At 66.9% G+C, this 228,083-nt stretch carries 199 protein-coding genes, 4 pseudogenes and 1 riboswitch; of the genes and pseudogenes, 107 read left to right on the top strand and 96 right to left on the bottom strand.

Going from position 1 to position 228,083, the window contains the following annotated elements:
* The first annotated feature begins 225 nt into the window (after positions 1–225).
* The 8 genes from CFB81_RS34460 to CFB81_RS34425 all read left to right on the top strand — a co-directional run bounded on the left by CFB81_RS34460 (position 226) and on the right by CFB81_RS34425 (position 9,471).
* Positions 226–1,638, top strand: coding sequence for a PLP-dependent aminotransferase family protein (locus CFB81_RS34460; RefSeq protein ID WP_089438107.1), 1,413 nt, complete (start codon positions 226–228; stop codon positions 1,636–1,638).
* Positions 1,639–1,745: 107 nt separating this feature from the next.
* The gene (gene eutB / locus CFB81_RS34455; protein ID WP_089438106.1) at positions 1,746–2,717 is read left to right on the top strand and encodes a hydroxyectoine utilization dehydratase EutB; all 972 of its coding nucleotides are present in this window, start codon (positions 1,746–1,748) and stop codon (positions 2,715–2,717) included.
* Between the two features lies 1 nt (position 2,718).
* Positions 2,719–3,723 (top strand): cyclodeaminase, encoded by a 1,005-nt coding sequence (locus CFB81_RS34450; RefSeq protein ID WP_089438105.1) that lies wholly within the window; start codon positions 2,719–2,721, stop codon positions 3,721–3,723.
* 10 nt (positions 3,724–3,733) lie between these two features.
* Positions 3,734–4,942 (top strand): ectoine hydrolase DoeA, encoded by a 1,209-nt coding sequence (doeA, locus tag CFB81_RS34445; RefSeq protein ID WP_089438104.1) that lies wholly within the window; start codon positions 3,734–3,736, stop codon positions 4,940–4,942.
* 4 nt (positions 4,943–4,946) lie between these two features.
* Positions 4,947–5,972: a N(2)-acetyl-L-2,4-diaminobutanoate deacetylase DoeB gene (gene doeB, locus CFB81_RS34440; RefSeq protein WP_089438103.1), complete on the top strand. Its 1,026-nt coding sequence runs from the start codon at positions 4,947–4,949 to the stop codon at positions 5,970–5,972.
* Between the two features lie 13 nt (positions 5,973–5,985).
* The gene (locus CFB81_RS34435) at positions 5,986–6,456 is read left to right on the top strand and encodes an Lrp/AsnC family transcriptional regulator (protein ID WP_006489640.1); all 471 of its coding nucleotides are present in this window, start codon (positions 5,986–5,988) and stop codon (positions 6,454–6,456) included.
* Between the two features lie 121 nt (positions 6,457–6,577).
* Complete coding sequence (locus CFB81_RS34430; RefSeq protein WP_089438102.1) at positions 6,578–8,056, top strand: NAD-dependent succinate-semialdehyde dehydrogenase; 1,479 nt, start codon at positions 6,578–6,580, stop codon at positions 8,054–8,056.
* A gap of 20 nt (positions 8,057–8,076) precedes the next feature.
* On the top strand, positions 8,077–9,471 hold the full coding sequence (locus CFB81_RS34425) for an aspartate aminotransferase family protein (protein WP_089438101.1): 1,395 nt from the start codon (positions 8,077–8,079) through the stop codon (positions 9,469–9,471).
* Positions 9,472–9,610: 139 nt separating this feature from the next.
* Here CFB81_RS34425 and CFB81_RS34420 read toward each other — a convergent pair whose 3' ends face one another.
* Both CFB81_RS34420 and CFB81_RS34415 read right to left on the bottom strand, forming a co-directional pair.
* Positions 9,611–10,543, bottom strand: coding sequence for an MBL fold metallo-hydrolase (locus tag CFB81_RS34420; protein WP_089438100.1), 933 nt, complete (start codon positions 10,541–10,543; stop codon positions 9,611–9,613).
* Positions 10,544–10,847: 304 nt separating this feature from the next.
* Complete coding sequence (locus tag CFB81_RS34415; protein WP_089438099.1) at positions 10,848–12,230, bottom strand: MFS transporter; 1,383 nt, start codon at positions 12,228–12,230, stop codon at positions 10,848–10,850.
* A 263-nt stretch (positions 12,231–12,493) separates the two neighbouring features.
* Between CFB81_RS34415 and CFB81_RS34410 the strand changes: the two genes are divergently transcribed.
* Entirely contained in the window at positions 12,494–12,781 is a 288-nt protein-coding gene (locus CFB81_RS34410) for a DUF1330 domain-containing protein (protein ID WP_089438098.1), read from the top strand.
* A gap of 19 nt (positions 12,782–12,800) precedes the next feature.
* On the opposite strand, the gene dhaL is transcribed toward CFB81_RS34410, so the two are convergent.
* Both dhaL and CFB81_RS34400 read right to left on the bottom strand, forming a co-directional pair.
* Positions 12,801–14,501: a dihydroxyacetone kinase subunit DhaL gene (dhaL, locus tag CFB81_RS34405; RefSeq protein WP_089438097.1), complete on the bottom strand. Its 1,701-nt coding sequence runs from the start codon at positions 14,499–14,501 to the stop codon at positions 12,801–12,803.
* A 249-nt stretch (positions 14,502–14,750) separates the two neighbouring features.
* Positions 14,751–15,878, bottom strand: coding sequence for a sigma-54-dependent Fis family transcriptional regulator (locus CFB81_RS34400; protein ID WP_089438096.1), 1,128 nt, complete (start codon positions 15,876–15,878; stop codon positions 14,751–14,753).
* A 453-nt stretch (positions 15,879–16,331) separates the two neighbouring features.
* Between CFB81_RS34400 and msuE the strand changes: the two genes are divergently transcribed.
* Both msuE and sfnG read left to right on the top strand, forming a co-directional pair.
* On the top strand, positions 16,332–16,892 hold the full coding sequence (gene msuE / locus CFB81_RS34390) for an FMN reductase (RefSeq protein ID WP_089438095.1): 561 nt from the start codon (positions 16,332–16,334) through the stop codon (positions 16,890–16,892).
* Between the two features lie 37 nt (positions 16,893–16,929).
* Complete coding sequence (gene sfnG / locus CFB81_RS34385; RefSeq protein WP_069619720.1) at positions 16,930–18,033, top strand: dimethylsulfone monooxygenase SfnG; 1,104 nt, start codon at positions 16,930–16,932, stop codon at positions 18,031–18,033.
* 60 nt (positions 18,034–18,093) lie between these two features.
* Here sfnG and CFB81_RS34380 read toward each other — a convergent pair whose 3' ends face one another.
* Positions 18,094–18,741, bottom strand: a complete 648-nt coding sequence (locus CFB81_RS34380; protein WP_069620095.1) for a LysE family translocator — start codon at positions 18,739–18,741, stop codon at positions 18,094–18,096.
* 111 nt (positions 18,742–18,852) lie between these two features.
* On the opposite strand from CFB81_RS34380, the gene CFB81_RS34375 reads away from it, so the two are divergent.
* Positions 18,853–19,701: a LysR substrate-binding domain-containing protein gene (locus CFB81_RS34375; protein ID WP_089438094.1), complete on the top strand. Its 849-nt coding sequence runs from the start codon at positions 18,853–18,855 to the stop codon at positions 19,699–19,701.
* Between the two features lie 21 nt (positions 19,702–19,722).
* On the opposite strand, the gene CFB81_RS34370 is transcribed toward CFB81_RS34375, so the two are convergent.
* The gene (locus tag CFB81_RS34370; protein ID WP_089438093.1) at positions 19,723–20,613 is read right to left on the bottom strand and encodes a LysR substrate-binding domain-containing protein; all 891 of its coding nucleotides are present in this window, start codon (positions 20,611–20,613) and stop codon (positions 19,723–19,725) included.
* Positions 20,614–20,766: 153 nt separating this feature from the next.
* Between CFB81_RS34370 and CFB81_RS34365 the strand changes: the two genes are divergently transcribed.
* On the top strand, positions 20,767–23,814 hold the full coding sequence (locus CFB81_RS34365) for an FAD-binding and (Fe-S)-binding domain-containing protein (RefSeq protein WP_089438092.1): 3,048 nt from the start codon (positions 20,767–20,769) through the stop codon (positions 23,812–23,814).
* A 94-nt stretch (positions 23,815–23,908) separates the two neighbouring features.
* On the opposite strand, the gene CFB81_RS34360 is transcribed toward CFB81_RS34365, so the two are convergent.
* The 3 genes from CFB81_RS34360 to CFB81_RS34350 form a co-directional block, all read right to left on the bottom strand.
* Positions 23,909–24,211 carry a DNA-binding protein gene (locus CFB81_RS34360; protein WP_069619724.1) on the bottom strand — a complete coding sequence of 101 codons (303 nt, stop codon included), beginning with the start codon at positions 24,209–24,211 and terminating at the stop codon, positions 23,909–23,911.
* Positions 24,212–24,298: 87 nt separating this feature from the next.
* The gene (locus tag CFB81_RS34355) at positions 24,299–25,453 is read right to left on the bottom strand and encodes a branched-chain amino acid ABC transporter substrate-binding protein (protein ID WP_089438091.1); all 1,155 of its coding nucleotides are present in this window, start codon (positions 25,451–25,453) and stop codon (positions 24,299–24,301) included.
* Between the two features lie 566 nt (positions 25,454–26,019).
* Complete coding sequence (locus CFB81_RS34350) at positions 26,020–26,919, bottom strand: DMT family transporter (RefSeq protein ID WP_069619726.1); 900 nt, start codon at positions 26,917–26,919, stop codon at positions 26,020–26,022.
* 57 nt (positions 26,920–26,976) lie between these two features.
* On the opposite strand from CFB81_RS34350, the gene CFB81_RS34345 reads away from it, so the two are divergent.
* From CFB81_RS34345 to CFB81_RS34335, 3 genes are all read left to right on the top strand, one after another.
* Complete coding sequence (locus CFB81_RS34345; protein WP_089438090.1) at positions 26,977–27,939, top strand: LysR substrate-binding domain-containing protein; 963 nt, start codon at positions 26,977–26,979, stop codon at positions 27,937–27,939.
* Positions 27,940–28,158: 219 nt separating this feature from the next.
* Positions 28,159–28,824, top strand: coding sequence for a nitroreductase (locus tag CFB81_RS34340; protein ID WP_069619728.1), 666 nt, complete (start codon positions 28,159–28,161; stop codon positions 28,822–28,824).
* 61 nt (positions 28,825–28,885) lie between these two features.
* Positions 28,886–29,350 (top strand): sodium:proline symporter, encoded by a 465-nt coding sequence (locus CFB81_RS34335; RefSeq protein WP_089438089.1) that lies wholly within the window; start codon positions 28,886–28,888, stop codon positions 29,348–29,350.
* 96 nt (positions 29,351–29,446) lie between these two features.
* Here CFB81_RS34335 and CFB81_RS34330 read toward each other — a convergent pair whose 3' ends face one another.
* The 3 genes from CFB81_RS34330 to CFB81_RS34320 all read right to left on the bottom strand — a co-directional run bounded on the left by CFB81_RS34330 (position 29,447) and on the right by CFB81_RS34320 (position 32,936).
* Positions 29,447–29,656: a glutathione binding-like protein gene (locus CFB81_RS34330; protein WP_256976426.1), complete on the bottom strand. Its 210-nt coding sequence runs from the start codon at positions 29,654–29,656 to the stop codon at positions 29,447–29,449.
* A gap of 79 nt (positions 29,657–29,735) precedes the next feature.
* The gene (locus CFB81_RS34325) at positions 29,736–30,908 is read right to left on the bottom strand and encodes a porin (RefSeq protein ID WP_089438088.1); all 1,173 of its coding nucleotides are present in this window, start codon (positions 30,906–30,908) and stop codon (positions 29,736–29,738) included.
* 174 nt (positions 30,909–31,082) lie between these two features.
* On the bottom strand, positions 31,083–32,936 hold the full coding sequence (locus tag CFB81_RS34320) for an ABC transporter ATP-binding protein (protein ID WP_089438196.1): 1,854 nt from the start codon (positions 32,934–32,936) through the stop codon (positions 31,083–31,085).
* A 287-nt stretch (positions 32,937–33,223) separates the two neighbouring features.
* On the opposite strand from CFB81_RS34320, the gene CFB81_RS34315 reads away from it, so the two are divergent.
* The 6 genes from CFB81_RS34315 to CFB81_RS34290 all read left to right on the top strand — a co-directional run bounded on the left by CFB81_RS34315 (position 33,224) and on the right by CFB81_RS34290 (position 37,428).
* Positions 33,224–33,790 (top strand): TetR/AcrR family transcriptional regulator, encoded by a 567-nt coding sequence (locus CFB81_RS34315; RefSeq protein WP_069619733.1) that lies wholly within the window; start codon positions 33,224–33,226, stop codon positions 33,788–33,790.
* A gap of 225 nt (positions 33,791–34,015) precedes the next feature.
* Positions 34,016–34,444, top strand: coding sequence for an organic hydroperoxide resistance protein (locus tag CFB81_RS34310; protein ID WP_050015594.1), 429 nt, complete (start codon positions 34,016–34,018; stop codon positions 34,442–34,444).
* Positions 34,445–34,497: 53 nt separating this feature from the next.
* Positions 34,498–35,532 carry an alpha/beta hydrolase gene (locus CFB81_RS34305; RefSeq protein ID WP_089438087.1) on the top strand — a complete coding sequence of 345 codons (1,035 nt, stop codon included), beginning with the start codon at positions 34,498–34,500 and terminating at the stop codon, positions 35,530–35,532.
* Positions 35,533–35,785: 253 nt separating this feature from the next.
* The gene (locus tag CFB81_RS34300; protein WP_089438086.1) at positions 35,786–36,157 is read left to right on the top strand and encodes a CidA/LrgA family protein; all 372 of its coding nucleotides are present in this window, start codon (positions 35,786–35,788) and stop codon (positions 36,155–36,157) included.
* On the top strand, positions 36,154–36,888 hold the full coding sequence (locus CFB81_RS34295; protein WP_069619737.1) for an LrgB family protein: 735 nt from the start codon (positions 36,154–36,156) through the stop codon (positions 36,886–36,888). Before CFB81_RS34300 ends, CFB81_RS34295 begins: the two co-directional genes overlap by 4 nt.
* Before the next feature lie 231 nt (positions 36,889–37,119).
* Positions 37,120–37,428: a hypothetical protein gene (locus tag CFB81_RS34290; protein ID WP_069619738.1), complete on the top strand. Its 309-nt coding sequence runs from the start codon at positions 37,120–37,122 to the stop codon at positions 37,426–37,428.
* A 114-nt stretch (positions 37,429–37,542) separates the two neighbouring features.
* Here CFB81_RS34290 and wrbA read toward each other — a convergent pair whose 3' ends face one another.
* Together wrbA and CFB81_RS34280 are read right to left on the bottom strand one after the other, a co-directional pair.
* Complete coding sequence (gene wrbA, locus CFB81_RS34285) at positions 37,543–38,145, bottom strand: NAD(P)H:quinone oxidoreductase (RefSeq protein ID WP_089438085.1); 603 nt, start codon at positions 38,143–38,145, stop codon at positions 37,543–37,545.
* A 61-nt stretch (positions 38,146–38,206) separates the two neighbouring features.
* On the bottom strand, positions 38,207–38,932 hold the full coding sequence (locus CFB81_RS34280; protein ID WP_069619739.1) for a pirin family protein: 726 nt from the start codon (positions 38,930–38,932) through the stop codon (positions 38,207–38,209).
* Positions 38,933–39,061: 129 nt separating this feature from the next.
* Here CFB81_RS34280 and CFB81_RS34275 point away from each other — a divergent pair, with 129 nt between their 5' ends.
* Entirely contained in the window at positions 39,062–39,979 is a 918-nt protein-coding gene (locus CFB81_RS34275; RefSeq protein WP_069619740.1) for a LysR family transcriptional regulator, read from the top strand.
* Positions 39,980–40,070: 91 nt separating this feature from the next.
* The gene (locus CFB81_RS34270; protein WP_218829352.1) at positions 40,071–41,192 is read left to right on the top strand and encodes a Fic family protein; all 1,122 of its coding nucleotides are present in this window, start codon (positions 40,071–40,073) and stop codon (positions 41,190–41,192) included.
* Positions 41,193–41,194: 2 nt separating this feature from the next.
* On the opposite strand, the gene CFB81_RS34265 is transcribed toward CFB81_RS34270, so the two are convergent.
* A complete protein-coding gene (locus CFB81_RS34265) occupies positions 41,195–41,476 on the bottom strand; it encodes a hypothetical protein (protein ID WP_089438084.1) in 282 nt (93 codons plus the stop codon).
* 115 nt (positions 41,477–41,591) lie between these two features.
* On the opposite strand from CFB81_RS34265, the gene CFB81_RS34260 reads away from it, so the two are divergent.
* Positions 41,592–42,662, top strand: coding sequence for a lysozyme inhibitor LprI family protein (locus CFB81_RS34260; protein WP_089438194.1), 1,071 nt, complete (start codon positions 41,592–41,594; stop codon positions 42,660–42,662).
* A gap of 15 nt (positions 42,663–42,677) precedes the next feature.
* On the opposite strand, the gene CFB81_RS34255 is transcribed toward CFB81_RS34260, so the two are convergent.
* Positions 42,678–43,754: a LacI family DNA-binding transcriptional regulator gene (locus CFB81_RS34255; RefSeq protein ID WP_089438083.1), complete on the bottom strand. Its 1,077-nt coding sequence runs from the start codon at positions 43,752–43,754 to the stop codon at positions 42,678–42,680.
* Between the two features lie 242 nt (positions 43,755–43,996).
* Here CFB81_RS34255 and rbsK point away from each other — a divergent pair, with 242 nt between their 5' ends.
* The 5 genes from rbsK (at position 43,997) to CFB81_RS34230 (ending at position 49,479) form a co-directional block, all read left to right on the top strand.
* Positions 43,997–44,923: a ribokinase gene (rbsK, locus tag CFB81_RS34250; RefSeq protein WP_089438082.1), complete on the top strand. Its 927-nt coding sequence runs from the start codon at positions 43,997–43,999 to the stop codon at positions 44,921–44,923.
* A 61-nt stretch (positions 44,924–44,984) separates the two neighbouring features.
* A complete protein-coding gene (locus tag CFB81_RS34245) occupies positions 44,985–46,304 on the top strand; it encodes an MFS transporter (protein ID WP_089438081.1) in 1,320 nt (439 codons plus the stop codon).
* Positions 46,305–46,347: 43 nt separating this feature from the next.
* Positions 46,348–47,295: a dihydrodipicolinate synthase family protein gene (locus CFB81_RS34240; RefSeq protein ID WP_089438080.1), complete on the top strand. Its 948-nt coding sequence runs from the start codon at positions 46,348–46,350 to the stop codon at positions 47,293–47,295.
* Between the two features lie 610 nt (positions 47,296–47,905).
* The gene (locus CFB81_RS34235) at positions 47,906–48,319 is read left to right on the top strand and encodes a DoxX family protein (RefSeq protein ID WP_069619746.1); all 414 of its coding nucleotides are present in this window, start codon (positions 47,906–47,908) and stop codon (positions 48,317–48,319) included.
* 194 nt (positions 48,320–48,513) lie between these two features.
* Complete coding sequence (locus CFB81_RS34230; RefSeq protein ID WP_089438193.1) at positions 48,514–49,479, top strand: SDR family oxidoreductase; 966 nt, start codon at positions 48,514–48,516, stop codon at positions 49,477–49,479.
* 38 nt (positions 49,480–49,517) lie between these two features.
* Here the strand turns inward: CFB81_RS34230 and CFB81_RS35935 are convergent, their stop codons facing one another.
* Positions 49,518–49,775: a hypothetical protein gene (locus CFB81_RS35935; protein ID WP_143328663.1), complete on the bottom strand. Its 258-nt coding sequence runs from the start codon at positions 49,773–49,775 to the stop codon at positions 49,518–49,520.
* Positions 49,776–49,995: 220 nt separating this feature from the next.
* Here CFB81_RS35935 and CFB81_RS34225 point away from each other — a divergent pair, with 220 nt between their 5' ends.
* The 9 genes and pseudogenes from CFB81_RS34225 to CFB81_RS36930 all read left to right on the top strand — a co-directional run.
* Positions 49,996–50,856: a transporter substrate-binding domain-containing protein gene (locus tag CFB81_RS34225; RefSeq protein WP_089438192.1), complete on the top strand. Its 861-nt coding sequence runs from the start codon at positions 49,996–49,998 to the stop codon at positions 50,854–50,856.
* A gap of 92 nt (positions 50,857–50,948) precedes the next feature.
* A complete protein-coding gene (locus CFB81_RS34220; RefSeq protein WP_089438079.1) occupies positions 50,949–51,671 on the top strand; it encodes an ABC transporter permease in 723 nt (240 codons plus the stop codon).
* Between the two features lie 12 nt (positions 51,672–51,683).
* Positions 51,684–52,430, top strand: a complete 747-nt coding sequence (locus CFB81_RS34215) for an ABC transporter permease (RefSeq protein WP_069619749.1) — start codon at positions 51,684–51,686, stop codon at positions 52,428–52,430.
* Between the two features lie 28 nt (positions 52,431–52,458).
* Positions 52,459–53,250: an ABC transporter ATP-binding protein gene (locus CFB81_RS34210; RefSeq protein WP_069619750.1), complete on the top strand. Its 792-nt coding sequence runs from the start codon at positions 52,459–52,461 to the stop codon at positions 53,248–53,250.
* 7 nt (positions 53,251–53,257) lie between these two features.
* On the top strand, positions 53,258–54,751 hold the full coding sequence (gene hutH / locus CFB81_RS34205; protein ID WP_069619751.1) for a histidine ammonia-lyase: 1,494 nt from the start codon (positions 53,258–53,260) through the stop codon (positions 54,749–54,751).
* Positions 54,752–54,801: 50 nt separating this feature from the next.
* The gene (gene hutC / locus CFB81_RS34200) at positions 54,802–55,557 is read left to right on the top strand and encodes a histidine utilization repressor (protein ID WP_089438078.1); all 756 of its coding nucleotides are present in this window, start codon (positions 54,802–54,804) and stop codon (positions 55,555–55,557) included.
* 328 nt (positions 55,558–55,885) lie between these two features.
* Positions 55,886–57,235 (top strand): reverse transcriptase family protein, encoded by a 1,350-nt coding sequence (locus CFB81_RS34195; protein ID WP_089438077.1) that lies wholly within the window; start codon positions 55,886–55,888, stop codon positions 57,233–57,235.
* 325 nt (positions 57,236–57,560) lie between these two features.
* Positions 57,561–57,890 carry an H-NS family nucleoid-associated regulatory protein gene (locus CFB81_RS34185; RefSeq protein WP_069619754.1) on the top strand — a complete coding sequence of 110 codons (330 nt, stop codon included), beginning with the start codon at positions 57,561–57,563 and terminating at the stop codon, positions 57,888–57,890.
* A gap of 279 nt (positions 57,891–58,169) precedes the next feature.
* Positions 58,170–58,293 (top strand): annotated as a pseudogene (locus CFB81_RS36930) (MFS transporter); the annotation flags it as partial.
* On the opposite strand, the gene CFB81_RS34180 reads toward CFB81_RS36930, so the two are convergent.
* Positions 58,269–59,258: a helix-turn-helix domain-containing GNAT family N-acetyltransferase gene (locus CFB81_RS34180; protein WP_089438076.1), complete on the bottom strand. Its 990-nt coding sequence runs from the start codon at positions 59,256–59,258 to the stop codon at positions 58,269–58,271. The pseudogene CFB81_RS36930 and the gene CFB81_RS34180 sit on opposite strands and share 25 nt — an antisense overlap.
* A 284-nt stretch (positions 59,259–59,542) precedes the next feature.
* Between CFB81_RS34180 and CFB81_RS34175 the strand changes: the two genes are divergently transcribed.
* Complete coding sequence (locus tag CFB81_RS34175) at positions 59,543–59,917, top strand: sugar ABC transporter ATPase (RefSeq protein ID WP_069619777.1); 375 nt, start codon at positions 59,543–59,545, stop codon at positions 59,915–59,917.
* Between the two features lie 160 nt (positions 59,918–60,077).
* Here the strand turns inward: CFB81_RS34175 and CFB81_RS36760 are convergent.
* Positions 60,078–60,254: pseudogene (locus CFB81_RS36760) on the bottom strand (AraC family transcriptional regulator); the annotation flags it as partial.
* A 25-nt stretch (positions 60,255–60,279) separates the two neighbouring features.
* The gene (locus CFB81_RS34165) at positions 60,280–61,137 is read right to left on the bottom strand and encodes a FadR/GntR family transcriptional regulator (RefSeq protein WP_089438074.1); all 858 of its coding nucleotides are present in this window, start codon (positions 61,135–61,137) and stop codon (positions 60,280–60,282) included.
* 229 nt (positions 61,138–61,366) lie between these two features.
* Here CFB81_RS34165 and CFB81_RS34160 point away from each other — a divergent pair, with 229 nt between their 5' ends.
* The 8 genes from CFB81_RS34160 (at position 61,367) to CFB81_RS34125 (ending at position 70,143) form a co-directional block, all read left to right on the top strand.
* Positions 61,367–62,575, top strand: a complete 1,209-nt coding sequence (locus tag CFB81_RS34160) for an ABC transporter substrate-binding protein (RefSeq protein WP_089438073.1) — start codon at positions 61,367–61,369, stop codon at positions 62,573–62,575.
* A 70-nt stretch (positions 62,576–62,645) separates the two neighbouring features.
* Positions 62,646–63,506: a branched-chain amino acid ABC transporter permease gene (locus CFB81_RS34155; RefSeq protein WP_050013636.1), complete on the top strand. Its 861-nt coding sequence runs from the start codon at positions 62,646–62,648 to the stop codon at positions 63,504–63,506.
* Positions 63,503–64,546 carry a branched-chain amino acid ABC transporter permease gene (locus tag CFB81_RS34150; RefSeq protein ID WP_089438072.1) on the top strand — a complete coding sequence of 348 codons (1,044 nt, stop codon included), beginning with the start codon at positions 63,503–63,505 and terminating at the stop codon, positions 64,544–64,546. Before CFB81_RS34155 ends, CFB81_RS34150 begins: the two co-directional genes overlap by 4 nt.
* On the top strand, positions 64,543–65,310 hold the full coding sequence (locus tag CFB81_RS34145; protein ID WP_069619782.1) for an ABC transporter ATP-binding protein: 768 nt from the start codon (positions 64,543–64,545) through the stop codon (positions 65,308–65,310). Before CFB81_RS34150 ends, CFB81_RS34145 begins: the two co-directional genes overlap by 4 nt.
* Positions 65,307–66,008 carry an ABC transporter ATP-binding protein gene (locus CFB81_RS34140; protein WP_089438071.1) on the top strand — a complete coding sequence of 234 codons (702 nt, stop codon included), beginning with the start codon at positions 65,307–65,309 and terminating at the stop codon, positions 66,006–66,008. Before CFB81_RS34145 ends, CFB81_RS34140 begins: the two co-directional genes overlap by 4 nt.
* A gap of 32 nt (positions 66,009–66,040) precedes the next feature.
* Positions 66,041–67,330, top strand: coding sequence for a Zn-dependent hydrolase (locus tag CFB81_RS34135; protein WP_089438191.1), 1,290 nt, complete (start codon positions 66,041–66,043; stop codon positions 67,328–67,330).
* The gene (locus tag CFB81_RS34130) at positions 67,327–68,829 is read left to right on the top strand and encodes a M81 family metallopeptidase (RefSeq protein ID WP_089438070.1); all 1,503 of its coding nucleotides are present in this window, start codon (positions 67,327–67,329) and stop codon (positions 68,827–68,829) included. The genes CFB81_RS34135 and CFB81_RS34130 overlap by 4 nt, the downstream gene beginning before the upstream one ends.
* A 126-nt stretch (positions 68,830–68,955) precedes the next feature.
* Complete coding sequence (locus tag CFB81_RS34125; protein WP_089438069.1) at positions 68,956–70,143, top strand: YncE family protein; 1,188 nt, start codon at positions 68,956–68,958, stop codon at positions 70,141–70,143.
* 167 nt (positions 70,144–70,310) lie between these two features.
* Here CFB81_RS34125 and CFB81_RS36755 read toward each other — a convergent pair whose 3' ends face one another.
* Together CFB81_RS36755 and CFB81_RS36365 are read right to left on the bottom strand one after the other, a co-directional pair.
* Positions 70,311–70,445 carry a hypothetical protein gene (locus tag CFB81_RS36755; protein WP_006405345.1) on the bottom strand — a complete coding sequence of 45 codons (135 nt, stop codon included), beginning with the start codon at positions 70,443–70,445 and terminating at the stop codon, positions 70,311–70,313.
* A 237-nt stretch (positions 70,446–70,682) separates the two neighbouring features.
* Complete coding sequence (locus CFB81_RS36365) at positions 70,683–70,964, bottom strand: hypothetical protein (protein WP_179236119.1); 282 nt, start codon at positions 70,962–70,964, stop codon at positions 70,683–70,685.
* Between CFB81_RS36365 and CFB81_RS34115 the strand changes: the two genes are divergently transcribed.
* A complete protein-coding gene (locus CFB81_RS34115) occupies positions 70,852–71,289 on the top strand; it encodes a hypothetical protein (RefSeq protein WP_089438190.1) in 438 nt (145 codons plus the stop codon). The two genes, CFB81_RS36365 and CFB81_RS34115, sit on opposite strands and share 113 nt — an antisense overlap.
* Positions 71,290–71,359: 70 nt before the next feature.
* Positions 71,360–72,172: an alpha/beta fold hydrolase gene (locus tag CFB81_RS34110; RefSeq protein ID WP_089438068.1), complete on the top strand. Its 813-nt coding sequence runs from the start codon at positions 71,360–71,362 to the stop codon at positions 72,170–72,172.
* Positions 72,173–72,227: 55 nt separating this feature from the next.
* On the opposite strand, the gene CFB81_RS34105 is transcribed toward CFB81_RS34110, so the two are convergent.
* From CFB81_RS34105 to CFB81_RS34095, 3 genes are read right to left on the bottom strand one after another with little or no spacing between them, the layout of a single operon-like run.
* Entirely contained in the window at positions 72,228–74,216 is a 1,989-nt protein-coding gene (locus CFB81_RS34105) for a DUF4034 domain-containing protein (protein ID WP_249190430.1), read from the bottom strand.
* A 14-nt stretch (positions 74,217–74,230) separates the two neighbouring features.
* A complete protein-coding gene (locus tag CFB81_RS34100; protein WP_069619788.1) occupies positions 74,231–75,013 on the bottom strand; it encodes a DUF1266 domain-containing protein in 783 nt (260 codons plus the stop codon).
* Positions 75,007–76,302, bottom strand: a complete 1,296-nt coding sequence (locus CFB81_RS34095; protein WP_089438066.1) for a hypothetical protein — start codon at positions 76,300–76,302, stop codon at positions 75,007–75,009. The genes CFB81_RS34100 and CFB81_RS34095 overlap by 7 nt, the downstream gene beginning before the upstream one ends.
* A 137-nt stretch (positions 76,303–76,439) precedes the next feature.
* Here CFB81_RS34095 and CFB81_RS36360 point away from each other — a divergent pair, with 137 nt between their 5' ends.
* From CFB81_RS36360 to CFB81_RS34085, 3 genes are all read left to right on the top strand, one after another.
* Positions 76,440–76,802, top strand: a complete 363-nt coding sequence (locus tag CFB81_RS36360) for a hypothetical protein (protein ID WP_179235004.1) — start codon at positions 76,440–76,442, stop codon at positions 76,800–76,802.
* Between the two features lie 93 nt (positions 76,803–76,895).
* Positions 76,896–78,065, top strand: coding sequence for a class C beta-lactamase (gene ampC, locus CFB81_RS34090; RefSeq protein WP_069619790.1), 1,170 nt, complete (start codon positions 76,896–76,898; stop codon positions 78,063–78,065).
* A gap of 488 nt (positions 78,066–78,553) precedes the next feature.
* The gene (locus tag CFB81_RS34085; protein ID WP_069619791.1) at positions 78,554–79,456 is read left to right on the top strand and encodes a LysR substrate-binding domain-containing protein; all 903 of its coding nucleotides are present in this window, start codon (positions 78,554–78,556) and stop codon (positions 79,454–79,456) included.
* A gap of 104 nt (positions 79,457–79,560) precedes the next feature.
* Here CFB81_RS34085 and CFB81_RS34080 read toward each other — a convergent pair whose 3' ends face one another.
* Positions 79,561–80,955 (bottom strand): efflux transporter outer membrane subunit, encoded by a 1,395-nt coding sequence (locus CFB81_RS34080; protein ID WP_089438065.1) that lies wholly within the window; start codon positions 80,953–80,955, stop codon positions 79,561–79,563.
* Positions 80,956–81,044: 89 nt separating this feature from the next.
* Here CFB81_RS34080 and CFB81_RS34075 point away from each other — a divergent pair.
* Positions 81,045–82,097 (top strand): annotated as a pseudogene (locus tag CFB81_RS34075) (RNA-guided endonuclease InsQ/TnpB family protein).
* 12 nt (positions 82,098–82,109) lie between these two features.
* Here CFB81_RS34075 and CFB81_RS34070 read toward each other — a convergent pair.
* The 3 genes from CFB81_RS34070 to CFB81_RS34060 all read right to left on the bottom strand — a co-directional run bounded on the left by CFB81_RS34070 (position 82,110) and on the right by CFB81_RS34060 (position 87,135).
* On the bottom strand, positions 82,110–85,301 hold the full coding sequence (locus CFB81_RS34070) for an efflux RND transporter permease subunit (protein ID WP_089438064.1): 3,192 nt from the start codon (positions 85,299–85,301) through the stop codon (positions 82,110–82,112).
* A complete protein-coding gene (locus tag CFB81_RS34065) occupies positions 85,298–86,479 on the bottom strand; it encodes an efflux RND transporter periplasmic adaptor subunit (RefSeq protein WP_256976424.1) in 1,182 nt (393 codons plus the stop codon). Before CFB81_RS34065 ends, CFB81_RS34070 begins: the two co-directional genes overlap by 4 nt.
* A gap of 311 nt (positions 86,480–86,790) precedes the next feature.
* Positions 86,791–87,135, bottom strand: coding sequence for a DUF4148 domain-containing protein (locus CFB81_RS34060; protein WP_179236143.1), 345 nt, complete (start codon positions 87,133–87,135; stop codon positions 86,791–86,793).
* Between the two features lie 330 nt (positions 87,136–87,465).
* Between CFB81_RS34060 and CFB81_RS34055 the strand changes: the two genes are divergently transcribed.
* Positions 87,466–88,485 carry an aldo/keto reductase gene (locus tag CFB81_RS34055; protein WP_089438062.1) on the top strand — a complete coding sequence of 340 codons (1,020 nt, stop codon included), beginning with the start codon at positions 87,466–87,468 and terminating at the stop codon, positions 88,483–88,485.
* 17 nt (positions 88,486–88,502) lie between these two features.
* Entirely contained in the window at positions 88,503–88,919 is a 417-nt protein-coding gene (locus CFB81_RS34050; protein ID WP_089438061.1) for an SRPBCC family protein, read from the top strand.
* A gap of 170 nt (positions 88,920–89,089) precedes the next feature.
* Here CFB81_RS34050 and CFB81_RS34045 read toward each other — a convergent pair whose 3' ends face one another.
* The 5 genes from CFB81_RS34045 to CFB81_RS34025 all read right to left on the bottom strand — a co-directional run bounded on the left by CFB81_RS34045 (position 89,090) and on the right by CFB81_RS34025 (position 93,834).
* On the bottom strand, positions 89,090–90,001 hold the full coding sequence (locus CFB81_RS34045) for a LysR family transcriptional regulator (RefSeq protein WP_089438060.1): 912 nt from the start codon (positions 89,999–90,001) through the stop codon (positions 89,090–89,092).
* A gap of 160 nt (positions 90,002–90,161) precedes the next feature.
* Positions 90,162–90,944 carry an ABC transporter substrate-binding protein gene (locus tag CFB81_RS34040; RefSeq protein WP_089438059.1) on the bottom strand — a complete coding sequence of 261 codons (783 nt, stop codon included), beginning with the start codon at positions 90,942–90,944 and terminating at the stop codon, positions 90,162–90,164.
* A 40-nt stretch (positions 90,945–90,984) separates the two neighbouring features.
* Complete coding sequence (locus CFB81_RS34035; protein ID WP_089438058.1) at positions 90,985–92,421, bottom strand: NAD(P)/FAD-dependent oxidoreductase; 1,437 nt, start codon at positions 92,419–92,421, stop codon at positions 90,985–90,987.
* The gene (locus CFB81_RS34030) at positions 92,418–92,717 is read right to left on the bottom strand and encodes a (2Fe-2S)-binding protein (RefSeq protein ID WP_089438057.1); all 300 of its coding nucleotides are present in this window, start codon (positions 92,715–92,717) and stop codon (positions 92,418–92,420) included. Before CFB81_RS34030 ends, CFB81_RS34035 begins: the two co-directional genes overlap by 4 nt.
* Positions 92,710–93,834 (bottom strand): FAD-binding oxidoreductase, encoded by a 1,125-nt coding sequence (locus CFB81_RS34025; protein ID WP_089438056.1) that lies wholly within the window; start codon positions 93,832–93,834, stop codon positions 92,710–92,712. Before CFB81_RS34025 ends, CFB81_RS34030 begins: the two co-directional genes overlap by 8 nt.
* Positions 93,835–93,983: 149 nt before the next feature.
* Between CFB81_RS34025 and CFB81_RS34020 the strand changes: the two genes are divergently transcribed.
* Entirely contained in the window at positions 93,984–94,934 is a 951-nt protein-coding gene (locus tag CFB81_RS34020) for a LysR substrate-binding domain-containing protein (protein WP_089438055.1), read from the top strand.
* Positions 94,935–94,952: 18 nt separating this feature from the next.
* On the opposite strand, the gene CFB81_RS34015 is transcribed toward CFB81_RS34020, so the two are convergent.
* Both CFB81_RS34015 and CFB81_RS34010 read right to left on the bottom strand, forming a co-directional pair.
* Positions 94,953–96,005: an aldo/keto reductase gene (locus CFB81_RS34015; protein WP_089438188.1), complete on the bottom strand. Its 1,053-nt coding sequence runs from the start codon at positions 96,003–96,005 to the stop codon at positions 94,953–94,955.
* 124 nt (positions 96,006–96,129) lie between these two features.
* Positions 96,130–96,720 (bottom strand): flavodoxin family protein, encoded by a 591-nt coding sequence (locus tag CFB81_RS34010; protein WP_089438054.1) that lies wholly within the window; start codon positions 96,718–96,720, stop codon positions 96,130–96,132.
* A gap of 116 nt (positions 96,721–96,836) precedes the next feature.
* Here CFB81_RS34010 and CFB81_RS34005 point away from each other — a divergent pair, with 116 nt between their 5' ends.
* Positions 96,837–97,742, top strand: a complete 906-nt coding sequence (locus CFB81_RS34005; protein WP_089438053.1) for a LysR family transcriptional regulator — start codon at positions 96,837–96,839, stop codon at positions 97,740–97,742.
* A gap of 57 nt (positions 97,743–97,799) precedes the next feature.
* Here CFB81_RS34005 and CFB81_RS34000 read toward each other — a convergent pair whose 3' ends face one another.
* Positions 97,800–98,693 carry a LysR substrate-binding domain-containing protein gene (locus CFB81_RS34000; protein WP_089438052.1) on the bottom strand — a complete coding sequence of 298 codons (894 nt, stop codon included), beginning with the start codon at positions 98,691–98,693 and terminating at the stop codon, positions 97,800–97,802.
* A gap of 150 nt (positions 98,694–98,843) precedes the next feature.
* Between CFB81_RS34000 and CFB81_RS33995 the strand changes: the two genes are divergently transcribed.
* The 4 genes from CFB81_RS33995 (at position 98,844) to CFB81_RS33980 (ending at position 102,472) form a co-directional block, all read left to right on the top strand.
* Positions 98,844–99,374: a sugar ABC transporter gene (locus CFB81_RS33995; protein ID WP_089438051.1), complete on the top strand. Its 531-nt coding sequence runs from the start codon at positions 98,844–98,846 to the stop codon at positions 99,372–99,374.
* A complete protein-coding gene (locus CFB81_RS33990) occupies positions 99,367–99,693 on the top strand; it encodes a hypothetical protein (RefSeq protein WP_069619806.1) in 327 nt (108 codons plus the stop codon). The genes CFB81_RS33995 and CFB81_RS33990 overlap by 8 nt, the downstream gene beginning before the upstream one ends.
* Positions 99,694–99,711: 18 nt before the next feature.
* The gene (locus tag CFB81_RS33985) at positions 99,712–100,557 is read left to right on the top strand and encodes an MBL fold metallo-hydrolase (protein WP_089438187.1); all 846 of its coding nucleotides are present in this window, start codon (positions 99,712–99,714) and stop codon (positions 100,555–100,557) included.
* Positions 100,558–100,906: 349 nt separating this feature from the next.
* Entirely contained in the window at positions 100,907–102,472 is a 1,566-nt protein-coding gene (locus CFB81_RS33980) for a methyl-accepting chemotaxis protein (RefSeq protein ID WP_089438050.1), read from the top strand.
* A gap of 9 nt (positions 102,473–102,481) precedes the next feature.
* Here CFB81_RS33980 and CFB81_RS33975 read toward each other — a convergent pair whose 3' ends face one another.
* Positions 102,482–102,889, bottom strand: a complete 408-nt coding sequence (locus tag CFB81_RS33975; protein ID WP_089438049.1) for a DUF3224 domain-containing protein — start codon at positions 102,887–102,889, stop codon at positions 102,482–102,484.
* Positions 102,890–103,071: 182 nt separating this feature from the next.
* Complete coding sequence (locus CFB81_RS33970; protein WP_089438048.1) at positions 103,072–103,950, bottom strand: LysR substrate-binding domain-containing protein; 879 nt, start codon at positions 103,948–103,950, stop codon at positions 103,072–103,074.
* A 132-nt stretch (positions 103,951–104,082) separates the two neighbouring features.
* Between CFB81_RS33970 and CFB81_RS33965 the strand changes: the two genes are divergently transcribed.
* The gene (locus CFB81_RS33965; RefSeq protein WP_089438047.1) at positions 104,083–104,715 is read left to right on the top strand and encodes an FMN-dependent NADH-azoreductase; all 633 of its coding nucleotides are present in this window, start codon (positions 104,083–104,085) and stop codon (positions 104,713–104,715) included.
* Positions 104,716–104,737: 22 nt separating this feature from the next.
* Here CFB81_RS33965 and CFB81_RS33960 read toward each other — a convergent pair whose 3' ends face one another.
* Positions 104,738–105,355 carry a LysE family translocator gene (locus CFB81_RS33960; protein WP_089438046.1) on the bottom strand — a complete coding sequence of 206 codons (618 nt, stop codon included), beginning with the start codon at positions 105,353–105,355 and terminating at the stop codon, positions 104,738–104,740.
* A 67-nt stretch (positions 105,356–105,422) separates the two neighbouring features.
* Here CFB81_RS33960 and CFB81_RS33955 point away from each other — a divergent pair, with 67 nt between their 5' ends.
* The gene (locus CFB81_RS33955) at positions 105,423–106,346 is read left to right on the top strand and encodes a LysR family transcriptional regulator (protein WP_089438045.1); all 924 of its coding nucleotides are present in this window, start codon (positions 105,423–105,425) and stop codon (positions 106,344–106,346) included.
* A 459-nt stretch (positions 106,347–106,805) separates the two neighbouring features.
* Positions 106,806–107,138, top strand: coding sequence for a cupin domain-containing protein (locus CFB81_RS33950; protein WP_069619818.1), 333 nt, complete (start codon positions 106,806–106,808; stop codon positions 107,136–107,138).
* A 174-nt stretch (positions 107,139–107,312) separates the two neighbouring features.
* On the opposite strand, the gene CFB81_RS33945 is transcribed toward CFB81_RS33950, so the two are convergent.
* Positions 107,313–107,612: an H-NS family nucleoid-associated regulatory protein gene (locus tag CFB81_RS33945; RefSeq protein WP_006481154.1), complete on the bottom strand. Its 300-nt coding sequence runs from the start codon at positions 107,610–107,612 to the stop codon at positions 107,313–107,315.
* Between the two features lie 227 nt (positions 107,613–107,839).
* On the opposite strand from CFB81_RS33945, the gene CFB81_RS33940 reads away from it, so the two are divergent.
* Positions 107,840–108,328: a RidA family protein gene (locus tag CFB81_RS33940; protein WP_089438044.1), complete on the top strand. Its 489-nt coding sequence runs from the start codon at positions 107,840–107,842 to the stop codon at positions 108,326–108,328.
* A gap of 45 nt (positions 108,329–108,373) precedes the next feature.
* Here the strand turns inward: CFB81_RS33940 and CFB81_RS33935 are convergent, their stop codons facing one another.
* On the bottom strand, positions 108,374–109,363 hold the full coding sequence (locus tag CFB81_RS33935) for an AraC family transcriptional regulator (protein ID WP_089438043.1): 990 nt from the start codon (positions 109,361–109,363) through the stop codon (positions 108,374–108,376).
* Entirely contained in the window at positions 109,360–110,418 is a 1,059-nt protein-coding gene (locus CFB81_RS33930; RefSeq protein WP_176730236.1) for an NAD-dependent epimerase/dehydratase family protein, read from the bottom strand. The genes CFB81_RS33935 and CFB81_RS33930 overlap by 4 nt, the downstream gene beginning before the upstream one ends.
* A 607-nt stretch (positions 110,419–111,025) precedes the next feature.
* On the opposite strand from CFB81_RS33930, the gene CFB81_RS33925 reads away from it, so the two are divergent.
* Both CFB81_RS33925 and CFB81_RS33920 read left to right on the top strand, forming a co-directional pair.
* Positions 111,026–111,277 (top strand): hypothetical protein, encoded by a 252-nt coding sequence (locus tag CFB81_RS33925; protein ID WP_069619822.1) that lies wholly within the window; start codon positions 111,026–111,028, stop codon positions 111,275–111,277.
* A 278-nt stretch (positions 111,278–111,555) separates the two neighbouring features.
* Positions 111,556–112,641, top strand: a complete 1,086-nt coding sequence (locus CFB81_RS33920; RefSeq protein ID WP_249190429.1) for a helix-turn-helix transcriptional regulator — start codon at positions 111,556–111,558, stop codon at positions 112,639–112,641.
* Positions 112,642–112,676: 35 nt separating this feature from the next.
* Here CFB81_RS33920 and CFB81_RS33915 read toward each other — a convergent pair whose 3' ends face one another.
* On the bottom strand, positions 112,677–112,871 hold the full coding sequence (locus CFB81_RS33915) for a hypothetical protein (protein ID WP_069619824.1): 195 nt from the start codon (positions 112,869–112,871) through the stop codon (positions 112,677–112,679).
* Between the two features lie 454 nt (positions 112,872–113,325).
* Between CFB81_RS33915 and CFB81_RS33910 the strand changes: the two genes are divergently transcribed.
* Genes CFB81_RS33910 through CFB81_RS33900 form a run of 3 tightly spaced genes read left to right on the top strand, consistent with a single transcriptional unit; the run spans position 113,326 to position 116,244 of the window.
* The gene (locus CFB81_RS33910) at positions 113,326–114,312 is read left to right on the top strand and encodes a TRAP transporter substrate-binding protein (protein ID WP_089438042.1); all 987 of its coding nucleotides are present in this window, start codon (positions 113,326–113,328) and stop codon (positions 114,310–114,312) included.
* Complete coding sequence (locus tag CFB81_RS33905; protein WP_089438041.1) at positions 114,309–114,887, top strand: TRAP transporter small permease; 579 nt, start codon at positions 114,309–114,311, stop codon at positions 114,885–114,887. The genes CFB81_RS33910 and CFB81_RS33905 overlap by 4 nt, the downstream gene beginning before the upstream one ends.
* Before the next feature lie 4 nt (positions 114,888–114,891).
* Positions 114,892–116,244: a TRAP transporter large permease gene (locus CFB81_RS33900; protein WP_089438040.1), complete on the top strand. Its 1,353-nt coding sequence runs from the start codon at positions 114,892–114,894 to the stop codon at positions 116,242–116,244.
* Between the two features lie 94 nt (positions 116,245–116,338).
* Here CFB81_RS33900 and CFB81_RS33895 read toward each other — a convergent pair whose 3' ends face one another.
* Genes CFB81_RS33895 through CFB81_RS33785 form a run of 23 tightly spaced genes read right to left on the bottom strand, consistent with a single transcriptional unit; the run spans position 116,339 to position 140,050 of the window.
* A complete protein-coding gene (locus CFB81_RS33895; RefSeq protein ID WP_089438039.1) occupies positions 116,339–116,581 on the bottom strand; it encodes a hypothetical protein in 243 nt (80 codons plus the stop codon).
* 32 nt (positions 116,582–116,613) lie between these two features.
* Complete coding sequence (locus CFB81_RS33890; protein ID WP_089438038.1) at positions 116,614–118,032, bottom strand: FAD-binding oxidoreductase; 1,419 nt, start codon at positions 118,030–118,032, stop codon at positions 116,614–116,616.
* 2 nt (positions 118,033–118,034) lie between these two features.
* Positions 118,035–118,577 (bottom strand): permease, encoded by a 543-nt coding sequence (locus tag CFB81_RS33885; RefSeq protein ID WP_089438037.1) that lies wholly within the window; start codon positions 118,575–118,577, stop codon positions 118,035–118,037.
* Positions 118,578–118,613: 36 nt separating this feature from the next.
* The gene (locus CFB81_RS33880; protein ID WP_089438036.1) at positions 118,614–119,693 is read right to left on the bottom strand and encodes an ABC transporter permease; all 1,080 of its coding nucleotides are present in this window, start codon (positions 119,691–119,693) and stop codon (positions 118,614–118,616) included.
* Entirely contained in the window at positions 119,686–120,699 is a 1,014-nt protein-coding gene (locus CFB81_RS33875; RefSeq protein ID WP_089438186.1) for an ATP-binding cassette domain-containing protein, read from the bottom strand. The genes CFB81_RS33880 and CFB81_RS33875 overlap by 8 nt, the downstream gene beginning before the upstream one ends.
* An 11-nt stretch (positions 120,700–120,710) precedes the next feature.
* Positions 120,711–121,784: a TauD/TfdA family dioxygenase gene (locus CFB81_RS33870; RefSeq protein WP_069619831.1), complete on the bottom strand. Its 1,074-nt coding sequence runs from the start codon at positions 121,782–121,784 to the stop codon at positions 120,711–120,713.
* 3 nt (positions 121,785–121,787) lie between these two features.
* A complete protein-coding gene (locus CFB81_RS33865; RefSeq protein WP_089438035.1) occupies positions 121,788–122,450 on the bottom strand; it encodes a class I SAM-dependent methyltransferase in 663 nt (220 codons plus the stop codon).
* A 28-nt stretch (positions 122,451–122,478) separates the two neighbouring features.
* Positions 122,479–123,732 (bottom strand): citrate/2-methylcitrate synthase, encoded by a 1,254-nt coding sequence (locus CFB81_RS33860; protein ID WP_089438034.1) that lies wholly within the window; start codon positions 123,730–123,732, stop codon positions 122,479–122,481.
* 1 nt (position 123,733) lies between these two features.
* A complete protein-coding gene (locus CFB81_RS33855; RefSeq protein ID WP_179235001.1) occupies positions 123,734–125,584 on the bottom strand; it encodes an acyl-CoA dehydrogenase in 1,851 nt (616 codons plus the stop codon).
* Positions 125,584–126,678, bottom strand: a complete 1,095-nt coding sequence (locus tag CFB81_RS33850; protein ID WP_089438032.1) for a hypothetical protein — start codon at positions 126,676–126,678, stop codon at positions 125,584–125,586. Before CFB81_RS33850 ends, CFB81_RS33855 begins: the two co-directional genes overlap by 1 nt.
* Positions 126,675–128,252, bottom strand: coding sequence for an acyl-CoA ligase (AMP-forming), exosortase A system-associated (locus CFB81_RS33845; RefSeq protein WP_089438031.1), 1,578 nt, complete (start codon positions 128,250–128,252; stop codon positions 126,675–126,677). Before CFB81_RS33845 ends, CFB81_RS33850 begins: the two co-directional genes overlap by 4 nt.
* Positions 128,253–128,268: 16 nt before the next feature.
* Positions 128,269–129,444 carry a PLP-dependent decarboxylase gene (locus CFB81_RS33840; protein ID WP_089438030.1) on the bottom strand — a complete coding sequence of 392 codons (1,176 nt, stop codon included), beginning with the start codon at positions 129,442–129,444 and terminating at the stop codon, positions 128,269–128,271.
* Positions 129,434–130,423, bottom strand: coding sequence for a 3-oxoacyl-ACP synthase (locus CFB81_RS33835; RefSeq protein WP_089438029.1), 990 nt, complete (start codon positions 130,421–130,423; stop codon positions 129,434–129,436). The genes CFB81_RS33840 and CFB81_RS33835 overlap by 11 nt, the downstream gene beginning before the upstream one ends.
* Before the next feature lies 1 nt (position 130,424).
* Positions 130,425–131,408, bottom strand: coding sequence for a ferritin-like domain-containing protein (locus tag CFB81_RS33830; RefSeq protein ID WP_059579151.1), 984 nt, complete (start codon positions 131,406–131,408; stop codon positions 130,425–130,427).
* Between the two features lies 1 nt (position 131,409).
* On the bottom strand, positions 131,410–132,036 hold the full coding sequence (locus tag CFB81_RS33825; protein ID WP_089438028.1) for a hypothetical protein: 627 nt from the start codon (positions 132,034–132,036) through the stop codon (positions 131,410–131,412).
* A gap of 1 nt (position 132,037) precedes the next feature.
* The gene (locus CFB81_RS33820) at positions 132,038–132,913 is read right to left on the bottom strand and encodes a hypothetical protein (protein ID WP_089438027.1); all 876 of its coding nucleotides are present in this window, start codon (positions 132,911–132,913) and stop codon (positions 132,038–132,040) included.
* Positions 132,914–132,920: 7 nt separating this feature from the next.
* Positions 132,921–133,175 (bottom strand): acyl carrier protein, encoded by a 255-nt coding sequence (locus CFB81_RS33815; RefSeq protein WP_006481176.1) that lies wholly within the window; start codon positions 133,173–133,175, stop codon positions 132,921–132,923.
* A gap of 58 nt (positions 133,176–133,233) precedes the next feature.
* Positions 133,234–134,319, bottom strand: coding sequence for a hypothetical protein (locus CFB81_RS33810; protein ID WP_089438026.1), 1,086 nt, complete (start codon positions 134,317–134,319; stop codon positions 133,234–133,236).
* Between the two features lie 13 nt (positions 134,320–134,332).
* The gene (locus tag CFB81_RS33805; RefSeq protein ID WP_089438025.1) at positions 134,333–135,661 is read right to left on the bottom strand and encodes a hypothetical protein; all 1,329 of its coding nucleotides are present in this window, start codon (positions 135,659–135,661) and stop codon (positions 134,333–134,335) included.
* Positions 135,651–136,394, bottom strand: coding sequence for an outer membrane lipoprotein-sorting protein (locus CFB81_RS33800; protein ID WP_089438024.1), 744 nt, complete (start codon positions 136,392–136,394; stop codon positions 135,651–135,653). Before CFB81_RS33800 ends, CFB81_RS33805 begins: the two co-directional genes overlap by 11 nt.
* On the bottom strand, positions 136,391–137,608 hold the full coding sequence (locus CFB81_RS33795) for an ABC transporter permease (RefSeq protein WP_069619844.1): 1,218 nt from the start codon (positions 137,606–137,608) through the stop codon (positions 136,391–136,393). The genes CFB81_RS33800 and CFB81_RS33795 overlap by 4 nt, the downstream gene beginning before the upstream one ends.
* On the bottom strand, positions 137,580–138,290 hold the full coding sequence (locus CFB81_RS33790) for an ABC transporter ATP-binding protein (RefSeq protein WP_089438023.1): 711 nt from the start codon (positions 138,288–138,290) through the stop codon (positions 137,580–137,582). The genes CFB81_RS33795 and CFB81_RS33790 overlap by 29 nt, the downstream gene beginning before the upstream one ends.
* Positions 138,287–140,050 carry a fatty acyl-AMP ligase gene (locus CFB81_RS33785; RefSeq protein WP_256976422.1) on the bottom strand — a complete coding sequence of 588 codons (1,764 nt, stop codon included), beginning with the start codon at positions 140,048–140,050 and terminating at the stop codon, positions 138,287–138,289. The genes CFB81_RS33790 and CFB81_RS33785 overlap by 4 nt, the downstream gene beginning before the upstream one ends.
* A gap of 427 nt (positions 140,051–140,477) precedes the next feature.
* Here CFB81_RS33785 and CFB81_RS33775 point away from each other — a divergent pair, with 427 nt between their 5' ends.
* The 4 genes from CFB81_RS33775 (at position 140,478) to CFB81_RS33760 (ending at position 144,885) form a co-directional block, all read left to right on the top strand.
* A complete protein-coding gene (locus tag CFB81_RS33775; RefSeq protein WP_089438021.1) occupies positions 140,478–141,425 on the top strand; it encodes a fatty acid desaturase in 948 nt (315 codons plus the stop codon).
* Positions 141,426–141,454: 29 nt separating this feature from the next.
* A complete protein-coding gene (locus CFB81_RS33770) occupies positions 141,455–142,315 on the top strand; it encodes a ferritin (protein ID WP_069620104.1) in 861 nt (286 codons plus the stop codon).
* Between the two features lie 608 nt (positions 142,316–142,923).
* On the top strand, positions 142,924–143,913 hold the full coding sequence (locus tag CFB81_RS33765; protein ID WP_069619848.1) for a LysR substrate-binding domain-containing protein: 990 nt from the start codon (positions 142,924–142,926) through the stop codon (positions 143,911–143,913).
* 147 nt (positions 143,914–144,060) lie between these two features.
* Complete coding sequence (locus CFB81_RS33760; RefSeq protein ID WP_069619849.1) at positions 144,061–144,885, top strand: alpha/beta fold hydrolase; 825 nt, start codon at positions 144,061–144,063, stop codon at positions 144,883–144,885.
* A gap of 55 nt (positions 144,886–144,940) precedes the next feature.
* On the opposite strand, the gene proP is transcribed toward CFB81_RS33760, so the two are convergent.
* Both proP and CFB81_RS33750 read right to left on the bottom strand, forming a co-directional pair.
* Positions 144,941–146,410, bottom strand: a complete 1,470-nt coding sequence (gene proP, locus CFB81_RS33755; protein WP_069619850.1) for a glycine betaine/L-proline transporter ProP — start codon at positions 146,408–146,410, stop codon at positions 144,941–144,943.
* Between the two features lie 274 nt (positions 146,411–146,684).
* Positions 146,685–147,713 (bottom strand): DNA topoisomerase IB, encoded by a 1,029-nt coding sequence (locus CFB81_RS33750; protein WP_089438020.1) that lies wholly within the window; start codon positions 147,711–147,713, stop codon positions 146,685–146,687.
* Between the two features lie 373 nt (positions 147,714–148,086).
* Between CFB81_RS33750 and CFB81_RS33745 the strand changes: the two genes are divergently transcribed.
* Genes CFB81_RS33745 through CFB81_RS33725 form a run of 5 tightly spaced genes read left to right on the top strand, consistent with a single transcriptional unit; the run spans position 148,087 to position 153,070 of the window.
* A complete protein-coding gene (locus tag CFB81_RS33745) occupies positions 148,087–149,049 on the top strand; it encodes an ABC transporter substrate-binding protein (protein WP_006482235.1) in 963 nt (320 codons plus the stop codon).
* A 60-nt stretch (positions 149,050–149,109) separates the two neighbouring features.
* Positions 149,110–150,624 carry a sugar ABC transporter ATP-binding protein gene (locus tag CFB81_RS33740; protein ID WP_089438019.1) on the top strand — a complete coding sequence of 505 codons (1,515 nt, stop codon included), beginning with the start codon at positions 149,110–149,112 and terminating at the stop codon, positions 150,622–150,624.
* The gene (locus CFB81_RS33735; RefSeq protein WP_069619853.1) at positions 150,621–151,664 is read left to right on the top strand and encodes an ABC transporter permease; all 1,044 of its coding nucleotides are present in this window, start codon (positions 150,621–150,623) and stop codon (positions 151,662–151,664) included. The genes CFB81_RS33740 and CFB81_RS33735 overlap by 4 nt, the downstream gene beginning before the upstream one ends.
* Positions 151,661–152,749, top strand: coding sequence for a galactofuranose ABC transporter, permease protein YjfF (yjfF, locus tag CFB81_RS33730; protein WP_089438018.1), 1,089 nt, complete (start codon positions 151,661–151,663; stop codon positions 152,747–152,749). The genes CFB81_RS33735 and yjfF overlap by 4 nt, the downstream gene beginning before the upstream one ends.
* A 33-nt stretch (positions 152,750–152,782) precedes the next feature.
* The gene (locus CFB81_RS33725; RefSeq protein WP_069620105.1) at positions 152,783–153,070 is read left to right on the top strand and encodes a hypothetical protein; all 288 of its coding nucleotides are present in this window, start codon (positions 152,783–152,785) and stop codon (positions 153,068–153,070) included.
* A gap of 49 nt (positions 153,071–153,119) precedes the next feature.
* On the opposite strand, the gene CFB81_RS33720 is transcribed toward CFB81_RS33725, so the two are convergent.
* Both CFB81_RS33720 and CFB81_RS33715 read right to left on the bottom strand, forming a co-directional pair.
* Positions 153,120–155,471: a sensor histidine kinase gene (locus tag CFB81_RS33720; protein ID WP_089438017.1), complete on the bottom strand. Its 2,352-nt coding sequence runs from the start codon at positions 155,469–155,471 to the stop codon at positions 153,120–153,122.
* A complete protein-coding gene (locus CFB81_RS33715) occupies positions 155,464–156,297 on the bottom strand; it encodes a response regulator (RefSeq protein WP_069619856.1) in 834 nt (277 codons plus the stop codon). Before CFB81_RS33715 ends, CFB81_RS33720 begins: the two co-directional genes overlap by 8 nt.
* Positions 156,298–157,769: 1,472 nt before the next feature.
* Here CFB81_RS33715 and CFB81_RS33705 point away from each other — a divergent pair.
* Both CFB81_RS33705 and CFB81_RS33700 read left to right on the top strand, forming a co-directional pair.
* Entirely contained in the window at positions 157,770–161,714 is a 3,945-nt protein-coding gene (locus tag CFB81_RS33705; RefSeq protein ID WP_089438016.1) for a YadA-like family protein, read from the top strand.
* 125 nt (positions 161,715–161,839) lie between these two features.
* Positions 161,840–162,502 carry an OmpA family protein gene (locus CFB81_RS33700; protein WP_089438184.1) on the top strand — a complete coding sequence of 221 codons (663 nt, stop codon included), beginning with the start codon at positions 161,840–161,842 and terminating at the stop codon, positions 162,500–162,502.
* A gap of 203 nt (positions 162,503–162,705) precedes the next feature.
* Here CFB81_RS33700 and CFB81_RS33695 read toward each other — a convergent pair whose 3' ends face one another.
* Positions 162,706–162,894, bottom strand: a complete 189-nt coding sequence (locus CFB81_RS33695) for a hypothetical protein (protein ID WP_059583815.1) — start codon at positions 162,892–162,894, stop codon at positions 162,706–162,708.
* A gap of 202 nt (positions 162,895–163,096) precedes the next feature.
* On the opposite strand from CFB81_RS33695, the gene CFB81_RS33690 reads away from it, so the two are divergent.
* The 4 genes from CFB81_RS33690 to CFB81_RS33675 all read left to right on the top strand — a co-directional run bounded on the left by CFB81_RS33690 (position 163,097) and on the right by CFB81_RS33675 (position 167,312).
* The gene (locus tag CFB81_RS33690) at positions 163,097–163,312 is read left to right on the top strand and encodes a DUF3820 family protein (protein ID WP_069619858.1); all 216 of its coding nucleotides are present in this window, start codon (positions 163,097–163,099) and stop codon (positions 163,310–163,312) included.
* A 171-nt stretch (positions 163,313–163,483) separates the two neighbouring features.
* The gene (locus CFB81_RS33685; RefSeq protein WP_069619859.1) at positions 163,484–164,398 is read left to right on the top strand and encodes a LysR substrate-binding domain-containing protein; all 915 of its coding nucleotides are present in this window, start codon (positions 163,484–163,486) and stop codon (positions 164,396–164,398) included.
* Positions 164,399–164,583: 185 nt separating this feature from the next.
* Positions 164,584–165,858 (top strand): dicarboxylate/amino acid:cation symporter, encoded by a 1,275-nt coding sequence (locus CFB81_RS33680; protein WP_089438015.1) that lies wholly within the window; start codon positions 164,584–164,586, stop codon positions 165,856–165,858.
* Entirely contained in the window at positions 165,855–167,312 is a 1,458-nt protein-coding gene (locus CFB81_RS33675; protein ID WP_371090907.1) for an amino acid racemase, read from the top strand. Before CFB81_RS33680 ends, CFB81_RS33675 begins: the two co-directional genes overlap by 4 nt.
* A gap of 52 nt (positions 167,313–167,364) precedes the next feature.
* Here CFB81_RS33675 and CFB81_RS33670 read toward each other — a convergent pair whose 3' ends face one another.
* Positions 167,365–167,835, bottom strand: a complete 471-nt coding sequence (locus tag CFB81_RS33670) for a MaoC family dehydratase (protein WP_069619861.1) — start codon at positions 167,833–167,835, stop codon at positions 167,365–167,367.
* Positions 167,836–167,893: 58 nt separating this feature from the next.
* Positions 167,894–168,967 (bottom strand): carboxymuconolactone decarboxylase family protein, encoded by a 1,074-nt coding sequence (locus tag CFB81_RS33665; RefSeq protein ID WP_069619862.1) that lies wholly within the window; start codon positions 168,965–168,967, stop codon positions 167,894–167,896.
* A gap of 197 nt (positions 168,968–169,164) precedes the next feature.
* On the opposite strand from CFB81_RS33665, the gene CFB81_RS33660 reads away from it, so the two are divergent.
* The 5 genes from CFB81_RS33660 to CFB81_RS33640 all read left to right on the top strand — a co-directional run bounded on the left by CFB81_RS33660 (position 169,165) and on the right by CFB81_RS33640 (position 176,694).
* On the top strand, positions 169,165–169,980 hold the full coding sequence (locus tag CFB81_RS33660) for an SDR family NAD(P)-dependent oxidoreductase (RefSeq protein WP_256976420.1): 816 nt from the start codon (positions 169,165–169,167) through the stop codon (positions 169,978–169,980).
* A gap of 47 nt (positions 169,981–170,027) precedes the next feature.
* Positions 170,028–171,305 carry a crotonyl-CoA carboxylase/reductase gene (gene ccrA, locus CFB81_RS33655; RefSeq protein WP_179236141.1) on the top strand — a complete coding sequence of 426 codons (1,278 nt, stop codon included), beginning with the start codon at positions 170,028–170,030 and terminating at the stop codon, positions 171,303–171,305.
* A gap of 32 nt (positions 171,306–171,337) precedes the next feature.
* Positions 171,338–175,213: a type I polyketide synthase gene (locus tag CFB81_RS33650; RefSeq protein ID WP_089438012.1), complete on the top strand. Its 3,876-nt coding sequence runs from the start codon at positions 171,338–171,340 to the stop codon at positions 175,211–175,213.
* Positions 175,214–175,305: 92 nt separating this feature from the next.
* Positions 175,306–175,635, top strand: a complete 330-nt coding sequence (locus tag CFB81_RS33645; RefSeq protein WP_089438011.1) for an acyl carrier protein — start codon at positions 175,306–175,308, stop codon at positions 175,633–175,635.
* Between the two features lie 66 nt (positions 175,636–175,701).
* Positions 175,702–176,694, top strand: a complete 993-nt coding sequence (locus tag CFB81_RS33640) for a beta-ketoacyl-ACP synthase III (protein WP_089438010.1) — start codon at positions 175,702–175,704, stop codon at positions 176,692–176,694.
* Positions 176,695–176,787: 93 nt separating this feature from the next.
* On the opposite strand, the gene CFB81_RS33635 is transcribed toward CFB81_RS33640, so the two are convergent.
* On the bottom strand, positions 176,788–177,558 hold the full coding sequence (locus CFB81_RS33635) for an EAL domain-containing protein (protein ID WP_249190425.1): 771 nt from the start codon (positions 177,556–177,558) through the stop codon (positions 176,788–176,790).
* Between the two features lie 512 nt (positions 177,559–178,070).
* Here CFB81_RS33635 and CFB81_RS33630 point away from each other — a divergent pair.
* Positions 178,071–179,849 (top strand): HAMP domain-containing sensor histidine kinase, encoded by a 1,779-nt coding sequence (locus CFB81_RS33630; protein WP_256976419.1) that lies wholly within the window; start codon positions 178,071–178,073, stop codon positions 179,847–179,849.
* Positions 179,850–179,974: 125 nt separating this feature from the next.
* Here CFB81_RS33630 and CFB81_RS33625 read toward each other — a convergent pair whose 3' ends face one another.
* The 4 genes from CFB81_RS33625 to CFB81_RS33610 all read right to left on the bottom strand — a co-directional run bounded on the left by CFB81_RS33625 (position 179,975) and on the right by CFB81_RS33610 (position 187,669).
* Entirely contained in the window at positions 179,975–181,045 is a 1,071-nt protein-coding gene (locus CFB81_RS33625; RefSeq protein WP_084044379.1) for an NYN domain-containing protein, read from the bottom strand.
* Between the two features lie 69 nt (positions 181,046–181,114).
* A complete protein-coding gene (locus CFB81_RS33620) occupies positions 181,115–181,909 on the bottom strand; it encodes an OmpA family protein (protein ID WP_089438007.1) in 795 nt (264 codons plus the stop codon).
* Positions 181,910–182,021: 112 nt separating this feature from the next.
* Positions 182,022–185,870, bottom strand: a complete 3,849-nt coding sequence (locus tag CFB81_RS33615; protein WP_089438006.1) for a YadA-like family protein — start codon at positions 185,868–185,870, stop codon at positions 182,022–182,024.
* Between the two features lie 1,061 nt (positions 185,871–186,931).
* Complete coding sequence (locus CFB81_RS33610) at positions 186,932–187,669, bottom strand: response regulator transcription factor (protein WP_089438005.1); 738 nt, start codon at positions 187,667–187,669, stop codon at positions 186,932–186,934.
* Positions 187,670–188,140: 471 nt separating this feature from the next.
* Between CFB81_RS33610 and uvrA the strand changes: the two genes are divergently transcribed.
* A complete protein-coding gene (gene uvrA / locus CFB81_RS33605) occupies positions 188,141–194,035 on the top strand; it encodes an excinuclease ABC subunit UvrA (protein ID WP_089438004.1) in 5,895 nt (1,964 codons plus the stop codon).
* 90 nt (positions 194,036–194,125) lie between these two features.
* Here the strand turns inward: uvrA and CFB81_RS33600 are convergent, their stop codons facing one another.
* The 3 genes from CFB81_RS33600 to CFB81_RS33585 form a co-directional block, all read right to left on the bottom strand.
* A complete protein-coding gene (locus CFB81_RS33600; protein ID WP_089438003.1) occupies positions 194,126–195,067 on the bottom strand; it encodes an amino acid ABC transporter substrate-binding protein in 942 nt (313 codons plus the stop codon).
* Positions 195,068–195,080: 13 nt separating this feature from the next.
* The gene (locus tag CFB81_RS33595) at positions 195,081–196,388 is read right to left on the bottom strand and encodes a dicarboxylate/amino acid:cation symporter (protein WP_089438002.1); all 1,308 of its coding nucleotides are present in this window, start codon (positions 196,386–196,388) and stop codon (positions 195,081–195,083) included.
* A gap of 421 nt (positions 196,389–196,809) precedes the next feature.
* Complete coding sequence (locus CFB81_RS33585) at positions 196,810–197,544, bottom strand: ABC transporter substrate-binding protein (protein ID WP_069619875.1); 735 nt, start codon at positions 197,542–197,544, stop codon at positions 196,810–196,812.
* A 41-nt stretch (positions 197,545–197,585) separates the two neighbouring features.
* Between CFB81_RS33585 and CFB81_RS36355 the strand changes: the two genes are divergently transcribed.
* Positions 197,586–197,933 carry a hypothetical protein gene (locus CFB81_RS36355; protein WP_179236117.1) on the top strand — a complete coding sequence of 116 codons (348 nt, stop codon included), beginning with the start codon at positions 197,586–197,588 and terminating at the stop codon, positions 197,931–197,933.
* Here CFB81_RS36355 and CFB81_RS33580 read toward each other — a convergent pair.
* The 5 genes from CFB81_RS33580 to CFB81_RS33560 form a co-directional block, all read right to left on the bottom strand.
* On the bottom strand, positions 197,924–198,130 hold the full coding sequence (locus tag CFB81_RS33580) for a hypothetical protein (protein WP_069619877.1): 207 nt from the start codon (positions 198,128–198,130) through the stop codon (positions 197,924–197,926). The two genes, CFB81_RS36355 and CFB81_RS33580, sit on opposite strands and share 10 nt — an antisense overlap.
* A 9-nt stretch (positions 198,131–198,139) precedes the next feature.
* Positions 198,140–198,352, bottom strand: coding sequence for a 30S ribosomal protein S21 (rpsU, locus tag CFB81_RS33575; RefSeq protein WP_069619878.1), 213 nt, complete (start codon positions 198,350–198,352; stop codon positions 198,140–198,142).
* A 35-nt stretch (positions 198,353–198,387) separates the two neighbouring features.
* Positions 198,388–198,597, bottom strand: coding sequence for a hypothetical protein (locus CFB81_RS33570; RefSeq protein WP_069620108.1), 210 nt, complete (start codon positions 198,595–198,597; stop codon positions 198,388–198,390).
* A 46-nt stretch (positions 198,598–198,643) separates the two neighbouring features.
* Entirely contained in the window at positions 198,644–198,928 is a 285-nt protein-coding gene (locus CFB81_RS33565) for a hypothetical protein (RefSeq protein WP_069620109.1), read from the bottom strand.
* Positions 198,929–199,185: 257 nt separating this feature from the next.
* Positions 199,186–199,470 carry a hypothetical protein gene (locus tag CFB81_RS33560; RefSeq protein ID WP_050013512.1) on the bottom strand — a complete coding sequence of 95 codons (285 nt, stop codon included), beginning with the start codon at positions 199,468–199,470 and terminating at the stop codon, positions 199,186–199,188.
* Positions 199,471–199,767: 297 nt separating this feature from the next.
* Here CFB81_RS33560 and CFB81_RS33555 point away from each other — a divergent pair, with 297 nt between their 5' ends.
* Genes CFB81_RS33555 through CFB81_RS33545 form a run of 3 tightly spaced genes read left to right on the top strand, consistent with a single transcriptional unit; the run spans position 199,768 to position 202,398 of the window.
* The gene (locus CFB81_RS33555; protein ID WP_089438183.1) at positions 199,768–200,730 is read left to right on the top strand and encodes a chromate resistance protein ChrB domain-containing protein; all 963 of its coding nucleotides are present in this window, start codon (positions 199,768–199,770) and stop codon (positions 200,728–200,730) included.
* 19 nt (positions 200,731–200,749) lie between these two features.
* Positions 200,750–201,922 carry a chromate transporter gene (locus CFB81_RS33550; RefSeq protein ID WP_069619879.1) on the top strand — a complete coding sequence of 391 codons (1,173 nt, stop codon included), beginning with the start codon at positions 200,750–200,752 and terminating at the stop codon, positions 201,920–201,922.
* Between the two features lie 14 nt (positions 201,923–201,936).
* Positions 201,937–202,398 carry a chromate resistance protein ChrB domain-containing protein gene (locus CFB81_RS33545; RefSeq protein ID WP_069619880.1) on the top strand — a complete coding sequence of 154 codons (462 nt, stop codon included), beginning with the start codon at positions 201,937–201,939 and terminating at the stop codon, positions 202,396–202,398.
* Positions 202,399–202,700: 302 nt separating this feature from the next.
* Here the strand turns inward: CFB81_RS33545 and CFB81_RS33535 are convergent, their stop codons facing one another.
* Positions 202,701–203,858, bottom strand: a complete 1,158-nt coding sequence (locus CFB81_RS33535) for a DUF4382 domain-containing protein (RefSeq protein ID WP_089438000.1) — start codon at positions 203,856–203,858, stop codon at positions 202,701–202,703.
* 303 nt (positions 203,859–204,161) lie between these two features.
* Here CFB81_RS33535 and CFB81_RS33530 point away from each other — a divergent pair, with 303 nt between their 5' ends.
* Positions 204,162–204,761 carry a DJ-1/PfpI family protein gene (locus tag CFB81_RS33530; protein WP_089437999.1) on the top strand — a complete coding sequence of 200 codons (600 nt, stop codon included), beginning with the start codon at positions 204,162–204,164 and terminating at the stop codon, positions 204,759–204,761.
* A gap of 125 nt (positions 204,762–204,886) precedes the next feature.
* Here the strand turns inward: CFB81_RS33530 and CFB81_RS33525 are convergent, their stop codons facing one another.
* Together CFB81_RS33525 and CFB81_RS33520 are read right to left on the bottom strand one after the other, a co-directional pair.
* On the bottom strand, positions 204,887–205,783 hold the full coding sequence (locus tag CFB81_RS33525; RefSeq protein WP_069619883.1) for an oxidoreductase: 897 nt from the start codon (positions 205,781–205,783) through the stop codon (positions 204,887–204,889).
* Positions 205,770–206,999, bottom strand: a complete 1,230-nt coding sequence (locus CFB81_RS33520) for an MFS transporter (protein WP_069619884.1) — start codon at positions 206,997–206,999, stop codon at positions 205,770–205,772. The genes CFB81_RS33525 and CFB81_RS33520 overlap by 14 nt, the downstream gene beginning before the upstream one ends.
* 138 nt (positions 207,000–207,137) lie before the next feature.
* Here CFB81_RS33520 and CFB81_RS33515 point away from each other — a divergent pair, with 138 nt between their 5' ends.
* Entirely contained in the window at positions 207,138–208,070 is a 933-nt protein-coding gene (locus tag CFB81_RS33515) for a LysR substrate-binding domain-containing protein (protein ID WP_089437998.1), read from the top strand.
* A gap of 73 nt (positions 208,071–208,143) precedes the next feature.
* Here the strand turns inward: CFB81_RS33515 and CFB81_RS33510 are convergent, their stop codons facing one another.
* The gene (locus CFB81_RS33510) at positions 208,144–209,310 is read right to left on the bottom strand and encodes a porin (protein ID WP_069620111.1); all 1,167 of its coding nucleotides are present in this window, start codon (positions 209,308–209,310) and stop codon (positions 208,144–208,146) included.
* Between the two features lie 747 nt (positions 209,311–210,057).
* Positions 210,058–210,522, bottom strand: coding sequence for a GNAT family N-acetyltransferase (locus CFB81_RS33505; protein ID WP_069619886.1), 465 nt, complete (start codon positions 210,520–210,522; stop codon positions 210,058–210,060).
* 149 nt (positions 210,523–210,671) lie between these two features.
* Between CFB81_RS33505 and CFB81_RS33500 the strand changes: the two genes are divergently transcribed.
* From CFB81_RS33500 to CFB81_RS33475, 6 genes and pseudogenes are all read left to right on the top strand, one after another.
* On the top strand, positions 210,672–211,334 hold the full coding sequence (locus tag CFB81_RS33500) for a GntR family transcriptional regulator (RefSeq protein ID WP_069619887.1): 663 nt from the start codon (positions 210,672–210,674) through the stop codon (positions 211,332–211,334).
* On the top strand, positions 211,318–212,556 hold the full coding sequence (locus tag CFB81_RS33495; protein WP_069619888.1) for a dicarboxylate/amino acid:cation symporter: 1,239 nt from the start codon (positions 211,318–211,320) through the stop codon (positions 212,554–212,556). The genes CFB81_RS33500 and CFB81_RS33495 overlap by 17 nt, the downstream gene beginning before the upstream one ends.
* 169 nt (positions 212,557–212,725) lie before the next feature.
* Positions 212,726–213,130 (top strand): hypothetical protein, encoded by a 405-nt coding sequence (locus CFB81_RS33490; protein ID WP_089437996.1) that lies wholly within the window; start codon positions 212,726–212,728, stop codon positions 213,128–213,130.
* Between the two features lie 386 nt (positions 213,131–213,516).
* Positions 213,517–214,016, top strand: a pseudogene (locus tag CFB81_RS33485) (GNAT family N-acetyltransferase).
* 76 nt (positions 214,017–214,092) lie between these two features.
* Positions 214,093–215,505 carry an HD domain-containing phosphohydrolase gene (locus CFB81_RS33480; protein WP_089437995.1) on the top strand — a complete coding sequence of 471 codons (1,413 nt, stop codon included), beginning with the start codon at positions 214,093–214,095 and terminating at the stop codon, positions 215,503–215,505.
* Positions 215,506–215,588: 83 nt separating this feature from the next.
* Positions 215,589–217,358: a histidine kinase gene (locus CFB81_RS33475; RefSeq protein ID WP_069620112.1), complete on the top strand. Its 1,770-nt coding sequence runs from the start codon at positions 215,589–215,591 to the stop codon at positions 217,356–217,358.
* 33 nt (positions 217,359–217,391) lie between these two features.
* On the opposite strand, the gene CFB81_RS33470 is transcribed toward CFB81_RS33475, so the two are convergent.
* Complete coding sequence (locus tag CFB81_RS33470; protein WP_089437994.1) at positions 217,392–218,498, bottom strand: alpha/beta fold hydrolase; 1,107 nt, start codon at positions 218,496–218,498, stop codon at positions 217,392–217,394.
* 283 nt (positions 218,499–218,781) lie between these two features.
* Between CFB81_RS33470 and CFB81_RS33465 the strand changes: the two genes are divergently transcribed.
* Together CFB81_RS33465 and CFB81_RS33455 are read left to right on the top strand one after the other, a co-directional pair.
* Positions 218,782–219,906: a sensor histidine kinase gene (locus CFB81_RS33465; protein ID WP_069619892.1), complete on the top strand. Its 1,125-nt coding sequence runs from the start codon at positions 218,782–218,784 to the stop codon at positions 219,904–219,906.
* 578 nt (positions 219,907–220,484) lie between these two features.
* On the top strand, positions 220,485–220,877 hold the full coding sequence (locus CFB81_RS33455; protein ID WP_256976415.1) for a hypothetical protein: 393 nt from the start codon (positions 220,485–220,487) through the stop codon (positions 220,875–220,877).
* 451 nt (positions 220,878–221,328) lie between these two features.
* Here CFB81_RS33455 and CFB81_RS35915 read toward each other — a convergent pair whose 3' ends face one another.
* From CFB81_RS35915 to CFB81_RS33440, 3 genes are all read right to left on the bottom strand, one after another.
* Entirely contained in the window at positions 221,329–223,560 is a 2,232-nt protein-coding gene (locus tag CFB81_RS35915) for a hypothetical protein (RefSeq protein ID WP_143328662.1), read from the bottom strand.
* Between the two features lie 151 nt (positions 223,561–223,711).
* Positions 223,712–225,640 (bottom strand): ATP-dependent endonuclease, encoded by a 1,929-nt coding sequence (locus CFB81_RS33445; protein WP_089437992.1) that lies wholly within the window; start codon positions 225,638–225,640, stop codon positions 223,712–223,714.
* Positions 225,641–226,369: 729 nt separating this feature from the next.
* Positions 226,370–227,392, bottom strand: a complete 1,023-nt coding sequence (locus CFB81_RS33440) for an ABC transporter substrate-binding protein (RefSeq protein WP_069619896.1) — start codon at positions 227,390–227,392, stop codon at positions 226,370–226,372.
* Between the two features lie 140 nt (positions 227,393–227,532).
* A riboswitch (guanidine-I (ykkC/yxkD leader) is annotated at positions 227,533–227,654 on the bottom strand.
* Between the last annotated feature and the right edge of the window lie 429 nt (positions 227,655–228,083).

Here is a 228,083-nt window from a genome sequence, read left to right as displayed (position 1 = left end):
CGCATGTAAAGTAAATTCCAACCCCGCGCGCCGCACGCAGCGCGGGTAGGCAGCCCGCGACTTTCGACCGACCGAAAAAGGTGTGGGCCGCAGTCGTCCGGGCACGCCGATTGCCTCGTCCGATTCGACCCGCAGCGTCCTGCTTCTGCACGCGATTGCACTAGGACAATATTTTCGGGGTGTCTTTCTGAGCGACCATGCGGAAGCCACGACGGAGACATCGAGATGGGACGGACCGAGGTATCGGCAGGCTGGCGCGACGCGATCGGCGCCGTGCACGGCATCGAGTCGAAATACAAGCGGCTCGTGAAGGCGATCGCCAGCGACATCGAGAACGGCGCGCTCACGCCGGGCGCGCGGCTCGCACCGCAGCGCGACGTCGCGTCGAGCCTCGGCGTCAGCGTGCAGACCGTCACCAACGCGTACAAGGAGCTCGAGCGTCAGGGACTGATCCGCTGCGAGGTCGGCCGCGGCAGCTTCGTGGCCGCGCGCGTGACCGAATCGATGTCGAACTACATCCTCGATACGACCGAGCGCGAGCTCGTCGACTTCTCGATCGCCCGCATCGTGCACACGCCGGAGCACGATGCGGCGTGGCGCAGCGTGTGCACGGCGCTGGCCGGCGCCGACGATCAGCCGTGGATCCGCTCGTTCCGGCCGATCGCCGGCCTCGATGCGCATCGCGACGCGGGCGCCGCGTGGCTCGCGTCGCTGAACATGCCGGTGCACCGCGAAGCGCTGCTGGTCACGAACGGCGCGGCGCACGGGATCTTCCTCGCGCTCGCGTCGATCGTCGGGCCGGGCGACACCGTGTTGTGCGAGAGCCTGACCGATCACGGCGTGATCGGCTCCGCGAACGTGCTCGGGTTTACGCTGAAAGGGCTCGAGATGGACGAGCACGGCATCCGTCCCGAACATTTCGAGGAGATGTGCGACGGCGAGCGGATCAGCGCGCTCGTCTGCACGCCGACCCTCAATAACCCGACCGTGTCGATGATGACCGAATCGCGGCGGCGCTCGATCGCGCGCATCGCGACGCGCTACGGCGTATACGTGATCGAGGACGACGTGTACGGCCCGCTGCCCGAGAAGACGGGCACGCCGATTGCCAGCCTGATTCCGGAGCTCGGCTTCTACTGCACGAGCATGACGAAATCGGTGTTGACGGGGTTGCGCACCGGCTATCTTGCGATGCCGCGGCGGCTCGCGTTGCGCGTCGAGAGCGTGTTGCGCGTGAGCAGCTGGATGGCGACGTCGCCGATCGCCGAGATCGCGACGCGTTGGATCGCCGACGGCACCGCGCGGCGGCTCGTCGAACTGCAGCGCCAGCGGCTCGCCGTGCGTCAGGAGATGGTGCGGGCCGCACTGGGGCCGTATGTGCTCGGTGCGCACCCGAACGCACTTTCCGCATGGCTGCGCGTGCCCGATTACTGGCAGGCCGAGCGGATCGTGCGCGAATTGCGCACCCGCAAGATTGCGGTGACGTCGCCCGATCCGTTTCTCGTCGGCGGCACGGAGCGGCCGAACGCGGTGCGCGTGTGCATCGGCGCCGAAACCTCCGATGCGGCGTGCAATGCAGCGCTCGAGACGATCGCGGGCGTGTTCGAACAGTATCCGCATCTGAACGATTTCCACTGAACCGGCGGTATCGCCGCGACATCGCGCGCAATGTATCAGGACATTCGAAAGCGCGATTTGGAACATTAGACTGGATCGCATCACATTCGTCGCGAGGCGTGCGTTCCATGTCTTTCCTGTCGCTGTCCGACGTCTACCGCGCGCGCCGCTGCCTCGCCGGGCGCGCCGACGGTACGCCGCTCGTCGCGTCCGCCGCGCTGTCCGCGCGCGTCGGCGCACCCGTCTACCTGAAGCTCGAAACGCTGCAGCCGACCGGCAGCTTCAAGCTGCGCGGCGCGACCAACGCGCTCGCGGAACTCGCCGCGCAACGCGTGACGCGCGTGGTCACCGCATCGACCGGGAATCATGGCCGCGCGGTCGCGCATGCGGCACGCGCGCTCGGCATCGACGCGGCCGTCTGCATGTCGTCGCTCGTGCCGGCCAACAAGGTCGAGGCGGTCGCGGCGCTCGGCGCGCGCGTGGTGATCGTCGGCGACAGCCAGGACGACGCGCAGGTGGAAGCGCGGCGGCTGGTGCGCGACGAAGGCTATGCGTACGTGCCGCCGTTCGACGATCCGCGCATCATCGCGGGCCAGGCGACGATCGGCGTCGAGATACTCGAAGCGCTGCCGGATACGGCGACGCTCGTCGTGCCGCTGTCGGGCGGCGGCCTGTTCAGCGGCGTCGCGTTTGCCGCGAAGGCGATCCGGCCGGCGATCGACGTGATCGGCGTATCGATGGCGCGCGGCGCCGCGATGCACGCGAGCCTCGCGGCCGGCCGCCCGGTCGACGTCGACGAGCAGCCGACGCTGGCCGATTCGCTCGGCGGCGGCATCGGCCTCGACAACCGCTACACGTTCGACATGACGCGCGCACTGGCCGACGACGTCGTGCTGCTCGACGAGCCGTCGATCGCGCGCGGCATCGCGCATGCGTATCGGGAAGAGAGGCTCGTCGTCGAAGGCGCCGGCGCGGTCGGCCTCGCCGCCCTGCTGGATGAACGGATCGCACGCCGCGATCGCCGCGGCCCGGTCGTCGTCGTCGTGAGCGGCGCGAACATCGACATGGCCGTGCATCGCCGGCTCGTTTCGGAGAACTGACATGGCCCATCCCGTCACGTTGCTCGGCCACGCGCAACTGCGTGCGCTGGTGCCGCTCGATCTCGTCGCGATCGACCAGGTCGAAGCCGCGTTCGCGTCGCTCGCGACCGACGCCGTCGTGATGCCGCCGATCCTGAATCTGGCGCTGCCGGAGCGCCACGCCGAAGTGGACGTGAAGACGGCGTATCTGCCGCGCTTCGACAGCTTCGCGATCAAGGTCAGCCCCGGCTTCTTCGACAACCCGTCGTTCGGGCTGCCGAGCCTGAACGGGCTGATGCTCGTGCTGTCGGCGCGTACCGGCCTGACCGAAGCCGTGCTGCTCGACAACGGTTACCTGACGGCCGTACGCACCGCGGCGGCCGGCGCCGTGGCCGCGCGCCGGCTCGCGCGCGCCGATGCGCATCGCGCGGCGATCGTCGGCGCGGGCGAGCAGGCCCGGCTGCAGCTGGCCGCGCTGATGCTGGTGCGCGACATCACCCATGTGACGGTGTGGGCGCGTGATGCCGAACGCGCCGCGCGATTCGCGGCCGACGTGCGTGCCGCGCACGGGATCGACGCGCTCGTCGCGCGCTCGGTGCACGCGGCGCTGGCCGACGCGGACATCGCGGTGACGACCACGCCGAGCCGTGCGCCGCTCGTGCACGCGGAAGACCTGCATCCTGGGTTGCACGTGACGGCGATGGGTTCGGACGCCGACTACAAGACCGAACTCGCGCCGTCGGTGTTCGGCGCCGCGCGCTATTTCTGTGACCGACTGCAGCAGACCCGCGTGGCCGGCGAGCTCGCGCATGCGATCGCGGCCGGTGCCGTTGCAGCCGACGCGGTGTTTCCCGAACTCGGCGAAGTGATCGCCGGCCGCCGCGACGGCCGTACGCATCGCGACGACATCACGATCTGCGACCTGACCGGCACCGGCGCGCAGGACACCGCGATTGCCGTGCTCGCGCTGCAACGCGCCCGCGCGGCGGAAGTGGGCACGATTTTTCACAACGACCTCACGACTTGAGAGGAGACAGATGTCCGCAGTCATCGAAACCCAGACAGCCGCGCCGCGTCTCGCATTCGCGCGCAGCGAATATGCCGCGCGGATCGCGAAGACGCGCGCGGCGATGGAGCGGGCCGGCATCGACCTGCTGATCGTCACCGACCCGACCAACATGGGCTGGCTCACCGGCTATGACGGCTGGTCGTTCTACGTGCACCAGTGCGTGCTGCTCGCGCTGGACGGCGAACCCGTGTGGTTCGGGCGCGGCCAGGACGCGAACGGCGCGAAGCGCACCGCGTTCATGGCGCACGAGAACATCGTCGGCTATCCCGATCATTACGTGCAGTCGCCCGCGCGCCACCCGATGGATTACCTGTCCACCGAAGTCATCGCCGCGCGCGGCTGGAACACGCTGCGTATCGGCGTCGAGCTCGACAACTACTACTTCAGCGCGGCGGCATACGCGTCGTTGCAGAGGCACCTGCCGGCCGCGCGCTGGGTCGACGCGACCGCGCTCGTCAACTGGCAGCGCGCGGTGAAGTCGCCGCGCGAGATCGAGTACATGCGCGTGGCGGCGCGCATCGTCGAGCGGATGCATGCGCACATCGTCGAGACGATCGAGCCGGGCATGAAGAAAAGCGACCTGGTCGCGCAGATCTATGCGACCGGGATCGGCGGCGCGGATGGTTTCGGCGGCGACTACCCGGCGATCGTGCCGCTGCTGCCGACCGGCGCCGACGCGGCCGCGCCGCACCTGACCTGGGACGACTCGACGTTCGCGCGCGGCGCCGGCACGTTCTTCGAGATTGCCGGCTGCTACCGCCGCTATCACTGCCCGCTGTCGCGCACCGTCTATCTCGGCAAACCGCCCGCGCACTTCATCGAAGGCGAGCGCGCGGTGGTCGAAGGGATTGAGGCCGGGCTCGCGGCCGCGAAGCCGGGCAACGTGTGCGAGGACATCGCGAACGCGTTCTTCGCGGTCCTGCGCCGCGCGGGCATCGACAAGGACAGCCGCTGCGGCTACCCGATCGGCGCGAGCTATCCGCCCGACTGGGGCGAGCGCACGATGAGCCTGCGTCCGGGCGACCGGACGGTGCTCGAACCCGGCATGACGTTCCACTTCATGCCCGGGCTGTGGCTCGACGACTGGGGGCTGGAGATCACGGAGAGCATCCTGATCACCGAGACCGGCGTCGAGACGTTCTGCAACGTGCCGCGCAAGCTGTTCGTGAAGGAGTAGGGCGATGCGTGCTTCCCCGATTACGCCGACCGTCGATTTCGACGCGGACGGCGAACAGCACGGCTTCCTGAAGCTGCCTTACTCGCGCGACGATTCCGCGTGGGGCGCGATCATGATTCCGGTGACCGTCGTGAAGCGCGGCGACGGGCCGACGGTGTTGCTGACCGGCGGCAATCACGGCGACGAGTACGAAGGGCCGGTCGCGCTGTCGAAGCTCGCCGGTTCGCTGAAGGCGGCCGACGTGACCGGCCGCGTGATCGTCGTGCCGTTCATGAACTACCCGGCGTTTCGTGCCGGTTGCCGCACGTCGCCGATCGATGCGGGCAACCTCAATCGCAGCTTCCCGGGCCGGCCGGACGGCACGGTGACCGAGAAGATCGCCGATTACTTCCAGCGGCATTTGCTGCCGCTTGCGACGTACGTGCTCGACATTCACGCGGGTGGCCGCACGCTCGACTTCGTGCCGTTCGCGGCGATTCACGTGCTGGAAGATCGCGACCAGGAGGCACGCTGCGAGCGCGCGATGCGCGCGTTCGGCGCGCCGTATTCGATGCGCATGCTGGAACTCGACAGCGTCGGCCTGTACGACAGCGCAGCCGAGGAAGCCGGCAAGGTGTTCGTGTCGACCGAACTGGGCGGCGGCGGCACGTCGACGGCGGCGAGCGTCGCGATCGCCGAGCGCGGCGTGTATGGATTTCTCGCGCATGCGGGCGTGATAGCGAAGGACGTCATCGATGGCAACGCACCGCGCACGACGACGCTGCTCGACATGCCGGACGGCTCGTGCTTCACGACGAGCGAGCATCGCGGGCTGCTCGAGATGTGCCGCGATCTCGGCAGCGAGGTCGAGGCCGGCGACGTGCTCGCGCGCGTGCACGACATCGACCGCACGGGCGTCACGCCGGTCGAGTACGTCGCGCGGCGGCGCGGGCTGCTCGCGGCGCGGCATTTTCCGGGCATCGTGCAGACCGGCGACACGATCGCGGTGGTGGCCGACATCGTCGAGCGCAACATTCCGGTGGCCGTATGAGGACGCGCACGACGTGATCAAGCTCGACCGATACGACCTCGCGATCCTGCGCCTGCTCGAGCGCGACGGGCGCATCACGAAGTCGAAGCTCGCGGAGGCCGTGAACCTGTCGATTTCGCCGGCATGGGAGCGCGTGCGCAAGCTCGAGGAAAGCGGCGTGATCCGCGGTTATCGCGCGGACGTCGACTGGATCGGCGCGTTCTCCGGCAGCCGCATCGTCGTCGAGGTGACGCTGTCGCGGCACACTGCGCCCGACATGCGGCGCTTCGAGGACCGCGTGGCCGCCGCGCCCGAGGTCGCGCAGTGCTATGCGACGGGAGGCGGCGTCGACTACGTGCTGCACGTGGTCGCGCGCGACATCGACCATTACCAGCGCTTCATCGATGCGTTGCTGATGGAAGACCTCGGCATCGAGCGCTACTTCACGTACATCGTGACGAAGGTCGTGAAGTGCGCATCCGGCGGCGCGCCCGACTGGCTGTAAAAGTTCGCGCCGGCGCGCGGCAATACGGAAAAAACTCGCATTTCCCGCCGTGCAAACCGAAATTTCCGCATGCGCGGGCGCGACACAATGAAGCTCGTGCCCACCAACGAGGAGACGCAGCATGCTGCCCGGACACCCCGTTCTGTTCAAGTCGACCTGCTATGTCGACGGTCGCTGGATTCACAGCGACAGTGCCGCGACGGTCGCCGTCGTGAACCCCGCCGATCAGGCCGTGATCGGCCACGTGCCGATGCTCGAGCGCGCGCAGATCGTCGCGGCCGTCGACGCCGCGCAGCGCGCGTACGACACCTGGCGCTGGACGTCGCAAGCGGTGCGCAGCGCGGCGTTGCTGCGCTGGCATGCGCTGATCTTGCGTCACGTCGACGATCTGGCCGCGCTGCTGTCGCTGGAACAGGGCAAGCCGCTGGCCGAAGCGCGCGGCGAGATCCGCTATGCGGCGAGCTTCGTCGAATGGTTCGCGAACGAGGCGAAGCGCTTCGCGGGACGCACGATTCCGACCCACATCGACGGCGCGCATCTGGGCACCGTGATGGAGCCGGTCGGCGTCGCGGCGCTGATCACGCCGTGGAATTTCCCGGCCGCGATGATCACGCGCAAGGCGGCGGCCGCGATCGCGGTCGGTTGTACCGTGGTCGTGAAGCCCGCGCATGAAACGCCGTTCTCGGCGCTCGCGCTCGCGCAGCTCGCCGACGAGGCCGGCTTCCCGGCCGGCGTGTTCAACGTCGTGCTCGGCGAGCCGCAGATGGCCATGGAAACGCTGGTCGGCGATGCGCGCGTGCGCGCGGTGAGCTTCACCGGCTCGACGCGCGTCGGGCGGCTCGTGACCGAGACCGCCGCGAAGGCCGGCATCCGCAAGATCGCGCTCGAACTGGGCGGCAATGCGCCGTTCATCGTGACCGAGGATGCGGATCTCGAGCAGGCGGTGCGGATTGCCGTCGGCGCGAAGTTCCAGACGTCCGGCCAGGACTGCTGCGCGGCGAACCGGATTCTCGTCGCGCGCCCGCTGTACGACGCATTCGTCGAACGGTATGCGAACGCGGTGCGCGCGCTCAAGACGGGGCCCGCATTCGAGCCAGGCGTCGACGTTGGCCCGCTGATGCACCAGGCCGCGTTCGACGCGACCGTGGCGCGTGTCGAGGACGCACGGACACGCGGCGCGCGCATCGTCGCGGGCGGCCGGCCGCATGCGCTCGGCGGATGGTTCTACGAGCCGACCGTGATTGCGGATGCCGCGCCGGGCATGCGGGTGGTCGACGAGGAAAACTTCGCGCCGATCTCGGCCGTTTGCGCGTTCGACACGCTCGACGAAGCGGTCGAAACGGCAAACGACACCGAATACGGACTCGCCGCGTACGTGTGCGCGACGCGCATCGACACGATCTTCCAGCTGGTGCGGCGGCTCGACTTCGCGATGGTGTCGGTCAACGGCGTGAAATTCACCGGCGCGCCGATCCCGTTCGGCGGGATGAAGGCGTCGGGACTCGGGCGCGAAGGCGGCGCCGAAGGCTTCGAGCCGTTCACCGAAACCAAGTACTTCTGCCTCGGCAATCTCGGCCTGCCTGTCGCGGCGACGGCCTGACCCATTCAAAGGAGCACATCATGCAAAAATCCATCGACGCACTGCTGCGCGAGGACCGCGCCCACTTCATGCACCCGTCGACGCACGCGTACGACCACGAGACCGGCGCGCTGCCGGGCAAGATCGTGCGCGGCGGCGAAGGCATCCGCATCGAGGATCACCAGGGCAAGCGCTATATCGACGCGTTCGCCGGACTCTACTGCGTGAACATCGGCTACGGCCGCACCGAGGTGGCCGACGCGATGTACGAGCAGGCGAAGCAGCTCGCGTACTACCACACGTACGTCGGCCACGCGTCGGACGCGATCATCGAGCTGTCGTCGCGCATCATCGACTGGTCGCCGGCGGGGATGAAGAAGGTCTATTACGGGATGTCGGGTTCCGATGCGAACGAGACGCAGGTCAAGATCGTCTGGTACTACAACAACGTGCTCGGCCGCCCGAACAAGAAGAAGATCATCTCGCGCGAGCGCGGCTATCACGGCTCCGGCATCGTGACCGGCAGCCTCACGGGCCTGCCGAGCTTCCACCAGCATTTCGACCTGCCGATCGACCGCGTGAAGCATACGGTGTGTCCGCACTGGTATCGCAAGGCGCCGGCCGGCATGAACGAAGCGCAGTTCGTCGCGTACTGCGTCGACGCACTCGAGCAGCTGATCGCGCGCGAGGGCGCCGACACGGTCGCCGCGTTCATCGCGGAGCCGGTGATGGGCACGGGCGGCATCATCGAACCGCCGGCCGGCTACTGGCCCGCGATCCAGGCCGTGCTGCGCAAGCACGACATCCTGCTGATCTCCGACGAAGTCGTGTGCGGGTTCGGGCGTCTCGGCTCGAAGATGGGCGCGCAGCACTTCGGGATCGAGCCCGACCTGATCACGGTCGCGAAGGGACTGACGAGCGCGTATGCGCCGCTGTCGGGCGTGATCGTCGGCGAGAAGGTGTGGGACGTGATCGCGCGCGGCTCGCAGGAACACGGGCCGATGGGGCACGGGTGGACGTACTCCGGGCATCCGGTATGCGCGGCCGCCGCGCTCGCGAACCTCGCGATCCTGGAGCGCGAGAACCTGGTCGGCAACGCTGCGGACGTGGGCGCGTATTTCGGCGCGAAGCTGCGCGATGCATTCGGCGCGCATCCGCTCGTCGGCGAGGTGCGCAGCGTCGGCATGCTGGCCGCGCTCGAGTTCATGGCGGACAAGGATGCGCGCACGCCGTTTGATCCCGCGCTGAAGATCGGCGCGCAGGTGTCGGCCGCCGCGTTGCAGCGTGGCGTGATCGCGCGGGCGATGCCGCACGGCGACATTCTCGGGTTTGCGCCGCCGCTCGTGATGACGCGCGACGAAGCCGACGAGATCGTCGGCATCGTGAAGGATGCGGTGGATGAGGTCGCGGAGCGGAATCTTTCGGCTGTCGCGTGATTTTCAAGCGGTCCTGATGCGCGCTTCGGCGCGTGAGGTGACGCCGCCGCATGCAAGTGCGGCGGCGTTTTTTTGCCGGTACGGTTCGGGGAAACCGTCAGGGCATCGCCGACGGCGCGCGTCGGTGATCGGCCGTCACTCAGTAATCCCACACGACCGGAACGAAGCGGAACCCGTCGCCGTGCCGCGCAACATGCCCGATGGACGGGAACGCGACATGGGCCGCGGCCAGCAGCGCGCCGGTGTCGGCGGCTTCGTTGAACAGTGCGATACGCACGTCGACCGCCGCGTCCGGATCGTGCTCGAAGCCGTTTTGCCAGTCGGGATTGTCGAAGTTGACTTCGAAAATCGCGTCGCCCGCGAACGTCAGCTTTTCCCCGTTCGATGCGATGTCGACCACGCAGTGGCCCGGCGTATGGCCGCCCGTGACCCGCGCCGACACGCCCGCGGCGACTTCCACGGTCCGGTCGAACGGCACGATGTTTTCGCCATAGAGTTCCACGAATTTCGCGGCCGCCTTGCGTAGCGCGGGCGGAACGGTTTCCGGCATCACCGTCTTGCTGAAGTCCGGATTTTTCCAGAACGCCACTTCGGCGGCCGATGCGTGAATGCGTACGTCCGGGCGCAGCTTCGCCTTGACGCCGTCGACGTTCAGCCCGCCCACGTGATCCATGTGCATGTGCGTGATCACGATATCGGTGATCGCAGCCAGGTCGATGCCGGCCGATTCCAGGCGCATCACCGAGCGCCCGGCACGCGTGAAGTATTCGAAGCCGTCGCCCACGCCCGAGTCGATCAGGATCAGGCGATCGGCGCTGCGCACGAGCGCGATGTTGAGCGCCCAGTCGAACATGTCGCGTTGCAGGAAACGGCCGTCGAACCATGCGTTGCGATCCGCTTCGCTTACATTGGTGGACATGGTGGAAGTCGGCAGCGGCAGCACGCCGTCGCTGATCAGCACGACATCGACATCGCCGATGCGTACGGCGTAGCGGGACGGAACGAGCTCGCCCGAAGCTTCGTTGCCCAGGGGTTCGATGACCGGCTGGACGTTGCGGATGGGTGCGTTCATGTTCAGTAATCCTGTTCGTCGAGTGAGGTAATCCGCACTGCGCGGCGCAGAGCGGTTCGCGAGCGCGAGCGTGAATGGCGCGCGCTTCGGTTCGTCCGGATTCCGGTCGAGCGTGTCAGCGATTGTAGTGACGGCCGACACATGCCGACAGCGCCGCACGTGCGCACATCGTGTTGCCCGGACGACAACAATCCGGCGGCGGCTTCTGCCGTCCGAAACGCACATCGCCCGCCGTCCGTTGCCGGACGGCGGGCGATGCAAGGGATGCCGTTTATGGGAAGCCGGCGAGCGGCCGGCGCGCAGGTCAGCCCGGCTGGCCGGGAAGGGTGTCGCCGCGCAGCGAACACCCGCGCGTCTCGATCACCGCCAGCAGCGCGACCAACCCGACCGCGCACGCGGCCATCATGTAGTAGGCGGGAATCAGCGCGTTGCCGGTCTTGCCGATCAGCCAGTCGTTGACGATCGGCGCGGTGCCGCCGAACAGCGACGTCGACACGTTGTACGCGATCGCCATGCCCGCATACCGGACGTGGGTCGGGAACATCGCCGGGAACATCGCGGAAATGGTGGCAAGCTGCGGCACGTACAGCACGCCGAGCACCGCGAAGCCGATGAGCGCGCCGAGCGGACCATGCGTCATCAGCGTGAACATCGGCACGGCCGCGACGAACAGCCCGATGAGCGAGAACCACCACATCGTCTTGCGACCGACGCGGTCCGACAGCCAGCCGGCGAACGGCAGCAGCACCATCATCGCGAGCATGCCGATCAGCGGAATCAGCAGCGACATGTTCTCGCTGACGCCGAGTTCCTTGTGCATGTAAGTCGGCATGTACGCGAGCAGCACGTAGTTGACGACGTTCAATGCGACGACGAGCCCGCCGAGGAGCAGCAGCGGCTTCGCATAGCGCACCAGCAGCAGCCGGATCGGCAGCGCGGCGACGACACTTTTCTCGCGGCGGTGCGCCTGTTCCTCGAGCTCGCGGAACACCGGCGTTTCCTCGAGGCGCGAGCGCAGGTAGAAGCCGATCAGGCCGAGCGGCGCGGCGACCAGGAACGGCAGACGCCAGCCCCACGCATGCATCGCCGAATCGCCGAGCAGCAGCGCGAAGCCGAGCATCAGGAACGCGCCGAGCGAGAAGCCGGCGAGCGTCGCGAATTCGAGGAAGCTGCCGCACAGGCCGCGCCGCGAATCGGGCGCGTATTCGGCAATGAAGGTGGCCGCACCGCCGTATTCGCCGCCGGTCGAGAAACCCTGCACCATGCGCAGCACGATCAGTGCGGCCGGGGCGAGCCAGCCGGCCGTCGCATAGCTCGGCAGCACGCCGACGAGCAGCGTGGCGCCCGACATTGTCAGGACGGTCAGCGCGAGCACGCGCTTGCGGCCGAGCCGGTCGCCGAGCGGCCCCCAGAACAGGCCGCCGAGCGGGCGGATCAGGAACGAAATCGCGAACGTGCCGAGCGCGAACAGCGTCGCGCTGGCCGTGTTGCCCGGAAACAGCGCGGCGGAAATGTACGCGAGGCCGTACGCGTAAATGCCGTAATCGAACCATTCGGTCGCATTGCCGAGGGCGGCGGCCGCGATCGCGACCCGCGGCAGGCTGTGCGGCTCGTCGCCGCGGGAAGCCGTCTCGTCCGGAACGGACGCGGCGGCGGAAACGGAAGTCCACGATGGCACGTATCGCATGAGGGGTCCTCGCTATCAGCGTGCGCCCGGGCGGGCGCCGACGAGGATCAAAGTAATCCCGCCAATTAGCGACACCCGATGTCATAGGACGATGTGGAGATCGGGGTTTTCCCGCGCCGTGGCGGGCGGCCCGCGGAGGCCGTGGCCGGCTCGGCGCGGCGCCGGCCGGCGATCGGCGGTAAGCTGCGCGCTGCCACGCGGGATTTCTCGGACTGTGCCGCGCGTGGCGTCCCTTTTTTCAACCTTGATCAGGAGCGCATATCGTGGCGACCTACATCGTCTTTACACGGGAAAGCACGCAGGACCAGCATGAGCTCGACCTCTACTCGAGCCAGGTCGGCGCGACCCTTGCCGGCCATCCGGTGAAGGTGCTTGCCGCATATGGGCCGCAGGAAATCCTCGAGGGTGAAGGCCCGGAAGGCGTCGTGATCGTCGAGTTCCCGTCGAAGGAGGCCGCGCACGCGTGGTATCACGGCCCCGAATACCAGGCGGTCGTTCAGCACCGGTTCAAGGGCGCGCGCTATCGCGCGGTGCTGGTCGAAGGCGTCTGAACGCGGCCGCGCGCGCCCGTTACCGCACGTGCGGCAGCAGCGCGCGCAGCCAGTACGACACGGCCACCGCACCGCCATCCGGCGTGCCGATCGCGCGCTCGCCGAGATAGCTGGCCCGTCCCGCGCGCGGCGTCATGCGCGCCGTGTCCTCCGCGCCTCGCTCTGCCGCGTCGACGGCCGCCGCCCATGCGTTCGCGGGATCGCGATCGCCGTCGAGCGCGCGGCCGAATGCGTCGACGGCCGGCACCAGCGCATCGAGCATCGTCCGGTCGCCCGCCTGCGCGCCGCCGAGTTCGCCGATCGAATCCACCGCGGCGCGGAACGCCGCCGCCCAGTCGCGCGGCGACGGCTCGGCGATATCGGCCAGCCGGCGCGACGCGCGCAGCAGCGCGGTCGCATAGAACGGCCCGGAGCTGCCGGCGATCGCGCGGCGCAATGCGGCGCCGAGCGCCGCGAGCGCGCCGGACGGCGTGCCGTACGCGGTGTCGGGTAGTTCGAGGATCGCCTGCGCGGCGCGGCGCATACTCGCGCCGAGATCGCCGTCGCCCGCTGCCGCATCGAGATCCGTCAACGTCTGCTCGTGATCGATCAGCGTCTGCGCCACTGCGTGCAGCGCCGGTTGCAGGCGCGCGGCCCATGCGCGGCCGGCCGCATCGAGCGGCGGCGGCGGCGCGTCCTGCGACGCGGCCGCGGCCACGCGAATCTGCGTGTTGACGATGCCGCCGCCGGGCCATGCGCGCGCCTGCGTTGGCGCGTCGAGCAGCGCCGCGCGCTCGTCGTTCAGCCGCAGCACCGAGATCGAGCAGCCCGGCATGTTCAGCGCGGACAGGAACGTGCCGGCCCACGCGCGCGCGACGACGATGCCGCGCCGGCTCAGGTTGTCGAACGCGGCGCGCAGCACGATCGCGAGTTCCATCTCCGGCGTCGCGCCGAGGCCGTTGACGAACAGCGCGACGCGTTCGTCGCGGTCGAGCACGAGATCGGCGACGATGCTCGACAGCAGCGTGTCCGCCAGCGCGTCGGCCGGCAACGGCGCGCGGCGCTCGACGCCTTTCTCGCCGTGGATGCCGAGGCCGAGCTCGATTTCGTGATCGGCGAGGCTGAATCCCGACTTGTCGGCGCCCGGGATCGTGCAGCCGTCGAGCGCGACGCCCATCGTGCCGAGCTCGGCCGCCGCGTCGCGCGCGATGCTCGCGACGCGGGCAAGCGGCAGCCCGCGCGCGGCGGCAGCGCCCGCGAGCTTGTGGATCAGCACGGTGCCGGCGATCCCCCGCCGCTGGCCGCGCTCGACGCGGCCGCGCAGCGATACGTCGTCGGCGACGATGACGGTTTCGACCGGAATGCCTTCCGCGCGCGCGAGCTCCGCGGCGAGCCCGAAATTGAGCCGGTCGCCGGTGTAGTTCTTCACGATCAGCAGCGCGCCGTTCGGGCCGGCGCTCGCGCGGATCGCGGCGAGTATGGCGTCGGTCGACGGCGACGTGAATACTTCACCGCACACGGCCGCGCTCAGCATCCCTTCGCCGACATAGCCGCCGTGCGCGGGCTCGTGGCCGCTGCCGCCGCCGGACAGGATCGCGACCGGCCGCTGCGACGGCTCGGGTAGCGGCTGGCGGACGAGCACGTGCTCGTCGCCGAGGATCGCAAGATGCGGCGATTGCCGCGCGATGCCTTCCAGCATTTCTCGCACGACGTCGGACGGGCGGTTCACAAGCTTTTTCATGGCGACGGATTCCGGACGGGTGAACGGGGCTCGGCCGGACGCGCACGGGCGCCGGACGGCTTTCGTGTTGCGGAGGATCGTGCGTGAACTGTTGCCGGTCGCGGGAGGTCGCGTCACGGGCGACCGGATGCGGGGCGGGCAACGAAGCGTACGCTTCGCGCCACGATACATCAGGTTCGGATGTTGCGGCGCGGATCGCGGCGCGATGGCGTCATGGTGCCGGGGCGCAGCGACGGTGCTCGCGTGCCGCTATTTCAGCGCGGTAATGACCTTCGCGCGAATCAGCCGCGCACGCAGCACGTTGCGGCTGATGCCGAGCAACTGCGCGGCGCGGATCTGGTTGCGATGGCTGAATTCGAACGCGACGCGCATGACCGTGTCTTCGATGTGTTCGAAGAGATTGCCGTGCCCGTCGTCGAACAGATCGCGCAGCGCGTGTTCGAGCGCCGCCTGTGCGTCGGTGGGCGACGCCGCTGCGGGCGCGACAACGGCCGGCAGGCATGGCGGCGCGATGTGCAGGTCGGTGTCCTGCAGCGCATCGTGGCGGCTCACGAGCAGCGCGTGATGGATCACGTTCTCCAGTTCGCGGATATTGCCGGGCCAGCCGTGCGCCTCGAGCCGGCGCTCGGCGCGCGGATCGATGCGGCGCGGGCCGCCGCCGAGCCGATCGCGGTAAATGTCGAAGAAATGGCGCGCGAGCGGCAGGATGTCGCCCGGGCGGTCGCGCAGCGGCGGGACGGCGAGCTGCACGACGTTGAGCCGGTAGAACAGGTCGCCGCGAAAATGGCCGGCCGCGACCGCCTGCTGCAAGTCGACGTTGGTCGCCGCGACCACGCGCACGTCGACCGGAATCCCCGTGCGCGAACCGAGCCGCACGACCTCGCGCTCCTGCAGCACGCGCAGCAGCTTGACCTGCATCGCGAGCGGCAGGTCGCCGATTTCGTCGAGAAACAGCGTGCCGCCGTGCGCGGCTTCGAACCAGCCGGGCTTCGCGCTGAATGCGCCGGTAAACGCGCCTTTCTCGTGACCGAACAATTCGCTGTCGACGAGCGTTTCGGAGAATGCGCCGCAGTTCACCGCGACGAACGGCCCGTCGCGCCGGGCGCCGAGCTCATGCACGTGGCGCGCGATCAGTTCCTTGCCGGTGCCCGTCTCGCCGACGATCAGCACGTTCGCGTCGCTCGGCGCGACGCGGCGAACCTGTTCGAGCAACGCAAGCGAGCGCGGATCGGCGAACACGTGCGCGTGCGCGCGGGACGGCGTGTGACGCTCGGGCCGCGCGGGCACGGGTGCCGCGGCCTGAAGCCGGGCCGGGTTGCGGGAAGCGGTGACGACACGAAGATTGAGCGGGCGCGACGAAGCGGAAATGGAGGTCATGGCGATGAACCGTTGGATGGCCGGGCGATGCGGGTCGGCTGCTGCGTGGTCAGCAGAGTGTTGAACGTTTCGCCGCGCGCGAAAAGCATCGATTTCTGATAACCAAAGCGCGATTGCTGCGGAACCCGCAACGGCGCGGACGAGCGGCGGTGTCGTGACGCCTTGTCGTCGAATTCGGCGCTATCGCGTGCGATGCGCTGCTGCCTGATCAGCAGCGCATCAGCAGGCCTGCTGCACGGTGTTCATCGCGTGGCGGAATATCGATGTGACGCGCGGGACGGAACACTTGCCACTGTCGCGCATTAGGCCGAACACCATTTCCGGCGGTCGATGGCGAGAAACTTCGTGATGCAGATGAACTTTCCACGATGCCCCCGTCCCGATGGCACGCTCCTTGCTGACCCGAACCGGTATCGCCGCATTGCACGCGGCTCCACCACGGGAACGCATCGCATGAGCCCCACCTTCAACGTCGTCGCGATATCGGGCAGCCTGCAGCGGCCGTCGCGCACGCTGGCGCTGACCGACGCGATCGTCACGGCGCTCGGCGCCGCGCTGCCGATCGATACGCGGCTGATCGAACTCGGCGAGATCGGCAGCCGGCTGGCCGGCGCGCTGACGCGCGCGCAGGTGCCGGCCGATCTCGATGCGCTGATCCGCGCGATCGAGACGGCAGACGCGCTCGTCGTCGCGAGCCCGGTATATCGCGCGTCGTACACGGGCCTCTTCAAGCACCTGTTCGACCTCGTGCGCCACGACGCGCTCGTCGACGTGCCCGTGCTGCTCGCCGCGACCGGCGGCAGCGAGCGTCATGCGCTCGTGATCGATCATCAGCTGCGCCCGCTGTTCAGCTTCTTCCAGGCACGCACGCTGCCGATCGGCGTGTATGCGTCCGAAAGCGATTTCGATCAGTACCAGATCGCGAACCCGGCGTTGCGCGAGCGCATCGCGCTCGCCGTGGCGCGTGCGGTGCCGCAACTGCGCCCGCACGCGCTCTCCGCCGCGGCCGCGTAAGCCGCTTTTTCATTTCCCCTTCGACCAGGACACCTTCATGAGCCTTCCCGACCCTTCCGCCGACGGCGTCAAATTCGCGTACTGGGTGCCGAACGTCAGCGGCGGCCTCGTCGTCAGCACGATCGAGCAGCGCACCGACTGGAGCCTCGAATACAACCAGACGCTCGCGCGCACGGCAGAGGCGGCCGGCTTCGACTACGCGCTGAGCCAGATCCGCTTCACGGCCGGCTACGGCGCCGAATACCAGCACGAGTCGGTGTCGTTCAGCCAGGCGCTGCTGCATGCGACGACGAAGCTCAAGGTGCTCGCCGCGATTCTGCCGGGGCCGTGGCATCCGGCCGTGGTCGCGAAGCAGCTCGCGACGATCGACCACATCTCGAACGGGCGCATCGCGATCAACGTCGTGAGCGGCTGGTTCAAGGGCGAATTCACCGCGATCGGCGAGCCGTGGCTCGAGCACGACGAGCGCTATCGGCGCTCGAAGGAATTCATCCAGGCGCTGAAGGGCATCTGGACGCAGGACAACTTCACGTTCAAGGGCGACTTCTACCGCTTCAACGATTACACGCTGAGCCCGAAGCCGGTGCAGAAGCCGCATCCGGAAATCTTCCAGGGCGGCAGCTCGCGCGCGGCGCGCGACAACGCGGCGAGCGTGTCGGACTGGTATTTCACGAACGGCAATACGCCGGAGAACCTGAAGGCGCAGATCGACGACATCCGCGCGAAGGCGGCCGCGAACAACCATCGCGTGCGGATCGGCGTCAATGCGTTCGTGATCGCGCGCGACACCGAGGAAGAGGCGAAGGCCGTGCTCGACGACATCATCCGGCATGCGCACGTCGAGGCCGTGCACGCGTTCGGCGATGCGGTGAAGCAGGCCGGCAAGGCGTCGCCCGAAGGTGAGGGCAACTGGGCGAAATCGACGTTCGAGGATCTCGTGCAGTATAACGACGGCTTCCGCACGAACCTGATCGGCACGCCCCGGCAGATCGCCGAGCGGATCGTCGCGCTGAAGGCGATCGGCGTCGATCTCGTGCTCGCGGGATTCCTGCATTTCATCGAGGAGGTCGAGTACTTCGGCAAACGGGTGCTGCCGCTCGTGCGCGAACTCGAGGCGCAGCGGCAGGCCATCGCCGCGTGACGCCGACCCGCCCCCGGCGCGCCGCCCGCGATCGTGCGGGCCCGCGCGGCGGCACGACGCTTACGCGATGCCCGCCGACTTCGACGCCTCGATCATCATCTCCACGCCGAGGCCGCCGAGCACCGCGCCCATCGCCCAGCGCTGCGCGAGCAGCAACATCGGGCGGCCGTGCAGGAATTTCGCGAGGCTGCTCGAACAAATCGCGACCATCCCGTTGGCCGACGCGAACGCGGCAATCAGCAGCGAGCCGAGAAACAGCGACTGGCCGAACACGCTGCCTTGCCCGTAGTCGATGAACTGCGGCAGCAGCGACACGAACAGCATCGCGAGCTTCGGGTTCAGCACGCTGGTCGTCGCGCCCATCGCGAGCAGCCGCAGCGGCTGCTCGTTCGGCAGCGTCTTCACCTCGAACGGCGAGCGGCCGCCCGGCCGCACAGCCTGCCAGGCGAGGTACAGCAGATAGGTCGCCCCGACCGCGCCCAGCACGCTGCCTGCGTAGGGCACGCTCATGAACAGCGTCGTGATGCCGAACGCCGCGGCGAACATGTAGAACAGGTAGCCGAGCATCACGCCGGCGAGCGAAACGAGGCCGGCCGCCCGCCCTTGCGCGATCGAGCGCGACATCACGTAGACCATGTTCGGCCCCGGCGTGACCGCGAGCATGCCGCCGATGACGAGAAACCCGTAGAGCGATCCGGACGTGTGCATGTTTTCCGCTTCCTGCATCGAGTGAGTGCTGACGAGGTTCATTGTCCGGCGCTGGAGGCGAACAGTAAAACGGGATAAACTGAATAGATTGATCAGTTTTTCTGAATCGACATGAAGAAGCTCGACCTCGATGTGCTCGCGATGGTGGTGGCCGTCGCGGAATCCGGATCGTTCGCGCAGGGCGCGCAGATCGTGCACCGGTCGCCGTCGGCGGTGAGCATGCAGATCAAGACGCTGGAAGACGCGCTCGGCAAGCCGCTGTTCATCCGCGACACGCGCAACGTGACGGCGACCGACGACGGCAGGATGCTGGCCGACTACGGCCGCCGGATGCTCGCGATGCGCGACGAGGCATGGGCGTCGGTCGTGCGCCCGGAGATCCGTGGCCGCGTGACGATCGGCGTGCCCGACGATTACATCTCGTCGCTGCTGCCGCAGGTGCTCGGCAAGTTCGCCGCGATGCATCCGCGCGTGGAAGTGCGCGTGATCGGCCAGCCGAGCAGCGCGCTCGTGCCGATGCTGAAGGACAACACGGTCGACCTCGCGTGCCTGACCCGCGTCAAGGGTGTGTCCGGCGAGCTGCTCCGGCTCGAGCCGATCGTATGGACGGGATCGGCGAAACGGAACGTGTGGGAAGAGCGGCCGCTGCCGGTCGCGCTGTTCTCGCACGGCAGCATGGCGCGCGATCATGCGATCAAGGCGCTGAACCGGCGGAAGATTCCGTTCCGGATGTCGTATGAAAGCCCGAGCTTTCTCGGGCTGCTCAGCATGGTCGAGGCCGGCCTCGCCATCGCGCCGCTTGCGCGCTGCTGCGTGCCCGATCACCTGTTGCAGCTGTCGGAGAGCCACGGGCTGCCGTCGCTCGGCGAACTCGAGGTCGTGCTCGCGCGCAGCGCGCACTCCGCGCGGCCGCCGTGCGACTACCTCGCCGAGCAGATTTTGGGCGAATGGCGAGCCTGAGGCCCGCCTACGGTCTGCGCGTCAGCACGACGTCAACAGCCATTCGCGAAAGGCGACCAGCGACGGCAGCGTGTCGTTGCCCGGCGGGTAGACGAGGTAATAGTTGCGCTGGCTGGTAATCGCGTCGCCGATCGACACGAGCTCGCCGCGGCTCAATTCATCTTCCACGAGCACCTTCGGCACCAGCCCGATCCCCATTCCCGCTCGCACGGCCTGGATCAGGTGCGACGTCAGCTCGAAGCTCGGGCCGACGCGCATCTGGCGATGGTCGAGCCGATAGTGCGAGAACCACTCGGCCCAGGCCTGCTGATTGCTCGTCACGCCCAGCAGCGTCTGCTTCGCGGCCCAGGCCGGCGTGCGCGCGTCGGCCTTGCGGCCGCGGTCGGTATCGGGCGGCGCGATCGCGACCAGGAACTCGTTGTACAGCCGGTGCGCGTGCAGGCCCGGCCAGTCGCCCGCGCCGACGGTGATCGCCGCATCGAGGTCGTCATTGAGGAAATCGATCGCGCCGATCCGTGAATGCAGGTGCACGGTCACGCCCGGATGTGCGGCGTAGAAGCCGTGCAGGTGCGGCAGCAGCCATTTCGAGCCGAAGGTCGGCAGGGTGGCCAGCCGCAGCGAGCCGGCGCCCGCCTGGTGCGACATCGCCTGCAGCGTCGCGCCGCGAATGCGCCCGAGCGCGCCGCTCAGCTCGGCGAAGTAGCGGCGGCCGACTTCGGTCAGCTTGACCGAGCGGCCCTCGCGCCGGAACAGCGGCACGCCGAGCTGATCCTCGAGCGTCTGCACCTGCCGGCTGATCGCGCTCTGGCTCAGCGACAGCTCGTCGGCCGCGCGCGTATAGCTTTCATGTCGCGCGGCGGCCTCGAATACGAGCAACAGCGACATCGACGGGGTGAGGCGGCGGTAATTCATGAGTTTTATGCAAGTTTCGCCGGATGAGAATTCGTTTGTTTCTGGCGGGATATCCAAAGATACTGGAATTCCCGGTTGTGCGGAAACTTGCCAAAAAATCATGTTTTGGCGCGCGCGAACCGGTCGGCTCCACCCACATTGCGTTTTTACCCCATGTCGATCGTCCCGTTGCCCCGTCCCGCCAGCCCGTCCGTGAACGTTTACCGCGATTTTCTCGCCGCGCTGCGGGCGGCCGGCTTCGCCGGGGAAATCCAGGCGGACCACGCGAACCGGACCGTGCAGGCGACCGACAACTCGATCTATCAGCGCCTGCCGCAGGCGGTGGTCTGCCCCGCGCATGCGGAAGACGTCCAGCTGCTGGCCCGGCTGCTGGCCGAGCCCGCGCACCGCGACGTCGCGGTCGCCGCGCGCGGCGGCGGCACCGGCACCAACGGGCAGTCGCTGACCGATGGCATCATCGTCGACCTGTCGCGGAACATGAACCGGATCCTCGAAATCGACGTCGCGCGGCGTCGGGTGCGCGTCGAGGCGGGCGTCGTCAAGGATCAGCTCAATGCGGCGCTGAAGCCGCACGGGCTCTTCTTCGCGCCGGAGCTGTCGACGTCGAACCGCGCGACCGTCGGCGGGATGATCAACACCGACGCGAGCGGGCAGGGCAGCTGCACGTACGGCAAGACGCGCGATCACGTGCTCGAACTCGATTTCGTGCTGATGGGCGGCGAGCGGCTGCACAGCGACGCGCTCGACGATGAAGAACTGGAACGCCGCTGCGCGCGGCAGGACCGCGTCGGCAAGGTGTATCGCACCGCGAGGCGGATCAGCGACGACAAGGCCGCGCTGATCGACGCGAAGTTTCCGAAGCTCAACCGTTGCCTGACCGGCTACGACCTCGCGCACCTGCGCGAAGCGGACGGCCGCTTCAACCTGAACAGCGTGCTGTGCGGTGCGGAAGGCTCGCTCGGCTTCGTCGTCGAGGCGAAGCTCAACGTGCTGCCGATCCCGAAGTTCTCGGTACTGGTCAACGTGCGTTACGCGGGCTTCATGGACGCGCTGCGCGACGCACGCGCGCTGCTCGAACTCAAGCCGCTGTCGATCGAGACGGTCGACTCGAAGGTGCTGATGCTCGCGATGAAGGACTTCGTGTGGAGCAGCGTGGCCGAGTATTTCCCGCAGGACGACGCGCGTCCGACGCTTGGCATCAACCTGATCGAATTCAGCGGCGACGACGAACACGACGTCGATGCGCGCGTGCGTGCGTTCGTCGAGCATCTGCGCACCGATACGAGCGTGGCGCGTCTCGGCCACACGCTCGCGGCCGGCGACGACGCGGTGAAGCGCGTGTATGCGATGCGCAAGCGTGCGGTCGGGCTGCTCGGCAACGTGCAGGGCGAGGCGCGTCCGCAGCCGTTCGTCGAGGACACCGCGGTGCCGCCCGAGAACCTCGCCGCGTACATCGCCGAATTCCGCGCGCTGCTCGACGGCCACGGGCTGCAGTACGGGATGTTCGGCCACGTCGACGCGGGCGTGCTGCACGTGCGCCCGGCGCTCGACATGAAGGACCCGAAGCAGGCGGCGCTGGTGCGGCCCGTGTCGGACGCGGTGGCCGAACTCACGCAGCGGCATGGTGGCCTTTTATGGGGCGAGCACGGCAAGGGCGTGCGCTCCGAATATGCGCCGGCGTTTTTCGGCGAGCTGTATCCGTCGCTGCAGCAGCTGAAGGCCGCGTTCGATCCGCACAACCAGTTCAACCCGGGCAAGATCGCGACGCCGCCGGACTCGACGCTGCGACTGCTGAAGATCGACGAGGTGCCGACGCGCGGCGATCACGACCGTCAGATCGACGAGCGCGTGTGGCAAAGCTACGGCACCGCGATGCATTGCAACGGCAACGGCGCGTGCTACAACTTCGATCCGGACGACGCGATGTGCCCGTCGTGGAAGGCCACGCGCGAACGCGTGCAGTCGCCGAAGGGGCGTGCGTCGCTGATGCGGGAATGGTTGCGTCTGCAAGGGCAGGCCGGTGTCGACGTCGTCGCGGCGGCGCGCACGCGGCAGCCGTTCCTGCGCGGGCTGGCCGAGCGCTGGCGCAACAGCCGCAACGTCCGCGACGGCGACGCGGATTTCTCGCACGAGGTGTACGACGCGATGGCCGGGTGCCTCGCATGCAAGTCGTGCGCGGGGCAGTGCCCGGTCAAGGTCAACGTGCCCGAGTTTCGCTCGCGCTTTCTCGAGCTGTATCACCAGCGTTACCTGCGGCCGCTGCGCGACTACCTGATCGGCTCGCTCGAATATACGATGCCGTGGATGGCGCGCGTGCCGGCGCTGTACAACGGGCTGATGGGTGCCGGCTGGGTGCGGACGCTGCTCGAGCGCCACGTCGGCATGGTCGACAGCCCGCTGCTGAGCCGCTTCGATCTCGCGGCCGTGATCCGCGCGTGGCGCGTGAAGCCGGCCGATGCGCATGCGCTCGCCGCGCTGAGCGATGCGCAGCGCGCGCGCAGCGTCGTCATCGTGCAGGACGCGTTCACGCGCTATTTCGATACCGAGCAACTGGCGACGCTGATCGAGCTGGCGGCGCGCCTGGGCTTTCAGGTGTGGCTCGCGCCGCTCGCGCCGAACGGCAAGGCGCTGCACGTGCAGGGGTTTCTTCGCGCATTCGAACGGGCCGCGATCCGCAACGCGACGCAACTGGCCGCGCTGGCGCGCTCGGGTGTCGCGCTGGTCGGCCTCGATCCGGCGATGACGCTCACGTATCGGCAGGAATACCTGAAGGTGACGGGGCTCGCCGATGTGCCGAAGGTCGCGCTGCCGCAGGAATGGCTGCTGGATGCGCTGCCGGAAGCCGGTGCGGGCGGGGCGACGGTTTCGTATCGGTTGCTGCCGCACTGCACCGAGAAGACCCATGCGCCGGACAGCGGCAAGCAATGGGCGCAGGTGTTCGCGCGTCGTGGGCTGCGCTTGCAGGTTCAGGCGGCCGGGTGCTGCGGGATGTCAGGTACGTACGGACACGAGGCGCGCAATCTCGCGACGTCGAAGACGATTTATGCGCAGTCGTGGGCCGCGCACGTCGATGGGGCGGACGCGGAAGGCGAGGTGCTGGCGACCGGGTATTCGTGTCGCAGCCAGGTGAAGCGCCTGTCGGCGAAGCAGGTGCGCCACCCGTTGCAGGCGCTGCTCGATCACGTGCGGGCGGTGGGATGACGACAGGGCGGTGCGGGGCGCACGGCCGGTAACGGGGCGTCGATCGCTTGTCGAGCGGCCACCCCCGTGCCGCTGTCGACCTTCGCCGGCGCGGTCAGGCGTCGGCTTTCGCCGCTTTCCGCGAACGCGGTTTTTCAGCCGCGGGAAACACGCCGCCGCCGCGCGGCCGTTTCGGCTCGATCCGCATTTGCCGGATCACGCGCCGGAAATCGATCTCGTGCGCGGCCAGCGTGCCGATCAGTTTCGCGATGACCGCGAGGTGGGAAGGGACGGTGCCCTTGCTCGAATAGTTGGTGATCGAACTTTCGTTCATCCGGATCAGGCGGGCGAACTCGCGCGCCGTCAACTGCGCCTTCTTCAACTCCTGTTGGAATTCCGCATACGCCATTGCACACATGATGCTTCGTCTCCGTGACTCTGAAATCGGCCCGCGCGGCGCCGGCGCCGACGAGTGGCGTTCCCGTCGTGCCGGCGCCGCGTCGGGTTACATCTTCACCTGGTCGAGGAAGGTCTTCTTGCCGCTCTTGTAGCCGTAGATCGAGATGATCCCGTGCGTCAGGTCGCCCTTCGCGTCGAACGTCGTCGTGCCGATCACGCCGTCGTACTTCGTCGCGGGCATCGCCGCGAGGATCTTCGCCGGGTCGGTGGAGTTCGCGCGCTTCATCGCGTCGACCGCGATGTAGACCGCGTCATACGCGAACGGCGCGTCGAACTTGATGCCCTGGTTGAAACGCTTCTGGTACTTCGCGAGGAAATCCGCGCCGCCCGGCATCTTCTCGAGCGCCGCGCCGGCCTGCGAGCAGAGCACGTTGTCGGCCGCCGGGCCGGCCAGTTGGGCCAGCGAGTCGGTGCACACGCCGTCGCCGGACAGGATCTTCGCGCGCAGGCCGAGCTGCTTCGCCTGCTTCGCGAGCGGGCCGCCGGTGGCGTCCATGCCGCCGTACATGATCGCGTCGGGGTTCTCGCCCTTGATCTTCGTCAGGATCGCGCGGAAGTCGACCGCCTTGTCGTTGGTCGCGTCGTGCGACAGCACCTTCAGGCCGAGCGCCTTCGCCTTCTTCTCGAACTCGTTCGCGAGGCCCTGGCCGTACGCGGTCGAATCGTCGATCACCGCGACGCTCTTCACGCCCTTCGATTGCGCATAGCTCGCGAGCGCCGGACCCTGCTGCGCGTCGGTCGCGACCACGCGGTAGGTCGTCTTGAAGCCTTGCTGCGTGTAGGTCGGGTTCGTGGCCGACGGCGAGATCTGCACGATGCCCGCGTCGCTGTAGATCTTCGACGCCGGAATCGACGTGCCCGAGTTCAGGTGGCCGATGACGGCGACGACCTTGTCGTCGACGAGCTTCTGCGCCACCTGCGTCGCCTGGCGCGGGTCGGCCGCGTCATCCTGCGCGTCGAGTTGCAGCGTGATCTTCTTGCCGCCGATCGTCAGGCCCTTCGCATTGATTTCCTCGACCGCGAGGCGTGCGCCGTTTTCATTGTCCTTGCCGAGGTGCGAAATGCCACCCGTCGTCGGTTCGACGCTGCCGATCTTCACGACCTGGTCGGCCATCGCGCTCGTCGCGGCCGCGAACGCGGCGGCAGCCAGTGCAACGGTGATCAGGGGGTTGCAGCGCATGCCGACAGTGCTTCGTTCCATCTGCCATCTCCGAATTGAATGTCTTTCTATTGACGTCTCGACCGGCCGGCTGGGGGCCGGGCGCGATCCGACGATTTTTGCCACCCGTCACGGGCGTCGCTTGCATGGCGTCCGGCCGGATGACCGGCCGCCCGGGCGAGCGGACGGGCACCCCGACGCCATGCAATTCGTATGAATATATCGGAACCCGCTTCTGTGTGCTGCGGCACACCGTACAGCGGGCCGCCGCGGCCCGCGGATTGCGGTTCGCTGTCGTCAGCCTGACGGCCGCATCCATTATTCGGCCGGTCGCCACGGCGAAGCCATGGACACTGGCTGGCGGTCAATCGGGAACTGTTCGGTCGATTTGTCTGCACAGTTTGGTCGATTGCGCCTCGCGTATCCGGTTTCATGGCCATGATTCATCGACGTCGATTGCCGTCAGTTATGCAACTAACGGTCAAGTTTGGTGGCATCGATGAATAGGTGCCGATTGCACGGACCGAACCGTCCTTCCAGATCGGCAAAGCGCGGGGCGTCTTGGGCCCGGCGTCGCGTCGGCCACGCACATCGCTGCATGCTCGCCGCTATGACCGTCCGCGCAATGCGACGACCACCACCCCCGCAATCGCCAGCAGGCCGCCGCACGCCGTCGCGATGCCGGGCCGCTCGCCCGTCAGCACCACCGACAGGAGGGTCGCGACCGCCGGCGTCAGGTAGAGAAAGCTGGCCGCGCGCGCCGCGCCGAAGTAGCCGAGCGCGAAGGTCCAGGTCGCGTAACCGAGCGCGGCGGGAAAGACGCCGAGTACGACGACGGCCAACGCCGTGTCGCGCGACCCGCCGCCGAGCGATACGAGCGCGCCGGGCAGCCACGGCGCGAGCAGCACCGCACCGGCCAGCAGCGTGTACGCGGTGCACGGCAGCGCGCCGTACACGGGAATCAGCCGCCGCTGCAATACGAAATAGCTGGCCGAACACAGCGCCGCGGCGAGGATCAGCGTGCTCCCCGAACCGAGGACAAGGCCGCCGGGCTGCCCTCGTGCGATCACCGCGATGCCGGCCAGGCTGACCAGCGACCCGAGCCAGCCCCAGCGATTGAAGCGCTCGCGCAGAAACACGGCGGCCAGCAACGCGGTGAAGATCGGCAGCGTGTTCACGATGAAGCTCGCCGCGCCGGCCGACACCGTCTGTTCGCCGGTATTGAGCAGCGCGTTGTAGAGTGCGATGCCGAGCAGGCCGCATGCGAGAAAGCGCCACGCGTCGACTTTCGTCGGCAGCGGCGGCCGCCGCCATGCGAGCCACGCGATCACGAGCAACGCGGCGGTCGCGAAGCGCGCGGCCGCGAGCTGCAGCGGCGCGAGGCCGTGCAGGCCGATCCGGATGAACGGGAACGCGGACGCCCACGAGACGATCGTGAACGCGACCGCCGCTGCCGCGACGAGCGGTTGTCGCGCGCCGCGCGACGTCGATGACGAAAGCGTATTCATGCAGCCATGGTGCGGCGTCGCGAGATGTTAAGCTAGCGCACAGATCAATACCCGGATATGAATATGGCTCACAGCTCGCGGGCGCGGCGGGCCGACGGTCCGGCGCCGGTGCGCCCGGTGGCCGCCGTACCGATGCCGGCCCCGCGGCCGCCGCTCGCGAGCCTGGAGACGGTCTGCACGGTGGCGCGCGAGGGTTCGTTTCTCGCGGCCGCCGACGCCTCCGGCGTCACGCACGGCGCGATCAGCCGACGGGTGGCCGCCGTGGAAAACTGGCTCGGGATGGCGCTGTTCGAACGGCATGCGCGCGGCGTGCGCCTGACGCCGGACGGGCAGCGCTTCGTCGGGCGGATCGAGCAGGCGTTCGCGATCATCGACAGCGCGGCCGATCAGTGGCGCTCGCCGCGCACGCCGCGGCTGGTCCGGATGAGCGTGGTGCCTGCGTTCGCGCAGCTCTGGCTGCTGGAGCGGCAGCAGGCGCTGGAGTGTGAAGCGCCCGCGTTGCGCATCGAGCTCGGTATCGAACTGCGCAACGTGGATATCGCCGGCGGCGAAGCCGATCTGTCGATCCGGTACGGGCGCGGCAACTGGCGTCAGCTCGAAACCCGGCCGTTCATGCCGGAACGGCTGTATCCGGTTGCCCATCCGCGGCTCGCCGCGCAACTGGCCAGAATGCGCCGCGCAACGGGCGACGCCGCGCTGCTCGACATGCCGTTGCTGCACGATTCCGACGTGACCGGCTGGCGCACGTGGTTCGATGCGCTCGGCATTCCGTTCAAGCCGCGGGCGCACGATCGCCGGTTCGAGGATTACAACCTCGTGCTCGCGGCGGCCGAAGCGGGGCTGGGCGTCGCGCTTGCGCGCACGCCGCTTGCTGATGCGTATCTGCAGCGTAGCGCGCTCGTGCGCGTGAGCCGTCACGAGGTCGATTCGCTGCTCAGCTATCACTTCGTGCATGCGAAGGGAGAGAATCGGCCGGAGGTCCTCGCGTTGATGGAGCGGATGGTGAAGGCGCTCCGGTAGCGCGCCCCCGGCGGTTCGCGCAGGCGAGCGCTTCGGCACCCGCGTCATGCGTGTGGCGGGCCGCTGTCACGTTCGCTCGGCCGCGGCCGCCAAATCGTTACAATGCAGCCGCGGAATACGGCGAGATCGCCGCAGTGAAGCGGAATCGAGCCTTTGCCCGACGGCACGGCAATCACCAACCATTACAGTACGGGTTCAAATTTGCATAAAAGGGAACCGATGAACAGACCAGACAAATCGTCGAAAGCGCGTGCGGCGCTGGATCAACTTTTTTCCGGCCTGGCGCCCACGGACGCGAAGCGCGAATCGCCGCGTCCGGGCAATCCGTTCGCAACGGACGACGAGGTGTCGAGCGCATCCGGCGGTCGCGGCGGGGTGGAAGTCACGCTGTCGACCCGCATCCAGTTGCGCGGCTATCCGAGCGCCGACGCGTTCATGAAGCGCATGGCCGAAGCGTGGGGCCTCGAGTGGGGCACGTACGACAGCATCCGCGCGGTGGCGACGCTGCCTGCCGGATGGCGCTCGCGCCGGCTTCCCGAAGTCACGCAGATCGTCGACGAGCGCGACGTGCTGCGCGCCGAGAGCAGCCTGCAGGGCGGCGAGATGTCGTATCTGAAGGTGCATCCGCGCTACTACATCGATGCGCGCAAGCGTTTCGGCTGGAGCAAGTCGTCGAAGGCATCCGACGATCCGGATCTCGACGGCCCCGACTGGAACTGCTTCGTGATCGATCGGGAAAAGTCCATCGAAGTGCACGAACTGACGACGTCGTCGTTGAAGGCCGACATGGACAATGCGCGGGCGACGCTGCTGAAATGGCTGGACGAGCACTATCCGAAACATCGCGATCCGTTTGCGTACTGGTCGGACTGCGAAGGGGCGTAGTACGCCGCTTTGCACGGCGGTGCGCTCGATGCATCGATCGGCCCCGCCATGAGGACGAGCATTGAAACAAGCGCGTGTGGTTTCGATTCTCTGGGCAGCATTTGGCGCGGCGGTCGGATCGACCGTCGTCGAGTTGCTGCTTTGGGCAATCGCCGGCGACGACGCCGTCCAGAATCTGTTCCGCGACGCGCGCCTCACGGCCGCGATCGTGATGGGGCGAAGCGTACTCGGTGCGTCCGGCGGCTTCGATCCGCTGGTGATGGGCGTGGCGACGCTCGTGCATGCGATGCTTTCGTTGGCCTATGCGGCCGTGCTGGCACGGCTGGTTCACGGTCTGTCGTGCGTGGCCGCGCTGTTCGCGGGCGGCGCGTTCGGGCTTCTCCTGTACGGCGTGAACCTGTACGGGTTCACGGCGATCTTTCCGTGGTTCATCCCGGTGCGCGGTGCGATCACGCTGATCGCTCATCTGATATTCGGGATCACGGCAGCCGCGGTTTACTATGTCGCCCGACGCGAATCGGCGTAATGGCTTCGAACCGGCTGCGTTGCGGTATGGCCCGCGCGGCGGGAGCCCGCGATCGCGTCGTGCGCGAGGCGGCGACGCTGCCGGCCTCGCACCCGCTCAGCCGCGCGTTCCGCGCAGATCGTCGAATGGAATCGTCACGTGCGTGCGATACGTGGGGCGCGCCTTCAATCGTTCGTACCACGCGGTGACGGGCGGCACGTCGGGTCGCGCGATATCGAGTTCGAAATTCCGGTAAAGGTACGTGCCGGCCGCGATGTCGGCGAGCGTGACCGCATCGCCGGCAAGAAACGGCTGCCGGGCCAGCACGGTGTCGACAGCCGGAATACCGCGCGCATTGCGCGATGCGCACGGTATCGCGCTGCTCGGGCGGCGTGCAACGCGACGATCAGAACTTGTGGCGGATGCCGACGATCGCGAGTTCCTGCGTATCGGTGCCCGAGTTCACGCCGTACGAGCCGACCGACGCGGCCGCTTTCACGGTCGCCCCGCTCGCGTTGAGCGTATTGCCGCTCGCTTTCTGATAGCCGAACAGCGCATACAGGTCGGTGCGCTTCGACAGCGCGTAATCCGCGCCGAGGTTGACCTGGTTGTAGTGCGCGGAAGCCGGGCCCGTCAGCGACGTGTAGTTGTAGCCGACGCCCGCGCGCAATGCCGGCGAGAACTGCCAGTTGAAGAATGCCGAACCGTTGTTGAATTTCGCGTTCTGGCTGAATGCCGACAGCGTGTCCGCGCCGTACTGCGTGTTCGAATATGCGAGGCCGAAAGTCGCCGGCCCGGCCACGTACTGGCCGGCCACGCGCACGATCTGGATCGACTTCGCGCTCGAGAAGCCCTGGTTGATCACGGTGTTGAACAGCGTGTCCGAGCTGCTCGACCACGTGCGCACGCCGTTCGCGACCGTCGTGCCGCCGTTCGCGTAGAAGTAGCCGGCGCCGAGCGACAGCGGGCCGTTCGCATAGCTCGCGCCGAAGCTGTACGTGCGGCCGCTGCCGGTCGCACCCGCGACGCCGCCGAAGCCGTACAGCGCCTCGAACTGGAAGCCGGAGATCAGCGGGCTCGTGTATTTCACCGAGTTGCTGACGCGCAGGCTGTTGTCGTAGTTGTCGAGATCCCCCGGCGTCGCGAACACGCCACCGAAGTAGTTGTCCTGCGTGAGGCCCTGCACGAGATCGACGACCGGATCGTACTGGCGGCCGAGCGTCACGGTGCCGTACGTGCTGCTCGCGAGGCCGACGACGGCCTTGCGGCCGAATTCGCGCTGGCCCTGGCCGAGCGCGCCGGTGCCGATGTTGAAGCCGTTCTCGAGCTGGAACAGCGCGGACAGGCCGCTGCCGAGATCCTCGATGCCGCGCAGCCCCCAGCGGCTGCCCGACAGGTTGCCGCTGCTGAACTTCACGAGGCTCGACGCGTTGCTGCCGTTCGCGTTCTGCGCGTTGTGGACGTACGCGATGCCCGCGTCGGCGATGCCGTACAGCGTGACGCTGCTTTGTGCGTGGGCGCCGGCGGCGACGAGCGCGGCCGGCAGGGCGAGCAGCGCGAATGACCGGATCTGTTTCATGGTTGGATTCCCCCGTTGGTCGATTGGTCTGACGAATCGGTGAACGATACGGACGGCGTATCGTCGAGGGAACCAATAAATTGTCGGATCGTTATGAGGCGGCGCGGCGATGGATGCGCATGCAACGGATTGACGCGCGGCGCGCGGATATCTCGTGCATCGTGCAGGCAGTCCCTACTGCGCCACGCTTTCCGCGTCCGCCGTTTCGCCGAGGAACCCGCCGCTCTGGTGCGCCCACAGCGCCGCGTAAATGCCGCCTGCCTGCAGCAACTGCTGGTGCGTGCCTTCCTCGACGATGCGCCCTTCGTCGAGCACGATCAGCCGGTCCATCGCGGCGATCGTCGACAACCGGTGTGCGATCGCGATCACCGTCTTGCCGTTCATCAGCGTGTCGAGGCTGCGCTGGATCGCGACTTCGACCTCGGAATCGAGCGCGCTGGTCGCTTCGTCGAGCACGAGGATCGGCGCGTCCTTGAGCATCACGCGGGCGATCGCGACGCGCTGGCGCTGGCCGCCCGACAGCTTCACGCCGCGTTCGCCGACTTCGACGTCGTAGCCGCTGCGGCCGTGGCGGTCGCGCAGCCGGTCGATGAACTCGGCCGCTTCCGCGCGCACGGCCGCGTCCTGCATCTCGCGCTCGGTCGCATCGGGGCGGCCGTACAGCAGGTTTTCGCGCATCGTCCGGTGCAGCAGCGACGTATCCTGCGTCACCATCCCGATCGCGGCCCGCAGGCTGTCCTGCGTGACGTGCGCGATGTCCTGCCCGTCGATCCGGATCGCGCCGCCGCCCACGTCGTAGAAGCGCAGCAGCAGGTTCACGAGCGTCGACTTGCCGGCGCCCGAGCGGCCGATCAGGCCGATCCGCTCGCCCGGCCGGATCGTCAGGTTCAGCCCGTCGAATACCGCGCGATCGTTGTCCTCGTGCGCGAACTGCACGTTGTCGAACACGATTTCGCCGCGCTGCACCGTAAGCGGCTTCGCATCGGGCGCGTCGACCACGCTGCGCACCTTCGTCAGCGTGTTGATGCCGTCCTGGATCGTGCCGACGTTCTCGAACAGCTCCGTCATTTCCCACATGATCCAGTGCGAGTAGCTCGACAGGCGCAGCGCCATCGCGATCACGGCCGCGACGACGCCCGCGCTCGCCTCGCCGTGCATCCACAGATACAGCGCGAGCCCGGCCGAGCCGACCAGCAGCAGCGTCGACAGCAGGTGGTTGACGATCTCGAACGCACTGACGAGCCGCATCTGCGCGTCGCCGGTCGCCTTGAACGCTTCCATCGCGCGGCGCGCGTGGTCGGCTTCGCGCCGCGTATGCGAGAACAGCTTCACGGTCGTGATGTTCGAATACGCATCGGTGATGCGGCCCGTCATCAGCGCGCGCGCGTCGGCCTGTCGGCTGCCGACGGCGCCCAGGCGCGGCACGAAATACGCGCATGCCGCGCCGTAGCCGAGCGCCCACAGCACGAGCGGAATCATCAGCCGCCAGTCGAAGCTCGCGGCGAGCGCGAGGATGCCGATCAGGTACGCGGTGACGCCGATCACGACGTCGACCGACATGAACAGCGCGTCGCGCACCGCCAGCGCGGTCTGCATGATCTTGGTCGTCACGCGGCCCGCGAACTCGTTCGCGTAGAACGACAGGCTCTGGTCGAGCATCAGCCGGTGAAACAGCCAGCGCAGCCGCATCGGAAAGTTGATCGCGAGCACCTGGTGCTTGACCATCGTATGCAGCGCGATCAGCAGCGCGCTGCCGACGAGAATCGCCGCGAAACCGGCGAGCGTGCCGAAGTGGCGGCCGCCGAATTCGGCCGGCGTCGACGACGACAGCCAGTCGACCACGTGCCCCATCATCGCGAACAGCGCGGCTTCGTACGCGGCCAGTGCGGCCGACGTCAGCGCGATCAGCAGGATCCAGCCGCGCGCGCCTTTCGTGCACGCCCAGACGAACGAGAAGAATCCCTTCGGCGGCGTGACGGGATCTTCGAGCGGGAAAGTCGGCAGGCGCCGTTCAAACCACGAATACATCGACTTGTTCTCCTTATGCGGCCTGACGCGGCGGGCCGGCCGGTGATGCCGGGCCGGACGCGATATGGTGATCGTGCGCCGGCACGTCCGTCCAGCCGACAGACGTTGCGCCGCGATCGTATGGCCCGGCGCCAAGTGTCGCATCGATTCGATCGTGCTGCAGGCCGGTTGTAAGTCGCGTCGGCCCTGCGAATGGCGCCGGACTGGCGCATCGGCTCGCAGGCGGTTCATCACGCCCTTAAAAAAATCGCTTGACTATCTATCTATGAGTAGATAAAGTTCGATCCATGGAAACGAAACCGACCGTCCGCGAACAGATTCTCGACCACGCGATCACGCTGATGATGCAGCGCGGTTACAACGGCTTCAGTTATCGAGACCTGTCCGACCTGGTGGGCGTGAAGACGTCGAGCATCCACTACTACTTCCCGTCGAAGGACGATCTCGTGCTGGAAGCGGTGGCGGCCTACAGCGACGAAGTCCTCGCGGCCGTGCGGGCGATCGATCCGGCGTTGCCGGCCGACGTGAAGCTGAGCCTGTACACGAAGATGTTCGGCCGCACGCTCGGCGACGGCAACCTGATCTGCCTGTGCGGGATGCTCGCGTCCGACATCGAAACGTTGCCGGAGAACGTGCGGCAGGCCGTGCAGGCGTTCTTCAAGGCCAACGAAAGCTGGCTTGCGGAATTGCTCGCACAAGGCGCGAAGGAAGGCACGCTGCAGTTCAGCGGCGAGCCAGAAACCGCGGCGCGCACGTTGTACGCGGCGTTCCAGGGCAGCGTGCTGGCCAGCCGGTTGTTTCACACGCGGGCGCGTCTCGAGGACGTCGAGGCCGTCTGGAAAACGCGGCCCTGACGGGCGGCGCAAGCAGTGAGGCGGTTTGCCGCCTTTTTATTGAATCTCGTTATCTATCATTCAGTAGATAGATGATTTGGCGCAGACGGATCATCCGGCTGCATTTTTTGGGGATGTTTGTCTATCTATGAGTAGATAAACGAATGCGAAGCCGAGGCGGGAGCCGCCGGCGCGCGCTCCCCGGTTCGAAGATTGTTTCATTCATTTGCTGAAAAGGAGTCTGTCATGTCGATCGAAAAAGTGCTGTACCGCGCCCATGCAAAAGCCACCGGCGGCCGCGACGGCCGTGCGACGGTGCCCGAAAGCGGCCTCGACCTGAAGCTGACCACGCCGCGCGAGCTCGGCGGCGCGGGCGGTGCGGGCGCGAACCCCGAACAACTGTTCGCCGCCGGCTACAGCGCGTGCTTCATCGGCGCGATGAAGTTCGTCGCGGCGCGCGACAAGATCGCGATCCCCGCGGACGCGGCGATCGAAGGCAGCGTCGGTATCGGCGCGATCCCGAACGGTTTCGGCATCGAAGTCGAACTGAAGATCTCGCTGCCGGGCCTCGATCGCGACATCGCGCAAACGCTGATCGACCGCGCGCACGTCGTCTGCCCGTACTCGAACGCGACGCGCGGCAACATCGACGTCACGCTCACCCTCGTCCAATAAGTCGCCTGCCAGCCATTCATCGTCATTCGAAGATTCGACCAAGGAGTCGCACCATGAAGATCGTCAAGCCGCTGCTGATCGCCGCCGCCGTCGCAGCCGCACTGTCCGCCGTACCTGCCGCGTTCGCCGCCGGCGCCGATGCCGTCGGTCCCGATGCGAAGACGAGCGCGTTCCTCGCCGCGCTGAACGGCCAGAAGGGCCCGGGCCTCGAAACGTTGAGCCCCGCGAAGGCGCGCCAGGTGCTGGTCGACGCGCAGAGCGGCGTGAAGGTGGATCTGTCCGGCATCGACGTGTCGAACCGCACGATCGAACAGGACGGCTTGTCGGTGCCGGTCACGATCGTGCGCCCGCAAGGCGTGACGGGCACGCTGCCGGTATTTGTGTTCATCCACGGCGGCGGCTGGGTGCTCGGCGATTTTCCGACGCACGAGCGCCTCGTGCGCGATCTCGTCGTGCAGTCGGGCGCCGTCGCGGTGTTCGTGAACTACACGCCGTCGCCGGAAGCGCGTTACCCGGTCGCGATCAACCAGGCGTATGCGACGACGAAGTGGGTGGCCGCGCACGGCGCGGAGATCGGCGTCGACGGCAGCCGCCTCGCGGTGGTCGGCAACAGCGTCGGCGGGAACATGTCGGCCGCCGTCGCGCTGATGGCGAAGGACAAGGGCGGCCCCGCGATCCGCTTCCAGGGGCTGATGTGGCCGGTCACGGACCACAACTTCAACACGGGTTCGTACAACGCATACCAGCAGGGCCACTTCCTGACGCGGCCGATGATGAAGTGGTTCTGGGACGCCTATACGAAGAACGAAGCGCAACGCAACGAGATCTACGCATCGCCGCTGCGCGCAAGCCTCGCGCAGCTGAAGGGATTGCCGCCCGCGCTGATCCAGGTCGCGCAGTTCGACGTGCTGCGTGACGAAGGTGAAGCATACGGCCGCAAGCTCGACGCGGCCGGCGTGGATGCGACGACCACGCGCTACGACGGCACGATCCATGATTTCGGTCTGCTGAACGCGTTGGCCGACGATGCGCCGACGAAGGCCGCGACGAAGGCGATGGCCAATGAAATCGCGACGCGGCTGAAGTAACGCGATCGGCGATCGTTCGAAGCGGCGCGACAGGACGGCGGGCAGGTGCCCGCCGTTTTTTGCGTGTGGGTGTTTCTCCGATACCGGCAGCAGGTCGTGCGAAACGGTTGAATGGCGAACGCGCCGTCGCACAATCGCGCCCGGCCGTCGGCATTGTTGGTACGATCGCGCGTATCGTTCACGCCGGCGTCGCCAGCCGCCGGCTCATCGGCCGGTTGCACGGTAGCGCGGCCACGTTCGGGAGAAGCGGTTCATGTTGCAGGCGTTCGCGGTCTTGCTGATCTTCCAGTGTCTCGGGGAAGGCGTGTCCTATCTGTTCGGCCTGCCGGTGCCGGGCCCCGTGATCGGCATGCTGCTGTTGTTCGGCTTCGTGATGCTGCGCCCGCAGGCGGCCGATGCGATCGAGCCGACCGCGCTCGAGCTGCTGCGTCACCTGTCGCTGCTGTTCGTGCCGGCCGGCGTCGGCATCATGGTGTCGGCCGACCGCGTGCGCGGCGACGCGGTCGCGGTCGTCGTCGCGCTGGCCGTCAGCACCACGCTCGCGATCGCGGTGACGGCGCTCGTCACGCGCGCGCTGCTGCGACGCCAGCGCCGCGCGGGCGGCACCGCGAAGAGCGCGCAATGACGGCGTTCCCGAAGCTCGGCGCGATCTGGGTCTATCTCGCCGCGAGCCCGCTGCTCGGCCTGACCATCACGCTGGTCGCGTATCTGTTCGCGCAGGCCGTTTATGCGCGGGCGCGTTTCAATCCGCTCGCGAATCCGGTGTTGATCGCGGTCGCGATGATCGTCGTGCTGCTGACGCTCACGCATACACCGTATCCGACGTATTTCGAAGGCGCGCAGTTCGTCCACTTCCTGCTCGGCCCCGCGACCGTCGCGCTCGCACTGCCGCTGTACCGCCAGTGGTCGAAGCTGCGGCGCGCCGCGCTGCCGCTGCTCGTGGGCCTGCTCGCCGGTTCGCTGACCGCGATCGTGTCGGCGGTCGGCATCGCCGCGCTGTTCGGAGCGTCGCACCAGACGATCGCGTCGCTCGCGCCGAAATCGGCGACGACGCCGATCGCGATGGCCGTCGCCGCCGAGATCGGCGGCATTCCGTCGCTCACCGCCGTGCTCGTGATCTCGACCGGGATCTTCGGTGCGGTGTGCGCGCGCGGCATTCTCAACGTGCTGCGGATCGACGAGCCGGCTGTGCGCGGCTTCGCGCTCGGCGTCGCGTCGCACGGGATCGGCACCGCGCGCGCGTTCCAGGTCAGCGAGGAAGCCGGCGCGTTCGCCGGGCTCGGGATGGGGCTGAACGGCGTGCTGACGGCGTTCGTCGTACCGATCCTGCTGCCGGTGCTGTCGCGCTGGATCTGAGCGCCAGCCCGCGTCCGCCCCGGGGTATCGGTTTCCCCGATGGCGCGGACGGCAGGCCGAAAGGACCGCGCACCCGGCGCGCATGTATCGTCGACGTTATCAGGACAATTCAGGAACGCACACGGACATTTGCGCGCCGATCGGCTAACGTTGCATCGGCGCCGTTGTCGCAAGCCGTCGCGTGCACGCCGGTGTCCGACCCACACTCAACAATCGACAAGGAGATCGGCCATGAAGCAGTCTCGCGTGGTTTCGGTGGCAGTAGCAGTAGCGGCGTCGTTCGGCCTGTTGTTGACCGCCGCGCCGGCGGCATACGCGCAGGACGCGGCGTCGTCCGCGCCGACGCAGAAGCAGCTCGCCAAGGCGCAGAAGAAGGCGGCGCGCAAGGCGGCCCGCGCGCGGCACGCGTCGGACCTGAAGGCGATCGGCACCGGCAGCGGCTACCGGTTGACCAACGACCAGAGCAACTATCCGCAGAACGCCGTGCAGAAGGCGCCCGCGGCGAACGCGGCGCCGGCCGCGCCGGCTTCGGGCCAGTAACGGTCGAACGCGTTGCACAGGACGAACGGCGCCGGTCGACCCGGCGCCGTTCGTTCATGTGCGCAATGGCGGGATAGCAGGACAGCAGGACTGCGGGCCCGCGAGGCCCCCGCGTTACGACGCGAGCTTGCTCGCGAGTTCCGTCACGTGCTTGCCCTGGTAGCGCGCGATGTCGAGTTCGTTCGCGCTCGGCTGGCGGCTGCCGTCCGCGCCCGCGAGCGTGGTCGCGCCGTACGGCGTGCCGCCGGTGATTTCGTTCATGTTGACGAGGCCGCTGCACGCATACGGCACGCCCACGATCACCATCCCGTGATGCAGCAGCGTCGTGTGGAACGACGTGATCGTCGTTTCCTGGCCGCCGTGCTGCGTGCCGGTCGACGCGAATACGCTGCCGATCTTGCCGACGAGCGCGCCTTTCATCCACAGGCCGCCGGTCTGGTCGAGGAACGTGCGCATCTGGCCGGCCATGTTGCCGAAGCGGGTCGGCGTGCCGAAGATGATCGCATCGTAGTCGGCGAGTTCGTCCACCGTGGCGACCGGCGCAGCCTGGTCGACCTTCACGCCGATCGCGCGGGCCTGGTCGACGGGGATCGTTTCCGGCACGCGCTTGAGCGTGACCTCGACGCCGGGCACCGATTGCGCGCCCTCCACGATATGCTGCGCCATCGTTTCGACGTGCCCGTAGGACGAGTAGTACAGAACGAGAACCTTGGCCATGTTGCGAATCTCCGATTAAAAGGGCCCCGCGCTCAGCGGGGCCCGGTTTCCCGAACGGGCGTCACGCCCATTCGGCCGTCACTTCGACCGGACGCAGATCGAACACCAGCACCTCGGCATCCTTGCCGTCGGCGATCGTCAGCGCCTGTTCGCCGCGGATGCGCGCGCCGTCGCCTTCGCCGAGCGTCACGCCGTTGACCGTCACGCTGCCGCGCGCCACGTGCACGTAAGCAAAGCGGTCCGGGTCCAGTTCCAGCGTAGTGCTTTCGTCGCCGTCGAACAGGCCCGCGTAAATCCGGGTGTCCTGCCGGATCTTCAGCGAACCGGCATCGCCGTTCGGCGACACGACGAGGGCGAGCTTGCCGCGCTTGTCGTCGGCCGCGACATTCGTCTGCTGATAGCGCGGCTCGGCACCCTTTTCGGCCGGCCCGACCCAGATCTGCAGGAAGTGGACCGGCGTGTCCGGCGAGTGATTGAACTCGCTGTGGCGCACGCCCGTACCGGCGCTCATCAGCTGCACGTCGCCCGGCACGATCACCGAACCGGTGCCCATCGAGTCCTTGTGTTCGAGCGCGCCGTCGAGCACGTACGACAGGATTTCCATGTCGCGGTGCGGGTGCGTGCCGAAGCCGCGGCCCGGGGCAACGCGGTCGTCGTTGATCACGAGCAGGTCGGAGAAGCCGACTTGCTTCGGATCGTAGTAATTCGCGAACGAAAACGTATGACGGGAGCTGAGCCAGCCATGCTCCGCACGGCCACGTTGGTTTGCTGCACGGATATCGATCATGATTTTTTGTCCTTGAAGTCGCCGGACCTCGGAAGTGGGCTCGGCCGTTCGTTGAGATGAATCTTAGGTCAATCGATTTGACGAATAAATCGCTGTAGAGATAATGACTGTCGCTATGGAGTGGACAATATGGAACTCAACGACCTGAGGATCTTCGTCGCGACCGTCGATGCAGGCAGTTTCACGGCGGCGGCCGATCAGCTGATGCTGTCCAAGCAGTTCGTCAGCCGGCGCACGATGGCGCTGGAGGCGTCGCTCGGCGTGCGGCTGCTGCATCGCAATACCCGCAATCTCGCGGTCACCGAATCCGGGCAGGAGTTTTATGCGCGCGCGCAGCGGATCCTCGCGGAGATCGCCGATGCCGAACAGGCGATGTCGGTGCGCAGCACCGAGCTGCATGGCTCGCTGAAGATCAGCGCGCCGCTGTCGTTCGGGATCACGCACGTGTCGCCGCTGATCGCCGAATTCCTGTCCGCGCACCCGGCCGTGCGGCTGAACCTCGACCTGACCGACCGGCGCGTCGACCTGATCGGCGAGGGCTTCGACCTCGTGCTGCGGATCGGCTCGCTCGAGGATTCGACGCTGATCGCGCGTCCGCTCGGCGCGTGGCGGATGATCGCGTGCGCGAGCCCAGCCTACCTGAAGCGGCACGGCACGCCGCAGACGCCGGCCGATCTCGCCGGCCACACGTGCTTGCTGTACGGGCGCGAGCGGCGGGTCGGCTGGGAATTCCGTGTCGACGGCGCGGCGCGCACGTTCGACGTGCAGGGGCCGCTCGTCGCGAACAACGGCGAAGTGGTGCGCGACGCCGCGATCGCGGGGCTCGGCATCGCGCGGCTGCCGCACTTCATCGTCGGCGCGGCGCTCGACAGCAGTGCGCTCGTGCCGGTGCTCGACGCGTACGCACCGCCGCCGATCACGCTCAACGCGGTGTTTCCGCAGCACCGGGAAGGATTCGTCACGCTACGCACGTTCATCGGGTTTCTCGCGGAGCGGCTCGGGGAGCCGGCGCCGGCGGGAGCGAGCGCGGCGGGCCGGGTACGGTAGCCGGCTGCTTGCGGTGAATGGGGGCATAATCTCCGCAAGATTTGCGGAGGTTGTTGAGTCATGCGGCGAATGGGCGGATAATCTCCGCATCATGAGCGGAGATTACACCTTTATCTGGGAATCGGCCGACTGGCCGGCCTGGCGCTTCGACCTTCCGGTCCTCGCCGCGCCGCTCGCCGACGTCAGCCGTGCGCAAGGCATGCTCGTCGGCCGACTGGCGGATGTCGGCCTGACGTTGCGCGACGAGGCAAGCCTGGCCGCGCTGACGGAGGACGTCGTCAAGACCAGCGCGATCGAGGGCGAGAACCTGAATGTCGCATCGGTGCGGTCATCGATCGCGCGCCGGCTCGGGGTCGACATCGGCGCGCTGGCGCCGGTCGATCGCCACGTCGAAGGCGTCGTCGACATGGTGCTGGATGCGACGACCCATTCTGCCGCACCGGTCACCGAAGCGCGGCTGTTCGGGTGGCATGCCGCGCTGTTTCCGACCGGCTATTCGGGGCTGTCGCGGATCACGGTCGGCGGGTGGCGCACGGATGCGAGCGGGCCGATGCAGGTGGTCTCCGGGCCGATCGGCCGGCAGCGCGTGCATGTCGAGGCGCCGCCGGCCCCCCGCCTGTCGCGCGAGATCGGGCGCTTTCTCGCGTGGCTCAACGCGCCGCCGGCCGAGCCCTTGCTGATCCGGGCCGGCCTCGCCCACCTGTGGTTCGTCACGCTCCACCCGTTCGACGACGGCAACGGTCGTATCGCGCGCGCGCTCGGCGATCTGGTGCTGGCGCGCGCGGATCGAAGCCCGCAGCGTTTCTACAGCCTGTCCGCGCAGATCCAGCGCGAGCGCAACGCGTATTACGACGTGCTGGAGCGCACGCAGCGCGGCTCGCTCGACGTCACGGAGTGGCTCGCGTGGTTCCTGAATACGCTGGGGCGCGCCATCGATCATGCGCACACGACGCTCGATGCGGTGCTGATCAAGGCGCGCTTCTGGCAGCGATGCGCGGGCGTCGCGATGAACGAACGCCAGCTCAAGGTCATGAATCGCCTGCTCGACGGCTTCGAAGGGAAGCTGACGACTACCAAGTGGGCCGCTCTCGCGAAATGCTCGCAAGACACGGCGCTGCGCGACATCACGGATCTCGTGGAGCAGCGCATATTGCGGCGCTCGCAGTCCGGCGGGCGGAGCACGAGTTACGAGCTGGTGCCGTTCGACGGCTGACGTCATTGCCGGCTCGTCTCGTCCTGCGCGCGAAAGGCATCGTGTGCGTGGCCGATGCAGCGGGTGCGATTGCCACCCGCGTGTGGCAGGTCGCCGCGCGGCGCATCCGGTTCTCGTCGCTGGAAGACGACGGCCGACCACGCGGACGGCGCTCGCATGATCGTGTTCATCGGGATCATGGGTCGCGAGACGAAAGCGGCGTTGCGCGCCGGTATCGTGCGTCGCAGCGCGGCCGCCGACTGGGTTGCGACGACATCGAACGTCGATTGATCGGCGTCGCGCATTCGGGTTACGCTTCGCCGGGCGGCGCCATGCGCCGCATGCCGGGCCGGGCGTTTTTACCTCGAATGTCGCGTGCAGGTAGCTTCTACGGTGCGCGACTCAGCGACGATCAAGCCGATGAGAACCCAGAACCGATCGAATGCGCGCGAGCGTGCTGCACGTTGCGCAAGTGGCAAGCGGAGCACGTACCTGTCATCCGTCGCGGCGGCCGTGTTGCTGATGTTGCTGCCACCCGTCGCGCATGCGGCCGGCTTCGACTGTGCGAAGGCCGCGTCGCCGACCGAGAAAACGATCTGTGCGGACACCGCGCTGTCGAAGCTCGACGGCGAGCTGTCGACGGCGTGGAAGAGGGCGCTCGCGAAGGGCGGCGATACGGCCGCGCTGAAGGCGGCGCAATTGAAGTGGCTCAAGCAGCGCGACCAGTGCGGCAGCAATGCGTCGTGCCTGGGCGACCGCTACCGCGAACGGCTCGCGAGCCTGAACGGCATGCCGCTGGCGGCCGATCGCTGGCAGCAGACGTGGTATCTCGACAGCGACAACCCGTCGTTCGGCGGTGTGCTCACGTTTACCGGCACGGTGCCGCGCCTGCATTTCGAGCTGAACGCCAACAACGGCGCCCATGATGGCGGGCTCGACGGCAACATCGTGCTGCACGGTGACAGCGGAACCTACCGCAAGGACAAGTGCCGGCTCGATTTCGACCGGAAGGGCGGGCGCGTCCGCGTCACGCAGCAGGGTGCCGATGTCGATTGCGGCGCCGGTATGGGCGTCATGTACGCAGGCGACTACGTGACCGCCGCGCAGGCGCAGTCAAAGCCGCCGGCCGACCTGCTGAGCCTCAAGGTCGTCGCCGACGCACAGCAGAACGCGGCCGCGTACAAGCTGCTCGGCGCCGACTATCAGACGCTCGTCGACGTGGTCAATCTCAGCGCCGACGAAAAGGACCTCGACGGCCTCAACGCACACGTGACGTCGTACTGGGTGCGCGGGATCGCGACGACGAACGCCGCGATCGTGATGCGCCGCGGCACCGATCTGTGGATCGGGCTGCTCGTGTTCGATGCGAAGAACAATGTCCGGATGCGTTACTACTCGAACGTGCCCGCGTGGAAGAAGACGGTGCCGAAGACGATCCACGCGTGGCACGACAATCTCGACAAGACGCTGCCGATCGACGTGATGCAGTAAGCAGGCGCTGCCCCGCTATGTCTTGCTCTTGCGCGCCGTGCGGGCCTGCGTCTGCGTCGGTGGCGCCGCGGATTCCCGTATGCGCAACTCGGGCTGGACCGCATGGCCGGGCCCCGTGGCGCCGTTCTCGAGCGCGTCGAGCAACGCGTGCGCGGCCTGGCGCCCGATCGCGTCGGTGTCGACCCACATCGTCGTCAGCGGCGGCTGGATCTCGCGCGCGAGCGCGATGTCGTCGAACCCGGTGATCGACAGCTGCGAGGGCACGTCGATGCCGAGCGCCTGCGCTTCGAGCAACGCGCCGAGCGCGAGCGCGTCGTTGCCGCAGATCACGGCGGTGGGCCGTGTCGCCGCGTCGCCGTCGGCGATCGCGCGCAGGCTCGCCCGCCCGAACGCGATCGTGGCCGCGCCTTCGTGCTGATGCACGGGGCGCACCGCGAGCCCGTGCGCGGCCAGCGTGTCGTGAATGCCGCGCAGCCGGGCCTGCACGCGGTCGTTATCCGTCGACGGCTGCATGATGATCGCGAAATCGCGATGACCGAGGTCGAGCAGGTGCGTGGTGAGCCGCGCGAACGCCGCGCGGTTGTCGAAGCCGATGCAGCAGTGCGGGCTGTCGTCGCGGTACGCATACGTAACGACGTACGGCACGCGATGCATCGCAAGGAGTTCGAACAGTTCAGGCGGATACGCTTCGCCGACCAGCGACACCGCTTCCACGCCGCGCGACAGCATCGCGCGCACCTGCGCGAGCGCCTGCGCGGGGTCGTAGTTCGAGCAGCCGAGGAACAGCGTGATGCCGTGCTCGGCCATGACCGTCTGCATGCCGGCGACCTGTGATGCAAACACCTGATCGTCGAGGGTCGGAATGATCGCGCCCGTGATGTGGGTGCGCGTGGACGCGAGTGCGCGGCCGGCCGCATTCGGGATCCAGTTCAGTGCGAGCGCCGCGTCACGCACGCGCCGCTGCACGTCGGCCGACACCTTGCCGGGATCGTTGTACACGCGCGAGACGGTCGCGGTCGATACGCCGGCGAGTTTCGCGACGTCGCCAAGCACCGAGCGGCCGCTGCCGCGGCGTGCGCGGGGCGTGCTCATCGGCCGTCTCCGCGTGTGGCGGCCGTGCCGCTGCCATGTGCCGTCAAAAGCGTCATTGTTTACCCTCGATTCGTGATACCACCGCTTGCATTCTCGACCAAGCCTGCGAGAATGTAAGCGCTATCTTGTTGCTGCTTCCCTATTATGTCAGACACTCGTTCAAACCGTATGGCGAACTTTTCCGAGACGACGACCATTCCGGTCATTTTGTCGGTCGCGAATGTAAGCGGTTACATCAAGCAATGAACGGCCTTCGGTTACCGCGTATCGCCGTCGTCGGCAGCGTCAACATCGATCTCGTCACGCGCGCGCCGCGCCTGCCGGTGCCGGGCGAGACGCTGCTCGGCACGACGTTCGAGACCGTTCACGGCGGCAAGGGCGCGAACCAGGCGGTGGCGGCCGCGCGCCTCGGCGCGTCGGTCGCGATGATCGGCAGCGTCGGCGACGACGCGTTCGGTGCGCGCCTGCACGCGGCGCTGGCGGCGGAGCGCATCGACGTGACGCACCTGCACCGGATCGGCGGCACGGCGACCGGCGTCGCGACGATCACGGTCGACGATGGCGGCGCGAACAGCATCGTCGTCGTGCCGGGCGCGAACGCGTGCGTCGATGCCGACCGGATCGACGCGGCGCGCGACGCGATCGCCGGGGCCGCGCTGCTCGTGTGCCAACTCGAAGTGCCGGTCGCCACCGTGGCGCGCGCGATTGCCTGTGCCAGCGCGCATCACACGCCGGTGCTGCTCAATCCCGCACCCGCGCAGCCGCTCTTCGATGCACTGCTGGCGCGGGTCGACTATCTCGTCGTCAACGAAACCGAGGCCGAGTCGCTGACCGGCATCGCCGTCGGCGACGACGCGTCGGCCGCGCGCGCCGCCGATGCGCTGTGCGCGAAGGGCGCCGGCAACGTGCTGGTCACGCTCGGCGCGCGCGGCGTCTGCTGGCGCGGCAGCGCAGGCAGCGGCCGCCATCGTGCGATCGCGGTGGCGGCCGTCGATACGACCGCGGCCGGCGACACGTTCGTCGGCGGGTTTGCAGCCGCGCGAGCCGGCGGCGCGTCGATGGACGACGCAATCGGCTTCGGCCAGCGTGCGGCCGCGATCAGCGTCACGCGCCACGGCGCGCAGACGTCGATCCCGACGCGCGACGAAGTAATCCGTATGGATACCTGAATTCCGCATGCGACGGAACGGCCGAACCCCGGCCCCTTACAGTGACACGGAGACAATCGACATGAACGACAACCAAGCTGTTCCGCACGCGCCCCCCCGGATTCGGCGCGGTCAACGCATCGCGCTCGCGCTGTTGATGGCGAGCGGGATCGTCAACTATCTCGATCGCGGCACGCTGGCCGTCGCGAGTTCCGCGATCCGCGGCGACCTCGGCTTGTCGCTCGCGCAGATGGGGCTGCTGCTGTCGGCCTTCTCGTGGAGCTACGCGCTGTGCCAGTTTCCGGTCGGCGGGCTGGTCGACCGCATCGGCCCGCGCCGGCTGCTCGGCATCGGGCTGATCGTCTGGTCGTTCGCCCAGGCCGCGGGCGGCATCGTATCCACGTTCGGCTGGTTCATCGTCGCACGCATCGTGCTCGGCATCGGCGAGGCGCCGCAATTCCCGTCGGCCGCGCGCGTGGTGAGCAACTGGTTTCCGCTGCGGGCGCGCGGCACGCCGACCGGCATTTTCAATGCCGCGTCGCCGCTCGGTACCGCGCTTGCGCCGCTGCTGCTGTCGGTGCTCGTGGCGTCGTTCCATTGGCGCTGGGCGTTCGTCGTGACCGGGGCGCTCGGCCTCGTCGTCGCCGGCGTGTGGTTCGCGCTGTATCGCGACCCGGTGCGCGCGCAACTATCCGCCGCCGAACGCCATTATCTCGATGCCGATGCGCAAGGCGTCGCCGCGGCGCCGAAGCTGACCTTCGCCGAATGGCGCAGCCTGTTCTCGCACGGCACGACGTGGGGGATGCTGATCGGCTTCTTCGGCTCCGTGTACCTGAACTGGGTGTACCTCACCTGGCTGCCGGGCTACCTGACGATGGAGCGGCACATGAGCCTGATCCGCACGGGATTCGCCGCATCGGTGCCGTTCCTGTGCGGGTTCGTCGGTTCGCTGGTCGCCGGCTGGCTGTCGGATTTCGTCACGCGCCGCAGCCGGTCGCCGGTCGTGAGCCGGCGCAACGCGGTGGTGGCCGCGATGCTCGGAATGGTCGCGTTCACGATTCCGGCCGCGCTCGTGCAGAGCAATACGGTTGCGCTCGCCTGCATTTCGGTGGTGATCTTTCTCGCCAACGCGGCGTCGGCGTGCTCGTGGGCGCTCGCGACGGCGGCCGCACCGCCGAGCCGCATCGCGTCGCTCGGCGCGATACAGAATTTCGGCGGCTTCATCGGCGGCGCGCTGGCCCCGATCCTGACCGGCATCATTGCGCAGACGTGGTCGTTCGTGCCCGCGCTGCTCACCGCGGCGGCGATCGCGTTCGCCGGCGCGATGGCCTATCTGCTGCTCGTGCGCAAGCCGATTCCCGAACAGGCCGCGAACGCCGCGCCCGGACCGTTGCCGGCGTGATCGTGCAGCCTGTATTCGCATTCACTGAAGGAAGGAGAAACCGATGCAACATCCGCAGCAATCGAACGTGGCCATCGAGGGGATCGTGCCGGTGATGCTGACGCCGTTCGACGACGCCGGCGCGATCGACTACGCCGGGCTCGAGCGGCTCATCGAATGGTATCTGGCGCACGGCTCGGATGCGTTGTTCGCGGTCGCGCAATCGAGCGAGATGCAGTTCCTGAGTCTGGCCGAACGCGCGGCGCTCGCGCGCTTCGTGGTCGAGCGCGTGGGCGGGCGCGTGCCGGTCGTCGCGTCGGGCCACATCAGCGACGATCTCGACGCGCAGGTCGCCGAACTGTGCGCGGCGGCCGAATCGGGCGCGCAGGGCGTCGTGCTCGTGACCAACCGGCTCGATCCGCAACGCAAGGGCAGCGCCGCGTTGCTCGACCATCTGCACCGGCTGCTCGCGCGACTGCCGTCGGATCTCCCGCTCGGGCTGTACGAATGCCCGGCACCTTACCGTCGGCTCCTGTCGGATGACGAATTGCGCGCGTGCATCGACACGGGCCGGTTCGTGATGCTCAAGGACGTGAGTTGCGATCTCGCGACGGTGAAGCGGCGCGTCGCGCTTGCCGAGGGATCGCCGCTGAAGATCCTGAACGCGAACGCCGCGATTGCGTGGGACGCGATGAAGGCCGGGTCCGCCGGTTTCAACGGCGTGTTCACGAACTTCCATCCCGATCTCTACCGGTGGCTGCGCACGCAAGGCGAGTCGAATCCGGCGCTCGCCGACGAACTGTCGACGTTCCTCGTCGTCTCGGCGGTATCGGAGGCGCTGGGCTACCCGGCGCTCGCGAAGCTGTATCACCAGCGGATCGGCACGTTCGCATCGATCAAATGCCGTGCGATCGACTACGACGTGCGCGAACGCTTCTGGGCGCTCGACGCGGTGCTCGACAAGATCGTGGCCGGCACCGAACATTTCCGCGGGCGGATCGCCGCGTTATAACGGAGGGCGTGCGCCGCGCCGGCGGCGCCGCGCGCGATCGCATCGCGTGCGGTGCATGCGGCCGGTACGCCCGTTGCGTGCCGGAACGATTCGTCTTGCGCGATGCATCGCGATCGCGGCGCAATCCAATCATCGCGATTCCCATCCCGTCGGTGGCGGCAATGCGTACGCCATACCGCCACACCGTTCGACGGTCATTTGCCCCATCACGACCTCTCGAACCGCCCGCGATCCGCGAGCGCGGTGTCGACTATCAACTGATTCCGTAACGTAAAGAAGCTTCACCTTGCTGACAGACGGAGGCGGCGGTTTGCGTAGCCAGCAGACGTCGCGTGACGGATGGATCTTCGCCGATTGTCCACTAATTCGAGACAGCGAATCATGGTTTGGCGGATTGATGATTTTCAGCGGGACAGTAGACTGCACCCGTGCTTCGCCAGAACCGGTCCGGAGCGCGCCGCCTGCCGCGGCGCCACCAGGCGGATTCTTCGGCGGCAGGCCAGATGGCTTGCCGTCCGATTGCGAAGAGCGGTCCGTTGCCGGCATCGCGCGCCGATTCGGCGCGCAGCGGCACCGGACGCATCAAACCGTCAATTCAAGGGTGATTGCTATGCGTTACGTTTCGCTGGAGTCGAAGAAGGACGAGCTGCTGCTGGCGGCTCGCGTGCTGATGATGATCCTGTTCGTGCTGTTCGGCTGGCAGAAGCTGACCGGTTTCTCGGGCACGGTCGCGTACATGGCGTCGACCGGCAACCCGGCGCCCGAGCTGGCGGCCGCGATCGCGGTGGCGGTCGAGCTGGTGGGCGGCGTGCTGATCGCGATCGGCTTCTATACGCGTCCGCTCGCGCTGGCGTTCGCCGCCTATACGCTCGCGACCGCGCTGATCGGCCATCGCTACTGGGCGCTGCAGGGGATGGAGCAGTACATGGCGATGATCAACTTCTACAAGAACGTGAGCATCATCGGCGGGCTGCTATTGCTCGCGTTGAGCGGGCCGGGGCGGTATTCGGTCGACCGGAAGTAACGCAGGGCGACGTTTCCGTTCGGTATCGGGAGCCCGGCGCGCGCGAGTGCGCCGGGTTTTGCTTTTTCGGGCGACGGAGAGATCGGTGCGCATGTTCGCGGATGCGAGCCAGTAGACTGAAGCGTTGCGCCGCGATCGTTCCTGCTATTCAATAGGCTCGATAATCCATTCGTTTTCCGTGATTGATCGCACCGATGCCAAACCCATTCCCGTCGACCCTGCGCAAAACCGTCCTCCTCATCGGCGCCTCCGGCCTGCTCGGCCGCGCGGTTGCGGCCTCCCTGGCTCGCGAACCGTCGCTGACCCTGCTGGCAACCATCCGGAACCCGCAAACCGCCGGCGCGAAACTGCTTGCGTTACCGCCGGAAAACATCGCCGAACTCGATGTCCTCGACCAGCCGTCCCTCGAACGCGTCTTTGAAACCCACCGACCGGCAGCGGTGATTCTCTGCGCCGCCGAACGCCGCCCCGACGTCTGCGAACGCGACCCGGCCGCCGCCCGCGCCATCAACGTCACCGCACCGGCCCGCATCGGCGCGCTCGCCGCGCGATGCGGCGCATGGACGCTCGGCATTTCGACCGACTACGTCTTCGACGGCAAGGCCGCCCCTTACGGCGAAGACGCGGCCCCGAACCCGCTGAACATCTACGGGCGCACCAAACTGGAAGGCGAGGCCGCGCTCCTTGCCGCCTCGCCGCTGTCATGCGTGCTGCGCCTGCCGCTGCTCTTCGGCCCGATCGCCGACTGGAGCGAATCAGCCGTCACGAGCCTCGTGCCGGCCGTCGTCGCGTCGGCACAGCCGGGCGCCGACGCAGTCGGCATGGACGCATGGGCGATCCGTTACCCGACTTACACGCCGGACGTCGCGCAGGTCATCCGCGACCTGACGCTGCGCCATCTCGCGGGTGAATCCGTCACGGGCATCCGCCATTGGTCGAGCGAGGAGCCGATGACGAAGTACGACATCGCGCAGCGAATCGCGGCCGCGCTCGGCATCGACGCGTCGCTCGCGCCAATCACCCAGCCAACCGATGCGACACCGCGTCCGTACGACTGCCATCTGGATGCCGCGCGCGTGCGCGCGCTCGGGATCGATTACGCGACGCCGTTCGATACCGCGTTGCGGTCCGTGCTGCGCGATGCGCCGCCGGCGCGGTAGGATCGGCGTCCTTCACGCTCGTGGTACCTCCGCCGACGTTACCCGCCAATCCACTGCGGATCGGACAGCGGCTCAATCCCCTCTTCGGGCGTCAGGCGACCCGCCGCCCGATATTCATTGGACGAACGCAGCACTCGCGCCGCTGACGATGGCGGGCCAATCGAGTCCGATGCAAATGCCGTATTGCGCGGCGCCATCGCATCCGGCAACGCGCAGGCGTTCCGCGCACCGCCAATCCTCAGATGTGTTTCCCGGTCGCCCGGACGGGCGATCGAATTCAAAATTTGTCTAGTCATCCTGGAGATTCGATCAGTCGGATTGCACCAAACATGTGCCGCAATTCCCCGCGACGATGCACGCTAGGCCCTTGAAATTAGGGGATTTCCCGCGTTTCCCCCGTTTTTATTGACCACAGCTTGCTTCGCTGTTTTTCTTCTTGCATGCTTGTATAGACAAATTCCTGAGGCGGCTTGCTGCACCGAAGGGATGGCGAACCTCAACGCAAGGAGAATTTTCGTGAACGGCAAGCGCATCAAGTGGGCAATCAGGACGATCAGCGTCATCGCGGCTGCGGCGGCAACGCTCGCGGCGCCCGTACAGGCCAAGGAATGGAAGACGGTGACGGTCGCGCTCGAAGGCGGCTACGCGCCGTGGAACCTCACGCTGCCGGGCGGCAAGCTGGGCGGTTTCGAACCGGAACTGCTCGCCAACGTGTGTGAGCGGATCAAGGTGCAGTGCAACATGGTCGCGCAGGACTGGGACGGGATGATCCCCGGCCTGCAGGCCGGCAAGTTCGATGTCCTGATGGATGCGATTTCCATCACGCCGGAGCGCGAAAAGATCCTGCTGTTTTCGCGTCCGTATGCGGCGACGCCGGCGACGTTCGCCGTCACCGATACGAAGATCCTGCCGAAGGCCGCGCCCGGCGCGCCGATCGTCAAGCTCACAGGTGACGCCAACGCGGACAAGCCGACCGTCGACACGCTGCGCAAGCAGCTGAAGGGCAAGACGATCGGTATCCAGTCGGGCACCGTCTACACGAAATTCATCAACGACAGCTTCAAGGACATTGCGTCGATTCGCGTGTACAAGACGTCGCCCGAACGCGATCTCGATCTGGTCGCCGGGCGCATCGATGCGTCGTTCGACGACGTCACGTACTACGCGGCGAACAACGCGAAGAAGGACAACGCATCGATCGTGCTCGCGGGGCCGAAGCTCGGCGGCCCGATCTGGGGGCCGGGCGAGGGGCTCGCGTTTCGCAAGCAGGATGCCGACCTGAAGACGAAGTTCGATACGGCGATCGGCGCGGCGCTCGCGGACGGCACCGTGAAGAAGCTCGCCGACAAGTGGTTCAAGACCGACGTCACGCCGTAAGCGCGGGTTCGGCCGCCGCCGCGTAAGGGCGTCGAACGACGCGTGGCGGCGCGCATCCAGCAGTTTCATTCAACGCATGCAGGGAGGCACGCATGGAGATTCTTGAAATGCTCGGCTTCGGTACCGAAGGCTGGGGCGGTGTGCTGCTTCTCGCCGCATTGATGACGGTCGCGCTGACGCTCGCGGCGCTCGCGGTCGGGGCGGTGATCGGCGCGGCGATCGCGGCGGCGAAGCTGTCGCGCTACCGCACCCTGCGCCTGCTCGGCGATCTGTATACGACGGTATTTCGCGGCGTGCCCGAACTGCTCGTCATCTATCTGTTCTATTTCGGCGGCTCGACGCTCGTGACGGCCGTCGGCCAGTGGTTCGGCGCGGAAGGCTTCATCGGCGTGCCGCCGTTCGTGATCGGTGCGCTCGCGGTCGGGATGATCTCGGGCGCCTATCAGGCAGAGGTCTATCGCGCGGCGGTGCTGGCGGTGTCGAAAGGCGAGCTCGAAGCGGCGCGCTCGATCGGCATGCCGCGCAGCATGGTGCTGCGGCGCATCCTGGTGCCGCAGGTGCTGCGCTTCGCGCTGCCCGGTATCGGCAACGTGTGGCAACTGAGCCTGAAGGACTCCGCACTGATCTCGGTCACCGGTCTCGCCGAGTTGCTCCGCACGAGCCAGATCGCCGCCAATTCGACGCACCAGTACTTCGTGTTCTTCGTCGCGGGCGGTGCGCTGTATCTGCTGATGACGGGCGTGTCGAACCGCGTGTTCAACCGGGCGGAAGCGATCGTCGGCCGGTCGTTCCGCCGCAATTTCGCGCGCAACTGACGGAGAACGGGCATGTCCATCGATTTCGCTTTTCTCGTCGATACGCTGCGCCAGCTGCTCGCGGCCGTACCGACCACGCTCGGCCTGTTCTTCGCCTCGCTCGTGCTCGGCGGCCTGCTGTCGCTCGTGATCGTCACGATGCGCGTGTCGCCGAGCTGGCTGCCGAACCGCTTCGCGCGGGCCTACATCCTCGTGTTTCGCGGCTCGCCGCTGCTGATCCAGATGTTCCTCGTGTATTACGGGCTCGGCCAGTTCGGCGTGATCCGCGACAGCTTCATGTGGCCGGTGCTGCGCGAGCCGTACGTCTGCGCGGTGCTGTCGCTGGCGCTGTGCACCGCCGGCTACACGGCCGAAATCCTGCGCGGCGGGTTGATGGCCGTACCGGTCGGGCAGATCGAGGCCGGCTATTCGATCGGCCTGTCGGGCTTCGCGCTGCTGCGGCGCGTGATCGGCCCGATCGCGCTGCGCCAGTGCCTGCCCGCGTATTCGACCGAGGCCGTGCTGCTCGTCAAGTCGACCGCGCTGGCGAGCCTCGTCACGGTGTGGGAAGTGACGGGCGTCGCGCAGCAGATCATTCAGCAAACCTACCGGACGACCGAGGTGTTCGTCTGCGCGGCCCTCATCTATCTGGGCCTGAACTTCATCGTCGTGCGCCTGCTCGGCGCGCTCGAATGGCGGCTCTCCGGGCACCTGCGTGCGCCGAAGCCGTCCGGTGCGCCCGCCGCGGCGGCGCGCAATCCTCAGCGCGCCGCATCCTGAGCGTCGCAGTCCTTTCAAAGAGAATCCGATGAACACTCCTGCTCCCGTTGCGCTGTCGGTCAGAAACATCCACAAGTCGTTCGGCGATCATCACGTGTTGAAGGGCATTTCGCTCGACGCGCACGAGGGCGACGTCATCTCGATCCTCGGCGCGAGCGGATCGGGCAAGAGCACGTTCCTGCGCTGCCTGAACCTGCTCGAGACGCCCGACGACGGCTCCGTCGCGCTCGCCGGCGAAGAACTGGCGATGAAGCGTGCGCGCGACGGCAAGCTGCATCCGAGCGACCGGCGCCAGGTCGACCGGATCCGCTCGCAGCTCGGGATGGTGTTTCAGAACTTCAACCTGTGGTCGCACATGACGGTGCTCGACAACCTCGTCGAAGGGCCGCTGCGCGTGCAGAAGCGCAGCCGCGCGGAAGCGGTGGAGGAGGCCGAGGCGCTGCTCGCACGCGTCGGCCTCGCGGACAAGCGCGGCTACTACCCCGCGCACCTGTCGGGCGGCCAGCAGCAACGCGTCGCGATTGCCCGCGCGCTGGCGATGCATCCGAAGGTGATGCTGTTCGACGAACCGACGTCGGCGCTCGACCCGGAGCTGGTCGGCGAGGTGCTGCGCGTGATGCGCTCGCTCGCGGAAGAGGGGCGCACGATGCTGGTCGTCACGCATGAAATGGGTTTTGCGCGCCACGTGTCGAATCGCGTGATGTTCCTGCATCAGGGCGAGGTCGATACGGACGGGACGCCCGACGAAGTGTTCGGCGGGCAGACCTCCGAGCGCTTCCGGCAATTCGTGTCGAGCCACCACGACCGCACCACGAACTGAGGCTGCCATGACCGTATTCCGTGCGGCACGGCCGCTCGACTGGCGACAGGTTGCGGCGGTGGCGGCCGGCGAGCCGCTCGCGTTGGCCGACGATGCACGCGCGCGTGTCGTGGCCGCGCGCGAACTCGTCGACGAGATCGTCGCGCGCGGGATTCGCGCCTACGGCGTCAATACCGGCGTCGGCGCGCTGTGCGACGTGATCGTATCGCCGGCCCAGCAGAGCACGCTGTCGCACAACATCCTGATGAGCCATGCGGTGGGCGTCGGCATGCCGCTCGGCGCGGCCGAAACGCGCGCGATCATCGCGGCCGCGATCAACAACTATGCACACGGGCATTCGGGTGTCCGGGCCGACGTCGTCGAACAGCTCGTCGCGCTGCTCGAGCACGATTGCCTGCCCGAAGTGCCGGCGCACGGCTCGGTCGGGTACCTGACCCACATGGCGCACGTCGCGCTCGTCTGCGTCGGGCACGGCCATGCGCGCCATCGCGGCGAACGCATACGCGGCGACGAGGCGCTGCGGCGCATCGGCCGCGAACCGCTCGTCCTCGGCGCGAAGGAGGGGTTGAGCCTCGTCAACGGGACGCCGTGCGTCACGGGGCTGGCGGCGCTCGCGCTGGTCCGCGCCGAACGGTTGCTCGACTGGGCCGACTGGATCGCGGCGATGAGCTTCGAGAACCTCGGCGGGCAACTCGCCGCATTCGATCCGGCTTCGCTCGCGCTGCGCATTTCGCCCGGTATCGGGCAGGTTGGCGCCCGTTTGCGGGCACTGCTGGCGGACAGCGGCATGCTCGTCGCGGCGAGCGGCCGGCATACGCAGGATCCGCTGAGCCTGCGTACGATTCCGCACGTGCATGGCGCGGCGCGCGACGTGTTCGACGTCACGGCGGAGGTTGTCGATCGCGAACTCGCGTCGGTCACCGACAATCCGATCGTCGCCGGCACGCGGGAGGCGCCGGCCGTGCATTCGCAGGCGCATGCGGTCGGCGCCGGCATCGCGCTCGCGATGGACAGCCTCGCGGCGGCGATGGCCCAGGTCGCGGCGATCGCCGAGCGGCGTCTCGACCGGCTCGTGAATCCGCTCGTCAGCGGGCTGCCGGCATTTCTTGCCGCGCCGGGAGGCAGTTGTTCGGGTTTCATGATCGCGCAGTACACGGCGGTCGCGCTGGTCGCGCAGAATCAGCGGCTTGCCGCGCCGGCGAGCCTCGACGGCGGCATCACGTCGGGGTTGCAGGAAGATCACCTGTGTCACGCGACGCCGGCCGCGCTGAAGGCGCTCGACATCATCGAGAACACGACGCGCGTGCTCGCGATCGAACTGCTGGCGGCCGCGCAGGCGTACGACTTGCAGCCGGCCGAAACGGGGCGGGCCGCGTCGACCGACGCGCTGTGGCGGCATGTGCGCGAACGCGTGCCGGCATATCACGACGACCGCCCGCTCGCGGACGATATCGCGATCGCGGCCGGCATCGTCGCCGGTGTGCCGCCGTCGTTGCAGTGACGACGGTCAAGGACGGGCCGATCACCCCACAATCATCCGGTCGAGGGCGCATGAGCGAAACGGAACGCAGACTTTCCGCACGGCGGGCGTTGGCATCGGTCGACACCGTACCGGCACGGGCGCTGCCGGTCTATCAGCAGATCAAGCGCTACGTCGTCGAGCGGATCGCGAAGGGCGACTGGAAGCCCGGCGCCGCGATCCCGACCGAGGCGGAGCTGGTCAAGGAATTCGGCGTGGCCCGGATGACGGTGTCGCGCGCGCTGCGCGAACTGACGGCCGAGCGCGTGCTGACGCGCATCCAGGGCGCCGGCACGTTCGTCGAGCGCCGGCATTACGAATCGACGGTGCTGGAGATCCGCAACATCGCGGACGAAATCGCCGAGCGCGGCCATCGGCACAGCGCGCGCGTGTTGATGATCGAGCGCAGCGTCGACCCGGATGCGATCGACGCGCTCGGACTGCGCGCGGGGCCCGTGTTTCATTCACGTATCGTGCATTACGAGGAGGACGAACCGATCCAGTTCGAGGATCGCTACGTCAATCCGGCCTTGTTTCCCGCGTATCTGGAGCAGGACTTCACGCTCGAGACGCCGAATCATTACATGGTGCGGCTGGCGCCGATCCAGCGTGCGGAGTTCCAGATCTACGCGGAGAAGCCCAATGCGCAGGTGCGCCGGCATCTCGTGATGGAAATCGGTGAGCCATGCTTGCTGTTGCGACGCCGGACGTGGGTCGGCGAGCAGGTCGCCACGTCGGTCAGGCTGTGGCATCCGGCGTCGCGGTTTCATCTGGCGGGCAATATGTAGGGAAGCAAGGTGGGCCCGGGCGGAGCGGGCCGTTTGCCGTTTCGGCCGGGCGAGTCGGGAAACCGGGCGACCGCATCGCGACGCCGCCGCGCATCGCGCATCGCCCGGCTCGATTTGACACCTGGCGTCGTCGCCGCTTAAAGTCGCGACGCGGGGCGGCGGGTCAAGCACACGCCCGGAACAGGCAGCCGATGTTCCAGGACTACGGGGCTACCCCGTGGATCAGATCGATACGCCGATGCGTCGCAAGGGGCGCCGTTGCGCGTCGCGCAACATGACCCCTCGCAGTACCAGCCACGTTGGCTCGTCGTCCCGCCCATCTTCGTCCATGCACTCATCCCTGCGCGACACCACCCGAACGATTGCCGAGGCGATGCTTTCCGGTTCGCCGGAACGTGACGGCATCGTCGCGCGGATGGCCGCCGTGCTCGGCGACACACCGCCGTGGACGCACGAATGCGCGGACGCCGCGCTCGTCCGCTTCGGCGCGAACTGGGCCGATACCGACACCGACGCGCTCGCGGCAGTGCTGGCCGAGGCGCCCGCGTTCGTGCGGGCATGGTATGGCGACCGTCGGCCCGCGGTGGTCCGCGTCGTGCGGCGGCCGCTGGTCCAGCGACCGCCGCCGGCGCCGCTCACCGGTTGCGACGTGCCGCAATGGCCGACGCCCGGCGATCTCGCCGGCTGGCTCGGCGTGAGCCCGCCGGAACTCGACTGGCTGTCCGATCACTGGCGCGTCGACGCGCGCGGCAGCGCCACGCCGCTGCATCACTACACGTACGTCCCGGTCGACAAGCGCAGCGGCGGGTGCCGTCTCGTCGAAATTCCAAAGGGGCGGCTGCGCGAGGCGCAGCGCCGCATCCTGCACGGGCTGCTCGATCGCATTGCGCCGCACGGCGCGGTACACGGTTTTCGCAAGGGACACGGGATCGTGTCGTTCGCGGCGCCGCACGCGGATCGCGATGTCGTCGTGCGTTTCGATCTCGCGGATTTCTTCGTGTCGGTGCGCGCCGCGCGCGTCCATGCGCTGTTCGCGACGCTCGGGTATCCGGCCGAAGTCGCGCGTGCGCTCACCGGCTTGTGCACCAACCGCGTGCCGTCGGCACGGCTGCTCGCGCCGGACTTGCGCGACCGGTTCGACTGGATCGGCCGCCAGCGCTATCGCGAACGGCATCTGCCGCAGGGTGCGCCGACGTCGCCGGCGCTCGCGAACCTGTGCGCGTTCCGGTTCGACATGCGGCTTGCCGCGCTCGCGCGTTCGCTCGATGCGACCTACACGCGCTATGCGGACGATCTCGCGTTTTCCGGCGGCGGCGCGCTCGCGTGCGACGTCGAGCGGCTGCAGATCCGGGTCGCTGCGATCGCACTCGAGGAAGGCTTCGCGCTGCAATTGCGCAAGACCCGCGTGATGCGGCGCGGCGCGCGCCAGCAACTGGCCGGCGTGGTCGTCAATCGTCATCCGAACCTGGCGCGCGACGCGTTCGATCGCCTGAAGGCCATCCTCACCAACTGCATCCGGCTCGGCCCGGCGTCGCAGAATCGCGACGCGCATCCGGATTTCCGCGCGCATCTGGCCGGACGCGTCGCGCATGCGACGGCGCTGAATGCGGCGCGCGGCGCGAAGCTGCGCGCGCTGTTCGACCGGATCGAATGGGATGCCGGCGGCGAAGACCGCTGAACCGTCGGGCCCACATCGCCTCCGGTCAGCGACTTCTGCCTCGCGACGCCGCGGCACTGCTATCATTCGCGCCATGCCGCGCCCGTGTCGGGTGCGGCGGATCACTTGCCGCCGCCGTTCGCCCGTGCATGCGTGCGCGGCGTGCCGCCCGTTGCCGGCCTGGTCCTGCTTGCCACTGACGCACGACGTCGTTTGGTGCGCATCGCGCAAATCATGCCGGCTCAGGTGGACGATTCACCGATTTGACAGCCCCTATCGGCGGAACTTCGTGGTAGGTTCGCCCATCGGAGCTTTTTGCAAAAACATGCCCAAAGAGGATGAATACATGACCCAGGCCCTGCAGGAACTCGAAGCACAACTTCGGGACCTGAACATCAAGCTGTCAGAGGCGAAGCAGAAGGAGAAGCAAGCCGCGCTCGCGGCGTTCAAGGAACAGGTCGAGCTGTTGGGAATTTCGCAGCAGGAAGTGCTGAGCGCGCTCGGCTACATCGTCCAGCGCAAGCGCAAGGCGCCTGCCAAGTACTACGATCCGTCGACCGGCCGCTCGTGGTCGGGGCGCGGCCCTCGGCCGAAATGGCTCGAAGGCAAGGATCTCGACACGCTCGCCGTCGACCGCGAGGCCAAGACCTGGTGGCCGGGGGACGATCAGGGCTGAAGCCCGCCGCGCCGCAAGGCCGTCCGGCGCCGGCCGGTTCGCGCAGGCGGGCCGGCCGGCAATCGCCCGCCGGCCTGCTGTCTTTCATTCGGTGTCCGGCCTGATCGCGACATCGCCGGCCTCGCCGCCGCACCGGATCGACGTTTTCTCTTTTCCGTTTCCGCGCATTGCCCGCCGTTTCGCGTCAGCCGTCCGGCCAGCGCGGGCCGACGCGCGTCCGATTCCGTCGTTCGCGGGCACCGGCCTTAGCGTGTCGCCGGACATTCGTGGCAGGACGCCATGGCGGCAAACATCAAATCTTCGACGCTCGGCGGCCCGTCGGCCCCGCGCGTGGAGCGGGGCGTACGCGTGGAAAGCGCTGGCCGGATCGGCGATCGGCTATGCGATGGACGGCTTCGATCTGCCGGGCCGGCTGAAGCGCTGCTCGACCACCTCGGTCCCCCACTGCGTGCCCGCGGATTCGCTCGTCAGCGCAAAGCCGAACGACTCGTACAGATGGCGTGCGGCGTCGAGCCCCTTGAACGTCCACAGGTAGGTCTCGCGAAACCGGTGTTCGTCGACGAAACGCATCGCGAGCGTCATCAACTGTCGCCCGACGCCCGAGCCGCGCAACGCATCGTTGACGATGAACCAGCGCAGGTGCGCGACGCCGGTCGCCGGGTCGCCGTCGATCGCGAGCGACGCGAGCGTCCGGCCGTCTTCCTCGCACAGCCAGAGCGCCTTGCCGTCGGCCGGCAGCGCGCCCGCGAAGGCAGCCAGTTCGGTCGCCACCCGCTGCTCGAAGAACGCGCCGAAACCCCAGTGTTCCGCATAGAAGCGCGCATGCAGGCTCGCGATGTCGCCGATGCAGCCCGGCTGGTAGCCCTCGCGAATCGACGGCGCATCGGTGGGCGCGACGCTCGCCCTGGCCGCGTTATCCTGCGCGAGCGCATCGGCATACAGCGCGAGTGAGCGCAGCAGCGCCTGCTGGTCGGCCGGCATCATGCGGCGCAGCGCATTCGACACTTGGTCGGTCGCGAACGTGTCGATGCGTTTCCGGAGCCTTTTGCCTTCGGCGGTCAGGTACAGCTCGATCGCCCGTGCATCCTCGCTCGACACGCGGCGCTCCACGACACCGGCCGCTTCGAGCCGCGCGAGTTGCCGGCTCGCGTTCGACTTGTCGAGCCGCAGGATCGCGCCGAGATCCTTCGCGTTGATGCCGGGCGCCATCCCGATCTCGAGGATCGCGTGCACGGCCGACGGCGCCCAGTCGCTGTCGGCCAGCGTCGCACGCATGAAGCCGAGCTCGCGCACCAGTTTGCGCGAGAAGTCGCGCAGCTCGAGGATGGTCGCGTCGCGCGGCTTGGCCGGTGCATCGATGAGGTCCATGGTTTGCTCCCGAACGGTTGCGTATCGCAATCGATAATAGTTGCGGGTCGCAACTTGAGCAAGGCGGATTTTCATCGGATCGATTACTGCGGGCCGGCGTTTCCGTGCTGCCGGGGGCCTGGCGGGCGCAGCGCTGGTACCACGCTCGGGCTGCGGGGCCGCGACGGGTATTGAAGCGGATCGCCGCCCGCGGCGAAGTGGCCGCATACTGGGCGGAGTAGGCCGATCTGCGAGCAGGGCGCCGATCGACCCTCGATCGACGACTGCGGACCGCGGAGATCCTGATGAACAAGCTGCTGCCGATGACAATCGCGTTGTTTGCCGGGAGCGGCATCGGGGCGGCGCCGCTCCACCCGGCCGGCACGCTGGATGCACCGCCGTGCAGCGCCGCGCATGCGGCGGACCAGGGCGGGAACGCCGCGATGCCGGGCACGTCGGTCCGCAGCGTCTCGACCGCCGGTTGTTCGGGCGCGGTGTTGCAGGGCGACCGGGCCACCGCGACGGTCAACGGCGACAGGGTCGAGTTGCGCGATGGCGTCGTTTATGTGAACGGCCGATCCTATGGCGCGGTCACGCCCGCGCAGACGGTCGAATACGAGGTCGCGCGCGACCGGCGCACGTTGAAGGTCGACGGAAAAATCCGCACGCCGCTGCGCTGACGCGTCTCGGTTTCGATACGCCGCCACGCATCATGGGGTGCCCGGATCGCCGCGCCGGCGCGCGTCCTATTCGACCAGCGTCAACCGGCCGTCGCTGAGCCGTACTTTTGGCGCGGTTCTTGTTGGTATTGCCCGGTGCGAGCGGAATGGAAGCGTGGCCCGGCTCGCTGTAGCCGAGCCGCTCCGCGATCGCGGCGACCGTCAGCGCATGAGCGTCGAGCCACCGCACGGCTTCGTCGGGACGCACGTCGTCGAGCGGCGACGGGAACGTGATGCCGTCCTTGTCGAGCCGGCGGCGCAGCGTGCGTTCGGTCGGGTGCAGCGCATCGGCGAGTGCGCCCGCGCCGCATCTGTGCCGTCGCTCAGCGTTCTTCCGGATCCGTTGCGGCCGCATCGAGTGCCGCAACGGATCCGGCGGCCGCGCGCCTGCGGATCTCGGAATCGAGGATCAACCGCCCGCGCAGCTTGCCTTTCATCCGCTTCACGTGCTTGGGCGCCTCGGTCATGTGCTCGACCATCAGCGCCCGGACGCGCTCGGCATCGCGCTCGCGCGCGGCGTGCAGGATCGCCTTGTGGATCGACACGTTCGCTTCGCCGAAGCGCTTGTGCTCGACGAGCGGCGTGTCGTTCCGGAACTCGATCAACTGCCGGATCATCTCGTTGATCAGTTCGCAGCTGAAGCGCAGGAACGGATTCGGATTCGCGGCCGCGAGGATGTCGTGGAACGTCGTGTCCTCCTGCCGCTGACGCAGCATGTGGCCGCGATCGTGCACGCCCGACGCGCCGTCGCAGCACGCGATGTTCGCTTCCAGCGCCGCGAAGTCGCGCTCCGTCAGATGCGGCACGGCGCCGGCGGCCAGTTCGGGTTCGAGCAGCTTGCGCACCGTATAGATGTCGTCGATCGTCACGTCCTTGAAGAACAGGTAGTTCTGCAGGAGCTGAAGCGTGCGGTCGAGCGGCACTTCGACGACCATCCCGCCGCCCGACGGCCCCGTCGTGACCTTGATGAGCCCCTGCACCTCGAGCGATTTCAGCGCCTCGCGGATCGTGCTCTTGCTCACCGCGTAGAGCTGCTGCAGCTCGGCCTCGCGCGGCAGGCGGTCACCCGGCTTCAGGTCCTTCTCGGTGATCAGCCGCTTGATCTCCTCGGCGACGAGGTCGGCCCGCTTCGGCTGCTTGATTTCGACCGCGAGGCCCGCCCTGGCTCGGTCCATGACCATCTTCACGACTCCTTTGTCTGACCGCGCGCCGCGTCATCGTCGACGATCGTCCCGGCGCGGGGTACGGAATTTTGCCTGATTGACACCAATTTTGATCAACTCTAGCATCAGGTTCATTCTATTTATCATGATAAATAGGATCAACCGGCGACGCGCATCCAGGCATGGCGTTGGCACGGTTTGACAGTCGGTCGTATCGCGTGTGTCCCCCCTCATGAGGAGCGTCAACTTGAATCGCCGAGAACTGTTGAAACTGGCCGCGCTGTCGGCCGTGCCGGGCGCGCTCGGCAGCATGTCGTCCCGGGCCGCGTTCGCGCAGGGCTCGCCCATCCAGCTTGCCTGCCCGGTACCGATGTCCGGCCCGTTCGCCGCCAACGGCAAGTACGCCGATCTCGGCATGCAGCTCGTCGTCAAGCAATACGGCAAGGTGCTCGGCGCGCCGCTCGCGTATACGGCGCTCGACACCGAGGGCAAGCCCGCGACCGCCGTGCGGCGCGTGCAGGAAATCGCACAGCAGAAGGGCGTGCGTTTCTTCGCGGGCGGTATTTTGTCGTCCGAATCGTTGGCGATGGGTAAGGAAGTCCAGAAGGCGGACGGCGTGTTCATCACGACGGCCGGCGCGGACGAGATCACCGGCAAGGATTGCAACGCGGCGACGTTCCGCTGGTCGGTGCCGACGTTCGGCGCGATCGAGCAGACGGTGCGTCCGTTGATCCAGATGCTGCCGAAGGCGAAGCGCTGGTACACGATCACGCCGCAATACGTGTTCGGCGACGGCCTGCTGTCGGCCGCGAAGGCGGTCTTCAAGGAGAAGGGCATCGAGCACATCGGCAACAGCTACCACTCGCTCGCCGAGAAGGAGTTCAGCGGCTACCTGACGAACGCGGCGGCCGCGCAGCCGGACGTGCTGCTGATCCTGAACTTCGGCTCGCAATCGTCGGACACGCTGCGCCAGGCCGTCAGCTTCGGGATGAAGCGCAACTGCACGATCCTACTCGCGTGGGCATCGGGCCTCGAGCAGTTCGAGGCGCTCGGGCCGGACATCTGCGACGGCGTGTATTTCGGCGCGCAGTACTGGCACGGCATCGATTCGCCGCTGAACCGCGATCTCGTGAAGCGCGCGAACGCCGCGTTCAAGGCGAACCCGAACTACAGCCTCGCGGGTTCGTACATCTGCTCGAAGATCCTGGTCGACGCGATGGTGAAGGCCGGCAGCGCCGATCCGAAGAAGGTCGTCGCGGCGATGGAAGGGATGAAGTACGACGGCCTCACCGGCCCCGAGGAAATTCGCAAGGGCGACCACCAGGTGCTGAAGAACTACTACCTGCTGAAGGGCAAGCCGAAGAGCCGGATGAAGAACGCGGACGACTATGCCGACATCGTCAGCTCCGGCCAGTCGTTCCTGCCGCTCGACAGGACGGGCTGCAAGCTCGCGTGACGCCGTGCATGCGTTCGCGGCGCATCGCGCGCCGCGGGCGTCCGTTACCTTCCTTTCCGACACGGAAGCCATGAACGTCTATCTGCTGCAGATCGTCAACGGCATCGGCGTGGGCATGCTGTATTTCCTGCTCGCGGTCGGCCTGTCGATCGTGTTCGGCCTGCTGCGCTTCGTGAATTTCGCTCACGGCGCGTTCTACCTGCTCGGTGCGTATCTCTGCTACCAGGCGCTGCAATGGTCGGCGAATTTCTGGGTCGCGCTCGCGCTCGTGCCGCTCGTCGTCGGCGCGTTCGCGTGGATCGTCGAGAAGCTGGTGCTGCGCCATGTGTACGCGCAGCAGCATGAATTCCACATCCTCGCGACGGTCGGGCTCGCGCTCGTGCTGCAGGAGTGCGCGATCCTCGCGTGGGGGCCGCTCGGCGACAACGTGCCGCCGCCCGACGCACTGAACGGCGTCGTGATCTGGGGCGGCTTCGTCTACCCGAAGTACCGGCTGTTCGTGATCGCGTTCACGGCCGTGCTCGCCGCGTTGCTGTGGTGGGTGCTCGAAGGCACGCGGCTCGGCAGTACGGTGCGCGCGGGCAGCGAATCGACGGAGATGGTGTCGCTGCTCGGCATCAACGTGACGCGCGTGTTCAGCCTCGTGTTCGCGCTCGGCGCGGCGACGGCCGCGCTGGCCGGCGTACTCGCCGCACCGATCCGCGGCGTCGATCCGTTCATGGGCATCGAGGCGCTCGGCGTCGCGTTCGTCGTGGTCGTCGTCGGCGGGATGGGGAATTTTCTCGGCGCGCTCGTCGGCGGGCTGCTGGTCGGCATCGTGCAGAGCCTGATGAGCACGCTGTGGCCCGAAGGCGCGCGGCTGATGATCTATGTCGCGATGGCGGCCGTGCTGCTGCTGCGTCCGAACGGTTTGCTGGGGAGAGCCGCATGATCGATTCGTCGAAACCGCTGCCGCCGGGCGCGGCAGCGTCGCAACGCCCGCAGCCGTGGCGCGGCGTGCTGCAGCGGCCGGAAGGCTGGCTCGCGGTGGTGGCCGCGTGCGTGTTGCCGCTGGTGCTGAGTTCGGGGTCACTCGCGACCGAAGTGCTGGTGTTCGCGCTCGCCGCGCTCGGCTGCAACCTGCTGCTCGGCTACACGGGGCTGCTGTCGTTCGGGCAGGGCATCTTCTTCGGGCTTGGCAGCTACGCGGCGGGGCTGGTGCTGACGCGCGGCGTCGCGTCCGTGACGGCCGCGTTGCTCGCGGCCGCGGTGCTCGGCGCGGTCGCGGCCGCACTCGTCGGCTGGTTCTCGATCCGGCAGCGCGGCACCTATTTCGTGATGCTGACGCTCGCGTTCGGGCAACTGTTCTACTTCCTCGCGTATACGACGCCAGACGTGACGGGCGGCGACAACGGGCTGCTCGACATCCCGCGCCCGGCGCTCGCCGCGTTCGGGCATCCGCTCGTCCCGCTCGATTCGCCGTGGCGCTACTACGGCTTCGTCGCGGTGCTGTTCGTCGCGGTGTTCTGGCTGCTGCTGCGCGTATCGCGCTCGGTGTTCGGCCGCACGCTGCTCGCGATTCGCGACAACGAGGCGCGCGCCGCCGCGGCCGGCTACGACGTGAAGCGCTTCAAGCTCGCGGCGTTCGTGATCTCGGGCGCGGTCACGGGCCTGGCGGGCGCGCTGCACGCGTTGATGACGGGCATCGCACCGCTGTCGAATATCGACTACCACACGAGCGAGATGATCCTCGTGATGACGGTGATCGGCGGCACGGGCAACCTGTTCGCGTCGGTGCTCGGCGCGGCGTTCTACGTGCTGTTCGCGGACTGGCTGTCGACGCTGTGGCCGCGCTGGCTGCTGCTGCTCGGCCTTGTGCTGATCGCGGTCAGCCTGTTCATGCAGCGCGGATTGTGGGGGCTGGGCGAACGCATCGTGGCGTCGCTGCGGCGTAGCGATCGCGCGGCGGCCACGGTCAAGGAGCGGCAATGAGCGAAGCGATTCTCGAAGCGCGCGGCATCGTCAAGCGCTACGGCAAGTTCACCGCGCTGGGCGGCGTCGATCTGCGCATCATGCCGCGCACCGTGCATTCGGTGATCGGCCCGAACGGCGCGGGCAAGACGACGCTGTTCCATACGCTGACCGGCACGCTGCCGATCACGTCGGGTTCGATCCTGTTCGACGGTCACGACGTGTCGCACGAACCCGATCACAAGCGCGTGCGACGCGGCATCGCACGCTCGTTCCAGGTCACGAGCCTGTTTCAGAACCTGAGCGTGCGCGAGAACCTGCGCGTCGCCGCGCAGGGCGTCGAATCGCGGCGGGCGTTGAATCCGTGGACGCCGCCGCGCGGTGCGCTCGCGCATGACGGCATCGTCGACGACGTCCTCGAGCGGCTCGGCCTGCAGCGCTTCGCCGATACCGCGGCCGGCGTGCTGTCGCATGGCCAGCAGCGCCGGCTCGAGGTCGGCATGGCGCTGGCGGCGCGGCCGCGCGCGATCTTTCTCGACGAGCCGACGTCGGGCATGGGGATCGACGATCTCGACGACATGAAGGCGCTGATCCGCGGCTTGCGCGACGACTACACCGTCGTGCTGATCGAACACAACATGGGCATCGTGATGGACATTTCGGACACGATCACGGTGATGCAGCAGGGGCGCGTGCTGGTCGAAGGCAAACCCGACGCGATTCGCGGCGACGCGCGCGTGCGCAGTGCATATCTCGGCAACATGATCACGGGAGGCCGCGCATGATGCTCGACGTGAAGGAGGTGCACGCCTGCTACGGCAAGAGCCACGTGCTGCAGGGCATTTCGCTGAACGTGAACGAAGGCGAGACGGTGACGCTGCTCGGCCGCAACGGCGCGGGTAAATCGACGACGCTCAAGACGATCGCGGGCGTCGTCGCGCCGACCGGCGGCACGGTGACGTTCGCGGGCCGACCGGTGTCCGGGCAGCCGGCGCACCGGATCGCCGCGCGCGGCCTGTGCTTCGTGCCCGAGCATCGCGGGATCTTCCGGCTTCTGTCGGTCGAGGAGAACCTGCGGCTCGGCGCGCGTCGCGATTCGCCGTGGCAGCTCGACGATATCTACCGGATCTTTCCGCGCCTGAAGGAGCGTCGCCGCAACGGCGGCGCGCAGTTGTCGGGCGGCGAGCAGCAGATGCTCGCGATCGGCCGCGCGCTGATGAATCATCCGCGGCTGCTGATGCTGGATGAGCCGGTCGAGGGGCTGGCCCCGGTGATCGTCGAGGAAATCGTCGAGCAGTTGAAGCGGATCAAGGCGGCCGGCGTCGCGATCGTGCTCGTCGAACAGAACCTCGAAGTGTGCACGCAGCTCGCGGACCGCCACTTCGTGATCGAACAGGGCGTGATCGTCTACGAAGGCAGCAACGCGGCGTTCGCGGCCGATCACGACGTGAAGGACCGCTACCTGGGCGTCGGCGTCGCATGAGCCGTGCCTTTTGAATGCGAGGAATGGCAACGATGCAAGTACAGGATTCGACTCCGGGCGTCGCGGCGTCCGGCTTGCGCGTCGACGGCGCGCGGCTGTGGGACAGCCTGATGCATCTCGCGCGGATCGGCGCGACCGACAAGGGCGGCGTGTGCCGTCTCGCGCTCACCGAACTCGATCGCGACGCGCGCGACCTGTTCGTCGCGTGGGCGCGGGAAATCGGTTGCACGGTGCGCGTCGACGCGATCGGCAATATCTTTGCGCGGCGCGCGGGCGAACGGGACGACCTGCCGCCGGTGGCGACGGGCAGCCATATCGACACGCAACCGACGGGCGGCAAGTTCGACGGCAACTACGGCGTGCTGGCCGGCCTCGAGGTGCTGCGCACGCTCGATGACGCCGGGGTGCGCACGCGCGCACCGCTCGAGGTGGCGGTCTGGACCAACGAGGAAGGGTCGCGCTTCGTCCCGGTGATGATGGGTTCCGGCGTGTTCGCGGGCGCGTTCACGCTCGACCATGCGCTCGCGCAATGCGATCGCGACGGCGTGTCGGTGCGCGACGCGCTGGCCGCGATCGGCTACGCGGGCAGTGCGGACGACGGGAACGGCGCGCACCCGGTCGGCGCGTATTTCGAAGCGCATATCGAGCAGGGTCCGGTGCTGGAGGCGCACGACACGACGATCGGCGTGGTCGAGGGCGCGCTCGGACAGCGCTGGTACGACGTGACCGTCCACGGGATGGAGGCGCATGCGGGCCCGACGCCGATGGCGCTGCGGCGCGACGCGCTGCTGGTCGCGGCCGATCTCGTGCGTGCGGTGAACGGCATCGCGCGCGCGCATCCGCTGCACGGACGCGGCACGGTCGGCTGGGTCGACGTGCACCCGAATTCGCGCAACGTGATTCCCGGCCGCGTGACGCTGACCGTCGACCTGCGCGCGGCCGACGACGCGACGCTCGCGGCGATGGATGCGGCGCTGCGTGCGGCATGCGCGGATCTGGGCGCGACGGCCGGGATGCGGATCGACATCGAGCCGGTCGTGTACTTTCCGCCGCAGCCGTTCGATCCGGCACTGGTCGAGCAGGTTCGCGCGGGCGCGAATGCACTCGGACTGTCGTCGATGAACGTGATCAGCGGCGCGGGCCACGACGCGGTGTATCTCGCGCGCGTGGCGCCGACCGCGATGATCTTCGTGCCGTGCAAGGACGGGATCAGCCACAACGAGATCGAGGACGCCGATCCGGCACATCTGGAAGCCGGCTGCAACGTGCTGCTGCACGCGATGCTGGGCGCGGCCGGAATCGCGGAGGGCCATGCGCGATGAAGATCCTGATCGCCCGGATGAACCACGAGACCAACACGTTCTCGCCGGTGCCGACGCCGCTTGCCGCATTCGGCCGAAGCGGCCCCGACTGGGGCGACGACGCATATCGCGCGAATCGCGGGATGCGCACCGCGATGGCCGCGTTCATCGATGCAGCCGAGCGCGAAGGCGCGGACATCGTGACGCCCGTGTCGGCGGCCGCGAACCCGAGCGGGCCGGTTGCGGCCGATGCGTACGCGGCGATCTGCGATGCGATCGTTGCGGCCGCACCCGGTTGCGACGCGGTGATGCTGGACCTGCACGGCGCGATGGTCGCCGAGCAGAGCGCGGACGGCGAGGGCGACCTGCTCGCGCGCGTGCGCGCGGCGCTGCCCGATGCGCCGATCGCGGTGGCGCTCGACCTGCACGCGAATGTCACGCAGAAGATGGTCGATCACGCGGACGTGATCGTCAGTTTCAAGACCTATCCGCACGTCGACATGTATGAGACCGGCGAGCATGCGGCACGGCTGCTGCTCGACCGGCTTCATGGCCGCGCGCGGCCCGTGCTCGCGTGGCGGCAGCCGCCGCTGATGACGTCGACGCTGCGCAGCGCGAGCGCCGAAGGCGCGATGCAGCGCGCGGTGGAGGCCGCGCGGGCGGCCGAGGCGGATGGCATGCTCGCGGTGTCGATCCTGCCCGGCTTCTCGCTCGCGGATATTCCCGCGCCGTGCATCAGCGTGGTCGTGGTGGCCGACGGCGACCGCGCGGCGGCCGACGCGGTGGCCGAGCGCATCGCACGGCAGATCTGGGACGCGCGCGACGCATTCGTCTATCGCAGCGCGCCGCTCGCCGAATCGGTCGCGCAGGCCGCGGCGCTCGCCCGCGGCGCGGAACGCCCGGTGCTGATGCTCGATCACGGCGACAACTGCATGTCGGGCGGCCCGTGCGACACGATGGACCTGCTGGAAGCCGCGCTCGCGCACGGGCTCGACGGGATCGTCAGCGGGCCGTTGTGCGACCCCGAAGCCGTCGCGGCGCTGATCGACGCGGGCGTCGGCGCAACCGTCACGGTGCCGGTCGGCAACCGGCTGCCGTCGCACGGCGGCGTGCGGCGCGAACCGTTTCGCGCGACGGGCATCGTGCGCGCGATCACCGACGGGGAATACGTGATTACCGGGCCGACGTATACCGGGCAGCGTGCGTACATGGGCCGCACAGCCGTGCTCGATATCGGCCCGGCCACGCTCGTCGTCACCGAGCGCACGCAGGAGCCGTGGGATCTCGGCGTGTTCGAGAGCGTGGGCGTCGATCCGCGCCGCGCGCGCTTCCTGTTGCTGAAGTCGCGGATGTATTGCCGGCCCGTATTCGTGCCGATTTCGTCCGCGCTGGTCGAATGCGACAGCCGCGGCATGACCGGTTCGGACTACGGGTTGTTCCGCTACGAGCGGCTCGCGCGGCCGGTGTATCCGCTCGACGACATCGTCGAGTGGTCGTCGGGCACGCGACGCGCGGATTGACGGAACCGAACCGCGTGCGAGACGCCGGGCGCGCGCGCTTTCGGGCATCATGCGATGGCGCCGGCCCGTCGGGCAGCAGGGTCGGCAATCCATTGCGTCCGCAACCGATCCGGAGAACCGACCGCCATGCATTCGAATCCTTTCCGCCTGCGCAGCGCGCGCCTGCTCGCCGCGCTGACTCTCGCCACGACGACCGTTGCCGTGCATGCCGCCGACTGGATCGTGTCCGGCAACGACGGCAAGTACCAGCGCGTCGAGGGCCGCGACACCTATCTGCCTTCTCCGCCCGCCGACACGCTGACGCTGCTCGACGCCAGCACGTTCCCGCCGAAGGTCGCGGTGCAGGTCGACGTCGAGAACGGCATCCAGGGGCCGCCGCAGGCCGTCGCGATCACGCCCGATGCGAAGCTCGCGCTGGTCGGCGCGCCGACGCGCTACGACACGGCCGCGAAGCAACTCGTGTTCGACACGTTCCTGCAGGTCGTGAATCTCGACACCGCGCCGCCCGCGATCACGCGCATCGAGCTCGGCACGCATCCGCAAGGGATCGCGATCGATCGCTCGGGCCGGCTCGCGCTCGTCGCCAATGTCGACGGCAGCGTGTCGATCCTGCGCATCGACGGCGCGCGGGTGACGCTCGACGGCAACCTGAAAATCGGCAAGAAGCGGCTGGCCGGGATCAGCTTCACGCACGACGGCAAGCATGCGCTCGTGTCGCTGCGCGACGAGCAGGGCATCGCGGTACTGAACGTCGACGACGGCAAGGTGACCGACAGCGGCACGCGGTTGAGCACGGGCGTCGCGCCTTACACGATCGACGTGTCGAGCGACAACCGCTGGGCCGTCGTCAGCAACGTCGGGCTCGCCGGACTGCCGGGCTATACCGGCACGCTCGCGGGCGACGCCGATTCGGTCGCGCTGATCGACGTGTCGCGCGTGCCGTTCCGCACGGTCCAGTATCTGACGGTGCCGTCGCTGCCGGAAGGCGTCGCGATTTCGCCGAACGGGAAGTGGATCGCCGTGCAGGCAATGGACGGCTCGAACCTGACGGCCGACAACCCGGGCCGCCACAAGCTCGGCAAGGTGCTGCTGTTCGAGATCCGCGACGGGCAGGCCGTGAAGGTGAACGAGGTGCCGGGCGGCGAAGCCGCGCAGGGCATCGTGTTTACCGCCGACAGCCGGCACGTGATCGTGCAGTTCAACGTCGAACGGCAGCTTGCGTTGTATGCGGTCGAGGGCGGCAAGCTGCGCGACACGGGCAAGCGGATCGCGCTGACGGGCGGGCCGTCTTCGTTGAGGACGTTGCCGCGCTGACGGGCTTTGTTCACGGCTCGTGGCGACGGAGCGTATGCGGGCCGTTCGGCCGTGAGGGGCACGCGCCCCTTCAACGGATGAAGGCGCGGGCGAACCGGCGGCGTGTACACGAGGATGCGTGCGAAAAGAAGCGCGCGGTACGGCCGCACCGGGCCGCACGACCGCCGTTACGGACGCAGCAGATCGAACCCGCCGAAAACCACGACACCGCTGAGCGCGATCATCGCGACGGAGTGCTGGCCGAAGTAGAGAATCGCGGCGGCGAGCCACGTCGTGATGCAGAAGGCGCCGATGCGGGCCATCGTGTGTTCCTCGAATGCGTGATGAAGTGAATGCGTGCCGCACGGCGTTCGCCGCTCGGGCGGTGAGCGGGGCACGCATGCAGGCGGACGGAAAAGGCGACTCGGGAAGCCGCGAGGGCGTCGTCGGCATACGTTGCATGCCGTGCCTCGACAGTCCGGAGCCGGGGCCGGCGGCATCGCGCGATCGGGCCTGAAGGAGGCGTCCGACGTGCGCATCCCGCCGGCGAAGCGGCGATTTTACCAGCGCCGCCATGCCGCCAATCTGGCCCTTTCGCGATCACTGTCGGTCATCGTGCGGCAATTCACCCGACCCCGATATTCAAGTTTCGTGTGATGAATGCCGTAAATGAACTGGAAGGCGATTTCCGCCCCCGTCACTTCGTTTACCGACACACGAACCGACACGATGCAGATCGATTTCTCCACGACCGCGCGATCGCCGCTCGCGGACAGCGGCGTGACCGCGAACCCGCCCGCCGCGACGTCATCCACCAGCGGCGCGGCGGATGCCGTGAGCACGACCGGCGCCACCAGCACGAAGGATTCCCCCGGCGCCACCGGCGCAGCGGGCGCTGCGGCCGCATCGCCGGAAGACCCGGCGGTCGCCCAGTTGAAGGCGCTGATCGAGCGGCTGCAGAAGCAGCTCGCGACCCTGGAGCGGCAGATGGCCACCGCGGCCCAGCGCGCGAAGGACGACCCGGCCGCAGCCATCGAGCAGCAGTCGCTGAGCGCGGAAGCCGGCGCGATTTCGGCCGCGCTTGCCACGGCGATCTCGCAACTCGCCGCGGCGCTCGAGAAATCCGGCGGCTCGCAGTCGGGCGGGCTGGTGTCGACGCAGGCCTGAGCGGCCACGGCGGCGTCGGCCGCACGCATTACAATCGCACGCTCGTCTCCCTCTCAAGGACGGCTGAACGATGAATGCGGAACTCGACGACGACGAACTCCTTCGCTTCGACGCGCACGGCGGCACGCCGCTGCCGGCAGCCGACGCCGAAGGATGGCTCGACCATGACGGCGCGCGCATCTGGCACGCGTCGTTCGGCCAGGGGCCGGCGGTCGTGCTGCTGCACGGCGGCCTGGGCCACGGCGGCAACTGGGGCAACCAGGTGCCGGCGCTGCGCGCGGCCGGCTACCGCGCGATCGTGATCGACAGCCGCGGGCACGGCCGCAGCACGCGCGACGATCGCCCCTATTCGTACGAACGCATGGCATCGGACGTGCTGGCCGTCCTCGACACGCTGCACGTCGACCGTGCACGCTTCGTCGGCTGGAGCGACGGCGCATGCATCGCGCTCGTGCTGGCCGCCCGCGCACCGGAACGCGCGGCCGGCGTGTTCTTCTTCGCCTGCAACATGGACCCGGGCGGCACGAAGGAGATGGCGCCGAGCCCGCTGATCGACCGCTGTTTCGCGCGGCACCGCAAGGACTATGCGCGACTGTCCGCGACACCGGAGCAGTTCGACGCGTTCGTCGCGGCCGTCAGCGAAATGATGCGCACGCAACCGAATTACACCGCGCGGGATCTCGCGGCGATCGCCGTGCCGGTTGCGATCGTGCAGGGCGAGCACGACGAATTCATCCGGCCCGAGCATGCGGCGTACCTCGCGCGGACGATCCCGGGCGCGACGCTGACGATGCTGCCCGGCGTGAGCCATTTCGCGCCGCTGCAGCGGCCCGCGCGGTTCAACGCGGCGATGCTGGCGTTTCTCGACCGGCTGCCGGAATGATCCACGGGCAGGGCGCGCGGCCCGCGGGTGAGCGGGCGCGTGCGGCGGACCGCGTTCAGACCATCGCGTTGTCGGCGCCGGGAATCTCGTGCGCCTTGATCTGCTTGCGCTGCAGCTTGTAGCGCAGCTTCCCGAGCATGCCGTCCTCGTGGCTGACACGCGTGATGGTGCGCACGTACTCGTCGTCCGGCGCGATGGCCTGCGCCCCCATGATCCAGCGCACGCTGTCGCGATAGTCGTACAGCGACTTGTCGTTGACGTCGGCAAGGAAGAACGACAGCGCGGCCATTGCGGCCGGATGGCCGCCTTCGGCATGCCGGCGCAGTTCGTCGACGTAGCGATGGCGCGACGGATAGTCGTCGATGTCGCCGATGAACATCAGCATGCACTCGAGGCCGTCGGTATGCCCCATCTCGTGCGCCTTGCGCGCGGCCTCGACGGCTTCGACCTGCATGCGCGCGCGTTCGGCCCGGTCCGTGCTGGTCTGTCCGATGTGATGGTACGTGTAGCCGAGCCGATACGCGGCCATGTTGCCGCCGGCTTCCATCGACTCGCGGAAGTAGTGGGCGGCGCGGTACGGGTCGGCCTCGACATGCGTGCCGTCCTTGTAGAAGCACCCGAGCAGGTAGTCGCACGAATCGCCGCCCGCCTCGTAGCCGAGCCGGCAGATGGCGAGCGCATCGGCGGGGCGCCGGTTTTCATACTCGAGGGCGGTGGCGATCTGGTTCCAGGCGAGCGAGCCCGGCTCGTTCACGCGTGCCGCTTCGAGCCATGCGTCTCCGAGCGCGTCGTCCTGGGCGAAACCGAACGTGCCGGTACGATGTCCGTAGCCGCGCAGGATCATCGCCGCCGTGCACGCGCGTGCGTCCGATGCGCGTTCGATCGCGCGGGTCAGCCAGGCGCCATCCGGATCGAGGGCGAGTGCGAGCCGCAAACCCATCGCCATCGCGCGGTTGTCGTCGATCGGCTCGTTGCGTTCGGCTTCCTGCAGCCGCGCGTAGGCCTGTTCATACTCGTTGCGCTTGAAATGGCTGTAGGCGAGCCAATGCAGCGTTTCCCAACGGTGATACGGATGCAGCGCGGCGTGCGCACGCACGAGCGTTGCGGTCATCGCGTGGCGCGCATCGTCGTCGTCGTCATCCGCATCGAGCGTGCTGCCGGCGTAGTCGTCGCGCCAGATCTCGTGCAGCAGCCGGTCCTTCTCGACCGCATCGAGGTGCGCGCACGCGTCGGACGCGACGAACGCGCGGATGTGATCGTGCGAGCCGCCCCAGCGCGGCTGCATGTACCAGATGAACGTGCGCATCGGGAAGAACAGCTTCGGGTGGATGTGCAGCGTCGCTTCCATCCAGTACCACTTTTCCTTGCGCAGCTTCCTGCCCTGGACCGGGCCGGGCAGCGCGTCCGGAAATTCCGGCGGGCAGGCGACCGGCACGTCGGGGTTCAGCCCCGAACGCGCGAACATGTGCTGCAGCTCGGCGCGCGTGGCTTCGTCGTCGGCGCCGGCGTTCAGGCGCAGTTCGGTGACGGGCCAGCGACGCTCGCGCACGAGCTGCGCGAGCCACTCGGGTTCGCCGAACGACGACACGCTCGTGAAGATCACCATCGGCGCGCTCCACAACGTCGGCGCGAGCGCCAGCGCGCGCAGCGCCGCGACGAGCGTCAGCGTCGCGCACGCATGCGCGCCGATCCAGCCGGCTTCGGTCACCGTCTCGGCCCAGCCGCTGCCGCGGTACTCGTAGGCCCAGTGGTGCCAGTAATGCGCTTCGCACAGCCACGCGTGCGCGGAACGCGGGTTCGCGGCCTGCCATGCGCGCAGGCGCGCGAGTCCGTCGGCGCCGGCATCGATGCACGGCTGCACGTCGGCCGGCAGCGCGTCGACGTACCGCCCCTCGGCGGTGCGATCGGCGAAGCTGGCGGCGAGCGCGGCATCGAGTTGCGCGTCGAGTGCGGCATAGTCGCCGGCGCGCAGCAGCGCGTCGACATCGCAGACGAACCAGCGGGATGTCGCGGGCGGAATCAGGTCGGCGGAGGCGGAGGACATGTCGGTATCGGCGGTCATGACGAAACGGGTTGGGGGTCGAAGATGCGGTAGCGCTTCCACGGCAGCGAAAGCCAGTTTCCGGACGGATTGCGCAGGTACTCGCGCACTTCCTGCGTGGCGCGCGACGACGCGGGGCCGTCCTGGCCGCTGCCGCGCAGCCACTGCTGGCGCGCCCGCGCATACGCGAGCCCGAAGTCTTCCCAGCTGTCGAAGCTGTCCTGCGCGCGCTGCGCATTGAGCAGCAGCACGACCCACGCGTGCTGTTCGGACGTCCAGCCGAGCAGCGCGATGCAACGGACGAGAAACGCGGTGCGCGCGCAATCGAATGCGAGTGCGTCGCGCACGCGCCCGATCGCGGCGAGCTGTTCGTAGAAGCCGTCGTGCGAGCGGCCGACGCCGCGAATCCAGCCCGCGAGGATCGACGGCACGCGCTGCACGATCTGCCACTCGGGCAGGTCGGCCGGCAGGTCGAGTTCGCGCCGTACCTGGCGCGCGAGCTGTTCGCGCTGCGAATCGGGCAGCGCATGGACGAGGTCGTCGCAATCGCAGCGCAGCCCGTTGCGAATCAGCAGGATGTCGGCCAGCGCGAGCGCCCAGCGGCGGCGGTTCGGCGGCGCCTGCTCGGCCTGCGCCTGCGCGAGCCTGACGGCCATGGTTTGCCGCACCGGCACCGTGCTGTCGGCGCTCGCGGCCTGGTCGGCGTCGACTTCGCGCACCATCCGTGCGGCGACCCGCAACGAGCGCCACACGTACCACACGAGCCCCAGCACGGCCACGCCAAGCAGCAGTCTCAGCATGACGCGCTCCCGTCCGTCGGCGCAGGCAACGCGAACGCCGCGCACAGCGCGGGATCGATCGCGATGCCTTCGATCTCGAATGCGGTCGCCGCCGGCGGTGCGTCGGGCGCGCGCGCGCTCGGCAGCGCATCGGCCGGCAACGCATGGCGCGCGGCCGCCGCGACGGCGGGATCGATCTGCCGCAACTGGCCGAGCGCATAGGGCGCATTGCGCAGCAGCAGCCATTGCAGCACGGCCGGCGGTTGCTCGAAATGCTCGATCAGGTGGAAGTTCTCGCTCATCACGCTCAGCAGATGGTCGGACGAGCGCACATCGGTGACGAAGGTCCACGCGCCGGTGGCCGCGCCCGGCGCATCCGGTTCGAAGACGAGGCCCATGCCCTCGCAATCGGGATGACGCTCGCCGCGCGGCGCGAGCGCACGCAGGAACTGGCGAACGTCGTCCGCATAGCGGCGCACCGGATGGCGATTCTGCTTGCCCTTGATCTGGTCGATGCGCAGGCCGTCGCCGCTCGCCTGCAGGCTGATCGTCACGTGCGGCTGGTTGCCCGCGCCGCGCAGCGTGAAGAGGCGCAGCCGGCCGTCTCGCGCGGCTTGCGCGTACTGCTCGCCGTAGCCGCCGCGCAGCCGGCGGCGATCCGCGAACTGGCCGAGACAGTGCTGCATGTAGTACGACTCGTACGCGAGCTCCTCGCGCAGCGCCGCATGATCGCCGACGAATTCGAACACGATCCCGTTCGGCGTGCGCAGCACTTCGCGCAGCGCGAGGCCGCTGCTCGGCACCCAGCCCTTGTCGCGGCGCGCCTGCATCCGCTGGTGCTCGCGTTCCCACATGTCGAGCGCCATCGCGCAGGTGATGCGTTGCAGTTTCTGCGCGAGCCGCGTGCCGGCGCGCGAGCGCAGGAATTCGACGAGCACGCGCTCGCGGTCGATCAGCAGCATGTGCTCGGGATCGATGAAGTAGAGCGCCGCCGGCTCGGCGGCGGGCGGCGGCGCATCGGGCGTCGGGCCGGATGCCGCGGATGCCGATTGCGCGCGGAACCGGCGCACGAGCCACTCGGGCGCCGGCCGGTCGGCGCCGGCAAGCGCGCGGTAATCGGCCAGCGAAGCGAGCGGCTGCGCCTGCTCGAACGCCCCGACGACCCAGCGGAAGAAATGGTTGCCGAGCCACGCGCGGATCTCGGCCGGATCGCCGCGCTCGGCGCTGCGGCGCGCGATGGCCGCCTTGATGTCGGGCGCATTGACGACATCGCGCGGCCGATAGGCCGACGCGGCCACGGTTTCGGTCACGGGCTCACTCTCCGGTCGGGCAGGGCGTGCGCGGGCAGTGCGCGCGGGGCCCTGGCGGTTCTTCTGGCTCAACGACGAAACGGCGAACGTGCGCGCGGAAATTCGGCGGCGTCGCGTATTTCGGTTCAGGTCGGTCGGTGCGTGAAAATCACGCGACCACGCGGGAGCGGGCGATCGGGAAAGGGCGATACATTGTTTCTCTCAGGATGGGTTTTATTTTTTGCTTCCGCGAGTCTACTTCGATCCATGCGGATGAATCAATCGCGCCGCTGGCCGGCGCCGGCGGATCTGACAAGAGTTATCTCTTTTTCGTCGATTTTCGATACCGCGCCAATCGACCGCCGGATTCGATGCTGTCGAAACCGACAGGTTTTCCTGAAAACCGGGCATGCGGCCCGGAGGCGATCGTGGTCCGTCCGGCATTCTCCACGTCTCATAAGTTTTTCTTTCGGCTCGCGCAACATATCGTCGATTGTTGGCGGCCGGGCGGTAGCGGATAGTCCTGCTTCGACAGGCCGGCCGACGCGCGCTGCGCGCGGCGCGGCCGGATCTGTTGTCCATGCAACCATCAGAAATGGAAAGGAACCGCACCCATGCGATTCAACGCGACACGCTTCGCGGCGATCCTGTTCGTCGCCGCATGCGCGACCGCCACGGCCGGTCGCGCGGCCGCCGTCACGCAGGACGCGCTCCACGACACCGTCACGCGCCAGATCGCACCGCTGATGAAGCAGTACGCGATCCCCGGCATGGCGATCGGCATCGTCGCCGACGGCAAGCCGTACGTGTTCGACTACGGCGTGATGTCGACGCAAACCGGCAAGCCGGTGACCGGCGACACGCTGTTCGAGATCGGCTCGGTCAGCAAGACGCTGACCGCGACGCTCGCCGCGGACGCGCAAGAGGGCGGCGAACTGTCGCTCGCGGACCCCGTGGCCCACTATCTGCCCGAGCTGCAGGGCAAGCCGTTCGGCGTCGTGACGCTGCTCCAGCTCGGCACGCACACGCCCGGCGGGACGCCGCTGCAGGTGCCGGACAGCATCCGCGACGACGCGGGCCTGATCCGCTATCTCGACGCGTGGCGGCCCGAGTATGCGCCGGGCACGCACCGCAAGTATTCGAACGTCGCGATCGGCATGCTCGGCTGGCTGACCGCGAAGGCGACGCACAAGGATTTCGCGACGCTGATGGCGCAGCGGCTCTTTTCCGCGCTCGGGATGACGCACACGTACATCGACGTGCCCGCCGCGCGCATGGCCGATTATGCGCAGGGCTATACGAAGGACGGCAAGCCGGTGCGGATGACGGAAGGCATGCTGTGGCAGCCGGCGTATGGCGTGCGGACCACGGCGGCCGACCTGCTGCGCTTCGTGCAGGCGAACCTGGGGATGATCCAGACGGCGCCGCGCCTGCAGCGCGCGATCGAACGCACGCACACCGGCTATTTCCGCGCGGGGCCGCTGACGCAGGATCTGATCTGGGAACAGTATCCGTATCCGGTCGCATTGCCCACGCTGCTCGCGGGCAACGCGCCGAAGATGCTGTTCGATGCGGTGCCGGCCCGCGCGATCCAGCCGCCGCTCGCGCCGAACCCCGCGACCTGGATCAACAAGACGGGGTCGACCGGCGGCTTCAGCACGTACGTCGCGTTCGTTCCCGCGAAGCGGATCGGGATCGTGATGCTCGCGAACGGCAACGTGCCGATCGAGGATCGCGTGAAGGCCGCGTACCGGATTCTCGGATCGCTCGGCGACGGCCGGTGACGGCGCCGCGCTCGTGCCGGGGAGCCGGCGTCGCGTGGTCGCTGGCTCCCCGGCACGAGATCACGGCTGACGGCCGCACGCTGGTCGAAGCAGGATGCGTCCGACACGGCCGATCATCCCGCCGCGCGCAAAGCTGTTTTAGTGATTCACGCCTTCCGCCGCTGGCGCCGGCCGCCGATACTGCGACGCACGACTTTTTGCGAGACGGTGCCGCATGACCCGTCTCGCCGCCGGAGCAACGGATGAAAGGGGCCGTGATCTGCAACGGCATGATCTACGGCGACGGCCTCGGGCTGCGTCGCGAGAAACGCGCGTCGACCTGCGCGTGTTCGCGGGTCGGGCCGCCCGCTTCATACCCGCCTATTCGGACAATATTCGCAGCGAATTATTGAATCGAAATCAACTGTGATTCGCGTGTGCGCCCGCTTATCAAACGGGCCCGGCGGCACTATCGTGACGGTTCCTGACACCGCTGACGATTGCCGACCATGAAGACGACCCTCGACGAGATGCTCGCGTTCGTGACCATCGCCGATACCGGTTCGTTGACGGGGGCGGCCGACAAACTGCACCAGCCGACCTCGGTGATGAGCCGGATCCTGCGACGCCTCGAGGAAAAGCTCGACACCACGCTGATCCGCCGCACGACGCGCCGCCTTGAAGTGACCCAGGAGGGCACGCTTTTCCTCGACTACGCGCGCGACATCATCGCATCGGTCGAATTCGCCGAGGAACAGATCGCGAGCCAGCGCGAGACGCCGGCCGGGCGGCTGCGGATCAATGCGGCGATGCCGTTCATGCAACATGTGATCGCGCCGATGATGCCCGGCTTTCGCGACGCGTATCCGGCGATCGAGGCGGAACTTCATACGAGCGACGAAATCATCGACCTGCTCGAACAGCGCGCCGACGTCGCGATCCGGATCGGCGAGCTGCGCGATTCGACGCTGCACGCCCGCAAGCTCGGCAGCAGCCGACTGCGCATTCTGGCGAGCCCCGCCTATCTGGAGAAAGCCGGCGTACCGACGAGCGTTGCCGATCTCGCGAACCATACGCTGCTCGGTTTCGTGCAGCCGGAAACGCTGAACCACTGGCCGCTGCGTACCGCGGACGGCGACGTGTACCGCATTCATCCGGCGCTGCAGGCGTCGAGCGGCGAGACGCTGCTGACGCTCGCGCTCAATGGCGCGGGCATCGTATGCCTCGCCGACTATATGACGGGCACGTATCGCCGCGATGGCAGCCTCGTCGAACTGCTCGTCGACGACACGGTCGAGTTTCGCCAGCCGATTCATGCGGTGTTCTATCGCAATGCGACGCTGTCGTCGCGCGTCGTCAGTTTTCTCGACTATGTGAGCGCGCAGTTGAAGGAAGGCGGCGACATCGATTGAGTCGATGCCGCACGCGCGGGTTCGCGCCATGTAACAGGGGCGACGGGTTCGAATGACATCGAACCCGTCGCCCTTTGCGCATCGGTCGATCCTGGCCCACGCGCTTACTGCCCCAGCGCGCTCATCAGCCTGACCCGGCTCAGCGTTTCCTCGGTGCGTGCCTGCGCGAGCGAATCCTCGGCCGCGAGCAGCGCACGCTGCACTTCCAGCGTGTCGATGAACGCCGATTCGCCGCTGCGCCAAGACCGGTTGATCTGCGTGTACGCGCTGCGCGCATTCAACACCGCGCGCTCGAGGCGCTCGGTTCGGCCGTGATTTCGGGCGACCGCGGCCACCGATGTCTCGACGTCGGCGACGGCTGTCAGCACCGCCGTGCGATAGGCGGCGAGCGCCTGGTCGGCCTGCGCGCGACGCAGCGCGACGACGCTGCGCCGCCGTCCGCCGTCGAACAGCGGTGCACTCGCGCCGGCGCCGGCCATCCACGCGAGGGAACGCGCGAGCGACGCGCCCGAGAAACCGTCGATCGCCGCGCCGATCACGCCGATCAGTTGCAGGTGCGGCTTCAGGTCGGCCTCGGCCACGCCGATGCGGGCATAGGCCGCGACGACGCGTGCCTCGGCCGCGCGCACGTCGGGCCGCCGGCGCAGCAGATCGGCCGGCGTGCCGATGCCCGGTGCGGCGGCGGTCCACACCGGCTCGGACACGGGCGGGTCGAGCCGCGCATAGACGTCCTGCGGCGTCGACGCGGTAATGATCGACAGCCGATGGATCGCGGCCTGCCGCTGCAATTGCAGCGCGGGCAGTTCGGCCAGCGTCGTTTCCGTTTGCGCGGCGGCACGGTCGACGTCGGCGACCGGCACGACGCCCGCGTCGAACAGGCGCCGTGTCGATTCCTCGGTGCTGCGCTGGCTCAACCCGTTGGCCTCGACCAGCGCGAGCCGCTGTTCGAGGCCGCGCACCGTCACATAGGTGCGCACGGTTTCGTCGATCGTCGCGATCCGCACGGCCGCCGCATCGTTTTGCGCCGACGCAATATCCGCGTCGGCCGCCGACACCCCCTGGCGGATGCGGCCGAAGATGTCGATTTCCCACGCGAGGCTCGCATTCAGGTCGAATGCGTTGCCGATCGTCGGCGTGTCGGTCAGGAACGCCTGCGAGGCGGACAACCGCCGGCGGCTGGCGCCGCCATTCAGATCGACGGACGGCAACCCTTGCGACGCCGCGCCGATGCGCACCGCGCGGGCCGCGTCGATGCGCGCGACGGCCGCCTGCAGATCGAGGTTGTTCGCGAGTGCCGTGTCGATCAGCCGGTCGAGGATCGGATCGTGGAAGCCGCGCCACCACGCAGCGGTGTCGGCGGCCGGGCCGCCGGCCGCGAGATCCGCGTTCGCATAGGTCGCGGCCAGCGGTGGCGGCGCGACGGTGGCGACCGGCGTGCTCGTGCACGCGGTCAGGACGGCCGCAGCGGACAGCGCGGCCACGAGTCGAACGAACTTCATCAGTTGCTCCGAGAAACCCCATCCTTCAGGACGGGGAGGAAAGGGGTGCTGTTGACAGGCAGCTTCTTCCACGGGTTAGGATCACTGGCATGATCCTTGTCTACCGCTACCGGGTGAAATCGCTCAACGGACTGCTCAACAAGCAGAGCCGTGTGGTGAACTACGTCTGGAACTTCTGCAATGACACGCAGAAGCACGCGCTCAAGTGGGGCAAGAAGTGGCCGACGGGTTTCGACCTGAACGTGCTGACGACCGGTAGCAGCAAGGAACTCGACATCCACTCCGGCACGATCAACGCGACGTGCGAGCAATATGCGAAGTCGCGCAGTCAGCACCGTCGGCCCTACCTGCGCTATCGCGGCAGGAAATCGCTGGGCTGGGTGCCGCTGAAGGGGCGTGACCTGAAGCGCGAGGGTGACGCGTTCCGTTTCGCCGGCAACACGTTTCGCGTGTTTAACAGCCGACCGCTTCCCGAAGGCAAGATCAAGGACGGGAGCAACTTCGCGCAGGACGCGCGTGGCAACTGGTTTCTCAACATCGTGATCGAGATGCCCGATGTTCAGGCTCGCCCGATCCGTTCCGGCGTCGGCATCGATCTCGGCCTGAAAGACTTCGCCACACTTTCGACCGGCGAAAAGCTGCCCAATGACCAATTCGGTCGATGAGCGGCGGAAAAGCTGGCGAAAGCGCAACGGGCACGAAAGCACAAGCGGCATATCGCGAAGCTGCACGCCAAGATCGCGAATGCCCGAGCCGACTTCCAGCATAAGCTCGCGCTCGATCTGGTGCGGCGCTTCGATTACATCGCGGTCGGCAACGTGTCGGCCGCGAAGCTCGCCAGAACCAGGATGGCGAAAAGCGTCTACGACGCATCCTGGTCGTCCTTCCGGAACAAGCTCCGTTACAAGGCGATCGCGCACGGGGCCACGTTCGAGGAAGTCGACGAAAGCGGTTCTACCCAGTCCTGTTCGGCGTGCGGGTCGAAAGACAGCACGACGCGGCCGAAAGGTATCGCGGGACTGCGAGTAAGAGAATGGGCCTGCAGTGACTGTGGTGTTGTGCATGATCGAGATACCAACGCTGCGTTGAACATTCTCCGATGCGGACGTGCATCGCCAGATGTGGGAATCCTTTCCCTTTAGGGAGGGAGGACGTCAATGCACTCCCTCCGTCGCGACGGCCGCGACAGCGGTCTGGCGCATCGCGAGCCGGCGAACCATCACATAGAACACCGGCGTGAACAGCAGCCCGAAAAACGTCACGCCGATCATCCCGAAGAACACTGCCGCGCCGACCGCCTGGCGCATCTCCGCGCCCGCGCCTTCGGAGATCACGAGCGGCAGCACGCCGAGGATGAACGCGAGCGACGTCATCACGATCGGGCGCAGCCGCTGCACGCACGCGTCGACGACGGCCTCGACGAGTTCGGCGCCGTCGGCCTCGAGCTGCCTTGCGACCTCGACGATCAGGATCGCGTTCTTCGCGGCGAGCCCGACCAGCACAATGAAGCCGATCTGCGTGAGGATGTTCACGTCCTGGCCGAGCGCGCGCACGCCGAGAGAGGCGGCGAGCAGGCACATCGGCACGATCAGCAGGATCGATACCGGCAGGCTCCAGCTGCCGTACTGCGCGGCGAGCACCAGATAGACGAGCAGCACGCACAGCGGGAACACGAGCAGCCCCGTGTTGCCGGCCGTGGTCTGCTGATACGACAGATCGGTCCACTCGAACGAGATGCCGGGCGGCAGTACCTGTTTCGCGAGCGTTTCCATCGTCGCGATCGCGAAGCCCGAGCCGAGGCCCGGTGCGGTATCGCCGTTGATTTCGGTGGCCGGATACAGGTTGTAGCGCGGCGCGCGATCGACGCCGAGCATGTCGTCGATGCGCGTCACGCTGCCGATCGGCACCATCTCGCCGTCGCGATTGCGCACCTTCAGCCGTGCGAGATCCGACGCGTCGACGCGGAACGGCAGGTCCGCCTGCGCGGTCACGCGATAGGTGCGACCGACGATGTTGAAGTCGTTGATATAGGTCGAACCGAAATACGTCTCGACCGCGTCGTTGATCGCCTGGCTCGGCACGCCGAGCATCTCGGCCTTCTCGCGGTCGAGTTCGACGTGCACCTGCGGGCTCGTCGCGGAGTAGGGCGTGTAGACGCCGACCATGCCGGGCGTGCGGTTGGCGGCCGCGACGAGATCCTGCGTCGCCTTCGCGAGCGCGGCGGTGCCGAGGCCGTTGCGGTCTTCGAGCCGCATCGCGAAGCCCCCCGTGCTGCCGAGGCCCTGCACCGGCGGCGGCATCGCGACGACGATCGACGCTTCGGTGATGGTCGCGAGCCGCTTGCGCATCTCGGCGGCGATCGTGTCGATCGTCAGGCCGCGTGCCTTGCGTTCCGGCCAGGGCTGGAACACCGGGAACAGGCCGGCGCTGTTCGCCGAGTTCGTGCCGGTCGCCGCGTTGACGCCGGAGAATACCGGCACGCGCGCGACACCGGGCACCGACAGCGCGATGTCCTCGATCTTGCGCGCGACCGCGCTCGTGCGTTCGAGCGTCGCGCCGTCGGGCATCCGCACGAGCACGACGAGGTAGCCGCGATCCTGCGCGGGAATGAAGCCCTTCGGGCTCGACACGAGCAGGTAGCCGGTCGCGGCGATCAGCGCCACGTACAGTGCAGCCATCGCGGGAATGATCCGGACGATTTTCCGGACCAGCCGGCCATAGGCATCGGACAGGCGCTGGAACAGGCGGTTGAACGCGGTCGAGAAGCGCCGCGCGACGCGCATCGCCGGCGCGAACGGCGCGGCCATGCGCGATGTCGGCGCGGGGGCGTCGTGGTCGCCGGCGTGCGCTTTCAGCATCATCGCGGACAGCGCGGGCGCGAGCGTCACCGACGTGAAGAACGAGATCGCGGTCGACACGGCGATCGTCACGCCGAACTGTCGGAAGAACTGGCCCGAGATGCCGGGAATGAACGAGGTCGGCACGAACACCGCGCACAACACGAGCGTGATCGCGAACAGCGCGCCGCCGACTTCCTTCATCGTCAGCAGCGTCGCGTCGCGTGGCCCGGCGCCGGCCGACAGGTGCCGCTCGACGTTCTCGACCACGACGATCGCGTTGTCGACGACGATTCCGACCGCGAGCACGAGGCCGAACAACGTCAGGTTGTTGATCGAATAGCCGAGCACGGCCATCGCCGCGAACGTGCCGACGAGCGACACCGGAATCGACAGGATCGGAATGATCGACGGCCGCCAGCCTTGCAGGAACAGCAGTACGACGAACACGACGAGCACGACGGCTTCGTAGATCGTCTTGACGAGTTCGTGGATGCTGTCGCCGATGAACGCGGTCGGGTTGTAGCCGATGTTGTAGACGATGCCCTTCGGGAAGTCCGTGGACAGTTGGGCCATCTTCTTCTCGACCGCGTCCATCGTCGCGACGGCGTTCGCGCCGGGTTGCTGCAGTACCTGCAGCGCGATCGTCGGATGGCGCAGCATGTAGCTGTCGGTCGCATACGCGAGTGCGCCGACCTCGACGCGCGCCACGTCCTTCAGCCGGACGAGCCTGCCGTCCGTGCCCTGCTTGACGACGATGTCGCTGAAATCCTCCGGGCGCTTGAGCCGCCCTTCGAAGATCAGGTTCGGCTGGAACGCCTGGTTCGCGATCGGCGCCTGCGCGACCACGCCGCCCGCGAGCTGCGTGTTCTGCGAACGCACCGCGGCGATCAGGTCGGCCGGGCTCAGGCCGAACGACGCGACGCGCTCGGGGTCGAGCCAGATGCGCATCGAGTATTCGCGCGCGCCGAGCGCGTTGATGTCGCCGACGCCTTCGATCCGCTTGAGCACGTCCGCGACGTTGCGGATCGCGTAGTTCGATACGTACAGCGGATCGTAGCGCTGGTCGGGCGAGTACAGGAAGATCGTACCGAGCTGCGTCGGCGACGACTTGCGTACCGACACGCCGCTGCGCTGCACGGGCTCGGGCAGGCGCGGCGTCGCGAGCGCGACGCGGTTCTGCACGAGCACCTGCGCCTTGTCGACGTCGGTGCCGGGCTTGAACGTCACGGTGATGTTCAGGCTGCCGTCCGACGTCGCCTGACTGTACATGTACAGCATGTCTTCCACGCCGTTCACTTCCAGTTCGATCGGCGTCGACACCGTTTGCGAGACCGTTTCCGCGGAGGCGCCCGGGTAGGTCGCCTGGATCACGACGGTCGGCGGCGCGATGTCCGGATACTCGGACACCGCGAGCGAGAAATAGGCCAGCGCGCCGACGATCGTCAGCACGATCGACAGGACGATCGCGAGCACCGGCTGCTGGACGGACAGGCGGCCGAGGTTCATTGCGCGCTCCCGGTCGTGCCGCTCGCCGCGTGGGCCACCATGGCCGCGTCGATCGCGCGCGGCACGGCCTTGACCTTGTCGCCGGCCTGCACGCGCTGGAAGCCGTCGACGATCACGCGATCGCCCGCGTTCAGCCCCGCGTCGATTTCGCGCAGGTTGCCGTACAGGCGGCCGGGCGTCACCGGGCGGATCGCGACGGCGCCGTTCGCGTCGACGAAGTACAGCACGCGGCGCGTCGCATCGGTCGCGACGGCCGTATCCGGCACGAGCAGCGCGTGGTGCGCGACACGGCTCGACAGATACACGCGGCCGAACTGGCCGGGGCTCAGGCGCCGGTCCGGATTCGCGACGCGCGCGCGCTGGCGCAGCGTGCCGGTCGAGTCGTCCAGGCGGTTGTCGACGAAATCCATCGTCCCCGTCAGCGACGGCTGCGCGTCGCCCGGCAGCGCGATCGCGACCTGCCGCGACGACGCGTTGCCGCCGCTTTTGCGCGCTTCGCGCGTATAGCGCAGGTAGCTTTCCTCGTCGACGTCGAAGTAGATGTCGATCGGGTCCTGCGACACGATCGTCGTCAGCACGGTCGCGTCGCTGTCGCCGCCTTTCACGAGATTGCCCTCGCTCACGCGTTTGCGGCTGATGCGGCCGGACATCGGCGCGACGATGCGCGTGAACGACAGGTCGAGCCGCGCGCGTTCGAGTGCGCCTTGCGCGCTCGTCACTTCGGCCTGCGCGCTTTGCACGGCCTGTCTGCGCTGGTCGTAGAGGCTCTGCGCGATCGTATCGGTCTTGATCAGGACGCTCGCGCGCTCGAAATCCTGCCGGCTCAGTTTCAGTTGCGACTGCGCGCGCTCGAGCGCACCCTGCGCGGCCGTGACGGCCGCCTGGTACGGGCGCGGGTCGATGACGAACAGCAGGTCGCCCTTGCGGACGACCGCGCCGTCCTGGAACGCGACCTTGTCGAGATAGCCGCTCACGCGCGGGCGCACGTCGACGGTGTCGACCGCTTCGAAGCGGCCGGTGTAGACGTCGACGTCGTGGACGTCGCGCACGACGGGCGCGCTGACGATTACGCTCGGCGTCGCGGGCGGCGCCTTGTCGTCCGACTGGCAGCCGGACAGCGCGAACAGCGCGGCCAGCGGAACGGCGGCCAGCACGGCCGGTCGCGCGATGCGCTTCAATCCTGGATATCGGTTCATATGCGTGCGAAATGTCGAGTGGGGCGCGTGGCGCCGGACGGTGCGAAGTATCGTGCGCGGCGCGCGGCGGATAAACCGATGAAGCGGCATAAGAACTTGTACTGCGCAGTCACGAATCGCGGCCCACAGCGGCGACGCGCGAGCCGGTTTCGCGGAGCAGGACGAGGGAACGGAAATGCAGCGACGACGCGCGGCCCGAATGCCTGTTCAGGCGATTCGGGCCGGCCATGCGGAGGGGACGGACGAGCGGGTGCGCGTATCGAAAGGCGTGCTCTCGTGCGCGCCGACGTGACTCAATGACCGCGATAGATCGAGTCGCGGCCGTTGATCATCATCGCGCGGCCGGATTCGCCGGTGGTGCGGGGTTCGCTGCCGTAACCGGTCTTGTCCGCGGTCGGGGCGGCGTGCGGCGTTGCCTGCGCGACGGCGTTCTCGCGCACGCGCTTTTCGGCGGCAAGGATGGCGGCCGGATACTGGTTGTGATCCAGCGCCGGGGTGTAGCCGACGGCCGCGAGGCGGGCCATCTCGGCCTTCACTTCGGCACGGGTCAACTGATGGTCGGCCGATTGCGCGAACGACAGCGCCGGTGCGGAAAGGATCAGGGCGGCGAGGGTGGAGGAAACGAGCATTTTCATCATGGGTACCTGTGTGGTTGAGTCAGCCGCAACCAACGTCGACCACGTCGATGTCGTTGCGAGTGCACCCAATATAGGTATCGCGGCGGCCGGGAAAAATGGCCGTCCCGCCAAATCATTTTTGATCCCGAGTCATGAATCGAGCGTGAATTCGGTCGGTAGCCTTGCCTGTCGGGCCGTTCGCCCGAACAGCGCGCCAGAGCCGAGGATCGAAACGGGCCGCAAATCGCCCAGTCAGACCTCGCGGGACTCAACTGTGTCGAATTCCGTCTTGGACAGACTTAACCCGTGTGCCTAGACTGAACTCGCTTTCCATCCTTCCCTGGAGAAATCATGAGTCTCAAAGACAAGCTGCCCGGCAACAAGATCCTCGGTTTCGGTACCGCCCCGCTCGGCAACATGTTCCGCAACATCCCCGACGCGGAAGCCGCGGCCACCGTCGAAGCCGCGTGGCAACACGGCATCCGATATTTCGATTCGGCCCCGTTCTACGGCGCCGGCCTCGCGGAAATCCGCCTCGGCGACGCGCTGGCGAACCATCCGCGTGACGAATACGTGCTGAGCACGAAGGTCGGCCGCGTGATCCTCGACGAAATCGAAGACGTGTCGGCGCGCGATCTCGGCGAAAAGGGCGGCCTGTTCGAACACGGCCGGCCGAACCGCATCGTCAACGACTACTCGGCCGACGCGACGCTGCGCTCGATCGAGGACAGCCTGAAGCGCCTGCGCACCGACCGCCTCGATATCGTGTGGGTGCACGACATCGCGCAGGACTTCTACGGCGACGAATGGCTCGCGCAATTCGAAGTGGCGCGCAAGGGCGCGTTCCGCGTGCTGGGCAAGCTGCGCGAAGAAGGCGTGATCAACGCATGGGGCCTCGGCGTGAACCGCGTCGAACCGATCGAGCTGGTGCTCGACCTTGCCGAACCGCAACCGGACGGCATGCTGCTGGCCGGCCGCTATACGCTGCTCGATCACGAGCGCGCGCTGCAACGCGTGATGCCGGCGGCAGCCGCGCGGAACGTCGGGATCGTCGTCGGCGGCCCGTACAGCTCGGGCGTGCTCGCGGGCGGCACGCACTTCGAATATCAGAAGGCTTCGCCGGACATCCTCGCGAAGGTCGACCGGATCAAGGCGATCGCCGCGCGTTACGACGTGCCGATCAAGGCTGCCGCGCTGCAGTTCTCGATGTCGCATCCGGCCACCGTCGCGGTGATTCCGGGCGCGAGCCGTCCGGAGCGGATCGCGGAAGACCAGGCGGCGCTGAACGTGGCGATTCCGGCCGACTTCTGGCGCGAGATGCGCGAACAAGGTCTGATCGCGGCCAATGCGCCGCTGCCGACCGATCGTTGATCCTGGCAGGTGACGACATGGCACAGGCAGATGCAGGTATCGAGGTCGCGGCTTCGGCCGACACGGTCTGGCAACTGATCGGCGGCTTCGGGTCGTTGCCCGACTGGCTGCCGTACATTCCGGCCAGCGAACTGAGCGAAGGCGGGCGCGTGCGGCGTCTCGCGAATCCGGCGGGCGACGCGATCGTCGAGCGGCTGGTCGCGTTCGACGAAGCGGAGCGCAGCTATACGTACGCGATCCTCGAAGCACCGTTCCCGGTCGTGAACTATCGCTCCACGCTGCGCGTGCGCGAGCACGGCCCGAACGCGTCGACAGTCGAGTGGTCGGGCATGTTCATGCCGCACGGCGCGACCGACGAGGAAGCCGTCCGGCTGTTTCGCGGGATCTACGAAGACGGCCTCGCGGAGCTGGCGAAGCGTTTTGCGCCGGCTTGATGGCGGCGGCACGCGGCATCGTGTGAGCAGGAGCCTGGCGAAATCAGGCTCCGTCAGCGCCTTCGTTACGGGCCTCGGCCTGCTGCGAAGGCGTTGGCGCATGCGTGGTGCGCGCGATGCGCGGGAAAGATCGGGGCGCGAAGCAATCGACGCTCCGCGCTTTCAGCGATTCAATTTCCGACTGCCGCGACGACCTCCTCGCCGGTGAGGATCTCGCGGAAGATGCCGACCAGCGGCCGCAGGTTGACCTTGTGCCATGCGGCCCACAGCGGCGTGCGGTAGCTGAACCACGGCAGCTCGCGCAGCACGACGCCTTCCGGCACCTGGTGACGCAGGCTCTGCTGGATCATCGTCACGCCGAGCCCCGCGGCCACGAGGCCCAGCGCGGCGAGCGGCTCGGTTGCCTCCACCGAAATGTCCGGCGAGAAGCCGGCCTTCGCGCAGGCCGCGACGAACGCGCCGTGACGCGGCGCGCTGTCCTGCTGCGTGACGCCGATCCACGCCTGCGCGGCGAGATCGTCGGCGACGAGCGTCTTTTTCTTCGCGAGCGGATGCCCGTCGGGCATCGCGAGCAGCATCGGATCGTCCAGCACCTTCGTCGATTCGAGTTCGGGATCGTCCGGCGCGGGCGGCTCGGTGACGAGCGCGATGTCGAGGCTGCGCTCGCGCAAGCCTTCGAGCTGCGCGGCCGATTGATAGTTATACAAAGCGATGTGAACGGACGGGCGCCCGGCGCGCAGCGTTTTCAGCGCGCGCGGCAGCACGCCCGAGTGCGTGGCCGTTTCGAGGTAGCCGATGCAGAGGCCGCCTTCGTCGCCGCGACCGAGCCGGCGCGCGAGCGATTCGAGCCGGTTCGCGTGGCGCAGGAACGCGTGCGCTTCGCTGAGGAACGTGCGCCCGTCGCGCGTCAGGCGAATGCGCTGCTGGCTGCGTTCGAACAGCGTGAGGCCGAGCTTTTCCTCGAGCTGCGCGATCTGGCGGCTGAGCGGCGATTGCGAAATATGCAGGCGCTCGGCGGCGCGGCCGACGTGTTCCTCTTCCGCGACCGCGATGAAGTACTGAAGCTGGCGGATGTCGAGCATGTCAGACCTTATGGGACTCAAGATTGAAGAATTATGTCCCGAAAGGACTTGTTCGTGCAACGGGGAGCCCGCTCGACGCGGCGCGGCCCTGCCGAGCGCCGCATGGCGCAGCGCTCGCATGAGCCGCTCGGGCGAAGCGGAGCCGCCCCCGTATTTGCCGTCAGTTCCCGTACATGTCGAAGTCGAAGTATTTCGACTGGATCTTGTTGTACGTGCCGTCGCTGCGAATCTGCGCGATGGCGCGATTGAGTGCGTCGCGCAGGTCGGTGTCGGCCTTGCGTACGCCGGCCGCGTCGCCGTTGCCCATGACCTTCGCGTCGTACACCACGCCGCCGGCGAACGAGAAGCCCTTGCCGCGCGGCGTCGACAGGAACCCGAGCTGGCCTTGCACGGCATCCATCAGCACGCCGTCGACGCGCCCGGTGACGAGATCCGCATACGCCTGGTCGTAGCTCGGGTACGGCACGACCTCGACCTTCGCGGCCGCCCACTTCTCGCGCGCATAGGTTTCCTGGATCGTGCCCTGTTCGACCGCGACGCGCTTGCCGGCGAGCTTCGCCGCGTCCGGCAGCAGCCCGGATCCGGTGCGCGCGATCAATCGCGTCTGGTTGCGGTACAGGCGATCGGTGAAGTCGATCTGCTGGCGCCGCTGTTCGGTCGCGGCCATCGACGACAGGATCACGTCGAACTTGCGCGCCTGCAGCCCCGGAATCAGCCCGTCGAAACTGCTCGATACCCACACGCATTTCGCATTCAGCTTCGCGCACAGCGCGTTGCCGAGATCGATGTCGAAACCCTTCACGCTGCCGTCGGTCGCCGTCGACTCGAACGGCGGGTAGGTCGGATCGACGCCGATGCGGATGGTCGTCCATTCCTTCGCCGACGCCAGCGACGCGAAGGCCATCGCGGCGGCGGAAAGGAGAATCGTGATGCGCGTCTTCATGGTCAGGCTCCGTTCGTGTGGGGAAGAGTGGGCGGGCGCGTCAGCTCGGGAATTCGCCGCGCTGAAAATCGTTCGACAGTTCGAGCGCGTCGGCCATCTCGCCGACGGTGACCGGCTTGATCGGCGCGCGAATCCGGTAGTGACCGACGTCGCCGACGCTGCGTTGCTGCACGTCGGCGATCAGTTCGCCGACCGTCGTGCCGCACCAGCGGCCCTGGCACGGGCCCATCCCGCAGCGCGTAAATGCCTTCATCTGGTTCGGCCCCTGGCAGCCGAGCGCCGCGAGCCGGCGGATTTCGCCGGCCGTGACTTCCTCGCAGCGGCACACGATCGTGTCGTCGTCGAGGTGGCGCAGCGTGGCAGGCGGCGTGTACAGCGCATCGAGCAGCGGGCGCACCGCGAGGTGGCGGCGCAACGCGTGCAGCACCGGGCGTTCGCGTGCGGCCTGCCGTTGCGCGTCGAGGGCACCGAGCCGCGCGGCGATGTCGAGCGCGGACACTTCGCCGGCGAGCGCCGCCGCCCGCGCGCCGCCGATGCCCGCGCCGTCGCCCGCGATCCACACGTGCGGCACGCTGCTGCGGCCGCGCGCGTCGCACTGCGGCCGCCAGCATGCCGACGATTCGTCCCATTCGTGTGCGCAGCCGAGCGAACGCGCGAGCTGCGTCGACGGAACGACACCCTGATGCAGCAGCACGAGCGACGTGTCGAGCGTCTGCACGACGCCTTGCGCGTCGCGAAAGCGGATGCATTCGGCGCGGTCGTCGCCGTCGATGCGGATATCGGTCGCGCCGCGATACACCGGAATCCCGGCGCTGCGCACCGCGCGCAGCATGCGCCAGCCCTTGAGCAGATAGTCGGCGCCGCGCAGCGCCGGCAACGCATGCGGGAGCGCGCGGCGCCACGCGTCGCGCGGTGTCGTGTCGACCAGCGCACGCACGCGCCGGCCGGCATTCAGCAATTGCGCGGCGAACAACCACAGCAGCGGGCCGCTACCGGCGAGCACGGCGTCGGCCGATGGCGCGAGGCCGGACGCTTTCAGCAGCGTCTGCGCGGCGCCGACGCCCATCACGCCGGGCAACGTCCAGCCCGGCACCGGCCACGCCCGCTCCTGCGCGCCGGTCGCGATCAGCACCGCGCGTGCGCCGATTTCGAGCGTGCCGCGCGACGGGCCGCTTTGCGTGAGCATCGCGACGGGTTCCGGCTCGAACGCGATTTGCCATACGATGCTGCGCGGCAGGTAATGCGCGCCGCTCGCGAGCAAGCCGTCGACGAGCGGGCGGCCTGCCGTGTAGTCGGCGCCGAGCCATTGCGCGAGCGGCGCCGGCGCGTCGGCCACGTTGCGATAGATCTGGCCGCCGGGCGCGCGGCCTTCGTCCGCGACGACGACCGACAAGCCGGCCGCACACGCGGCAGTCGCCGCCGCCATGCCGGCCGGCCCGGCGCCGACGATCAGCAGGTCGCACTGGTGGCGCGTCATGCGAGCCTCGCCTTGCCGTGCATCGTGCGCACCTGCATGCCGTCGGCGACGGGCGTCATGCAGCCTTGCACGTTCGGCACGCCGTCGATGTCGACGAGGCAGTCGAAGCACACGCCCATCATGCAGAACGGGCCGCGCGGCACGCCGCTCACCGCGCTCGTGCGGCACGCGGCCGAACCGGCGGCGAGCATCGCGGCCGCGACGCTGTAGTGCGCGGGCACGTCGTGCGGCGTGCCGTCGATATGGATGCGCACGCGTTCGGGCGTCGCGGCGGCGGGAACGAGGGATTCAAACATGCCGGGCTTCCGTGGGCGCGGCGAAGCGCGTGGTGGTAAAGGCGGACAGGTCGGCCGGCGCGGCGTGGCCCGCGATCCACGGCGCGACGAGATCGGCGTGGGTCGCCGCGAGCGTCACGCCGCTGTGGCAGATCGCGATGAACGCGCCGGGATACGTGGTCGACGCCTCGTAGACGGGCAAGCCGTCGGGCGTCATGATGCGCAGCGCACCCCATGCGCGCACGATGCGTGCATGGGCCAGCGCCGGAAACGCAGTGCGCGCGCGGCGCGCGATGTCGACCATGGCGGGGCGCGTCTGCCCGTCGTCGAAGCCGACATCTTCGGCCGAGTCGCCGAGCAACACCGAACCTTCCGCCGTTTGGCGAACGACGAGCGTCGGATAGTCGAGAAACGGTGCGAGGCGCTCGGTGACCATGATCTGGCCGCGCAGCGGCGAGATCGGCGCGCGCAGGTCGACCATTGGCGCGAGCCGCGCGTTGTCGAGGCCGGCCGCGAGCACCACGCGCCCGGCTTCGAGTTGCGCGTGGCGCGTGTCGATCTCGAAGCGCCCGGCGCGCGGGCGGATCTCGGCGATTTCGTTGCGCGGCAGATAGACGCCGCCGCACTGCTGGAACGCCTGCAACATCGCGCGCAGCGTGGCGAGCGGATTCGCGTGACCGTCGTTCGGCGACCACAGCGCGCCGGCCAGCGACGGCGACGCCGACGGGATGAGCCGCCGCAGCGCGGCGGGATCGAGCACCTCGTACGACAGCGCGGCGTCCTGCCGGCGCAGCGATTCGAGCAGGCCGGTCGCACCGTCGAGTTCCGCGCGATGCTCGAACAGCTCGATGCCGCCCGGCCGTTCGAACGCGCAATCCACGCCCGTTTCGCGCTGCAACTGCGCGGCGAACGCGCGCCAGCGCGCCGACGATTCACACGACCAGCGCGCATACGGCAGGCAGCGGCCGCCTTTGCCCTGCACCCACACGAGCCCGAAATTGCCGCGCGCCGCGCGAAACGCGATGTCGTCGCCGTCGCACACCGCGACGCGTTGGCCGAGACGCGCGATGCCCCACGCGATGGCCATGCCGACGAGACCGCCGCCGGCCACGACGACGTCGAAGCGGCGCACGGTCATGCGCGGCTCCGGTGTCGCGGACGAGGCGGTTGCATGTTATATCCCATGGCGGTGCGGCTCCTTGCTTTCAGTACGTTGCGGAACCGATGTTCGGACAGGCAAAATGGGCTGTCCAATACAGCTTGATCAACGACCCATAATCCAGTGTTATGACCACGCCCTCGCTCAGGATTCGCCAGATCGAAGCGTTTCGCGCGGTGATGCAGCGCCATACCGTCACGCGCGCGGCGCGCGATCTCCATATCTCGCAGCCGGCCGTGAGCCGGCTGATCGCCGATCTCGAGGAGCGGATCGGCTTCGTGCTGTTCGAGCGGCAGCAGGGGCGCTTCACGCCGACCGCGCAGGCGCGCGTGCTGTACGAGGAGGTCGAACGCGCGTTCGTCGGCCTCGATCGCGTCGCGCAGGCCGCCGAGCAGATCCGCGCGATGCGGCGCGGCACGCTGCGCGTGGCGGGTTCGCCCGCCGTCGCGCTCGACCTGCTGCCGGAAATCGTCACGCGTTTCTCGCACGCGCATCCGGGCGTCGACATCACGCTGCTCGCGCACAGTGCGTCCACCGTCGTCGACAAGGTCGCGTCGGGGCAATGCGATGTCGGGCTGATCGCCGAACCCGTCCCGCATCCGGCCGTGCGCGGCGAGCGGCTCGCGGAAAGCGCGATGTGCTGCATCGTGCCGCGCGGGCATCGGCTTGCGCGCAAGCGCGTCGTGCAGCCGGCCGACCTGCGCGACGAGTCGTTCATCTCGTTCCCGCCGAGTTTCGAGGCGCGCAGCGCGATCGACCGCGTGTTCGTCGAAGCCGGCGTGTCGCGCGTGCTATCGATCGAGGCGCAGCTGTCGCGGACGATCGTCGCGTTCGTCGCGAACGGCGCCGGCGTCGCGCTGATCGATCCGGTGACGGCCGCGTACGCGGGCCAGCGCGTGGCCGTCAAGCCGTTCGAGCCGGCCGTGCCCGATCACTTCTACCTGGTGACGTCCGCATCGCAGCCGCTGTCGATGATCGGCGACGCGTTTTGCGCCGATTTGCGCGATGCGTTCGCGAGGATGCGCGCGCCCGGTTCGACACGGGTCGACTCGCCCCTGCCCGCGTCGAACCGCCGATGAGATGAAGTACCGCCGATCCTATTGCGCCGCGGGTGTGAACGGTGCAGGAATCCGGCCCGCTTCCTGACGCGCGATCATCCAGCCGGGATAGCAGGGCGGTAACGCGCTCACGGCATCGAGACGCGTCAGTTCGTCGTCGGTCAGCACGACGTCGACCGCGCCGAGATTGTCGTCGAGCTGGTCGATCCGCTTGGCGCCGATGATGACGCTCGTGACCGCCGGCTTCGCGAGCAGCCACGCGAGCGCGATCCGCGCGACCGACACGCCGTGCGCGCCGGCGATCGCGCGCATCTCCGCCACGCACGGCCAGGCCCGATCCAGATCGACCGGCGGAAAATCGAAATGACCGCGCCGCGAACCTGCTTCGGTCGACGCACCGGGGCCGAACTTGCCCGACAGCAATCCGCCGGCGAGCGGCGACCACACGAGCAGCCCCATCTGCTCGTCGACGGCGAGCGGAACCAGTTCGCGCTCCACGTCGCGCCCGGCGATCGAGTAGTACGCCTGCAGCGTCTCGAAACGCGTGGCGTGAAGCGCGGCACTCAGGCCGAGCGCCTTGCCGATCTTGCCCGCGCGCCAGTTCGACACGCCGACGTAACGGATCAGCCCCTGCCGCGTCAGATCGTCGAGCGCGCGCAGCGTCTCCTCGATCGGCGTCACGGGGTCGCTCGCGTGAATCTGGTACAGGTCGATATGGTCGACCTGGAGCCGTTCCAGGCTTCGCTGCACCGAATCCATGATGTGACCGCGCGACGCACCCTGGTCGTTGGGGCCCGTGCCCATCACGCCGGCCGTCTTCGTCGCCAGCACGATCTCGTGGCGCGGGACGCCGAGGTCGCGCAGCGCCTGCCCGACCACGCGTTCGGCCTGGCCGAACGAGTAAATGTCGGCGGTGTCGATGAAGTTGACGCCTGCGTCGAGCGCGCGGGCGATCAAACGGTTCGCGTCGTCCTGGCCGACCGCGCCGATCGCCGCCCACATGCCGGCATCCGCGTTGCCACCCATCGTCATCGTGCCGAGGCACAGCTCGGACACATACAGGCCGGTGCGGCCCAATTGCTTGTATTTCATCAGAATTTGCTCCGAGAGCCCCGCCATCGATGGCGGGGGAGGACGTCGATGCGGCGCCCTTCAGAATCGGCCGGACACAATGCGAGGCGTTGACCGGTGGCGCCCCCGCATGAACGTCGGAATGTTAGTTGGCGCGTGATTTGCCGGCCCGCAACTGTCCGGCAATCGCCGCGACGCGCGCGCCATAGCGGCGCGCCGTTTCGAGATCGCCCGGCGACATCTCTTGCGGCGACGCATCGGCCGGCGTCTGCGCCATCGGCGCGATGTAGGCGCCCATGCGGTTCAGGTCGTCGCGCGTCGACGCTTTCAGATTGGCCGGCTTGATGTCCATGCTGACCCAGATGCCGCCGTGCTGTCCGGCCAGCAGAAAGAAGTATTCGAGCGTATTGAGCTTGTCGCCGTTGACGCTTGCGCTATTGGTGAAGCCGCCGAAGATCTTGTTTTGCCATCCGCTGTCGAACCAGACCTTCGACGATGCATCCGCGAACTTCTTGAACTGCCAGCTCGGGCCGCCCATGTAGGTCGGCGAGCCGAACAGGATCGCGTCGGCGTCGGCCAACGAGTTCCACGCATCGTCGGCGAGGTGGCCGTCGGCATCGATCGCGACGAGTGCGGCGCCGGCGCCGTCCGCGACAGCGGCGGCCATCCGTTGCGTATGGCCGTAGCCGGAGTGATAGACGACGACCGTTTTTACCGGCGGGTAGAGTTGATCCATGGTGGTTTCCTTTCGTTCGGGTTGTCGTTCGGACGACGTGGGAAACTACTCTACCGAGCCGTAACCGGGTTATAAACGACGACAGATTGAACGTTCCGTTACTTTCCGGATGAACAATGCAGAACCTTGACGCGCTTTTGATTTTTGCCCGTGTCGCCGAAATGGCGAGCTTCACGCGTGCGGCCGAAAGCCTCGGTATTCAGAAAGGACGGGTATCCACGGTCGTCCGTGTGCTCGAACGGGACATGGGTGTCGCGCTGCTGCATCGAACCACGAGGCGCGTGCAGCTCACCGAAGACGGACGCGCGTTCTATGCGCGCGCAACCGACCTGCTCGCCGAAGTGCAGGAGTTGCAGTCGATGTTCTCGGGGCGCGGTACGTCGCTGCGCGGCAGGTTGCGCGTGGACATGCCCACGGAACTCGCGCGCAGTGTCGTGGTGCCGGCGCTGCCGCAACTGATGGCCGCGCATCCGGATCTGGAGCTGGAGCTTTCCAGTACCGACCGGCGTGTCGATCTGGTTCGGGAAGGGTTCGATTGCGTGATCCGGCTGGGTCCGATCGCCGACGAGACGCTGATTGCCCGGCCGCTTGGCCGGCTGCGCATGACGAATGCGGCGAGCCCCGACTATCTCGCGCGGCATGGCGTACCGCACACGCTCGCCGATCTGCGCAGCCAGGGGCACAAGATGATCCACTACACGCTGACGCTCGGCGCGCGGCATCCCGGATGGGAGTATCCGGACGGCGACGGCTATGCGTGGCTACCGTTGCCCAGCGCGATGCAGGTCAACAGCGTGCAGACCTATCACGCGGCGGGGCTGGCCGGCATCGGGCTGATCCAGGCCGGCTATTCGGCGCTCGCGCATCACATCGAAAGCGGCGCGCTCGTGGAGGTATTGCCCGACTTGCGGCCGGAGCCGCTTGCCGCGTCGCTCGTCGTCGCGCATCGGCGCAATCTTTCGCCGCGCGTGCGGGCGTTCATGGACTGGATCGCGGGCGTGTTGAAGCCGTACCTCGATTAGCGGAGGGGGCTGCAGGATTTTCCGAATCCGTGTGGCGATGAACGTCCGGCCACTGCATCAACGCACCGAATCCCGCGCCTCGCCCAGCACCCACTCCGCAAACGCCCGCACCGGCGCCGCACTCAATTCGATCGGCTCGGGCAGCACGAGGCAGAAGTTTTTCGTCACCGCTTTGCCGTCGGGCCAGGGCGCGACCAGACGCCCTTGTTCAAGCTCGGCCCCGATGTAAAGGCGCGGCACCAGTGCGACGCCAAGGCCGGCCAGCGCGGCCTCGATCAGCATCGAATGCAGATCGTATCGCGGGCCGACCGCCGAATTGGTCAGCACGATGCCGGTCTCCTGCGCATAGACCTGCCACGCATCCGGATTCTGCCGCCGGTGAAGGCGCGGCAGCGCATCCAGCGACGGGTTCGCGCCGGCGCCTTCAAGAAGCGCCGGACTGCAGACGGGCACCAGCACCTCTTCCAGCATCGGATGCACATGCATGCCGGCCCAGGCCGGATGCGCGAAATGAATGGCCGCGTCGAAGCCGCTGCCGGCCAGGAGGAACGGTTCCATCCGTTCGGCGATATGCACGGTGACGTTCGGATGGCGATCCTGGAAGCGCTTCAGCCGCGGGATCAGCCAGCGCGTCGCGAAGGTCGGAATCGCGGCGATGTCGATGCTCGCGCCTTCGACGGGCTGCCCCATCAGATACAGGCTGTCCCGTTCCAGGCGATCCAGAATCTCGCGCACCTGTACCGCATATCGCGTGCCGTTGGGCGCCAGCCGCACGCGGTTGCCGACGCGCTCGAACAGCGTCACGCCAAGGAATGCCTCCAGCCGGCCGATCTGGCGACTGACCGCGCCCTCGGTGCGCGCCAGCTCGTCGGCGGCGCGGGCGAAGCTGCCGTGTCGGGCCGCGGCCTCGAAGGCCAGGAGCGCGGAATTGCTCGGGATCTTGCGTCGCATCGGGGGTCTCGCCGGTCGGAGTGTGTTCGAGTGTCAGCTTGATCAAATATCACTGAAGGCTGACTTTAAGTCGATATCTACGTGGGAGACCGCAGATTAGCATTACGTCACTGCACTGAATATCCCGCATTCGAAGCGAAGGACAAGCCGATGATCTACACCGTGGAATGCAGCTTCGCCGACCCGGCGAGCGAAGCCGAATGGAACGACTTCTACAGTCTCGACAAGCTGCCGGCCCTCATCTCGGTGGCCGGTTTTCACACGTCGCAGCGGTTCAGCGCGATCAGCGACGGTTGCCCCGTTTATCTGGCCGTTCACACGATCGACGGCCTCGACGTGCTGACCGACGATGAATATCGGCGCAAGGGCGGCGGCAATTTCGCGCGGTGGCAGCAGCACATCACCGACTGGCACCGCAACCTCTATGGCGATATCGGTCCGGCGCCGGCGGTCAATGCCGACGAACTGCTCGTGCTGAGCGCCAGCGGACCCGACTCGATGATAGAACTGGGCCTTGAGCCGCTGGCCATGCAGGCCGTTGCACTGGAGCAGTGTCCGGCGCGTCGCTGGCTCGCGGTCCTGCCGCGCAGCGATGCGCCGCTTGCCGACGACGTGCCGGACGACCTTGACCTGTACGCACCGATGACGGCGCAACTGACGAAGGCCGCCCGCGATGCCTAACCTGACTTTCCATATCGATGCGGAACGCATGCCGCCTGACGCGCGCCTCGCCGAACTTTCCGGCGACTGCATCGAACTGTGCACGGATGTCCTGCAGGCGGAACTGACGAACGTCCACGTCATTTACGTGGCGGTCCGGCACGGATGCGGGCATCCCGTTTTCGCGGAAATCCGGTATCGCGTGGCGTCGTCTCGCCCGCCCGCGGTCATGAACGCGTTCATGGAGGCGCTGGATCACGCGATCGTTCGCCGCACGGGGCTGACGGCGCGCATCCGTTGCTTCGGTCATGCCGCGCCGGACCTTCACGCCCGGAACTAGCCGCTGCGGAGAAGCATGATGTCCAACGTTACGTTTCCCGGCCGGCGTGTCGGCGATTTCACGATCACCGCGATCAGCGACGGCTACCTCACGGCCAGTCTCGATTTCCTGTCGAATATCGACGCGGCCGACGCTGCCGCGATGCAGCGCGCGGCCGGCCAGCAGCAGCCGTCCGCCGTGCATATCAACTGCTACGTGGTGCGCGGCGCGGGCCGCACGGTTCTCATCGACGCCGGAGCCGGCGGTATCAAGGAATGGGGCGGCCGCCTGATGGACAATTTGCGACTTGCCGATATCGATCCTGTCGCGATCGACACCGTCCTGCTCACCCACGCCCATCCCGACCACGTCGGCGGGCTGGTGAATGCGGCCGGACACGTGGCGTTTCCGAATGCGGAACTGGTCGCGCATCGACGCGAGGTCGAATTCTGGCGGGACGACGGCAACCTGAGCCGCGCCAGCGAACGCGCCCGCGGCAATTTCCGGATCGCGCGTCACGCATTCGACGCTTACGGCGACGCGTTGCGGACCTTCGATGAAGGCGAGGTGCTGCCCGGCATCGCAGCCATACCGCTACCGGGGCATACCGACGGACACACCGGCTATGTGCTCGAATCCGGCGATCGAGGCCTGCTCGTGTGGGGCGACATCGTGCATTTTCCGCATATTCAGATCAAGCGGCCGGACGTATCGATCGCGTTCGACCAGGATGCGTCGCAGGCGGCGACGACGCGTTCGCGGTTGCTGGATCGGGTCAGCGCGGACGGGCTGCTGATCGCCGGCATGCACCTGGGCGAACCCGGGTTCGCGCGCGTCAGGCGAGCGAACGGCGAATACGGGCTGTGTTACGAGACCGACGCGTGACGCGATGCCGGCGATCCGCCGGAAACGCCTGCCGACATGCGCTATAGCGATCGGTGGGCAATGGTGCCGGACGCGTGCGGAAACGGTTGGCCGCGCACCGGGCATCAGCGCATCCTGTCGGCCGACGAGGTTCGTTCCAGGCGCGGCGGCGGCCGGTAGCCGCGCTGCTCCCGCCTTCCCTTGTCGCAATCGTCAAGATTCGCGTCGCGTGCGGATAAAAGCCGCCCGTTCCCGGCGCCGTTAACCCGTTCGCAGCCCCCGCGCCGCGTACTGCGTGATGGCGCGCGTCGTTCGTGTTCCGGAATTCACATCCGCCGCTGGCCGTGCCCGGCCGGCTCAAGGGAACGTCATGCGAAAACAACTCACTATCCGTGGTGGACTCGTCGCGACCATCGCCGGCTATACCGTGCTGCTCGTGCTGGTGGTCGGCGCCTGCATCGCGGCGCTCTACATCGGCAACGGCTCGCTCGAGGCGATGTACCGCGACGACACCGCGTCGCTGCTGCACCTGAAGACCAGCTCCGAGCGAATGCTGGTGCTGCGCGAACGCATGAGCGACGTCGCGCAGATCATCAGCGCCGGCCAGCCCGCGAAAGACGAAGTCGCGCAACTTCACGCGCTGCTCAAGCAGAGCAACGACGAACTGGACGCGTACACGCGTCTGCACGCGCGCGACGCCAGCGAGCAGGCGCTGTTCGATACGCTGCAGAACCATCGTCGCGCGCTGCTCGACCGCGTGTTCCTGAAGGCGCTGTCGCAGCTGGACGGCGACGACGCGTTCAACTTCCTCGACACGCAGCGCACGGCGCCGCCCGCATTGTTCGCCGCCTACCAGGCGGCGATCGACGCGCTCGAATCGTTCCAGGTCACGCGCCAGAAGGCGCGCTACGATGCGGCCGGCGTCAATTTTCATCGGATCGTATGGGGGATGGGGGCGGTCGCGGCGCTGGCGCTCGTCGTCGGGTTCCTGGCGCAGCGCGTGCTCGCGAAGGCGATCATCGAGCCGATCAATCTCGCGGTCGACCAGTTCGAGAAAATCTCGAAAGGCGACCTGACCGGCGCGGTCGTCGTCCCCGGCGCCAATGAAATGGCGTATCTGCTGAATGCGCTGAAGCGGATGCAGGACGGCCTCGTCGAGACCGTGAGCCAGGTGCGCGCGAGCACCGAGACGATCGTCGGCGACGTGCGCACGATCGCGAGCGGCAACGTCGATTTGTCTGCGCGCACCGAGCAGCAGGCCGTGTCGCTGCAGCAGGCGGCCGCGAGCGTCGAGCAGCTGACAGCGGCCGTGCGCCAGAACGCGGACAATGCGCGCGATGCGCGCACGTACGTCGAGGGCGCGGCCGGCATCGCGTCGCGCGGCGGCGAAGCGATGCAGCGCGTCGTCGAGACGATGTCGGAGATTTCGAACAGCTCCACGCGCATCTCCGGCATCGTCGGCGTGATCGAGAGCATCGCGTTCCAGACCAACATCCTCGCGTTGAACGCCGCCGTCGAAGCCGCGCGCGCGGGCGAGCAGGGGCGTGGTTTCGCGGTCGTCGCGACTGAGGTGCGCGGGCTCGCCCAGCGCTGTGCCGCGGCGGCGAAGGAAATTCGCGAGCTGATCGGTCATTCCGCGCGACGCGTCGAAGACGGCAGCGGCCTTGTCGCACGGGCCGGCGCGGCGATGGCCGAGCTCGTCGCGGCGGTCGAGCGCGTCAACGCGATCATGGGCGAAACCAGCCAGGCGTTCGACGAGCAGTCGTCGGGCATCGAGCAGGTGAATGCCGCGGTGATCCAGATGGAGCAGACGATGCAGCGTAATGCCGCGCTGGTCGAGGAGGCAGCGGCCGCGGCGCTGTCGCTCGACGAACAGGGCGCGCGGCTGAGCGCGGCGGTCGCGCAGTTCCGGCTGCGCGAAGCGGCGCTCGCGTGACGTGTACGCTTATTGCGGTGCGTCCGGCAACGTGTAGTCGAAGCGGTACGCGTGCTGGCCGTTGTCGATATCGATGAGCATCGTGCCGGACAGCCCGAGCAATTCGTCCGTTCCGGAATCGGGCACGACCGTGATCGACTGCGTCGGCTGCCCGCGCGTCATGGTGGAGCTGTGCTGCAGCACGAAGCTGCCCTTGCGCCCGCCGAGCACGCCGTGGACGGTTTCCATCGCCACGTAGCCGGCCGAACCCTGAACGCTGCTGCGAAACGCGAGCATTTCGCCTTGGCTGACGGCTTCCAGATCGCCGTGAAAATGCTTGTCCAGCGACATGCGGCCGAGCCCGCTGCTTTCCGCGACGTGACTCAGGGGTTCCGGATTCAGCTTCACCTCGAACGGACCGCCGGCCTGCTGTTTCATGACTGTTCTCCTCGTTGAATGGGCAAGCGGCACTATAAGCCAACGCTGCCGACGGTGGCTGATCGTCCCATCGTCTGGTGCGCCATGCCGGGTTGCGCTTCGAGGTGGTTTGAACGGAGCCCGTCGGCAGCCATTCGAGCCCGGCGGGGCGTCGTGCCCGTCGCGGTAATACGGCGCTACCGCTACACCCGGTTGCGCTTGCCCGCGCCCGTGCGGGCAGCGGTTTCGTCCAGAATCGTCGCGGCGAATTCGACGGCCGCCGGCATCCGCGCGTCGTGCATCATCACGAATTCCATCTCCGGCAGTTCCGGCAAGCCTTCGGGCAATCCCAGTTCACGAAGCGTGTCGTCGAGCGCGCTGCGCGGCACCGGCGCGATCGCGATGCCGGCCCGTGCGAAGGTGCGGATGCCGGTCACGCTGGGGCTTTCGCACGCGATCCGGTAGCGCATGCCGGCCAGCGCGAGCGCCGTGATGGCGGCGCCGCGGTACGGGCACGGATCGGGGAAACACGCGAGCGGCACGTCGCCTTCCGGAAGCGGCTCGTGGCGCGCGAATGCCCAGACGAGCGGCTCGTGCCATAACGTCGCGCCGTGGCCCGAGTGCGAGCACCGGCTGCCGATCACGAGATCGAATTCGCCGTCGGCATGCCGCCGAAACAGGCTGTCTCCGATGTCGACGACCAGATCCAGCCGCAGGCCGCGCCGCGCGGCGCCATGGCGGCGCATCAGGTCCGGCAGCCAGCCGCCTGCAAAGTCTTCCGACACGCCGATCCGCAGCTTGACGTCGGTGGCGTCACCAGTTCCCAGCCTGGCGCGGGCTTCCGCGCTCAGATTGAGCATCGCGCGTGCGTAGCCGAGCAGCGTTTCGCCATGCCCGGTGAGCGTGACGCTGCGCGTGTTGCGCACGAGCAGCGCCTGGCCGACCTGTTCCTCGAGACGAAGGATCTGCGCGCTGACCGCGGACTGGCTGAGGTTCAGCCGACGCCCGGCGCCGGTGAAGCTGCGCACGTCGGCAACCGCAACGAATGTATGAAGCAGCGCCGTGTCGAGGGGAGCATTCATTTATCACCAATCCGGGTTAATTTGATTAATTAATATCGTTTCCGGATTATAGGCCGACCCGATAGGCTGCGAAGCGAAGTGGGCGAGCGCGCATCCGGCGCGCCGTCGTCACTCTTGGCAAGGACCGGCGCCATGACACGCGTGCTCTATATCGAAGGCTCACCCAACAAGGCCCATTCGGCGTCCATCGAGGTATGCAATGCGTTTCTCGACGCGTACCGGCAGGCCCATCCCGATCACGAGATCCGGAAGCTCGATATCTGGGATTTGCCGATGCCCGAATTCGACGCCGCCGCGTTGGCCGCGAAATATGCCGGACTGAGCGGCACGGCGTTGACGTCGGAGCAGGCGGCGGCGTGGCAGCAGATCGAGCGGCTCGCGGCGCCGTTCCACGAAGCGGACAAATTCCTGTTCGGCGTGCCGCTGTGGAATTTCAGCATTCCGTACAAGCTCAAGCACCTGATCGACGTGATCTCGCAGAAGGATGTGTTGTTCACGTTCGACGGAACGGGTTTCACCGGCAAGCTGGCCGGGAAAAAGGCGGCGGTGGTCTACGCACGCGGGCTCGCCTATCAGTCGCCCGGGTCGTTTACGCCGGCCGCCGAATTCGATCTGCAGCGCCCTTACATGGAAACGTGGCTCAAGTTCGTGGGCGTGACGGACATCACGGGGATCGTCGTCGAGCGCACGTTGTTCGGCCCGGACGGGAAGGCAGACCGGAGCCGGGCGATCGACGAAGCACGGGCGATCGCACCGACGTTCTGACGTTGCCGGCGCGGGTCGCGTGTCAGCGCCCGCCGCGTGCGATGGCGAGCGCGACGCCGAAGCCCACCAGCAGGCATCCGAACGTGCGATCGATCCAGTGCCGCAGCGACAGCAGGCGATCGCGGACAGCCGTGGCCGAGAAACAGATCGCCACGAGGCTGAACCAGCCGGCATGGGCGGCCGCGATGAATGCGCCGTAGCCGATCTGCACGATCAACGGCGTGTCGGGCCGGACTGCCTGCATGAACAGGCTGACGATGAACACCGTGGTTTTGGGGTTCAGCGCATTGGTCAGGAAGCCCGTGCGCAGCGCGGCCAGATCGGACAGCGGCGCGACGCGCGTGTCGGCTTGCACGCTGCCGGCTTTCGTCGTGAGCATCTTTGCACCGACGTAGATCAGGTAGATCGCGCCGATCAGCTTGACGGCATCGAAGAGCCACGGCGACTGATGGATCAGGAGCCCGACGCCCAGCAGCGTATAGCTCGCGTGGACCGTCACGCCGAGCCCGATCCCGCACGCGGTGAGCACGCCGGAACGACGCGACAGCATCAGGCTGTTGCGCGTGACCATCGCGAAGTCCGGTCCCGGGCTGATGACGGCCAGCAGCGTAATGGTGACTACGACTATCAGTTCGGTCATGGCGTCGTTCCTGCGGAGGAGGTGTTGATGGCACAATCTTATCGATCGTGCCTCATCAGGAAAAACGATGATTTCTGACCAGAATGGTGAGTTTGAATCACAGTCGATTCGGACGAACCTGCCGTCGCTGATGGCGCTGCGCTGTTTCGACGCGGCGGCGCGTCACGAGAATTTCAGTCGCGCGGCGGACGAGCTGTGCCTGACCCATGGCGCCGTCAGCCGCGCGGTGCGCTTGCTCGAGGACGATCTGGGCGTGGCGCTGTTCGAGCGGCGCAGCCGGCGCGTGTTCCTGACCGATGCGGGCCGCACACTCGCCCAGGCCGTCCATGACGGCCTGGGCCTGATGCGTCACGCCGCCCACGCGTTGCGCACCGAGGCCGCCCGTGCGCGGCGTTCGGTGCTGTCGTGCGAGCCGACGCTCCTGATGCGCTGGTTGATCCCGCGCTGGCCGGATTTTCAGGCGCGGCATGCGGGCGTCGATATCCATCTGGCCGCCGCGGGCGGGCTGTTCTCGTTCGACAGCGGTATCGACATGGCGATTCGTCGTAACGATTTCCCGTGGCCGTCGGGGTATCACGCCGAGCATCTGTTCGCCGAACGGGTGGGACCGGTTTGCCGGCCGGACAAGGTCGGTGCGTGGTTTGCGTCGCGGCGCGGCGGACGCGCGTTGAAGCCGGACGCTGCGCTCCTGCATACGCGGACCCGGCCGGACGCCTGGAACGCGTGGGCGCGGGCGGCGAATCAGCCGGCCGCGAACGGGCACGGGCAGCAGTTCGATCATTTCTATTTCAGTCTGCAAGCGGCCGTCGCGGGGCTGGGGGTAGCGATCGGGCCGTGGCACCTGGTGCGCGACGACATCGAAAGCGGTGTGCTGGTTGCGCCGATGGGGTTCGTCGAGGATGGATCGGATTACTACCTGTTGGCCACCGCGCCAGTGGCGGACGGGAGTGCGCAGGCGGTGTTGTTGGGCTGGTTGAGGGGGATGGTTTGACGCAGGCCGGTACTTCGTCGACGCTCGCTGTCGATATCGATGCCCGAGACAATATTGTCGCTTAAGAGGCGGACGCCGCCTCGAATCGAAATAAAGAACGAATGGCCTTGCCGATGCTTGCTCATGCCAGCCAGCGAACGGAAAATGCGTCGACCGAGACACGTTTGAAAGCTGGTCATCGGCATGAACAGCCCTTGTCCCGACGCTGCGCAGGGCGGCAGGATGTTGGCCGGCTTTTATCGAAATGGCGTGTTCCGGCGTGCGTCGCTAAAAGAATGCCGATGCGTGCCTTATCGCTGCAACGAATCGGCGCCGGTGAAATCACCGTCAGTCTTCATCTTTTTGATACGGTTTTTTAACGATGCACGCCAACCCTGGGCGACGTCAGGCTGCGGCGAATATTTCCCGTCGCGTTTAAATCCGCATCCTTTACCCGAAGATCAACGGCGAGGCGAAGCCATGCAACTTCAAACCGGTAATTTATTCAGCGTCGAAGGGCGGCGCGGCGGCGACGAGCGAATCGACATGCTCGTCACGGGCTCGCGCGTGAACGTCGAGCGAATCGTATCAATGGGGCATGCGAGCCCGGCCGGGTTCTGGTATGACGACCCAAGAGCCGAATGGGTCGTGCTGCTGTCCGGCGCGGCCGTGCTCGAATTCGAAGAGGATGCGACGCGGCTCGATATGCGCGCCGGAGATTACGTACTGATCGAGCCGCATTGCCGTCATCGTGTCGCATGGACGCATGACGAACTGCAAACTGTCTGGCTTGCGATCTATTACGAACGCTGAAGAAAGGATGGGCGTGCGGCACGGTCGGTGGATCAACCCGTGCGCGACACGCCGATCGGGCAAAACCTCGTCAACCGGAGCGGCCATGGAATACCGCCGGTATCGATGCCCCAATCAATGCCCAATTTGCCGGGCAGCGTGTTGAATCACGCGCCGGCCCATATGCGGGGAATCTTATTCCTGGATCAGGAATCGATTGCGATTCTTCGCATCCTTGATCCATGCGGGCGCGCGACCGCGGCCCGACCAGGTGGCCCCGGTCTTCGGATCGCGATACTTGGCCTGCACGGGGGCGCCCGCCTGTTTGGCCGGCCGACCGCGGCGCGTACCGAAAATGTCTTTTTCGGTAATGCCGTATTCCGCGACTTTGGTGCGGATGTCGTCGACGACCGCCTGGAATTCAGCGGCGCGCGCTGCTTCGGCTTTCTCGGCCAAAGCATCCATTTGGGCTTTCAGTTCCTTGTAAGTTGCCATATATCACTCTTCAGGTTGTGTCCATACATGATAGCGGTTTCAACCAGAAATGACGAAGAAAATTGCTTCGACTACGAATTCCATTGTGGATATCGCAATGGATGACTGCTTCGAACACCTGAGAAGTGGCTTGACGGGATCGTTTGCGTCCGATCTTCTCGTACGGGACAAGCTTTGGAGACTCAATTATTCTTTATCTTTTTTCAGAGGGATTGGGGAATTCACTGATGAACAGGGATGAAAAGCTGAAACAGGTCGCGGCCGAATTCGGATTCGATCCGGACGAAACGATCAGGATCGGCGGAAAGTACACGCCGGTCCTGATCGACGGAAGCACCGCCTACATTGCCGGCCAGGTGCCGCGAATCGGGGAAGTCGTGCATTTCGTCGGTATCGTCGGCGAATCCGTTTCGCTGGAAGACGGCCGCCGCGCGGCCGGCATTTCCGCGCTGCGCGCGCTGGCGCTGATCCGTAAGCAGTGCGGCACGCTCGATGCGATCGCAACGGTGCCGCGCATGACCGTGTACGTGCGAAGCGCGCCCGGCTTCACGATGCAAAGCGAAGTGGCCGACGGCGCGTCGGACGTGTTGGTCGCGGTGCTCGGCGACGCCAGCGTCCATACGCGTTCGTCGGTTGGCGTGCTGCAATTGCCGAAGGGCGCGTCGGTCGAAGCCGATTTCATTTTCGGGCTGAATCGCGGCGCCGCTGCCGGTTGATTCGGGATAACGGCGGCGACCGGACAGCGGCCCGCGTGGTATCGATCAGTGCGCCGTGCGCGAGCGGGCTGTGTCGGGCGTCATCCCGGTCCATTCGTTGAATGCGCGGAAGAACGAATTCGGATCCTGGTAGCCGAGCAGGAAAGCGATCTGACTGTAGGGCAGATCCGAGCGATCGAGGTAATGCCACGCGAGCTTCTCGCGCACTTCCGCCAGCAGGGTTTTGAAGTTCGCGCCTTCGTCGCCGAGCCGCCGCTGCAGCGTCCGCTTGCTGATCGCAAGCGTTTGCGCGACGCCGTCCGCGGTGGCGAGCCCGCCCGGAATCAATTCGAGCAGCGCCGCGCGCACGCGCTCGACGATGCCGGCATCGGCCGACAGCGCGTCGAGGCGACGGCGCAGGTCGGGCTCGAAAATCTGCCACATCGCGTGGTTCGCGGTCACGAACGGACGCCGCGCATCCTGCAGCGCCACGCTCACGGAGGGCGCATCGCCGTACCGCGGCGTCACGCCGAAAAAGCGCGCATAGCCGGGATCGGGGCTGACGTCGCGCGGCAGCGTGACGGCGCGCGCCGGCAGTTCGGTACGGGTCGCCAGCCGCGCGAGTTTCACGAAGAAACCGAGTTCGGCCGCGACCAGCATACCGGGGGGCGGGATGTCGCGCTCCAGGAAGTCGACCGCGAGGGTCAGCGCGTCGGCCTCGTGCGACACGCGCAACCGGACCGGGCCGATCAGCGGCTTGAACTGGCCGATCCGCCGGAGCGCGATCTCCAGGTTCGGACTGCACAACGCGGCGAACAGAGGCGGATCGAAGGTCTCGACGGTGAGCAGATCGAGGATGCGCAGCGCGACGGCCGGCGTATTCGCCATGTCCTCCATCGCGCGCCACAGACGGAAGTATTCGCGTGTCGTCAGCCCGTTTTCCGGCCGCGTGAACAGATCGGCGGGCAACTGTGCGCACCGCAGCAGTTCGTCGACGCGCAGGCCGAGGTCGACCATCACGACCTGCCAGCCCGGCGAAATCGCGAAGCGGTTCATCGGCGCAATTGCCCGGTTTCGACGAGCTGCTGGAAGAAGTCGTTCATCGACTCGGCGAGCGGGCGATAACGGATCCCCAGTTCGTTGCGGCTGCGGCTGTTGTCCGCGCGCCAGGGCAGCCCGACGTTGCGCGCGATCATGCGGCGCGTCACGCTCTTGTTCGCGAGCGGGCCGACCAGCCACACCAGCCATTTCGGCAGGATGCGCCGCGGAACCGGATAGTCGGCGCCATACCGTTCCAGCAGCGTGGCGGCCATCGCCGGCAGGCTCGTGTCGTGTGCCGACACGATGTAGCGGCCGTTGGCGCTCGGCAGGAACGCCGCACGCACATGCGCGTCGGCGACGTCGCGGACATCCACCGCGCCCATGCCGAGATCCGGCACGCCGGCCTTCATCGTGCCGTTGCCCATTTGCCGCACGATCTCGAAGCTCTCCGACGTCGCGTACGGATTGATACCCGGCCCGATCACGAGCGACGGATTGATGGTCACGAGATCCCAGCGTTGCTGCTGGCGAGCGATCTTCCACGCTTCGCGCTCGGCGACCGTCTTCGAATACGAATAGGGTTGATGCGTCAGCGACGAGCTGGTGTTCCAGATCGCTTCGGTGAACACACCATCGGGCGTCGCGGCGAGATCGGCGTTGTCGCCGTAGATCGCCGCACAACTGCTGGTCAGCACGACGCGCCGCACCGACGGCGTGCGGTTTGCCGTCTCGAGTACGTTGCGCGTGCCGAGCAGCGCCGGATCGACCAGCTCCTTCTGCGGATCGCGAACGGTGACGGTGAACGGCGACGCGGTATGGAACACGGTCCCGCAACCCGCCATCGCGTCGGCGTACGACCCGGGTTCGAGCAGGTCCGCACGGAAATAGCGGATCGTGCCGGGCTGGCCGGCCGCGATGCGCTGCAGATGCTCGAGCTTGTCCGGGCTGTCGGGGTCGCGGACGGCCGCATGGACCGTCAGGCCGGCCTCGAGCAGCCGCTGCACGAGCCAGCCTGCGACATAACCGGTCGCGCCGGTCACCATGACGGGCAGGTCGGTATCGATATTCATGGACGGGATTCCGTGGCAGAAAGGATGCGCCATGATGCCGCCATTTGCGCGCCACTTCACTCGCAAAGCGCGCCAATCGACATGCAAGGGGCGACAGGCGGCGCGATACCGGGCACGCCCATGCTCGATTCCCCGTCCAGGGAATTGCGACTGCTACGATGCCCCGTGCGTTGGAATCTCGCGAGGCGTGCGACGAAGCCGCACGTCGCTGCCGATGGCCGATTCGTCAGACGTGAAAGCGCACGATTCGCCGGAATGCCGCCATCGTGTTGCCGTGCAACGAGCCGTCGCGCCAGCCGGCCGTTTTTACCCCCGTCCTTTCCGGAAGTCGTCGTCCAGCCCATATCGGCCGGCATCCCCATTTTTGGGGATGCCGGCGCCGAACGGTGGGCCTACGATGGTCAACGGGGCATCGCGACCGGATGTCGCCAGGACAATCGGACAGGCCCGTCATTCCTTTGTCGATCGCCGTGTGCGTCCGCACAATCGGTTGACATGATCGGCGCGTACGCTGATGCGCAACGTATGCGGTGCGTCGTGGCACCGCGGACGATCGCGCGTGGATGACGGAAGGCCTCATGTCGTATTTCGGGGAATTTCAATCAATATGCTCGCACGAGACTATGTGGAACGTGAGCTCTCTCACATCCAGAGAATGGTGGCGCTGCTGGACAGCGAGACGGCCGTCGCCGATGTGTCGATGTCGGGCGCGGGGCGCGTCAGGCATCCGAGATACTGGCGCGGGCGTATCGAGGAACTGCTGTCGACGCCCGACGTGCCGCGTCACGTCAGAAAGCTGAGCGAAGCGGTGCTCGCGAAGATCGACGAGATGGAAGCGCGGTTCACGACGATGAAGTAAGTGCATCGTCGGACCGGGCGGCGCAACGCGCTCCGTCGCATGTTCGGTTGCATCGTCTTGACCGGGCGCCATCTCGCCGACCCGCGCCGCGCAGGCCGCCCCGCGTCAACACGGATTGCTTCTCGCTGTCGAAAATAACCGTTTCGTTTGACGAGAAGCAGTCATCACCGTGGTATTTCGATCACACCCGCATCGGCAATTTGAACAATGAGGTCGATTGAGTAAGATGCCCGAACGGCGTTCAATAAAAACGCACGGCACGGGGTGGCCAGATGCAGATGAACGGGTTGATTCCATCGGCATGGATCGATGACGTCTATGCTGCGGCGCTGGGCGACCAACGATGGGAAGCGGTGCTGGACGGCCTGCGCATGTCGGTCGGCGTACGCATGGCGACGCTGCTGTCGTTCGACGATGCGGCGCGGCTGCCGGCGATCGAGCGGGCGGCCGGCGACGATCCGTCATGGGTCGCCGCGTGCCACCGCAGCTACAACACCGAGTTCTACCTGTACGACCCGGTCGTGCCGGTTGCCGCCGACTGGCAGGCAGGGCGCTGGTTCGAGGACGTCAAGCACCTGTCGGTGCGGCAGCGCACACATGGCGTGTTCTATCGGGAATTCCTGCAGCCGTTCGGGCTCGGCAGCATTTCGGGCCTGTACATCCATCGCGGCGAGGGCGCCGGCGCTTTCCTCAGCGTACAGGGCGGCCCCGAATCGCAAGGGCTGTCCGACGAGCAGCGTCGGGCGATCGAAATCATGGGCGCCCACATCAGCCGCGCGTTGCGCATCCACGCGCGCATCGGCGAGCTCGAAGCGCGCGTGGCCGCCGCGGAATCGGCGCTCGACGCGGTGCCGGTGCCGGTATTCCTGCTCGGCGCGCAGCGTGAACTGCGCTATACGAACCGCGCGGCCGATCAGCTGATCGCCGCCGAACCGGCGCTGCGGGTCCTGAACGGGCGTTTCGCGCCGGAAGGCTGCGTCGACGATGCGCAATGGCGGCATGCATTCGCACGCGGCGGACTGCTGCTGCGTCGTGCGACGGGCGAGCCGCTGCCGCTTGCGTTGATCCCCGTTCCAGAACAGTCGCGTCTCGCGCGCGAACGGCCCGGCGTCGCGGCGCTGATGACGGCCGCCGACGTTCGTTCGCCGTCGGCGCGCGCGCAGCGCTTGCGGGTGTTCTACGGGCTGTCGTCGGCGGAAGCCGATCTCGCCGTGCTGCTGTGCTGCGACGGGCGCTCGCCGCAGGAATGCGCGGCGCTGCGCGGCGTGTCGATCGGCACGGTTCGCGCGCAGATCAAGTCGATCTACACGAAGACGGACGTGGCGCGCGCCGCGCAACTGACGTCGCTGGTCATGCAGACCTGAGCGATCCGTGCGCGCGGGCGCGCCTGCGTTTTTACCTATCCACCGCCGATTCCCTGCAGTACCTTGCCCGTCCCGCCGCAGACGGTGCACGTCTGTCCCTCCACCATGCCGGTGCCGCGGCAGACGCGGCACGTGTCCTCACCGATGCCCGGCGCGTCCGCGGGGCCTTCGTCGCCGGCGTTCGGCGGTGTGGCCGGGTCGGTTGGCGCTGATCGCTTCGTGATCGACATGACTGGCTCCTTTCGCGTTTTCACGCTGTGGCGGCGCGCATCGCGCGTGCCTGTCAGGCGGCACGCCCGACGACGGATCGATCGCACGGTTATCGCGGCGGCGCGGCAAGATCATGGTCAGTCATCCTATAACGTCGACCAATGAAGCGAAAGAAGGCCGTTGAGCGGGCGAAAACCGCGACGCCGATGCGCGATCGGGATCGCGATCCGCTTCCGGAAAACGTTTCGCGAGAAAGGAGGAAAACGGAGAATCCGGTTTCCCGATTCCTCATCAAGCCCTTGATGAAAGCGGTTATACGGGTATGCACCAAGTGAGTTAAACGGTTAACCGACGTACATTCGCTCAACACATCATACGACGTATGACTCGGCGATTGCGGAAATCGTCTCGGCGAAGCCCGAGCGGGCCGCCGGATCGCCGCACAACAACGATCGACCATCCAGGAGACTCACCATGAAGCACCGATTCACCGGCTCCCGTACCGTCCTGGCCGTCGCCTTGATGGCTGGCTTCGCACTGTCTGCGCAGGCGCGCGTGTTCCGCTCGGCGGACGTGCACGGCGACAACTTCCCGACCAACATGGCCGTGAAGTTCATGGGCGACGAACTGTCGAAGCAGACGGGCGGCAAGGATTCGATCAAGGTGTTCGGCAACAGCGCGCTCGGCTCCGAGAAGGACACGGTCGACCAGGTGCGGATCGGCGCGATCGACATGGCGCGCGTGAACGGCGCGTCGTTCAACGAGATCGTGCCGGAATCGCTGATCCCGTCGTTCCCGTTCCTGTTCCGCGACGTCGACCATTTCCGCAAGGCGATGTACGGCCCGGCCGGCCGGAAGATCCTCGATGCGTTCACCGCGAAGGGGATGATCGCGCTGACGTTCTACGAGAGCGGCGCGCGCTCGATCTACGCGAAGCGCCCGGTGCGCTCGCCGGCCGACATGAAGGGGCTGAAGGTGCGCGTGCAACCGTCGGACCTGATGGTCGACGAGATCCGCGCGATGGGCGGCACGCCGACGCCGATGCCGTTCGCCGAGGTATACACGGGCCTGAAGACGGGCCTTGTCGATGCGGCGGAAAACAACCTGCCGTCGTACGAGGAAACCAAGCACTACGAAGTGGCGCCCGATTACTCGGAAACGCAGCACGCGATGACGCCGGAAGTGCTGGTGTTCTCGAAGAAGATCTGGGACACGCTGTCGCCGCAGGAGCAGGCGGCGCTCAGGAAGGCGGCGGCCGATTCGGTGCCGTACTACCAGAAGCTGTGGACCGCGCGCGAGGCGTCCGCGCAGCAACTGGTGACGAAGGGCGGCGCGAAGATCCTGCCGGCCGCGCAAATCGACCGCGCGGCGTTCGTGAAGGCGATGCAGCCGCTGTGGACCAAGTATGAAAAGACGCCGCAGATGAAGCAGATCGTCGACGAGATCGAGGCCACCAAGTGACGCGTCGCACTTCCTTGAATGGCGCCGCGACCGTGGGCTCGCCGGACGCGCCGGCCACCGACGGCGCGCCGCCGTGCCGGCCGCGCGCGGCCGCGCCGCTGCTGCGGTGCGTGAACGACGGGCTGTTCCGCGTGCTCGCCGTGATCGCGTCGGCGTGCCTCGCGGTGCTCACGGTGCTGGTGTTCTATGCGGTCGTGATGCGCTACGTGTTCGAGAACGCACCGGATTTCGTCGAGCCGATCGCGCTGTTGCTCGTGATCGTGATCGCGATGTTCGGCGCCGCGATGAAGGTGCGCGACGGCGGCCACATCGGCCTCGATTCGCTGGTGCGGCGACTGTCGCCGAAGGCGCGCACGGTCGTCGTCGCGATCCAGCACCTGAGCCTGATCGCGTTCGCGATCATGATCATGATCGGCTGCGGCAGCATGGCCGTCGAGACGATGGGCGACCGCATCCCGATCATCGGGCTGCCCGAAGGCGTGCGCTACCTGATCACGATGCCCGCGGCGGTTGCGATCATCTTCTTCTCGCTCGAGCACCTGCTCGCGCTTCGCCGTTCTTCGTCGGGACAATAACGCCATGGAACTCGCGATCCTGTCCGTCAGTTTTCTGATATTCCTCGTGCTGGGCGTGCCCGTGTCGTTCGCGCTCGGCATTGCATGCGTACTGACCTACATGGTCGAAGGCCTGCCGATCGCGACCGCGATGCAGGCGATGATCTCGGGGATGAACGCGTTCTCGTTCCTCGCGGTGCCGTTCTTCATCTTCTCCGGCGAGCTGATGCTGCATGGCGGCATCGCGGACCGGATCCTGCGCTTCGCGCAGGCGACCGTCGGCCACTTCCGCGGCGGCCTCGGGATGGCGAACGTCGTCGCGTGCACGCTGTTCGGCGGCGTGTCGGGCTCGCCGACCGCCGATACGTCTGCGATGGGCGGCGTGGTGATTCCGCTGATGAAGCGCGAAGGCTACAGCGCCGCGTACGCGGTCAACGTGACCACGCACGCATCGCTCGCCGGCGCGCTGATGCCGACGTCGACCAACATGATCATCTACGCGTTCGCCGCGCAGGGCATTACCGGGATGCTGCACGGCCAGCCGGTGAGCGGCGTGTCGATCGGCGACCTGCTGTTCTCGGGACTCCTGCCGGTGTTGTGGGTGATGGGCTTCGTGCTCGCCGCCGCGTACTGGCAGGCCGTGCGTCACGGCTACCCGCGCCGTGAGGACGGCTCGTCCGCGCTGCCGCGGTTTCCCGGCTGGTATGCGGTGCTGCGCAGCTTCGTCGGTGCGGTGCCCGGGCTGATGGTGATCGCGATCATCCTCGTGTGCGTCGCGAAGGGCATCGCCACCGCGACCGAAGCGGCCGCGATCGCCGTCGTGTACTCGCTCGTGCTGACCGCGGTGGTCTACCGCACGCTGACGACCGAGAAGCTGCGCCGCGCGCTGTCGCATGCGGCGCGCACGACGGGCGTCGTGCTGCTGCTGATCGCCGTGTCCAACATGCTGCGCTTCCAGATGTCGTATCTGGAGATCCCGGATGCGATCGAAGGGCTGTTGAAGCAGTCGACCGCGGCGCCGTGGCTGATGCTGCTGTACATCAACATCATCCAGGTGTTCCTCGGCACGTTCGTCGACATGGCCGCGCACATCCTGATCACGACGCCGCTGTTCCTGCCGATCGCGATGGCGTGCGGCGTCGGGCCGGTGCAGTTCGGGATCATGCTGCTGCTGAACTGCTCGCTCGGCCTCGTGCATCCGCCGATCGGGTCGGTGCAGTTCGTCGGTTGCGCGATCGGCAACGTGTCGATCGGCGAAACGACGAAGATGGCGTGGCCGTACTACCTCGCGATCTTCAGCGCGATCAATATCGTCACGTACATGCCGTTCTTCTCGACGTGGCTGCCGAGCCTGATCAGCGGGCACCCGGTATTCTGATTGCACGCTTTGCCCGTCGCGGCGCCGGACGACCGACGGTGTCCGGCGCCGCCGTCGCATGTGCGCGCTTGCCGGCCCGCCGCGAGCCGGCTGCTCAATCCTGCCGTCCATCCGGCTCGACGTGGCGATCGGCCGACCGTTCGTCGCGCCAGTCCGCCAGCGCACGCCACAGCGCCGGGCGCGCATGGTCGCGCGGCGGCAACGGGATCACGCAGGCGACGCCCCGCACGTTGACCACCACGCCCGAGTCGGGCAGCCTGGCCGGGATGCCGGGGGACGAAGGGGCGGCGTCCGGTTCGGACGGGATGCCGCGCTCGGGCGGGTGTCGAAACATCATGCGAAGTCTCCGTGGCGCCGCGAATCGGCGAATCAGTAGCGAACGCGTCCGACCAGACCCAGCGGATCGATCGCGTGCTGGACGGCGCCGGCGAGCTGCCGTTGCGCGGCCGGCACGTGCTTGCGGTAGTACGCGATATTGACCGGCCCGACGCCGTGCTCCGCGCTGAAGCAGCCGCCTGCCTGCACGACGCGGTCGTACAGCGCGCCGCGCAGCGCCATTTGCTGCAGCGGCCCGTAGCGTTGCGCCGCGGTAGGCGGAATCGACACGACGAGATGGCAGCCGCCGTCGCCGAAATGGCCGAACGCATGACAGCGCAGCGCCGGATGCGCGGCGGCGAGCCACCGCTCGGCGTCGGCGACGAATCCGGCCAGCGCGCCGCGCTGGAACGACACGTCGAACGACAGCGGCAGGCCGTCCTGCGCGACCGCGGCCGGCAGCGCGTCGCGAATCCGCCAGAACCGTTCCGCCGGCGCGCACGCCGCGTCGAGCACCAGGCCATCGCCGGCCAGCGCGTCGAGCGTTGCGACCGCGCGTTCCTCGAGCAGCGCATCGAGCCCCGGCATGCCGGTCGCGATCTCGACGAGCGCGTGGCAGGCGGCTTCACCGGGCTCGAACGGCGCGCGCAATGCCGGAAACGCCGCCGCGACGCACCCGACCGCCGCCGCCGACATGAACTCGAACGCCGACAGCATCTCGCCGAATGCGCGTTCGAACGCGAGCAGGCCGGCGAGCGCCGCATCGTACGACGCGAACGCGACGAACGCCGCGCACGACGACCGTTCGAGCGGCGCGAGCGCGAACGACACGGCCGTCACGAGCCCGTTCGCGCCATTCGCGCCGATGAAGCATTGCGCGACGTCGAAGCCCGCGTTGCGCTTGCGCAGCGGCGCGAGCGCGTCGATCACGGTGCCGGCTTCGTCCGCCAGCACGACTTCGACGCCGAGTACGTGACGGCGCACGTCGCCGTACTTGATCAGGCGGCTGCCGCCCGCGTTCGCACCGACGAGGCCGCCGGCCGCCGGATCGCTGCCGAGATCGATGGGCACGCAGAGGCCGGCTTCGCCCGCCACGCGGTTGAGGTCGGACAGCCGCACGCCGGCGTCGACCGTGATGCTGCGATTGGCCGGATCGAACGCGCGAACCGCGCGCATCCGCTCGAACGACACCACGCATTGGGTGCCGCTGCGATCGGGCACGGCCGCGCCGACGAGGCCGCTGCGCGCGCCCTGGGCGACGAGCCCGATCCGGTGCGCGACGGCGACGCGGGCCAGCGCGCGCACGTCGGCGGTCGATGCCGGCCGCGCGACGCCGAGCGGCACGCCGCCGTACTGCATGACGTCGGTCGCATACGGCTCGCATGCCGCGCCTTCGAGCCAGCCGTCGCCGAGCGCCGCGGCGAGCGCGTGCCGTTGCGCGGGGTGTGCCGCGTGTGCGGGCAACGCGTTCATCGTCAGCGTGCCCGCGCGAGCTGCTTGCGCAGCCGGCCGCGCACGACGACCAGCGCGATCAGCGGCACGACGCCGCCCCACAGCGGGCTGTGGCGCATCGCGATCGACACCGCGAGCGCGACGACGGTGACGGCGAGCAGCACGAGCGACAGCGAACGCACCCGCGCATGGTCGACGAACGTGCCGTCGACGAAGCCGCCGTCCGACCACGCGGTATGCACGATGCCGACCACCAGCACGCAGACGAGCATCGCGGCCGGCCCCAGTTCCTCGCCCCACAAACGGCTACCTGTCGGCGACACGAGCGCGAGCACCGCGCCGATCACGAGGAACAGGTCGACGCCGATCGCGATGCTGTTGCGCTGCGCGCGGCGCAGCAGCCACGCGCCGTGCACGAGCGCGAGCACGCCGCCGATCAGGAACGCGTGGGTCCAGCGCAGGTCCGGCTGCTCGGGGCCGAGCCGGCCGTAGAACAGGAACACGATCGCCGGCAGGAAGTTGCTCGCATGCAGCAGGTAGTCGGTTATGGGATGGTTCGATTTCATCGTGTCTCTCCTTCGTCGAAACAGCGTGGCGACGCGTCATGCGTCGTGCCAGCGGAACAGCCGCGCGGCGGCGAACAGGAACAGCGCGGTGCAGGCGGCCATGCCGAGCAGTTGCGGCGCGAGCTGCGCGTACGGCGCACCGTCGACCAGCGCGCCGCGCAGCGCGACGGCGAACTGGTTGGTCGGCAGGAACGCGAGCCCGGCCTTCAGCCACGCGGGCGCGTCGTGCATCGGGATCGTCAGGTCGCTGAAGAACAGCAGCGGGTAATACGTGACGTTGCACGCGAGTTCGGCCGCCGCGAGCGAGCGGGTGCGGCTCGCCAGCAGCACGCCGATGCTCAGCACCATCGCCGCGCCGAGCAGCACGATCGGCAACGCGCGCAGCCCGTCCGGCGTCGCGATCGGCAGTGCGATGCCGAACGCGACGCGCGCGACCGTCAGCAGCACGAGCGCCGACAGCGCCATCATCGCCATCCGCGCGACGATCAGCGCGGCGAGGAATACGCCGCGCGACACCGGGAAGCACACGTATAGCTTGAACGTATTGCGCTCGCGCAGCGCGGCGATCGCGGTGGTCGTCGAATTGAGACCGATCGCCATGAACGCCATCACCAGGATGCCGGTCGCGAAGAACGCGCCATAGTCGAACGGGCGGCGCGCGGGCGCGGCGTTCTCGAAGCGCGCCTGCGCGGCCGGCAGCCCGAGTCGCTGCGCGGCGCAGCGCGCGAGCGCGATCTCGACGACGCGCGACGCGGCCTTCACCGCGAGCGAGCCGTTGAAGTCGTAACGGATCGTCGCCGGCGTGCGTTCGTCCGCGCCGAGCACGACCGTCACGCGATCGGCCGGCGCGCCGCGCCCGCCGAAGGTCGCCTTCACCGTGTCGCTGTGCGACAGGCTGGCGACGATCTGCGCCGTGCACGCCTGGTTGTACGGCGTCGCGCCGCCGGGCACGTCGAACGCGATGTCCGCCGTGCCGAGCGAGCCCGAGCCGCCGAACGCGAACAGCATCACGCTCAGCAGGAACACGGGAAACACGAGCGTCCAGAACAGCGACGAGCGGCTGCGCAGATAGCCGAGCAGCTCGTTGCGCACGAGGATCAGGAATACCTTAGTCATGGGTCGGGCCCTCGGTGCACAGGCGCAGCAGGTCGCCCGGCGTGCTCGGGGCGAGCGCGAGATGCTGGATGCCGCGTTCGCCGACGATCCGGTGCACGTTCGGATGCAGCGTCGCATCGCCGAACGCCTCGACCACATGCGCGGCCGACACGCGTACGCCGGTCACGCCGGGCAGCGCCGCGAGCCGCTTGCGCAGCGCACGCGCATCGCCTTCGTCGCGGCAGTGCAGGACCGCGCGCGCATCGCCGACGAGTTTGGCGCGCAGCGTGTCCCGGTCGCCCTGGTAACGCACGCCGCCGTCGCGCACCCACACGAGATCGTCGACCACGCTCAGCTCTTCCTCGGAATGGCAGATCATCGCGACGCTCGTGCCGCGGGCGCGATGGCGCAGCAGGTCGATCACGACGCCGGCATAGCGGCGGTCGAGGCCCGTGAACGGCTCGTCGAGCACGGCGAGCTCGGGCCGGTGCGCGAGCGCGACGTACAGGTCGACGCGCTGGCGCTGCCCCTTCGACAGCGCGCGGCACGGCTTGTCGAGCAGTTCGGCGATGCCGAGCGCGTCGGTGATCGCCGCATCGGTGTGCGCGTACATCGCGCGGTGCAGCGCGACGATCTCGGATACGCGCAGATGATCGGGATACTCGACCTTCTGCAACTGCGCGCCGAGCCGCCGCAGCGACTGCGAATCGCGCATGAAGCGCTCGGCCGGCACGTCGAGCACGCGCACGTCGCTGCCGCCGCGCCGGAAGCCGAGCAACGTCTCGAGCAGCGTGGTCTTGCCCGAGCCGTTCGGCCCGACGATCGCGGTGATCGCGCCGAGCCGGAACCGCACGTGGCGCGCGGAGAAGCGGAAATCGCCGGCCGCGACGTCGATCGCACGCGCGCCGAGCGCCGCGCCCGGCGCATGCGCGTCGGGCAGCGGCGGCGTGCCCGCGCGCTGCGGCCGGTCGAACGCGGCGGGCGGACCGAACATCGCGCGCACGGACGCAAGAAACGAAATGCTCATCGTCGGCATCCTCAGTCGAACAGCATGACCTGCGTGTCGCGCGCACCCCGGTACGGGTTGCGGCCGTGCGCGACCAGCATGTTGTCGACGACGAGCACGTCGCCGGCCTGCCACGGGAACGCGCATTCCTCGTCGTCGAGCGCGTCGTAGATCGCCACCAGATCATCGAACGGCATTGGCGCGCCGTCGCCGTAGCGGATCTCGTACGGGAACGCGGCGCGCGTGCCGTACATGCGCTGCAGGTAGCGGTAGCTGAGCTCGCCCATCGAACGCGGGTTCGGGTGCTGCGCGCTCGCCTGGTTGAACCACACCGTTTCGCCGGTGCGCGGATGCGTGCGCAGCGCGCTGCCGACATGCGACACGGTCACGCTGCCGTCGTCGAGCCAACGGCAGCCGACGCCGCGTTCCGCGCACAGCCGCTCGACCTCGGCGCGCTCGGTCGTGCCGAACGCGTCGTCCCACGGCCGGTGGTAGGCGGCGAACGGCAGGTTCGGGTTCGCGGCGAGGCCGTCCGCGCGGTCGCCCGGCGCCGCGAAATTGCGCAGGTACATCACGCCGCGCTCGGCGAACCGCGCGCGCAGCGCGGCCGGCACGCGCGCGGTCACGCGCCGCATGTCGCAGATCGGCGTTTCGCCGCCCGCGTCGGCCGGTTGCCGGCAGTAGAACGCGACGAGGCGCGGGAACGCGGGCATGTAGGCCATCTCCTGATGCAGCCCGATCCTGAACGGCGGCGGCATGCGGGTCGATTCGTACACCTGGCCGTCGATCTGCCGGCGCGGGGCGGCGCCGGCCGTATAGCCGTTTGCGTGCGCCGGATACAGCGCGCCGAGGCGGCCGAACGCGGCGGTGTCGGGCACCGCGAAGCCGCGCCACAGCAGCGCGCCGCATGCGTCGAGCAGCGTGTCGATCGTGTCGAGCCGCGAGCGGTACCACGCGACGAACATCTCCGGCGACGTCGCGAGTTCGGCGCTGCGCGGCGTCACGCACAGCGGCAGCGTCGCGCCGGGCGCGACCGGCGCGCACTGCACGTCGTCGGCGCCGAGCCGCACGGCGGCATGCGCGGCGAGGAAGGCGAGATCGGTCATCGCTCAGGCCAGCGCCGGTTTCTTCAGCAGGATTTCGAAGCCGAGCGCGCCGAGCCCCATGCTCGGGCTGTAGATCGACGCAACGGCAGTCAGGCCGGCTTCGGCCACCAGCGCATGCGCTTCGTCGAGCGTGATCTTTTCCTCGACGTGGGTCGGCGGATAGTCGGCGGCCGCGCGCATCTCGGTGAAGCGGTCGAGCAGGTGCTGCGGCGCGTCGCGGCGCATGTCGTGCACGAGCGCGATGCCGCCCGGCTCCAGCACGCGATACATCTCGGTCAGGCTGAGCGCCTTGTCGGGCAGGTGATGCAGCGTCGCGCGGCCGACCGCCATCGTCAGCGTGCCGTCGTCGAACGGCAGCGCGAGCGCGTCGCCGATGCGCATCTCGATCGTGTCGTCGAGCCCGAGCTCGCGGATGCGCGGGCGGCCTTCGTCGAGCATCGCCGGATCGAGGTCGATGCCGACGTAGCGCCAGCCGCGCATCGCCGGATCGGTCGCGAGCCGCACCGGCACGACGCCGGTGGCCGTGCCGATGTCGGCGATCGTGCCGGCCGTCATCCCGCGCGCGAGCTGGCGGATGCGACTGATGAACAGCAGGTCCCACGGTTCGAGCGTTTCGGTGGCGAAGCGATCGTAGTCGTTCGCCGGGCGCAGGTTCTTGAGCAGCATGACGTTCCTTGTGCGAAAGGGTGAGGATTCACAGCCAGCCGACCGGCACGGCGGCCAGCAGCCGTCGCGCGGTCGCGCTGTTGACGCCGAACGCCGGGCGGCGGCGCCGTTCCACTGCATGCGCGGCCATCGCCGCGATGCGTGCGCCGAGCCCGACGCCGACGCCCCACGACGGCGCGGCGACGCCGAGTTCGAGCAGCGTCGCGGCGGTCAGGAAATCGATGTTCGGCCGCAGCGCGCGGCGCGCGTCGGCCTGCGCGCAGCACGCGTCGAACAGCGTCATGTACGCGCCGTCGAAGCCTTCTTCCGAAAATCGGGCACGTAGGTGCGGCGGACGCGGATCGGCGACGAACAGCGGGTGGCCGAAGCCGTACAGCGTGCGTTTCGCATCGAGCGCCGCATCGATCGCCGCGCGCCCGGCCGCGTCGAGCGCAGCGGCCGACGCGCCCGCGCCGCCTGGCGCCGACTGCGCGAGCGCGGCGAGCCACTGCATCGCTTCGAGCGCCGCGCCGACGTGCGACGGCCCGCTCGCGAGGAAGCCGGAGGCGACGGCCTGCGTCAGCGTGACGCCGGTGCCGATCGCGACACGCGGCGCGAGCACGGTCGGCGTGATGTAGCCGAAGCCGGCGTGCCACGCGACGAGCAGCATGTCCATCGCCGCTTGCGCCGGTGCGTCGTGGCGCGTCGCGCCGGTCAGCACGAGCGTGCGTTGCGCGTGCGTCGCGGCGGCATCGAATGCCGCGCTGCCGGCGCCCGTGCCCGCGCCCGCCGCGAACGGCCGGCCCTCGATCGCCGCATGCAGCAGGAACGGCGCGGCGGCCGCGCACAGCAGCATCGTGTCGAGATCGGCATCGTCCGGCGCCGGGCCGTGCACGCGTGCGGTCACGTCGTCGAGGCCGCGCAGCAGGCCGGACGCGGCCGCGAACACCGGCGCGACGCCGGCCGCGCCGAGGTCGGCCGCGACCGACTGCGCGACCGAGCCGGGCGCCAGCGCGTCGGCGAACGCCGCGAGCCGCGCGCCAATCGTCGCCTCGTGCGCGCGATGGTCGGCGCTGCCGGGCGCGACGTCGAACCACAGATGCGCGAGCGCACCTTCGAACGTCGTCGCGCCGATCAGCGCGTTCAGGTCGAGATCGCGCACGCGCAGCGCTTCGGGGTCGAGCGTCGCGCCGTCGATGTCGGTGCCGCGATGACGCGTCGCCGGCCGGCCGAGCAGGTTGCGCGGCGCATCGTCGGTCGCGGCCGTGGTGGCGGAGGTGCGGGAATCGAGCGTCGTGTCCATGTCATTCCACCGCGGCGAGTTCGTCGCTGCTGACGCTGATCGCCGCGTGCGCCATCGCGGCGATCACGGCCGCGTGCTGGTCGACGACGGGCAGCACGTTCGCGAAGTAATAGCGCGCGCTTTTCAGCTTGCCGCGATAGAACGCCCGTTCGGCCGGCGCGTCGGCCGTTTCCGGTGCGTCGAGCCGGCGCGCGGCGATCGTCGCGGATTCGAGCAGCACCCATGCCGACGTGACCACGCCGAACATCTCCAGAAAGCGCGTGTAGAACTGGCTGCTGCGATGCGTGTGGCCGTCCTGCACGTCGCGCGCGATGTCGTCGAGCGCGGCGGCGATGCGGTCGGCGCCCGCGCGCAGCGTATCGAACAGCGGCCGCAGTTCCGCATGCGTGCCGGGTTGATGCTGCTGCGCGAGGAACGCGTCGAGTTCGTCGCGGTAGTACTGGATCAGCCGCGAATGGCGGCCGAAGCCGAGCTTGTCGCGCACGAGATCCTGCGCCTGGATGTAGTTCGTGCCTTCCCAGATCGACAGGATCTTCACGTCGCGCGCGTTCTGCTCGACCGGGCTCGCATCGGTGTAGCCGAGGCCGCCGTGCACCTGGATCGCCGTTTCGCAGATGCGCCACGCCTGGTCGGAGATGAACGCCTTGCAGATCGGCGTCAGCAGCAGTTGCAGCTTGCGATGGCGCTCGATCTCGGCCGGGTCGGCGTCGGGCGTCGCCTCGAGCATCGCCGCGCGCGTCGCGGTCGCCGCGAGCTTGCCGAGCAGGCCGCGGCAGCCGTCGACGCGGCTTTTCATGTCGACCAGCATGCGCTGCACGTCCGCGTGCTCGACGATCGCGACACGCGCCGCGTTCGTGTTCGACGCACGCTCGATCGGCCGACCCTGCAGCCGGCGGCCCGCATACTCGACCGCGTGCAGGTATGCGCTCGACGCGACGCCGACGCCGAACATCCCGGTGCTCATCCGCGCCTGGTTCATCAGCGGCATCAGCTGCAGCAACCCGACGTTGCGGCGGCCGCCGAGCAGCCATCCTTTCGTCGTGCCGTTCGAGCCGAACACGAGATGCGTGTTCGCGCAGCCCTTGAGCCCCATCTTGCGCGGCAGGCCGATGCAGTCGACGTGGTTCGGCTGCAGCTCGCCGGTGGTTTCGTCGGGCCAGAAGCGCGGCACGACGAGGCACGACAGCGAGAACGAATCCGGCGACGCGGTATCGATGCGGCCGAGCACGAAATACAGCGTGTTTTCCGTCAGCTCGTGCATGCCGGCCGAGATATAGACCTTCTCGCCGTCGATCGCGTAGATATCGCGTTCGAGCGGCGTCGCGCGCAGCGCGACCGCGGTCAGGTCGGTGCCGGCCTGCGGTTCGGTCGCGCAGAAGCACGCGTCCCAGCGGTACGCTTCGAGCGGTGCGATCAGCGCTTTCTGGTGCGGCGTGCCGTGCATCTGCAGCAGCTTGACCGCGGGGCGCGTGAAGCCGCCGTACGTCATGAACGACGGATTCGCGCCCATGAACATCTCGTAGATCATCTGCGTGACGATCGGCGGCAGCCCGTGCGCGGTGCCGAACAGCGTGTTCGACCACTCGTCGCGAAAGCGCGCCCACAGCGCGTGGAAATGCGAAGGAATCCGTACCTGTCCGTCGTCGAGCAGCGTGCAACCCTCGACGTCCGCCTGCTGGTAGCTGCGGCCTAGGTCGAGCGCGAAATCGCGTGCGCGTTCGAGCAGCGCATCGATCGATGCGCGATCGTGCGTGCCGTACAGGCCGTGTTCCGCCAGGAACCGCTTGTCGGCCTCGAACAGTTCCCACAGAAAGAAGCGCAGCTCGCGCAGGCTGACCTTGTAGGCGCTCATCATGCGTCTCCTTCGATATCGAGTGCGGCGTCGAGCCCGCCGGCCAGGTCGACGACGGCTGCTGCCGCCGCGCCGTGCAGTGCCGCGTCCCAGACGAGCACCGTGCGGCGTTCGCCTTCGTCGAGCGCGCCCGCGAGCCGGATCAGCGCGGCGGCCGATTCGGCCGACGACAGATGGCCCGACCCGTCGTGCTGGATGCGCGCGGGGACCGGAACCGACGCGGCGTCGGCCACGCGCGCCGCGAAGCCGGGATCGAAGCCGGGCGGCACGCACCAGTCGATCTGGTTCGCACGCAGGTCGGCCTGGTCGAGCGCGCGGCGGATCGCGCGCGCGGCGACCGGCGCGAGCGTGTCGCGCAGCGCGGCCGGCGCATCGGCCCACGGATCGGCGATCGACGGCCCGAATTCGAGCGCGACGGACCGCACGCCGCCCCACGCGGCCGGCTCGGGCGCCGGGCCCGCACGCGACACGAGCAGCGCGGCGGCCGCGTCGCCGTAGCCGACCAGGTCGCCGAACTGGCGGAAGAACGGGTAGAGCCATTTGTCGCTGAGGATCACGAGCGCCTGGTCGCCTTCGTCGCGCAGCAGCCCGTCGAGCAGCATCAGTGCCGAATACCAGCCGAGCGTGCCGTTCTGGCCGAGCGCGAACGGCGTCACGCGCTGCAGCCCGAGTTCGTACTGCATGCGGCCGACGACCGAGTCGCCGATGCCTTCGTTGAGCGCGCAACTGGCGACGATCACGTGCGTCGTGCGGGCCAGCGCGCCGGAGCCGAGCTGGTCGCGCAGGTCGAGCGCCGCATCGGCGGCGAGGTCGGCGAGGCTGCGCCCGGGCGGCGCGATGCGCAGCGCGGGCCGGCCGCCCGGCGCGAGACGCGTGCCTTCGTCGGGCGTCAGCGCGCCCATGCCGCGCGGCCGCGCAAAGCGCGCCTGCGGCAGCAGCAGGTGCCGGTAGCCGGGATGGCGCTCCTGCGCCTGGATCGCACTGAACACGACGGCGGGCGGCAGCACCACGACGCCGCCGGACAGCGCGAGCGTGCCGGGCGCGGCGACGCGCGGCGCGCCGACACGGGTTTCATCGAGCGTCGACAGGGTCATGCGGCGGTCTCCTCGAGGTTCGGGCGCGCGAACGCGTCGCGATACTGCGCTTTCAATGCCGGTCGGTCGATCTTGCCGTTCGGGTTGCGCGGCAACGCCGGCAGCGGTTCGACGACGAGCGGGTTCATGTAGGTGGGCAACGCGTCGCGGCACGCGCGGGCGATGTCGGCGCGGCACGCGTCGGCGTCGAGCGTCGACACGACGCACGCGGCGATCGCCTCGCCGAGCGCCGGGTGCGGGACGCTGAACACGGCCGCCTCGCGGATGTGCGGCAGCGCGAACAGCACGTCCTCGATCTCGGTCGGGCTCACGCGATAGCCGGACGTCTTGATCATGTCGTCGCCGCGCGCGACGAAGTACAGATAGCCGTCCGTGTCGCGCCGCACGATGTCGCCGGACCATACGGCGATGTCCGGGCGCGGGATTTCGCCGTGGCGGCGCGGCAGCGGGCGAAAGCGCTGCGCGGTCAGCTCCGGCCGGTTCCAGTAGCCGAGCGTGACGAACGCGCCGCGATGCACGAGTTCGCCGGGCTCGTCGGCCGCGCATTCGCTGCCGTCCGCGCGCAGCACGAGGATCTCCGCGTTCGGCACGGCCTTGCCGATCGACGTCGGGCGCAGCGCCGCGTCGGCCGGCGGCAGATAGGTCGAGCGGAATGCCTCGGTCAACCCGTACATCAGGTACGGCGAAGCCTGCGTGAACAGCGCCTGCAGGCGGTGCAGCAGCGGCGTCGCGAGATGGCCGCCGGTATTCGCGAAGCGGCGGATCCGCGTGCGCGCGCCGTCGCTCCAGCCAGCCGACGCAAGCTGCATCCACAGCGGCGGCACGCCGGTGATCGACGTGACGCCGAACGCATCGCAATGGCGCGGCACTTCGGCCGGCTGCAGGAAGTCGAGCGGCGTGTAGCAGGCGCCGGACGCGAGCGCGGTCGTCAGCTGGCTCAGGCCCGCGTCGAAGCTGAGCGGCAGCACGCCGAGCACGACGTCGTCTTCGGCGAGCTGCTGGTACGCGGCGACGCTGAACGCGCCCGACACCAGGTTGCGATGCGACACGACGACGCCCTTCGGCTTGCCGGTCGAGCCCGACGTGTAGAGCAGCGCGGCCGGATCGTCGTCGACCGGGCGGCCGGCGGCGGGCAGTGCCGGCGCGTCGGTGGCGGCTGCTTCGATCGCATCGGCCAATTGCTCGATCAGCAACGTGCGTTCGCCGACGAGCGCGGCGAGCGCCGGCAGGCGCTTGAGCCGCTGCGCGCCGGTCACGAACAGCGCGGCGCCGCTGTCGGCGACGATGTGTTCGATCTGCGCTTCCTTCAACTGCGGATTGACCGGCACGAAAATCGCGCCGAGTGCGTTGGCCGCGAGCATCGCGACCACGGTTTCGATGCGCTTCGGTGCGTAGATCGCGACGCGTTCGCCGCGCTGCACGCCGCGCGATGCGAGCGCGGCGGCCCCGCGCCGGACCGCGCGCGCGAGCTGGTCGTAAGTCAGTGTGCCGCCGCCGTCCGCATACGCCGGATGATGCGGCCAGCGCACGGCGCCGTGTTCGAGCACGTCGGCGATGCTGATCAATGCGTTCATGATCGGCTCCTCGGGTTCAGGCCGGCCGCACGTACACGTGCGCGGCTTCGTGGGACAGGAAATGCGCCATCGAGTACGTGCGGTGATACGCGCCGCAGCGCGCGAACACCGCGATGTCGCCGACCTGCGGCGGCGCGCCCGTGTCGTCGCGGCCGATCACGTCCGCACGGCTGCAGGTGCTGCCGACGTAGAGCGTCGGCACGCCACGGGGCGGTGGCGCGGGCGTGCGGCGCACGAGCGACGGCGCGGCCAGGCGGCGCATCATCGTTTCGGTCTGCGCGAGCAGGAACGCCTGCGACAGTCCACCGTCGCAGACCGCGATCGTGCGGTCCTGCCACGTCTTGACCGCGACGACGCGCGTCGCGAACACGCCCGCATCGGCGAAGATCGCACGGCCGGACTCGTGGGCGAGCGAATACTGGCCGGCGAGCGGCGCGAGCGCGGCGGCATAGCGTTCGAACGCGGCATCGCCCGGATGATCGTCGGCGAAACCGCCGCCGAGGCTCAGCGACGCGAGCGGCGCACCGTTGGCCGGCGCGAGATCGCGGGCCAGCGCCGCGAGCAGTTCGGGCAACACGAGCGTGTCCGGCTGCGCCGGGTCCTGGCGGATGAACGAATGCGGGCCGGAGAACACATGCAGCCCCGCGACGGGCAAGCCGGCGCCCGCAAGCGTGCGCACCGCGTCGTGCGCCTCGTTCGGCGTCATCCCGAAGTGGTCGTGCCACAGCGCTCTCGCCTGCTCACCAGCCAGCGCGCCGGCGTTCACGCGCAGCAGCACGGCGGCCGGCGTGCCGCCGCCGGCCGCCGCTTCGCGCGCGAGCGGCACGAAACGCGCGACCGCGTCCGGGTTGTCGAGCACGAAATGGCAGCGCGACGCGAGCCCCGCGCGCATGAACATCTCGTCCATCGACGGATTGTTCAGGTAGCGCGGCGTCTTGATCCGGCCGATCACCGCATCGAGTTCGCCGCGGCTCGCGAGTTCGACGCCGTCCTCGTACGCATGCGCGCAGCGCGCGAGCATGTCCTGGTTCGGGTTCGCCTTCAGCGACACGATCAGCCGCGTGCCGAGCCGCGTCTTCAGCGACCGGTAGCGGGCGATCGCGACCTCGGGCTCGTACACGTAGCACGGCGTGCGCAGATCGGCGATCCATGCGTGATCGGCGGCGGGCGGAAGCGGGCGCTCAGGCGTCATGGCGGCTCACCGGATGGAGCGTGGCGGCCGCATACGCGCCGCAGTTCGACTGCATCACGCCGAGCACGCGCCGGCCGTGCGCGACCGCATCGAGCCCGACGTCGGCCAGGTTGATCGGGAAATCCGAACAGCACGCGTGGCCGCGCGCATGGATGTTGTCCGCGTAGAGCCGCTCGGCCGGCACGCGCATCGCGCGGCACAGCGCGTTCCAGCCGGGCAGGTCGGCGTTGTGCGGCAGCAGCAGGTCGTATGCGTCGAGCGCATGCGGCTCGAGCGCGACCGCCGCGTCGATCGCACGGCGCGTGTACGGCCACTCCATCATGATGAGATCGGCCTCGTTCGCGGCGACGGTGTCGGACCCGCGATGCCATTTCGCATGCGTCTCGATCGCGATGCCGCCGAGCCGGTTCTTCGTGCTGTTGCGCGCGATCAGCATCGCGGCCGCGCCGTCGCACTGCACGCCCGTCATCTGCCGCATCCGGTAATCCTCGCCGTACACGCGGTCGGACGACACGACGAGCGCCGCGTCGAGTTGCGGATGGCGGCGCATCAGCGCGCGCACGGTCTCGATGCCGGCCGCGACCGACACGCAGTTCAGTTGCGCGACGGAGCCGAGCCACAGCGGCTCGATGCCGAAGCGCGCGGCCACTTCGTGCGGCAGGCTGCGCGGCGCGGGCGGCACGCTGAACTGCTGCGTGTGCACGTGCACGATCGCGCCGACGTCGGCCGGATGCACGCGCGCGGTGTCGAGCAGCCGGCCGACCGCCGCGATCGCGAGATCGGTCTCGCTCGTGTCGAGCGCCATGTGGAAATAGCGGCTGCCCGACTGCGCGATCGCGGCCGCGCGCTGCGCCGGGTAGTCGCGCTCGGCGGCCCAGGCCTCGATGTCGACCGGCGGGCCCGGCAGTTCGTAGGCCACCGCGTCGACGCCGATCCAGAAGCCGGCGTCGCGGGACGCGTGGGAGGAGGGCTTCGTCATGTCAGTTGAGCGGCATCGCCGCGTAGTCGAGGACGTCGAGCTTTTCGAAGGTCGCCTGCACGGTCGGCGTGAGCAGGCCCATTTCGCGGATCGTCGGCACGAGGCGCCGGAAGATCGAGCGGCGGATCGAGCTCGACACCGGCGATTCGCGCACCATCGCGCTGCATTCGCGCTTCGACAGCCCCATCGGTTCCCAGATGTCGTCCGCGCACAGATGCTCGTACAGCACGGCCGCGCCTTCGCAGATGAATTCCTCGCGCTCGCGCAGCTCGTGCGAACTCATCTCGGCGTACACGCGGCACAGCGTGATGCGGCCGACCGCGAAGTGACGCGCTTCGTCGCGCTGGATCCGCAGGAACAGGTCCTTGATGAACGGGTCGGTGCTGTACGCGACGACGCTCTGGAATATCGACAGCGCGATGCCCTCGACCAGTACCTGCATCCCGAGGTTCGTCATGTCGAGCGCGCTGCTCGTGATCGTGTCGTGCAGCAGCCCCTTCAGCGAGCGGCTCATCGGGTAGCTGACGTCGAGCTTCTCGTTGACGAGCTTCGCGTATGCCTCGACGTGGCGCGCTTCGTCCATCATCTGCGCGGCCGCGCACAGCCGCGCGCTGAGGCCGCTTTCGGCCGACGCGAGCTTCGATGCGCAGATCAGCGCGGCCTGCTCGCCGTGCAGGATCTGCGACAGCAGCCAGCCCTGCGCGTGGTGGCGCACCTCGCGCTTGTCGGCGTCGGCGAGCTTGCCCCACAGCTCGGTGCCATAGATCAGCAGCGTCGGGTCGGGCATGCCGAGCGGGTTCGCCGGGTCGAGGTCGTGGCGCCAGTCGACGTCGGTCGCGACGTCCCACTGCGCGGCTTTCGCCTTCTCGTACAGCCGGTTCAGCGCCTCTTCGCGCAGCGCGTAGTCGTTCGACATCAGCGCGTCGACGGGCATCGACCAGCGGATATCGGCCGTGTCCTGCATCACGGTAAGCGTGTCATTCATTTCAGGGTCTCCCCGGCCGCGCGGCGGCGCCGGAATGATGGACGGAATCGGTGAACGAGGCGGCGCGCGACGCGCCCGGGTGCGGTTCGAGCCGGATCGCGAATGCCGGCCACGCGCCGCGCAGTTGCGCGTCGAACGCATCGGCGAGCCGCGCGGGCCAGATCGCGCAGCACACGCGGTTGTCGCCGGCGAATTCCGCGTCGCGCAGGATGCGGTCGCCGATCCAGACGACCGGCGCGCCGCGCGCGGCATCGCGCAAGGCTTCGTCGTACAGGTGCACGCCGAGCAGCACGTGCGGCGCGAGCAGTTCGGCCGGCAGCGTGCCGAAATACGGCGCGCAGACTTCGATGAACAGGCGGGCGTCCGCGTGCACGGCATCGCGAATCCGCGCGGTGATTTCCGCGAGGAATGCGAAATACTGCACGTGGTCGAGCAGCACGCGGCGCTCGCCGCCGGCCGCGTCGTACGCATTGCCCGCGTCGTACGCATCGCCGGCCGCTTCCGCGAGCGCGGCGCGTGCGTAGTCGGCTGGCGTGTCGAGCGGCATCCGGTACGCGCTGGCCGCGACCGCGACCGGCCGGCGCGCATCGCGCTCGATCCGGTAGGTGAAGTGAACGGGTCGCACCATGTCACGCGTCGCCGTCGAGAGAGAACGTCGCGTCCGGCGCGAACGCGACATCGGCGATCGCGTAATAGCCGTTCAGCGCGAGCGAGCAGACGGCCGCGCGGCGCGGCGTGTCGCCGTCGCGGTGCGCGAGCAGCACCGACAGCCACGGGTCGCTGCCGAACGCATGACCGAACATGCCGTGGCCGTCCGGCAGCAGCGGCGTCTTGCCGACCGACGCGAGCAGCGCGCGCCGCGACGTGGCCGGAAAGAACGGCAGCGCCGCGTGCAGGCCCGGGCGCGCCGCGCAGAACGCGCGGATGTCGCGTCCGAGCCGCACGACCGCGTTGGACGGCGGCGCGGCGTCGGCGATCACCGACTGCGCCGGTTCGCGGCCGACGTCGACGAGCAGCGTGCAGACGCCGAAGCCCGAGCGCCCCCATGCGGGATTGCCGTGCCAGTACGTATAGCCGTGCACGTCGATGTCGACGATCTGCAGCAGCAGCGTGCGCGGCCCGGTTTCTGCCGCGGTCGCGAGCGTACGCCGCAGCACGTAGCCCCAGCCCGCGCATTCGTACGAGCAGGTCATCCAGTCGGGCGTGTAGTCGTTGGCGCCGGCGAGCGCCTGCGCGAACACGCGATGCTGCGGCGAATCGTTCATCAGCAGCATCGACAGGATCGTCGAGCTGACCACGTAGTCGTCCGCGCCGACCGCGCCGCACAGCCGCTCGCGCTCGGCGCACGCGAGCGTGCCGATCGCGTGCGCCGTGTCGTCCAGCGGCACGGCCACGCCGTCGCGCGACGGCGCGACGCGCCGGTACGCGAGCGCCTGCACGGTCAGCGCAGTCGCCGGGGCCGGCTCGACGGCGGCGGCCGCCACGGGGGCAAGGGGCGCGAGCATCGCCGTATCAGGCCGCGTGCTGCTGGCTGCGCAGTTGCGCGTCGAGCTGCTGCAGCGTCGTGTACTGCGTGATGTTCAACGCTTCCGGATCGATCGAACCGTAAAGCTGTTCGCAGAACACGATCAGCTCGACGATGTTCAGCGAATCGATGCCGAGTTCGCCGATGCCGGCGTCCGTGTCGACGGTTTCGACGTTGAGGATCTTCGCGACTTCGCGGGACAGGATGTCGAGCGCGTCGGCCGGAACGTTCTGGGTCGTCATGAGGGGAGCTCCTGGAGTTGGGTTGAATGGATCGGGATCGATCGGCCTGTCGCGTGGATCAACTGCCGGCTTCGCAGCGCAGGCTCTTGCGAAGCTCGTGATAACAACGGTACGAACTGCCTTCCATCTTCGAAAACGCCAGCAGGTCGCGCTGGTCGTCGAATAGCGCCACCTTGCCGTCGCGCACGAGCGCGCTCAGGAACTCGTTCGACAGCAGCTTGATCGCGAGCACGCGCTGCACCTTGCCGAAGCTGTAGTGCGCGTCGTCGGTCTGGCTGCGCGCGGCGTCCGCGATGAAGCGGTGCACGGCGCGCGCATCGGCGTCGAGCTCGACGCGGCCGGCCCGTTCGAGCCAGCCGACGTGCGCCATCAGCGCGCGGACGAAGTACGGCCGCACGACGGTCAGGTATTTGTTGAAGACGGTCGGGCCGCCGATTCGCAGCCGATCCTCGGCGGCGACGCGCACCTGGCCGCCGACGTTCGCGAGCTGCAGGTTGCCCGCGAGAAACGGCGCGCCGCAGGTCGTGCGTTTCAGTTTTCGGTACTCGTCGGGCCACACGAGATAGGCAGCCGGAAACATCACACCCGGCAAGCGCGCGGCGACGACGGCCATGCAGTCGCGATGCGCCTCGATGCCCCACACCTTGTCGACCGTGAGCGCGAGCCCGTTGTCGTCGCTGCGTACGACGGTGCGCCAGGCGGCCAGCGTCGGGCCGCCGCCGTCGCTCATCAGGAACGCGAAGTTGTGGCCGGCGTCGATGCAATCGCATGCGCGGCGGTTCTGGTCGTCGGAGAAGAACAGACCGAACATGATGCGGATGAACGCGCGCATGAACGGCTTGAACAGATAATGAAATCCTTCGCTGCCGATCTGCTCGAGCAGCGCTTCGGTGAGCGGCGCTTCGTCGTGCCGCAGCGGCGTCGACGCGGACGCGTCGGGCAGCACGTCCGGCGTGGCGGCGCGCAGCGCGATGACCATCTCGCTGTCGAGCAGCCGCACGGCGGAGGCTTCGACGAGCCGGGCCGCCGCGCGCGGCGGCGTACCGATCGCGTCGAGGTGGCGCAGTACCGGATACGCGGCCTGGTCGGCCACGCGCAGCAGCAGCGGCGGTGCGATCGGGGCGGGAGCGGAAAGCGTGGACATGGCAGGGTTCCTGTCAGAAACGCACGCGCACGGCGGCGTCGATGCGGGTGCCGAGGCCGACCATCCGGTACTCGGACTGGCTGTCGGAGAAAGCGTGGGTAAGCGCGACATCGACGCTCACGCGTGTGTTCACGTCGGCGACGACCTGCGCGATCGCGAGCAGGCCCTTGTCCTGCGGCGAATAGACGCCGCGCAGCGAATACTCGACGCGGCCGACCTTCTTGCCGAGCCGCGCGAACAGGTAGTCGCGCAGGTTGCCGTCGACGCTCACGAAGTTGGCCGTGCCGCCGAGGCCGGCCAGCGCGGCGCCGGGCGCGACGGGCAGCAGCGCGTTGTTCGCCTGCGCCGCGCCGACCATCCGGCGCCACTGGCTCGCGTCGTAACGCGCTTCGTCGTGCGACCACTCGACGATCAGCGACAGGTTGCCGGGCAGGGCGCTTTGCATGCCGAGCGCGCTGCGCCACATGTACTGGCGATCGTTGCGGCGATCGACGGCGTCGTACGCGGCCGCCGAATCGAGCGGCGTGCCGTTCGCGATGAAGGCGGGCAGCGGCCGCGTCGTGCCGCGTTCGAGCCATGCGCTCGCGTAGACGGTGTTCGAGCGCGCGACGTCGAACGACAGCGTCGCGCCCGCGCCGCCGCGGCCCGCGTGACGGCCCGCGAGCAGCGCGGCCGAGCCGCCCGACCCGTTGTACGCGCCGCGCACGAGTTGCGTCGCGCCTTCGACGTCGCGGTTGTCGACGTCGTTGCGCAGCGTGCGGTTCTCGCCGGCGATGAACTGCAGCGTGGTCTGTTCGCCGGCCCATTTCGCTTCGACGAGCGGCGTGCCTTCGACGTCACCGTAGCGATCGTAGATGTCGGCCGTCGCCGCGCGTTTCTGGAAGAAGCCGAGCGGAAAGAACGCCTGCGACGTGTCGAGCGTGTCGATCCGCTTGCCGGCCGTCAGCGTGATGCCGTTGTCGAACGCGTAGCGCACGCCGGCCTCGTTGAAGCGGCTCGCCTGCGCGCCGAGCGAATGGTTGCTGGCGACGACGCGCGCGTTGACGAACAGGTTCTCGCCGTCGATGCGTGCTAGCAGCCCGGCTTCCTGCTGATTGCGCGGCGAGTCGCCGATCAGGCGGCCGAGCAGCGCGCGGCCGTCCATGCTGTCGATGGAGCGCGCGTAGCCGATACCGTTGAGCGTGCCGAGCTGATCCATCAGCGATTCTCCGTGCGCGAGCGTGCAGCCGAGCGCGAGCGGGATGGCGAGCGCGACACCGGGCCAGCCGCGGCGGGCGCGATCGGGCGATGAACGGCGGAGGTCACGATGAGCGTCGGCATCGGCGTCGTACTCACTGGCCATCGGCGAGCGTGTCGGGATTGAACCAGCCCGACGGAATCTTGCGCGGCTGGCCGTCGAGGATGTCGACGACGCTCGCCCGCTGCTTCTCGACCTCGTTGCGATACGTGATCTTGCGGATCACCTTGCGGCCGTTCGCGTCGACCGGCGCCGAGAAGTCGGCGCTGCGAAACAGCAGGCCGCTCGCCAGGAAGAACTGCGCGCGCACCGGCACGTCGGTATCGGGCGTGACCCACAGCTTGATCGTCGGGTACACGTTGTCGGGATCGGTCGCGGTCAGGTCGAGCTCGGTGGCCGGCTTGCCGGCGATCGGCGTGGTGCCCGGCGCGACCGTCGCGCGATAGCTGTCCGCCCAATGCGTGCGCGTGATGTCGCTGATCACGACTTCGCCCTGAAGCCGCTGCATTCCGTTGATGCGCACCGCGCTGCGCGTGTTCGGCACGTAGAACCAATGCCCGCGCGTCGTCGCGAGGTACTTCTGGCCGTCGTTCTCGCCGCTGCGCGTCAGCGCGAGCGTGTCGCCGTTGCCGCGCGTGTAGACGAGATAGCGCGTCGCGTCGCCGGACTGTCCGCCGACCTCGTTGGTGATCCGGATGTTCGTCTGCGTATCGGCGGCCGTGCTGCGGTATGCGTCGGCACGGGCGAGCATGGTCTGGGCCGTCGGCGCGTCGGCCGCGTGCGCGGCGAGCGACGCGCACGCGACGAACGCGGCGAACGTAAGGCGAATGCGGTTCATGGGGCGAGTCCTTCGAGGATGTTGCGTTTCGCGAGCCCGAGCGTCGCGAGCAGCGCCGCGGCCACGCCGAGCACGACGAACGCGGCTTCGACGGCGGCCACGGCGACGGGCGACACGGTGAATTCGAGCAGGATCGGCTTCACGCGGCCGGGCGGTGCGGGCAGGTGGATCTGCGCGTGATTGAGCGCGACCATCGTCAGCAGCGCGAGCGCGATGCCGGCGGCCGCGCCGAGCAGGCCGAGCAGCGCGGTTTCCTGGACCAGCACGCCGCGCACCGTCGCGGCCGGCACGCCGAGCGCGCGCAGCGTCGAGATCTCGCGGCGCCGCTCGACGATGCTCATCAAAATCCAGTTGCTCATCGACAGCAGGATCGTCACGCAGAGAATCGCGCCGAACACCGAGAACTGGTTCCTGTACAGCGCGACGACCTGGTGATAGAGCGACACGAGCTGATCCCAGGTCCGCACGTCGAGCGTCGGCAGCGCGGCGCGCAGCGTCGCGGCGGCGGCCGTCGTGCCGGCGGTGTCCTTGAGGAACACCGCGATGCGCGACGCGCGGTCGGTGCGCAGCAGCGCCTGCGCGGCCGTGAACGTCACGTCGACGATCCGTTCGTCGACGTCCTTGTTGCCGGTGCTCATCACGCCGACGATCTGCGCGTCGGTCGCGTTGATGCCGCCGTGCGCGGTCGACGCCATCAACTGCACGACCGAGCCGACGTGCACGCCGAGCTTGCGCGCGAGTTCGGCGCCGACGACGACTTCGGTCCCCGCGTTCGTCGGCGACAGATAGCGGCCCGACAGTACCGTGTGATAGTCGAAGAAGCCGGGCGGCTCGCGATTCGGCTCGATCCCTTCGCCGACGAAGCCGTAGCTGAGATCGCCGTTCGATACGAGCCCGTCGAAGTCGATGCCGCGCGCGGTGGTTGCGACGCCGGGCAGCTTTGCGATCGCCCGCGTGGCGGCAGCCTGTTCGTCGGCGGTCAGCCCGTATTGCAGCGGTCGTTCGCCGATCAGGTCGAGATAGCCGTGATGCAGCACCTGTACGTGGCCGACGCCGCTGTCGATCGACCCTTCGCGCACCGCGTCGAACGTCGCGATCACGTAGCCGAGCGCGAGGCTCGACGCGAACGCGGCGACGCCGATCATCGCCATCGTCAGCACGGTGCGGCGCCGGTTGCGCCAGAGGTTACGCCACGCAAACGTCGACCAGTTCACGATTCACTCCCGGTACGCCGTCGCGCATCTCGATGCGACGCGGCAGGTGCGCGCACAGACGATCGTCGTGCGACGCAATCAGAAAGGCGGTGCCCAGCGTGCGGTTGGTGTCGAGGATCAACTCGGCGACCGCCCGCGCATTGATGCTGTCGAGGCTCGCGGTCGGCTCGTCCGCGATCACGATCGCCGGCTCCTTGGCGAGCGCGCGGGCCAGCGCGACGCGCTGCTGTTCGCCGCCGGACAGCTCGCCGGGGCGGTGCCGTTCGCGCGCGGCGAGCCCCACCGCGTCGAGCATCGCGCGGGCGCGTTCGCGCCGCGTGCGCGGCGTGCCCCACGCGAAGCAGCCGAGCTCGACGTTCTCGAGCGCGGACATCACGGGTATCAGGTTGAATTGCTGGAACACGAAACCGATGCGTTCGCGGCGAATCCGTTCGAGCGTGTCCGGCGCGTCGTCGATGCGGTGGCCTTCGAGCCAGCGTTCGCCGCTCGTCGGCACGTCGAGAAAGCCGGCGAGGTTGAGCAGCGTGCTTTTGCCGCTGCCCGACGGACCGACGAGCGCGACGACGTCGCGCCGCCCGATCGAGATCGTCGCGTCGCGCACCGCGACGACGCTGCCCGCGCCTTCGTATACGCGCGTGACGTCGCGCAGCTCGAGCACGGGGGCCAGCGACGCGGCCGTCATGCGAATGCTCCGTGGCCGGCTTCGACGGCGGCCGGCGCGGGAATCACCGGCAACGCGCCGTTCGCATAGAGATCGCGACACTTCAGGCGTTGCAGCTTGCCGCTCGTCGTGCGCGGCAGCGAGCCGGGTTCGACGAAACACAGATCCTGCGCGGCGAAGCCGATGCGCGACGCGAGCAACTGCTGGCACTCGGTGCGCGTTTGCGGCGTCGCGTCGACGGGCCGCGCCTCGATCGCGACGACCAGCCGCTCGGTGCCGGTTTCGGGATCGGGCAGCCCGAATGCGATGCACGTGCTCTTGCGCAGCGCGCTGTGCGACGCCAGCGCTTCCTCGATCTCGTGCGGAAAATAGTTGCTGCCGCGAATGATGATGACTTCCTTCTTGCGGCCGAGGATATGCAGCTGGCCGTCCGCGACGTAGCCGATGTCGCCGGTGCGGAACCAGCCGTCGGCCGTCAGCGGCGCGGCGATCGTGCCGTCGTCGGGGTTCAGGTAGCCGAGCATCACCGACGTGCCGCGGATCGCGACTTCGCCGACCGCGCGGTTCGGCAGCGCGTGGTCGCCGTCGTCGAGGATGCGGAACGCCATCCCGTCGATTGGCGTGCCCATCGCGAGCACCGTTTCGGTTTCCGTATCGCGGCCGTCGTTCGCGGCGGCCGGCTGCGCGTCGCGGCGCTCGATCAGCGCGCGCCGGTCGAGCGTGTCGGCGATCACGTACGGCGCGCCGTCGACCGCGCCTTCGTGCCACGCGCGATGCATCGATACCGCGAGTGTCGATTCGGCCATCCCGTAGCACGGCTGCAGCGCCGATGCCGCCAGGCCGTACGGCGCGAATGTCGCGGCGAAATCGCGCAGCGTCGCGTCGTCCACGCGTTCGCCGCCGATGAAGATGTTGCGGCACGCGGACAGATCGACGCCGTCCATCGCGGCGGCGTTGAAGCGGCGCACGCAGTAGCGCAGCGCGAAGGTCGGCACCGACGTCGTCGTCGCGCGCGCCGATGCGATGCGCTTCAACCAGCCGAGCGGATTCCGGATGAAGCTGTTCGGCTGCATCATCAATAGCGGCGCGCGGTAATGCAGGTTCGACAGCAGCGTGAGCAGGCCCATGTCGTGATAGAGCGGCAGCCATGACGCGGTGCCGTCGCCGGCCGCGATATCGAAGCGCACCGAGCCGCCGATGCCGAGCACGTTGGCGATCACGTTCTCGTGGCTGAGCACCGCAGCCTTCGGATGCGACGTCGAACCGGACGTAAGCTGGACATGATGCGGATCGTGGCCGCTCTTCGCGCTGATCAGCGCGCGCGCGCCGGCGTCGGCGGCGCTCGACAGCGTCGCGAGATCGGCCACGCGCGTGGAGGCCGCCGGAAACGCGTCGTCGCGCCAGGCCGCAGCCTCCGCATCGGCGGCGACGACGATGCGCGGCCGGTACAGCTCGCACGCGACGTCGACCACCTGCCGTCCGGCCGCTGCGCGCCGTGCAGGAACGGGCACGGTGCAGGGCAGCGCACCCGTCATCACGCAGGCCATCATCGCGGTCGCATGTTCGACCGACGCGGGGAGCGCAAGCATCACCAGATCGTTCTCGCGCACACCGAGCTCGCGCAGCGCGCCGGCCTGGCGAAACACCTCTTCCGCGAAGCGTCGGTACGTGATGGCGGCTTCGTTGCCCGCGTCGTCGACGAACGTCATGCGATGCGTGGCGCCCGCCACGTCCTCGAGCGATTCGATCAGGCGATGAATGGTCGATGCGTACTTCGTCACGAGGATTCTCCCGTTGCGGAACACGGCCGCTCGCGCCACGGTGCCGGCGGCGCCGTTCGTCGAGTGAGGTGGATTCTTGCCGGATCGATCCGCCGCGACAAACGGAATCTATGCAGGCTATGCATGAGCGGAGCGCATCCACTCGGGCCAGTGCAAGTTCGTGATCAGCGTGAACCGTGAGCACGCGCCAGGTGACTGGTCTATCTCATTCGACCGGTCGTCTAGTTCACGATGTGGTGCGCTCATGCGCAGGCGTCATGCAATGCGTTCGGAAAATTCGTTTGTCCGAAGCATCGACTCACAGAAGAATTGCATCCCGGCAGCGCGCCAGCGCCGCCGCGTCATCGTGCCGGGCAGGGCCCGGCTCAAGGAGAGCGTCTTGTCCGTCACCTCATCGCTGGTCGCCCGCACGAAATCGGTTGCAGACATGAAGAGCCGCCCGAGCGGCGTGGTCTTCTCGCTGAAGCTGGCGGTGTACGTCGCGCTCATCGCGCACGGGATGATGTTCGCGCTGTCGGCGCTCGTGATCCTGAAGATCGTCGGCATCCTGATGATCGGTGCGATGTATGCGCACGGCGTCGAGCTGCAGCACCAGGCGCTGCATTACCAGGGGTTCCGCAGCAAGCGCCTGAATATGGTGTTCGGCGTGCTGCTCGGCATGCCGATGCTCGTGTCGTTCCACGCCTACCAGGACAGCCACCTGCGCCATCACCGGCTGCTCGGCACGCCGGCGAACAAGGAGTTCTTCGACTACGGCGACCAGTACGGCGCACGCCCCGTCGTCAATGTCGGGCTGTGGGCGTGGCGGCTGTCGATGGCCGCGCACTATATCCAGTTCGCGAAGAACGTCGCGAAGCTCGTCGTGCCGGGCGCGCGCTTCGGCGACAACGCGCTCGTGTCGCGTGCGATCCGCCGCGACTACCTGCTGATGGCGGCGACGATCGCGCTGCTGGCCGCGCTGTCGTTCGCGCTGCACACGTGGTGCGTCGTCTGGGTGTGGGTCGTGCCGCTCGTGTGCGTCGCGGCGCCCGTGCATGCGCTGGTCGAGATGCCCGAGCACTACCGCTGTGACCTGACGAGCACCGATCCGTTCCGCAATACGCGGACGATCGAGAGCAACGCGTTCATGACATGGTTCACGAACGGCAACAACTATCACGTCGAGCACCACATGATGCCGAACCTGCCGATCGAGCGATTGCACGATCTGCATGGCGCGATCGCGCCGCGCATCCGCTATTACCACCGCACGTATCGGCAGTTCTATTACGCGTTGCTGCGCGGCCGGCTGACGCCGCGCTCGGTGGACGACGATCGGGACGATCGCGAGCCGGAGGCCGAAGCGGCTGCGCCGGCGTCCACGCAATCGGCGTGACCGCCGGTGCCGAATGCGTTGCAATGACGGTGACGACGATGCTCTATCCGGAACTTTTCAGATCGCTCGAAGCGGTTCGCTGGAACATGGAGCAGGACATTCCGTGGAACCGGTTCGATGCCGCGTTGCTCACCGACGAGCAGGCCGAGACGATCAGGATGAACGCGATCACCGAATGGTCGGCGCTGCCCGCGACGGAGATGTTCCTGCGCGACAACCGGCACGACAGCGATTTTTCCGCGTTCATGAGCGTGTGGTTCTTCGAGGAACAGAAGCATTCGCTCGTGCTGATGGAATACCTGCGCCGCTTCAGGCCGCGGAGGGTGCCGACCGAAGCGGAACTGCACGCCGTGCGTTTCGAGTTCGATCCGGCGCCGCCGCTCGAGACGCTGATGCTGCACTTCTGCGGCGAGATCCGCCTGAACCACTGGTACCGCTGCGCGGCCGACTGGCACACCGAGCCCGTCATCAAGCAGATCTACGAAACGATTTCGCGCGACGAAGCGCGTCATGGTGGCGCCTACCTGCGCTATATGAAGAAGGCGCTGAACGACCACGGCGACGTCGCCCGTGCCGCATTCGCGAAGATCGGCGTGCTGATGGCGTCGGCGCGTCGCACCGAGAAGCCGCTGCACCCGACCAATCTGCACGTGAACCAGGCGCTGTTCCCGCGCGACACCGTGCAGTCGCGCCTGCCGGATCCGGAATGGCTCGAGCGCTGGCTCGACGAGCAGATCCGTTTCGACGGCGAGTGGGAGAAGAAGGTCGTCGAGCGGATCCTGCACAACCTGTCGATCCTGTTCGAGCGCACGTTCGCGACCGCGCAGGAACTGAACCGCTATCGTCGCGAAGTGGCCGCGCGGACGAATGCCGCGGTGGGTCGCCCGTAGCGGATCGACGCGCCCAGTTGTCGCGTTGCGCAGGGCGGAATCCGGCCGATATGCGAACGCCATGCACGCCGACCGACGAATTAATCATTTCCGGACATAATCGGCGCATCAGTTGCTTGAAATTGCATGGCGGCTTTGAATTTCATCCGTTTAGTAAATTCATGTAAACACCGGATTCGGGATTTAAACGGCATTTTCCGTGTATGTTGCTGACCGTTTGCCTTTCGCAATCCGGGAAATAGAATTAAAAGTCGGGTAGTTGAAATTGAATTGTAGGAATCGGATGTTACACCTGCTTCTACGGCGCAACCGGTGCGATAGCGTCGTGCTTTGGCGGTAATTCCATGTTTTTGCGGGGATTTATCGACTGTCTTGGCGGTGCTGGATTCGTTCGCCCATTAATTTACAAAATCACTACCGAATAATGTTTATGTAAGCATATCGATGCGATGAAAATCGATAGATAAATACAGATGTCACGATTGAAAATAAGAATGATGTGCATCCATGCTTCAATATAAAATCGTTTCCGAATCCAAATGGGAGAGACGATTCACGGAGACGAACGGCGACTTGTGTGTCGATGGGTGCAACTTTGAGGCGGCGGTATGGCTAATGTGAGATTGGCAAAGCGATTGAGAAGTCTGCCTTCGCTGGATTTCCTGAGAGGCTTCGAATGCGCGGCGCGCCATTTGAGCTTCACGCGGGCGGGGCAGGAACTGAACGTCACGCAATCGGCCGTGAGTCGGCAGGTCAAGGCGCTCGAAGAGCAGCTCCGGATCGAGCTGTTCCATCGGCACATTCGTTCGTTGACGCTGACCGACAAGGGGCGAGAACTGTACGACGCGATCTCGTTCGCGTTGTCCGACCTGGAGTCGGTGGTCGGCAAGCTGTCGTCGAGTGTCGGCCAGCGCGCCATCTCGTTGTCGACCACCGTCTCGTTCGCCGCGCTGTGGCTGATTCCACGCCTCGGTTCGTTCCGCGCGAGTTATCCGGACATCGACGTGCGCGTGTCGGCCACGAGCGAAATCGAAGATCTCAAACGCAAACGTTTGCACCTGGCCGTGCGCTATGCAGGCCCGTATACGTCGACCGACGATACGGACGTGCTGTTTCGCGAGCGTGTCGTCGCGGTGTGCAGCCCGAGCCTGGTGGCGGCGGGCGACGCCGCGTCGATGAAGCCGGCCGACCTCGACAAGCACGTGCTGCTGCACCTCGACGACCCGCGCGGCGAATGGCCGTGGCACGGCTGGAGCCATTTGCTGAAGGAACTCGGCGTGCCGCGACTGCGGCCGGCCGGCGCGCTGCACTTCAGCCAGTACGATCAACTGGTCCAGGCCGCGGTCGACGGCCACGGTATCGCGATCGGCAGGCGGCCGCTGGTCGACGGGCTGCTGAAGCAGGGGCGGCTCGTCGAGCTGTTCCCGTACTGCACCGTTGCATCGGGCAGCTACGTGCTGGTGCAGAACCCCGATGCGTGCAACGAATTCGATATTGCGGTGCTGACCAACTGGCTGCTCGAACAAGCGTGTCATTCGCTCGAGGCGGAGCCGGGCATCGGCGGCAGCAACGTGCTGCCGATGTATCGCGTCGGATAGCGCGGCGCGGCGCATGCGCCGTGCGCGGCGTCATGCGCAGCAACTGCAACCTGTGCGATGATGCGCCGCTTCGCGTTCGTTGCAGAACGCCGCCGACCGCGGCGCCCGTTTCCGGGCCCCCGCCGCGTCCTCACATCCGGAGACAGCATGCCCGCACACAGCATTCACGGCAGTACCCTGCACTACCTCGATCACGGCGCCGGTTTTCCGGTGCTGCTCGGGCACAGTTATCTATGGGACGCGACGATGTGGGCGCCGCAAATCGACGCACTGTCGCGCCGGTATCGCGTGATCGTGCCGGATCTTTGGGGGCATGGCGAATCGGGCGCGCTGCCGGACGGCACGCACACGCTCGACGATCTCGCCGCGCACGCGAGCGCGCTGCTCGACGCGCTGGAGATCGAACAGTGCGCGATCGTCGGACTCAGCGTCGGTGGCATGTGGGGCGCGCGGCTCGCGTTGCGCGAGCCGCAGCGCGTGCGCTCGCTCGTGATCATGGATGCGTCGCTCGAGGCCGAACCCGATGCGACGCGCATCCGCTACTTCGCGATGCTCGACGCGATCGAGGCCGCGGGCCGCATCGCGCCGCCGCTGCTCGACGCGATCGTGCCGCTGTTCTTCCGGCCGGACGTCAATCTCGACGACCCGGTGCCGACGGCGTTTCGCGATGCGCTCGCGAACCTGCCGGCCGACCGGCTGCGGCAATCGATCGCGCCGCTCGGCCGGCTGATCTTCGGCCGGCCCGATACGCTCGCGACACTCGCCGAACTCGATGCCGCACGCACGCTGCTGATGTGCGGCGCGGGCGACATGGCGCGTCCGCCGTCGGAAACCGTGAAGATGGCGAGCGTGATCGGTTGCGCGCATGCGCTGGTGCCCGACGCCGGCCATATCTCGAACCTGGAAAATCCCGCGTTCGTCACGCGCACGCTGCTCGACTGGTTCGACGCGCAGCAACTGCCGTCGAACTGACGATCGCGCGAGTGGCGGCGCCCGCGCAAGCCGCGCGGCGTCGCACCGGCCCGCGTTACGCGCGCTCGCTGACCGCCGTGAACTTGCGGTTGCGCACCGGTGCTTCGTCGGCGCCGCCGCGCACGAGGCTCAGCGCTTCCGCGCGGCTCGCGACGCACGGCCCGGAGCCCGGCAGCGGCTGGCGCGCGGTCTCGCGCAGCGCGAGCACCGATACGATGCCGATGAACGACGCGCCCATCAGGTAGTACGCGGGCATCATCAGATCGCCGGTGCGATCGACCAGCCACGCGGTGACGAGCGGCGTCGTGCCGCCGAACAGCGACACCGACACGTTGAAGCCGATCGCGAGCGCGCCGTAGCGGATCCGCGTGGGGAAGAGGGCGGGCAGCGCCGACGGCATCACGCCCGTGAACGTCGACAGCAGGATGCCGTAGATCAGCATCCCGCCGAAGATCGGCAACATGCCGCCGGTGCGGATCAGCATCAACGCGGGCACCGACAGCACGAGCAGGCCCACGCAGCCGGCCATCATCACCGGCTTGCGGCCGACCTTGTCGGACAGGCGGCCGGCGTACAGCGTCATCGGCATCATCAGCACCATCACGAGCAGCACCATGAAGAGGCCCTGGGATTCGCGCACGTGCAGCGTCGCCGACAGGTAGCTCGGCAGGTACGACAGCGCCATGTAGTCGGTCACGTTGAAGATCAGCACGAGGCCGACGCACTGCAGCAGCGGCTTCCACTGTTCGACGAGCAGCGTCGCGAAGCGCTGCTTCGGCCGCGCGCGCTCGTCCGCTTCGCGTGCTTCGGCTTCCTTCTGGAAGGCCGGCGTTTCCTCGAGCTTGAGCCGCACGTAGAGGCCGACGAGGCCGAGCGGGCCGGCGATGAAGAACGGCACGCGCCAGCCCCATGACAGCAGCGCTTCCTGCGACAGCGTGGCCGTCAGCAGCGCGACCGTGGCCGCGCCGAGCGTATAGCCGATCAGCGTGCCGAATTCGAGGAAGCTGCCCATGAAGCCGCGGCGCTTGTCGGTCGAGAACTCGGCGATGAAGGTCGCCGCGCCGCCGTATTCGCCGCCGGTCGAAAAGCCCTGCACGAGGCGCGCGACGAGCAGCAGGATCGGGGCCATGATGCCGATCGACGCGTAGCTCGGGATCAGCCCGATCGCGAAGGTGCCGACGGCCATCATGATCATCGTCGCGGCGAGTACGCGCTGGCGGCCGATGCGGTCGCCAAGCGGGCCGAACACCATGCCGCCGAGCGGGCGCACGAGGAACGCGGCCGCGAACGTGCCGAAGGTCGCGAGCAACTGCGCGGACGGGCTGCTGGACGGGAAGAACACCTTGCCGAGCGTGACGGCGATATAGCTGTAGACGCCGAAGTCGAACCATTCCATCGCGTTGCCGAACGCCATCGCGCCGACCGCGCGCTTGAGGACGGCAGGGTCGACGATCGTGATGTCATCCAGCTTGACGGACTGGCGCGAAGACCGGGCTTTCGCGGGGTGCGCTTGCGACGAACTCAATGATCTCTCCTGGAATGGCCTTGGCGGCGCGACCGGCGGGAATGCAGCGGGGGCGTGCGGGCCGGCGGACAGCGAAGGCGGATAGCTCGGGGATGCCTCGATGCCGGTGGCGTGACGCGCGCGGCGGACAGCACCGGGCAGGTGTGTTGTGCGAACCAGTTTAGAGAAACGGGCGCGAGCGGCTATCGGTCATGCGCCCGGAACCCGGTGGTAAACGACACGCGGGGAAGCGGTGCCGATTTCGCCCCGGCGGGCGGACGCGCGGCGTGCACGGTCATCTGGCCGCGCGCCGGCTCGCGGATACCAGCAACGCGACGAACGCCGCTTCATCCGCGCGCAGGCCGCGCGGCGTGCGCCGCACCGCGAGCGCGGCGAGCGTGCCCGCCTCGAACGCGTCGAGCACGGCCGGATGGATGTAGCAGCGCCGGCACACGGCCGGCGTATTGCGCAGCAGGTCGGCCACCGCGCGCACGGTCTCGACGATCTGCTTGCGCGCGTGCGTGACGCCGCGATGCTCGATGCGCCGCAGCAAACCGAGCGCGTGCACGCTGCCGGCCCAGGTCCGGTAATCCTTCGCGGTGAAATCGGCGCCGCCGGCCTCGCGCAGGTAGTCGTTCACGTCGGACGACCCGACCGGATGGCGTACGCCGTCGTCGTCCACATACTGGAACAACTCGTGCCCGGGCAGCTCCGCGCAGCGTCGCACGATCCGTGCGACCCGCGCGTCGTCGACCGTCACGTCGTGCTCGATTCCGCTCTTGCCGGCGAAGCGCAGCCGCACCTGGCCGGGCTGGATCTTCAAATGGCGCTTGCGCAGCGTCGTCAGCCCGTACGAGCCGTTTTCGCGCGCATATTCCGCGTTGCCGATCCGCGCGAGCGTCGTATCGAGCAAGCGGACGATCGTCGCGACGACCTTGTCGCGCGGCATGCCCGGCAGCGCCAGATCGCGCGTGACGCGTGCGCGGATGCGCGGCAGCGCCCGCGCGAACGCGGCCATCCGCGCGTACTTGTTCGCGTCGCGGGTTTCGCGCCACTGCGGATGATAGCGATACTGCTTGCGGCCGCGCGCGTCGCGACCCGTCGCCTGCAGATGACCGCGCGGGTCCATGCAGATCCACACGTCGGTGTACGCGGGGGGAATCGCCAGCGCGTCGATGCGAGCGATTTCGTCGGCATCGCGCAGCCGCGCGCCGTCCGGCCCGTAGTACGCGAAGCCGTTGCGCAGCCGGCGGCGCGTGTAGCCGGGCTGGCGGTCGTCGACATGGCGCAGCGCCACGACGGCGCTCGAAGCGGGCCGCTTCATGTCGCGACGCGCCGGCCGGCGGCGGCGGTGCGCGGCGACCCGCGCTCACGGGCAGCGATCATGCTTGTCTCCTTGGGTTCGCGTGAAGGGCGGGCGTGTGACATGGGGTGCGAACAGCCATTGCCAGGGAGCAAGAACCGTGCGCCGCGCCGCCCGGCCTTGCTCGCATGCTTAGGTGTTTATACGCATGCCGATTCCGGCATCGCCCCAATCCAATATTTCATTGGAAGGTTATCGGACTTGTTCCTACACTGATGCGGGGCCTGTATACCGCGCCGGCACGACACGCCGGCCGGCGCAGCCCGATCCGCGCCAGCGCCACGCAGAAACACAACAGCGCCGCGGCACACAACGACATCATCGGAGACGGACCATGACATTCATCAGGAAGCTGGCGGCCGGCGCGATCGTCGCCGCGGCGACGGTGCTGGCAGGCGGCGCGCACGCGCAGCAAAAGCCGATCACGCTCGGGTTCTCGCAGGTCGGCGCGGAAAGCGCATGGCGCACCGCGAACACCGTATCGGTGAAGAGCGCGGCGAAGGACGCCGGCATCAACCTGAAGTTTTCCGACGCACAGCAGAAACAGGAGAACCAGATTCGCGCGATCCGCTCGTTCATCGCGCAGAAGGTCGACGTGATCGCATTCTCGCCGGTCGTCGAATCGGGCTGGGAGCCGGTGCTGACCGAAGCGAAAGCCGCGCATATCCCGGTGATCCTGACCGACCGCGGCGTCGACGTGAAGGACCCATCGCTGTACGTGACGATGATCGGCTCCGACTTCCTCGAGGAAGGGCGGCGCGCGGGCCACTGGCTCGAAGAGCGCTACAAGAATGACGCCGGCCCGATCAACATCGTCGAGCTGCAGGGCACGGTCGGCTCCGCGCCGGCCAACGACCGCCGCGCCGGCCTGCTCGAAGTGATCAAGAACAATCCGAAATTCAAGGTGATCGCATCGCAGAGCGGCGACTTCACGCTCGCCGGCGGCAAGCAGGTGATGGAAGCGTTCGCGAAGACCTACGGCAAGCAGATCAACGTCGTCTACGCGCACAACGACGACATGGCGCTCGGCGCGATCCAGGCGATGGAAGAGGCCGGCATCAAGCCCGGCAAGGACGTGAGCGTCGTGTCGTTCGATGCGACCAAGGGCGGCTTCCAGGCGATGGTCGCGGGCAAGATCAACGTCGACGTCGAATGCAGCCCGCTGCTCGGCCCGCAATTGATGACCGCGGTGAAGGACGTGGTCGCCGGCAAGCAGTTGCCCAAGCGCATCGTGACCAACGAGACGGTGTTCCCGATGAACGTCGCGGCGCAGGTGCTGCCGACCCGCAAGTACTGACCTGTCCGCCCGGGCGGCGGCCTCGCGGCCACCGCCCGGCGACGCTTCGAGGGAGGATGCATGCAGAGTCCGCCGGTGGTCGAGATGATCGGCATCGACAAGTCGTTTCCGGGCGTCAGCGCGCTGCAGCGCGTGGACTTCCGGCTGTTTCCGGGCGAGATCCACGCGCTGATGGGCCAGAACGGCGCGGGCAAGTCGACGCTGATCAACGTGCTCACCGGCGTGCATGCGCACGATGCGGGCGAGATTCGCGTCGGCGGCGAGCCGGTGAATTTCGCCGCGCCGCGCGAGGCCGAGGCGGCCGGGATCCAGACGCTCTACCAGGAAGTGAACCTGTGCGCGAACCTGTCGGTCGCGGAGAACATCTTCGCGGGCCGGCAGCCGATGCGGCGCGGCGCGATCGACTGGAAGACGATCCACGCACGCGCGCGCGACGCGCTCGCCGAACTCGACCTCGCGCTCGACGTCACGCGTTCGCTCGATTCGTATCCGATCGCGGTGCAGCAGATGGTCGCGATCGCGCGGGCGGTGTCGGTCGACGCGCGCGTGCTGATTCTCGACGAGCCGACGTCGAGCCTCGACGACGGCGAGGTCGCGCGGCTGTTCGACGTGCTGCGCCGGCTGAAGGCGTCGGGCATCGCGATCCTGTTCGTCACGCATTTTCTCGAGCAGACCTATGCGGTGTCCGACCGGATCACCGTGATGCGCAACGGCGAGCGCGAAGGCGAGTACCTCGCGCGCGACCTGCCGGTCGACGTGCTGGTCGCGAAGATGACTGGCCGCGAGCGCATGTCCGACACGTTGCAGGCCGGCGCCGCCGCGGTCGAGCGCACCGCCGCGGCCGATGCGCCGTTCCTGTCGATGCAGCAGGTCGGCCGGCGCGGGATGATGAGCGCGCTCGATCTCGACGTGCGCCCCGGCGAGATCGTCGGGCTGGCCGGGCTGCTCGGCTCGGGTCGCACCGAAACCGCGCAACTGGCGTTCGCCGCCGCGCGCCCCGATACCGGCGCGATCGAGATCGACGGCGCGCGCAAGCGGCTCGCGTCGCCGCACGACGCGGTGCGCAACGGCATCGCGTACTGCCCGGAGGACCGCAAGAAGGAAGGCATCGTCGCGGCGCTGTCGATCCGCGAGAACATCGTGCTCGCGCTGCAGGCGCGGCGCGGCTGGTGGCGGCTGATCGGTCGGGCGCGCCAGCGCGAGATCGCCGACACGTATATCGCCCGGCTCGGCATCAAGGCGCGCGACGCGGAGCAGCCGATCGGGCTGCTGTCGGGCGGCAACCAGCAGAAGGTGCTGCTCGCGCGCTGGCTCGCGACGGACCCGAAGCTGCTGATTCTCGACGAGCCGACGCGCGGCATCGACGTCGCCGCGAAGTTCGACATCATGGAGCGCGTGCTCGCGCTGTGCGCGCAGGGGCTCGCGATCCTGTTCATCTCGTCGGAGATCGGCGAGGTCGTGCGCGTGAGCCACCGGATCGCGGTGCTGCGCGACCGCCGCAAGGTCGCGGAACTGAGCGGCGCCGATGCGTCGGAGGAGCAGGTTTACCGGTTGATCGCGGGAGGCCAGTCATGACGTGGCTACGCACGCTGTTTCGTCATTCGCTCGCGTGGCCGGTGCTGACGCTCGCGCTGCTGTTCGCGCTGGACGTCGCGCATCGTCCGGGCTTCCTGTCGATCGCGCTGCTCGACGGCCATCTGTTCGGCGCGCCGATCGACATCCTGAACCGCGCGGCGCCGCTCGTGATCGTGTCGCTCGGCATGACCCTCGTGATCGCGACGCGCGGGATCGACATTTCGGTCGGCGCGATCGTCGCGATCGCCGGCGCGGCGGCCGCGACCGTGCTCGAGGCGGACCCGTCGCAAGTCGGCACGGCGCTGGCCGCCGCGCTCGGCGTCGGGCTGCTGGCCGGCGCGTGGAACGGGCTGCTCGTCGCCTTCGTCGGAATGCAGCCGATCATCGCGACGCTGATCTTGATGGTGGCCGGGCGCGGCATCGCGCAACTGTTGACGGGCGGCCAGATCATCCCGATCGGCGCGCCCGGCTACCTCGCCCTTGGCGGCGGCTATCTCGCGACCGTGCCGTGCGCGGTGTGGATCGCGCTTGCGACGATCGGCGCGATCGCGCTGCTGGTGAACCGCACGGCGCTCGGGCTGTTCATTCGCGCGATCGGCGTGAACCCGGTCGCGACGCGGCTCGTCGGGCTGCGCTCGGGCGCGATCGTGTTCGGCGTGTATCTGTGCTCGGGCGTGATGTCCGCGCTCGCGGGCATTCTCGCGAGCTCGAACGTGCGCAGCGCCGACGGCAACAACGCGGGCCTGCTGCTCGAACTCGACGCGATCCTCGCCGTCACGCTCGGCGGCACGTCGCTGCTCGGCGGCCGCTTCAGCCTCGCCGGCTCGGTGCTCGGCGCGCTGATCATCCAGACGCTCACCTACACGACCTATTCGATCGGCGTGCCGCCGGAGGCGACGCTCGTCGTCAAGGCGGTCGTCGTGATCGTCGTGACGCTGATCCAGTCGGACGCGGCGCGCGCGCTGCTCGTGCGGCATGCGTCGCGGCTGCTGCCTTCCGCGCGATCGCGCGCCACCACCACCGGAGCGACGCCGCGATGACCCGTTTTCTTGGCCGCCTCGCCGATCCGCGCACGCTGCCGATCGTCGTGACGATCGTGCTGTTCGCCGTGCTGTTCGGCTTCGGGTCCGTGATGTACACGGGCTTTTTCTCGATGCAGGTGCTGACCGGGCTGCTCGTCGACAACGCGTTCCTGCTGATCGTCGCGATCGGGATGACGTTCGTGATCGTGTCGGGCGGCATCGACCTGTCGGTCGGCTCGGTCGTTGCACTGACAACGATCTTCTGCGCGGTCGGCGCCGAACGGCTGCACTGGCCCGTGTGGGTGATCGTGCCGCTGGTGCTCGCGTTCGGTGCGCTGTACGGCGCGGCGATGGGCGCGCTGATCCACTACTTCCGGCTGCAGCCGTTCATCGTCACGCTCGCCGGGATGTTTCTCGCGCGCGGCGCGTGCTTCCTGATCACGACGCAGTCGATCACGATCAACGCGCCGGCGTTCCATGCGATCGCGGGCATCAGCGTGCCGCTAGGCGGCGGCATGCTGAGCGCCGGTGCGCTGATCGCGCTCGCGACGCTGGCCGTCGCGATCTACGTCGCGCATTTCACGCGCTTCGGCCGCAACGTGTATGCGGTTGGCGGCAACGAGCGCTCGGCGCTGCTGATGGGCTTGCCGGTCGCGCGCACGAAGATCGGCGTCTATGCGCTGAGCGGCTTCTGTTCGGCGCTCGGCGGCGTGGTGTTCACGCTGTACGTGCTGTCGGGCTACGGGCTGCAGGCGCAGGGGATGGAGCTCGACGCGATCGCCGCGACCGTGATCGGCGGCACGCTGCTCACGGGCGGCGTGGGTTACGTGATCGGCTCGGTGTTCGGCGTCGGCATCCTTGGCACGATCCAGGTGCTGATCACGTTCGACGGCACGCTGAGTTCGTGGTGGACGCGGATCGTGATCGGCGCGCTGCTGTGCGTGTTCTGCGTGCTGCAGCGGGTCATCGAGCGGCACGCGACGCGGCGCCGCACCGGCGGCACCGGGCTCGGTGCGCGGCGGCCGACGCAGGCCGCCGCCGCCGCGCGGCCGGCGCCGCCCGAAGAGGACATCGCGCTGGTATCGACGATGCGGCGGTCGTAGTTCGACCGCCCCCCCTTGCGCGAGGAGAACATGATGAAGCGCGATGATCTGACAACGGGCATGGCCGATGCGCTGGCCGTCGAGCATGGCCGTCGGCCGCTGCTCGACCTGGGCGACGCGCGCGATTGCCGGATCGTGGCCGACGCGCTGCGGGTGCTGCTGCGCGAGCGCTCGGAAGCGCTGGCGTTCGCGATGCGCGTGGCCGACGAGCATGGCCGCCCGCGCCCGGATGCCGGCGAATTCGGCTTGACCGACATCATTCGGCTGGCCCGCGTGGTCGAGCGGGCCGATCGGCAGCGTGAGGGAACCGCGGTGGAATGATGCGCGCGGCCGCATGCCGGTCGCATGCCGCCCGCCCGCGTCCGCGCCGTCAGGCCGGCCCGGTCGTGTCCGCCTCGGTGTCGAACGACGTATCCGCGACGCGCGTCCGTTTCAGCGAGCCGGCCAGTTTTTCGATCGCATGCAAGTCCAGCGCATCGAGGTGCGCGCGCACTTCCTGCGCGAACGGCGCATGGTCCGGCTCGTCGGCATACTGGCCGAGCCATTCCTCGATATCGGTCAGCCGGCCCTCGCCGGCGAGCGCGATCAATTCGGCGAGCGCGTCGGCGGGCGGGCAGCGCATCGCGGGCGCGGCGCTGGCCGGTTCCGCTTCGACGGCGGGATCGAACCGCCTGACGAGCCCCGACGCCGGCGCGAGCGCATGGCCGAGGGCCGGCGCGACGACGGCGAACGAGAACGTCGTGCCGACGCCCGGCTGGCTCGCGACGGCCAGCTCGCCGCCCATCGCGGCGACGATGCGCTGCGCGATGAACAGGCCGAGCCCGGTGCCGCCGTTCACCGCCTGCACCTGCTGGTACGCGCGGAAGATGTCATCGGTCGCGGCGATGTCGATGCCGATGCCCGTATCGGCGACCTCGAACAGCAGGCGCCATGCATCGCCTTCGCGCGACGCGTGAACCGACAGCGCGACCGTGCCGTCGCGCGTGAATTTCGATGCGTTCGACAGCAGGTTCAGCAATACCTGTTGCAGGCGAATGCCGTCGATCAGCACCGTGCGCGGCAGCGCCGTGACCGGCCGATAGACGAACCGGTTGTGCTGCTGCTCGCACAGCGCGGCCGCGTAGTGGCCGATGTCGTCCAGCAGCCCGGGCAGGTCGGTGCGATCGGGCGCGACGCCGAGCGGCTGGAGTTCGGCCTTCGTGAACGCGAGCAATTCGTCGATCAGCGCGAGCTGGTAGCGGATGCTGCGGTCGATCGACCGGATCAGCCGCGCCTGCCCGCGCGTCGCGCCTTGCAGCAGCAGCTTCGCATAGCCGTTGATCGTCGACAGCGGCGCGCGCAGGTCGTGGCTGACATAGCCGAGCGTCTCGATCTTCTGCTGCATGTGCGTCTTCGACTGCTGCAACGCTTCGTTGAGCGCCACCGTGCGCCGCGCGACCTCGTCGCGCAGCCGGTCCTGCTCGGTGAGCTGCCAGTGTTCGAGCCGCTTGCGTGCCTCGGTGCGCTGCCGGCCCACGTGGTGGATCCACGCGGCCAGCACCAGCAGGTGCGTCGCCAGCCCGATGATCGCGATGACGGGGTTCGGAAAGACGTCCGAGTGGATCCACGACAGCACGGACGGCAACGCATCCCGGCCGTCGAGTATGCGGATCAGCATGTTGAACGTCGCGAACCCGACCGCGATCAGCATCACGCGGGCCGTCGGGGTGCGCCGGATCACGAGCATCAGCGCGAGGCTGATGTTGACGAGCGCGAGCACGGTGTTCAGCCACAGGCAGAACCGGGCGAAGGTCGCCAGATCGCCGAACGCCGCGCCGGTCATCCCCGCGCATTCGAGCGCGAGAAACACCACGTACACCGCGCGCATCGGGATGTTCGCCTTCTCGCGATGCGAGACCATCAGGATGAAGGCGATGAAGCACGCGACGGACAGGTACACGAAGATCGTTTCGCCGCGCGTCGACCACTCGCGCGCGCCGGGCGACAGGAGCATCGCGAGATAGCCGCGGTACGCCGCTTCGAACAGCGCGGTGTTCAGGGTCAGCGCGGCCAGCACGTGGAACACGCCGCTGCGCGAGAAAAAGCCGATCAGCAGCGCACACCAGACGAGGGCGAGCAGCCCGCCGAAGAACCCGAAGTTCCACATCGACGCGTGCAGTTCCTGCGCAATCCACGCGTCGCGGGTGAACGCGGCCGGCGCAAGCCGCATTTCCTTGCGCGACGTGATGCGGATCAGCACGGGGAGTTGTTCGCCCGCGCGCAGCGTGACGTCGAGAGTCGGGTAGCGCGACGGCGCATCGAGCGCGTCGCCGCGGTCGGTCGGGAAGCTGCGCTCGAGCGTCCATTGGCCGTGCCGGTCGACATAGAAGTCGGCGCGGTCGACGCGCGCGTCGCGAATCGCGAGCACCAGCGGGCGTGTCTCGCTGTCGCGGTTGACCAGCGTCGCGCGAACCCACCAGGCCGAGCGCGAAAACGACACGTTGAACACGGGAGGGGAGGCAGCGGCCGCGTGGCGGGCCGGGTCGGCGAGCCGGGCGGCGACCGCGTCGGCCGACAGCGTCTTGCCGGCGTCTTCGAAAACCGATACGGCTTCGAGTGGCGCGGGATTCGGCGCGGTAGCGGCACGCGCCGTCGCGCACGTCGCGGCCAGCGCCGCCAGAAGCAGGAGCAACGCGCGAAACGCACGATCTCCCGCCGCCCATGCCGCGTAGCGCCTACGCATCGCCGTGGCGCCCGCCCGGCGCGGCCGGCGCGTCGACCGCGTGGCGCTGGCGTCGCCAGTCGGACGGCGTGATGCCGAAGCGTTCGCGAAACGCCGTCGCGAAATTGCCGGGGGTGGAGAAGCCGATTTCCTCGGCGATGTCGCCGATCCCCATCGACGTTTCCGACAGGAAGTGCATCGCGGCGCGCAGCCGCGTGTCGCGCAGGTACTCGAATACGGTCTGGCCGAGATGATCGCGGAACACGCGCGACAGCCGCTTTTCGTGCGTGCCGACCTGCTTCGCGAGATCTTCGAGGGCCGGCGGATGGCGCAGGTCGCGCAGCAGCACGTCGCTCGCCGCGCGCACGAGCGCCGCGTCGGGGTTGTCGGGCAGTTCGGGCAGGTGCGCGAACGGCTGGCTGCGCCGCACCCGCTTCAGGTGATTGCGGATGCGCGCGATGACTTCCGCCGGTTCGAACGGCTTGATGATGTAGTCGATCGCACCCGTTTCGAGCCCCGCGATCCGATCCTCGAGATCGCCCGCGGCCGTCAGGATGATCACCGGAATGGATTGCGTCGACGGCGTCGACGCCAGCAGCCGGCTCGCGGCGAAACCGTCCATGCGCGGCATGCGGACGTCCATCAGGATCAGGTCGGGCGCGATGGCCTGCGCGCGGTGGTAGGCCTGCAGCCCGTCGAACGCGACGCTGATCCGGCACTGCGCGGTGCGCAGGATTTCGGTCAGGAGCCGCAGGTCGTTCGGGCGGTCGTCGACGATCAGAATATGGGCGCCGGCGAGATCCGGCGTGGTGCGTGGCGACGCCGAACTGGACAGGCGGGATGACATGGTTGCGAACGCGTTGGAAAGGAGTGGCGTGTCAGGTCGGAGGCATCGCAATCTGTACGATTATTGCAAAAAATTATATGTCGACAGCCGCGTCGATAGTGAGGATTCCGTGCGGCGCGTGGGGGCTTGTCGCAGCGGCGTCGCGGGGGCGCGGCGGTGTCGTCCGTTCGTCGGGAAAATGAGTCGGAAAAATGTGCCGAATCGATTTATAAAATTCCGGTCTTTATTTCCGGTTAAATGACGGCTGGAATGGAAATGGCCCGAATGATGAATTCATGCAAATAATGTCGAATTCGATGGTGATGCTGTAAATAGAATCCACCGATTCCTTGTCGGTATATCGAGTTCTGGCCGAATACGGGCCGGTATTCGTCTTTCCGAAAAATCGGATTTTTCATTTTGATGTGTATGAATGTAAAAGCCGTCCGCTCCGGAAAAGGATTTTTCCGCTGCAGAAAAGGTTTGTTTGGACGAATATCGGCACACTAGCTCCAGAGCGGCTGGAATCGGTTTTCTGGATGTGTCCGGGCGCCATGAAAATTGCTATCGCCGTCGCTTCATGGGTAGCCAATATTCAATGTCACATCGATTGATGGCATTCCAACGGGCTGTGCGGTCGATTACAAAACGATAACAGGCACGAGGGTAATGAAAACGTCATCATCCGCGAAATTCACAGATAAACAAGATGAGTCGCGAAATGACGGGGTTGGTCTGGGTGTGAGGCATCGGGCGAGAAGAAATCGTCACGAAAATTCGATCGATTAATTCGATGCCGGGGTCGTTCGGTGAGTGGCCGGTTTTTTCCGGAGATCCGGAAAAGCCGGACGCCGCCGGACGGAAAGGGGTGAGTGACTTCGCGTGGGCCGCCGGGCGGATGGATCGATCCGGAGGTCGCGCGTGGCGCGCTATCGAATCAGGCGGATACGAAAAATATGAATACGACAAGCATGGCGGGTCAGGGCATCGGGTCGATAGACCCGGCGCCGGCTGTCAGCGTCAGCGATCCGGCGGCGCATCCTTCAGACCCGGGGACGGCGTGGCGCCTTTCGCCGCCTGAATGAAACATGACGGGCCGCCCGCGGTGCGGGCCGGCGTCCGTTCGTCCAGCGTCCGAACGACGCTTTTCCAGTGAAATTCGAAGTCGCCCTTCGGCGGGTGCGACGGTGCGCGCGCGTGCGGATTCGCGACGCGTCGTGCGTCGTGTCGCCGGCGGGTAGGCGATGTCGACTTCCATGAATCGATAAACGGCGATTGCTGTTGCGCATCGTGCCGAACGGGCATGCGCGGCGATCGGTCGTGCACTCGCGACGTGAGTCGAGCGTGTCGGGCAACGCTGTTCGTAATTTTTATTAGTAATACGAAGTGAGAGGGGAGGCGTCGCGAGACAGGCGAAAGCGGAGAAGGTCCGCGCGTCGCCTGACGCCGCGTTCGCTGTTGCGTCATCCAGCACAGAACCGAGGGAATACAAGATGAACAAGTCGTTCAAGTCGATCTGGAACGAAGCATTGGGAGCCTGGGTTGCGGCTTCGGAGCTTGACCGGGCGCGCGGCAAGCGCGTGGCGTCGTCGAGGCGTGCGTCGGAATGCACCGCGCACGGAGAAGCCGCAACGCACGAGGGCATGCCGTCGGCGCCTTCGGTACTGAGACTGGCCGTGCTGACGGCGACCGCTTGCCTCGGGTTGTTCCATGCGAGTGCACATGCGCAGTACGCGCCGGATGGCGGTACCGCGTCGGGCGGCACGACGGCGATCTCGATCGGCCTCGGTTCGACTGCCGCGCAAGAGAATTCCACTGCGCTGGGCAACCTGTCGACAGCGCAGGGGTTGTCGGCCACCGCGCTGGGCCCGGGCGCGCATGCGATGGGCGATGGTTCGACGTCCGTCGGCATCAACTCGCAGGCGACCGGCGTCAACAGTTCAGCGCTCGGCGTGCAGGCGATCGGTTCCGGCGCCTACTCGGTCGCGATCGGCAACCTGTCGAGCGCGACCCAAAGCGGCTCGGTCGCGATGGGCAGCGGTGCGGCGGCGACCGGCGTTTCCGCCGTCGGGCTCGGCAACAACGCGTTGGCATCCGGCCAGTACGCTGCAGCGCTGGGTCTCGGCGCGAGCGCGGCCGGCGCGCAGAGCGTGGCGCTCGGCTATGCGGCGCATGCGACCGACACCGGCGCGGTCGCGGTCGGGAACCAGGCGACGAGTACGGGCGCGGCCGGCGTGGCCGTCGGCAGCGGGGCACTGACGACCGGTAATTCCGGCGTCGCGATGGGCGTCAACAGCGGCGCGAAGGGCACCGCGTCGATCGCGATCGGCTGGGGCGGCACCGCCGGCGTGCCGGGGTCGGGCACGCAGTCGCTCGGCACGAGCTCGATCGCGATGGGCTCGAACACGTCGGCCGGCGCGGACAATGCGCTGGCATTCGGCCTGAACGCCAACGCGTCGGGCGTCAGTTCGATCGCGATGGGCGTGCAGTCGACCGCGACGCAGCAGTTCGCGACCGCGCTCGGCAATCTGTCGCTCGCGACCGGCGTGTCCGCCAGCGCGCTGGGACCCGGTGCGACCGCGTCGGCCACGAACGCGACGGCGGTCGGCATCAACAGCGTCGCGGCGGCGACCTCGACCGTGGCGATCGGCGATTCCAACTCGGTTGCCGCGGCAGCGGGTGCGGGGTCGGTCGCGGGCGGCTATGGCTCGAAGGTGCTGGGCGGCACGGGCGCCGTCGCGCTCGGTTTCGGCCAGACGGTGAGTGGCGACGGCGCGGTCGCGATCGGCGATCCGAGCACCGCGATCGGTACCGGCGCGGTCACGATGGGGTCGAACAACACCGCGAACGGCGACGGCGCGGTGGCGATCGGCAATACCAACAATGCGCAGGGCACGGGTTCGCTGGCGCTGGGCAATACGTCGACGGCAGCGGCGGCGGGGGCGGTCGCGTTCGGTGCGTCTGCCGTGGCCAACAACGCAAACGATGTCGCGCTCGGCTCGGGATCGACGACGGCCGCGCCGAATCCGACGGCCAGCGCGGTCATCGGCGGCGCCACGTACACCTTCAACGGCATCAACCCGACCAGCGTCGTCAGCGTCGGGAAAGCGGGCAGCGAGCGCCAGATCACCAACGTCGCGGCCGGGCGGATCAGTTCGGCGAGCACGGACGCGATCAACGGTTCGCAACTCGCCGCGACGAACACGGCGCTCGATTCGCTGTCGACGTCGACGGCGTCGAGCATCACGTCGTTGTCCACGTCTACGTCGACCGGCATCGGTTCGTTGTCCACCGGTTTGAGTTCGACCAACAGCACGATCACGTCGCTGTCCACGTCGACGTCGACGGCCGTCGGTTCGCTGTCCACCGGCCTGAGCTCGACCAACAGCAATCTGACGTCGCTGTCCACGTCGACGTCGACGGTCGTCGGTTCGTTGTCCACCGGTTTGAGTTCGACCAACAGCAACCTGACGTCGCTGTCCACGTCGACCTCGACGGTCGTCGGTTCGCTGTCCACCGGCTTGAGCTCGACCAACAGCACGATCACGTCGCTGTCCACGTCGACGTCGACAGTCGTCGGCTCGCTGTCCACCGGCCTGAGTTCGACCAACAGCAACCTGACCTCGCTGTCTACCGCCACGTCGACCGGCATCAGTTCATTGTCGACCGGCCTGAGCTCGATCACGAACAACAACACTAACCTCGGCAACAGCACGGCCGGCGCGATCGGCGGCGGCGCCACCTACGATCCGACCACCGGCACCATCTCCGCGCCGTCGTACGTGACGTACAACAGTGACGGCTCGACCACCATCAACAACAACGTCGGCTCCGCGATCGACAACATCAACGCGAACGGCATCAAGTACTTCCACGCGAACTCGACCGCGCCGGACAGCCAGGCGCGCGGCCTGGACAGCGTCGCGATCGGCCCGAACGCGATCTCGCGGGTGGACGGCAGCATCGCGCTCGGCTCCGGCTCGGTGGCCGACCGCGCGACGGCGCCCGCGTCCGGCATCATCCGCAACGGCAGTGCGTCGATCCCGTTCGACACGACCGACCAGACGCTGCTCGGCGCAGTTTCGGTTGGCGATGCGACGAACCGGACGTATCGCCAGATCACCAACGTCGCCGACGGCACCGGCCAGCAGGATGCGGTGACCGTGCGGCAGCTGACCGGCGCGCTGCAGTCGTTCGCGGTCACGGGCCAGAAGTACTTCCACGCGAATTCGACGGCGGGCGATTCGCTCGCGGTCGGCGCGGAATCGGTCGCGGTCGGACCGACGACGGTCGTCAACGGCGACAACGGCGTGGGCATCGGCAACGGCGCGATCGTCGACCAGACCGCGCCGGGCGGGATCGCGATCGGGCAGGCGGCGAGTTCCGCGCAGGCCGATGCGATCGCGCTGGGCAGCGGCGCGACGGCGACCGGCGCGCAGTCGGTCGCACAGGGGGCGAATGCGGTTGCGGTCAGCGTGGGCAGCGTCGCGCTCGGCTCGGGGGCGCGCGGCAGCGCGACCGACGCGCTCGCGCTCGGCGCAGGGGCCTCGGCGACGTTCGCGAACAGCGTGGCGTTGGGTGCCGGTTCGCTCACTACGGTCGGCGCGCTGACGAACTACGTCGCGTACGGGCTGAGCAGCCCGCAGTCGTCGGCCGGCGAAATCAACGTCGGCAACCGGCAGATCACCGGGCTGGCCGCCGGCAGGAACGGCACGGACGCGGTGAACGTCTCGCAGCTCGATTCGGTCGCGAACCAGCTGACGACGCTGATCGACCAGCGCACGACCAACCTCGGCGGGCAGTACACGACGAACCCGACCGGCGGCAACGTGCCGCCGGGGGCGAGCGGTTCGAATTCGTCGGCGGGCGGCTCGGGGGCGGTCGCGTCGGGCTCGAACAGCACGGCGGTCGGCAATAGTTCGACGGCGTCCGGCAACGGCTCGACCGCGATCGGCGTGGGGTCGACCGCATCGGGCAACAACTCGACGGCACTCGGCGCGGGCAGCAACGACGGCGGGCGCTCGAACGTCGTCGCGGTCGGCTCGGGGGATTCGCCGCGGCAGGTCGTGAACGTCGCGGCCGGCACGCAGGGCACCGACGCGGTGAACGTGAACCAGCTCAACGCGGTATCGAACCAGTTCACGCAGTCGCTGAACACGGTCAACAACCAGCTCACGCAGATGCAGCAGCAGATTCAGCAGACCGATTCGATGGCCCGCGAGGGGATCGCCGCGACCGCCGCCCTGGCATCGATTCCGCACATGGACCGCGATTCGAACTTCGCGATGGGGGTCGGCACGGCGACGTTCCAGGGCCAGAAGGCCATGGCGGTCGGCGTGCAGGCGCGCATCACGGAGAACCTGAAGGCGACGGTGAACGGCGGTTTCGCCGGCAGCCAGCGCGTCGTCGGCGCGGGCATGCTGTATCAGTGGAAGTGATCGCGGGCAGCGGTTCGTTCCGGCACGAGTTGCCGGAGCGGGCCGCGCCGAAAGCAAACGCACGCGCGTGCGGCCGCGTCATCGCGCCGCGCACGCTGCGCCCATCGCATTCTCGGAGTCATCAAGTGAAAAACATCCATCTTGCCCTGCTGGCGTCCGTCGTTGCCCTCGCGGGCTGTTCGAGTGCGTCGGGGCCGACGTACAACGCGTACGAACTGCAGTCGCGAAACGGTATCCGGACGTTCCAGGTCGACTGCCACGGCATCCTGTCGACCGCGAAGACGTGCATGAAGGTCGCGACGCGCATGTGCGGCAACGAGGCCGTGCGCCTGGTCGACACCACCACGCCCTACCGCGACGGCGCCGATCCGCATTCGATCGTGTTCCAGTGCGGTGCGGCGCCCGCGCCGGCCGCCGCGGCCGTTGCACCGGCGCCCGCGCCGGCCGAGAAGGTGAGCCTGACCGGCGACGCATATTTCGCGACCGACTCGGCCGTGCTGACGTCCGCGGCCACCGCCGCGCTCGACGCGCTGTTGAACCGGCAGGGCGACCGGCATTTCTCGCGCGTGGAAGTGGACGGCTATACCGACGCGACCGGTTCGGACGCGCACAACCAGGCGCTGTCGAAGCGCCGGGCGGATGCCGTCGCCGGGTATTTGCGCGAGCACGGGCTGAAAGCGGATGCGTTCGCCGCGGCCGGTCACGGCGAAGCCAGTCCGGCGGCGTCGAACGATACCGCCGAAGGGCGCGCGCGCAATCGTCGCGTGGAGATTTCGCTGCAGAAGTAGGACGCTGCGACCCAGTTGCCGCCAAGCGCGGCCGTCGAAGCCGGACGGCTCGCTTGCGGCAAGGATGTTCGACACAGACGAGCGCGGCGGGAAAGGCGCGTCGCGGCGTGCGCATGCGGTGTCCGTCACAGGAACGCCGCCGTCGCACGACGACCGGCGTCCCGCACGCGGATCGCCTTCGGTACCGGGCCGGGGATCGGCGTTCAGTGCCTGATCATGCAGACGGCCACGATCTCGTACCCCGGGTCGGCATGCGCGCTCGCGGCTTTTTCCGCTTCGTCATACGAACCAAAGGATGCGGCGTCTTCGATTGCCGGTGCCATGCCGATATCGCCGTCCTCGGCGGTGCACAGGAACTGCTCGCCGGTTTTCACGACGTAGATGGACATCATGGTTCCCTCCATCGTTTTGCAGGGGGAAGTTTCAGTCTAGCAGGCAGCAACGAAGTCGGCAGTTGATGCGAATCCGGCCGTCAATCGGGGCCGGTTTGCCGATTCGGCCGGCCGTGAAGGGCCGGATTCGCAGCCGTGGAGCGGTGGGCACGGAGCGGGGCCGCGATGCGCGCGGGAGCGAAAAGCCGTGCACAATGCGCGCATGCGCACCCCTGATCTTGAATGCCTTGTCGCCGTCACGATGCCCTTCGGAAAATACAAGGGCCGACTCATTGCCGACTTGCCCGGCCCCTACCTCAACTGGCTGGCGCGCGAAGGATTCCCGCGCGGGGAACTCGGCCGACAGCTCGCGCTCATGCACGAGATCGACCATAACGGCTTGCGGCACCTGCTGGAGCCGCTGCGCAAACCGGCTTAGCGCGGCGTCACGCGCCGCGACAGGCGCTTGTCGACCTCGCCGCACTGCATGCCCCGTCGGCGGGAGCAGGCTTCGGAGCGTGGACGGCCGCGACGAGCACATACAATGTGTGCGTTCGTCGGTTGAGTGCCGCGCGCACCCCGACTCCTTCCGCGCATCTCGAGGGCCAGCATGGAAATCAAATGGATCGAGGACTTCCTCGCCCTCGCTCAATATCAAAGCTTTTCCCGGGCCGCTGAATTTCGCAACGTCACGCAATCGGGCTTCAGCCGCCGCATCCAGTCGCTCGAACAATGGATCGGCGCGGAGCTGATCGATCGCAGCAGCTTTCCGCCGGTGCTGACGCCGGCCGGCCGCCTGTTTCGCGAGACGGCGGAGGACGTGCTCAGCCGCCTGTTCGACACCCGCGCGATCATCCGCACCGAGCAGCGGATCGCCGGCAAGAGCCTGCAGATCGCCGCGGGCCACACGATCGCACTGAGTTTCCTGCCCGGCTGGCTCAAGGCGCTCGCGCCGCATTTCGGCGAGGTGCGGGCGCGCGTCATTCCGACCAATGTCCACGATTCGATCCTGATGCTCGTCAACGGCAACTGCGAGCTGATGTTTGCGTACCACCATCCTGAATTGCCGCTTCATCTCGATCCCGCGAAGTACGCGCACCTGACCGTCGGGCTCGACACGTTGATGCCGGCGTGCCGGCCGAACCGTCGGTCCGCGCCTGCATTCCGCCTGCCCGGTACGAAGCAGCATCCGCTGCCGCTGATTTCGTATACGGAGACCAGCTACTTCGGGCGCTGCCTCGCGCTGCTGCTCGGCCGCGCATCGGACGCGCCGGCATTGCAACTGCACTACGAGTCCGACATGGCCGAAGTGCTGAAGAAACTCGTGATGGAAGGCGAGGGCGTCGCATGGCTGCCCCGCAGCGCGATCGGCGCCGAACTGGCGTCCGGCGAACTCGTGCCGGCCGGGCCGGCGGCGTGGAACCTGGAAATCGAACTGCGCGTGTATCGCGACGTGTCGAACCGCAGCGAATTTCTCGACACGCTGTGGCAGCACCTGCGCGCGGCGCCTTCCCGGCTCGGCTGAGCCGGGGGTTTTCCCGCGTTATGCGGGGCTCGCATACCGCCATGTTGCTCCGGCATCACGTTTTTTTCGGTCCTCCCTACCATTCGTTCCAACGGCAAATGTGACGCATGACACGCGTCGCGCGGCCTTCTTCGCCACGCTCGTCCGCCTTCCGGCGGCCGGGCGCCACCCACGGACGAACGGACATGAAAAATCGCCTTACCTTGAGCATCGCAGTCGGCATGATCGCAGGTGTCGTCGCCGGTTATGCGTGCCACGCGACTATCGAGGACCCGGCCCCGCTCAAAGCAGTCGCCGGCTATTTCTCGATCGTCACCGACATATTCCTGCGGCTGATCAAGATGATCATCGCGCCGCTGGTGTTCGTGACGCTCGTATCCGGGCTGGCCGGCATGGACAGCGGCGGCGACGTCGGGCGCATCGGCCTGCGCTCGATCGGGTGGTTCGTCTGCGCGTCGCTGATTTCGTTGAGTCTCGGCTTCGCGATGGCGAATGCGCTGCAGCCGGGCGCCGGCCTGAACCTCACGGCCACTGCCGGCGAGGCCGGCGCCGGACTGAACACCGCCGCGCTGAACGCACGGGACGTGATCACGCACGCGTTCCCGACCAGCCTGCTCGACGCAATGGCGCGCAACGACATCCTGCAGATCCTGGTGTTCTCGGCGTTTCTCGGCATCGCGTTGAGCGCGCTGAAGCACGACGAGCGCGTGAGCGTCGTGATCCGGTCGATCGACGGGATGGTGCCGGTGATGCTGCGCCTGACGAACTACGTGATGCGCGCGGCGCCGCTCGGCGTGTTCGGCGCGATCGCGTCGTCGGTCACGCTGCGCGGGCTCGACGTGATCTATACGTACGGCAAGCTGATCGGCGCGTTCTATCTCGGGTTGCTCGTCCTCTGGGCGATCCTGATCGGCGTCGGCTACCTGTTTCTCGGACGACGTATCGGAAGCCTGCTGAAGGCCGTACGCGAACCCGCGCTGATCGCGTTCTCGACCGCGAGCAGCGAGGCCGCGTATCCGCGGCTGACCGAGCAGCTCGAGCAGTTCGGCGTCGACAAGAAGGTGGTGGGCTTCACGTTGCCGCTCGGTTATGCGTTCAACCTCGACGGCTCGATGATGTATCAGGCGTTTGCCGCGCTCTTCATCGCGCAGGCGTTCGGTGTGCACATGCCGTTGTCGGAGCAGGTGTTCATGCTGCTGGTGCTGATGTTGAGCAGCAAGGGAATGGCCAGCGTGCCGCGCGGGTCGGTGGTCGTGGTCGCGGCGGTCGCGCCGATGTTCCATCTGCCGGTGGCCGGCGTCGCGCTGGTGCTTGCGATCGACCAGATCCTCGACATGGGCCGCACGATGACGAACGTGATCGGCAACAGCGTGGCGACGGCGGTGATCGCGAAATGGGAAAGCCGGCGCGCCGCGAAGCCGCGGGACGCCGTGTTCGACCGGCCGGAGCTGAATGCATGATGCGCACGGACAACGTGACCGCGCGGCGGACTTTCGGCGTGGTCGGCGGCCTCGGGCCGCTGGGCAGTGCCGACGTGTTCTTCAAGATGGTGAAGGCGACGCCTGCGTCGTCGGACGACGCGCACCCCGAAGTGATCTTCGAGCAACACCCGTTCGACGGCTCGGGGGAGGGGAGTGCCGCGACCGCCGAGCGCAAGCTGTACGTGTTCGACATGATCCGGCAGCTCGAGAAGCGCGGCGTGACGACGGTCGTGCTGCCGTGCTTCCTGAGCCACACGTTCATCGACGAGCTGAAGGCGAATACTTGCCTGCCGATCGTGGATATCGTCGAAGCCGTTCGCAGTCATGTGCGGCGCACGCACCCGGACGCGACGCGTATCGGCGTGCTGGCTTCCGACTACGTGCGGGACAAGCGGCTCTTCGATGCGTATTTTCCGTCGCCGCGGTTCGAAGTCGTCTATCCGCGGCCGCACGACGGGATCGACCTCGTGACCGAAGCCATCTACGGCGCCGACGGCATCCAGCGCGGCAATCTTCGGGGGCGTCCGGTCGAGTGGTTGCGCCGCGCGTGCGACGACCTGATCGATCAGCGTGTGCACGTGATCGTCCCCGGCCTGACCGAGATCGCGCTGGTCGCCGATGCAATCCGTCCGCGGCGTGTACCGCTGGTGGATTCGAACCAGGCCTATGCGCAGTACGCGCTGACCGAACAGCCGGCTTTGCGTGCGGCGGCGTTCAAGCTCGGCGTGGTCGGCGGCGTCGGCCCAGCCGCGACGGTCGATTTTCTGGACAAGATCGTGCGCAACACGCCGGCGTCCCGCGATCAGGACCATGTCAAGCTGCTGGTCGAACAGAATCCGCAGATTCCCGATCGAACGGAGAACCTGGTGGGCGCCGGCGCGGACCCGACGATCTCGCTGTACGCCACCTGCAAGCGGCTCGAGGAAGGCGGGGCGGACGTCATCGCGATTCCGTGCAACACCGCGCACGCGTTCGTCGAACGGATTCAGCCGCACCTTGGAATTCCGATCGTCAACATGCTGACCGTGACGGTCGCGCACTTGCGCGATACGTGGCCGGCGCTGCGCGAGGTCGGCGTGCTGGCGACGTTCGGCACGATCGCTAGCGGCGTCTATCAAAAGGCGCTCGAATTGCAAGGGCTCCTGCAAGTCGCGCCGACGGCCGCGTTGCAGGCGCGCGTGATGGAGGCGATCTACGGCAAGCACGGCGTGAAGGCCGGCTTCACGACCGGGCGGTGCAAGGAGGATATCGGCGCGGCGGTCGACGCGCTGATCGCCGACGGCGTGCGCGTGATCGTGCTCGGCTGCACCGAGCTGCCGATCCTGCTGCCGGGCGGCGAATACGTCGCGCGAAATGGCGAACGCGCGACGCTCGTCGACCCGACCGACGTGCTCGCACGGTCGTGCATTGCCTATGCGGCGGGCGGCGGCTGAACGGATTCCGGCCCGACGTGGGCGTTGACGCGGTGCCGGCCACGCCAGGCCGTCAAACTTCCTGACCCTGTACGTTCGCCGCGTCTTTCCGTCGCTCCGCGATGTTCGTCGGCATGACGACCGCCGTGCCTTCCACCACGACGAGACCGTTGACTTCGCAACAGGTTTCCAGCACGACCCGCCGCCGGCTCGCGAGAATCTCCTTGACCGTCACGGTCGCGCAAACCGTTTCGCCGAGCTTCACCGGGCGCCGGAATTGCAGATCCTGCGACAGGTAGATCGAACCCGGGCCGGGAAGGTGCGTCGCAATGGCCGCCGATATCACCGAGGCGGACAGCATGCCGTGGGCAATGCGGCCGCCGAATCGTGTCTGCTTCGCATAGGCGTCGTCGAGGTGCACCGGATTCTTGTCGCCCGACGCGCTTGCAAAGAGGAACACGTCGCGCTCGGACAGTGTTTTCAGGAAGCGCGCACTCATGCCCGGGATGAGATCCTCGAGATCGTATCCGCCTTCGTCGTTCATCGTCTGTTCCCGTATCGTTCGTACCACGTCGTGTTGGAGGGGCGAGCGTCGTCGTTCGCTATGCCGCTGCGCTTTCCTGTTGCGGCGCCGTGCGCACATCCGGCGACGCGAACAATCGATTTGCCGAGTCAAGCGCCCATTGCGCGGCGAGCACACCGGCGTGCGGCAATGCGCCGACGATGGCATCGATGATTTCGCGCTGCGATGCGCCGAGCGACAGCGCCCCGCGCATATGAGCCGCAAGTGCGTCGACGTCGGCATTGCGGGCGACGCAAGTCAGGCAGGCGATGGCCGTCAGGTGTCGTGCCTTCGTGTTTTCGATCGAAGCCGGCTGCGACGTCGACGCCTGAAGCTCGTCGAGGCAACGAGATAGTTCGCGCGACATATCGGTGTATGCGCCGGGCGCGTCGATGCGGCGTTCGGACGCTTCCGGCGCTTCCGGTGCGGTGACTGCGTTCGCCTGCGCCGAACCGGGGCAGCCGTCCGCCGCATCGAACACGGCGAGCGCAATGCGCGACACGGGCAGCACCAGCGGCCAGCCGATATAGCCGGTGAGTTGAATCAATACCTCGGTCAGTTCACTGCGCGTCCAGCCGACATCGAGACAGACCCTCAACTGCTGGCGGACCGCGTCGTGCCGATTTTCGAGTGCGATGACGATCGCGAGCGTCGCGAGTCCGCGCTCCTTGGGCGTCAGCGCATCGAATGGCCGCTGCCGACGCTGCAGCAGGTAGGCGAGCGCGCAATCGTACCCTTCAACGAGATCGGCCACGTGGTCGGCGCCGACGCCACGCTCCCGCAGCAACGCCGCGACGTGGAGCATGCCGGCCATCGCCACCGGCACCCCTGCGTAGTCCAGCGTCAGCAAGACCGTTTCGAACAGCGCCTCGGGCGTCCAGCCCGTGTTCAACATGCCGCCCGCGTGGTATCTGAGTGCGGAATCGGCATTGCCCATCGTGGTCAGCGCCGCGACGGTCACCAGTTCGCGGTTTTTCAGCGACAGATTGGGGCGGGCAATGATGTCCGCATAAGCGCCCTCGACGAGCAGTCGCCCGAAATCCGGATCCAGGCGATCGAGCGCGGCGCTGAGGCCGCTGAAGCCTTCGACGCCAATGGCATGGATGACGGACATGCCGAGTTCATGTCTGGATATCGTGTTCGCGTGCATGGTTGACTCAATCGGTTGAACGCTGAAGCCACTGACGTTCCGGATGATATTCGCCCGCTAGAAAATCAAATTTGAACTTTTATGAACTTTCATCTTCGCCCGGTTTTCGCCGTCTAGAATCGTCCCGACTACGAGATGGCAATTGGATTCAGACGGGTGGAATGGATCAACGGATGGCTATCAGGAATCCGTCATATCAACGCAACCGGGAGAGTGCAGTGTCGAGATTTCAAGATAAGGTCGTCCTCGTGACCGGCGGGAGTTCGGGCATCGGTCGCGTCACCGCGTTGCGGTTTGCGGCGGAAGGCGCGCATGTCGCGATCGCATCGCGTCGTACCGACGAGGGGCTGGCCGTCGTCGAGGCAATTCGCACCTCGGGCCGCAACGCGATGTTCGTGAAGACCGATGTCTCCCGCGCGGACGATTGCGCAAATGCGGTCGCGCGAACGGTAAGCGAATTCGGCCGGCTGGATATCGCCTTCAATAATGCCGGCGTCGAGTCGTTCGGCAAGCCGGTGGCCGATACCGACGAGGCGAGCTGGGATTTCGTCGTGGACATCAACCTGAAAGGGATGTTCCTGTCGATGAAATACGAAATTCCGGAAATGCTGAAAACAGGCGGCGGCGCGATCGTCAATATGTCGTCCACTTACGGAATAGTGGCATCGGCATTCGGCGGCTGCGCGTATCACGCGTCGAAGGCCGGCATTCTCGGCCTGACGAAAGCGGCGGCGCTCGAATATGCGAAGCAGAATATTCGCGTCAATGCGATTTGCCCGGCCTTCGTCGCGACGGCGATGGTCGAGAAGTTTCTCGGCGAGACCGGCATGACCGATCAGATCAAGGCATTTCATCCGGTAGGCCGCCTGGGGACCGAAGACGAGATTGCGAAGGCGGTCCTGTTCCTCGCGAGCGAAGAGTCGTCGTTCATGACGGGCACTGCGCTCTCCGTGGACGGCGGCATGGCCGCGGCCTGACCTGCGAGCGTCATCTCAATCGAATCGGATCTTTTGGGGATATCAATATGGATGCCAAAGTATTGGATATGGCGGTCGAAACGAGACGTGACCAGTCTGAATTGTTCGAGATCGGCAGCCCGATTCCGCTCGGCGTCGTGCCCGCGAAAATGCATGCATGGACGATTCGCCGCGAGAATCACGGCGAGCCCCAGCGCGCGTTCACGAAGGAAATCGTCGACGTGCCGTCGGTCGGCCCCAACGACGTGCTGATCCTCGTGATGGCGGCGGGCGTCAACTACAACGGCGTGTGGGCAGCGCTCGGTCAGCCGTTCTCGGTGCTCGACCTGCACGACGATCCGTATCACATCACCGGGTCGGACGCCGCGGGCATCGTCTGGGCCGTCGGGTCGAACGTGAAGAAGTGGAAGGTCGGCGACGAGGTGGTCGCGCATTGCTCGCAGGTCGACGGCGACGACGAGGAATGCAACGGCGGCGATCCGATGCTGTCGCCGTCGCAGCGCATCTGGGGTTACGAGACCTCCCATGGCTCGTTCGCGCAATTCGCGCGCGTCCAGTCCACGCAGCTGATGCCGCGCCCGAAGCATCTCACGTGGGCCGCGAGCGCGTGCTACACGCTCACGCTCGCCACCGCATACCGGATGCTGTTCGGACACAAGCCGCACGTGCTGTCGCCGGGCCAGTCGGTGCTCGTATGGGGCGCGGCAGGCGGATTGGGCACGATGGCGATCCAGCTCGCGGCGCTGGCCGGCGCGCGCCCCGTCGCGGTGGTCTCCGACGATTCGAAGGCGGAATTCGTCAAGCGGCTCGGCGCGGTCGGCGTGATCAACCGCTCGAACTTCTCGTGCTGGGGCACGCCGCCCTCCGTCGATGAAAAAGACGCGTACGCCACCTATGTCGACGGCGTGAAGAAGTTCGGCAAGGCGATCTGGGATGCGCTCGGCGAAAAGCGCGACGTCGACATGGTGTTCGAACACCCGGGCCGCAATACCTTCGCGCCGTCCTGCTACGTCGTGAAGCGCGGGGGCATGGTCGTCTTCTGTGCGGCGACGAGCGGCTACGACCTGACCTGCGATGCACGCTACGTATGGATGCGGCAAAAACGCATCCAGGGCAGTCACTTCGCGAGCCTCAAGGAAGCGGCGCAAGCGAACCGGCTCGTGATGGGCGGCAAGATCGATCCGTGCCTGTCGGAAGTGTTCCCGTGGAACCGCCTGCCGGACGCGCACGCGAAGATCCGCTCGAACGAGCACTTGCCGGGCAACATGGCGGTGCTGGTCCAGGCGAGCAGTCGCGACGATCTCGACGCCGCGCGTCGCCACTAGCCACGAAGCATTCTTCTTGCTGAGAGAACGGTATGGATCGGTCAACTACTGACGCGAAACGCGTCGCCATCATCGGCATGTCGTGCCGTTTTCCCGGTGGTGCGTCGTGCGCGTCGAGCTATTGGGCGCTGCTGAATTCGGGCCGCACCGCGATTCGCGAAACACCGCGCGAGCGGTTCGATATCGACGCATTCTATTCATCCGATCCGCATGAACCGGGCACCACGTATTCTCGCGTGGCCGGCTACGTCGACGATCCATTCTGCTTCGACCGCAAGCTCTTCCGCACGTCGGCGGCCGAGGCGATGGAGATGGATCCGCAGCAGCGCTGGATGCTCGAACTCGCATGGGCCGCGCTCGAAAACGCCGGCATCGCGCCGGGGCAGCTGCGCGGCACGAACGTCGGCGTGTTCATGACGACGGGCGAAGCCGACTATGGCCGGCGCACGGTATGGTCCGGCGATCCGGAGCGCATCACCACCTATTCGAAGCTCGGCAATCTGCGCGCGATGGCGCCGGGCCGCGTCGCGCACGTGCTGGGCCTGAGCGGGCCCGCGATCTTCGTCGACACGACGTGCTCGTCGTCGCTCGTCGCGATCCATCTTGCCGCGCAGAGCCTGCAGGCGGGCGAATGCGACGTGGCGATCGCCGGCGGCGTGAACCTGATCCTCGGGCCGGAGGAAACGATCGGCGTCGCGCGGCTTCAGGCGATGTCGGCGTCCGGGCAGTGCCGTCCGTTCGATGCGAACGCCGACGGTTATATTCGCGGCGAAGGCGGTGGCGCACTCGTGATGAAGCGACTGGACGATGCGCGCTCGCACGGCGACCGCATCGATGCCGTGCTGGTGGGGTCGGCCGTCAACAGCGACGGGGCGAGCAACGGACTCACGGCCCCCAACGGCGCGGCGCAGGAAGCCGTCATCCGTCGCGCGCTGGCTCGCGCGGGCATCCGTCCGGAAGCCGTTGCGTACGTGGAAGCGCACGGCACGGGCACCGCACTCGGCGATCCGATCGAGCTCTCCGCGCTGCGCAACGTCTATGCGCGCCACGCCACGCGCGACAAACCGGTTCGGGTGGGCTCCGTCAAATCACAGCTGGGCCATCTGGAGGGCGCGGCCGGCATGGCCGGCTTCATCAAGGCGATGCTGGTCCTGCGTCATCGACACGTGCCGGCGCAGGTGAACTTCACGACGCCGAACCCGCGTTTCCAATGGGAAGGCGCGCAGCTCGAGATCCCGCGCGAAGGTATGCCGCTCGGCGAAGGCGACGCGTTGGTTGGCGTGAGCGGCTTCGGCATCACCGGCACGAACGTCCATCTGATCCTTGCCGCGCCGGACCGCACCCCGGATGCCGCCGTGCACGTCGCACGGGAACGGGTGCTGACGCTCTCGGGTCGGTCGCCGGAAGCGCTTCGACGTGTCGCCTCGGCATGGCGTGCATGGCTCGCGGAGACGTCGACGCCGTTGCGCGATGCGTGCCACACCTCGTGCATGCGGCGCGACCATTTCGATCATCGCGTCGCGCTGGTCGGTTCGACGAAAGGGGATTGCGTTGCGGCGCTCGACGCGTTTCTCGCGGCGGATCCTACGGGGCGATGGCACGCGGGCGAGCACCCGAGAAAGCCACGCGTCGCGTTTCTGATACCCGGTCAAGGGGCGTGGCAGCCCGGCATCGGCGCGAATCTGTACGACGAGAACGGCATGTTCCGCAAACATGCGGATGCATGCGTCGGTCAGCTCGACACAGAGACGGCGCGGCAGGTTCTCGATGCGATTCTCGGCCGTACCGCCGAATCCGTGCGCCATCATCCGGGGCAGCTCGCACACTTCATCGTGTGTTACGCGCTGGCTCGTACATGGATGGACCTTGGCGTCCGGCCCGACCTATTGATCGGGCATTCGCTCGGCGAGCATGTGGCGGCCGTGATCGGCGGCGTGATGTCGCTCGGCGACGGCCTCAAGGCTGTGGAGGCGCGTGGCCGGCTGTTCGACACGGCGACGCCGGCCGGCGCAATGCTCGCGGTCGCGGCCGGCGCCGACGAGCTTGCAGCGCGCTTCACGTTCGACACGGACCTGTTCGTGGCCGGCATCAACGGGCCCGGGCAAACCGTCGTGAGCGGGACGAAGGCCGCGGTCACGCAGGTTCACGACGCGATGGTCGCGGCCGGCAAGCGCGTGTCGCTGCTCAAGACCTACGACACGCCCGGCCATTCGCCGATGTTGCGGTCGATGCGCGATGCATTCCGGCACGCACTCGAACCGCTGAAATTCGCGTCGCCGTCGATTCCGATCATTTCCACGCTCACCGGCGAACGCGCGACGGACGCGATAGCCGGCGTCGAGCACTGGCTCGATCTCGTGGAGCAGCCGGTGCGCTTTCATGACGCGCTGGTCGCCGCATCCGACGGCAAGACGGTGTTCGTCGAAGTGGGGCCCGGTGCGGCGCTTGCCAAGCTCGCGCGCGCGGTCGCCGGCGGCGACTGGCAGTGCGCGATCTCGTCGCTCGCCGACGGGCCGGAAGGCGACGATGAAACGGAATCGACCGGCTTTGCGCATGGATGTGCGCGCCTCTACAGCGTGGGGCAGAAGATTGCGTGGAGTCGCCTGTATGGCAACGCGCCGCGGCCGGCCGAAGCCCCGGGCTATCCGTTCGAGGCCGAGCGCTTCGAGTTGCCGTTCCCGGATCGTGTGGTGGCGGGCTCGGCGTCGCGCGAGCAACTGCACGACGTCGCGGCGAACGACGCACGCGGGCAAGCAGCGCTGCAAGCATCCGACGTCCGCGATGCGATCGCTCATGCGAATACAGGACAGGTGTTGGCGACATTGCGTGCGATGGCGGCGGCTGTCGCATCCGACAATGTCACCCTCGCCGACGACGTTTCGCTCGTCGGTCAGGGGCTGGACTCGCTGGCGTTGACCGAACTGCGTGTGCGCCTTCAGCAGCACTTCGGCCGGATGCCGCCGGTTTCCATGCTCGCGCGCGGCGCGTCGCTATCGTCGCTTGCAACGTGGCTGGGCGCGTCGCACCACGCGCCCGATACGGAACCCGGAGCGCACATCGCGCAGCCGGAGCCCGCCGCGGCGGACGATCGCGATCTCGTCGTCACGCTACGCTCGGGCGTCGGGCCGCTCGTCGCACTCGTGCATCCGGTCGGTGGAAACGTGCTCTGCTATCAGGATCTGGCTGCCGCGTGGCCCGGCGATCCGACGATCGTCGCGGTCCGCCATCCGTACGCGGACCCGGGCCGCGCGCCGACGTATCTGTCGATCGGGCAACTGGCGTCGCGCTATCGTGCGGCGCTGCTCGCCGCACACGGCAAGCTGCCGGACCTGCTGGGCGGCTGGTCGTTCGGCGGCATCGTCGCGCACGAGATGGCCGCGCAGTGGGAAGCGCAGGGGCTTGCCGCGCCGCCGTTGACGATCATCGATTCCCCGCTCCACGACGGCGAATTCGCGATGCGGCTGCGCGAGCTCGATGGCGAGTTTTCGGCCGTGGAGGTCACGCAGGTTGTTGAATCGTGGCTTGCCGATCCGCGTTTCGATGCGATGCTCGATCGTGACTTTTACCTCGGCGACGTACGGCGGCGCGCGGACCCCGCGATGTTCGCGCATATCGCACGGCTGCACGCGGCCAGTGCGTTGGCGCTCGCGCGTCACCGGCCGCAACAGGTGCACACGCGCATCGCGTACGCGTTTGCCGCCCGCACGCCGGGCAACCTGTCGGGCGCGCAGGCGACGCAGAGCCTGCGGCTTCTCACGCGCGGCGACATCACGGTGAGCGTGTTCGACGACGATCACAACTCGATCGTGCGCGAACCCTCGGCGCGTCGCGTCGCGGAGTGCTTCGGTGACGGCGTCGGCACCGCGGATGCGGTGGCCGACTCGCTCGCGCGGGCGACGTCCATCTAGGCGGCGTGTGTCGGCTTCAATCGGTTCACCCATACAAGGCCCGGTCCGTGCCGCGCCTTTCTTTCTCAATCCGACAGCAGGAGATCGATGCCATGAGCGAGCAACTTCAAGCAGCAAACGTGAGCGGAACCCCGGCGACCGCACAGACCATTCTCGCGTGGATCCAGGAGTGGGCCGAAGCGAACAATCTCCAGGTCCCGACCGATCTCGACCAGACCTTCGCCGACGCGGGATTCGATTCGATGCATTCGGTCGAACTCGCGTTCTTCCTCGAAGAGCGGCTCAAGATCAAGATCGACGACACGGTGCTCTACGATTACCCGACCTTCATGTCGCTGGCCGAACATCTCGTGTCGCTGGGCGGGCACGACGCGGCCGCCGACACGGCGCCGGGCGAAAGCGCGAGCGCGGGTAACTGGTAACGGCGTGCGCCGGTTGCGATCGATCGGTCGCCCGGCGCCTTATCGACCTTCACCGGAGTACGGAAGATGGCGGACATCACTCGCGCGGACAACAGGATCTCGCGCGTCGTCGGTTGCGGCTCGGCGCTTCCCGAGCAGCGGATGACGAATCATGACATCGCGCGCAGGGTGGACACGTCGGACGAGTGGATCACGCAGCGCACCGGCATCAAGGAGCGCCGTATCGCGGCGAGCGGCGAGCATACGTCCGATTTCGCGATCGGCGCGGCCAAGGCTGCGCTGAAGCAAGCGGGCATCGGCGGCGCCGACGTCGACCTGATCGTGCTCGCGACCTGCACGCCCGATCGCACGATGCCCGCGACGGCCGTGCGCGTCCAGGAGGCAATCGGCATGCAGCGCGGTGCGGCGTTCGACGTGCAGGCCGTGTGTTCGGGCTTCGTCTACGCGCTGTCGGTCGCCGACAACATGATCCGGCTCGGCCAGGCTCGCAGCGCGCTCGTGATCGGCGCGGAGACGATGTCGCGCATCGTGGACTGGGAGGATCGCAACACCTGCGTGCTGTTCGGTGACGGCGCGGGCGCGGTGGTGCTGCGCGCCGAACGGCGCGACGGTGACGCGCCGCGCGGCGTTCTCACCACGCATCTGCATTCCGACGGCCGATATCACGACAAGATTCACACGGACGGCGGCGTATCGTCGACGCAGGGCGCCGGCAAGATGCACCTGGAGGGGCGCGACGTGTTCCTGCATGCCGTCGTCAACCTCGCCGAAGCGTCGCAGGAAGCACTCGCGTCGCAAGGCCTGACCCAGGACGACGTCGACTGGATCGTGCCGCATCAGGCGAACCAGCGCATCGTGCAGACGCTCGGCGTCAAATTGAATCTGCCGATGGAGAAGGTCGTGCTCACCGTCGGCAAGCACGGGAATACGTCGGCGGCGTCGATTCCGCTGGCGCTGAGCGAGGCCGTGTCCGATGGGCGCATCAAGGAGAACGATCTGGTCCTGACGCCGGCGATGGGTTCGGGCTTTACGTGGGGTTCGGCGTTGATCCGGTGGTAGATCGAGGGTCGATTGTCGCATCGGAATCGTGTGACCCGCCCGAACCTGTCGGTGCGTCGCGCATGGGTCGGGCAGGGCGGGCGCCATGCCTGTCTACGCGAGGGGGCTGCGTTGACGGCTCGCAATGAAACCATCGACGTCCGCTTCGCACAGCGGTTCGCCGAGGTAGAAGCCCTGGCCCTCGACACCGGGCAGCGTGCTGGCCCATTCGAGTTGCTCTGCCGTCTCGATGCCGGTAATCACGATCTGCTTGCCATGACCTTTTGCAAGATGCACCAGGGTTTCGAGCACACGCGTGGACTCGCCGTTCTGCAGCACGTCGCGGATCAGCGAGCGATCGAATTTGACGATGTCCACAGGCAATTGCTGCAGCAGCGTCAACGAGTTGAAGCCGGCGCCGAAGTCGTCGAGCGCGACACGCACGCCAATCGCCTGCACCGCATGGATGGCTTCTACCAGCCAGTCGAGCCGGGCGGGCGGCACGACGTCGGTCAGTTCGATCTCGAAACGGCCCGGATCGATGCCGTGCGATTTCAGCAGCGTAACCAGTTGACCGGGAAAATCCGTATGCCCCAGTTCCCGCGACGACAAATTGATCGCAAGCGCCAGTTCGTCGTATCCGGCCGCCGTCCACTGCGCGAGCGTGCGTGTCGCGTGCTGGGTGAGGAGGTGGGTGAATCGTGCGGCAAGGAACGAATCCTCGATCACACTGAGGAACGATGCCGGTTCCAGCACACCGCGCTCGGGATGTCGCCAGCGCATCAGATACTCGAAGCCGGACAGGCGAGATGCCTGCAATGCGAATTTGGGTTGCATCAGGAAAAAGAACTCGTCCTGACGAAGTCCCCGTTCGGCATCGTTCAATGGATGGTTTGACGCAAATGTGCTGTTTGTGAACATTTATGCAGGCCGATGGAGGCAATGGCTTCGTCGTTTGATCGACCAATTCTATGGAGCGGGGCTGAAATTTTCAATATCGAAAAGTGATCAAATGTAAATTTGTTTAACGGTGTTGATTTCGAATTCGATATTTTTCGATGCTTGTTTTTCGGATGATGTGGCGGTCTTTATACGTGTTGCGAATCAAAATTACGATTCGCGTTTTGTAATGTCGTGGCCGGCTTTGGGTGACACCATTGTCCGGTATGAAATACCCGAAGCGGGCGCCGAAAATATCAAATTGCATTCTGATTTTATTTAAAAACAGATTCCAATTTATTTTAAATTGGAATACAATAGATGCATTGGAAGTGATTCTTTTATTGTTGGATGATGTACTCTAAGATAAGATTGTTTGGGTGGTGTGTTTGTGAATTTCTGCAAATGAAGTTTAATTGAAAAATAATAAATTTATTCAATAAAAATACGGTTTTTGGTTGTCTGTATTCAGGTCGGGGGATTTGCGACGTTTGATGCGGTTGTTTCAAATGTTGCCCAATGCGATATTGATGGAGCATCATCTGATTGACATGTTCGGAAGATTTCTTGTGCCACGATGGCGCCGTTCATGTGACGAGGGCAGGCCGGCGCCCGGGCATGCGCCGTCGAACCTTGCAATCGAGTGGGTAGGTCTGACGTTCGCGCTCATGCTGATTTGCCTGATCCTGACGGCGGCACATGCATTGCAGCGCGTCGACCAGGCCTTTTTCGGGCTGGCGATGCCCGGCCGCGTGGGTGTCGGCCCGGAACTGCTGTTCAACGAGCTGATCGTTGTCGCGATTTGCACGCTGCTCTACAGGCTCGGTTCTTCCGCCGGCCTGTTGGCGGCAGCAGGGATGTCGGCCGCGATCGCGGCGACCGCCTTCGCCCTCTTCACCTGGCAAGGCCGGATCATGCCGCCCGCGACCGGCATGTCGATCTGCGTGCTCGCCTACCTGCTATGGTCATGGCGACGGCTCGAAGCGTTGTTGCGCTTCACTGCGTTGCTGACGGACCGGATGACGACCGAACCCGTGCTGCATGCGAGGCCTGTCCAGGCCGGGCATTGCATGGATCCGGTTCAGCGGCAGTTGCGTCGCGTTGCGATGCTGGACACGCAAGTGCGCCGGTATCGCGCGCTGATCGACGCATGGGTCGACAGTCTGCCGGAGGCGACGCTGATCGCGTCGGCTGCGGGGATCGTGCTGCTCGCGAACGCGCGCGTGATGTCCTTGTGCGCGAATCGCGATGCGCATTCGCGGGCGGGGAGTTCGCCGGTCGGACGCGCGGTTTCCGACGTACTGTTCCAGATCACCGGGTCGCACCGGGCCAACGAGTTTGCCGCGCAGGCGCTGGCGTCGCTCGATCACTGGCCGGACGGCGACGCGCTATCGGCGCGAACGAAATCCCAGCTCGATCAGGGCATCGAGATTGCCAATGCGCGCGGCGGCCTGTCGTTGCTGATCAAGTGCGCATTGATCCGTCCGTCGTTCCATGGCGAGGGCGCGCTGGTGTTCCATGTCGCGGATGTCTCTTCGGTACGGATGGCCGAGCGGCAGCGGGACATGGCGCTGCGCTTCCTGTCGCACGACATGCGAGCCCCGCAGGCTTCCATTCTCGCGCTGGTTTCCCAGATGCAGCGCGACCCGTCGCGGTACACGCCGCAGCGATTCGCGGAACTGGTGTCGCAGTATGCGACGCGCGCGCTCAGCCTGTCCGACGATTTCCTGTTCCTGGCCAAGGCCGAGAACCTGCCGCCGAAGCTGGCCGAAGTCGATCCCGCGCTGGTGCTGGGGGATGCCGTGGACGATCTGCTGCCGCAGGCAAGCGCGAAATTCACGACGATCAATCTGACGGCGGAGCCGGGGCTCAGCACGATCGCCGACGTGCAGTTGCTGCGGCGCGCGTTCGTCAATCTGATCGGCAATGCGATCAAGTTCGGGCGGGAAGCGTCGACGGTCGACGTCGAGTTGTCCGCCACGGATCGGCACGTGAAGATCGCCGTCACCGATTATGGAGCGGGCATATCCGAACGGGATCAGGAGAAGCTGTTCCGGGAATTTACGCAGCTGGACAGTCATGCATCGATGTCCGGGCATGGGCTCGGCCTGGCATTTGTGAAGACGGTGGTGGATTCGCTCGGCGGAAAGCTGCAGGTCCGATCGAAGGTCGGCGAAGGGACGACGTTCCTCATGTTCCTGTCGAGGCACGATCACGATGCCACAATGGGCGACTGAGCGCGGCGCAGTTGCGTTCCCGCGTCGTGCGAACGGAAAAACGGGATGAGTGCCGCCGGGCCGATCGGCGTGCGATTCACCGGCCGCGTGGCGGCGCGCGCCGATCGTCGCGGCGCCTCGCTGGGCTAGACGGCGGAAACGACCTGGATTCGGCGCGCCTCGAGCGCGCCGTTCTGCTTTGCCGGCGGGGCGAGGTCGAACTCCAGGACCGTGCTTCGGGACGGCAGCCGCGTGAGCGCGGACGAATCCAGAAAGCTGCTGCTGCGGAAGTAGGCGGGGCTGGTTTCGGCTGCCGCGAGCAGCGGCGTATCGGGCAGCGACGCCCAGAACGCGATGAAGCCGTACCCGTCATCCTCCTCGAACCGGTTGCACAGGCCGCGCACGCGGGACCCGACTTGCCCCCATGCCGGCAGGCCAGGGGCGGCGTCGCGGATCGGCAGCAGGCCAGGGACCAGGTAACCGCTGATGAATTGATCGGCTGCATCGCGCAGCTCGAGCGGCACGTTGTCGAACCCCAGCACTTCGACCCGGCATCCCTTTTTTTGCAGCGCTCGTACGACTTCGACGAAATCGCCGTCACTGGTCGCGACGAGGACCGTATCGAGCCTGTCCGATTCGGACAGCGCGTCGATTGCCATCCCGAGATCCGAATTCGATTTGACCGTCTCCGTGCCGTCCTCGTCCGCATAGTGTCTGAGCGGCTTCACCGTGACGCGGAATCCCTTGTCGCGCAGGGCGGCCTGATAGCCCTTGATCCGTACGTCGTAATCGGCCGAGCGTGCCGCGCGGCGCTCGTCGAAACTCAGATACGCGTGCAGGCGCTGGATCGTCGCGCCGGCGCGTCCCGCGAGCGCGCGCAGCACTTCGTACCGCATCATGTGACCGCCGTTCGCGTCCATGCTGCTTCCGTCTACATAAACCCCGACCCTTCTCATCATCGTCTTCCGGAATGCTGTTGGCTTTCGATCAGGAAACCGAATCAAGTGCCGTCGAACCGCGCGATTCGGCATGGCCCCGGGTCTAAAGGTGTGCTGGCGCGTCGGCCGTCGCGTGGCGTGCGATACGCGAATTGCGCCGCCGCGGCCTGCTGCCATCCCGGCGGCGGTTCGATGAGCGCGATGATCGAACGTCGCGAAGAGCATCTTGCGCGCGCAATGAATGGCTTGCCGCCCGGCGGCACGCTCGACCGGTTTCACCTGTCGGTTCGATGGGTGGCGCCGATCACACGGGCGATGCGTGATCGACGCCACAGGCTCCGCGGTTTTTCAGTTGCGGCCGCTCACCGTGATCGACACACGGCGATCGGGTTGCAGGCACGCGATCACGGCGCTGCTGCGGCCCGGCGGACAATGGGTGACCGGCTCGCTCGATCCCACGCCTTCCGCCTGGATGATGCTGCCGTTCAGCCCATGCGAGACCAGATAGCCGCGGACCGTCTGCGCGCGCGCCCTCGACAGCGGTTCGTTGACCTTGTCGCTGCCGATACGGTCGGTATGCCCGACGACGACGATCCTCGTGACCTCCTTGTGGCGCTTGATCCGTTCGATCGCATCGTCGAGCTGCGCCTTGCCGGCCGGCAGCATCGAATCGATGCTCGATTTCCCGAACGCGAACAGCGCATCGCTCTGCAGCGTGAACTGCTCGATGGTCGAGACCGGCTGTTCCGCCGCGACCGCCGGCGCGACCGGTTTCGTCCGCACGAAGTCCGCGCATGCGGGATCGCGCCAGTAGGTGTCGCTCACCTTCATGTGCTGGTCGTATCGCACCTGGTACTGGCAGGCGACGACTTCGTTTCCGCGGCGGAAGTCGAACAGGTAGTTCCAGACATGGCTGCCGACGAACCACTCGTTGAAGTGAGGGGGGCCGAGCAGGTCGAACATCTGGTCCTTGTTCAGGCCGGGCCCGACGTTACGCAGGTTGTCCACGTTCACGAAGGTGCCGCCCTTCGGGCTGGCGGACTGCGGATCGGGAAAGCGGGGCGGGCCGTCGACGGCACAGCCCTCGAGGGTGGCAACGCAAAGCAGGCTGGCGGACAGCGCAAGTGCCCATTGGATTTTCATGATCAGTATCTCTCGTCGTGTGAGGAGCGGCGCACCCAACGACTGCGGCAACGATCGCCGAAACGTTGCGCGCAGTCGTCGTGCATTCCGGTTGGACGTCAGGTTCGGGCGATCACCACTGATAGCCCGCGCCGATCACCGCGCCGTAGTCGTTGCGCGTATTGGTCGTGATGGCGGCCTTGTAGATCCAGTGATTGTTTTCGGAGATCGTCGAGATGCCGATTGCCTGGCCCGACTGGCTTCGATAGACGCTGCCGGCGATCGCGACCATGCTCTTGCCCGGTCCCGACGGCTGCGGCAGACCCGCGACGGCCATCGCACTGGCGGTGCCCCCGTCCGCGTCTCGCCGCAGGCCCTGAATCTTCGCGTCGGTATAGGCGTTTGCATTGCCGACCGCGGCATTCAACTGCTGGACATTGACGCCATCGGTGGGGGCAGTGCCGGCCGCGACGTTCGTCAGTTGTCGCGTCGAGGTCGCCGTGCCGATCGACACGACGTTGTTGCGTCCGCCGTCGTTGCTGCCCGTGCCGAGCGCCACCGAGTTGTTGCCGGACGACGTCGAGCCGGCGCCGATCGTCGTCGAGCCCGCGCCCGACGCGGTCGAGCCGTTGCCGACGGCCGTGCTGTTCGAGCCGGACGCGACTGCGCCGTTGCCGCCGGCCGACGAGTTCGAACCGGTCGAAGCGGGCGGCGTCGACGAGCCGGGCGTCGACGGGAAGCCGCCGGTTCCGCCGTTGGTATTGCTGAGGTTCTGGATCATGGTTGTCAGACTCTGGTTGACGGCTTCGAGCTGGCTGACGTTGACCGCATCGGTGCCTGCCGACCCGGCAGCCACGCTGGTGATCTTGCGGTTCCCGATGTTGACCTCGCCGGCCGACGATTGCGGGCTGCTCAGGCCGTACGCAATGTAGTTCGACTGCGCGCCGACCGTCGTGACGGAACCGGCGCCGAGCGCGATGCTGTTCGCGAAGTTCGCGCTTGCCCCGGCACCCAATGCGATTGCATCGGCCGCGCTGCTGTTCGCGCCCGAACCGAGCGCGATGCCGCCCGATGCGCTCGAGACGGCGTTGGCCCCTTGCGCGATCGACTGCGGCCCCGTCGCATTCGCGCCGCTGCCGAGTGCGATGGCATCGGCCTGCCCGGAATTCGCGGCCTGGCCGATTGCCACGCCGCCGGGCGCCGTCTGCTGAACGATCGCGCCGTTGCCGATGCCGACACCGTTGTCGCCATTGACGACGGTGGTCGGCCCGACCGCGATCGACTCGGCGCCGACGGCGAGCGAATCGGCTGCGGTCGAATTGGCGTGGAAGTACATCGTCGGCGTCACGGCGAACGATTGCAGTGCGCCGGTCAGTTGGCGGACCGTCACGGCGTCGTGGGCACTTGTGCCGTCGGCGACGTTGATCAGTTGGCGGTACGTGTTGCCGGAAGCACTGCCGAACGAGACCGCACCGAGCAGCGTCGCGTCGGATGTGTTGAACGGTACCGTGTGGGTGCCGGCCGGAATCGTACCGCTGCCGGCGGCGATGGCGCGGTCCGCGATGGAACCCGCGCCAATGGCGACCGCGCCCGCGATGGAAGCGGTCGTCTGCGCACCGAGCGCCATCGCGCTCGCCGCGGTGGATTGCGCGCCGTTGCCGACGGCAAAGCTGTCGGCCGCACTCGCGGCTGCCTGCGGGCCGACGGCGATGCTGTCCGTCCCCGTGGCCTGGCTGTCGGCCAGCGTCGAGTTCGCGTGGAAGTACTTGATCCCTGCGCCGTTCGTGATGTTCGATATCGCCGTGGTGTTGGCGGTCACCTGTTCGTTGGTCGCGAACAGCTGCGAACCGTTGACGGCATCGGTGCTGGCGCCGCTCAGTTGACCTGCGGCGACGTTCTGGACCTGGCGTTCCGCGCCCGGTGCGCCGACGCTCACGACGCCCGTGGGCGCCGTGCCCGCGAAGTTGTAGGTCACGCCGCCGATCACTGCGTTGGGGGTCGGGGTGGCGGCGGTGGTCGTCGAATTCGCACCGAGCGCCACGCTGTTGGCGACGCTCGCGTTGGCGCCCGAGCCGAGCGCGACGCCGCTCGTTGCGGCGGCCTGGACGGTCGCCGTGTCGCCGATCGCGATCGCGCCCGCGACGTTGGCTTGCGACGCGTTGCCGAGTGCGACCGACCCCTGGCCCGTCGCGACGTTCGTGTTGCCCAGCGCGATCGCGCCGTTGCCGTTCGCGGTGTTGTTGGCGCCCATCGTCACTGCGCCGTTGCCGATGGCGGTATTCGGATCGCCGATCGCCACCGCGCCGTTCCCGCTGGCGGTCTGACCTTCGCCGAGCGCGACGGCGCCCGTGCCGCTCGTCACCTGCGAGTTGTGACCACCGGCGATGGAACCCGCGCCCGCGGCCGCAGCGACCTGGCTGGTGTCGCCGAACGCGACGGTCGATCCGGCCAGCGCCTGGGAATTGACGCCGATCGCGACGCCGCCATATGCCGATGAAACGGCATTCACGCCGAGAGCCACGGTGTTGTCGGCGCTCGCGGTCGCGCCCGCGCCCAATGCAACGCCGGAAATGCCGGCAGCGGTTGCCAGGTTGCCGACGGCGATGCCGAACAGCGTGGACGCCGTCGCGGTATTGCCGACCGCAATCGAACTGGTGCCGCTGGCCGTTGCCTGCCCGCCGAATGCCTGCGAAGTGGTGCCGCTGGCGAGCGCGTTGTAGCCGAGGGCAATCGACTGGTCGCCAGTCGCCTGCGTGCCCGAACCAGGGACACCGGCTGTCCCGCCCGGGCCGATCGCGACCGCGTTCACGCCCGACACGCCGCTGTTCACGCCGATCGCGACGCCGGATGCGCCGCTGACCGACGCGCCCGAACCGAGCGCCACGCCCGCGTCGGCCGTGCCGGCCGTGATGGATTTGAAACCCATGGCGATCGAATAGCCGCCTGCGGCCGTCGACATCGTACTCAGCGCGGTCGAGTGGTCGCCCGACGCGGTGCCGCCGGCGCCGAGCGTCGTGGCGGAATTGCCCGACGCGATCGAGGCATTGCCGACGGAAATCGACGACGTGCCTGAAGCGACTGCGTTCAATCCGGCAGCCACCGCGTTGTCGGCGCTTGCGCGGGAGCCGGCACCAAGCGCCGTGCTGCCGATGCCGGACGCCACGGAGAAATCGCCTATTGCGCTCGCGTTCTCTGCGGATGCGGATGCGGATGCGCCGAAGGCGGACGCGTTCGTGCCGGTCGCCACCGACGCGTGCCCTATGACCGTTGCGCCGATACCGCTGGCCGTGGCGTCGCCGCCGATGGCGGTCGCGCTGCTGACGGACGCCGTAGCGGCCTGCCCGAATGCGCTTGCACCCGTGTCGCTCGCGATGGCGCCGGCGCCGACCGCAATGGCCTTGAACCCGCTCGCCGCGGAATTCGAGCCGATCGCGATCGAGTTCCCCGATCCGGTGGCTGCGGCCAGCACCCCGAGCGCCACGCCACCGTCGGATGTCGCGGTCGTTGCCGCGCCGAGGGCGGTTGACGCATTACCGTTCGAGTTCGAATGTTCGCCGATGGCGACAGCATTGCCGCCGCCTGCACCAGCGGCGAAGCCGAGTGCCATCGATCCCTGTCCAGCGGCGTTCGCGGAGCATCCGGCCGCAATTGCGTTGGTGGTTGCGGCAGCCGCGCCGCAGTTGAAGCCGTTCACCGTGACGGACCCCGCCGCCTGTGCATACCCGAGCACCGGCATGCCTGCGGCAAGGATGCCGATCGAAGCGGCGATCACCGCTCGCATGGACGGTTGCTGCCGGTGGTCGGCCGACGGCGCGGCCATCGCGCACCGCTTGACGGCGATTTCGCCTTCGGTGGCTCTGCCGCGTCGATCGATCGCACCTGACGCCCCCGGCTTTCCTTTTCCCCCGGCCCTATCGACTTCCGACACGGCGACAAGCGTCCCGCGCGACTTGCTCCATATGATCTTGTGCACTCTGTTCATGTTGATGCTCCATGTGAAATGGTCACGTTCTGTCAGGACAAATTCAGTAGTAATGCTAATTTTTTGTGGTCAAATAAAAGTCACGGATGATCGGGAAATCAATAGATCGATATTAGGGCGCCGGGGATAGATTGGGATTGGAGGGGATCATCTTTCCGTGTGGCCGGGTTTATTTGTTGTATTCATGTGAAAGAGTGAGTTATGCGAAATCAGATGAAAAATATCGAAATGCCGATGCGGAAACGGAAACATGATTCCGTGAAATGAGCGCATGGCACGGGCTTGGCCGGGTCGAGCATTGGCTGATTGGCATGGCTTGGAAACACGTCGGCGGAATCGAACGTCGTTCCCGATCGAGCCGGATTCTCATCGCGGACGAGCAGCGCACATGAGGCGGATCGAACTCGAGTGCGAGTTGGGCGCGCGCGGGCGCGGAAGGCCGTTGCGTCGTGCGGGCGATATCCAATGCAAAATGATTCACTTTGGATAACTACGGATTGTCTCGTGAGATTGGGCATAACTGTATCTCTATAGGGGTGAATCACGATCTGGCGATGGATCGCCGTTGCTTTATAAACCCGCTGCGTTGCCTGAATCCTTGTGTGTCGTGCATCCCGATGTGACGTCATCTTTAAAACGGAACGCTACATTTGTTTATTGGAGAATTCGAATTTGTATTTCTCGTGACAATGTATTGAATTCAATGAAGCTTGTGATGGCTAGATGTTAGGAGAGGACGGAAAAATCAAAAAGTGAACATTTGTCACCTTCGCGTGAACTACGGAACTGCGATGACCCACCTCCATCGCGATGGATCGCGACGCCCGTCCGTCGCGAGCGAATGCACCGCATTCGACGCGTCGCTTCGCAAGCGCGGCGATCGCCGTCGCACCTCAGTCAAATAAATAGGATTCCGAATTTTCGGTCGCGCGAGTACAGCGGAAAATGACGGCGTCCGTGCACCGGACGTGCGCGCATTTTTTCGACAACGCCTGAAGGCGCGGCACCCGATGCACTGCGCCGTGCCGCAGGCAACGCCGTCTACGATATGCGACGCCTGCTCAAGCCTGATCTTCGACCAGCACCCGGGTGTCGCACGGGACGTCGATCGTCGCCTTGATTTGATCCAGCCGATAGCCGAGCGTATAGATCGCCGACAGTCGCAAGCCGTTCTCGATGCCGAGCTTCAGCTTTTGCCGGATCCGGTAGATATGCGTATCGAGCGAACGCGATTCCGTGCCCAGTTCGCGCCCCCACGCCGTGGTTGCGAGCAACTCGCGCGACATGATCTTGCCGAGGTTCTGAAAGAGGCACGCGACGAGCTGGAATTCCTTGGTCGTCAGTTCGATCTTGCTGTCGCGAAGCCGGACCGCGCGTTCCACCGGATCGAGCACGTACTCGCCCGCGCGGATCGGCTCGTCGCGCTTCACGTTGCGCGCGACTCGGCGCAACAGCGCGTTGACGCGCGCGGCCAGTTCCTCCGCGCGAAACGGCTTGGTCAGGTAATCGTCGGCGCCGGCCTCCAGTGCTCTGACGACGTCGAGTTCCTGGACCCGGCTGGTCAGGAACAGCACGCCGTATTCGACGTCGGCGCGCGTGCGAATCCAGTTCAGTACTTCGATTCCGGTCATGCTGGGCAAGTGCCAGTCGAGCACGACCGCGTCGACGGACTGGGATCGCAGGAACCGCAACGCCTGCTCGCCGTCGACGACGACCTTGATCGTGTGACGGTACGGAGCCAGCGCGCTCTGGACTTCCTCGGCCTGAACGGGATCATCCTCTACCACCAGTATGCGCATTCATGCACCCCGACTAACGTGATCGGCTTGTCGGCCGACACCTGAAAAACATCGGGCGGCGAGCAAGCAAACGTTTGCTTTTTGGTCCGTCTGGAACAAACGGTTAGGCAATATAAATCATCGGTAATAGATGCGATTGTGACATTTTGTGAATTCGTCGGAGGATTTTCGCCGTAGGTAAAAAGAGACGGAACCGCTTTTATTTCCAGAATTTTTTACTTGCCCGGCGCGTGCTTTCAGATAAAGAAGTGCGGTTTCGGGCCAGCGGACAGACAATGGCGCGTGCGACCGCATGACCATTTCGCCGTGTCGTAGCGGTAATGGAAAACTGTATGAATATACAGTATAGTATCCGTCGAACTCGAGCCGCACAGGTCCAACCCTTGCGGCCCGTGCGCCGCGCCTGCGGGCATCCGCCGCAGCGTTCCGGCACCGTGAATTCCGGCTAACTCATTCAGACGGGCAGGCAAATTGTCATCCAGCAATCTGATCCGCATTCGCGGAGCACGTCAGCACAACCTCAAGAACCTCGATCTCGACCTGCGCACCGGCGAAATGACGGTCGTGACGGGCCCGTCGGGCTCCGGCAAGTCGAGTCTCGTGTTCGACACGCTGTACGCGGAAGGCCAGCGGCGCTACGTCGAAACCTTCAGCGCGTATGCGCGGCAGTTCCTCGACCGGATGGATCGCCCGCAGGTCGAACGCGTCGACGGCGTGCCGCCCGCGATCGCGATCGACCAGACCAACCCGGTCCGCAGTTCGCGCTCGACCGTCGGCACGATGACCGAGCTGAACGACCATCTGAAGCTGCTCTACGCGCGCGCGGCCGAGCTGTTCGACCGCAAGACCGCGCGGCAGGTGCGGCACGACACGCCAGAAACGATCTACGCGGAGCTCGTCGCGCGCACGCAGGCGGACGATCCGCGCGTCGTCGTCACGTTCCCGGTCGAATTGCCGGAAGCGGTGTCCGACGAGGAGATCGCGCAGTGGCTGTCGGCAAGCGGCTACACGCGCGTGCAGGCGCAGCGCGAAGTCGCGTCGCCCACCGGGCCGCGCAAGCTGCTCGACGTGGTGGCCGACCGCTTCCGCGTGCAACAGGCCGACAAGGTGCGCGTGGTCGAGGCGATCGAGGCGTCGCTGAAGCGCGGCGGTGGCCGCGTGAACGTGTATGTGCTCGCGCCCGAAGCGGAAAACGCGGTGGCGGAGCCGGTGATCTGGCGTTTCTCCACCGGGCTGCACGACCCCGACAGCGACTTGCGCTACGCGGAGCCGCAAGCGGCGCTGTTCTCGTTCAACTCCGCATACGGCGCGTGCGAAACCTGCCGCGGCTTCGGCCGCGTGATCGGCGTCGATCTCGGCCTCGTGATTCCCGACGCGCGCAAGACGCTGCGCGGCGGCGCGATCAAGCCGATGCAGACGCCCGCGTGGAAAGAGTGCCAGGACGACCTGATGCGCTACGCGGCGAAGGCCGGCATCCGGCGCGACGTGGCGTGGTCCGAGCTGACGGACGCCGAGCGCGACTGGGTCGTCAACGGCTCGCCCGACTGGAACGGCAAGTGGCAGAGCCAGTGGTACGGCGTGAAGCGCTTCTTCGGCTACCTCGAATCGAAAGCGTACAAGATGCACATCCGCGTGCTGCTGTCGAAATACCGCAGCTACACGCCGTGCGACGTGTGCGGCGGCGCGCGCCTGAAGACGGAATCGCTGCAATGGCGGCTCGGCTCGAAGGAAAACGCCGACGCGGTGCTCGCGCCGGCCGATCGCTTCATGCCGCGCGGCGTCGACTGGAGCCGCGCGCAGCTCGAAGCGCTGCCGGGCCTGACGGTGCACGACCTGATGCTGTTGCCGATCGAGCGCATCCGGCGCTTCTTCGACGACATCGTGCTGCCGAGCGCGCTGCTCGACGATGCATTGAAGCTGCTGCTCGCCGAGGTGCGCACGCGCCTGAAATACCTGTGCGACGTCGGGCTCGGCTACCTGACGCTCGACCGGCAAAGCCGCACGCTGTCGGGCGGCGAGGTGCAGCGGATCAACCTGACGACCGCGCTGGGCACGTCGCTCACGAAAACCCTGTTCGTGCTCGACGAGCCGAGCATCGGGCTGCATCCGCGCGATCTCACGCGGATCGTCGAGGCGATGCAACGGCTGCGCGATGCGGGCAATACGCTGGTCGTCGTCGAGCACGATCCGTCGGTGATGCTCGCGGCCGATCGATTGATCGACATGGGGCCCGGCCCGGGCGAGCGCGGCGGCACGATCGTGTACGACGGCACGCCCGGCGACATCCGTTCGGCGCACACGCTGACGGGCGAGTATCTCGGCGGCCGCAAGCAAGTCGCGCATGCGTCGAACTGGGCGCGTCGTCCGGTCGACGCGAACACGCCGCGCATCGTGCTCGAGGGCGCGACCGAGCACAACCTGCGCGACGTGACGGTCGAGATTCCGCTGCAGCGGCTCGTATGCGTGACGGGCGTGTCCGGCTCCGGCAAATCCACGCTGCTGCAGGACGTGCTGTATCCGGCGATGGCGCGGCACCACGGCAAGGCGACCGAATCGCCGGGCGCGTACCGCAGCCTCACGGGCGCCGATCAGGTCGGCGACGTCGTGTTCGTCGACCAGTCGCCGATCGGCAAGACCACGCGCTCGAACCCGGCGAGCTACGTCGGCGCGTTCGACGAAATCCGCAAGCTGTTCGCGAAGGCGCCGCTCGCGCTGCAGCGCGGCTACGGCGCGGGCACGTTCAGCTTCAACTCGGGCGACGGCCGTTGCCCGACCTGCGGCGGCTCGGGCTTCGAACATATCGAAATGCAGTTCCTGAGCGACGTCTACCTGCGCTGCCCGGACTGCGACGGCAGCCGCTATCGTGCAGAGATTCTGGAAGTGCGCATCGAGCGCGACGGCCGCGCGCTGAACATCGCCGACGTGCTCGATCTCACCGTCAGCGAAGCAGCCGCGTTCTTCGCGACCGATGCCGAGGTGCTGCGTGTGTTGCAGCCGATCGTCGACGTCGGCCTCGAATACGTGAAGCTCGGCCAGCCGGTGCCGACGCTGTCGGGCGGCGAAGCGCAGCGCCTGAAGCTCGCCGGCTTCCTTGCGGAGTCGGCGGCGGCGGCCAACGGGCGCCGGGTCGCGACGGAAGAGGCGCGCATCGCACGCGCGAAGTTGTTCATGTTCGACGAGCCGACCACCGGGCTGCACTTCGACGACATCGCGAAGCTGATGCAGGCGTTCGGCAAGCTACTCACGGCCGGCCATTCGCTGATCGTGATCGAGCACAACCTCGACGTGATCCGCGCGGCCGACTGGCTGATCGATCTCGGCCCGGAAGGCGGTGACGGCGGCGGTCTCGTGCTGTGCGCGGGCACGCCCGACGACGTGAAGGCGTGCGCCGAATCGCATACCGGCGTGGCGCTGCTGCAGTATGACCGCGAGATGGACGGCGAAGCAGGGCGCGCCGACGAAGGCGTGCCGCTGCAGGCCGTGCTGAACGCGGCGCGCGCGCGCCGTGCGATCGAAGGCGAGGACGTCGTGCGCATCGTCAATGCACGCGAGCACAACCTGAAGTCGCTCGACGTCGACATCCCGCACGGCAAGTTCAACGTGATCACCGGCGTGTCGGGGTCCGGCAAGTCGACGCTCGCGTTCGACATCCTGTTCCACGAAGGCCAGCGCCGCTACCTCGAATCGCTGAACGCGTATGCGCGCTCGATCGTGCAGCCGGCCGGGCGCCCCGAGGTCGACGCGGTGTACGGCATTCCGCCGACCGTCGCGATCGAGCAGCGGCTGTCGCGCGGCGGCCGCAAGAGCACGGTCGCGACCACGTCCGAGGTGTGGCACTTCCTGCGGCTGCTGTACGTGAAGCTCGGCCTGCAGCACTGCATTCACGACGGCACGCCGGTCACGTCGCAATCCGTCGAATCGATCGCCGCGCAACTGCTGCGCGATCATCGCGGCGAACACGTCGGGCTGCTCGCGCCGCTCGTCGTCAACCGCAAGGGCGTGTATACGGATCTCGCGAAGTGGGCGAAGGCGCGCGGCAGCACACATCTGCGCGTCGACGGCGAATTCGTCACGGTCGACCCGTGGCCGAAGCTTGACCGCTTCCGCGAGCACACGATCGAATTGCCGGTAGCCGATATCGTCGTGTCGCCGGACAACGAGGCCGAGTTGCGGCGCAGGCTCGACGAGACGCTTGAGCTCGGCAAGGGCGTGATGCACCTGCTCGCGCCGCTCGACGGGCTGCACCACGCGATGCAGAACGATCGTTCGACCGCGCAGGTCGGCGCGGTCAAGGTGCTGTCGGTCAAGCGCGCGTGCCCGGTGTGCGGCACGAGCTATCCGGAACTCGACCCGCGGATGTTCTCGTACAACAGCAAGCACGGCTGGTGCACGACCTGCGTCGGCACCGGCGTCACGCTCACGCGCGAACAGCGCGCCGCATACGACGACACGGTGCTCGCCGGCGACGATCGCGGCCGCGAGCAAACCTTGCCGTCGGACGAGCAGGAGCCGGAAGGCGTCGGCAACGAGCCGTGCCCGGATTGCCACGGCACGCGGCTGAACCCGTCCGCGCGCGCGGTCACGTTCGACGCGCATCCGATCGTCGAGGTCGCGCAGTGGACGGTGTCGGACACGCGTCGCTGGATCGACGCGCTCGAACTCATCGGGCGCGACGCGCAGATCGCGCGCGACATCGTCAGCGAGATCGGCAGCCGCCTCGCGTTTCTCGAGGAAGTCGGGCTCGGCTACCTGAGCCTCGACCGCGCGGCGCCGAGCCTGTCGGGCGGCGAAGCGCAGCGGATCCGGCTGGCCGCGCAGCTCGGCAGCAACCTGCAGGGCGTGTGCTACGTGCTCGACGAGCCGACGATCGGCCTGCATCCGCGCGACAACCAGATCCTGCTCGACGCATTGCGCAAGCTCGGCGACAAGGGCAATACGCTGGTCGTCGTCGAGCATGACGAGGACACGATCCGCCGCGCGGATCACATCATCGACGTCGGCCCGGGCGCCGGCAAGCGCGGCGGCACGCTGGTCGCGCAAGGCGCGGTCGCCGATCTCGCCGCGCAGCCGGATTCGGTGACGGGACGTCTGCTCGCGCAGCCGATGCTGCACCCGTTGCAGCCGCGCCGCAGCGTGAGCCTGCCGGGCAAGAAGGGCGGTGAAGCCGTGCCGGAAGCGTGGCTGACCGTGCATGGCGCCAAGCTGCACAACCTGCGCGACGTGACGGTCGGCATTCCGCTCGCGCGGCTCGTCGCGGTGACGGGCGTCAGCGGCTCGGGCAAGTCGACGCTCGCGCGCGACGTACTGATGACGAACCTGCTCGACGCGGTCGGCCGCTCGGTGCTGTCGTCGCCCGCCACGCGGCGTGCGCGCAAGGCCGCGCAGCAGGACGCGCCGGCTGCCAACCGCCGCTCGAGCGTGCTCGCGCGCAGCGCACCGCGGCCGTCGCTGAACGTCACGCATGCGTGGCAGGGCTGCGAGTCGCTGAGCGGCTGGGAGCAGATCGACCGCGTGCTCGAAGTCGATCAGACGCCGATCGGCAAGACGCCGCGTTCGTGCCCGGCGACCTATATCGGCGTGTGGGACACGATCCGCAAGCTGTTCGCCGATACGCTCGAAGCGCGCGCCCGCGGCTATACGGCGTCGCGTTTCTCGTTCAACACCGGCGACGGGCGCTGCCCGGCCTGCGAAGGGCAAGGCGTGCGCACGATCGGCATGAGCTTCCTGCCCGACGTGAAGGTGCCGTGCGACGTGTGCCACGGGCAGCGTTTCAATCCGGAAACGCTCGCGGTCACGTGGCGCGGCCGGAATATCGGCGACGTGCTGACGATGGAGATCGACGAGGCGGTGGCGTTCTTCGCGCCGATCTCGAACATCGCACATCCGCTGCAACTGATGAAGGATGTCGGGCTCGGCTACCTGACGCTCGGCCAGCCGTCGCCGACGCTGTCCGGCGGCGAGGCGCAGCGCATCAAGCTCGTCACCGAGCTGACGAAGGTGCGCGACGACATCACGCGCCGCGGCCAGAAGGCGCCGCACACGCTGTACGTGCTCGACGAGCCGACGGTCGGCCTGCACATGGCCGACGTCGCGAAGCTGATTCGCGTGCTGCACCGGCTGGTCGATGCGGGGCATAGCGTCGTCGTGATCGAGCACGACCTCGACGTGATCGCGGAAGCCGACTGGATCATCGATCTCGGCCCGGAAGGCGGCGTGGGCGGCGGCACGATCGTCGCGGCGGCGCCGCCGGAAGCGCTCGCGAAGGTGAGCGCGAGCCATACCGGGCAGGCGCTGAAGCCGGTGCTGGCGCGAACGGCCAGCGAAGGCGCCGAAGCGGTGCAGCAGGGCGCGGCGCGGGTCGGCTGACCGCGTTGCATCCGGCGAGCGGCCCCGGTGCCTGGCGAGGCATCGGGGCCGTTCTCGTTTCGTCAGTTCATGTCGACGATGGCGCCGCGCTCAATTCCCGTTGACGCCGATCGCCTCGATGATGGTCTCCAGTTGCGGGCTCATCGGCAGGTTGAGACTCAAGCCCGACGGAAGCGGGCGCAGAAACCAGCGCTTGTACTGACGTGCGATCTCGCCGTCGGCGGCCAGTTCCTGGAACGTGCTTTTCACGACCTGCGCGAGCTGCGGATCGTCCTTGCGGAACATGATGCCGTACGGGTCGTAGGACAGAAAATCGCCCACCACGTCGTACTGGCCGCCCTTGCCCGCATTCTCGGCGATCAGGCCGTACAGCAGCACGTCGTCCGTCGCGAACGCATCGGCGCTGCCGTTCGCGACGAGCGCGAAGCCTTGCGCATGATCGGGCACCACCTGTAACTGGATCCCGAGCCTGAACCGCTCGTTCAGGTCGCGCAGCGCCTTCTCGTTGGTCGTACCGGCCGTCACCGCGACTTTCCTGCCCGCGAGATCGCGGAACGAGCGGATCGGCGCGCCGCGTTTCACCATCACTTTCGTGCCGGCCACGAAGAAGATCGGCGAGAACGCCACGCGCTTCTGGCGCTCGAGGTTGCTGGTCGTGGAGCCGCATTCCAGATCGACCTTCCCGCTGACCACCGCGTCGATGCGGTTGTCGGACGTGACCGGCACCCAGCGGATCGTGAGGCTCTGGTTGATCGCATCCTCGATCGACGACACGAGCGCCTTGCACAGCTCGATCGAATAGCCGATCGGCTGGTTGCGCGCGTTCAGGTACGAGAACGGTATCGACGCGTCGCGATAGCCGAGCGAGATCGTGCCGCTGCCGCGCACCTTCGCGAGCGTGCCGGTCAATTGGGCCGGCGCGAACGGCTCGACGCGCGGCGGCGTCGAGGGTGCATCTTCCGCGTGCGCGGTCGCGCCCGCGGCAAGCAGGCCCGCGAGCGCGAGCGCACGCCAGAATCGCTGCATCTTCATCGCCGGGCCTCCGTCAGACTTCGGTCGGATGGGCGATCGTCGCTTCCAGTTCCGCTTCGATGCGCGCCGCGTTGGCTTCGGCTTCCGCTTCCGACAGCAGCTGGCCTTCCCATTTCGCGACCACCGCGCTCGCGATCGAATTGCCGACCGCATTGGTGGCCGAGCGGCCCATGTCGAGGAACGTGTCGACGCCGAGAATCAGCAGCAGCCCGGCCTCCGGCAGCCCGAACTGATGCAGCGTGGCCGCGATCACGACGAGCGACGCGCGCGGCACGCCGGCCATCCCCTTCGACGTGAGCATCAGCACCAGCAGCATCGTGATCTGCGTGCCGAGCGACAGGTGGATGTTGTACGCCTGTGCGATGAACAGCGACGCGAACGTGCAGTACATCATCGAGCCGTCGAGGTTGAACGAGTAGCCCATCGGCATCACGAAGCTCGAAATCTTGCGCTTCACGCCGAAGCGGTCGAGCGCGTCGAGGATCTTCGGGTACGCGGCTTCGGAACTGGCCGTCGCGAACGACAGCATGAACGCTTCCTTGATCAGCACCAGCAGCTTGAACACGCGACGGCCGAGGAACAACAGCCCGGCACACACGAGCAATGCCCAGAGCAGGAACAGGCTGACGTAGAAGTCGCCCATGAACACCGCGAACTTCAGCAGCACCGACAGCCCGTTGACCGCGACGGTCGCGGCCATCGCGGCCATCACCGCGAGCGGCGCGAGCTTCATCACGTAGCCGGTGATCTTGAGCATCACGTGCGACAACTGGTCGATCGCGGCGATGAGGATTTTGCCGCGCTCGCCAAGCGCGGCGAGCGCGACGCCGAAGAACATCGAGAACACGACGATCTGCAGGATTTCGTTGTTCGCCATCGCCTCGGCGAATGACTTCGGCACCATGTGGCCGACGAAATCCTTCAACGTGAACTTGGACGTCGCGAGGTTCGCCGATGCGCCGATGTCCGGCAGCGGCAAGCCGAGATTGTCGCCGGGCCGCAGCAGGTTCGCCATCAGCAGCCCGAGCAGCAGCGAGACCAGCGATGCGGTGACGAACCAGCCGAACGCTTTCGCGAACACGCGTCCGACCGAGGCCGCGTCGCCCATGTGCGCGATGCCGACCACCAGCGTGGAGAAGACGAGCGGCCCGATCACCATCTTGATCAGCCGCAGGAACACGTCGGAGACGAGCGAGATGTACCCGGCGATTTCGGCGGCGGCCTTCTTGTCCGGAAAGCTCGTGAAGACCATGTAGCCGATCGCGATGCCTGCCACCATCGCGATCAGGATCCAGACGGCTGCAGCATTCTTTTTTCGCATCGTAAGCCTCCCATGCAGCGGTTTCGCAATCGGGGATGGGACGACGATACAGGACCAGAATCGCGATGAACAGTGCAACCGGGTTCGGGTTTGCGCTAGCGCCGGGTCACGGCCGATCGGGCGATGGCGATGGCGCCGGTGGCGCTTCGTGCCCGAAGCCGACGCAACCGGCTACCGGTTTGTTGCGGAGCAGCACATCGCTTGTTCGGCGGCCGTCGGATCGGCATGACCTGCGCCGCCGCGCCATGTGCGCCCGTCCGGCGCCGATCGGCGAGCGATGCTGCGTTGCCGCGATGTTGCACGCGTCACGCGCGCTGGGATCGGGCAGGTGCGTGCTGAAATCGCCCGCTTGCGCCGCGAGCCGGACGATCCCGGCGGCCAGCGAACGGACGCATTCGGCGTGACGGCCCGCGATTCTCGATCAGCCCGCCGGCGCGACCGATGCGCCCGTGATGCGGTGCCGGCGCAGCGAATCGGCGACGAAGCCCGACGCCTTCATTTCCTCGACGAAGGCGCTCAGTGCCGCCGCGGCCGCGTCGCCTCGACTCTTCGGCACGCCCATCGCCTGCCGGATCACCATGAAGCGCTCGTCGAGCAGGCGCAGGCCAGGCGTTTTCGCGGCGTCGGTTTCGAGCTGCTGCTTCACGCCGGCCGCCACTTCCAGCTGCTGCTCGACGAACGTCGGCACGACGGCCTGCGACGTCGGCGCGCGCACGATCTGCGCGGCCTTCAGTTCGCGGGTGAGGAACAGGTCGTACGCGCTGCCCTTGCCGACGGCCACGCGGTTGTGCGGCTGGTCGACGTCCGCGTTGGTGCGGATCGGCGATGCGTCCGGCACGAGATAGAAGCCTTCGATCAGCACGTACGGCGCGGTGAACGCGACCGTTTCGCCGCGCAGCGGATCGACCGCGAAGAAGCCGAAATCGGCGCGCTCGTCGGTCAGCGCCTGCACCGATTTGCCGGCCGTGTCGAACACCACGAGTTCGAGGTCGGCCGACAGGCGCTCGGCGAATGCACGGGCGAGGTCGATCGATACGCCGAACGGTTCGCCCGTTGCCGGGTCGCGGTTCGCGAGGATCGGATTGCCGAGGTTGATCGAGGCGCGGAGCTTGCCGGTGGGGGTGAAGGCGGCGACGACAGCAGGAGCGATGGGCATGGGCGGACTCGCGGGAGGCGTGGGGTCGGTCGGGTGACGGGATGCGCGACAGCGCGTCGATGCCGAGCTTATCACCGGACGTCGTAGACCGCGTGTTGCGGGCGTGCCTGGGTGGAGACGACGAGACGTTGAGTCGGCACGCGGCCTTCATGGGCGGCCGCTGCATCCCTGTCACGGGGCTGCACACGTGTCCGGAGTGGAAGCTGACGCTGGACGGCCAGCCACATGCGATCAAGGCGCGCGGCAGCATGATCGGCAACGACAACGCTTCTGTCGGCGGCGCGTATCGGGCTGGGGATTCTCGCGCGCGGCGACTGGCTGACGATGCCGGACATCGACGGCGGCAATCCGACGAGCGGGCTGCCGCGCCGCTGTCGGCTCACTCCTGAATGCTGAGCGCCTTCTCGATCGCGGCAATCAGTTTGAGTGCATCGCTGCGCCCGATCAGCAACCCGCGGCTGGTGTACTCGCAACCGAAGGCATAGAAGCTCGGCAGCAGTGTCACCATGTCGTTCTCCCGATCGAAATCGACTTCGCATTTGGTCAGCGGGAAGAACGGTGGCGCCTCGGCCGGCATGTCGTACACGAGGTACGCCTAGTACATTTTTCGGGGCGGCAACAGGCGCTTCGCCTGCAAGCGCTGTCGGGCAACGGCGCTGGCTTTTTTCCGCTTGCGCTCCGTCGTCGGCTTCTCGTAGCTCGTGCGGCTGCGCAGCTCGCGAATCAGCCCGATTTTCTCGATGTCGCGCCGGAATCGCCGCAGCGTGACATCGATCGGTTCGTTCAGCTTCGGCGTGATTGTCGTCATGTAGATCCTGTCTGGAAAGAGGGGGGAACGGAAAGCTAGCCGAGCCGTGTCATGACGGCGCTGGCTATCTCGTCGGATTCGAATTCCGAATAGCCTGCGCCGATCGATAGCGCACGGACCGCCATGAACATGTGCAGCTCGGGTTGATGGCACATCGCAGAATCGGCGATTCCGGCCGGCACGGCGGTGTCGATCCGGGTGACTTCACGCCGGCTGATCAAGCCGAGCAGTTCGTCGATGATCATTTCGACCTCCAAAGTACCGAAAAGGTGTATGCATTGACGAGCCGCGTCAGCACGCGCTGGCGAAGAATCCCTGTTTGCCGCGATTGTCGTCGATGATGTTCTCGGCATAGCGCACCGACGCTCGACGCGCGTCGCCGGCGTTGTCGAATGGCGATGCGTCGCCCAATCTGAAGGTCTGGCTCTGCGTCAGCGTATCGGTGGTGCCGCGCAGGCAAATCTTGACCGCCGCGTCGAATCCGGCGTCGTAGTTATGCGGGCAGCCGTTCAGCGCCGGCACGTGAGGATAGATGAGTGGATAAATCTCGAATCCACGATAGACGTGCATGCTCATGACGAACTCCTGGCGTTCGGCCACGACGAGTCGCATGGGCGAACACATCCGGCCAGTATTCCCGTTATGGGGGGCCGATGGGTGAAGGGGACAACGTTGCAGCGCGAAGGAGGGGCGATGCAGCAAGCGGGTGGGTGGAGGGGCGAACGGTCAAAGGACGGCTGATCGCGCGGATGGACCCATCATACGCGCATCGTCTGCCGAGCGGTCGATTTATTCCAGGCGGCGCAGGCACGGCGGCACGCGCGGCGCCGGCGTCAGAGCGTCGTCAGCAACTGCAACTGACGTTCAGTCTCGTTTCCCGCGACCAGCGAAAAGAACCCGGTCTCGCGACGTTCGACTACCGTGAGCCCCTCGCTGTCGGAGAAGACGTTCCACGCGCTGTCGTCGACATGGGCGATCGCGCCGCGCGTGCGCGCGAATGCCAGCAAGAGCGGGCTCGCCTGGCGGCGCAGCACTTGACGATCCGCGTTCAACACATAGGGTGGCCAACCGGCCCGAAGGACGAGATAGTAAGGAATGGAGCCGGGATCGATTGTCATTGGCGCGGTTTCATGTGTGGGCCTGCGTTTGCCGTCCGGCTGCATTCGGAACGGTATCGGCGAAAGCGTGCGATGGCGCGACGGGAATTCGCCGTGTCGTGCTTTCAGTTTATGCGTTGAACCGCTCGATTCGCAGGATATCGTAACGATGTCCCGCGGCGTCGGTCCGGCGACGAGGCGATCCGGCCGTCAGGTGGAGCGCGCGCTCCACGCGTCGAGTGGAACGGCCTGTCGCGGAAGCGTTGTAGCGATATCTACTGAATTGCAGTGCTCGTGACGGCCCATTATGCTGCCGTCATGAATCCCGCCCCGACGCCCTGGCTCCTGTTGATCGTCAGTCTGCCGACCTCCGGCGCGACTGCCCGCATGCGCATCTGGCGTACCGTCAAGGCGCTCGGCTGCGGCGCGTTGCGCGACGGTGCCTACCTGTTGCCGGCGCATGCCGAGCAGGCGGCGCAGTTGCGCGAGCTGGCCGACGACGCGCGTAACGGCGACGGCCACGCGTGGCTGCTGGATGTCCGTGCGGACGATCCCGCGGACGAAGCAGCGTACAAGTCGCTGTTCGATCGCGCGGGCGATTACGCAGACTGGCTGGCCGAGCTTTCGGAGGCCCGCAAGACGCTGCCCGACCTGACGGCAGCCGATCTCAATCGCCTGCAACGCCGCCACGCGCGCACGTACGAGGCCATTCGAAGCATCGATTTCTTTCCCGGTGAAACGTCGCTGCGCGCGCACGCGCAATGGCGGGATTTCACCGCCGCGATCGAAGCGCGGCGCTCTCCCGGCGAGCCGCATGCCGCTCAACGCGGCATTCCCCGTCGCGACCCCGCGCAGTATCAGGGCAGGCTGTGGGCGACGCGCCGTCACCTGTGGGTCGATCGCGTTGCCAGCGCGTGGCTGATTCGGCGTTTCATCGATCCGCATGCGCGTTTCGTGTGGCTGGACAACCTCGCCGATTGTCCGGCTGATGCGCTCGGCTTCGATTTCGACGGCGCTCCGTTCACGCACGTGGGCGATCGCGTGTCGTTCGAGGTCCTGGTCGCGAGCTTCGGGCTCGGCGACGACGACGGACTCGTCCGGCTGGGGGCCATGGTGCATGCGCTGGACGTGGGCGGCGCGACCGTGCCGGAAGCCGGCGGATTCGAGGCCATTCTCGCCGGCGCCCGCAAGCGTCTGGCTGACGACGATGCGTTGCTGATGGAGATCGGCGCGGTACTCGATTCGTTGTACGTGCATTTCCGCGGCAACCGCAAACCCTGACCTCGCTGCCCGCCTCGACATGAATACACATCGCGACCGTCCGGCCTATACGCTGTGGCAACTGATCCTGTACTTCGCGTGGCTCGGCGCGACGGGTTTCGGCGGGCCCGTCGCGCTGGCCGGCTACATGCATCGGGATCTCGTGGACACGCGCCGCTGGATCGCGGACGCGGACTACAAGGAAGGCCTGGCGCTCGCGCAGCTGGCCCCCGGCCCGCTTGCCGCGCAACTGGCGATCTATCTCGGCTACGTGCACTACCGGATCGTCGGCGCCACGATGGTCGGGATCGCGTTCGTGCTGCCGTCGTTTCTGATGGTCGTGCTGCTCGGCTATGCGTACACGCGATTCGGCGGCCTGACGTGGATGCAGTCGGTGTTCTATGGCGTCGGCGCGGCGGTGATCGGCATCATCGCGATCAGCGCGCGCAAGCTGACCGTGAAGAGCATCGGTCGCGACAAGCTCCTTTGGGCGATCTACCTCGCGCTGGTCGCCGTGACGGTGATCACCGAATCCGAAGTGGCGTGGCTGTTTCTCGCGGCGGGCCTGCTCGTCTGGTTCACGCGCGCGCCGCCGAGGTGGTTGCGCCAGCGGCGCGTCAATGCCGCCGTGGCGTTGCCCGTGTCCGCCACCGGCGCATGGCTCGGTATCGTCGACTGGCCGCAGCTCGCGCAACTCGCCGTGTTCTTTGCGAAGGCCGGCGCGTTCGTGTTCGGCTCGGGGCTCGCCATCGTGCCGTTCCTCTATGGTGGCGTCGTCACCGAGCACCATTGGCTCAACGAGAAGCAGTTCGTCGACGCCGTGGCGGTCGCGATGATCACGCCGGGCCCGGTGGTCATCACGGTCGGATTCATCGGCTATCTGGTGGCGGGACTGCCGGGCGCGTGCGTGGCGGCGGCCGGCACGTTTCTGCCGTGCTATCTGTTCACGGTGTTGCCGGCGCCGTACTTCAAGAAGTACGGCAGGCTGCCGGCGATCCTGGCATTCGTCGACGGCGTGACGGCCGCCGCCGTCGGCGCGATCACCGGGTCGGTGATCGTGCTAGCGCGGCGTTCGATCGTCGACGTGCCCACCGCGTTGATGGCGCTCGCGACGATCGTGCTGCTGGTCAGGTTCAAGAAGCTGTCGGAGCCGGTGGTCGTCGGCGGGGCCGCCGTGATCGGCCTGATCGTGTACCCGCTGTTGCATCACTGATCGTGGAGGCCGCCATGCAATGGATTACGCGACAACGTCCGAAAATCGACCGGGTAGCGTGCCCCTGGCTCATTGCCCGTTTTATCGACGAGACGCCCGAATTTCTGTATGTCCCGCCGGGCGACGTGCTGCGGATCGCCGACGAGACCGGCGCGATTCCGTACGACATTCCGGGGGTGGAATTGACGCACGTCGGCGAGCAATGCAGCTTCGACGCGTTTCTCGACAAGTATGGTCTGGCTGACGATCGGGCGTTGCAGCACATGGCCCGCATCATTCGCGGCGCGGATACGTCGCGGCTCGACCTGACGCCGCAGTCGAGCGGCCTTTATGCGATTTCGCTCGGACTGTCGGACATGTTTGCCGACGATCACGCGATGTTGGAGCACGGTCTCGTCATGTACGACGCGCTATATGCGTGGTGCAGGCATTGTCAGGCCGAAGGCCATGCGTGGCCGCCGAGGATGGCGGAGTGACGACGCGGAGAACGGGGAGATTCGTCGAACCGTCCGGCTCCGTCGACAGATGAAAAATGCCCGCGATGCGCGGGCATTTCGTCAACAGTTGCCTTTCTTGGCCTGTCCCGGCGGACAGAATCCGTTCCCCGGCCCGCCTTGCGGCGCGACCACGACCGGTGGGCCCGGAACATAGGCGACGCACCCGCCGAGCGCGCCGACCATGCTCGCCGCTGCGAGCACTGCGATTACCCCTTTTTTCACTTCGTTCTCCCGTTGATAGGAAAGGGCCGTTCGGCCCTTTCGATGATGCGGTCAGCGCGTCAGAAACTGAAGTTGACGTTGGACTGACTGGTCGTTGCGTTGACGTTCGCCGACTGGGTCGCGCCCGATGCCGCGTCGGCCTCGATCGTATATTGGCCTGCGGCGGCCGGCGCTGCGGCCAGCGCGACCGGCAGCGAGCCCGAGTAAGTGCCGACGATCGGCGCAGCCGCGGGCACGGACAGCGCATAGGCGCCGGTGTCCATGTTCGCGTTGATCGACGTGATCTCGTAGGCGTTCGCGTCGATCGTCTGCAGCGCGCGCACGAAGGCGTTCGCGCTGGCCGTGACCGTACCGCTGACGGTGCTCATCGTCGAGGCCGGCAGCGTGATCGGTGCGCTCGACGCCGACACCGCCGTGGTCGTGTTCACGACCACCGGAACCGAGCGGACGATGCCCGACGCGAAGTTGTTCTGCACGATCACGACATCGTAGTTGCCCTGCGTCGAGCTCTGGATCAGCGGCGACAGCACGAACTTCCCGGAACTGTCGGCCACCGTGCCGCGGACGACCTTGCCGCCTTGTTCGGCATAGACGGTCGCGCCGGCTTCGGCGGATGCGACGTAACCGGAGATCGCGCCGCTCACGACGGTCGGGATCGCGGTGACGACGGGTTTCAGTGCGTACGAGCCGTTGCCGCGCTGGACGATCGACTTGCATGCGTTGAAGTCGAGCACGAGATCGACGAGCGTGTTGGGCTGGACCGTGAACGGCTGGATGATCTTGTAGCCGCTTTGGGTCGCGCTCGGCGTGGCGAGCGCCTGCTCCGTGCCGCCCGTCGGGACGACCGAGTTGGCGAGGGTGTTGCCCTGGTTCTGCGCGAGCACCAGCCGGACTTGCTGATACTGGCCGGCTGGCAGTGCGGTCTGGCCGAGATCGGCGAGCACGCCGTTGGTCAGCGACAGCAGGTCGATCTTCTGCGGCGTCGCGAGGGAAACGGTCGACCAGCCGGCGTCGTTGTCATTGGCGTTCGGGTTGGCGTTGACGCGGACTTGCGAGACGGTGACGTACACGTGGTCGAAGCCGCACGATGGCGCATCCGTCATTGCGACGTGCAGCGTGCCGGTTTGCGTGCCGCCACCGTCGTCGCCGCCGCCGCAACCGGCGAGAATGAATGGTACGAAGGCAGCGCACAGGGCGCTCTTGATCATGTTGTTCATATGTCACCCCCAGTGGGATCGTTATTGTGGGTGACGGAAGAATAGCCGGGCCGCAGCTCACTATCTGGGTAACTTTGAAACGAACGGTAACTATTTGTTCGATCGGTAAATCTTGGCCGGCATGGATGTCGCTTCGGCGCACGCCGGGCGGGTGGCGAAGGCGATTGCGTCGTACGGCGCAATCCCTTTCGTCATACGTTATCGCCAGCTTTGCCGGCTGTAACACTGAGTTGTCGGTAAGGGAGGGCCCTTCGTGACGGCAATCTGGCAAGATGCGTCCACCGACTGGAGACAGGGTATCCCATGCACATCGCGATCGTAACCTTCCAGGGCTTCAACGAGCTCGACTCGCTCATTGCGCTCGGCGTGCTCAATCGGATCAGGAAGCCCGGCTGGCGGGTCACCCTCTGTTGCCCCGAGCCTGCCGTCACGTCGATGAACGGAGTCACCGTGCATGCGCAGTCGACGTTGGCGGACGCTTGCACGGCCGATGCCGTCATCATCGGGAGCGGTATTCAAACCCGGGAAATCGTCAACGACGCGGTGCTGATGGCGCAGTTGAAGTTCGACCCCGCGCGCCAGCTCATCGGCGCGCAATGTTCGGGCACGTTGGTTCTGGCGAAGCTCGGTTTGCTCGGCAAAGTCCCGGCGTGCACCGATCTCACGACCAAACCGTGGGTGATCGAGGCGGGCGTCGACGTCCTGAATCAGCCGTTCTTTGCTCAAGGTAACGTCGCCACGGCGGGTGGCTGCCTGGCTTCGCCGTATCTGGCCGCGTGGCTCATTGCGCGGCTGGAAGGTGAGGACGCCGCGCGCGGCGCGCTGCACTACGTCGCGCCAGTCGGGGAGAAGGACGAGTATGTTTCCCGCGCGCTGGCGAACCTCAAACCCTACTTGCCCTAGCTCGACAGTCAATCCATCGCGGCGAGCCGCGACCGGCGAACTGACGGGCCGCCGTGCCGTTCGTCACCGGCGTCGTCTCCAGCACGGGTTCACGCGAATCGCGCTCGATGGAGCGTGCCTCGCCATTAGCCCGGACCATCGCTCGCGGCCGCGAGAAGCGGCACGACCAGATCGCTGATCGGCGTCGGAATGCCGTGCGTTCGTCCGTATCGCTGTATGACGCCATTCCGGCAGTCCCATTCGAGCGGACGGTTGCCCTGCCGGTCGGCAAGAATCGACGTCCCCAAATCGGGCGGAAAGCCGTGGAATCCGTCGACGATCTCCTGCGGCACTTCATCGCCCAGCTTCGCACCCTCCGCACGCGCGACCTCGAGACATTCCCGCAAGTACGCGAGCGACAGGTCGGTGATGTCGCTTCGCGCGAACATGCCGGCGCGGCGACCGGTCAGTACCATGAGCCCCGCCACGGCGTTCTGCAACAGCTTTCGCCACGCGAGCGAGATGAAATCCTCCGCCACCTCGGGCGAGCACCGCGTGCCACGCAAAGCCGAGACCACCACGTCGCTCGCCGGCGTATCGGGCAGGGTGAGCCGGGGCTTGCCCCGCAGCCACACCGACGTGCCCGATTCGCGTTGCGCGGGAAACCAGACGACCGACGGCACGATCGTGGCGCCGGCCGCGTACGGTGCGAAGGCGGCTTTCTGCTCGACGCCGTTTTGCAGCACGCAGACGACGGTATTCGCGTCGCATAGCGCGGAGACCCACGGTGCCGCGCTCGCGATCTGCGTCGACTTGACCGCAACGAACACGAGATCGAACCGGTCGTGGACGGCTTGCGGATCGGTCAGCACGGGCCCGGGCACGACGATCTCGCCGCCGTCGAAGCGCAACGTCAACTGCTCGTGCGCCGAGCGGCCGCAGATCACCGGCGTGCGGCCGGCTTCATGAAGGGCGGCGGCGACGGTCGTTCCGATTGCGCCGGGACCGACGAGGGCGACGCTCGGGTAGTCAGGCTTCGTCATGGCGTTCATCCTGTGAGTGGTCTGTCAGATGCGGGCGCAGTGCGAGCGCGAGCGGAAAGATCGCCAGCGCGGTCAACGCGGTCGCATACGTGGCGCCGTGCACACCGATCCTGTCGCCCAGGAAACCGTAGAGAACGGGCGAGATCGCGCCCGATGCGATCGTGCCGGTATAGAAAATCGCGAATGCGCGCTCGGTGCGCTCGGGTGCGGACATCTCCGGGACGGTTCCGTACAGTACCGACGACGTGCCGTTGAGCATCATGCCCAGAATCGGCAGCAGCACCATGGTAAGCGTCAACGGAAGATATATCACCGCGACGATGCACGCCGCCGTACCGCCCTCGGTGAGCAGCACCGTCCTCACCGTCCCCATGCGCGCGCCGAGCCAGCCGCACGTGAATTTGCCGGCCGCACCGCCAATGAAAACGAGTGCAAGCGCCGTTCCCAGCAGTTGCGGCGAAACGCCCTTTGCCTTCAGCAGGAAAGGCAGGAAGGTAAGCAGTCCCATGCGTACGGCCGTATCGAGCACGCCGATGGAAAACAGCGCGGAGAATCCGCTTCCGCCGGTGCCACTGTGTCGAGCGGACGTTTGCTCTTTTGCCGTTGCCTGCGCGGCGGCGCGGGGCACGGCGGGAAACCAGAGCGCGATGCCGGCGGCTACGACGCAGCCCAGCCCGGCGACGATCCATAGCGCATGACGCCACGGCATCATGGTCACGAGCAGCGAAATGGCGGCCGGCAGCGCGGATTTCCCCAGATCGCCGGAAAAGTTGTAGATGCTCAGCGGGCCTCTCGCGTCGCGCCCGTAGACACGGGAGACGGCGCCCGACGCGATCGGATGCTGCGTGCTGGAGCCGCCGCCCGAGATCGCGAGCGCGACGCCCAGCCCGAGCAGGCCACCCGACATGCCCGCGATCGCATAGCCGAGCGCGGCGAGCAGCGTACCGATTGCGAGCGTCGCGCCGCTGCCCAGACGTTGCGCGACACGCCCCGCGGACAACTGCAGCGTCGCCATCGTGCCCGCATAGACGCCGCGCAGGATAGCCAGGGCCGCAAAGTCGAGCCCGAATTCCGACTGCCACACGGGTAGCAGCGCGTAGATCATGTCCGTATAGCCATCGTGTATGGCGTGCGCAACGCAGGATAGCCACAGCACGCGCGGCCTCGACGGTGCAGTTTCCCGCACGACGGGAGGGGAAAAAACGGGCAAGCGCATTGTCATTCTCTCCGTACGAGCGGTGAATGAAAGGCGCTCGCGGTATGGTTTTCAGGCTCGACGCGTCAATTCTATGACCGGGGCGCCACCCATTTCAATTGAGCTAAAATCCCGTCAACAGAGAGAAAAAGTCACGTCATGGACGAAAGCCGAGGTGCTTCGAAGCACCGGGACGAGTTGCCTCCGCTCAATGCGCTGCGCGCTTTCGATGCGGTCGCGCGGCACGGCAGCTTCGCCGGAGCCGCGGCGGAACTGCATGTCACCCACTGGGCCGTCGGAAAACAGATCAGGTTGCTGGAAGACTGGTTCGGCCTGCCGTTGTTCGACCGCCGTCCGCGTGGCGTCGTGCTGACCGACGAAGGAGCCGCGTTGCTGAACGACGTCAGCCACGCGTTCGAGCGCCTCGGTACCGCGGTGGTGCGGCTGCGCCACAACCCGTTCGCGCACCGGATATCGGGCGTCGTGCGGGTGAATGTGCCGATGAGCTTTGCGCTGTGCTGGCTGCTGCCGCGGCTCGCCGATTTCCATTCGCGGTACCCCGACATCGACGTCAGGGTATCGACGACGTCGCGCAAGCTGCGCTATGTCGCCGACGCTTTCGATATCGGCGTTCGCTCCGGTTCCGAGCAAGGCGCGGGCGTCGTCTCGCGTCCGTTGATGCCCGACCCGCGTATGCCGGCTTGCAATCCCGCCGTGCTGCGCCGGCATCCGATACAGAGCGTGACCGATCTGCGTCATCACACGCTGCTGCATTCGGCCACGACGCGTGCCGCGTGGTCGCACTGGTTGAAGGAAGCGGGCGCGCCCGATCTGCGAGCGGCGCGCCATGTCGAATTCGATCATGTGAATCTTCAGCTTGGCGCGGCGATCGAGGGGCTCGGCGTGGCGCTGGCATCGCTGCCGCTGATCGGGCGCGATCTTGCCGAAGGGCGCCTCGTGTGTCCCATCGCATCGCCCGTCTGGCGTGCGGACGACTACATGCTGGTGACGAATGTCGATCGCGCCGACGATGCGGCCGTGTCCGCGTTCGAGGCGTGGATGGAAGGCATGGCGAGTCAGGAGGGCGGCTAGGTTCGCCGATCAGGCCGGGCGAGGTACGACACCGGAGCCATGCCGCCACTGCTCCGGTGTCGCGAGTCGGCGATCAGAAGCCGTGGAACATGCCGATGTTGACCTGAACCTGGTTGCCGCCCGACGAGGTGTTGCCGAAGTCCGCAGCGGAAGCCTGCGCACCCTTCGCATGCACGTAGGCGCCCATCGCATACAGCGCGGTGCTCTTCGACAGCGAGTACGTTGCACCCAATGACACCTGGTTGATCGAGGCCATCGTGCGACCTTCGGCGGCTTGCGTGGGCGTGGCTGCGGAACCGTAGACATACGTGTAGCCGGTCGCCAGCGACAGCGCCGGCGTGACGCGGTACTGCAGCAGCGCACCAAGCACGTTGAAGTGGATCGACGGCTGGCCGTCGTTGCCCTTGTACTGGGCGTTCGAGTAGCGCAGGCCGGCCGTATACGGCCCCACCTCGTATTGCGCGGCGACTTGCGCGATGCCCGCGCTCTTGAATGCATTGCCGCCGTTGTAGCCCGAACTCGGATAGCCGAGCGCGCCACCGAAGCTCGGTTGCGCCGTTGCGTTCAACCATCCGTTCTCGCCCTGGTTGGCCGCACGGAAGTAGCCGCCGGCGACCGTCAGGCCACCTTGAGCGTAGGTCGCGGCCGCCGACCACGATTGCCCCGAACCCGTTGCACCGGCCACGCCGCCGAACGAGTACGCGGCTTCGGCCTGGAAGCCGTGGATGATCGGCGAAATGTACTTCACCGCGTTGTTCTGGTTCGTCGTGTTGTCGTTGTTGTCGACGTCGCCTGGCGTCGAGAAGGTCGACGCCGAAATGGCGTCACCCGTCAGGACCTGAACCATTTCCGTCACGGCGTCGAGTTGGCGCCCCATGCGCAACGCGCCGTACTGATTGGACGCAAGGCCCACGTAAGCCTGGCGGTTGAACAGCGAACGCGTGGAACCGATCGGCCCCTGGCCGCCTATGCCGCCTGTCCCGATGTTGAAACCATTCTCGATCTTGAATACCGCCTGGAGGCCGCCACCGAGATCCTCCTGCCCTCTGAGGCCCCACTTGTTCGAACCCGCGGCGCCGCCATCGAGGCCGTACCTGCTGTGGCCATTGATGTTCGACGTGTAACCGATACCTGCATCGAGCATGCCATACAGGGTGATCGACGACTGTGCCATTGCTGCCGAAGATGCTGCGAAGGCGGCAACAGCGATAACGCTGATGTTGATTTTTTTGTTTTTCATCTGCATTTCACGGTCAGGAGTAGTTTCGGGATGGGGTGAAACGGCTTTTGTCGTATCCGGATGCAGCGGACGGTGCATGGCCTGCGCGTCGTCTCGGTCGCGATGGCCACCGTCATGTTCGCCAAATCGGCATGCGAGATCAGCTCACTTCGTGGTCCTTACAATTTCCCTTGCTCGGTTGTCGCATCGGCCATCCTTGCGGACTGGCCAAGCGTCCGGTTCAGCCGCTGGCGGCGGGCGCCAATACGGCCTGGCCGCACTTTGCAAGTGCAAAGACCATATCAGGAACATAAATTCTGGTCAAAATTTGTTTGATATAAGTTAATCTCGTCTGATTGCGGGGCGCCTTACGGGATTTCCCTTACAAGCGCCGGCACGAAGGCGACGTGTTATCGCGATCCGCGCCATCACGCTGATGATCTCGACTACGGCAAGCGAATTCGGATTGGGTGGGGTGGGGAGCAATCACCGGCTTCAAGAGGCCGGCCACGACGGGCGACGATCAGGCAATACCGGTTGTAATCGTTCCATTTATTCCCGGATTGCAGTAATCGAAACGGAAAAGGCGATTGTTGAGTATCTGTTCGTATTGGCCGCCAGCGGGTTTTTCGCATGTCGCAGTGCGTCGGAGGGTTTTACGCGGGCGAACCGGCTCATGCGGACGCCGGGCGAACCGGTTTTCCGGGTCGGCAGCCAGCGCCTGACATCGGCCTCCGATTCCAATCGAACGTCAATCGCGGACGAAACTCAGCATTCGATCCGGCGTTGCATTAAATAGAATTTCATGTCGTCGCGGCCATGCATTGAAATCGGTATCGGGTCCCGCTCAAAGCCGAGCATTTCATAGAATGGATATGCCGATTCGCGCGCCGTGCACCAGAGCAGGACGCCACGCTGTTCGCGCACATGGCGAATGGACAGATTGACCAGCAGGCGTCCGAATCCCAGGCCGCGTACCGACGGATCGACGGCCATGCCGCGAAGGCGCCACATTTCAGTGTTCAAAGCGCCGGATTGTGCTTCTTTACACACCGATGCCACTGCAACGATCCTGTCGTTGTCACGAACGGCAAAGTGCATCGTCGTGGGGGCGTGATCTCCGTGTAACGCGCTTCCCTCTTCATCTCCGGCCATCAGGATTGCGGCTCTGAGGGGATAGGTTTCTTCCGCACGGACGGCACAGATGGTAAAGCGCACATCTTGTGAAGTCATATAATTATCGGCTCTCTTCGTAACGCGGATTTTCTTCCAATTCTCTTTCGGCATACCCACTCGCAAAATTAGCAGTTGCCGGGCATGGCGAGTAAGGGTAATTTCCTACCTGTTTCTTTTTTTGAATCATACGCTAACTGCGATCACAGATGACGTTGAAAGTATCGACAGATGCAGAACTGGCCTACGACGAGATCCGATCGAGGATCTTTGACGGCCGTCTTGCGCCTGGGCAGAAAGTATCTCACCGAGGCCTGTCGGACGAACTGGGTTTCGGCCAGATGCCGGTGCGCAGCGCATTGCATTTGCTCGAATCCGAAGGGCTGGTCGTCGTGGTCGAAAAGAGCGGCACCTATGTCGCGTCGCCGACTACCAGCGATCTTCGCGAAATTTTTGAAATGCGGCTGGCCCTCGAGAGTACCGCAGCGTTTCTTGCAGCGAAGTCGGGCGTAACGGCGGGCCTTCGCGAGGCCGCGGCAAAAATGCAGGAGCTGATCGAACGGGACGTCGCGGACATCATGCTCGAGCAACGTATCGGTTGGGTGTTTCATCAAGAGTTGTTTGCTGCCGCACGGAACGTCCGGATCTCGTCGGCGTATGGTTTATTGCGGGCCCAGACCTTGGCCCTGAACGAACTCCCGCGTGGCGACGCGGAAACCGTTCGGCGCGGCACGATCGAGCACCTGCACATCTTTCACGCAATCGAAGCGAACGACGGCGAGCTTGCGCGTCAGCATATGTGGAATCACATCGTTGACGGCACGCCGGCACGGATAAAACTGCTAAAGGCACGGCATGAACACGAAAAATAAAGGGCTTTCCCTCCCGATGCAAATGTTTGGCGGACTTGTGCTGGGCGTCGCTTGCGGCGTGTTCGCACCGGGCTTCGCCGCGAAGCTGGGCTTTCTCAGCACGATGTTCGGCCACGCGATCAAGATGGTCGTCATGCCGCTGATCTTCCTGTCGGTCACGGTCGGGGTCTTTCGCGCGGGCCGGCTGCGCGAGCGGCTCGGAAAGGTCGCGCTGTCCAGTATCGGCTTCTTCGTTCTTATGACCGGCCTGGCTGCCTCGTGCGGCCTGCTGCTCAACTTTGCATTTCGACCGGGTCTCGGGGCGAGCCTGACTCACTCCGGATCGATGCCCGCGGCGCTCGCGTCCAGCATCGACTGGACGAAATTCCTGGTCGATTTGATCCCCGCCAACATCGTCGCTGCGCTTGCCGCGGGGAATTCGCTCCCGGTGCTCGTTTTCGGCGTCATTTTCGGCGCCGCATTGTCGGCCGCCCCGGAGCGTGCCGAGCCTGCGATTGCCGTTTTCGAGGCGCTGCTGTCGGGGCTGTTCAAGATGATCCAGTGGGTGATCGCCTGGTCGCCGCTCGCGATCTTCGCCGCGATCGCGCAGCTGTTGTCAGCGAAGGGCTTTACAGGCGCGCACTCGCTCATCGAACTGCTGGGCGTGGCCTATCTCGGCATGGCGATTCTGGCGGTGGTGCTCACCATCGTCATTCGCGTCGCCGGTCAGTCGCCGCTCGCCGTGCTGAGAAAAGTGAAGGAACCGCTGATCCTGGGGTTCACGACACGTTCGTCCGAAATTACCTACCCGTTGCATCTGAAGAAGCTGGTTGAACTGGGCGTGCCCTACGGCGTGGCGTCCACGATCTTGCCGCTTGCCTATATTTTCAATCGCGACGGCGCGGTCCTCTACACGGCCCTCGCGGTCGGGTATCTGGCCGACGCCTATCACCTCGTCTGGTCCTGGCCGCTGGTGATCACGATCTTGATTTTGACGATCGTCACCATCGACGGAGCTGCCAACGTGCCGTCCGGCGCGATCGTCGCGATCACCATCGTTCTCACGTCGATCGGGTTGCCGGCCGATGCGGTGCTGCTGCTGCTGGGCGTCGACGCCTTTTTCGACATGGGGAGAACCGCCCTCAACGTCTACGGAAGCACGGCGGCCGCCGCCGTGGCGGTGAAGCTTTCCGGTTCGGAGAGTACGGCCGCGGAAACCGTGACGGGGCGGGCAAGCGTGTAGGGGCTCCGGAAGCGACGGGCGGTGCGCGTTTCCATGTTGCGCCCGCCTGTTGCAAGGCGCTGGCGTATGTCCACTCGAGCATCCAGGCACCGCGACGAGAGGGCATTGGATGAGCGAGCGTCTTCATCAAGTTACAGTGAGTAGAACGACGTATCGTTGCAGGAGAAACATGATGATTGGTTCAGAATCCGCAGATTTTTTCATGCTGCGTTTGGGCACGCCGCATCCGTCGTGGACATTCACCGATGACAGCAACATGATCGGCATTGTCGATTGCGACGGGGTGGTGAGCGCCATGTTCGAGCTGGATCGCAACCAGGTCGCACAGATCAGAGGGCTGGGCCAATCGGTGGGGAGAATCAGGTGTACTTGCGAGCGCGCCGGCCGGGAGCTGCACTTTTATCTCCATGGCAGACAGGTGTCTCAAGGACTGTGGGCCGGTGTCGCGTCGGCCGATCCCGACTATCTGCCGACCGACGCGATGATCGCAACATGGGAAGGGCCGAATCCCGGCGAGGCGTTCGAGCTTGCGGGCGTGAGCGCTCGCCTGGCAGCATCCGTTAGCCCGGCCTGAACTGCGATCACAGATTGTTGCGCGGGGTCGAGCCGGGCGTCCCGATTTTCGGGGCAGGTCGTTGGCCGTCCCCGTCCGTTGGTACACGTACGCCGTTCAATGTATGCGGTTCTGGCACACTCAACCTCGGATCGCCAGAACCTTTTGCTGGCCAGCTTACTGGCCAGCGTTTTTTATTCGTTGAGCCGATCGCGTCGGCTCGCTTGCTTCGCGCTCGCCGATCGAGGAGAGGCGTGCCGCCGAAGTCCGTGTTGAGCGAAGATGTCCGGAGTCAGTTCATGTAAGCGCAAGGCATCGAGGCGCGCTGACGAGATCACGCGTTCTCGACGCCCGGCGGCGCGCCTGGCCGGGCCGAGCGCTTGCTTCCTCCCGCATCTCGTCAGCCAGTGACGACGGCCCCGGCCTTCTTCCCCGTCACGCGCGCCGACGCCGGTGCCCTCGTCGCGATCCGCATCGCCGCGATCCGCGACAGTCTCGAGCGCATCGGCCGTTTCGATCCGCAGCGTGCGCGCGACCGGTTTCCCGCGTCGTTCGCGCGGCGCGATGCCGCTTCATCGAAGCCGACCATTCGCGTGCGCGCTTCTACACGCTTCGTCCGATGGCGGATGACCGGCTGCTCGACCACCTGTACATCGTGCCCGCGCATCAGCGGAGGGGCATCGGCGCCGCCGTGCTGCGCAAGATCCTGGCCGACGCCGACGAACATCGAATGCCCGTTCGCGTCGGCGCATTGCGCGGCAGCGATTCGAACCGCTTCTGCGAACGGCACGGCTTCGTGCAAACCGACGAAGCGGAACGGGACATCTACTCCCGGCGCGAACCGGGCGCGGCAACGACGCAGCATTCGCGTGATGCATTCCGGTTGAAATCGACACGCGCGCATTAGCGTTTCCACCAATGCGGAAAACGCGGCCCCGGCCGATGTTGCAGAGAGGGCGTAAATAATTGATCCGAGGCCGATTATGACGACATCTGCAACAAACGGCGTGAACGCCGTGCCGCCCGAAACGTCCGACACCGCAGCGGCATCCGGCGACGCAACCCGCGTACCGTCGATCCTGCTGGTCGACGACGAACCGAACGTGCTGTCCGCGCTCAGGCGCGTGTTCCGGCCCACCGGCTACGACATCGTGACCGCCGACAGCGGCGAGGCCGCGCTCGAGATTTTGGCGTCGACGGAAATCGACCTGATCGTGTCCGACATGCGGATGCCGCACATGAGCGGCGCGGAATTCCTGGCGCGCGCGCGGGAGCTGTACCCGGACACGATGCGCATTCTGCTGACCGGCTATGCGGAGATCGCGTCGGTCATGCAGGCCGTCAACGAAGGCGGCGTGTATCGCTACCTGAACAAGCCGTGGGACGATCACGACCTGCTGCTGACCATCGAGCACGCGCTGGAGCAGCGCCGTCTGCGCCGCGAAGCGGCCCGGCTGGCGGCGCTGACGGAAGCGCAGAATGAAGCGCTGCGCCGTTTCAATACGGATCTCGAAACGCAGGTTCGTGCGCGAACGGAGGAGCTCGGCCAGACGGTGATGTTCCTCGAAGCGGCGCAGAGCGACCTGAAAAGCAGCTTCACGGCGATGGTTCAGGTGTGCGCAAGCATGATCGAGCTGCGCTGCGGGGCCGCGAGCGGGCATGCGATGCGGGTCGGCGAGATCGCGCGCCGGCTCGCGCTTGCCGCCGGGATGAGCGAACTGCATGCGCAGGACGTCTATTTCGCGGGGCTGTTGCATGGCATCGGCAAGCTGTCGCTGCCGGACGAATTGCTGCGCAAGCCGCTCTCGCGGATGACGACGGACGAGCACCGCGTGTTCCAGGAGCATCCGCTGCGCGCGCAGATGGTGCTGACGCCGGTCGCCCAGTTGCACAAGGTCGCGTCGATCGTGCTGCACCAGTACGAGCGCTTCAACGGTCGCGGCACGCCCGACGGTCTGGTCGGCGACGCGATCCCGGTCGGATCGCGGATCGTCGCGATCGCGCGCGATTTCGAAGGGCTGCGCCACGGCGAAATCGGTGCGCCGCATTCGATCGAGCAGGCGATCGACGTGTTGCACTCGCAAGCAGGCGTGCGTTACGACCCGCAACTGGTCGCACGCTTCGTCGAGTTGATGCGGGATCCGGAGAGTCTCGGCATCGCGGCGTCCGTCGCCGAAATCCGGTCGGCTCAACTGCGCGAAGGGATGGAGCTTGCCGACGATCTGCGCACGCATCGCGGCGTGTTGTTGATGACGAAAGGCAGCGTGATGTCCGCGCACCAGATCGAACTCGTGCGCCGCTTCGAAACGCGGGAGGGCACGCCGTTCGACATTCTCGTGCTGGCCCGTCCGGCGGGGCAGACGCACGCTCCCAACGCAGGCGCGCCGCCGGCCTGACGTCGAACGTCGGCCCGATGGCCGCGGTGCGCGCGACTGCCCGTACCGCGGCGATGCAATCAACCCGTTCCGGGCGTCCGATCATGCATGGCATCTACAACCTTCCGCTCGTCCTGCTGTCGCTCGCGATCGCGACGCTGGCCTCCTATACGACGCTCGACCTCGCCGCGTTCATTTCGCTGCTCGACAATCCGAAGTTGAAGCGCGCATGGCTGGGCGGCGGCGCGGCGGCGATGGGCACCGGCATCTGGTCGATGCATTTCGTCGGCATGCTCGCGTTTTCGTTGCCGGTGCCGCTCGGCTACGCATGGCGGGAAACCGGCGCTTCGCTCGCGATCGCGGTGCTCGTATCGTATTTCGCGCTGAATGTCGTCACGCGCGCACGGCTGGGCTGGCGGCGGCTGTGCGCGGGCGGTGTGCTGATGGGCGGCGGAATCGCCGGCATGCACTACACCGGGATGGCCGCGATGCACATGCAGCCCGGCATTCGCTACGATGCCGCGCTGTTCGCCGCGTCGATCGGCATCGCGGTGATCGCGTCGACCGCCGCGCTGTGGATCGCGCAGGCGCTGCGCATGCAGCAGGCACGCTACGCGACTGCGCAACGCATCGGCGCGGCCGTCATCATGGGCATCGCGATTACCGGCATGCACTACACGGCGATGGCGGCCGCGCATTTCGCGCCGGATGCGCGGTGCGGCGCCGCGAACGGCGTCGACGCGCCGTGGCTCGCGACGACGGTCGCGTTGTTCACGATGGCGACGCTGGTCGTCACGCTGCTGGTGTGCCGTTTCGATGCGCGCACAACGTTCCTGCGCGGGATGACCGACACGCTCGAACGGCTCGTGCGGTTGCGAACCGGCGAGCTCGAACGCGCATTGCATCGCTACGAGCAGACGACGCAGATGCTGCAACGCACGCGCGAGAACATGGCGACCGAGATCGACGAACGCAAGGCCGCGCACGCGCTGCTCGAACAGGAGAAGGACGAACAGCGGCGCCTGCTGCATGCGCTCGAGGAAACGCACGAGCAATTGCTGCAGTCGGAAAAGCTCGCGTCGATCGGCCAGCTCGCGGCCGGCGTCGCGCACGAGATCAACAATCCGATCGGCTTCGTCAGCGCCAACCTCAATACGTTGAAGACGTGGGTGCGCAGCCTGCTCGACGTGGTCGCGGCGCATGAGGCCACGCTGCCGCAGCTCGATCCGGCCACCCGCGACGCGCTGGCGGCCGTGCACCGTGCCGCGGATCTCGACTACGTCCGCGACGAGATCGCGATGCTGATCGACGAATCGATCGACGGCGCGCTGCGCGTGCGGCGCATCGTGCAGGATTTGCGCGATTTCTCGCGCCCGGCCAGCGACGAATGGAGCGTGGTCGATCTGCATGCGGGCCTCGAGAGCACGCTCAACGTCGTCCACAACGAGCTCAAGTACAAGGCCGACATCGTGCGCGATTACGGCGATGTCCCGCAGGTCGAATGCCTGCCATCGCAGTTGAACCAGGTCTTCATGAACTTGCTGGTCAACGCGGCGCAGGCGATTCCGGAGCGCGGCGTGATCACGATCCGTACGTCGAGCGACGGCGATCAGGTATCGATCGCGATCAGCGACACCGGCGCCGGCATGACGCCCGACGTCGTCCGGCGGATCTTCGATCCGTTCTTCACGACGAAACCGGTCGGGCAGGGCACGGGGCTCGGGCTGTCGGTATCGCACGGCATCGTCGAGCGTCATCGCGGCACCATCGACGTGACCAGCGAGCCGGGGCGCGGCACGACCTTCCGGATACGGTTGCCGGTTCGGCGTGCCGGCGACCGCGCGAACGCGGCGGCGCTGGAGCAGCGGGCATGACGACGCGATGGCGGCCAGCGCGAGCGTCGCGCGTCACGCCGGTCGCTTGCGGCACTGACGACGAAAGAAATGCCAGAGCATCGCGGTCGCGTCCGGCCCCGTCGCGGAATGAAATGGTTCGCCCGGATCGCCGCCGCTCCATGCATGCGGCAGCCCGCGGACAATGCACACCCTGACGACCAGCCGTCCACCCTTCACATAGTCGATGTAGTCCGCATCGTCCTGCGCGTAGCTGCGTTGCTCGCCGACGCGGATCGCTCCGTGTTCGTCGACGAGCCGGTTGAGCCGCGCGAACGCGATGCCGAGCTGCGTCGCGTTCCGGTCGGTCACGACCGTATCGAGCCGGCCATGGATGACGAAGGCCGGCATGCCGGGATAGGATGCGACGTCGACGCATGCGTCGAGCGCGTGAATCGGATCGTCGCGGAGGCCGCGGCGCATCAGGTTCATCGCGGCCATCGTCGACGACGGCGGCGCGACGGCCGGCCCGGAGTGCAGGCCGACGGCCGCGAAGCGGTCGGGATAGCGGAGCGCCAGCGCCGCTGCGAGCCCGGCGCCGGCGGACATGCCGGCCACGTAGATCCGGTCGCGATCGAAGCCGTGGCGCCGGACGATGGCGTCGATCAGCGACGCGACGGACGCGGCTTCGGACTGGGTCGCGTCGCCATGCCAGTGCCAGCAACGGTGCGCATGGGCGGTTTTGGCCTGCTCGGGAAACAGCACGGCGAACCCCGCCCGCTCCGCGAGACGGCAGATGCGCGTACCCGCGGCGAACGATTCGGCGGTCTGCCTGCAGCCGTGCAGCATGACGACGGCCGGCATGCCCGCTGTCGTCACGGGCGCCGCGGGAAGATACAGCGCGTACGCCAGATGGTTCACGAGCCGGCCTGCGCTCGGGCCGGACGAATGAAACGACCGGAGCCAGGTGCCGGGCGGCCGGGCCGACAGGGCGCGTGCGGTGCCCTGCCGTTTGGCGGCGCGCGCGGGGGCGGCCGGCTTGGCGGGCCGTTGAGCGAGCTTGGCGGCGGTTTTTTTTGCGGCCGGCCGCGGCTTGCCGGCGCGCTTCTTCGGACGTGCACCGGCCGCCGCTGAAAACAGTTCAAGATGCCGCAACCAGAGGCTGGATTTTTTCCTGGGCATGTGCAATCTCGTGCCGGCGGCCGGCCGTGACAGGAAGCGGCGGCCGATCCCACCGTCGGATGGAAGTCGAACGGGCGCGAAGCAAGGTTCGTGCTGCCGGTGTGGCGGCAGTCGAAAGGTGGCGCCCTTCGGAACCGGAATGACGCGAATCGATTATCGGCGATACTGGCCGCCCGACGTGACGGGCGTGCGAATCGAAGCCCGCTTCGGCTAACGCCGTGATTCACGTGATATCGTGCGGATCGACAGAAGATCCACCGTTCATTCCGTTGTGAGGGGCGACATGCGTCTTTCCGATTTCATCGTACGGAACATGGAACCGATCCTGGTGCAGTGGGAAGCGTTTGCCGCCACGCTGTTACCGGCCGCGAGGAACATGACCTCGCACGGGCTACGCGACCACGCGCGCGAGATCCTGACCGCCGTCGCCAGGGACATCGCGACCCCGCAGACGAGGGAAGCGCAACACGAAAAATCGCTGGGGCGCGCACCCGAGCCGGCGGACGCTCGCGAGACGGCTGCCCAGACGCATGCCGTTCTGCGCGCCCGGCGGGGCTTCAACATCAACCAGCTGGCAGCCGAGTATCGGGCGCTGCGTGCCAGCGTGCTGCGCCTGTGGATCGACGCGTGTCAGCCGGGCCCGATCGATATGGACGACATGATTCGCTTCAACGAAGCGATCGATCAAGCGCTGGCGGAATCCGTCGCTTTTTTTACCGAACAGGTCGAACAGGCTCGTAACTTGTTTCTCGGCATGCTGAGCCACGACATGCGCACGCCGCTGCAGACGATCCAGCTCACGGCGTCGTATCTTGCCGCGCTCCATGCGGGTGAGGAAGTTTCGGCGGCCGCCGCGCGGCTGATCAGAAGCGGTGGTCGCATGCAGGGCCTGCTCGACGATCTCTGCGATTTCAATCGAACCCAGCTCGGGCTGGGCATCAACGTCGTTCCCCGCCCTATCGATCTCGCGCACGTGCTCGTCAATGTGGTGGACGAGCTGCGGGCGGGTCATCCGGATCGCGAAATTACCGTCGATATACGTGGGGACCTCCGGGGTGAGTGGGACGAACAGCGCATGCAGCAGTTGCTGAGCAATCTGGTGAGCAATGCCGTCAAGTACGGCACGCACGATACACCGGTGCGGGTGGTGGCGACGACGACCGGCGCCGAAGTGGTCGTCGAAGTCGGCAACAGCGGGCCGGCGATCGATCCGCGCACGCTCGACCGTATTTTCGATCCGCTCGAGCGCGGGGAGGATGATCGTTCGCGTCGGACGGGGGATGATGCCGGTCTAGGGCTCGGGTTGTTTATCGCCAACGAAATCGCCAAGGCGCATCGCGGCCGGATTGATGCGCGGTCGGATCAGGCGGAAACCGTTTTTACGGTGCGGTTGCCGAGAGGCATATGAGGCGGGGAGCGCGGGCAGGGGAATGATTCGCCGGGCTTGCGGTCGGCGGTGTGGCGAGAGGCCGCTGTCGGCCAGGATCGATCACTGGTACTCGGTGCCAGAATCGTCGACACTCCGACGATGGAGCATCTATCGGAACCGGTTATATTGGGGATCGTACTGGATGAAGAACACACTGGGTTACCTGCATGAGGTCTGGCTCTGCCCGGAGGGATTCGGCAACCTCTACCCGCATGCATCGCCCACGGACCAGCCGGAGATGCCGCCCGTGCCCTCAATGAGCCGGGCAGTGAGTGGATATGGACGTTTGGGGCATCGTCACATGCGGAGGCGATGGGTATTTATTACGAATTCGTCGGCTATGGAAAGTACGCATTCCAATTCGACGGCGATATCCTTCCTTATCCGCAAGATTGGTATGAGTGCCAAGTCGCCCATCTGAACTGCAAGTGATCGATGCATGCGCGTCGGTCCAGCGTCCTTGTGAGTTGGTCGCTGTAGGCAACTTCAGGCAACAGCCGACCAGATTCGGTCGTGCGACGTCACCATTCCGATCGTCGACAATGTGGTTCCAGCCGATGAAGGCTCAAGTGATGAACGAAGAGATGCAGATTCCCGCTGGAATCACAAATGAAGCGCTTTGGCTCCAGAATTGTCGAAAGATTCGCGCGAGAGCGCTGGACTTGCTTGAGGGTCGTCTTGGCGTCATTGAAACGGCGCGGGCCATGCTTCCATTGGCCTATTGGACAAAGGTCGAAGGCGAACCGGAGTTTCTGTTGTTCCGTGCAATCGCATCGGAAACCGACGATCTTCCCGTCGGCGATGTCAGAGAGCACTGGGCGACTGATGCGCTCGAACGCGAAGATCTTCGCATCGAAGCAGCCGAAGAATTTTGGCGCGAAAAGGCGCTTTCTGCTGCCGAGGGACTAGTCGAAAGATACCAATGGACAGCGTGTCGGACGGATACTTGATCGGCCGGTTCGGGTAAAACCGAGTGACTGAAGTGGATCGGTCTGCGCCGGTCGCGCGTCACAGGGCAGCGGCCGGCGGCGTTCGGCCAGGAGCCGCCGTTCACATGCGTCTCGGTCGGACATATAGGTGTCGGCTTCGCCCCGTAACCCGCCACCGGATTGCCGATGAAGAACACTCCCTCTTCGGCCAAAGGCGTCATTCGCCCATGCGCCTCGGCTAAGCGTCGCTAGCGGGACACGCATCACGGAGCAACCGGAATTATTCGGTCCGCCGTCCGCAGATGCATACTTTTGACGCTGTCCGGCCCCGGAGGTCGCGAGAGATAAATCGCGGCTTCCAAGGCACAGCGGTCCTAGGCGTTACGCCGACTGCGTTTAGGTCAGTTGCGCGCTTTACAATATCCCCGACCACTGGGGTGGTGGAGCGAGCCGAATTGCCGCTTCATCAGAGTTAGTCGTCAATGTCGCGAAAAATTGCTGCCGAAGGGCTATCTGAAGTGGCACTTTTGCTGATTGGGGCATCGGACGTTTGAGAGCATGTATAACTCTCAGTCATACCCTCGACGGCCCAGTCGACAAGTTGCTTGAGTTCCCAAGTCACCTCCTTTTCTCGCGCTGGCGCGACTCGACGGACAAAAGTCAGCACATCATCTTTAAGTTCCTCGAAATGAGATTCTGGATCATTGTGGCTCTGCCATTCCTCCCGAACTCTGTCGACATGTTTGGCAAGCTGATTGAGCACTTTATTTTCGACAGCAGCCAAAAGTATCTCTCTTTCGTCGTCGGTGAGGACGTTCAGAAGGTAATCGTTTTGCACAACGCTTCCGTCCGCGCGTTCGAGCACTGAAGCCACAAGTTCATCCACAAACGCTTGGCGCTTGTGGTTTGGAAGCAGCCCGAACTCGTGCATCTTCGCCAAGAAATCACCATCAGCGTCTTCGGAAACGCGCCAGTAAAAACTCACGTCCTTTTCGAGCAGGTCGGGGCGAATCGCGAGCATCCGTGCGGCGAATTCCGCATTCGCCCTTGTTGTAAGAAAGGCGTATAGCTCGGATTGGGTGCATTTGACCATCCTTTCTCCCAACAGGTCGTAAAACATCGGCGGAACAACAACGAGCGAACCTGGCAGCGTCACACCGGGGCAGACCACTTCATTCATGAGCCAGCTTGTCTTAGCTCCGCGAAGATACAGTTCCACAAGCTCCGGATTTTCGGCGACATACCGAGCAAACGCCTCAGAGATGGTTGGATGCTTGAACCGCCAGTACGGACCAGTCTGGTCCTGCGCATGAAGCAAAAGTGTCTCGTCCAGTTCGATAACGGCAGCCCGGAGCGACGCTAATGTCACGCCAAACGCCTTCACGGCCAAATCCGTTTCCGCACCGTCAGCAATTGGTGACGGAACTCTGCCTGCACTGACAAACAGAAGCGCCAGCGCTGCCAGACTCTCCGCAGTGAGTGTCCGAATGGTTTCGAGGAGAAAGTCCGATGGTTTTGCAAAAAAGTTCACGAGACCGGCCTTTGTTTTCTGGAGGTTTCCCGTCAAAAGCTTGCTACCGAGACGCCGTGCGGACTCAGGCAGAAAATGTTCGCTAGCCACGGCATCTGGTAAGAACGGTTTAACCTCGGCCCTGAAGGTCTTTTCCTGGTCTCCCAGTTTCAGGTGGTTGTACAGAATTTGCGCCTTTTCGTCCGGTGTTAGTTTTTCAACTTGAATGGTGACGTTACTCTTTGTCAGGAGCGGTAACGCACTTGTCTTCAAGTCGCGCTGCGCTGCCGTCCAAATGTATGTACGAGACGTAAAAAGGAACTTGCTGCCATTTTTTATTGCGGCAGCGATGTGCGGAAGCACTTGATTCCAGGAGTCGGTTCCAGATTTTTGGTATTGTGTGGAGCCCCATGCATCGTCTATCCAGAAGAACTGTTTTTCGTGTGGATTGATGCGATCACGCAATTCAATCGGAGAGGTTGGCTTAACTGTCAGACAGCCCCAAATGTCTGCGGCTCCGACGGCCAAGCTTGCCCCGATAGTAGACTTCCCGGCTGCAGGAGAACCTAAAAGAAGAACGAATCCATATTCGTTAATTGCAGCTACACTCTTGCGATGAGCGTCCGTTACCACGAGTTTCCGGATGTCATCCCCCATGGAGCTCAGAATCATCTGAGCCTGCTCGTAGGCCCGCTCGTCGAGGATATTGCTCAGGTCGCCAATACCGTAGAGGCGTGGAACAAGCATGCGTAAGCGCGCCGATTCATCAATTTGGCTGACCAACCAATCAGAGCCCAGTACTCGACAACGCTTGGCACCGGCGGCAACAAAAGCATGCTCAATCGCCGCTGCGGCAACCCCCGATACCGGATGGTTGGTCATGAGAATATAGTCCTCAACCAGACCCTGTGCGGCGAGCGCGGGAATCTTTGCCAGTTCGTCCGCAAGTTGTGACAACGTCAAGTTGCTACTGGGCAGTGACGTAAACTTGCACTGAATCGTCGAGGACCCGGCATCGTTGCCGTCACTCCATACACCTACGAACGCACCGTCGCGACCGCCATCGTGAGACGGTAGGAAACGCTGCACGGGACGCTTCAGGCATTCTTGCGCCACGGCAAGGCACAGGTCCTGAAATGCCTTCCATCCAACCGTATGTAGCCGATAGTCTCTGCCCAAAACGAACTCCAACATGTTCCACGAACTGGGATCCGATGTTACCGCATAGGTCAGTTATTTCGTCACGCGTGACTAGCGGAGCTACCGGCCCACTCGCTTGAGCCCATAGACCATGTGTCGAACCGGATTTTATTCCGCGTATCCCGGTCTTTTGCCTTCAACTGCGTCAGCGCGTCCCGAACTCAAGAATCAGGTCGCAGAGCTTGTCGAGCGATGCAGATTTTGCTCCGTTGTCGAGCGCCAGAGCCAATTTCGCTCCGATGAGCAGCGGATTCTTATGCAACCCTTTAACGTTTCCGTAGGATGCGTGGGCTTGATGCTTCACTTTTTCGTATGCCTCTGCGCCAATGGCTTCTTGGAGTTCCGCGTCAACGGTGTCTCCCAAATTGGTACGCCAGATTACATAGCTACTAGCCCACACGGTTTCGGCCGGGATCGCAGTCTTGTCGTCGCCCCCAAGTAGCTTGAGCAAGGCTGCGTTGTCGCGCACATGATGGTGTTTGTGCTCCTCCTTGCAATCTGCATCGCCGTCGAAGACTACAAAGACCGGTATCTCGAGCTGCTTTGCGATGATCGCTGGACGTAAGAGATTGCTCTTGCTGTCGACAGGAACGATGTGACAACCAACCTTACGGAATTCCGGCATACGGTCGGTCAATGTCAACCAAGAGTTGATGTAGGCGACGTCTTCAATTCCCTCTACTAGAATGACTCTCTGTGCGAAGAAAATCTCTGTGAGAGTTGGCTGTAGTATCGGGGCGATTCGCGCAAGACTTCCGCGAGGGTCAATAGGTCGCTGACCAGTGATCCGTGCATATTCGTCGCCGATCTCCGACGCCACAGGCCGCGTAGGGTACGATGCCTTTGTAGCAGAATCGCGGCGGACAAGCCGCACGCTTTCGAACGAGTTGCCGGAGACAAACAGCGGGCTATGGGTCGTGACCAGAACTTGTGAACCGCCTTCCGCCAACGTATTCAGGACGCCTGCAAGATGTCGGGCCTGCGGCGGGTGTTGGTACAGTTCGGGCTCTTCACAGCCAAGTATGAGTCGGGGCTCGATCGTCTCTCCCTGGCTTGCCAGTTCCTGCAGTAGGGCCAGCAGGAAGGAGCGTTGGAATCCGTGACCGAAGCGAGCCAGTTCCCCCTCGAACGTACCTTCGCCGGCGACGATCTTCGCGAACGGCTCCTCGATCTTGACTGACCTGTCCGGGTCCTGTTGCCAACTCACGCGCAGGCGTGTGTCCGGATGCGCCCATTGCATCAGCCGGTTCTGAAGGGAGTCGGATATGCCGGCCAAGGCACCCTGACTTTCATCCAGTAGCTTCTGATACTCATCTCGAGCCTGCTGAGCGACTGCGCCCAGACGCTCGGCGAAGTTCACCTTCGACCGGACGGTCCGGGCAAGTAGTCTGCCCAATGCTGTGGCCTTTCCTTCGGCTTGTTCGGCCGTTGCATCCTTAACGGCCGGGATGTAGACCCATTGCAAATACTTTTGCAGGCGGTTCATGCCTTTGCTGACGCCGTAAAACTGGTCCTCGCTCGGAATCAAGATGCATCGGTCTGGGCGATCCGCCTCGAAGGTCTTGAGGACGTCAGCCATAGCAGCAACAGACGTCGCTTTCGGCAGGTCGAACTCCTTTTGCAGCCCGCTGTAAATCTCCTTGAGCTCATCGGCTTTGGCTTTGTCACCTTGACGCCTAAAGAATTCCATGAATTCAGCCATCCCGAGTCGTTCACCGAACTGTCGAACCTCAGCCCGGCCAGACACTGGGTCAAAGGTTGCTTTCGCCGTTATCGTAAGGCGGTCTTGCCGGAAATACTCTTTAAATTCCTGCTTCGCGTCATCACTCAGGTCGCCAAAAGTAACCGTGATTTCGATGGGCTCTGACGTGTCTTTGCGGTGAAAGTCCTCGGCGCAAAGCAACGTGACATCAGTGGAGACACCATCCGTCTCTCGAAAGAATACGTTGAGTGCGAACAGGAACGTCGATTTGCCCGCACCGTTCGGGCCGACGAAACAGTTGTATCGATCAACGGCAACGACCGCATCTTTGATGGTTCTGAGATTTTTGATGCGAAGTGACTCGATGCGCATACCGCCCCCGGGTGTGGTTTTGTTTGCCTGCGGAAGTTGAACACGTTATGCGCCGTACGGCGACGCATTTTATCTGAAGATTTGTATGAACCCCGCTCGTTAGGCGAAGTGCCATGCCATTGATGGCGAGCCGCGATTTCCCTGCGGGAATCGCTATGGCGAGTCCCAATGGACAACTCCGGCCCGGTATTCAGATCAAATCTGGCGGTCAAGCTCGCAACGTTTCTCAAATCAATGCGGCCGGCGGCGGGCCTGCGAATATTGGAAATTGGAACCCGTCGTAAGATGGGATGGACAATCATCGACCTAGAGGAGTCGCTCATTGCCGTTATCTGATGTCAAGGATGCGGTTCGACCGGAGAGGCGGTCGATTGTCATCTGAGCCGCGTTTATCGGCTGTTCACTTATTGATGGTCCAACGGCAGCTATGCCGATGTCAAGTCTCCGGATTTCGCCGCGCGAGCGGCGGCTCCGCCGTACAAAGAGTCGTTGACCTTTCGGCGTGCCATCGGTCCGCTTCGGGTCGGCAGCGGTCATCGACGCCGCCTTCTTTCCGAGTCGGCAACGGCTCGTAAGCTACCGTTCGCATCTCGCCGCAACGGTCAATCAGCGTCGCAGCCATTCAACCGGGCACATGGCGGAGGGTTACTTCAGTACGGAGCATGCGGCCGACACGCGTTGCCCACCGACGCGACGCGGCACATCGCCGCGCCGGCGGGCATGCTGCCGTCAATGCGCGTCGATGAACCGCGAATCGATATACGCGTCGACATCCTGCGACTGCTTGTACACAGCGTTACGCACGTTGAACGCATTCGCATTGCGCGTCGAGCCATAGATCGAATCGAGCCCGTCGCCCTTGCGGAACGCACGCTTCGCAGCCGCTTCGTCGAGCAGGTGCGTGCCCTTCAGCAACGGAAGGTATTGCGCCGGCGCGAGCCCGACGCGCGCCGACATGATCTTGACCGCATCGGCCTGCGTCTTCGGATCGTTGATGTACGCGACACAGCGATACCAGACCTTGACCACCTTCGCCCAATCGGCGCGGCGCGCGGCGAGGCTCGCCGGCGCGACCGTGATCGCATCGTAGATCAGCCCCGGCGCATCCGCGGACGTAAAGATCGCGCGTGCGCCCGGCGCGCGCTTCAACGCTTCGCCCGCGTTCGGTTGCCACGCCGCCACCGCCGCGATGTCGGCCGACGAACCGAGCACCTGCGGCAGCTCGTTGGTTTTCGCATTCACGAGCGTGACGTCGCTGTTCTTGAGCCCGTGCTTCTGCAGCGCGGTTTCGAGCAGCAGGTGATCGACGAGGCCGAGCTCGACGCCGACCTTCTTGCCTTTCAGCGCCTCGACGGTGCGCAACGGCGGCTTCGCGACGATCATGTCGTTGCCGGCCGAATAATCGGTCAGCAGGATCATCACGTTCTTCGCGCCGGATGCGCCCGTCACGAGCGCATCGCCGTTGGTCGCCGCGACCGCGTCCAGCTTGCCTGCGGAAAACGCGTCGAGCGACGCCGAATAATCGAACCATTCGAAATCGACGTCGACGCCGGCTTCCTTGAACCAGCCCTTGTCGAGCGCGACCTGGAACGCGACCCAGCCGGGCCAGTCGCTGTAGCCGATCTTCAGCGGTGCGGCAGCGTGCGCGGCAGGCGCCGCCCATAGCGTGGCGGCCGCGGCGGCGGCACCCAAAGCATGACGGATGAAACGGAAGGACGACAGGCGGCGGAACGCCGGGGCGGGACGGGTCATCGTTGTTCTCCAGGAGACCGGGATCGGGATCGTCGATACGGCCCGTGCGCGAACACACGGGCCGGCTGCGTGACCGGTTCCTGCGGATGCGGAACGAACGGGGCGGCCACGGAGAGGCGCGACGGCCGTTGCCATCGCCAATCTCCCGGGCTTTTGTCCCGCCGTGTAGCACGCGTGCATCCGGTCTCGCGATCGGATGAACCCGCGCCGGGCTGCTCTCGGACCAGACATTCGATGAACCGGAACCCTAGCACCCCTAAGATGCGACGCCGCCGCACCTCTCGGCGTCATGCCGAGCGAGAAGCGTGCCAACGGCGCGCGGCAACGCGATTCAACGTTGACGCATGGTGCGCTGAAGTTCGATGAAGCGGGCGGCGAACAGCGCGTGCAGCGCGCGCCGGAGCAGGTCGAGCTTGTTCATGAAGGAGCGGGTATGAGGTAACGGTGCGTGAGTTCAGCAATGCCCGTGCCATCGCGGATCGCACGGTGCGCGCCCACGCGACGCGCACTGCACCGGTGCGCGGTTGCGTGCGCATGGTGCGCCGCGCGCCCGCCGCGAGGGCAAGCGAACGCGTCCGCCATCCGGATGCCGCGCGGCATCGCGCCACAGGGCCGCGTCGTACGGTGATTAGGCGGCGGCTGGCATGCAACTCGCTTATTCGATGCCCGAGAGGTGCGAAGCAATTTGCAT

It is taken from the genome of Burkholderia sp. AU28863 (assembly GCF_002223195.1).
Taxonomy (GTDB): Bacteria; Pseudomonadota; Gammaproteobacteria; order Burkholderiales; family Burkholderiaceae; genus Burkholderia; species Burkholderia sola.
This window is presented reverse-complemented; position numbering and strand designations above follow the sequence as displayed.

What these genes read in the sequence shown, in the direction of transcription:
- CFB81_RS34460 (WP_089438107.1), top strand. Translation starts at nt 226, where the DNA reads ATGGGACGGACCGAGGTATCGGCAGGCTGGCGCGACGCGATCGGCGCC.
- eutB (WP_089438106.1), top strand. Translation starts at nt 1,746, where the DNA reads ATGTCTTTCCTGTCGCTGTCCGACGTCTACCGCGCGCGCCGCTGCCTC.
- CFB81_RS34450 (WP_089438105.1), top strand. Translation starts at nt 2,719, where the DNA reads ATGGCCCATCCCGTCACGTTGCTCGGCCACGCGCAACTGCGTGCGCTG.
- doeA (WP_089438104.1), top strand. Translation starts at nt 3,734, where the DNA reads ATGTCCGCAGTCATCGAAACCCAGACAGCCGCGCCGCGTCTCGCATTC.
- doeB (WP_089438103.1), top strand. Translation starts at nt 4,947, where the DNA reads ATGCGTGCTTCCCCGATTACGCCGACCGTCGATTTCGACGCGGACGGC.
- CFB81_RS34430 (WP_089438102.1), top strand. Translation starts at nt 6,578, where the DNA reads ATGCTGCCCGGACACCCCGTTCTGTTCAAGTCGACCTGCTATGTCGAC.
- CFB81_RS34425 (WP_089438101.1), top strand. Translation starts at nt 8,077, where the DNA reads ATGCAAAAATCCATCGACGCACTGCTGCGCGAGGACCGCGCCCACTTC.
- CFB81_RS34420 (WP_089438100.1), bottom strand. Translation starts at nt 10,543, where the DNA reads ATGAACGCACCCATCCGCAACGTCCAGCCGGTCATCGAACCCCTGGGC.
- CFB81_RS34415 (WP_089438099.1), bottom strand. Translation starts at nt 12,230, where the DNA reads ATGCGATACGTGCCATCGTGGACTTCCGTTTCCGCCGCCGCGTCCGTT.
- dhaL (WP_089438097.1), bottom strand. Translation starts at nt 14,501, where the DNA reads ATGAAAAAGCTTGTGAACCGCCCGTCCGACGTCGTGCGAGAAATGCTG.
- CFB81_RS34400 (WP_089438096.1), bottom strand. Translation starts at nt 15,878, where the DNA reads ATGACCTCCATTTCCGCTTCGTCGCGCCCGCTCAATCTTCGTGTCGTC.
- msuE (WP_089438095.1), top strand. Translation starts at nt 16,332, where the DNA reads ATGAGCCCCACCTTCAACGTCGTCGCGATATCGGGCAGCCTGCAGCGG.
- sfnG (WP_069619720.1), top strand. Translation starts at nt 16,930, where the DNA reads ATGAGCCTTCCCGACCCTTCCGCCGACGGCGTCAAATTCGCGTACTGG.
- CFB81_RS34380 (WP_069620095.1), bottom strand. Translation starts at nt 18,741, where the DNA reads ATGCACACGTCCGGATCGCTCTACGGGTTTCTCGTCATCGGCGGCATG.
- CFB81_RS34375 (WP_089438094.1), top strand. Translation starts at nt 18,853, where the DNA reads ATGAAGAAGCTCGACCTCGATGTGCTCGCGATGGTGGTGGCCGTCGCG.
- CFB81_RS34370 (WP_089438093.1), bottom strand. Translation starts at nt 20,613, where the DNA reads ATGAATTACCGCCGCCTCACCCCGTCGATGTCGCTGTTGCTCGTATTC.
- CFB81_RS34365 (WP_089438092.1), top strand. Translation starts at nt 20,767, where the DNA reads ATGTCGATCGTCCCGTTGCCCCGTCCCGCCAGCCCGTCCGTGAACGTT.
- CFB81_RS34360 (WP_069619724.1), bottom strand. Translation starts at nt 24,211, where the DNA reads ATGTGTGCAATGGCGTATGCGGAATTCCAACAGGAGTTGAAGAAGGCG.
- CFB81_RS34355 (WP_089438091.1), bottom strand. Translation starts at nt 25,453, where the DNA reads ATGGAACGAAGCACTGTCGGCATGCGCTGCAACCCCCTGATCACCGTT.
- CFB81_RS34350 (WP_069619726.1), bottom strand. Translation starts at nt 26,919, where the DNA reads ATGAATACGCTTTCGTCATCGACGTCGCGCGGCGCGCGACAACCGCTC.
- CFB81_RS34345 (WP_089438090.1), top strand. Translation starts at nt 26,977, where the DNA reads ATGAATATGGCTCACAGCTCGCGGGCGCGGCGGGCCGACGGTCCGGCG.
- CFB81_RS34340 (WP_069619728.1), top strand. Translation starts at nt 28,159, where the DNA reads ATGAACAGACCAGACAAATCGTCGAAAGCGCGTGCGGCGCTGGATCAA.
- CFB81_RS34325 (WP_089438088.1), bottom strand. Translation starts at nt 30,908, where the DNA reads ATGAAACAGATCCGGTCATTCGCGCTGCTCGCCCTGCCGGCCGCGCTC.
- CFB81_RS34320 (WP_089438196.1), bottom strand. Translation starts at nt 32,936, where the DNA reads ATGTATTCGTGGTTTGAACGGCGCCTGCCGACTTTCCCGCTCGAAGAT.
- CFB81_RS34315 (WP_069619733.1), top strand. Translation starts at nt 33,224, where the DNA reads ATGGAAACGAAACCGACCGTCCGCGAACAGATTCTCGACCACGCGATC.
- CFB81_RS34310 (WP_050015594.1), top strand. Translation starts at nt 34,016, where the DNA reads ATGTCGATCGAAAAAGTGCTGTACCGCGCCCATGCAAAAGCCACCGGC.
- CFB81_RS34305 (WP_089438087.1), top strand. Translation starts at nt 34,498, where the DNA reads ATGAAGATCGTCAAGCCGCTGCTGATCGCCGCCGCCGTCGCAGCCGCA.
- CFB81_RS34300 (WP_089438086.1), top strand. Translation starts at nt 35,786, where the DNA reads ATGTTGCAGGCGTTCGCGGTCTTGCTGATCTTCCAGTGTCTCGGGGAA.
- CFB81_RS34295 (WP_069619737.1), top strand. Translation starts at nt 36,154, where the DNA reads ATGACGGCGTTCCCGAAGCTCGGCGCGATCTGGGTCTATCTCGCCGCG.
- CFB81_RS34290 (WP_069619738.1), top strand. Translation starts at nt 37,120, where the DNA reads ATGAAGCAGTCTCGCGTGGTTTCGGTGGCAGTAGCAGTAGCGGCGTCG.
- wrbA (WP_089438085.1), bottom strand. Translation starts at nt 38,145, where the DNA reads ATGGCCAAGGTTCTCGTTCTGTACTACTCGTCCTACGGGCACGTCGAA.
- CFB81_RS34280 (WP_069619739.1), bottom strand. Translation starts at nt 38,932, where the DNA reads ATGATCGATATCCGTGCAGCAAACCAACGTGGCCGTGCGGAGCATGGC.
- CFB81_RS34275 (WP_069619740.1), top strand. Translation starts at nt 39,062, where the DNA reads ATGGAACTCAACGACCTGAGGATCTTCGTCGCGACCGTCGATGCAGGC.
- CFB81_RS34270 (WP_218829352.1), top strand. Translation starts at nt 40,071, where the DNA reads ATGAGCGGAGATTACACCTTTATCTGGGAATCGGCCGACTGGCCGGCC.
- CFB81_RS34265 (WP_089438084.1), bottom strand. Translation starts at nt 41,476, where the DNA reads ATGCGCGACGCCGATCAATCGACGTTCGATGTCGTCGCAACCCAGTCG.
- CFB81_RS34260 (WP_089438194.1), top strand. Translation starts at nt 41,592, where the DNA reads ATGAGAACCCAGAACCGATCGAATGCGCGCGAGCGTGCTGCACGTTGC.
- CFB81_RS34255 (WP_089438083.1), bottom strand. Translation starts at nt 43,754, where the DNA reads ATGAGCACGCCCCGCGCACGCCGCGGCAGCGGCCGCTCGGTGCTTGGC.
- rbsK (WP_089438082.1), top strand. Translation starts at nt 43,997, where the DNA reads ATGAACGGCCTTCGGTTACCGCGTATCGCCGTCGTCGGCAGCGTCAAC.
- CFB81_RS34245 (WP_089438081.1), top strand. Translation starts at nt 44,985, where the DNA reads ATGAACGACAACCAAGCTGTTCCGCACGCGCCCCCCCGGATTCGGCGC.
- CFB81_RS34240 (WP_089438080.1), top strand. Translation starts at nt 46,348, where the DNA reads ATGCAACATCCGCAGCAATCGAACGTGGCCATCGAGGGGATCGTGCCG.
- CFB81_RS34235 (WP_069619746.1), top strand. Translation starts at nt 47,906, where the DNA reads ATGCGTTACGTTTCGCTGGAGTCGAAGAAGGACGAGCTGCTGCTGGCG.
- CFB81_RS34230 (WP_089438193.1), top strand. Translation starts at nt 48,514, where the DNA reads ATGCCAAACCCATTCCCGTCGACCCTGCGCAAAACCGTCCTCCTCATC.
- CFB81_RS35935 (WP_143328663.1), bottom strand. Translation starts at nt 49,775, where the DNA reads ATGACTAGACAAATTTTGAATTCGATCGCCCGTCCGGGCGACCGGGAA.
- CFB81_RS34220 (WP_089438079.1), top strand. Translation starts at nt 50,949, where the DNA reads ATGGAGATTCTTGAAATGCTCGGCTTCGGTACCGAAGGCTGGGGCGGT.
- CFB81_RS34215 (WP_069619749.1), top strand. Translation starts at nt 51,684, where the DNA reads ATGTCCATCGATTTCGCTTTTCTCGTCGATACGCTGCGCCAGCTGCTC.
- CFB81_RS34210 (WP_069619750.1), top strand. Translation starts at nt 52,459, where the DNA reads ATGAACACTCCTGCTCCCGTTGCGCTGTCGGTCAGAAACATCCACAAG.
- hutH (WP_069619751.1), top strand. Translation starts at nt 53,258, where the DNA reads ATGACCGTATTCCGTGCGGCACGGCCGCTCGACTGGCGACAGGTTGCG.
- hutC (WP_089438078.1), top strand. Translation starts at nt 54,802, where the DNA reads ATGAGCGAAACGGAACGCAGACTTTCCGCACGGCGGGCGTTGGCATCG.
- CFB81_RS34195 (WP_089438077.1), top strand. Translation starts at nt 55,886, where the DNA reads ATGCACTCATCCCTGCGCGACACCACCCGAACGATTGCCGAGGCGATG.
- CFB81_RS34185 (WP_069619754.1), top strand. Translation starts at nt 57,561, where the DNA reads ATGACCCAGGCCCTGCAGGAACTCGAAGCACAACTTCGGGACCTGAAC.
- CFB81_RS34180 (WP_089438076.1), bottom strand. Translation starts at nt 59,258, where the DNA reads ATGGACCTCATCGATGCACCGGCCAAGCCGCGCGACGCGACCATCCTC.
- CFB81_RS34175 (WP_069619777.1), top strand. Translation starts at nt 59,543, where the DNA reads ATGAACAAGCTGCTGCCGATGACAATCGCGTTGTTTGCCGGGAGCGGC.
- CFB81_RS34165 (WP_089438074.1), bottom strand. Translation starts at nt 61,137, where the DNA reads ATGGTCATGGACCGAGCCAGGGCGGGCCTCGCGGTCGAAATCAAGCAG.
- CFB81_RS34155 (WP_050013636.1), top strand. Translation starts at nt 62,646, where the DNA reads ATGAACGTCTATCTGCTGCAGATCGTCAACGGCATCGGCGTGGGCATG.
- CFB81_RS34150 (WP_089438072.1), top strand. Translation starts at nt 63,503, where the DNA reads ATGATCGATTCGTCGAAACCGCTGCCGCCGGGCGCGGCAGCGTCGCAA.
- CFB81_RS34145 (WP_069619782.1), top strand. Translation starts at nt 64,543, where the DNA reads ATGAGCGAAGCGATTCTCGAAGCGCGCGGCATCGTCAAGCGCTACGGC.
- CFB81_RS34140 (WP_089438071.1), top strand. Translation starts at nt 65,307, where the DNA reads ATGATGCTCGACGTGAAGGAGGTGCACGCCTGCTACGGCAAGAGCCAC.
- CFB81_RS34135 (WP_089438191.1), top strand. Translation starts at nt 66,041, where the DNA reads ATGCAAGTACAGGATTCGACTCCGGGCGTCGCGGCGTCCGGCTTGCGC.
- CFB81_RS34130 (WP_089438070.1), top strand. Translation starts at nt 67,327, where the DNA reads ATGAAGATCCTGATCGCCCGGATGAACCACGAGACCAACACGTTCTCG.
- CFB81_RS34125 (WP_089438069.1), top strand. Translation starts at nt 68,956, where the DNA reads ATGCATTCGAATCCTTTCCGCCTGCGCAGCGCGCGCCTGCTCGCCGCG.
- CFB81_RS36755 (WP_006405345.1), bottom strand. Translation starts at nt 70,445, where the DNA reads ATGGCCCGCATCGGCGCCTTCTGCATCACGACGTGGCTCGCCGCCGCG.
- CFB81_RS34115 (WP_089438190.1), top strand. Translation starts at nt 70,852, where the DNA reads ATGCAGATCGATTTCTCCACGACCGCGCGATCGCCGCTCGCGGACAGC.
- CFB81_RS34110 (WP_089438068.1), top strand. Translation starts at nt 71,360, where the DNA reads ATGAATGCGGAACTCGACGACGACGAACTCCTTCGCTTCGACGCGCAC.
- CFB81_RS34105 (WP_249190430.1), bottom strand. Translation starts at nt 74,216, where the DNA reads ATGTCCTCCGCCTCCGCCGACCTGATTCCGCCCGCGACATCCCGCTGG.
- CFB81_RS34100 (WP_069619788.1), bottom strand. Translation starts at nt 75,013, where the DNA reads ATGCTGAGACTGCTGCTTGGCGTGGCCGTGCTGGGGCTCGTGTGGTAC.
- ampC (WP_069619790.1), top strand. Translation starts at nt 76,896, where the DNA reads ATGCGATTCAACGCGACACGCTTCGCGGCGATCCTGTTCGTCGCCGCA.
- CFB81_RS34085 (WP_069619791.1), top strand. Translation starts at nt 78,554, where the DNA reads ATGAAGACGACCCTCGACGAGATGCTCGCGTTCGTGACCATCGCCGAT.
- CFB81_RS34080 (WP_089438065.1), bottom strand. Translation starts at nt 80,955, where the DNA reads ATGAAGTTCGTTCGACTCGTGGCCGCGCTGTCCGCTGCGGCCGTCCTG.
- CFB81_RS34070 (WP_089438064.1), bottom strand. Translation starts at nt 85,301, where the DNA reads ATGAACCTCGGCCGCCTGTCCGTCCAGCAGCCGGTGCTCGCGATCGTC.
- CFB81_RS34060 (WP_179236143.1), bottom strand. Translation starts at nt 87,135, where the DNA reads ATGATGAAAATGCTCGTTTCCTCCACCCTCGCCGCCCTGATCCTTTCC.
- CFB81_RS34055 (WP_089438062.1), top strand. Translation starts at nt 87,466, where the DNA reads ATGAGTCTCAAAGACAAGCTGCCCGGCAACAAGATCCTCGGTTTCGGT.
- CFB81_RS34050 (WP_089438061.1), top strand. Translation starts at nt 88,503, where the DNA reads ATGGCACAGGCAGATGCAGGTATCGAGGTCGCGGCTTCGGCCGACACG.
- CFB81_RS34045 (WP_089438060.1), bottom strand. Translation starts at nt 90,001, where the DNA reads ATGCTCGACATCCGCCAGCTTCAGTACTTCATCGCGGTCGCGGAAGAG.
- CFB81_RS34040 (WP_089438059.1), bottom strand. Translation starts at nt 90,944, where the DNA reads ATGAAGACGCGCATCACGATTCTCCTTTCCGCCGCCGCGATGGCCTTC.
- CFB81_RS34035 (WP_089438058.1), bottom strand. Translation starts at nt 92,421, where the DNA reads ATGACGCGCCACCAGTGCGACCTGCTGATCGTCGGCGCCGGGCCGGCC.
- CFB81_RS34030 (WP_089438057.1), bottom strand. Translation starts at nt 92,717, where the DNA reads ATGTTTGAATCCCTCGTTCCCGCCGCCGCGACGCCCGAACGCGTGCGC.
- CFB81_RS34025 (WP_089438056.1), bottom strand. Translation starts at nt 93,834, where the DNA reads ATGACCGTGCGCCGCTTCGACGTCGTCGTGGCCGGCGGCGGTCTCGTC.
- CFB81_RS34020 (WP_089438055.1), top strand. Translation starts at nt 93,984, where the DNA reads ATGACCACGCCCTCGCTCAGGATTCGCCAGATCGAAGCGTTTCGCGCG.
- CFB81_RS34015 (WP_089438188.1), bottom strand. Translation starts at nt 96,005, where the DNA reads ATGAAATACAAGCAATTGGGCCGCACCGGCCTGTATGTGTCCGAGCTG.
- CFB81_RS34010 (WP_089438054.1), bottom strand. Translation starts at nt 96,720, where the DNA reads ATGGATCAACTCTACCCGCCGGTAAAAACGGTCGTCGTCTATCACTCC.
- CFB81_RS34005 (WP_089438053.1), top strand. Translation starts at nt 96,837, where the DNA reads ATGCAGAACCTTGACGCGCTTTTGATTTTTGCCCGTGTCGCCGAAATG.
- CFB81_RS34000 (WP_089438052.1), bottom strand. Translation starts at nt 98,693, where the DNA reads ATGCGACGCAAGATCCCGAGCAATTCCGCGCTCCTGGCCTTCGAGGCC.
- CFB81_RS33995 (WP_089438051.1), top strand. Translation starts at nt 98,844, where the DNA reads ATGATCTACACCGTGGAATGCAGCTTCGCCGACCCGGCGAGCGAAGCC.
- CFB81_RS33990 (WP_069619806.1), top strand. Translation starts at nt 99,367, where the DNA reads ATGCCTAACCTGACTTTCCATATCGATGCGGAACGCATGCCGCCTGAC.
- CFB81_RS33985 (WP_089438187.1), top strand. Translation starts at nt 99,712, where the DNA reads ATGTCCAACGTTACGTTTCCCGGCCGGCGTGTCGGCGATTTCACGATC.
- CFB81_RS33980 (WP_089438050.1), top strand. Translation starts at nt 100,907, where the DNA reads ATGCGAAAACAACTCACTATCCGTGGTGGACTCGTCGCGACCATCGCC.
- CFB81_RS33975 (WP_089438049.1), bottom strand. Translation starts at nt 102,889, where the DNA reads ATGAAACAGCAGGCCGGCGGTCCGTTCGAGGTGAAGCTGAATCCGGAA.
- CFB81_RS33970 (WP_089438048.1), bottom strand. Translation starts at nt 103,950, where the DNA reads ATGAATGCTCCCCTCGACACGGCGCTGCTTCATACATTCGTTGCGGTT.
- CFB81_RS33965 (WP_089438047.1), top strand. Translation starts at nt 104,083, where the DNA reads ATGACACGCGTGCTCTATATCGAAGGCTCACCCAACAAGGCCCATTCG.
- CFB81_RS33960 (WP_089438046.1), bottom strand. Translation starts at nt 105,355, where the DNA reads ATGACCGAACTGATAGTCGTAGTCACCATTACGCTGCTGGCCGTCATC.
- CFB81_RS33955 (WP_089438045.1), top strand. Translation starts at nt 105,423, where the DNA reads ATGATTTCTGACCAGAATGGTGAGTTTGAATCACAGTCGATTCGGACG.
- CFB81_RS33950 (WP_069619818.1), top strand. Translation starts at nt 106,806, where the DNA reads ATGCAACTTCAAACCGGTAATTTATTCAGCGTCGAAGGGCGGCGCGGC.
- CFB81_RS33945 (WP_006481154.1), bottom strand. Translation starts at nt 107,612, where the DNA reads ATGGCAACTTACAAGGAACTGAAAGCCCAAATGGATGCTTTGGCCGAG.
- CFB81_RS33940 (WP_089438044.1), top strand. Translation starts at nt 107,840, where the DNA reads ATGAACAGGGATGAAAAGCTGAAACAGGTCGCGGCCGAATTCGGATTC.
- CFB81_RS33935 (WP_089438043.1), bottom strand. Translation starts at nt 109,363, where the DNA reads ATGAACCGCTTCGCGATTTCGCCGGGCTGGCAGGTCGTGATGGTCGAC.
- CFB81_RS33930 (WP_176730236.1), bottom strand. Translation starts at nt 110,418, where the DNA reads ATGAATATCGATACCGACCTGCCCGTCATGGTGACCGGCGCGACCGGT.
- CFB81_RS33925 (WP_069619822.1), top strand. Translation starts at nt 111,026, where the DNA reads ATGCTCGCACGAGACTATGTGGAACGTGAGCTCTCTCACATCCAGAGA.
- CFB81_RS33920 (WP_249190429.1), top strand. Translation starts at nt 111,556, where the DNA reads ATGAACGGGTTGATTCCATCGGCATGGATCGATGACGTCTATGCTGCG.
- CFB81_RS33915 (WP_069619824.1), bottom strand. Translation starts at nt 112,871, where the DNA reads ATGTCGATCACGAAGCGATCAGCGCCAACCGACCCGGCCACACCGCCG.
- CFB81_RS33910 (WP_089438042.1), top strand. Translation starts at nt 113,326, where the DNA reads ATGAAGCACCGATTCACCGGCTCCCGTACCGTCCTGGCCGTCGCCTTG.
- CFB81_RS33900 (WP_089438040.1), top strand. Translation starts at nt 114,892, where the DNA reads ATGGAACTCGCGATCCTGTCCGTCAGTTTTCTGATATTCCTCGTGCTG.
- CFB81_RS33895 (WP_089438039.1), bottom strand. Translation starts at nt 116,581, where the DNA reads ATGATGTTTCGACACCCGCCCGAGCGCGGCATCCCGTCCGAACCGGAC.
- CFB81_RS33890 (WP_089438038.1), bottom strand. Translation starts at nt 118,032, where the DNA reads ATGAACGCGTTGCCCGCACACGCGGCACACCCCGCGCAACGGCACGCG.
- CFB81_RS33885 (WP_089438037.1), bottom strand. Translation starts at nt 118,577, where the DNA reads ATGAAATCGAACCATCCCATAACCGACTACCTGCTGCATGCGAGCAAC.
- CFB81_RS33880 (WP_089438036.1), bottom strand. Translation starts at nt 119,693, where the DNA reads ATGACTAAGGTATTCCTGATCCTCGTGCGCAACGAGCTGCTCGGCTAT.
- CFB81_RS33875 (WP_089438186.1), bottom strand. Translation starts at nt 120,699, where the DNA reads ATGAGCATTTCGTTTCTTGCGTCCGTGCGCGCGATGTTCGGTCCGCCC.
- CFB81_RS33870 (WP_069619831.1), bottom strand. Translation starts at nt 121,784, where the DNA reads ATGACCGATCTCGCCTTCCTCGCCGCGCATGCCGCCGTGCGGCTCGGC.
- CFB81_RS33865 (WP_089438035.1), bottom strand. Translation starts at nt 122,450, where the DNA reads ATGCTGCTCAAGAACCTGCGCCCGGCGAACGACTACGATCGCTTCGCC.
- CFB81_RS33860 (WP_089438034.1), bottom strand. Translation starts at nt 123,732, where the DNA reads ATGGACACGACGCTCGATTCCCGCACCTCCGCCACCACGGCCGCGACC.
- CFB81_RS33855 (WP_179235001.1), bottom strand. Translation starts at nt 125,584, where the DNA reads ATGAGCGCCTACAAGGTCAGCCTGCGCGAGCTGCGCTTCTTTCTGTGG.
- CFB81_RS33850 (WP_089438032.1), bottom strand. Translation starts at nt 126,678, where the DNA reads ATGACCCTGTCGACGCTCGATGAAACCCGTGTCGGCGCGCCGCGCGTC.
- CFB81_RS33845 (WP_089438031.1), bottom strand. Translation starts at nt 128,252, where the DNA reads ATGAACGCATTGATCAGCATCGCCGACGTGCTCGAACACGGCGCCGTG.
- CFB81_RS33840 (WP_089438030.1), bottom strand. Translation starts at nt 129,444, where the DNA reads ATGACGCCTGAGCGCCCGCTTCCGCCCGCCGCCGATCACGCATGGATC.
- CFB81_RS33835 (WP_089438029.1), bottom strand. Translation starts at nt 130,423, where the DNA reads ATGACGAAGCCCTCCTCCCACGCGTCCCGCGACGCCGGCTTCTGGATC.
- CFB81_RS33830 (WP_059579151.1), bottom strand. Translation starts at nt 131,408, where the DNA reads ATGAATGACACGCTTACCGTGATGCAGGACACGGCCGATATCCGCTGG.
- CFB81_RS33825 (WP_089438028.1), bottom strand. Translation starts at nt 132,036, where the DNA reads ATGGTGCGACCCGTTCACTTCACCTACCGGATCGAGCGCGATGCGCGC.
- CFB81_RS33820 (WP_089438027.1), bottom strand. Translation starts at nt 132,913, where the DNA reads ATGCTCGCGCCCCTTGCCCCCGTGGCGGCCGCCGCCGTCGAGCCGGCC.
- CFB81_RS33815 (WP_006481176.1), bottom strand. Translation starts at nt 133,175, where the DNA reads ATGACGACCCAGAACGTTCCGGCCGACGCGCTCGACATCCTGTCCCGC.
- CFB81_RS33810 (WP_089438026.1), bottom strand. Translation starts at nt 134,319, where the DNA reads ATGTCCACGCTTTCCGCTCCCGCCCCGATCGCACCGCCGCTGCTGCTG.
- CFB81_RS33805 (WP_089438025.1), bottom strand. Translation starts at nt 135,661, where the DNA reads ATGGCCAGTGAGTACGACGCCGATGCCGACGCTCATCGTGACCTCCGC.
- CFB81_RS33800 (WP_089438024.1), bottom strand. Translation starts at nt 136,394, where the DNA reads ATGAACCGCATTCGCCTTACGTTCGCCGCGTTCGTCGCGTGCGCGTCG.
- CFB81_RS33790 (WP_089438023.1), bottom strand. Translation starts at nt 138,290, where the DNA reads ATGACGGCCGCGTCGCTGGCCCCCGTGCTCGAGCTGCGCGACGTCACG.
- CFB81_RS33775 (WP_089438021.1), top strand. Translation starts at nt 140,478, where the DNA reads ATGAAGAGCCGCCCGAGCGGCGTGGTCTTCTCGCTGAAGCTGGCGGTG.
- CFB81_RS33765 (WP_069619848.1), top strand. Translation starts at nt 142,924, where the DNA reads ATGGCTAATGTGAGATTGGCAAAGCGATTGAGAAGTCTGCCTTCGCTG.
- CFB81_RS33760 (WP_069619849.1), top strand. Translation starts at nt 144,061, where the DNA reads ATGCCCGCACACAGCATTCACGGCAGTACCCTGCACTACCTCGATCAC.
- CFB81_RS33750 (WP_089438020.1), bottom strand. Translation starts at nt 147,713, where the DNA reads ATGAAGCGGCCCGCTTCGAGCGCCGTCGTGGCGCTGCGCCATGTCGAC.
- CFB81_RS33745 (WP_006482235.1), top strand. Translation starts at nt 148,087, where the DNA reads ATGACATTCATCAGGAAGCTGGCGGCCGGCGCGATCGTCGCCGCGGCG.
- CFB81_RS33740 (WP_089438019.1), top strand. Translation starts at nt 149,110, where the DNA reads ATGCAGAGTCCGCCGGTGGTCGAGATGATCGGCATCGACAAGTCGTTT.
- CFB81_RS33735 (WP_069619853.1), top strand. Translation starts at nt 150,621, where the DNA reads ATGACGTGGCTACGCACGCTGTTTCGTCATTCGCTCGCGTGGCCGGTG.
- yjfF (WP_089438018.1), top strand. Translation starts at nt 151,661, where the DNA reads ATGACCCGTTTTCTTGGCCGCCTCGCCGATCCGCGCACGCTGCCGATC.
- CFB81_RS33725 (WP_069620105.1), top strand. Translation starts at nt 152,783, where the DNA reads ATGAAGCGCGATGATCTGACAACGGGCATGGCCGATGCGCTGGCCGTC.
- CFB81_RS33720 (WP_089438017.1), bottom strand. Translation starts at nt 155,471, where the DNA reads ATGCGTAGGCGCTACGCGGCATGGGCGGCGGGAGATCGTGCGTTTCGC.
- CFB81_RS33715 (WP_069619856.1), bottom strand. Translation starts at nt 156,297, where the DNA reads ATGTCATCCCGCCTGTCCAGTTCGGCGTCGCCACGCACCACGCCGGAT.
- CFB81_RS33705 (WP_089438016.1), top strand. Translation starts at nt 157,770, where the DNA reads ATGAACAAGTCGTTCAAGTCGATCTGGAACGAAGCATTGGGAGCCTGG.
- CFB81_RS33695 (WP_059583815.1), bottom strand. Translation starts at nt 162,894, where the DNA reads ATGATGTCCATCTACGTCGTGAAAACCGGCGAGCAGTTCCTGTGCACC.
- CFB81_RS33690 (WP_069619858.1), top strand. Translation starts at nt 163,097, where the DNA reads ATGCGCACCCCTGATCTTGAATGCCTTGTCGCCGTCACGATGCCCTTC.
- CFB81_RS33685 (WP_069619859.1), top strand. Translation starts at nt 163,484, where the DNA reads ATGGAAATCAAATGGATCGAGGACTTCCTCGCCCTCGCTCAATATCAA.
- CFB81_RS33680 (WP_089438015.1), top strand. Translation starts at nt 164,584, where the DNA reads ATGAAAAATCGCCTTACCTTGAGCATCGCAGTCGGCATGATCGCAGGT.
- CFB81_RS33675 (WP_371090907.1), top strand. Translation starts at nt 165,855, where the DNA reads ATGATGCGCACGGACAACGTGACCGCGCGGCGGACTTTCGGCGTGGTC.
- CFB81_RS33670 (WP_069619861.1), bottom strand. Translation starts at nt 167,835, where the DNA reads ATGAACGACGAAGGCGGATACGATCTCGAGGATCTCATCCCGGGCATG.
- CFB81_RS33665 (WP_069619862.1), bottom strand. Translation starts at nt 168,967, where the DNA reads ATGTCCGTCATCCATGCCATTGGCGTCGAAGGCTTCAGCGGCCTCAGC.
- CFB81_RS33660 (WP_256976420.1), top strand. Translation starts at nt 169,165, where the DNA reads ATGGATCAACGGATGGCTATCAGGAATCCGTCATATCAACGCAACCGG.
- ccrA (WP_179236141.1), top strand. Translation starts at nt 170,028, where the DNA reads ATGGATGCCAAAGTATTGGATATGGCGGTCGAAACGAGACGTGACCAG.
- CFB81_RS33650 (WP_089438012.1), top strand. Translation starts at nt 171,338, where the DNA reads ATGGATCGGTCAACTACTGACGCGAAACGCGTCGCCATCATCGGCATG.
- CFB81_RS33645 (WP_089438011.1), top strand. Translation starts at nt 175,306, where the DNA reads ATGAGCGAGCAACTTCAAGCAGCAAACGTGAGCGGAACCCCGGCGACC.
- CFB81_RS33640 (WP_089438010.1), top strand. Translation starts at nt 175,702, where the DNA reads ATGGCGGACATCACTCGCGCGGACAACAGGATCTCGCGCGTCGTCGGT.
- CFB81_RS33620 (WP_089438007.1), bottom strand. Translation starts at nt 181,909, where the DNA reads ATGAAAATCCAATGGGCACTTGCGCTGTCCGCCAGCCTGCTTTGCGTT.
- CFB81_RS33615 (WP_089438006.1), bottom strand. Translation starts at nt 185,870, where the DNA reads ATGAACAGAGTGCACAAGATCATATGGAGCAAGTCGCGCGGGACGCTT.
- CFB81_RS33610 (WP_089438005.1), bottom strand. Translation starts at nt 187,669, where the DNA reads ATGCGCATACTGGTGGTAGAGGATGATCCCGTTCAGGCCGAGGAAGTC.
- CFB81_RS33600 (WP_089438003.1), bottom strand. Translation starts at nt 195,067, where the DNA reads ATGAAGATGCAGCGATTCTGGCGTGCGCTCGCGCTCGCGGGCCTGCTT.
- CFB81_RS33595 (WP_089438002.1), bottom strand. Translation starts at nt 196,388, where the DNA reads ATGCGAAAAAAGAATGCTGCAGCCGTCTGGATCCTGATCGCGATGGTG.
- CFB81_RS33585 (WP_069619875.1), bottom strand. Translation starts at nt 197,544, where the DNA reads ATGCCCATCGCTCCTGCTGTCGTCGCCGCCTTCACCCCCACCGGCAAG.
- CFB81_RS36355 (WP_179236117.1), top strand. Translation starts at nt 197,586, where the DNA reads ATGCGCGACAGCGCGTCGATGCCGAGCTTATCACCGGACGTCGTAGAC.
- rpsU (WP_069619878.1), bottom strand. Translation starts at nt 198,352, where the DNA reads ATGACGACAATCACGCCGAAGCTGAACGAACCGATCGATGTCACGCTG.
- CFB81_RS33570 (WP_069620108.1), bottom strand. Translation starts at nt 198,597, where the DNA reads ATGATCATCGACGAACTGCTCGGCTTGATCAGCCGGCGTGAAGTCACC.
- CFB81_RS33565 (WP_069620109.1), bottom strand. Translation starts at nt 198,928, where the DNA reads ATGAGCATGCACGTCTATCGTGGATTCGAGATTTATCCACTCATCTAT.
- CFB81_RS33560 (WP_050013512.1), bottom strand. Translation starts at nt 199,470, where the DNA reads ATGACAATCGATCCCGGCTCCATTCCTTACTATCTCGTCCTTCGGGCC.
- CFB81_RS33555 (WP_089438183.1), top strand. Translation starts at nt 199,768, where the DNA reads ATGAATCCCGCCCCGACGCCCTGGCTCCTGTTGATCGTCAGTCTGCCG.
- CFB81_RS33550 (WP_069619879.1), top strand. Translation starts at nt 200,750, where the DNA reads ATGAATACACATCGCGACCGTCCGGCCTATACGCTGTGGCAACTGATC.
- CFB81_RS33545 (WP_069619880.1), top strand. Translation starts at nt 201,937, where the DNA reads ATGCAATGGATTACGCGACAACGTCCGAAAATCGACCGGGTAGCGTGC.
- CFB81_RS33535 (WP_089438000.1), bottom strand. Translation starts at nt 203,858, where the DNA reads ATGAACAACATGATCAAGAGCGCCCTGTGCGCTGCCTTCGTACCATTC.
- CFB81_RS33530 (WP_089437999.1), top strand. Translation starts at nt 204,162, where the DNA reads ATGCACATCGCGATCGTAACCTTCCAGGGCTTCAACGAGCTCGACTCG.
- CFB81_RS33525 (WP_069619883.1), bottom strand. Translation starts at nt 205,783, where the DNA reads ATGACGAAGCCTGACTACCCGAGCGTCGCCCTCGTCGGTCCCGGCGCA.
- CFB81_RS33520 (WP_069619884.1), bottom strand. Translation starts at nt 206,999, where the DNA reads ATGCGCTTGCCCGTTTTTTCCCCTCCCGTCGTGCGGGAAACTGCACCG.
- CFB81_RS33515 (WP_089437998.1), top strand. Translation starts at nt 207,138, where the DNA reads ATGGACGAAAGCCGAGGTGCTTCGAAGCACCGGGACGAGTTGCCTCCG.
- CFB81_RS33510 (WP_069620111.1), bottom strand. Translation starts at nt 209,310, where the DNA reads ATGAAAAACAAAAAAATCAACATCAGCGTTATCGCTGTTGCCGCCTTC.
- CFB81_RS33505 (WP_069619886.1), bottom strand. Translation starts at nt 210,522, where the DNA reads ATGACTTCACAAGATGTGCGCTTTACCATCTGTGCCGTCCGTGCGGAA.
- CFB81_RS33500 (WP_069619887.1), top strand. Translation starts at nt 210,672, where the DNA reads ATGACGTTGAAAGTATCGACAGATGCAGAACTGGCCTACGACGAGATC.
- CFB81_RS33495 (WP_069619888.1), top strand. Translation starts at nt 211,318, where the DNA reads ATGAACACGAAAAATAAAGGGCTTTCCCTCCCGATGCAAATGTTTGGC.
- CFB81_RS33490 (WP_089437996.1), top strand. Translation starts at nt 212,726, where the DNA reads ATGATGATTGGTTCAGAATCCGCAGATTTTTTCATGCTGCGTTTGGGC.
- CFB81_RS33480 (WP_089437995.1), top strand. Translation starts at nt 214,093, where the DNA reads ATGACGACATCTGCAACAAACGGCGTGAACGCCGTGCCGCCCGAAACG.
- CFB81_RS33475 (WP_069620112.1), top strand. Translation starts at nt 215,589, where the DNA reads ATGCATGGCATCTACAACCTTCCGCTCGTCCTGCTGTCGCTCGCGATC.
- CFB81_RS33470 (WP_089437994.1), bottom strand. Translation starts at nt 218,498, where the DNA reads ATGCCCAGGAAAAAATCCAGCCTCTGGTTGCGGCATCTTGAACTGTTT.
- CFB81_RS33465 (WP_069619892.1), top strand. Translation starts at nt 218,782, where the DNA reads ATGCGTCTTTCCGATTTCATCGTACGGAACATGGAACCGATCCTGGTG.
- CFB81_RS33455 (WP_256976415.1), top strand. Translation starts at nt 220,485, where the DNA reads ATGAAGGCTCAAGTGATGAACGAAGAGATGCAGATTCCCGCTGGAATC.
- CFB81_RS35915 (WP_143328662.1), bottom strand. Translation starts at nt 223,560, where the DNA reads ATGTTGGAGTTCGTTTTGGGCAGAGACTATCGGCTACATACGGTTGGA.
- CFB81_RS33445 (WP_089437992.1), bottom strand. Translation starts at nt 225,640, where the DNA reads ATGCGCATCGAGTCACTTCGCATCAAAAATCTCAGAACCATCAAAGAT.
- CFB81_RS33440 (WP_069619896.1), bottom strand. Translation starts at nt 227,392, where the DNA reads ATGACCCGTCCCGCCCCGGCGTTCCGCCGCCTGTCGTCCTTCCGTTTC.